The sequence below is a fragment of the Blastococcus sp. SYSU DS0533 genome (assembly GCF_054050775.1).
Genome location: NZ_JBJGZZ010000001.1, coordinates 391584 through 612111 on the forward strand (window position 1 = coordinate 391584; position 220528 = coordinate 612111).

Annotated in this window: 208 protein-coding genes and 3 tRNA genes (1 of these 211 running past the window's edge); 138 read left to right on the forward strand and 73 right to left on the reverse strand. The window is 74.6% G+C overall.

What is annotated here, in order from left to right:
• Positions 1 to 1045: the end of a DNA helicase PcrA gene (pcrA, locus tag ACI79W_RS02045; RefSeq protein WP_456560404.1), read on the forward strand. 1256 nt of this gene lie to the left of the window's left edge; only the last 1045 of its 2301 coding nucleotides appear in the window; its start codon lies beyond the left edge, outside the window; the stop codon is at positions 1043 to 1045.
• Positions 1046 to 1159: 114 nt separating this feature from the next.
• Here pcrA and ACI79W_RS02050 read toward each other — a convergent pair whose 3' ends face one another.
• A complete protein-coding gene (locus ACI79W_RS02050) occupies positions 1160 to 1978 on the reverse strand; it encodes a M23 family metallopeptidase (RefSeq protein ID WP_456560405.1) in 819 nt (272 codons plus the stop codon).
• Positions 1979 to 2200: 222 nt separating this feature from the next.
• Positions 2201 to 3094 carry an esterase/lipase family protein gene (locus tag ACI79W_RS02055; RefSeq protein ID WP_456560406.1) on the reverse strand — a complete coding sequence of 298 codons (894 nt, stop codon included), beginning with the start codon at positions 3092 to 3094 and terminating at the stop codon, positions 2201 to 2203.
• A gap of 177 nt (positions 3095 to 3271) precedes the next feature.
• On the opposite strand from ACI79W_RS02055, the gene ACI79W_RS02060 reads away from it, so the two are divergent.
• From ACI79W_RS02060 to ACI79W_RS02100, 9 genes are all read left to right on the forward strand, one after another.
• Entirely contained in the window at positions 3272 to 4306 is a 1035-nt protein-coding gene (locus ACI79W_RS02060; protein WP_456560407.1) for a hypothetical protein, read from the forward strand.
• Positions 4307 to 4348: 42 nt separating this feature from the next.
• On the forward strand, positions 4349 to 4759 hold the full coding sequence (locus ACI79W_RS02065; protein ID WP_456560408.1) for a cobalamin B12-binding domain-containing protein: 411 nt from the start codon (positions 4349 to 4351) through the stop codon (positions 4757 to 4759).
• Positions 4760 to 4900: 141 nt separating this feature from the next.
• The gene (gene sucC, locus ACI79W_RS02070; RefSeq protein ID WP_456560409.1) at positions 4901 to 6061 is read left to right on the forward strand and encodes an ADP-forming succinate--CoA ligase subunit beta; all 1161 of its coding nucleotides are present in this window, start codon (positions 4901 to 4903) and stop codon (positions 6059 to 6061) included.
• Between the two features lie 83 nt (positions 6062 to 6144).
• Positions 6145 to 7020: a succinate--CoA ligase subunit alpha gene (gene sucD / locus ACI79W_RS02075; RefSeq protein WP_456560410.1), complete on the forward strand. Its 876-nt coding sequence runs from the start codon at positions 6145 to 6147 to the stop codon at positions 7018 to 7020.
• A gap of 161 nt (positions 7021 to 7181) precedes the next feature.
• Positions 7182 to 8363: a hypothetical protein gene (locus tag ACI79W_RS02080; RefSeq protein ID WP_456560411.1), complete on the forward strand. Its 1182-nt coding sequence runs from the start codon at positions 7182 to 7184 to the stop codon at positions 8361 to 8363.
• An 86-nt stretch (positions 8364 to 8449) separates the two neighbouring features.
• Positions 8450 to 9643, forward strand: a complete 1194-nt coding sequence (locus tag ACI79W_RS02085; RefSeq protein WP_456560412.1) for a cell division protein PerM — start codon at positions 8450 to 8452, stop codon at positions 9641 to 9643.
• 27 nt (positions 9644 to 9670) lie between these two features.
• Positions 9671 to 10294, forward strand: coding sequence for a phosphoribosylglycinamide formyltransferase (gene purN / locus ACI79W_RS02090; protein ID WP_456560413.1), 624 nt, complete (start codon positions 9671 to 9673; stop codon positions 10292 to 10294).
• Complete coding sequence (purH, locus tag ACI79W_RS02095; protein WP_456560414.1) at positions 10294 to 11844, forward strand: bifunctional phosphoribosylaminoimidazolecarboxamide formyltransferase/IMP cyclohydrolase; 1551 nt, start codon at positions 10294 to 10296, stop codon at positions 11842 to 11844. Before purN ends, purH begins: the two co-directional genes overlap by 1 nt.
• 68 nt (positions 11845 to 11912) lie before the next feature.
• On the forward strand, positions 11913 to 12524 hold the full coding sequence (locus ACI79W_RS02100; protein ID WP_456560415.1) for a pentapeptide repeat-containing protein: 612 nt from the start codon (positions 11913 to 11915) through the stop codon (positions 12522 to 12524).
• A 3-nt stretch (positions 12525 to 12527) separates the two neighbouring features.
• Here the strand turns inward: ACI79W_RS02100 and ACI79W_RS02105 are convergent, their stop codons facing one another.
• Entirely contained in the window at positions 12528 to 13052 is a 525-nt protein-coding gene (locus tag ACI79W_RS02105; RefSeq protein ID WP_456560416.1) for a hypothetical protein, read from the reverse strand.
• 96 nt (positions 13053 to 13148) lie between these two features.
• Between ACI79W_RS02105 and ACI79W_RS02110 the strand changes: the two genes are divergently transcribed.
• From ACI79W_RS02110 to ACI79W_RS02125, 4 genes are all read left to right on the forward strand, one after another.
• The gene (locus tag ACI79W_RS02110; RefSeq protein WP_456560417.1) at positions 13149 to 14018 is read left to right on the forward strand and encodes a bifunctional methylenetetrahydrofolate dehydrogenase/methenyltetrahydrofolate cyclohydrolase; all 870 of its coding nucleotides are present in this window, start codon (positions 13149 to 13151) and stop codon (positions 14016 to 14018) included.
• Between the two features lie 2 nt (positions 14019 to 14020).
• Positions 14021 to 14320, forward strand: coding sequence for a DUF3017 domain-containing protein (locus tag ACI79W_RS02115; protein ID WP_456560418.1), 300 nt, complete (start codon positions 14021 to 14023; stop codon positions 14318 to 14320).
• Between the two features lie 48 nt (positions 14321 to 14368).
• Positions 14369 to 15322, forward strand: a complete 954-nt coding sequence (gene mdh, locus ACI79W_RS02120; RefSeq protein ID WP_456560419.1) for a malate dehydrogenase — start codon at positions 14369 to 14371, stop codon at positions 15320 to 15322.
• 85 nt (positions 15323 to 15407) lie between these two features.
• Complete coding sequence (locus ACI79W_RS02125) at positions 15408 to 16622, forward strand: NADP-dependent isocitrate dehydrogenase (RefSeq protein ID WP_456560420.1); 1215 nt, start codon at positions 15408 to 15410, stop codon at positions 16620 to 16622.
• A gap of 593 nt (positions 16623 to 17215) precedes the next feature.
• On the opposite strand, the gene ACI79W_RS02130 is transcribed toward ACI79W_RS02125, so the two are convergent.
• Entirely contained in the window at positions 17216 to 17554 is a 339-nt protein-coding gene (locus ACI79W_RS02130; RefSeq protein WP_456560421.1) for a CAP domain-containing protein, read from the reverse strand.
• Between the two features lie 759 nt (positions 17555 to 18313).
• Between ACI79W_RS02130 and ACI79W_RS02135 the strand changes: the two genes are divergently transcribed.
• Entirely contained in the window at positions 18314 to 19642 is a 1329-nt protein-coding gene (locus ACI79W_RS02135) for a hemolysin family protein (RefSeq protein WP_456560422.1), read from the forward strand.
• On the opposite strand, the gene galE is transcribed toward ACI79W_RS02135, so the two are convergent.
• A complete protein-coding gene (gene galE / locus ACI79W_RS02140) occupies positions 19639 to 20598 on the reverse strand; it encodes a UDP-glucose 4-epimerase GalE (RefSeq protein WP_456560423.1) in 960 nt (319 codons plus the stop codon). The genes ACI79W_RS02135 and galE overlap by 4 nt on opposite strands.
• Positions 20599 to 20643: 45 nt before the next feature.
• Between galE and hisC the strand changes: the two genes are divergently transcribed.
• From hisC to ACI79W_RS02215, 15 genes are all read left to right on the forward strand, one after another.
• Positions 20644 to 21753 (forward strand): histidinol-phosphate transaminase, encoded by a 1110-nt coding sequence (gene hisC / locus ACI79W_RS02145; protein ID WP_456560424.1) that lies wholly within the window; start codon positions 20644 to 20646, stop codon positions 21751 to 21753.
• An 83-nt stretch (positions 21754 to 21836) separates the two neighbouring features.
• The gene (trpS, locus tag ACI79W_RS02150) at positions 21837 to 22862 is read left to right on the forward strand and encodes a tryptophan--tRNA ligase (RefSeq protein ID WP_456560425.1); all 1026 of its coding nucleotides are present in this window, start codon (positions 21837 to 21839) and stop codon (positions 22860 to 22862) included.
• A complete protein-coding gene (locus ACI79W_RS02155) occupies positions 22859 to 23425 on the forward strand; it encodes a 2'-5' RNA ligase family protein (RefSeq protein WP_456560426.1) in 567 nt (188 codons plus the stop codon). The genes trpS and ACI79W_RS02155 overlap by 4 nt, the downstream gene beginning before the upstream one ends.
• Positions 23426 to 23477: 52 nt before the next feature.
• Entirely contained in the window at positions 23478 to 24476 is a 999-nt protein-coding gene (locus ACI79W_RS02160) for a YihY/virulence factor BrkB family protein (protein ID WP_456560427.1), read from the forward strand.
• Between the two features lie 235 nt (positions 24477 to 24711).
• On the forward strand, positions 24712 to 25770 hold the full coding sequence (locus ACI79W_RS02165; RefSeq protein WP_456560428.1) for a BMP family lipoprotein: 1059 nt from the start codon (positions 24712 to 24714) through the stop codon (positions 25768 to 25770).
• Positions 25771 to 26062: 292 nt separating this feature from the next.
• Positions 26063 to 27640 (forward strand): ABC transporter ATP-binding protein, encoded by a 1578-nt coding sequence (locus ACI79W_RS02170; RefSeq protein ID WP_456560429.1) that lies wholly within the window; start codon positions 26063 to 26065, stop codon positions 27638 to 27640.
• A complete protein-coding gene (locus tag ACI79W_RS02175; protein ID WP_456560430.1) occupies positions 27637 to 28857 on the forward strand; it encodes an ABC transporter permease in 1221 nt (406 codons plus the stop codon). Before ACI79W_RS02170 ends, ACI79W_RS02175 begins: the two co-directional genes overlap by 4 nt.
• Positions 28854 to 30140, forward strand: a complete 1287-nt coding sequence (locus ACI79W_RS02180; RefSeq protein ID WP_456560431.1) for an ABC transporter permease — start codon at positions 28854 to 28856, stop codon at positions 30138 to 30140. The genes ACI79W_RS02175 and ACI79W_RS02180 overlap by 4 nt, the downstream gene beginning before the upstream one ends.
• A complete protein-coding gene (locus ACI79W_RS02185; RefSeq protein WP_456560432.1) occupies positions 30140 to 30553 on the forward strand; it encodes a cytidine deaminase in 414 nt (137 codons plus the stop codon). Before ACI79W_RS02180 ends, ACI79W_RS02185 begins: the two co-directional genes overlap by 1 nt.
• On the forward strand, positions 30553 to 31833 hold the full coding sequence (locus ACI79W_RS02190) for a thymidine phosphorylase (RefSeq protein ID WP_456560433.1): 1281 nt from the start codon (positions 30553 to 30555) through the stop codon (positions 31831 to 31833). Before ACI79W_RS02185 ends, ACI79W_RS02190 begins: the two co-directional genes overlap by 1 nt.
• Positions 31834 to 32047: 214 nt before the next feature.
• Positions 32048 to 32908, forward strand: a complete 861-nt coding sequence (locus ACI79W_RS02195; protein ID WP_456560434.1) for an ABC transporter ATP-binding protein — start codon at positions 32048 to 32050, stop codon at positions 32906 to 32908.
• Positions 32905 to 33717 carry an ABC transporter permease gene (locus ACI79W_RS02200; RefSeq protein ID WP_456560435.1) on the forward strand — a complete coding sequence of 271 codons (813 nt, stop codon included), beginning with the start codon at positions 32905 to 32907 and terminating at the stop codon, positions 33715 to 33717. The genes ACI79W_RS02195 and ACI79W_RS02200 overlap by 4 nt, the downstream gene beginning before the upstream one ends.
• 195 nt (positions 33718 to 33912) lie before the next feature.
• Entirely contained in the window at positions 33913 to 34986 is a 1074-nt protein-coding gene (locus ACI79W_RS02205; protein WP_456560436.1) for an adenosine deaminase, read from the forward strand.
• Positions 34987 to 34989: 3 nt separating this feature from the next.
• Positions 34990 to 35682: an MgtC/SapB family protein gene (locus ACI79W_RS02210; protein WP_456560437.1), complete on the forward strand. Its 693-nt coding sequence runs from the start codon at positions 34990 to 34992 to the stop codon at positions 35680 to 35682.
• Between the two features lie 246 nt (positions 35683 to 35928).
• A complete protein-coding gene (locus tag ACI79W_RS02215) occupies positions 35929 to 37386 on the forward strand; it encodes a DEAD/DEAH box helicase (protein WP_456560438.1) in 1458 nt (485 codons plus the stop codon).
• A 115-nt stretch (positions 37387 to 37501) separates the two neighbouring features.
• On the opposite strand, the gene ACI79W_RS02220 is transcribed toward ACI79W_RS02215, so the two are convergent.
• The 7 genes from ACI79W_RS02220 to deoC all read right to left on the reverse strand — a co-directional run bounded on the left by ACI79W_RS02220 (position 37502) and on the right by deoC (position 45720).
• A complete protein-coding gene (locus ACI79W_RS02220; RefSeq protein WP_456560439.1) occupies positions 37502 to 38848 on the reverse strand; it encodes a hypothetical protein in 1347 nt (448 codons plus the stop codon).
• 55 nt (positions 38849 to 38903) lie between these two features.
• Positions 38904 to 40310: a dihydrolipoyl dehydrogenase gene (lpdA, locus tag ACI79W_RS02225; RefSeq protein WP_456560440.1), complete on the reverse strand. Its 1407-nt coding sequence runs from the start codon at positions 40308 to 40310 to the stop codon at positions 38904 to 38906.
• A gap of 66 nt (positions 40311 to 40376) precedes the next feature.
• Positions 40377 to 40853: a universal stress protein gene (locus ACI79W_RS02230; protein ID WP_456560441.1), complete on the reverse strand. Its 477-nt coding sequence runs from the start codon at positions 40851 to 40853 to the stop codon at positions 40377 to 40379.
• A gap of 1 nt (position 40854) precedes the next feature.
• Entirely contained in the window at positions 40855 to 42282 is a 1428-nt protein-coding gene (locus tag ACI79W_RS02235; RefSeq protein WP_456560442.1) for an APC family permease, read from the reverse strand.
• Between the two features lie 92 nt (positions 42283 to 42374).
• A complete protein-coding gene (locus ACI79W_RS02240) occupies positions 42375 to 43247 on the reverse strand; it encodes an aldehyde dehydrogenase family protein (RefSeq protein WP_456560443.1) in 873 nt (290 codons plus the stop codon).
• Positions 43244 to 44719: an aldehyde dehydrogenase family protein gene (locus tag ACI79W_RS02245; RefSeq protein ID WP_456560444.1), complete on the reverse strand. Its 1476-nt coding sequence runs from the start codon at positions 44717 to 44719 to the stop codon at positions 43244 to 43246. Before ACI79W_RS02245 ends, ACI79W_RS02240 begins: the two co-directional genes overlap by 4 nt.
• A gap of 5 nt (positions 44720 to 44724) precedes the next feature.
• On the reverse strand, positions 44725 to 45720 hold the full coding sequence (gene deoC / locus ACI79W_RS02250) for a deoxyribose-phosphate aldolase (RefSeq protein WP_456560445.1): 996 nt from the start codon (positions 45718 to 45720) through the stop codon (positions 44725 to 44727).
• 264 nt (positions 45721 to 45984) lie between these two features.
• Here deoC and ACI79W_RS02255 point away from each other — a divergent pair, with 264 nt between their 5' ends.
• The 5 genes from ACI79W_RS02255 (at position 45985) to ACI79W_RS02275 (ending at position 49588) form a co-directional block, all read left to right on the forward strand.
• The gene (locus tag ACI79W_RS02255) at positions 45985 to 46608 is read left to right on the forward strand and encodes a DUF222 domain-containing protein (RefSeq protein ID WP_456560446.1); all 624 of its coding nucleotides are present in this window, start codon (positions 45985 to 45987) and stop codon (positions 46606 to 46608) included.
• A gap of 82 nt (positions 46609 to 46690) precedes the next feature.
• Entirely contained in the window at positions 46691 to 47248 is a 558-nt protein-coding gene (locus tag ACI79W_RS02260) for a DUF222 domain-containing protein (RefSeq protein WP_456560605.1), read from the forward strand.
• 235 nt (positions 47249 to 47483) lie between these two features.
• A complete protein-coding gene (locus ACI79W_RS02265; RefSeq protein ID WP_456560447.1) occupies positions 47484 to 47903 on the forward strand; it encodes an acyltransferase in 420 nt (139 codons plus the stop codon).
• 168 nt (positions 47904 to 48071) lie between these two features.
• Entirely contained in the window at positions 48072 to 48695 is a 624-nt protein-coding gene (gene upp / locus ACI79W_RS02270) for a uracil phosphoribosyltransferase (RefSeq protein ID WP_091929166.1), read from the forward strand.
• Positions 48696 to 48697: 2 nt separating this feature from the next.
• Positions 48698 to 49588, forward strand: a complete 891-nt coding sequence (locus ACI79W_RS02275) for a Gfo/Idh/MocA family protein (protein ID WP_456560448.1) — start codon at positions 48698 to 48700, stop codon at positions 49586 to 49588.
• Between the two features lie 10 nt (positions 49589 to 49598).
• Here ACI79W_RS02275 and ACI79W_RS02280 read toward each other — a convergent pair whose 3' ends face one another.
• The 4 genes from ACI79W_RS02280 to ACI79W_RS02295 form a co-directional block, all read right to left on the reverse strand.
• A complete protein-coding gene (locus tag ACI79W_RS02280) occupies positions 49599 to 50165 on the reverse strand; it encodes a dihydrofolate reductase family protein (protein WP_456560449.1) in 567 nt (188 codons plus the stop codon).
• 66 nt (positions 50166 to 50231) lie between these two features.
• Positions 50232 to 51863: a phospho-sugar mutase gene (locus ACI79W_RS02285; RefSeq protein ID WP_456560450.1), complete on the reverse strand. Its 1632-nt coding sequence runs from the start codon at positions 51861 to 51863 to the stop codon at positions 50232 to 50234.
• Positions 51860 to 52678, reverse strand: a complete 819-nt coding sequence (locus tag ACI79W_RS02290; protein ID WP_456560451.1) for an NAD-dependent epimerase/dehydratase family protein — start codon at positions 52676 to 52678, stop codon at positions 51860 to 51862. The genes ACI79W_RS02285 and ACI79W_RS02290 overlap by 4 nt, the downstream gene beginning before the upstream one ends.
• Complete coding sequence (locus ACI79W_RS02295; RefSeq protein WP_456560452.1) at positions 52675 to 53484, reverse strand: purine-nucleoside phosphorylase; 810 nt, start codon at positions 53482 to 53484, stop codon at positions 52675 to 52677. The genes ACI79W_RS02290 and ACI79W_RS02295 overlap by 4 nt, the downstream gene beginning before the upstream one ends.
• A gap of 111 nt (positions 53485 to 53595) precedes the next feature.
• Here ACI79W_RS02295 and ACI79W_RS02300 point away from each other — a divergent pair, with 111 nt between their 5' ends.
• From ACI79W_RS02300 to ACI79W_RS02325, 6 genes are all read left to right on the forward strand, one after another.
• Positions 53596 to 54801, forward strand: a complete 1206-nt coding sequence (locus ACI79W_RS02300; RefSeq protein ID WP_456560453.1) for a glutamate--cysteine ligase — start codon at positions 53596 to 53598, stop codon at positions 54799 to 54801.
• Complete coding sequence (locus tag ACI79W_RS02305) at positions 54798 to 56135, forward strand: amidohydrolase (RefSeq protein ID WP_456560454.1); 1338 nt, start codon at positions 54798 to 54800, stop codon at positions 56133 to 56135. Before ACI79W_RS02300 ends, ACI79W_RS02305 begins: the two co-directional genes overlap by 4 nt.
• Positions 56089 to 58059, forward strand: coding sequence for a methylmalonyl-CoA mutase family protein (locus ACI79W_RS02310; RefSeq protein WP_456560455.1), 1971 nt, complete (start codon positions 56089 to 56091; stop codon positions 58057 to 58059). Before ACI79W_RS02305 ends, ACI79W_RS02310 begins: the two co-directional genes overlap by 47 nt.
• Positions 58056 to 60263: a methylmalonyl-CoA mutase gene (gene scpA, locus ACI79W_RS02315; RefSeq protein ID WP_456560456.1), complete on the forward strand. Its 2208-nt coding sequence runs from the start codon at positions 58056 to 58058 to the stop codon at positions 60261 to 60263. The genes ACI79W_RS02310 and scpA overlap by 4 nt, the downstream gene beginning before the upstream one ends.
• A complete protein-coding gene (gene meaB, locus ACI79W_RS02320; RefSeq protein ID WP_456560457.1) occupies positions 60263 to 61267 on the forward strand; it encodes a methylmalonyl Co-A mutase-associated GTPase MeaB in 1005 nt (334 codons plus the stop codon). Before scpA ends, meaB begins: the two co-directional genes overlap by 1 nt.
• A 124-nt stretch (positions 61268 to 61391) precedes the next feature.
• Positions 61392 to 62636 carry an acyltransferase family protein gene (locus ACI79W_RS02325; protein ID WP_456560458.1) on the forward strand — a complete coding sequence of 415 codons (1245 nt, stop codon included), beginning with the start codon at positions 61392 to 61394 and terminating at the stop codon, positions 62634 to 62636.
• A 28-nt stretch (positions 62637 to 62664) separates the two neighbouring features.
• Here the strand turns inward: ACI79W_RS02325 and ACI79W_RS02330 are convergent, their stop codons facing one another.
• The 3 genes from ACI79W_RS02330 to ACI79W_RS02340 all read right to left on the reverse strand — a co-directional run bounded on the left by ACI79W_RS02330 (position 62665) and on the right by ACI79W_RS02340 (position 64626).
• Positions 62665 to 63372: an SDR family NAD(P)-dependent oxidoreductase gene (locus ACI79W_RS02330; RefSeq protein ID WP_456560459.1), complete on the reverse strand. Its 708-nt coding sequence runs from the start codon at positions 63370 to 63372 to the stop codon at positions 62665 to 62667.
• Entirely contained in the window at positions 63365 to 64048 is a 684-nt protein-coding gene (locus ACI79W_RS02335) for an IspD/TarI family cytidylyltransferase (protein WP_456560460.1), read from the reverse strand. The genes ACI79W_RS02330 and ACI79W_RS02335 overlap by 8 nt, the downstream gene beginning before the upstream one ends.
• Before the next feature lie 122 nt (positions 64049 to 64170).
• Positions 64171 to 64626, reverse strand: a complete 456-nt coding sequence (locus ACI79W_RS02340; RefSeq protein ID WP_456560461.1) for a gamma-glutamylcyclotransferase — start codon at positions 64624 to 64626, stop codon at positions 64171 to 64173.
• A gap of 113 nt (positions 64627 to 64739) precedes the next feature.
• On the opposite strand from ACI79W_RS02340, the gene ACI79W_RS02345 reads away from it, so the two are divergent.
• From ACI79W_RS02345 to ACI79W_RS02355, 3 genes are all read left to right on the forward strand, one after another.
• Positions 64740 to 66143, forward strand: a complete 1404-nt coding sequence (locus ACI79W_RS02345) for an NAD(P)H-quinone dehydrogenase (protein WP_456560462.1) — start codon at positions 64740 to 64742, stop codon at positions 66141 to 66143.
• A 104-nt stretch (positions 66144 to 66247) separates the two neighbouring features.
• On the forward strand, positions 66248 to 67969 hold the full coding sequence (locus ACI79W_RS02350) for a reprolysin-like metallopeptidase (RefSeq protein WP_456560463.1): 1722 nt from the start codon (positions 66248 to 66250) through the stop codon (positions 67967 to 67969).
• A gap of 78 nt (positions 67970 to 68047) precedes the next feature.
• Positions 68048 to 70399 (forward strand): reprolysin-like metallopeptidase, encoded by a 2352-nt coding sequence (locus ACI79W_RS02355; RefSeq protein ID WP_456560464.1) that lies wholly within the window; start codon positions 68048 to 68050, stop codon positions 70397 to 70399.
• Positions 70400 to 70465: 66 nt separating this feature from the next.
• On the opposite strand, the gene ACI79W_RS02360 is transcribed toward ACI79W_RS02355, so the two are convergent.
• The 4 genes from ACI79W_RS02360 to ACI79W_RS02375 form a co-directional block, all read right to left on the reverse strand.
• The gene (locus tag ACI79W_RS02360) at positions 70466 to 72229 is read right to left on the reverse strand and encodes an acetyl/propionyl/methylcrotonyl-CoA carboxylase subunit alpha (protein ID WP_456560465.1); all 1764 of its coding nucleotides are present in this window, start codon (positions 72227 to 72229) and stop codon (positions 70466 to 70468) included.
• Between the two features lie 80 nt (positions 72230 to 72309).
• Entirely contained in the window at positions 72310 to 72918 is a 609-nt protein-coding gene (locus tag ACI79W_RS02365; RefSeq protein WP_456560466.1) for a Maf family protein, read from the reverse strand.
• Positions 72915 to 73130 carry an acyl-CoA carboxylase subunit epsilon gene (locus tag ACI79W_RS02370; protein WP_456560467.1) on the reverse strand — a complete coding sequence of 72 codons (216 nt, stop codon included), beginning with the start codon at positions 73128 to 73130 and terminating at the stop codon, positions 72915 to 72917. The genes ACI79W_RS02365 and ACI79W_RS02370 overlap by 4 nt, the downstream gene beginning before the upstream one ends.
• Entirely contained in the window at positions 73127 to 74755 is a 1629-nt protein-coding gene (locus ACI79W_RS02375) for an acyl-CoA carboxylase subunit beta (RefSeq protein ID WP_456560468.1), read from the reverse strand. Before ACI79W_RS02375 ends, ACI79W_RS02370 begins: the two co-directional genes overlap by 4 nt.
• A gap of 107 nt (positions 74756 to 74862) precedes the next feature.
• Here ACI79W_RS02375 and ACI79W_RS02380 point away from each other — a divergent pair, with 107 nt between their 5' ends.
• The 5 genes from ACI79W_RS02380 (at position 74863) to ACI79W_RS02400 (ending at position 81880) form a co-directional block, all read left to right on the forward strand.
• On the forward strand, positions 74863 to 75693 hold the full coding sequence (locus tag ACI79W_RS02380; RefSeq protein ID WP_456560469.1) for a biotin--[acetyl-CoA-carboxylase] ligase: 831 nt from the start codon (positions 74863 to 74865) through the stop codon (positions 75691 to 75693).
• 123 nt (positions 75694 to 75816) lie between these two features.
• The gene (locus ACI79W_RS02385; protein ID WP_456560470.1) at positions 75817 to 77064 is read left to right on the forward strand and encodes an acyltransferase family protein; all 1248 of its coding nucleotides are present in this window, start codon (positions 75817 to 75819) and stop codon (positions 77062 to 77064) included.
• A gap of 56 nt (positions 77065 to 77120) precedes the next feature.
• Positions 77121 to 77696 carry a PH domain-containing protein gene (locus ACI79W_RS02390; RefSeq protein ID WP_456560471.1) on the forward strand — a complete coding sequence of 192 codons (576 nt, stop codon included), beginning with the start codon at positions 77121 to 77123 and terminating at the stop codon, positions 77694 to 77696.
• A gap of 78 nt (positions 77697 to 77774) precedes the next feature.
• Positions 77775 to 78923 (forward strand): exonuclease SbcCD subunit D, encoded by a 1149-nt coding sequence (locus ACI79W_RS02395; protein ID WP_456560472.1) that lies wholly within the window; start codon positions 77775 to 77777, stop codon positions 78921 to 78923.
• Positions 78920 to 81880, forward strand: a complete 2961-nt coding sequence (locus ACI79W_RS02400; RefSeq protein WP_456560473.1) for an AAA family ATPase — start codon at positions 78920 to 78922, stop codon at positions 81878 to 81880. Before ACI79W_RS02395 ends, ACI79W_RS02400 begins: the two co-directional genes overlap by 4 nt.
• 39 nt (positions 81881 to 81919) lie before the next feature.
• Here ACI79W_RS02400 and ACI79W_RS02405 read toward each other — a convergent pair whose 3' ends face one another.
• A complete protein-coding gene (locus tag ACI79W_RS02405; protein WP_456560474.1) occupies positions 81920 to 82426 on the reverse strand; it encodes a GtrA family protein in 507 nt (168 codons plus the stop codon).
• Positions 82427 to 82501: 75 nt separating this feature from the next.
• Between ACI79W_RS02405 and ACI79W_RS02410 the strand changes: the two genes are divergently transcribed.
• From ACI79W_RS02410 to ACI79W_RS02430, 5 genes are read left to right on the forward strand one after another with little or no spacing between them, the layout of a single operon-like run.
• On the forward strand, positions 82502 to 83728 hold the full coding sequence (locus ACI79W_RS02410; RefSeq protein ID WP_456560475.1) for a 5-(carboxyamino)imidazole ribonucleotide synthase: 1227 nt from the start codon (positions 82502 to 82504) through the stop codon (positions 83726 to 83728).
• Entirely contained in the window at positions 83725 to 84231 is a 507-nt protein-coding gene (purE, locus tag ACI79W_RS02415) for a 5-(carboxyamino)imidazole ribonucleotide mutase (protein ID WP_456560476.1), read from the forward strand. Before ACI79W_RS02410 ends, purE begins: the two co-directional genes overlap by 4 nt.
• 23 nt (positions 84232 to 84254) lie before the next feature.
• Positions 84255 to 85409, forward strand: a complete 1155-nt coding sequence (locus ACI79W_RS02420) for an acyl-CoA dehydrogenase family protein (RefSeq protein WP_456560477.1) — start codon at positions 84255 to 84257, stop codon at positions 85407 to 85409.
• Positions 85410 to 85453: 44 nt separating this feature from the next.
• Complete coding sequence (locus ACI79W_RS02425; protein WP_456560478.1) at positions 85454 to 87046, forward strand: methyltransferase domain-containing protein; 1593 nt, start codon at positions 85454 to 85456, stop codon at positions 87044 to 87046.
• Positions 87043 to 87468, forward strand: a complete 426-nt coding sequence (locus ACI79W_RS02430) for a DUF6752 domain-containing protein (protein ID WP_456560479.1) — start codon at positions 87043 to 87045, stop codon at positions 87466 to 87468. Before ACI79W_RS02425 ends, ACI79W_RS02430 begins: the two co-directional genes overlap by 4 nt.
• Positions 87469 to 87496: 28 nt before the next feature.
• On the opposite strand, the gene ACI79W_RS02435 is transcribed toward ACI79W_RS02430, so the two are convergent.
• Both ACI79W_RS02435 and ACI79W_RS02440 read right to left on the reverse strand, forming a co-directional pair.
• Positions 87497 to 88294, reverse strand: a complete 798-nt coding sequence (locus ACI79W_RS02435; protein ID WP_456560480.1) for a TIGR03089 family protein — start codon at positions 88292 to 88294, stop codon at positions 87497 to 87499.
• Positions 88294 to 89832: an LCP family protein gene (locus tag ACI79W_RS02440; RefSeq protein ID WP_456560481.1), complete on the reverse strand. Its 1539-nt coding sequence runs from the start codon at positions 89830 to 89832 to the stop codon at positions 88294 to 88296. Before ACI79W_RS02440 ends, ACI79W_RS02435 begins: the two co-directional genes overlap by 1 nt.
• 341 nt (positions 89833 to 90173) lie before the next feature.
• Here ACI79W_RS02440 and ACI79W_RS02445 point away from each other — a divergent pair, with 341 nt between their 5' ends.
• From ACI79W_RS02445 to glfT1, 6 genes are all read left to right on the forward strand, one after another.
• Positions 90174 to 92801: an N-acetylmuramoyl-L-alanine amidase gene (locus ACI79W_RS02445; protein WP_456560482.1), complete on the forward strand. Its 2628-nt coding sequence runs from the start codon at positions 90174 to 90176 to the stop codon at positions 92799 to 92801.
• Positions 92802 to 92850: 49 nt separating this feature from the next.
• Complete coding sequence (locus ACI79W_RS02450) at positions 92851 to 93300, forward strand: hypothetical protein (RefSeq protein ID WP_456560483.1); 450 nt, start codon at positions 92851 to 92853, stop codon at positions 93298 to 93300.
• Positions 93297 to 95738, forward strand: coding sequence for a hypothetical protein (locus ACI79W_RS02455; protein ID WP_456560484.1), 2442 nt, complete (start codon positions 93297 to 93299; stop codon positions 95736 to 95738). Before ACI79W_RS02450 ends, ACI79W_RS02455 begins: the two co-directional genes overlap by 4 nt.
• Positions 95739 to 95809: 71 nt before the next feature.
• Positions 95810 to 96646, forward strand: coding sequence for a galactan export ABC transporter permease subunit Wzm/RfbD (wzm, locus tag ACI79W_RS02460; protein ID WP_456560485.1), 837 nt, complete (start codon positions 95810 to 95812; stop codon positions 96644 to 96646).
• 33 nt (positions 96647 to 96679) lie between these two features.
• Positions 96680 to 97450, forward strand: coding sequence for a galactan export ABC transporter ATP-binding subunit Wzt/RfbE (gene wzt, locus ACI79W_RS02465; RefSeq protein ID WP_456560486.1), 771 nt, complete (start codon positions 96680 to 96682; stop codon positions 97448 to 97450).
• On the forward strand, positions 97447 to 98364 hold the full coding sequence (glfT1, locus tag ACI79W_RS02470) for a galactofuranosyltransferase GlfT1 (protein WP_456560487.1): 918 nt from the start codon (positions 97447 to 97449) through the stop codon (positions 98362 to 98364). Before wzt ends, glfT1 begins: the two co-directional genes overlap by 4 nt.
• Positions 98365 to 98464: 100 nt before the next feature.
• On the opposite strand, the gene ACI79W_RS02475 is transcribed toward glfT1, so the two are convergent.
• From ACI79W_RS02475 to glf, 3 genes are read right to left on the reverse strand one after another with little or no spacing between them, the layout of a single operon-like run.
• The gene (locus tag ACI79W_RS02475) at positions 98465 to 99370 is read right to left on the reverse strand and encodes a glycosyltransferase family 2 protein (RefSeq protein WP_456560488.1); all 906 of its coding nucleotides are present in this window, start codon (positions 99368 to 99370) and stop codon (positions 98465 to 98467) included.
• Positions 99367 to 100992 carry a glycosyltransferase gene (locus ACI79W_RS02480; RefSeq protein WP_456560489.1) on the reverse strand — a complete coding sequence of 542 codons (1626 nt, stop codon included), beginning with the start codon at positions 100990 to 100992 and terminating at the stop codon, positions 99367 to 99369. The genes ACI79W_RS02475 and ACI79W_RS02480 overlap by 4 nt, the downstream gene beginning before the upstream one ends.
• Before the next feature lie 56 nt (positions 100993 to 101048).
• Positions 101049 to 102236 carry a UDP-galactopyranose mutase gene (glf, locus tag ACI79W_RS02485; protein WP_456560490.1) on the reverse strand — a complete coding sequence of 396 codons (1188 nt, stop codon included), beginning with the start codon at positions 102234 to 102236 and terminating at the stop codon, positions 101049 to 101051.
• A gap of 164 nt (positions 102237 to 102400) precedes the next feature.
• On the opposite strand from glf, the gene ACI79W_RS02490 reads away from it, so the two are divergent.
• From ACI79W_RS02490 to ACI79W_RS02505, 4 genes are all read left to right on the forward strand, one after another.
• Positions 102401 to 103345: a glycosyltransferase family 2 protein gene (locus tag ACI79W_RS02490; RefSeq protein WP_456560491.1), complete on the forward strand. Its 945-nt coding sequence runs from the start codon at positions 102401 to 102403 to the stop codon at positions 103343 to 103345.
• Between the two features lies 1 nt (position 103346).
• Positions 103347 to 104447 carry a mannose-1-phosphate guanylyltransferase gene (locus ACI79W_RS02495; RefSeq protein ID WP_456560492.1) on the forward strand — a complete coding sequence of 367 codons (1101 nt, stop codon included), beginning with the start codon at positions 103347 to 103349 and terminating at the stop codon, positions 104445 to 104447.
• Positions 104448 to 104468: 21 nt separating this feature from the next.
• Positions 104469 to 105239 carry an SDR family NAD(P)-dependent oxidoreductase gene (locus ACI79W_RS02500; protein WP_456560493.1) on the forward strand — a complete coding sequence of 257 codons (771 nt, stop codon included), beginning with the start codon at positions 104469 to 104471 and terminating at the stop codon, positions 105237 to 105239.
• A gap of 73 nt (positions 105240 to 105312) precedes the next feature.
• The gene (locus tag ACI79W_RS02505; protein ID WP_456560494.1) at positions 105313 to 106203 is read left to right on the forward strand and encodes a DNA-3-methyladenine glycosylase family protein; all 891 of its coding nucleotides are present in this window, start codon (positions 105313 to 105315) and stop codon (positions 106201 to 106203) included.
• Here the strand turns inward: ACI79W_RS02505 and rfbA are convergent.
• Genes rfbA through cofD form a run of 3 tightly spaced genes read right to left on the reverse strand, consistent with a single transcriptional unit; the run spans position 106188 to position 109163 of the window.
• On the reverse strand, positions 106188 to 107072 hold the full coding sequence (gene rfbA, locus ACI79W_RS02510; protein WP_456560495.1) for a glucose-1-phosphate thymidylyltransferase RfbA: 885 nt from the start codon (positions 107070 to 107072) through the stop codon (positions 106188 to 106190). The two genes, ACI79W_RS02505 and rfbA, sit on opposite strands and share 16 nt — an antisense overlap.
• Before the next feature lie 29 nt (positions 107073 to 107101).
• Entirely contained in the window at positions 107102 to 108166 is a 1065-nt protein-coding gene (locus ACI79W_RS02515) for a coenzyme F420-0:L-glutamate ligase (RefSeq protein WP_456560606.1), read from the reverse strand.
• Between the two features lie 46 nt (positions 108167 to 108212).
• Positions 108213 to 109163 (reverse strand): 2-phospho-L-lactate transferase, encoded by a 951-nt coding sequence (gene cofD, locus ACI79W_RS02520; protein ID WP_456560496.1) that lies wholly within the window; start codon positions 109161 to 109163, stop codon positions 108213 to 108215.
• Between the two features lie 381 nt (positions 109164 to 109544).
• On the opposite strand from cofD, the gene ACI79W_RS02525 reads away from it, so the two are divergent.
• Both ACI79W_RS02525 and ACI79W_RS02530 read left to right on the forward strand, forming a co-directional pair.
• Positions 109545 to 109775, forward strand: coding sequence for a WhiB family transcriptional regulator (locus tag ACI79W_RS02525; protein ID WP_170852167.1), 231 nt, complete (start codon positions 109545 to 109547; stop codon positions 109773 to 109775).
• A gap of 136 nt (positions 109776 to 109911) precedes the next feature.
• A complete protein-coding gene (locus tag ACI79W_RS02530; protein WP_456560497.1) occupies positions 109912 to 110724 on the forward strand; it encodes a hypothetical protein in 813 nt (270 codons plus the stop codon).
• Between the two features lie 3 nt (positions 110725 to 110727).
• On the opposite strand, the gene ACI79W_RS02535 is transcribed toward ACI79W_RS02530, so the two are convergent.
• Positions 110728 to 111597 carry a hypothetical protein gene (locus ACI79W_RS02535; RefSeq protein ID WP_456560498.1) on the reverse strand — a complete coding sequence of 290 codons (870 nt, stop codon included), beginning with the start codon at positions 111595 to 111597 and terminating at the stop codon, positions 110728 to 110730.
• Positions 111598 to 111639: 42 nt separating this feature from the next.
• A complete protein-coding gene (locus ACI79W_RS02540; protein ID WP_456560499.1) occupies positions 111640 to 112032 on the reverse strand; it encodes a metallopeptidase family protein in 393 nt (130 codons plus the stop codon).
• A gap of 292 nt (positions 112033 to 112324) precedes the next feature.
• Here ACI79W_RS02540 and ACI79W_RS02545 point away from each other — a divergent pair, with 292 nt between their 5' ends.
• From ACI79W_RS02545 to hpf, 18 genes are all read left to right on the forward strand, one after another.
• A complete protein-coding gene (locus tag ACI79W_RS02545; RefSeq protein ID WP_456560500.1) occupies positions 112325 to 112675 on the forward strand; it encodes a DUF3499 domain-containing protein in 351 nt (116 codons plus the stop codon).
• 97 nt (positions 112676 to 112772) lie between these two features.
• Complete coding sequence (locus ACI79W_RS02550; RefSeq protein WP_456560501.1) at positions 112773 to 114152, forward strand: phosphomannomutase/phosphoglucomutase; 1380 nt, start codon at positions 112773 to 112775, stop codon at positions 114150 to 114152.
• Positions 114149 to 114358: a Trm112 family protein gene (locus ACI79W_RS02555; protein ID WP_456560502.1), complete on the forward strand. Its 210-nt coding sequence runs from the start codon at positions 114149 to 114151 to the stop codon at positions 114356 to 114358. Before ACI79W_RS02550 ends, ACI79W_RS02555 begins: the two co-directional genes overlap by 4 nt.
• A 10-nt stretch (positions 114359 to 114368) precedes the next feature.
• Complete coding sequence (locus ACI79W_RS02560) at positions 114369 to 115514, forward strand: SIS domain-containing protein (protein WP_456560503.1); 1146 nt, start codon at positions 114369 to 114371, stop codon at positions 115512 to 115514.
• A gap of 76 nt (positions 115515 to 115590) precedes the next feature.
• A complete protein-coding gene (locus ACI79W_RS02565; RefSeq protein ID WP_456560504.1) occupies positions 115591 to 116535 on the forward strand; it encodes a DUF808 domain-containing protein in 945 nt (314 codons plus the stop codon).
• Between the two features lie 126 nt (positions 116536 to 116661).
• Positions 116662 to 117837: a mannose-6-phosphate isomerase, class I gene (gene manA, locus ACI79W_RS02570; protein WP_456560505.1), complete on the forward strand. Its 1176-nt coding sequence runs from the start codon at positions 116662 to 116664 to the stop codon at positions 117835 to 117837.
• Between the two features lie 144 nt (positions 117838 to 117981).
• Positions 117982 to 119049 (forward strand): glycosyltransferase family 2 protein, encoded by a 1068-nt coding sequence (locus ACI79W_RS02575; RefSeq protein WP_456560506.1) that lies wholly within the window; start codon positions 117982 to 117984, stop codon positions 119047 to 119049.
• Positions 119046 to 119495: a GtrA family protein gene (locus ACI79W_RS02580; RefSeq protein ID WP_456560507.1), complete on the forward strand. Its 450-nt coding sequence runs from the start codon at positions 119046 to 119048 to the stop codon at positions 119493 to 119495. Before ACI79W_RS02575 ends, ACI79W_RS02580 begins: the two co-directional genes overlap by 4 nt.
• Positions 119492 to 121783, forward strand: coding sequence for a hypothetical protein (locus ACI79W_RS02585; protein WP_456560508.1), 2292 nt, complete (start codon positions 119492 to 119494; stop codon positions 121781 to 121783). The genes ACI79W_RS02580 and ACI79W_RS02585 overlap by 4 nt, the downstream gene beginning before the upstream one ends.
• Positions 121784 to 121842: 59 nt before the next feature.
• A complete protein-coding gene (locus ACI79W_RS02590) occupies positions 121843 to 122637 on the forward strand; it encodes a class I SAM-dependent methyltransferase (RefSeq protein WP_456560509.1) in 795 nt (264 codons plus the stop codon).
• A gap of 201 nt (positions 122638 to 122838) precedes the next feature.
• Positions 122839 to 124719, forward strand: coding sequence for a glycosyltransferase (locus ACI79W_RS02595; protein ID WP_456560510.1), 1881 nt, complete (start codon positions 122839 to 122841; stop codon positions 124717 to 124719).
• Between the two features lie 107 nt (positions 124720 to 124826).
• Complete coding sequence (locus tag ACI79W_RS02600; protein WP_456560511.1) at positions 124827 to 125726, forward strand: GmrSD restriction endonuclease domain-containing protein; 900 nt, start codon at positions 124827 to 124829, stop codon at positions 125724 to 125726.
• 165 nt (positions 125727 to 125891) lie between these two features.
• On the forward strand, positions 125892 to 127376 hold the full coding sequence (gene ahcY / locus ACI79W_RS02605; RefSeq protein ID WP_456560512.1) for an adenosylhomocysteinase: 1485 nt from the start codon (positions 125892 to 125894) through the stop codon (positions 127374 to 127376).
• A gap of 227 nt (positions 127377 to 127603) precedes the next feature.
• The gene (mtrA, locus tag ACI79W_RS02610) at positions 127604 to 128320 is read left to right on the forward strand and encodes an MtrAB system response regulator MtrA (RefSeq protein WP_456560513.1); all 717 of its coding nucleotides are present in this window, start codon (positions 127604 to 127606) and stop codon (positions 128318 to 128320) included.
• 70 nt (positions 128321 to 128390) lie between these two features.
• Positions 128391 to 130118 carry an MtrAB system histidine kinase MtrB gene (gene mtrB, locus ACI79W_RS02615; protein WP_456560514.1) on the forward strand — a complete coding sequence of 576 codons (1728 nt, stop codon included), beginning with the start codon at positions 128391 to 128393 and terminating at the stop codon, positions 130116 to 130118.
• The gene (locus ACI79W_RS02620) at positions 130115 to 131842 is read left to right on the forward strand and encodes an LpqB family beta-propeller domain-containing protein (protein WP_456560515.1); all 1728 of its coding nucleotides are present in this window, start codon (positions 130115 to 130117) and stop codon (positions 131840 to 131842) included. Before mtrB ends, ACI79W_RS02620 begins: the two co-directional genes overlap by 4 nt.
• Before the next feature lie 89 nt (positions 131843 to 131931).
• On the forward strand, positions 131932 to 132726 hold the full coding sequence (locus ACI79W_RS02625) for a ComF family protein (protein ID WP_456560516.1): 795 nt from the start codon (positions 131932 to 131934) through the stop codon (positions 132724 to 132726).
• Between the two features lie 40 nt (positions 132727 to 132766).
• Positions 132767 to 133459, forward strand: coding sequence for a ribosome hibernation-promoting factor, HPF/YfiA family (hpf, locus tag ACI79W_RS02630; RefSeq protein WP_456560517.1), 693 nt, complete (start codon positions 132767 to 132769; stop codon positions 133457 to 133459).
• A gap of 80 nt (positions 133460 to 133539) precedes the next feature.
• Here hpf and ACI79W_RS02635 read toward each other — a convergent pair whose 3' ends face one another.
• Both ACI79W_RS02635 and ACI79W_RS02640 read right to left on the reverse strand, forming a co-directional pair.
• The gene (locus ACI79W_RS02635) at positions 133540 to 134091 is read right to left on the reverse strand and encodes a GNAT family N-acetyltransferase (RefSeq protein ID WP_456560518.1); all 552 of its coding nucleotides are present in this window, start codon (positions 134089 to 134091) and stop codon (positions 133540 to 133542) included.
• Positions 134092 to 134101: 10 nt separating this feature from the next.
• Positions 134102 to 134494, reverse strand: a complete 393-nt coding sequence (locus tag ACI79W_RS02640; RefSeq protein ID WP_456560519.1) for a pyridoxamine 5'-phosphate oxidase family protein — start codon at positions 134492 to 134494, stop codon at positions 134102 to 134104.
• A gap of 83 nt (positions 134495 to 134577) precedes the next feature.
• On the opposite strand from ACI79W_RS02640, the gene secA reads away from it, so the two are divergent.
• Entirely contained in the window at positions 134578 to 137571 is a 2994-nt protein-coding gene (gene secA, locus ACI79W_RS02645) for a preprotein translocase subunit SecA (RefSeq protein ID WP_456560520.1), read from the forward strand.
• A gap of 57 nt (positions 137572 to 137628) precedes the next feature.
• Here secA and ACI79W_RS02650 read toward each other — a convergent pair whose 3' ends face one another.
• Positions 137629 to 138168 (reverse strand): Rv3235 family protein, encoded by a 540-nt coding sequence (locus tag ACI79W_RS02650; protein ID WP_456560521.1) that lies wholly within the window; start codon positions 138166 to 138168, stop codon positions 137629 to 137631.
• Positions 138169 to 138206: 38 nt separating this feature from the next.
• A complete protein-coding gene (locus tag ACI79W_RS02655; protein ID WP_456560522.1) occupies positions 138207 to 138935 on the reverse strand; it encodes a hypothetical protein in 729 nt (242 codons plus the stop codon).
• An 87-nt stretch (positions 138936 to 139022) separates the two neighbouring features.
• On the opposite strand from ACI79W_RS02655, the gene ACI79W_RS02660 reads away from it, so the two are divergent.
• Positions 139023 to 139592, forward strand: a complete 570-nt coding sequence (locus tag ACI79W_RS02660; protein ID WP_456560523.1) for a hypothetical protein — start codon at positions 139023 to 139025, stop codon at positions 139590 to 139592.
• Positions 139593 to 139596: 4 nt separating this feature from the next.
• Here the strand turns inward: ACI79W_RS02660 and ACI79W_RS02665 are convergent, their stop codons facing one another.
• A complete protein-coding gene (locus ACI79W_RS02665) occupies positions 139597 to 139854 on the reverse strand; it encodes a helix-turn-helix domain-containing protein (protein ID WP_456560524.1) in 258 nt (85 codons plus the stop codon).
• Between the two features lie 198 nt (positions 139855 to 140052).
• Between ACI79W_RS02665 and ACI79W_RS02670 the strand changes: the two genes are divergently transcribed.
• The 5 genes from ACI79W_RS02670 (at position 140053) to ACI79W_RS02690 (ending at position 144773) form a co-directional block, all read left to right on the forward strand.
• Positions 140053 to 140883: a flagella basal body P-ring formation protein FlgA gene (locus ACI79W_RS02670; protein ID WP_456560525.1), complete on the forward strand. Its 831-nt coding sequence runs from the start codon at positions 140053 to 140055 to the stop codon at positions 140881 to 140883.
• Positions 140883 to 142208 carry an AAA family ATPase gene (locus ACI79W_RS02675; protein WP_456560526.1) on the forward strand — a complete coding sequence of 442 codons (1326 nt, stop codon included), beginning with the start codon at positions 140883 to 140885 and terminating at the stop codon, positions 142206 to 142208. The genes ACI79W_RS02670 and ACI79W_RS02675 overlap by 1 nt, the downstream gene beginning before the upstream one ends.
• A 28-nt stretch (positions 142209 to 142236) precedes the next feature.
• On the forward strand, positions 142237 to 143616 hold the full coding sequence (locus ACI79W_RS02680) for a WS/DGAT/MGAT family O-acyltransferase (RefSeq protein WP_456560527.1): 1380 nt from the start codon (positions 142237 to 142239) through the stop codon (positions 143614 to 143616).
• 56 nt (positions 143617 to 143672) lie between these two features.
• A complete protein-coding gene (locus ACI79W_RS02685) occupies positions 143673 to 144185 on the forward strand; it encodes a DUF6912 family protein (RefSeq protein ID WP_456560528.1) in 513 nt (170 codons plus the stop codon).
• A gap of 78 nt (positions 144186 to 144263) precedes the next feature.
• Positions 144264 to 144773 carry a MaoC family dehydratase gene (locus ACI79W_RS02690; RefSeq protein ID WP_456560529.1) on the forward strand — a complete coding sequence of 170 codons (510 nt, stop codon included), beginning with the start codon at positions 144264 to 144266 and terminating at the stop codon, positions 144771 to 144773.
• A 22-nt stretch (positions 144774 to 144795) separates the two neighbouring features.
• On the opposite strand, the gene ACI79W_RS02695 is transcribed toward ACI79W_RS02690, so the two are convergent.
• A complete protein-coding gene (locus ACI79W_RS02695; RefSeq protein WP_456560530.1) occupies positions 144796 to 145212 on the reverse strand; it encodes an NUDIX domain-containing protein in 417 nt (138 codons plus the stop codon).
• A 79-nt stretch (positions 145213 to 145291) separates the two neighbouring features.
• Here ACI79W_RS02695 and ACI79W_RS02700 point away from each other — a divergent pair, with 79 nt between their 5' ends.
• The 5 genes from ACI79W_RS02700 (at position 145292) to ACI79W_RS02720 (ending at position 148679) form a co-directional block, all read left to right on the forward strand.
• Positions 145292 to 145915 (forward strand): DUF6758 family protein, encoded by a 624-nt coding sequence (locus ACI79W_RS02700; RefSeq protein WP_456560531.1) that lies wholly within the window; start codon positions 145292 to 145294, stop codon positions 145913 to 145915.
• A gap of 163 nt (positions 145916 to 146078) precedes the next feature.
• On the forward strand, positions 146079 to 146237 hold the full coding sequence (locus tag ACI79W_RS02705; protein ID WP_236825822.1) for a hypothetical protein: 159 nt from the start codon (positions 146079 to 146081) through the stop codon (positions 146235 to 146237).
• A 4-nt stretch (positions 146238 to 146241) separates the two neighbouring features.
• Positions 146242 to 146871, forward strand: a complete 630-nt coding sequence (locus ACI79W_RS02710) for a PH domain-containing protein (protein ID WP_456560532.1) — start codon at positions 146242 to 146244, stop codon at positions 146869 to 146871.
• A gap of 50 nt (positions 146872 to 146921) precedes the next feature.
• The gene (locus tag ACI79W_RS02715) at positions 146922 to 147779 is read left to right on the forward strand and encodes a PHP domain-containing protein (RefSeq protein ID WP_456560533.1); all 858 of its coding nucleotides are present in this window, start codon (positions 146922 to 146924) and stop codon (positions 147777 to 147779) included.
• Between the two features lie 36 nt (positions 147780 to 147815).
• A complete protein-coding gene (locus ACI79W_RS02720; RefSeq protein ID WP_456560534.1) occupies positions 147816 to 148679 on the forward strand; it encodes a RecB family exonuclease in 864 nt (287 codons plus the stop codon).
• A gap of 105 nt (positions 148680 to 148784) precedes the next feature.
• Here ACI79W_RS02720 and ACI79W_RS02725 read toward each other — a convergent pair whose 3' ends face one another.
• Genes ACI79W_RS02725 through ACI79W_RS02740 form a run of 4 tightly spaced genes read right to left on the reverse strand, consistent with a single transcriptional unit; the run spans position 148785 to position 153326 of the window.
• Positions 148785 to 149648, reverse strand: coding sequence for an oxygenase MpaB family protein (locus ACI79W_RS02725; RefSeq protein WP_456560535.1), 864 nt, complete (start codon positions 149646 to 149648; stop codon positions 148785 to 148787).
• Positions 149645 to 150565 carry an alpha/beta fold hydrolase gene (locus ACI79W_RS02730; protein ID WP_456560536.1) on the reverse strand — a complete coding sequence of 307 codons (921 nt, stop codon included), beginning with the start codon at positions 150563 to 150565 and terminating at the stop codon, positions 149645 to 149647. The genes ACI79W_RS02725 and ACI79W_RS02730 overlap by 4 nt, the downstream gene beginning before the upstream one ends.
• A gap of 48 nt (positions 150566 to 150613) precedes the next feature.
• Positions 150614 to 151750, reverse strand: coding sequence for an outer membrane protein assembly factor BamB family protein (locus tag ACI79W_RS02735; protein WP_456560537.1), 1137 nt, complete (start codon positions 151748 to 151750; stop codon positions 150614 to 150616).
• 13 nt (positions 151751 to 151763) lie between these two features.
• Positions 151764 to 153326 (reverse strand): DEAD/DEAH box helicase, encoded by a 1563-nt coding sequence (locus ACI79W_RS02740; protein WP_456560538.1) that lies wholly within the window; start codon positions 153324 to 153326, stop codon positions 151764 to 151766.
• Between the two features lie 469 nt (positions 153327 to 153795).
• Here ACI79W_RS02740 and ACI79W_RS02745 point away from each other — a divergent pair, with 469 nt between their 5' ends.
• Complete coding sequence (locus tag ACI79W_RS02745; protein ID WP_456560539.1) at positions 153796 to 154446, forward strand: ferritin-like fold-containing protein; 651 nt, start codon at positions 153796 to 153798, stop codon at positions 154444 to 154446.
• Between the two features lie 194 nt (positions 154447 to 154640).
• Here the strand turns inward: ACI79W_RS02745 and ACI79W_RS02750 are convergent, their stop codons facing one another.
• Both ACI79W_RS02750 and ACI79W_RS02755 read right to left on the reverse strand, forming a co-directional pair.
• Positions 154641 to 154877 carry a DUF3107 domain-containing protein gene (locus tag ACI79W_RS02750; protein ID WP_456560540.1) on the reverse strand — a complete coding sequence of 79 codons (237 nt, stop codon included), beginning with the start codon at positions 154875 to 154877 and terminating at the stop codon, positions 154641 to 154643.
• A gap of 149 nt (positions 154878 to 155026) precedes the next feature.
• Positions 155027 to 155668 carry a TetR/AcrR family transcriptional regulator gene (locus ACI79W_RS02755; protein ID WP_456560541.1) on the reverse strand — a complete coding sequence of 214 codons (642 nt, stop codon included), beginning with the start codon at positions 155666 to 155668 and terminating at the stop codon, positions 155027 to 155029.
• A gap of 71 nt (positions 155669 to 155739) precedes the next feature.
• On the opposite strand from ACI79W_RS02755, the gene ACI79W_RS02760 reads away from it, so the two are divergent.
• The 10 genes from ACI79W_RS02760 (at position 155740) to ACI79W_RS02805 (ending at position 168251) form a co-directional block, all read left to right on the forward strand.
• The gene (locus tag ACI79W_RS02760) at positions 155740 to 156780 is read left to right on the forward strand and encodes an alpha/beta fold hydrolase (RefSeq protein ID WP_456560542.1); all 1041 of its coding nucleotides are present in this window, start codon (positions 155740 to 155742) and stop codon (positions 156778 to 156780) included.
• A gap of 39 nt (positions 156781 to 156819) precedes the next feature.
• Positions 156820 to 157707 carry a DUF3152 domain-containing protein gene (locus ACI79W_RS02765; protein WP_456560543.1) on the forward strand — a complete coding sequence of 296 codons (888 nt, stop codon included), beginning with the start codon at positions 156820 to 156822 and terminating at the stop codon, positions 157705 to 157707.
• Positions 157708 to 157836: 129 nt separating this feature from the next.
• A complete protein-coding gene (gene moeZ / locus ACI79W_RS02770) occupies positions 157837 to 158997 on the forward strand; it encodes an adenylyltransferase/sulfurtransferase MoeZ (protein ID WP_456560544.1) in 1161 nt (386 codons plus the stop codon).
• A gap of 179 nt (positions 158998 to 159176) precedes the next feature.
• Positions 159177 to 159761 carry a TIGR03086 family metal-binding protein gene (locus ACI79W_RS02775; protein WP_456560545.1) on the forward strand — a complete coding sequence of 195 codons (585 nt, stop codon included), beginning with the start codon at positions 159177 to 159179 and terminating at the stop codon, positions 159759 to 159761.
• Positions 159762 to 159845: 84 nt separating this feature from the next.
• Entirely contained in the window at positions 159846 to 160175 is a 330-nt protein-coding gene (locus ACI79W_RS02780) for an MGMT family protein (protein WP_456560546.1), read from the forward strand.
• Between the two features lie 69 nt (positions 160176 to 160244).
• The gene (locus ACI79W_RS02785) at positions 160245 to 161015 is read left to right on the forward strand and encodes a biosynthetic peptidoglycan transglycosylase (RefSeq protein WP_456560547.1); all 771 of its coding nucleotides are present in this window, start codon (positions 160245 to 160247) and stop codon (positions 161013 to 161015) included.
• A 36-nt stretch (positions 161016 to 161051) separates the two neighbouring features.
• On the forward strand, positions 161052 to 161213 hold the full coding sequence (locus ACI79W_RS02790; protein ID WP_456560548.1) for a hypothetical protein: 162 nt from the start codon (positions 161052 to 161054) through the stop codon (positions 161211 to 161213).
• A 63-nt stretch (positions 161214 to 161276) separates the two neighbouring features.
• Complete coding sequence (locus ACI79W_RS02795; protein WP_456560549.1) at positions 161277 to 164459, forward strand: ATP-dependent helicase; 3183 nt, start codon at positions 161277 to 161279, stop codon at positions 164457 to 164459.
• Positions 164456 to 167782, forward strand: coding sequence for an ATP-dependent helicase (locus ACI79W_RS02800; RefSeq protein WP_456560550.1), 3327 nt, complete (start codon positions 164456 to 164458; stop codon positions 167780 to 167782). The genes ACI79W_RS02795 and ACI79W_RS02800 overlap by 4 nt, the downstream gene beginning before the upstream one ends.
• A gap of 70 nt (positions 167783 to 167852) precedes the next feature.
• The gene (locus tag ACI79W_RS02805) at positions 167853 to 168251 is read left to right on the forward strand and encodes a VOC family protein (RefSeq protein ID WP_456560551.1); all 399 of its coding nucleotides are present in this window, start codon (positions 167853 to 167855) and stop codon (positions 168249 to 168251) included.
• A 15-nt stretch (positions 168252 to 168266) separates the two neighbouring features.
• Here ACI79W_RS02805 and ACI79W_RS02810 read toward each other — a convergent pair whose 3' ends face one another.
• The gene (locus ACI79W_RS02810; RefSeq protein WP_456560552.1) at positions 168267 to 169118 is read right to left on the reverse strand and encodes an alpha/beta fold hydrolase; all 852 of its coding nucleotides are present in this window, start codon (positions 169116 to 169118) and stop codon (positions 168267 to 168269) included.
• A gap of 94 nt (positions 169119 to 169212) precedes the next feature.
• Here ACI79W_RS02810 and ACI79W_RS02815 point away from each other — a divergent pair, with 94 nt between their 5' ends.
• Positions 169213 to 171057 (forward strand): M20/M25/M40 family metallo-hydrolase, encoded by a 1845-nt coding sequence (locus ACI79W_RS02815; protein WP_456560553.1) that lies wholly within the window; start codon positions 169213 to 169215, stop codon positions 171055 to 171057.
• Here ACI79W_RS02815 and ACI79W_RS02820 read toward each other — a convergent pair.
• The gene (locus ACI79W_RS02820) at positions 171054 to 171821 is read right to left on the reverse strand and encodes a putative protein N(5)-glutamine methyltransferase (protein WP_456560554.1); all 768 of its coding nucleotides are present in this window, start codon (positions 171819 to 171821) and stop codon (positions 171054 to 171056) included. The two genes, ACI79W_RS02815 and ACI79W_RS02820, sit on opposite strands and share 4 nt — an antisense overlap.
• A gap of 63 nt (positions 171822 to 171884) precedes the next feature.
• Between ACI79W_RS02820 and ACI79W_RS02825 the strand changes: the two genes are divergently transcribed.
• From ACI79W_RS02825 to nudC, 4 genes are all read left to right on the forward strand, one after another.
• A complete protein-coding gene (locus ACI79W_RS02825) occupies positions 171885 to 172769 on the forward strand; it encodes a DUF2510 domain-containing protein (protein ID WP_456560555.1) in 885 nt (294 codons plus the stop codon).
• A 183-nt stretch (positions 172770 to 172952) separates the two neighbouring features.
• On the forward strand, positions 172953 to 174263 hold the full coding sequence (locus tag ACI79W_RS02830; protein WP_456560556.1) for a M16 family metallopeptidase: 1311 nt from the start codon (positions 172953 to 172955) through the stop codon (positions 174261 to 174263).
• The gene (locus ACI79W_RS02835) at positions 174260 to 175612 is read left to right on the forward strand and encodes a M16 family metallopeptidase (RefSeq protein WP_456560557.1); all 1353 of its coding nucleotides are present in this window, start codon (positions 174260 to 174262) and stop codon (positions 175610 to 175612) included. The genes ACI79W_RS02830 and ACI79W_RS02835 overlap by 4 nt, the downstream gene beginning before the upstream one ends.
• A complete protein-coding gene (nudC, locus tag ACI79W_RS02840) occupies positions 175609 to 176520 on the forward strand; it encodes an NAD(+) diphosphatase (protein ID WP_456560558.1) in 912 nt (303 codons plus the stop codon). The genes ACI79W_RS02835 and nudC overlap by 4 nt, the downstream gene beginning before the upstream one ends.
• A 36-nt stretch (positions 176521 to 176556) precedes the next feature.
• On the opposite strand, the gene ACI79W_RS02845 is transcribed toward nudC, so the two are convergent.
• The 3 genes from ACI79W_RS02845 to ACI79W_RS02855 form a co-directional block, all read right to left on the reverse strand.
• Positions 176557 to 177108: a uridine kinase gene (locus tag ACI79W_RS02845; protein WP_456560559.1), complete on the reverse strand. Its 552-nt coding sequence runs from the start codon at positions 177106 to 177108 to the stop codon at positions 176557 to 176559.
• Positions 177109 to 177203: 95 nt separating this feature from the next.
• Positions 177204 to 177800 (reverse strand): ANTAR domain-containing protein, encoded by a 597-nt coding sequence (locus ACI79W_RS02850; RefSeq protein WP_456560560.1) that lies wholly within the window; start codon positions 177798 to 177800, stop codon positions 177204 to 177206.
• 39 nt (positions 177801 to 177839) lie between these two features.
• Positions 177840 to 178106, reverse strand: a complete 267-nt coding sequence (locus tag ACI79W_RS02855) for a mycoredoxin (RefSeq protein ID WP_456560561.1) — start codon at positions 178104 to 178106, stop codon at positions 177840 to 177842.
• Positions 178107 to 178292: 186 nt separating this feature from the next.
• Between ACI79W_RS02855 and ACI79W_RS02860 the strand changes: the two genes are divergently transcribed.
• The 4 genes from ACI79W_RS02860 (at position 178293) to ACI79W_RS02875 (ending at position 181524) form a co-directional block, all read left to right on the forward strand.
• Positions 178293 to 180287, forward strand: coding sequence for an ATP-dependent helicase (locus ACI79W_RS02860; RefSeq protein ID WP_456560562.1), 1995 nt, complete (start codon positions 178293 to 178295; stop codon positions 180285 to 180287).
• A gap of 194 nt (positions 180288 to 180481) precedes the next feature.
• Entirely contained in the window at positions 180482 to 180793 is a 312-nt protein-coding gene (locus ACI79W_RS02865; protein ID WP_456560563.1) for a hypothetical protein, read from the forward strand.
• A gap of 270 nt (positions 180794 to 181063) precedes the next feature.
• Positions 181064 to 181279 (forward strand): WhiB family transcriptional regulator, encoded by a 216-nt coding sequence (locus tag ACI79W_RS02870; protein WP_456560564.1) that lies wholly within the window; start codon positions 181064 to 181066, stop codon positions 181277 to 181279.
• Between the two features lie 80 nt (positions 181280 to 181359).
• On the forward strand, positions 181360 to 181524 hold the full coding sequence (locus tag ACI79W_RS02875; protein WP_236827848.1) for a hypothetical protein: 165 nt from the start codon (positions 181360 to 181362) through the stop codon (positions 181522 to 181524).
• A 168-nt stretch (positions 181525 to 181692) separates the two neighbouring features.
• On the opposite strand, the gene ACI79W_RS02880 is transcribed toward ACI79W_RS02875, so the two are convergent.
• The 3 genes from ACI79W_RS02880 to ACI79W_RS02890 all read right to left on the reverse strand — a co-directional run bounded on the left by ACI79W_RS02880 (position 181693) and on the right by ACI79W_RS02890 (position 184510).
• On the reverse strand, positions 181693 to 183015 hold the full coding sequence (locus ACI79W_RS02880) for an ABC1 kinase family protein (protein ID WP_456560565.1): 1323 nt from the start codon (positions 183013 to 183015) through the stop codon (positions 181693 to 181695).
• Positions 183012 to 184190, reverse strand: a complete 1179-nt coding sequence (locus tag ACI79W_RS02885) for a ThiF family adenylyltransferase (protein ID WP_456560566.1) — start codon at positions 184188 to 184190, stop codon at positions 183012 to 183014. The genes ACI79W_RS02880 and ACI79W_RS02885 overlap by 4 nt, the downstream gene beginning before the upstream one ends.
• Before the next feature lie 167 nt (positions 184191 to 184357).
• Positions 184358 to 184510: a DUF5679 domain-containing protein gene (locus ACI79W_RS02890; protein ID WP_012950213.1), complete on the reverse strand. Its 153-nt coding sequence runs from the start codon at positions 184508 to 184510 to the stop codon at positions 184358 to 184360.
• A gap of 407 nt (positions 184511 to 184917) precedes the next feature.
• Between ACI79W_RS02890 and ACI79W_RS02895 the strand changes: the two genes are divergently transcribed.
• A complete protein-coding gene (locus ACI79W_RS02895; RefSeq protein WP_456560567.1) occupies positions 184918 to 185508 on the forward strand; it encodes a M48 metallopeptidase family protein in 591 nt (196 codons plus the stop codon).
• Between the two features lie 4 nt (positions 185509 to 185512).
• Here ACI79W_RS02895 and ACI79W_RS02900 read toward each other — a convergent pair whose 3' ends face one another.
• Positions 185513 to 186916: a zinc-dependent metalloprotease gene (locus ACI79W_RS02900; protein WP_456560568.1), complete on the reverse strand. Its 1404-nt coding sequence runs from the start codon at positions 186914 to 186916 to the stop codon at positions 185513 to 185515.
• Between the two features lie 129 nt (positions 186917 to 187045).
• On the opposite strand from ACI79W_RS02900, the gene ACI79W_RS02905 reads away from it, so the two are divergent.
• From ACI79W_RS02905 to ACI79W_RS02915, 3 genes are all read left to right on the forward strand, one after another.
• Positions 187046 to 188068, forward strand: a complete 1023-nt coding sequence (locus tag ACI79W_RS02905) for a YlbL family protein (RefSeq protein WP_456560569.1) — start codon at positions 187046 to 187048, stop codon at positions 188066 to 188068.
• A 154-nt stretch (positions 188069 to 188222) separates the two neighbouring features.
• On the forward strand, positions 188223 to 191192 hold the full coding sequence (locus ACI79W_RS02910) for a UPF0182 family membrane protein (RefSeq protein ID WP_456560607.1): 2970 nt from the start codon (positions 188223 to 188225) through the stop codon (positions 191190 to 191192).
• Between the two features lie 73 nt (positions 191193 to 191265).
• Positions 191266 to 191342, forward strand: a tRNA-Met gene (locus tag ACI79W_RS02915).
• 69 nt (positions 191343 to 191411) lie between these two features.
• Here the strand turns inward: ACI79W_RS02915 and ACI79W_RS02920 are convergent.
• On the reverse strand, positions 191412 to 191912 hold the full coding sequence (locus tag ACI79W_RS02920) for a hypothetical protein (RefSeq protein ID WP_456560570.1): 501 nt from the start codon (positions 191910 to 191912) through the stop codon (positions 191412 to 191414).
• A 103-nt stretch (positions 191913 to 192015) separates the two neighbouring features.
• The gene (locus ACI79W_RS02925; RefSeq protein ID WP_456560571.1) at positions 192016 to 193362 is read right to left on the reverse strand and encodes a threonine/serine ThrE exporter family protein; all 1347 of its coding nucleotides are present in this window, start codon (positions 193360 to 193362) and stop codon (positions 192016 to 192018) included.
• A gap of 183 nt (positions 193363 to 193545) precedes the next feature.
• Between ACI79W_RS02925 and ACI79W_RS02930 the strand changes: the two genes are divergently transcribed.
• Positions 193546 to 195135: a BCCT family transporter gene (locus ACI79W_RS02930; RefSeq protein ID WP_456560572.1), complete on the forward strand. Its 1590-nt coding sequence runs from the start codon at positions 193546 to 193548 to the stop codon at positions 195133 to 195135.
• A 77-nt stretch (positions 195136 to 195212) separates the two neighbouring features.
• Positions 195213 to 195289, forward strand: a tRNA-Met gene (locus ACI79W_RS02935).
• Positions 195290 to 195343: 54 nt separating this feature from the next.
• Here ACI79W_RS02935 and ACI79W_RS02940 read toward each other — a convergent pair.
• Entirely contained in the window at positions 195344 to 195883 is a 540-nt protein-coding gene (locus tag ACI79W_RS02940) for a hypothetical protein (RefSeq protein WP_456560573.1), read from the reverse strand.
• Between the two features lie 121 nt (positions 195884 to 196004).
• Here ACI79W_RS02940 and ACI79W_RS02945 point away from each other — a divergent pair.
• From ACI79W_RS02945 to ACI79W_RS02960, 4 genes are all read left to right on the forward strand, one after another.
• Positions 196005 to 196081, forward strand: a tRNA-Met gene (locus ACI79W_RS02945).
• Positions 196082 to 196215: 134 nt separating this feature from the next.
• Positions 196216 to 197532 (forward strand): cytochrome P450, encoded by a 1317-nt coding sequence (locus ACI79W_RS02950; RefSeq protein WP_456560574.1) that lies wholly within the window; start codon positions 196216 to 196218, stop codon positions 197530 to 197532.
• Positions 197529 to 197747 (forward strand): ferredoxin, encoded by a 219-nt coding sequence (locus ACI79W_RS02955; RefSeq protein ID WP_456560575.1) that lies wholly within the window; start codon positions 197529 to 197531, stop codon positions 197745 to 197747. The genes ACI79W_RS02950 and ACI79W_RS02955 overlap by 4 nt, the downstream gene beginning before the upstream one ends.
• 7 nt (positions 197748 to 197754) lie before the next feature.
• Positions 197755 to 198045, forward strand: a complete 291-nt coding sequence (locus ACI79W_RS02960) for a GNAT family N-acetyltransferase (protein ID WP_456560576.1) — start codon at positions 197755 to 197757, stop codon at positions 198043 to 198045.
• 62 nt (positions 198046 to 198107) lie between these two features.
• Here the strand turns inward: ACI79W_RS02960 and ACI79W_RS02965 are convergent, their stop codons facing one another.
• Positions 198108 to 198617, reverse strand: coding sequence for a VOC family protein (locus ACI79W_RS02965; RefSeq protein ID WP_456560577.1), 510 nt, complete (start codon positions 198615 to 198617; stop codon positions 198108 to 198110).
• Positions 198618 to 198718: 101 nt separating this feature from the next.
• Between ACI79W_RS02965 and ACI79W_RS02970 the strand changes: the two genes are divergently transcribed.
• A complete protein-coding gene (locus ACI79W_RS02970) occupies positions 198719 to 199588 on the forward strand; it encodes a polysaccharide pyruvyl transferase family protein (protein ID WP_456560578.1) in 870 nt (289 codons plus the stop codon).
• Here the strand turns inward: ACI79W_RS02970 and ACI79W_RS02975 are convergent.
• Both ACI79W_RS02975 and ACI79W_RS02980 read right to left on the reverse strand, forming a co-directional pair.
• Complete coding sequence (locus tag ACI79W_RS02975) at positions 199566 to 200447, reverse strand: glycosyltransferase family 2 protein (RefSeq protein ID WP_456560579.1); 882 nt, start codon at positions 200445 to 200447, stop codon at positions 199566 to 199568. The genes ACI79W_RS02970 and ACI79W_RS02975 overlap by 23 nt on opposite strands.
• A gap of 154 nt (positions 200448 to 200601) precedes the next feature.
• Positions 200602 to 200865, reverse strand: a complete 264-nt coding sequence (locus ACI79W_RS02980) for a helix-turn-helix domain-containing protein (RefSeq protein ID WP_456560580.1) — start codon at positions 200863 to 200865, stop codon at positions 200602 to 200604.
• 41 nt (positions 200866 to 200906) lie between these two features.
• Between ACI79W_RS02980 and map the strand changes: the two genes are divergently transcribed.
• Together map and ACI79W_RS02990 are read left to right on the forward strand one after the other, a co-directional pair.
• Positions 200907 to 201677 (forward strand): type I methionyl aminopeptidase, encoded by a 771-nt coding sequence (gene map / locus ACI79W_RS02985; RefSeq protein WP_456560581.1) that lies wholly within the window; start codon positions 200907 to 200909, stop codon positions 201675 to 201677.
• A gap of 55 nt (positions 201678 to 201732) precedes the next feature.
• Positions 201733 to 202050, forward strand: coding sequence for an antibiotic biosynthesis monooxygenase family protein (locus ACI79W_RS02990; protein WP_456560582.1), 318 nt, complete (start codon positions 201733 to 201735; stop codon positions 202048 to 202050).
• Between the two features lie 3 nt (positions 202051 to 202053).
• Here the strand turns inward: ACI79W_RS02990 and ACI79W_RS02995 are convergent, their stop codons facing one another.
• From ACI79W_RS02995 to ACI79W_RS03010, 4 genes are all read right to left on the reverse strand, one after another.
• Positions 202054 to 203190 (reverse strand): cystathionine gamma-synthase, encoded by a 1137-nt coding sequence (locus tag ACI79W_RS02995; RefSeq protein ID WP_456560583.1) that lies wholly within the window; start codon positions 203188 to 203190, stop codon positions 202054 to 202056.
• On the reverse strand, positions 203187 to 204569 hold the full coding sequence (locus tag ACI79W_RS03000; protein ID WP_456560584.1) for a cystathionine beta-synthase: 1383 nt from the start codon (positions 204567 to 204569) through the stop codon (positions 203187 to 203189). The genes ACI79W_RS02995 and ACI79W_RS03000 overlap by 4 nt, the downstream gene beginning before the upstream one ends.
• Before the next feature lie 76 nt (positions 204570 to 204645).
• Positions 204646 to 205818 carry a zinc-dependent alcohol dehydrogenase gene (locus ACI79W_RS03005; protein WP_456560585.1) on the reverse strand — a complete coding sequence of 391 codons (1173 nt, stop codon included), beginning with the start codon at positions 205816 to 205818 and terminating at the stop codon, positions 204646 to 204648.
• 27 nt (positions 205819 to 205845) lie between these two features.
• Positions 205846 to 206793 carry an SRPBCC family protein gene (locus ACI79W_RS03010; protein WP_456560586.1) on the reverse strand — a complete coding sequence of 316 codons (948 nt, stop codon included), beginning with the start codon at positions 206791 to 206793 and terminating at the stop codon, positions 205846 to 205848.
• Positions 206794 to 206894: 101 nt separating this feature from the next.
• Here ACI79W_RS03010 and ACI79W_RS03015 point away from each other — a divergent pair, with 101 nt between their 5' ends.
• Positions 206895 to 207920 carry an aldo/keto reductase gene (locus ACI79W_RS03015; protein ID WP_456560587.1) on the forward strand — a complete coding sequence of 342 codons (1026 nt, stop codon included), beginning with the start codon at positions 206895 to 206897 and terminating at the stop codon, positions 207918 to 207920.
• 64 nt (positions 207921 to 207984) lie between these two features.
• On the opposite strand, the gene hisN is transcribed toward ACI79W_RS03015, so the two are convergent.
• Complete coding sequence (gene hisN / locus ACI79W_RS03020; RefSeq protein ID WP_456560588.1) at positions 207985 to 208794, reverse strand: histidinol-phosphatase; 810 nt, start codon at positions 208792 to 208794, stop codon at positions 207985 to 207987.
• Between the two features lie 52 nt (positions 208795 to 208846).
• On the reverse strand, positions 208847 to 209029 hold the full coding sequence (locus ACI79W_RS03025; RefSeq protein WP_456560589.1) for a DUF2795 domain-containing protein: 183 nt from the start codon (positions 209027 to 209029) through the stop codon (positions 208847 to 208849).
• A 53-nt stretch (positions 209030 to 209082) separates the two neighbouring features.
• Between ACI79W_RS03025 and ACI79W_RS03030 the strand changes: the two genes are divergently transcribed.
• Both ACI79W_RS03030 and ACI79W_RS03035 read left to right on the forward strand, forming a co-directional pair.
• Complete coding sequence (locus ACI79W_RS03030; RefSeq protein ID WP_456560590.1) at positions 209083 to 209619, forward strand: DUF2087 domain-containing protein; 537 nt, start codon at positions 209083 to 209085, stop codon at positions 209617 to 209619.
• A gap of 84 nt (positions 209620 to 209703) precedes the next feature.
• Positions 209704 to 209967, forward strand: coding sequence for a hypothetical protein (locus ACI79W_RS03035; RefSeq protein WP_456560591.1), 264 nt, complete (start codon positions 209704 to 209706; stop codon positions 209965 to 209967).
• Between the two features lie 135 nt (positions 209968 to 210102).
• Here the strand turns inward: ACI79W_RS03035 and rsgA are convergent, their stop codons facing one another.
• The 3 genes from rsgA to ACI79W_RS03050 all read right to left on the reverse strand — a co-directional run bounded on the left by rsgA (position 210103) and on the right by ACI79W_RS03050 (position 213959).
• Positions 210103 to 211095, reverse strand: a complete 993-nt coding sequence (gene rsgA, locus ACI79W_RS03040; protein WP_456560592.1) for a ribosome small subunit-dependent GTPase A — start codon at positions 211093 to 211095, stop codon at positions 210103 to 210105.
• A 23-nt stretch (positions 211096 to 211118) separates the two neighbouring features.
• Entirely contained in the window at positions 211119 to 212399 is a 1281-nt protein-coding gene (gene aroA / locus ACI79W_RS03045) for a 3-phosphoshikimate 1-carboxyvinyltransferase (protein WP_456560593.1), read from the reverse strand.
• A 96-nt stretch (positions 212400 to 212495) separates the two neighbouring features.
• Entirely contained in the window at positions 212496 to 213959 is a 1464-nt protein-coding gene (locus ACI79W_RS03050) for an NAD-dependent succinate-semialdehyde dehydrogenase (protein ID WP_456560594.1), read from the reverse strand.
• A gap of 137 nt (positions 213960 to 214096) precedes the next feature.
• On the opposite strand from ACI79W_RS03050, the gene ACI79W_RS03055 reads away from it, so the two are divergent.
• Together ACI79W_RS03055 and ACI79W_RS03060 are read left to right on the forward strand one after the other, a co-directional pair.
• Positions 214097 to 214843 (forward strand): SOS response-associated peptidase, encoded by a 747-nt coding sequence (locus ACI79W_RS03055; RefSeq protein ID WP_456560595.1) that lies wholly within the window; start codon positions 214097 to 214099, stop codon positions 214841 to 214843.
• A 1-nt stretch (position 214844) separates the two neighbouring features.
• Positions 214845 to 216392, forward strand: a complete 1548-nt coding sequence (locus tag ACI79W_RS03060; RefSeq protein WP_456560596.1) for a fused MFS/spermidine synthase — start codon at positions 214845 to 214847, stop codon at positions 216390 to 216392.
• A 1-nt stretch (position 216393) separates the two neighbouring features.
• Here ACI79W_RS03060 and ybaK read toward each other — a convergent pair whose 3' ends face one another.
• On the reverse strand, positions 216394 to 216867 hold the full coding sequence (gene ybaK / locus ACI79W_RS03065) for a Cys-tRNA(Pro) deacylase (protein ID WP_456560597.1): 474 nt from the start codon (positions 216865 to 216867) through the stop codon (positions 216394 to 216396).
• 196 nt (positions 216868 to 217063) lie between these two features.
• Between ybaK and ACI79W_RS03070 the strand changes: the two genes are divergently transcribed.
• On the forward strand, positions 217064 to 217759 hold the full coding sequence (locus ACI79W_RS03070; protein ID WP_456560598.1) for a sigma-70 family RNA polymerase sigma factor: 696 nt from the start codon (positions 217064 to 217066) through the stop codon (positions 217757 to 217759).
• The gene (rsrA, locus tag ACI79W_RS03075; RefSeq protein WP_456560599.1) at positions 217756 to 218094 is read left to right on the forward strand and encodes a mycothiol system anti-sigma-R factor; all 339 of its coding nucleotides are present in this window, start codon (positions 217756 to 217758) and stop codon (positions 218092 to 218094) included. Before ACI79W_RS03070 ends, rsrA begins: the two co-directional genes overlap by 4 nt.
• A gap of 110 nt (positions 218095 to 218204) precedes the next feature.
• Here rsrA and ACI79W_RS03080 read toward each other — a convergent pair whose 3' ends face one another.
• On the reverse strand, positions 218205 to 218279 hold the full coding sequence (locus ACI79W_RS03080) for a 50S ribosomal protein bL37 (protein ID WP_014377707.1): 75 nt from the start codon (positions 218277 to 218279) through the stop codon (positions 218205 to 218207).
• 173 nt (positions 218280 to 218452) lie between these two features.
• Here ACI79W_RS03080 and ACI79W_RS03085 point away from each other — a divergent pair, with 173 nt between their 5' ends.
• Both ACI79W_RS03085 and ACI79W_RS03090 read left to right on the forward strand, forming a co-directional pair.
• Entirely contained in the window at positions 218453 to 219502 is a 1050-nt protein-coding gene (locus tag ACI79W_RS03085; RefSeq protein ID WP_456560600.1) for a biotin carboxylase N-terminal domain-containing protein, read from the forward strand.
• Positions 219503 to 219522: 20 nt separating this feature from the next.
• Positions 219523 to 219783, forward strand: a complete 261-nt coding sequence (locus ACI79W_RS03090) for a biotin/lipoyl-binding carrier protein (protein ID WP_456560601.1) — start codon at positions 219523 to 219525, stop codon at positions 219781 to 219783.
• Positions 219784 to 219840: 57 nt separating this feature from the next.
• Here the strand turns inward: ACI79W_RS03090 and ACI79W_RS03095 are convergent, their stop codons facing one another.
• Positions 219841 to 220341, reverse strand: coding sequence for a GNAT family N-acetyltransferase (locus ACI79W_RS03095; protein WP_456560602.1), 501 nt, complete (start codon positions 220339 to 220341; stop codon positions 219841 to 219843).
• Positions 220342 to 220528 lie beyond the last annotated feature (187 nt).

The following is a 220528-nucleotide window of genomic DNA, read 5'->3' on the forward strand; positions in this document are numbered from 1 at the left end:
CGACGCGCTGGCCTACCTGAAGCTGGTCGCGAACCCGGCCGACGTCGTGAGCCTGCGCCGGATCATCAACGTGCCCAAGCGCGGGATCGGCGACAAGGCCGAGTCGTGCATCGAGTCCTTCGCCGACCGCGAGCGCATCGCGTTCGGCTCCGCGCTGCGGCGGTGCTCGGAGATCGGCGAGCTGGCGACCCGCTCGCTCAAGGCGGTGCAGGAGTTCGTCGCCCTGCTCGAGGAGTTCGAGCAACTGGTGGAGACCGGCTCCGGCCCGGCGGCGCTGCTGGAGAGCATCCTCGACCGCACCGGGTACCTGGCCGAGCTGCAGGCCAGCACCGACCCGCAGGACGAGGGCCGGGTCGACAACCTCAACGAGCTGATCTCGGTCGCCGCCGAGTTCGAGGCCGCCAACCCCGGCGGCTCGGTCACCGACTTCCTGGAGCAGGTCTCCCTGGTGGCCGACGCCGACCAGATCCCGGTCTCCGGGGACGACGCGGGCGTGGTCACGCTGATGACCCTGCACACGGCCAAGGGGCTGGAGTTCCCAGTCGTCTTCCTCACCGGCATGGAGGACGGCGTCTTCCCGCATCTGCGCGCGTTGGGTGACCCGCGCGAGCTGGAGGAGGAGCGCCGGCTGGCCTACGTGGGCATCACCCGGGCGCGCCAGCGGCTGTTCATCTCGCGGGCGACGGTGCGCACCAGCTGGGGTCAGCCCGCCTACAACCCCCCGTCGCGGTTCCTCGACGAGATCCCCGCGGAGACCATCCACTGGGCCCGCACCGACCCGGTCCCCGCGCCCTCGACCGGCTACCGGTCGGCGCAGACGCGGGTGGCGGCGACCGGGCTCTCCACCGGCGGCCTGCGCGGCGGTGCCGGCAACCGGCAGATCATCTCGGTGGAGGTCGGCGATCGCGTGAGCCACGATGCCTTCGGGCTCGGCACCGTCGTCGAGGTCACCGGTGTCGCCGACAAGGCGCAGGCCACCGTCGACTTCGGTTCCGGCGGCACCAAGCGCCTCGTCCTCCGCTACGCCCCCCTCGTGAAGCTGTAGAGGTCGGTCAGTCCCGAGGAGCGGGAACCGGAGGCCTCCGCGATCGAAGGACCAGGCGGCTCACCCGGACCGGGGAACGGCACGGGGCCGCGGTGTCGTCCGGAGGGCGACAGGTCAGACGCTCACCCCGCGCTCGGCCAGCCAGGCCCGCGGGTCGATCGGGCGGCCGTCCATGCCGCCGCGGTGGATCTCGTAGTGCAGGTGGGGGCCGGTGGACTGGCCCTCGTTGCCGATCTTGGCGATCTGGTCGCCGGCGGTCACGATGTCGCCGGCGGAGACGCTGTAGTAGCGCATGTGCCCGTAGATGTGCACGTTGCCGTCGGCGTCCTGGATGTAGACGGCGTTGCCGTAGCCCGAGGCGCGCCCGGCCCGGACGACCACGCCGTCGGTGGCCGCGAGGATGGGCGTGCCCAGCGGCCCGGCCAGGTCCAGGCCGTAGTGCATGGTGCCCCAGCGCCGGCAGAAGCAGGTGGTGAGCGTGCCCTGCGTCGGCGCGACGATCTTGGGCTGCCGGGCGGCGCGCGAGGCGGCGAGCTCGCTCAGCCGCGCCTGGGCCTCCGCCTCGGTGATGCCGCGGCGCGCGTCGGCGCCTTCCAGCCCCCCGGCGAAGCTGACCTCCGTGCTGACGCCCAGCCCGTAGTCGGACGCGGAGGCGGAGACGTCCGCGCCGTCACCGGTGACGGCCGTGCTGCCGGCGAGCACGGCCCCGGTGACGAGGGCGGCGAGCCAGAGGGGGACGCGGCGGACCGGCGGGTGCGGCAGCCGTCGCCTCGACCGGGGTTCGTCGGGGCTCGCGGACGCGACGGGGGGTGCGGCGACCTCCGGCAGCGGGAGCGGGGCGCGGACCGGGCCTTCCACGGCGGCGCGAGGCCGGGGCACCACGACGACGTCGGACGGCGGTCCCTCGAGCACCTGGGCGCTGCTGCGAGTCACGGTGGACCTTCCCGGACGACTGGCCGGCGAGCGCACGGGGGCGTCCGTCGGGGGGAGCGACGACGGCGAGGACACCGGGAGCGGTGTCCGCCGGTCGTCCCGGCGCCGTGATCGGACCGTAACGATCCGTCATGAGCGGACCAAGCACCCGACGCTGCGTGTCGCGACGTGTACCAGTCGTCACATCGACATGTCGACCCGCCGGGGCGGGCGCCGCCGCGATCAGGCGACGGCGGCGACCGGGGGACCCGCGGTGCGCGGCGCGCGGATGCCGGCGAGGGTGCTCGCCACCTCGTCCAGCACTCCGCGGTGCATGGGCAGCGACATGTGCCCGACCCCCCGGATCAGCACGTTGCGCGCACCGAGGTCGGGGTGGTCGCACCGGCCCGACCGCGTGGGGAGCACCACCTGGTCGAGGTCGCTGTACAGCGCGGTGACGCGCGTCCGGCAGCCCGGTGCCGGCTGCTCGAGCTCCTCCAGCACCGGGGACCCGGGGCGCAGCTGGCGGATGAGCGGCGTGGGCGCGAGGTGGGCCAGCACCGACCCTCGGTGGGGGGTGCCGAGGGTCACCAGGGTGTCGACCCGGCGGTCACCGCCCTGCCGCTGCACGTGGTAGCGCGCGATCAGCCCCCCGAGGCTGTGCCCGACGACGTGCACCCGGTCGTGGCCGGTCTGCTCGCAGATGCGCTCGATGTGCTCCCCCAGGTCCTCGGCGCCGCGTGCGACGTCGGTGAGCAGGGGGCTGTAGTTCCACGAGCAGACGGCGGCGAACCCGCGCCGCCGCAGGCTACGGCGCATGACCGCGAAGACCGAGCGGTTGTCGACGAGGCCGTGCACCAGCAGCACGGGTGTGCGCGCCGCGAGCGGGTCGACGGCGAACAGGGCCCGGGCCACCGGGGGTTGCTCGCCGGTGCGCGTGCTCGGGTCGGGGCGCAGCTGCTCCATGCGCGCACCCAGTGGGTACATGAGGACGTGCGCCCCGAGCCAGGCGAGCTCGGTCAGGCCACCGGTGAGCGTGGTCGGGGAGCAGAGTGCGCGGAGACCACGTGGCGCGGCCTCGCCGGCGTCACCGGTGTGCCACCCTGGACCGGAGCTCGGATCGCCCGATGGGCGCATGGCTGCCCTCCCCGTCGAGCTCCGGCGGAGCTCGGCTCGTGCCGTCCCGCCGGCGGCGGTGCCAGGTGTGTGCTCCGTTCACCGCACGGTAATGCGGGGATGTGGTGCTCGTCACACGAACGTCACGGTCGGGCCGGTGATCGAGTCCGGTTCGTGACATCCACCAAAGGGGGAGACGTGTCCACCCGCGACCACCGCGCACGGACCGACCGCACCGGCACCGGCAGGGCCACCAGCTCCGGCCGCAGCGACGCCGGCACCCCGCCGGCCGGTGCGTCGGCGGTGGGGGCGGGGGACCGGGTCGTCATCGGGACCGTGCCCCCCGCGGTGCGGCTCTGCGGTGCGCTGCTCGTGCTGGCCGGCGTGGCCGGCGTGCTCGCGGCGGTGCCCACCTACCTGGTGGTCGGCGGGGAGCAGCTGCGCCAGGTGCGCGGGGTCGGCGGCGCGCTCGCGACCCTGCTCGCGCCCGCCGTCCACCTGGCGGTGGGTGCGACGCTGCTCCGCCGGGCCGTGCCGAAGTTCGGCCTGGCGTACGCCGCCGTCGCCGGGGCGCTGGCCGTGGGGGAGCTGCTCATCGAGATCTACCGGGGCAGCAGCTCCACGGCACGGCCGGGGGTGGAGGTGCTCGCCGGCGAGCGGGTGCTCACCAGCAGCGTGCAGGTCGGTGCGGGCTGGGTGCTCGGGGTCGTCGCGCTGGTGCTGACCGTGCTGGCCGGCGCCGTCGGCGCGGCGGCGTGGGGGCGGACGGTGATGGAGGACCGCGGCCCCCTGGACCCGATCCGCTCGGTGCTCGCCGGCGCCGCGGTGCTGCTGGGGGTGGTCGCCGTCCTGTGCCTGTCGCTGCCGGCCGCCGACGTACCGGAGCAGCTGCGCATCGACCCGGCGACCGGCATGCGCGTGGTCGTGATGCAGGAGGGGCCGCAGGCCCTCCTGGAGCGGCCGGGGCTCGCTCTCCTCGGGGGGCTCCTGCTGGCCGGCACCCTGCTGCTGTGCGCGGTGGTCGCCCCGTCGCTGCGGCCGCGGCTGGCTGTGGTCGGGGGGCTGCTCGCCGTGGCCGTCACCGTCCTCCGGGCCGGGCTGGGCGGGCTGCGGGACGCCGCCTCGTCCGACGAGCTGGTCTGGACCGTCCCGGGGATCGGCCTGGTCCTCGCGGGCCTCGGGCTGCTGGCCCTGGCGGCCGTCGCCTGGCGGGCGCGCCGCATCCGGACGTGACGGGTGCCACTCCCGGCGGCCGTCGGCCCTAAGCTCCCCTCCGTGGTGGACGAACGCATCCGGGTGGTCATCGCCAAGCCGGGACTGGACGGGCACGACCGGGGCGCGAAGGTGGTCGCGCGTGCGCTGCGCGACGCCGGCATGGAGGTCGTCTACACCGGCCTCCACCAGACCCCGGAGCAGATCGTCGAGACGGTCGTGCAGGAGGACGCCGATGCCGTCGGGCTCTCGGTCCTCTCCGGCGCGCACATGACGCTCTTCGCCCGGCTGGTGGAGCTGCTGCGGGAGCGCGACGTCGACGACGTCGTGGTCTTCGGTGGCGGGATCATCCCGGAGGAGGACGTCCCCGAGCTCCGGCGCATCGGCGTCACGGGCATCTTCACGCCCGGCGCCACCACCGGCGAGATCGTCGAGTGGGTGCGCGAGCACGTGGGCGAGCCCGCCGACGCCTGAGCCCGCAGCCCCACCGCGGCCGTGAGCGGGGCGTTCCCTGCCGCGAACGGGTGAGGCGCCCTGTGACGCGGCCCACCCCGCGCCCCCGTCGGGAACGCCCGGGGCAGCGGTCCGGTCCCGGGCGGTCTACGGTGCCTGTTCGTGGATCTCTTCGAGTACCAGGCCCGTGACCTGTTGGCCTCGCACGGTGTCCCCGTGCTCCCCGGCGGTGTCGCCGAGACCCCCGAGCAGGCGGAGGCGATCGCCCGCGAGATCGGGCAGACCGTCGTCGTCAAGGCGCAGGTGAAGACCGGCGGCCGCGGCAAGGCCGGCGGCGTCAAGCTCGCCGACAACGCCGAGGACGCCAAGGCGCGCGCCCAGGACATCCTCGGGCTGGACATCAAGGGCCACATCACGCACCGCGTGATGGTCGCCCAGGCCAGCGACATCGCCGAGGAGTACTACTTCTCCTACCTGCTCGACCGGTCCAACCGCACCTTCCTGGCCATGGCCTCGAAGGAGGGCGGCATGGAGATCGAGCAGCTCGCCGTCGAGCGCCCCGAGGCCCTCGCCCGCATCCCGATCGACGCGACCGTCGGCGTCGACAGCCAGAAGGCCGCCGAGATCGTCGACGCCGCCGGCTTCCCCGCCGAGGTGCGGGACCAGGTCATCGCGATCGCCGTCCAGCTGTGGGACACCTTCGCCAAGGAGGACGCCACGCTGGTCGAGGTCAACCCCCTCGCGAAGGCGCCCGACGGCACGGTGCTCGCGCTGGACGCCAAGGTCACCCTCGACGAGAACGCCGGCTTCCGCCACGCCGAGCACGCCGCTCTCGAGGACGCCGCCTCCGCCGACCCGCTCGAGGCGCGGGCCAAGGAGAAGGACCTCAACTACGTCAAGCTCGACGGCGAGGTGGGGATCATCGGCAACGGTGCCGGCCTGGTCATGAGCACCCTCGACGTCGTCGCCTACGCCGGTGAGGAGTTCGGCGGCGTCAAGCCGGCCAACTTCCTCGACATCGGCGGAGGCGCCTCGGCCGAGGTCATGGCCAACGGCCTGGAGATCATCCTCTCCGACCCTGCCGTCAAGAGCGTGTTCGTCAACGTCTTCGGCGGCATCACCGCCTGCGACGCCGTCGCCAACGGCATCGTCTCCGCGCTGAGCATCCTCGGCGACGAGGCCACCAAGCCCCTGGTCGTCCGGCTCGACGGCAACAACGTCGAGGAGGGCCGGCGGATCCTCGCCGAGGCCAACCACCCGCTGGTCACCCTGGTCGACACGATGGACGGCGCCGCGCGCCGGGCCGCCGAGCTCGCCGCCTGAGGAAGGACCCCCTCCTCCCCACCACTCGCACGCTCGCGGCGGGCCCCTGGAGGGGGCCTCCACAACCTTTCGAAGGATCAGAGATGTCGATCTTCCTCAACGAGAACAGCAAGGTCATCGTCCAGGGCATGACCGGCTCCGAGGGCATGAAGCACACCCAGCGCATGCTCGCCTCGGGCACCGCGATCGTCGGTGGCGTCAACCCGCGCAAGGCCGGCCAGTCGGTGGACTTCGACGGCACCAGCGTGCCGGTGTTCGGCGGCGTCGCCGAGGCCATGAAGGAGACCGGCGCCGACGTCAGCGTCATCTTCGTGCCGCCGCCGTTCGCCAAGGCCGCCGTCATCGAGGCCGTGGACGCCCAGATCGGGCTCGCGGTGGTCATCACCGAGGGCATCCCGGTGCACGACTCGACCTACTTCTGGGCCCACGCCCAGGGTGGCTCGACCCGGATCATCGGCCCGAACTGCCCCGGCCTGATCAGCCCCGGGCGCAGCAACGCCGGCATCATCCCGGCCAACATCACCAAGCAGGGCAAGATCGGCCTGGTGTCGAAGTCCGGCACGCTGACCTACCAGATGATGTACGAGCTCCGGGACATCGGTTTCTCCACCGCGATCGGCATCGGTGGTGACCCGGTCATCGGCACCACGCACATCGACGCGCTCCAGGCGTTCCAGGACGACCCGGAGACCGAGGCCATCGTGATGATCGGCGAGATCGGTGGCGACGCCGAGGAGCGGGCCGCCGACTTCGTCAAGGCCAACGTCACCAAGCCGGTCGTCGGCTACGTCGCCGGGTTCACCGCGCCCGAGGGCAAGACGATGGGCCACGCCGGCGCCATCGTGTCCGGCTCGGCCGGTACCGCCCAGGCGAAGAAGGAGGCCCTCGAGGCCGCCGGTGTGCGCGTGGGCAAGACGCCGTCGGAGACGGCCCAGCTGATGCGCGAGATCGTCGGCTAGCGGCTCCCGCACCTCTGACCCACCCGCTGCCCGGTGACCGCCCTGGTCACCGGGCAGCGGTGCGTCCGGGGTGGGCGGTGCCGGCCCCGGCGCGCCGTTGCGCGCGCCTCGCCGCGACCGCCACGATCGATGCGCACCCGTTCCGTCCGGAGGAGATCACCGTGACCGCCAGCCAGCCCCCGCAGCCGCCCGAACGCGGCCGACCTCCCGCGGGTGCCCAGCCGCCCGAGGGGGAGGCGCACCAGGTCCCGCGGGCGGCTGCACCGGGGGAGCAGCAGGGCGGGTCCCCGCAGGAGCGGCCCGGGCCCGGCGGACACCAGCAGGGTGAGCCCCCGTACGGGTGGCCGGGGTACGGGCAGCAGCCCGGGTTCGGCCGGCCCCACCCCGGCCAGGCCCCGTACGGCCCGCCCGGGTACGGCCGGCCGCCGTACGGTCAGCCCCCGTACGGCCAGCCGGGCCACGGCGGCTACGGCGAGCAGCCGTACGGGCAGCCCGGCTACGCCCACCCCGGGTACGGGCAGCCGCAGTTCGGCCACCCGTACGGCCAGCCCTACGGCGGGTACGGGCCGTCCTCCCCGGCGCCCGGGCAGGGCTACGGCCAGCAGCCGTACGGGCAGCCGGCCCCCGTCCCGCCCGGCTACGGGTACGTGCCCGGGTACCCCGCCGGGCGGCGGCAGGCAGGCGCGGAGTTCTCGTTCGACCCCAAGCGGCTGACCTGGACCGACCTGGCCGTCGCGGGCGGCACCCTGCTGTTCCTGCTCGTCGGGTTCCTGCCCTGGTGGCGGTTCGGCGATGCGACGTTCGGCGTCACGTTCAGCGGCTTCGAGGACGGCATGGTCGTGACCGCCTTCGTGCTCTTCCTCCTGGCGACGGCGTGGGCGGTCCTCCCGGCGTTCGTCCGGACGGCGCTGACCTTCCCGCGCTCCGGGGTGACCGCGGGCTTGGCGGGCTTGGGGCTGGTGCTGACGCTGTTCTCCTGGTTGGACACGCTTCGGTACGCCTTCTCCTTCTGGGCGTTCCTGGGCTTCCTCACCGCCGTCGGCATCACCGTGCTCGCGGTGCTCGCCCTGCGCCGGGAGCTGCGCGAACGCCCCGCGCGACCGGCCGTCCCGCAGCACGGCGGTCCGTGGCCCGGCCAGCCGTACCCCTGGCCGCCCTCCGGTCAGCCCTGGGGGCCGGGGCAGCAGCCCTACCCGCAGCAGCAACCCCCCTGGCCGGCGCAGCCGGTGCGACCCGGGTCGGACCAGGGTCCAGGAGCGGGGGGTGGGGGTGCCGGCGGCGCCTCCGCGTCCGGCGAGGCGCCGGGCAGCACGGAGAGCGACCGTCCCGGCACGGAGACCTGACGGGCGTCCCGGCGCGGCCGCACGGGGACGGCCGGCTCCGGCGCGTGCGCCGCACATCGGCCGCGGTGGCTTGCGAGAGTGGGGAGGTGGTCCCGCTGCTCGCACGCCTGCCTTTCCGGCGGGACGACGGGTCGGCGGCCCGCCCCGCTCCGCCCGCCGTCCTCGCCGCCCTCGCCGCGACCGCTGTGACGGTGGTCGGGTTGGCCGGCCTGTGGCTCGCCCTGGTCGTCGTGCAGACGCTGGACCCGGGCGGCGGCATGCCGGCCGGGGGAGCCGCCGCCGTGGGCGCCCGGCTGTGGCTGCTCGCGCACGGGGCGGAGCTGCGCCCGGCCTCCGGCCCTCTGGCGCTGGCCCCCCTGCTGCTGACCCTGCTCGCCGCCCGCGGTCTGTCGTGGGCCGGGCGGGTCGCCGTCCGGGTCCTGGACGGCGGGGCGCAGGACCGGGTGGTGCGCGCGGGGATCACCGTCGTGCTCGTGCACCTGGCGCTCACCTGGCTGCTCGCCCTGCTGCTGGACGACCCGGCGGTGGCCGTCGGCTGGCCGCGCACGCTGCTGGCCCCGGCCGTGCTGGCGCTGCTCGCCGTCGGGTGGGGTGCCGGCCGGGAGTCAGGGGTGGCCGACGCCGCGCTGGACCGGCTGCCGGGGGGCGCCCGGCCCGTGCTCCGCGGGGTCCTCGCCGGGCTGCTGACCGCGCTGGCCCTCACCTTCGTCGTCGTCGCGGTGGCCCTGGCCAGCGACGCCTCGGGGTACGCGGCGATCTCGGGAGCCCTCGGTGGGGCGGGGGCCGGCGCGCTCGGGCTCCTCGGGCTGAGCGCGCTCTACCTGCCCAACGCTGCGGTGGCCGTCCTCGGGCTGGCCGCGGGCCCGGGGTTCTCCGTCGGCAGCGGCACGCTGGTGTCCGTGCACGGGGTCACGCTGGGCAGCGTGCCCGCCCTGCCGCTGCTCGCGGCGCTGCCCGACACGCAGGCGGTGCCGCTGGTCGCCTTCGTCTCGCAGGTCGTCCCGGCCGTGGCCGGGCTCGTCGCCGGCCGGACCCTGGGGCGGTGGTTCACCGACCGGGACGGCGGGTCGGTCGTCGCCGGGCTCGCCGGGTTGCTGGCCGGGTCGCTGCTGGGCCTGCTCGCCGGGTTGCTCGCCTGGGCCGCCGGCGGTTCCCTGGGCGACGGGGCGCTCGCCCAGGCCGGCGCCCCTCCCCTCGCCACCGGCATCGCGTTCGGGGCGCAGGCGGCGATCGCCGCGGCGCTCGCCGCCGCAGTCACCCGCTGGCGGGCGCTGGGCTGAGGTCGGGGTCCTTATAGGGTCGGGAGCGTGCCCGTCTCCGACCCCCCCGCCCGGGCGAGGGTCGTCGTCCTCATCTCGGGTACCGGCTCGCTCTGCGCGGCGCTCCTGGAGGCCACCGACGACCGCGGCTACCCGGCGGAGGTGGTCGCCGTCGGCGCCGACCGCGAGGCCCCGGGGCTCGAGCACGCCCGCCGGCGCGGGCTGCCCGTGTTCGTCTGCGCCCTCGGCGACCACCCCGACCGGCGGGCCTGGGACCGCGCGCTGGCCGAGCGGATCGCCGCCTTCACCCCCGACCTCGTCGTCTCGGCCGGCTTCATGAAGATCATGGGTCCCGCGGTGCTCGACGCGTTCGAGGGTCGGCTGCTCAACACCCACCCGGCGCTGCTGCCGGCCTTCCCCGGTGCGCACGCGGTCCGCGACGCGCTGGCGGCCGGGGCCACGGTGACCGGCTCGACCGTGCACCTGGTCGACGCCGGCGTGGACACCGGCCCGGTCCTCGCCCAGCGCGAGGTGCCCGTCCTCCCCGGGGACGACGAGGCCACGCTGCACGAACGGATCAAGGACGTGGAGCGCCAGCTCCTGGTGGAGACGGTGGCGGCCTTCGTCGCCGCGCCCCCGACCACCCCACACCGGACGAGGAAGAGCCCCTGATGAGCGACCGCACCCCGATCCGCCGCGCCCTGCTGGGCGTCTACGACAAGTCCGGTGTCGAGGAGCTGGCCCGCGGGCTGGCCGCCGCCGGGGTGGAGCTGGTCAGCACCGGGGCCACCGCGCGCCGGATCGCCGACGCCGGCATCCCGGTCACCCCCGTCGAGCAGGTCACCGGCTTCCCCGAGTGCCTGGACGGCCGGGTCAAGACGCTGCACCCGGCCGTGCACGCCGGCATCCTCGCCGACCGGCGCAAGGAGGAGCACGTCGCGCAGCTGGCGGAGCTCGGCATCGCCGCCTTCGACCTGGTGGTCGTCAACCTCTACCCCTTCACCGAGACCGTCGCCTCCGGCGCGGCTCCCGACGAGTGCGTGGAGCAGATCGACATCGGCGGCCCCGCGATGGTGCGCGCCGCTGCCAAGAACCACCCGTCGGTCGCCGTCGTCGTCGACCCCGCCCGGTACGACGACGTCCTCGCCGCGGTCTCCGCCGGCGGCTTCACGCTGGCCGAGCGGCAGCGGCTGGCCGCCGCCGCGTTCCGGCACACCGCCTCCTACGACGTCGCCGTCGCCTCCTGGATGGGCAACGTGCTGGCCCCCGACGACGACAGCGGCTTCCCCGCCTGGGTCGGGGGGAGCTGGGAGCGGGCCGACGTCCTGCGCTACGGGGAGAACCCGCACCAGGCCGCCGCGCTGTACCGCTCGGAGCGGCCGGGGCTCGCGCACGCCGAGCAGTTGCACGGCAAGCAGATGTCCTACAACAACTACGTCGACACCGACGCCGCCTGGCGGGCCGCGCACGACCACGACGAGCCGTGCGTGGCCATCATCAAGCACGCCAACCCCTGCGGCATCGCCGTCGGCGCGGACATCGCCGCGGCCCACCGCAAGGCGCACGCCTGCGACCCGGTGTCGGCCTTCGGTGGCGTCATCGCGGCCAACCGCGAGGTCGACCTCACCATGGCCGAGCAGGTGGCCGAGGTGTTCACCGAGGTCGTCGTGGCCCCCGGTTTCACCGACGACGCCGTCGCCGTGCTGACGGGCAAGAAGAACATCCGGCTGCTGCGGCTGCCGCACCTGCCGGAGACGGGCGTGGAGCAGCGGCCGATCAGCGGCGGGCTGCTCCTCCAGACGCGGGACCGCATCGACGCCACCGGCGACGACCCCACCACCTGGACCCTCGCCACCGGCGAGCCGCTCGATGCCGCGGGCCTCGACGACCTCGTCTTCGCCTGGCGGGCGGTGCGGGGGGTGAAGAGCAACGCCATCCTGCTCGCGCACGACCGGGCGACCGTCGGCGTCGGCATGGGGCAGGTCAACCGGGTCGACTCCGCCCGGCTCGCGGTCGCGCGGGCGGGGGAGCGGGCCGCCGGGGCGGTCGCCGCCTCGGACGCGTTCTTCCCCTTCGCCGACGGCCTCCAGGTGCTGCTCGACGCCGGTGTGCGCGCCGTCGTCCAGCCCGGCGGGTCGGTGCGCGACCAGGAGGTGGTGGCCGCGGCCGCCGCGGCCGGTGTGCCGCTCTACCTGACCGGCACCCGGCACTTCGCCCACTGATGGCTGACCCCCTCGCCCCTCGCCCCCCGCAGGCTCGGCGCCGGCCCCTGCGAGGGGGCCGGCCGCACGTGGGGCCACCCGAGGCGGGCGCGACCCTCGTGGGGGAGGACTTCGCGCGCGTGGACTGGTGGGGGGTGCGGCTCGACGGCATCACCTTCACCCGGTGCCGCTTCGACGACGCCGGCCTGGAAGAGCTGGTCACGCGCCGGTGCGTGTTCGACGAGTGCGTGCTCACCGGGGTGCGGTTGGGCGGTTCGCGGCACCTCGGGACGGCGTTCCTGTCCTGCCGCTTCGACCGGGCCCGCTTGTTCGACACCACCCTGGACGGCTGCAAGCTGACCGGTTCGCACTTCCTCGGTGCCCAGCTGCGGCCCCTGACGGCCGTCGACTGCGACTGGTCGTGGACGTCGCTGCGCGGGGTGGACCTGTCGGCGCTGGACCTGTCCGGGCAGCGGTTCCGCGAGGCCGACCTCACCGACGCCGACCTCCGCGGCACCGACCTCGGCTCGGCCGACCTGGACCGGGCGCGGCTGCAGAGCGCCAGGCTGCGCGGGGCCGACCTGCGCGGCGCCTCCACCGACGAGGTGGACTGGCGGTCCTTCGAGCTGACCGGCGTGCACCTCGACGCCGTGCAGGCGGTCCAGGTCGCCCGCGCCCACGGGGCCCGGGTCGACGGCTGATCGCTACCTCGTCGCGTAGCGGGGGCCGGTCAGGACGGCCTTGAGCGAGCCGAGCAGCCCGAGGACGGCGACGGCGATGCCGCACCAGAACCCGGGGCCGAAGAAGCCGAGGTCCCAGCCGGCGTCGACCAGCGGCACGAGCGCCGCCGCCGTCACGACGCCGCTGACCACCAGCGCCAGGAGCCCCACGAACCGGTGGCTGCGCGCGGGCAGCCAGAGCGCGATGCCCAGGAGCAGCAGCACCCCGCCACCCAGGACGATGGCCAGCGGCTGCCACCCGCCGTCGTCGAACACCTGGTCCAGGTCGGCGAACGCGTCGCGCACGAGCGCCCAGCCGCTGGCGTCGCGGTCGCGCAGCCAGTCCAGCGGCAGGCTGACGGCGGCGGCGATCCCCGCGAGGATGAGCAGCAGCCCGCCCAGGCTCTCGGGTCCGCGGAAGGCCACCGGCCGGTCGGAGTACGCCGGCCGGGTCGCCGCCGGGCCGGCGCCGGACGACGCGGACGCGCCGGTCGGGGTGTGGTCGCTCATCGCGCACCTCCGCGGGTCGGCGGGGCCGGGCGCCCCGCTGCACCGACCCTAGGACCGCGCCGCCCTCTCCGGGACCCGTTCCGGCAGACTGTCGGCGTGCCCGCGACGATCCTGGACGGCAAGGCCACCGCGGCGGCGATCCGCGCCGAGCTGACCGAGCGGGTGGCCGCTCTCACCGAGGCGGGTCACCGGCCCGGCCTCGGCACCCTGCTGGTGGGGGACGACCCCGGCAGCCGGTGGTACGTCAACGCCAAGCACTCGGACTGCGCCGAGGTGGGCATCGCGAGCATCCAGCGCGAGCTGCCGGCCACCGCCACCGAGGCCGACGTGCTGGCCGTCGTCGCCGAGCTCAACGCCGATCCCGGCTGCACCGGCTACATCGTGCAGCTGCCACTGCCTGCGGGCATCGAGGAGAGCCGGGTGCTGGAGGCCATGGACCCGGCCAAGGACGCCGACGGGCTGCACCCGGTCAACCTCGGCCGCCTGGTGCTCAACGTCCCCGGTCCGCTGCCCTGCACGCCGGTGGGCATCGTGGAGCTGCTGCGCCGCTACGGGGTACCGATCGCCGGCGCCGAGGTGGTCGTCATCGGTCGCGGCATCACGGTCGGCCGGCCGCTGGGCCTGCTGCTGACCCGGCGCACCGAGAACGCGACGGTGACGCTCTGCCACACCGGCACCCGCGACCTCGCGGCGCACGTGCGCTCCGCGGACGTCGTGGTCGCCGCGGCCGGGGTGCCCGGCCTGATCACCGCCGGCATGGTGAAGCCGGGCGCCGCCGTCCTCGACGTGGGCGTGAGCCGGATGGACGGGAAGATCGCCGGGGACGTCGCCAAGGACGTCGTCGAGGTCGCCGGCCACGTGGCCCCCAACCCGGGCGGGGTGGGGCCGATGACGCGGGCGATGCTGCTGCAGAACGTGGTGCTCGCGGCCGAGCGGGCCGCTGCCCTCGAGGCCCTCTCGGCCTGACCGTGGACCGCCCGCCGCTCTACGTCCGCCGGCCCTTCCTCGCCGGGCTCCTGCGGCAGCTCCCGCTGCTGGCGGTGCTGGTCGTGGTGGCGATCGGGCTGCTGCTGGTCACCTTCGAGCACTGGCGCTGGGGTCTGGTCGTGCTGGGCACGTCGCTGGTGGGGGCGGCGCTGCTGCGGCTGCTGCTGCCGGTGCGGCGGGTCGGCTTCCTCGCCGTGCGCAGCCGCGCGGTCGACGTCGTCCTGCTCGCCGGAGCCGGGGCCACCCTCGCGGTCGTCGCGCTGGCCATCCCGGCGACGTGAGCGCCCCCGGGGCGGCGCCGGCCGCCGGGCAGGGCTAGGTTGGCGACCATGGCGAAGCAGCCCAGGAACGGCAAGGTCACCGTGGTCGGTGCCGGTTTCTACGGCTCCACCACCGCACTCCGCCTGGCCGAGTACGACATCTTCGAGACCGTCGTCCTCACCGACATCGTGGAGGGCAAGCCCGAGGGGCTGGCGCTCGACATCAACCAGTCCCGGCCGATCGAGGGGTTCGAGACGGAGGTCGTCGGCATCGGCGGCGGCTCCTACGAGGGCACCGAGGGCTCGGACGTCGTCGTGATCACCGCCGGTCTGCCGCGCAAGCCCGGCATGAGCCGGATGGACCTGATCGAGACGAACGCGGGGATCGTCCGGCAGGTGGCGGAGAACATCGCGCGCACCTCGCCCGACGCCGTCCTCATCGTCGTCTCCAACCCGCTCGACGAGATGACCGCGCTCGCGCAGCTGGCCACCGGTTTCCCGAAGCACCGGGTCATGGGGCAGGCCGGGATGCTGGACACGGCGCGCTTCACCAACAACGTCGCCGAGGAGCTGGGCGTCCCCGTGTCCTCGGTGCGCACCCTGACGCTCGGCTCGCACGGCGACACCATGGTGCCGGTGCCGTCGCGGTGCACGGTCGACGGCAAGCCGCTGTCCGAGGTGATGGCGCCGGACCGCGTCGAGCACCTCGTCCAGCGGACCCGGAACGGTGGTGCGGAGGTGGTGGCCCTGCTCAAGACCGGGTCGGCCTACTACGCTCCCTCCGCCGCTGCCGCCCGCATGGCCCGCGCGGTCATGGAGGACGCAGGCAGGGTCATGCCCGTGTGCGCCTGGGTCGACGGCGAGTACGGCATCTCCGGGGTCTACCTCGGGGTGGAGGCCGAGATCGGCCGGGAAGGCGTCCGGCGGGTCGTCGAGAGCGACCTGGCGGAGAGCGAGGTGGCGGGCCTGCGCGAGGCCGCCGAGGCGGTGCGCGCGAAGCAGGCCGACGTGGCCGACCTCTGAGCAAGGACCCCGCTGCCCCCCACGGCTCGCACGCTCGCCGCGGGGCCCTGCAGCGGGGCCACAAGACGCACGTGGAGAGGGACACATGAGCAAGATCAAGGTCGAGGGCACCGTCGTCGAGCTCGACGGCGACGAGATGACCCGGATCATCTGGCAGTTCATCAAGGACCAGCTGATCCTCCCGTACCTCGACGTCAACCTGGAGTACTACGACCTGGGCATCGAGTCGCGCGACGCGACCGACGACCAGATCACCGTCGACTCCGCCAACGCCATCAAGAAGCACGGCGTCGGGGTCAAGTGCGCGACGATCACGCCCGACGAGGCGCGCGTCGAGGAGTTCGGCCTCAAGCGCATGTACCGCTCGCCCAACGGGACGATCCGCAACATCCTCGGCGGCGTCATCTTCCGCGAGCCGATCATCATGGAGAACGTGCCGCGGCTGGTGCCGGGCTGGACCAAGCCGATCGTCGTCGGCCGTCACGCCTTCGGTGACCAGTACCGCGCCACCGACTTCAAGTTCCCCGGCGAGGGCACGCTGACGATCAGCTTCCAGCCGGCCGACGGCTCCGCGCCGATCGAGCACGAGGTCTTCCAGTCGCCGGGTGGCGGCGTCGCGATGGCGATGTACAACCTCGACGACTCGATCCGCGACTTCGCCCGGGCCTCGATGAACTACGGCCTGCAGCGTGGCTACCCGGTCTACCTCTCGACCAAGAACACGATCCTCAAGGCCTACGACGGCCGCTTCAAGGACCTGTTCGCCGAGGTCTTCGAGGCCGAGTTCAAGGAAAAGTTCGACGCCGCCGGCATCACCTACGAGCACCGGCTGATCGACGACATGGTCGCGGCCTCGCTCAAGTGGGAGGGCGGCTACGTCTGGGCCTGCAAGAACTACGACGGTGACGTGCAGTCCGACACCGTGGCCCAGGGCTTCGGCTCGCTCGGCCTCATGACCTCGGTGCTCATGAGCCCCGACGGCCGCACCGTCGAGGCCGAGGCCGCCCACGGCACGGTGACCCGCCACTTCCGCCAGCACCAGCAGGGCAAGGAGACGTCGACCAACCCGATCGCGTCGATCTTCGCCTGGACCCGGGGCCTGGCACACCGCGGCAAGCTCGACGGCACCCCCGAGGTGACCCGCTTCGCCGAGACGCTGGAGAAGGTCTGCATCGACACCGTCGAGGGCGGTCAGATGACCAAGGACCTCGCGCTGCTGATCAGCAAGGACCAGCCGTGGCTGACCACCCAGGACTTCCTGGCGGCCATCGACGGCAACCTCAAGAAGGCCATGGCCTGAGCTGTCCCTGACGCGCAGCGGCCCCCGCACCCCCCTGGGTGCGGGGGTCGCTGCACATCCGGCTCGGCCCCGGGGCGCAACCTCCTCGACAGCGGCCTCCGACGGCCGGTCCAGCGCGCGAGTCCGCGGAAGTCGGGGCCTGTGGACGACGCCGGCGCGCCCGCGCGGTCCGTGGGCAGGCTCCTCGGGTACCCCTCCCCGTCGTCCCGACGCCCTCCGGGGCCGCGTCTGCCGCGAGCGTGATGCCGTGGCTGCGGGCCACCTGACCGACGACGCGGGGCTCCCCGACTCGCTCGACGTCCGCGTCGCCGGTGCGGCGGGGCTGCGGGTCCCGGGTGGCGGTCGAGTACGACGGCGCCTGGCACGCGGAGCCCGGCCAGTTCGCCGAGGGCCGGCGCAGGCTCAACCGGCTGACTGCGGCGGGGTGGACCGTCATCCACCTGACGGCGGCCGACCTGCACGACCCGAGGGTGTTCGTGGCTCGGGTTCGCGAGGCACTGGACCGTGCACCTACCCGGGAACAGGGGTCCGGCGAGGCGCTCGAAGCCCGACTCCCGTGAAGTCGCGCCCAGGACGGATGGCGGGGTGGCGGGTCAGCCGAAGAGCTGGGTCCACCAGGGGCCGCCGGAGCCGGTCGCCACCCCGACCCCGAGCCGGGTCAGCCCGCAGTTCAGGATGTTCGCCCGGTGCCCCGGGTTGCTCATCCACGAGGTCATGACGGCGACCGGGTCGGCCTGGCCGCGGGCGATGTTCTCCGCCCGGGCCGAGACGCCCGCCCGGTCGGCGCGGTCGAACGGGCCCAGCCCGTCGGGGTCCACGTGGTCGAAGAAGCCGCGGTCGCGCATGCCGGTGCTGTGCGCCCGGGCGACCGCGGCGAGCCCGCTGTCGGCCGCGACCGGGCCGCACCCCGCGCGGGCGCGCTCGGCGTTCACCAGCGCGAGGACCTCGCCCTCGACGCCCGGAGCCGCCGGAGCCGCTGGAGCCGATGCGGCCGGCGGGGGCGGCGCAGGCGCGGCGGCAGCCGGTGCGGCGCGGTCGGCGGGGGCGAGCGCGGTGGCGGCCGCGGAGGGCGGTGCCGGCTGCGGGGACGACGGGGCCGCGGCGGCTCCGGGGACGTCGGCAGGGCCGGTGACCGGTCCGGGCACGGCCACCGGCGGCTGAGCGGTTCCAGGGGCCGGCGCGGGCCGGCCGGCACCACCCTCCGGAGCGACCGGGACACCGCCCGCTGCCCCGGGCGCCGCGGGGGAGGCGCCGGGGAACACGGACGTGGAGGAACCGGGGGCCGATCCCGCGGAGGACGACGCATCGATCGCACCCGGATCGGCCGGCCCGGAGACGACCGGGGCGGTGAGGACCACCGCCGTGGTGGCGAACGTCAGCGCGACAGCCAGGCCCACCCTCGGGGACCGGCGGTGGGACCCACCGGACCGGTGGTCCGCGGCGGCGGCGGTGCGGCCGTGGTGAGCGGGGGCACCGGGTGGCCGGTGGCGCATGCGGGTCCTCGAGAGAGATCACGATCCGTTACCTGATGCAGACTAACGGTGGTCGCGTCGCCGGGGAAGGCCCACGGCGTGGGCACGGTCACCCCACCCGGCGGGGTCCCCGGGCGTGCGCCGGCCGCTGCGGGGCAGCATGGACCCGGCACCATGGAACGGTCCTCCCCACCCCGAACCCCGAGGAGCACGCCGCCGGTGAGCGACGTATGGCTCAACATCGTCATGGTCGTCGTCTTCGTGCTGATCGGCGGTGCCTTCGCCGGTGCCGAGATCGCACTGGTCTCGCTGCGCGAGGGCCAGGTGCGCGCCATGGCCGAGCAGGGGCGCCGCGGGCAGGCTGTGCAGAAGCTGCTCGAGGACCCCAACCAGTTCCTCGCCGCCGTCCAGGTCGGCGTCACCCTGGCCGGCTTCTTCTCCGCGGCCTTCGGCGCGAGCACGCTGTCGGCCCCGCTGGCCGACTGGTTGCAGACCCGCGGCGTCGGTGAGGGGCTCGCCGGCACGTTGGCGCTCGTCCTGGTGACCGTCGCGATCAGCTACGTGTCCCTCGTCGTCGGCGAGCTCACCCCCAAGCGGCTGGCGCTGCAGCGGGCCGAGGGCTTCGCGCTGATGGTAGCCGCCCCGCTCAACGCCATCGCGAAGCTCTCGCGGCCGATCATCTGGCTGCTGTCCAAGTCGACCAACGGTCTGGTCCGGCTCGTCGGAGGCGACCCGAAGGCCAGCGGTGAGTCGATCAGCCAGGAGGAGCTCCGCGATCTCGTGGCCGCGCACGAATCGCTGAGCAGCGATGAGCGCCGGCTCATCGACGAGGTCTTCCGCGCCGGCGAGCGCGAGGTGCGCGAGGTGATGACGCCGCGCACCGAGGTCCAGTTCCTCGAGGCCTCGATGACCGCGAGCCGCGCCGCCAAGCTGGTCGCGGAGTCGAACTGGTCGCGCTTCCCCGTGGTCGGCCGCGACCAGGACGACGTCGTCGGCTTCGTGCACGTGCGCGACCTGTTCCTGCCCACCCACCCTGCGGGGCGGGCGGCGACCGTGGGTGACCTGGCCCGCGAGGTCACCCGGCTGCCCGGCACCGCCGCGGTCCTGACGGTGCTCAGCGAGATGCGCCGGGACAACCAGCACCTCGCGATCGTCGTCGACGAGTACGGCGGCACCGACGGCATCGTCACCCTCGAGGACCTCATCGAGGAGGTCATCGGGGAGATCTACGACGAGTACGACGAGGAGGTCGCACCCGAGGACCGGCCGGCGCCCGACGCGCCGCGCGACGTCGACGGCCTGCTCAACCTCGACGACTTCGCCGACGCGACAGGCCTGCGGCTGCCGGAGGGGCCGTACGAGACGGCCGCCGGGTACGTCCTCGCCGAGCTCGGCCGGCTGCCCGAGGTCGGCGACGCCGTGGAGGTCGAGGGTCGCCGCATCGACGTGCTCGAGCTCGACGGCCGGCGGATCGCCCGCCTGCGCGTGGCCCCGCCGCCGGCGCCCGAGGAGTCGGAGGACGCCTCGGACGCGACCGCGACGGGCTAGCCCCGGCGGGCCTGGGCGACGTCCCAGGCGTCCCGCACGATGCCGACCAGGTCGGTGTGCTTCGGGGCCCAGCCCAGGTCGGCGCGGATCCGGTCGCTCGAGGCGACCAGCTGCGCCGGGTCCCCGGCCCGCCGCTCGCCGATCGTGACCGGGATCGGGTGGCCGGTCACCTCGCGGGCTGCCTCGACGACCTCCTGCACCGAGAACCCGGTGCCGTTGCCCAGGTTGTAGATCCGGTGCTCACCGGCCGTGGGGGCGGGCAGTGCGAGCAGGTGCGCGTCGGAGAGGTCCTCGACGTGCACGTAGTCGCGGATGCAGGTGCCGTCCGGCGTCGGGTAGTCCTGGCCGTAGACGGTGAGCGATTCCCGCTGCCCCGCCGCCACCTGCAGGGCGATCGGGATGAGGTGGGTCTCCGTGGCGTGCCGCTCGCCCAGCCCGTAGGCGGCGCCCGCGACGTTGAAGTACCGGAGGCTCACCGCGGCGAAGCCGTGCGCGACCGCGTAGGAGGTGAGCATGTGGTCGACGGCGAGCTTCGAGGCCCCGTAGGTGTTGGTCGGCCGGGTCGGCGCGTCCTCGCGGATCGGCACCTGGTCGGGCTCGCCGTAGGTGGCGGCGGTGGAGGAGAAGACGATCCGCCTGCAGTCGGCCGCCCGCATGGCCTCCAGCAGCGCGAACGAGCCGCCGACGTTGGTGTGCCAGTAGTCCTCGGGCTGCTGCTGCGAGACGCCGACCAGCGACTTGGCCGCGAAGTGCAGCACCGCCTCGGGGCGGACCTCGGCCAGCACCGGCGCCGAGTCGTGCAGCGACACCTCGGCCAGCGCCGCGCCCTCGGGGACGGCGTCCGCGTGCCCGGTGGAGAGGTCGTCGAGGACGGTCACCTCGTGCCCCCCGGCGAGCAGGGCCGCGGTCACTACGCTGCCGATGTAGCCGGCGCCGCCGGCGACGAGTACGCGCATGGGCACACCTTAGAAGGGTGGGCCCCGCGGGAGGTGGAGGATCTGGTGGTCAGTGCCCGACCGGCCGTGCAGTCGCTTCCCGCGTACCGGCCCGGCCGCAACCCCGCCGACCTCGCCCGCGAGATCGGCGTCGAGCGCGCGGTCAAGCTCGCCAGCAACGAGGTGGCCTTCCCGCCGCTGCCCGCCGTCGTCGAGGCGGTGACCGCCGCGGTCGCCGGTACCAACCGGTACCCCGACAACGGCGCCGTCGTCCTCACCGAGGCGCTGGCGCAGCGCTACGGCGTCGACCCGGCCCAGGTCGCCACCGGCTGCGGCGCGGTGGCCATCTGCCAGGAGCTCGCGCAGGCCTACAACGACCCCGGCACGAGCATCGCCTTCGCCTGGCGCTCCTTCGAGATGTACCCGCTGCTGGCCCGCATCGCCGCCGCGCGGGCGGTCCAGGTGCCGCTGGTCCCCGCCCGCCCCGGCGGATCCCCCGACACCCACGACCTGGCGGCGCTGGCCGCCGCGATCGACGACAGCACCCGCCTGGTGTTCGTCTGCAACCCGAACAACCCCACCGGCACGGCGGTGCACCGCGATGAGCTGGAGCGCTTCCTGGACGCGGTGCCGGCCGAGACGCTCGTCGTCCTCGACGAGGCCTACCGCGAGTTCGTCACCGACCCGCGGGTGCCCGACGGCGTCGAGCTGATGCGGGGCCGGCCCAACGTGGCGGTGCTGCGCACGTTCTCCAAGGCGTGGGGCCTGGCCGGGCTGCGCGTCGGCTACCTGCTGGCCGAGGACCCGGCGGTCACCGAAGCGGTACGCAAGACCCATCTGCCGTTCAGCGTCGGCATGGTCGCCCAGGCGGCGGCGGTCGCGGCGCTGGCCAGCGAGGACGAGGTGCGGGCCCGCTGCGCCGCCGTCGTCGCCGAGCGAGAGCGGCTGACCGCCGAGCTGCGGGATCGGGGCCTGGAGGTCGCGGACAGCCAGGCCAACTTCGTCTGGCTGCCGACGGGGGAGCGGACGGCGGAACTCGCGGCAGCCCTGGAGTCCCGCGCCGTGATCACCCGGCCCTTCGCCGGTGAGGGCATCCGCGTCACCGTGGGCACGCCCGAGGAGGACGACGTATTCCTGGCCGCGCTCGACGACGCGCTGGCCGCCGCGGTCCGCTGACCAGCCCCGACCGGGTGACCGCGTCGGCCGGGGCCGCCGCCGAACGGGGGAGCCGGGCACGCACGGCGCTCCCGGCTGGTTTGATGGCCGACGTGGCTTTTCCCCGAGTGCTGTCCGGCATCCAGCCGACGGCGGACTCCTTCCACCTGGGCAACTACGTCGGCGCCCTCCGGCAGTGGGTGAGCATGCAGGAGGACCACGACGCCTTCTACTGCGTCGTCGACCTCCACGCGATCACCCTGGAGCAGCCCGACCCGGCCGTGCTCCGGCAGCGGACCCTGGTGTCGGCGGCGCAGCTGATCGCCCTGGGCGTCGACCCCGACCGCAGCACCCTGTTCGTCCAGAGCCAGGTGCCCGAGCACGCCCAGCTGGCCTGGGTGCTCCAGTGCCTCACCGGCTTCGGGGAAGCCAGCCGGATGACGCAGTTCAAGGACAAGAGCACCCGTGAGGGGGCCGGCCCGACCTCCGTGGGGCTGTTCACCTACCCCGTGCTCCAGGCGGCGGACATCCTGCTGTACCAGGCGCAACGGGTGCCGGTCGGGGAGGACCAGCGGCAGCACCTGGAGCTCACCCGCGACCTGGCCGGGCGCTTCAACGGCCGCTACGGCGACACCTTCACCCTCCCCGAGGCCTACATCCCGGCCGGTGCGGCGAAGATCCTCGACCTGCAGTCCCCGGACAAGAAGATGAGCAAGAGCCTGCCGCCGGCGGGCTGCGTCAACCTCCTCGACGACCCGAAGGTGACCGCGAAGAAGATCCGCTCCGCGGTCACCGACACCGGGCGGGAGATCGTCGCGGACCCGGAGGGCAAGCCGGGGGTCACCAACCTGCTCACCATCCACTCCGCCTTCTCGGGGCGCAGCACCGCCGAGCTGGAGGAGCACTTCGCCGGCCGCGGCTACGGGGACCTCAAGAAGGAGCTCGCGGAGGTCGTCACGGAGGCCCTCGCCCCGGTGCAGCAGCGCACGGCCGAACTGCTGGCCGACCCCGCCGAGCTCGAGCGACTGCTCGCCGCGGGCGCGGCGCGGGCCCGGGCCGTGGCCGGGCGCACCCTGGCCGCCGTCTACGAGCGGGTCGGCTTCCTCCCACCAGCGGGGCCGGTGGCATGAACGACGACACCTTCGTCGGCCGGCTGGGGACGCCGCCGGAGACGGCGCTGCTCGGGGTCATCGTGCCGATCCCCGAGCCGTGGGCGGCCCTGCTCGTCGACTGGCGCTGCAAGGTCGGCGATCCCCAGGCGACGCTCGTGCCGCCGCACGTGACGCTGCTCCCGCCGACGGAGGTGCCCGTCGCCGACCGCGAGGCCGTCACCGAGCACCTGGCCCGGGTCGCCGCCGCGCACCCGCCGTTCGAGATGCACCTCGCCGGCACCGGCACCTTCACCCCGGTCTCCGACGTGGTCTTCGTGACCGTGGCCCGGGGGATCGGCAACTGCGAGCTGCTGGCCCACGACGTCCGCCAGGGCCCTCTCGACCGGGCGCTGTCCTTCCCGTACCACCCCCACGTGACCGTCGCGCACGACGTGCCGGGCGACATGCTCGACCTGGCCTACTGCGGGTTGCAGGACCTCTCCGCCGAGTTCCGCGTGGAGCACTTCACCGAGTTCGAGCAGACGGCGGCCGGGGTCTGGGAGATCGCCCGCGAGTACCCCCTGACCGGCCCGGAGCGCTGAGCGGCCTGCCCGGGACCCTGCACGCGGACCGGGCAGGCCCCAGACTCGGGCGGTGAGCTCCACCCCCACCCGCGAGGCGCCCGACGCGGAGGCACCCTCCACGAAGGGGTGGCCGGCACGCGCGTGGGACCGCGTCGAGGGCACGATCGGCACCGCCCGGCGGCGGTCCGCCTGGTTCGACCACCTGGCCCGGGCCGGCGGCCGGTACCAGCGGACCCAGGGCGACCTCATGGCCGCGGGGGTCACCTACTTCGCCTTCCTGGGGCTGTTCCCCGTCCTGCTCCTGGCGGCCTCGGTCATCGGGCTGGTGCTGTCCGGGGACGAACTGCTCCAGCGCGAGCTCTACGAGGCGATCCGGGCCGCCTTCCCGGGCAGCACCGGCGAGGACATCGTCGCCGACCTGCGCGGGGCGGTCGGCTCGGCGGAGGTGGTCGGCGCGATCGGGCTGATCGGTTTCGTCTACGCCGGCCTGCGCGCCATGGACAAGTTGCGCATCGGCATGGAGCGCACGTGGAAGGGCCACGCCGAGGAGCCCGAGTTCCTCCGCGACAACGTCCAGGACCTGCTGGCGCTGGTGCTGCTGGGGGCGGTCGGCCTGGCCAGCCTCGGGCTGACCGGCGTCGCCACGACGGCGACGTCGTGGGCGCTCGGCGTGCTCGGGCTCGAGGGCGTGGGCGGCCTCGCGGCGCTCACGGCCGTGCTGAGCCTGGCGCTGGCCTTCCTCGGCGACGTCGTCGTGTTCCTGTGGCTGCTCAAGGTGGTTCCCGCGACACCGCACCCGGTGCGCCGGCTGCTGCCGGGAGCCCTGTTCGGGGCGGTCGGGTTCGAGGTGATGAAGCTGATCGGGAACCTGTACCTGTCGCTGATCTCCGGCAGCGTGACCGCCTCGGCGTTCGGCGGTGCCGTCGGGATCCTGGTCTGGATCAACGTCGTCTTCCGGTTCGCCTTCTTCACCGCCGCCTGGACGGCCACCCTGCCGGCGGTCGAGGCCGCGGGCCGGTCGCCGGAGCGGCACCCCTCGTCCGGCGAGGCCGACGGCCGGGTGCGCTGACACCGGGGCGTGAGCTGCGACACGGCGCCCGGGGCGCCGCGGCCCCGATCTCACGAGGGTTCGCAACGATCGGGTCTCAGTCCGTCCGAGAGGTTGTAGGGGGCTCGGTCCGCGCGGTTAGCGTCCGGGGTCGTGCACCCTCGCGGGCCGCCCCGGGTGGTCCGGGTGCACGCGCACCCCACCACCGGGAGCCCCGCCACGAGACGGGGACCTCCCCCCAGCAAAGGAGATCGTCTTGCGCCGAGCGCGGATGACGAAGGCCGCGGCGCTGCTGCTGGCCGGCAGCCTGGCCCTGGCGGCCTGTGCCAGTGACGAGGAGCCCACGGCCGGCGGCGACAGCGGCGGCGGCAGCGGTTCTGGTGACCTCCAGGTCGGCCTTGCGTACGACACCGGCGGCCGCGGCGACCAGTCCTTCAACGACTCGGCCTACGCCGGTGTCGAGGCGGCCATCGGGGCGCTGGGCGGCGAGGTCCAGGAGTTCAGCCCGAACGACGACGGCTCCGACCGCGTCGAGGGTCTGGCCAACCTGGCGGAGGCCGGCTACGACCCCGTCATCGCCGTCGGGTTCGCCTACGGCGACACGATCGCCGAGGTGGCCGAGGACTTCCCCGACACCACCTTCGCGATCGTCGACTCCTCCGTCGCCGAGCTCGGCGTCGACAACGTCACCGGCCTCCTGTTCGCCGAGGAGCAGGGCTCGTTCCTGGCCGGCGTCGCGGCGGCGCTGAAGAGCGAGACCAACCACGTCGGCTTCGTCGGCGGTGTCGAGACCCCGCTGATCCAGAAGTTCGAGGCGGGCTTCACGGCCGGCGCAACGGCCGTCAAGCCGGACATCCAGGTCGATGTCGAGTACATCTCCCCGGCCGGCGACTTCTCCGGTTTCGGCGACCCGGCGCGTGGTCAGATCCTGGCCCGCAGCATGTACGACGCCGGCGCGGACATCGTGTTCCACGCCGCGGGCGGTTCGGGCACCGGCGTCTTCCAGGCGGCGGCCGAGACCGGCAACCGGGCGATCGGTGTCGACTCCGACCAGTACCAGACCGTCGACGACCCGGCGCTCCAGGCCGTGATCATGACCTCGATGCTCAAGAGGGTGGACAACGCGGTCGAGGCCTTCATCACCGACTACTCCGAGGGCAACGTCCAGGGGGGCGTCGACATCGTCAGCGACCTGGAGGGCGACGGCGTCGGCCTGGCCACCTCCGGTGGGCAGATCGACGACATCCAGGACCAGATCGAGGACTACCGCCAGCGGATCATCTCGGGCGAGATCACGGTTCCGACGACCCCGTGAGGCGTGGTGCGCCGGCCGGGACCCCCGGCCGGCGCACCGGAGCGACCCTCCGACGGCGGGTCCGGGCTGCTGCCCGGGCCCGCCGTCGTGGTGAGCGGGGCCCCACCCGGGGCGGGGGCGCGGTCCCGGTCGCGGCAGGGGTGCGACATCATGCCGAGGGCGGGTGGCCGCACCCGGCCGCCCCGCCCGACCACCGGCATCCCGGGGGCGACGACCGGACCGGCGTCGTCCCGGGTTCGCCGGACAGAGATCAGCGCCGCCGCGCGGCGCACCGTGAGAGAGAGGCCCACCCATGGCCCAGGCTCCAGCAGCCGGTGCCGAGCAGCCCGACGGCGGGGCGGCGCGGTCGCCGTACGCGGTCGAGCTGCACGGCATCACCAAGCGGTTCCCCGGCGTCGTCGCCAACAAGGACATCGAGCTGACGGTGCGGCGCGGCGAGGTGCACGCGATCGTCGGTGAGAACGGCGCGGGCAAGTCCACGCTGATGAAGACGCTGTACGGCGAGCACCGGCCGGACGAGGGCATGATCCTCGTCGACGGCCGCCCCGTGCAGTTCCGCAGCCCGGCCGACGCGATCGCGGCGGGGATCGGCATGGTGCACCAGCACTTCATGCTGGCCGACAACTTCACGGTGCTCGAGAACGTCGTGCTGGGCAGCGAGCCCAGGAAGGGCGGCCGGCTGGACCGCGACAGCGCCCGGCGCCGGATCGAGGAGATCTCCGAGCGGTACGGCCTCGGGCTGCGCCCCGACGACCTGGTCGAGGACCTCGGCGTCGGTGACCGGCAGCGGGTCGAGATCGCCAAGGTGCTGTACCGGAACGCCCGGACGCTGATCCTCGACGAGCCGACCGCTGTCCTGGTGCCCCAGGAGGTCGACGAGCTGTTCGGCAACCTCGCCGAGCTCAAGCGCGAGGGGCTCACCGTCATCTTCATCTCGCACAAGCTCGACGAGGTCCGGAAGGTCGCCGACGCGATCACCGTCATCCGCCGCGGCACCACCGTCGGCGACGCCGACCCCCGCACCACCACCGCCAAGCAGCTCGCCGAGATGATGGTCGGCGCGGAGCTGCCCACGCCGGAGCTGCGCAGCTCCACCGTGCGCGAGACCCCGGTGCTCCGCCTGCAGGCCGTCACCGTGGCCTCCGACGCCGGCCGGCCGCTCGTCGACGCCGTCGACCTCACCGTCCGCGAGGGCGAGGTGGTGGGCATCGCCGGCGTCGAGGGCAACGGCCAGGCCGAGCTCGTCGAGGCGGTCATGGGCCTGCGCTCGCTGGCCGGGGGCACGGTGCAGCTGGGCGACGAGGACATCAGCGGGTGGACCACCCGCGCCCGCCGCGAGGCCGGCATCGGCTTCATCCCCGAGGACCGCCACCGGCAGGGGATGCTGCTGGACGCCCCGCTCTGGGAGAACCGCATCCTGGGCCACCAGACCCGCCCGCCGGCCGCGCGCGGCCCCTTCATCGACCGCAAGGGCGCCCGCAGCGACACCGAGCGGATCATGCGCGAGTACGACGTGCGGGCCCCCGGCCCCGACACGCTGGCGGTGGCGCTCTCCGGCGGCAACCAGCAGAAGCTGATCGTCGGCCGCGAGATGAGCGCCACCCCCCGGCTGCTGATCGCCGCGCACCCCACCCGCGGGGTCGACGTCGGCGCGCAGTCGGTGATCTGGGAACTGCTCAAGGACGCCCGCGGCGAAGGGATGGGCATCGTGCTGGTGTCGGCCGACCTCGACGAGCTGATCGGTCTCTCCGACACGCTGCACGTCATGTTCCGCGGCCGCCTCGTGGCCACGGTCGACCCGCGCCAGGTCACCCCCGAGGAGCTCGGCGGCCACATGACCGGCGCCCGGACCGCGGCAGGTGCGGCGTGAACCGCGTGCGCAGCACCGGCCTGGCCCTGCTCGGCCCGGCGCTCGCCGTCCTGGTCGCGCTGGTCATCTCGGCCCTGGTCATCGCGCTCATCGGCGAGAACCCGCTGCGGGCGCTGCAGGTGATGACCGACCTGGGTGACGCGCCCTCCCAGCAGGTCCAGTCCCTCGTGGTGATCCTCAACCGCGCCGTCCCGCTCTTCCTGGCGGGGCTCGCGGTGTCGATCGCCTTCCGCATGGGGCTGTTCAACATCGGCGTGGAGGGCCAGTACCGGCTGGCCACCGTCGTGGCGGCCGCGGTCGGGGCAGCCGTGGCGCTTCCCGGCCCGCTGCACGTCCTGCTGGTCATCGTGGTGGCCATGGCGGTGGGCGCGCTGTGGGCCGGCATCGTGGGCGTGCTCAAGGTGACCCGCGGCGTCAGCGAGGTCATCAGCTCGATCATGCTGAACTTCATCGCGCTCGGGCTGGCGTCCTACCTGCTCACCGGCCCGTTCCGGGGCAGCCCGGAGGGTGCGTCGATCATCACCACCACGCCGCTGCCGGAGTCGGCCTGGTTCCCGGGGCTCAACGGCCTGCTGGGCGCCTTCGGGCTGGCCGAGCCGCGCACGGAGCTGTTCGGGTTCCTCGTCGTGGCGATCCTCGTCGGCATCGTGATCGCGGTGCTCATCCAGCGCACCCGCTTCGGCTTCGACCTGCGGGCCACCGGCATCTCGGCCTCGGCGGCCACCGCGAGCGGTGTCGACGCCCGCCGCATGGTGGTCACCACGATGCTGCTGTCCGGCGCCGTCGCCGGCCTGATCGGGCTGCCCGACCTGCTCGGAGACACCCGCTCGTTCGGCACCGAGTTCACCGCCGGGCTGGGCTTCCTGGGCATCGCCGTGGCGCTGCTCGGCCGGAACAACGTGCTGGGGATCGCGCTGGCCGCGCTCCTGTTCGCGTTCCTCGACCGGGCCGCCCTGCCGCTCCAGTTCGCCGACATCCCCGCGTCGGTGGTCACGATCATCCAAGGGACGATCGTGCTCGCCGTCGTCATCGCCAACGAGATCGCCCGCCGGCTGGCCCTGCGCTCGGCCGAGCGCGCCGGTGCGGAGGCGACCGGCGCGCCCCCGGACCCCGGCGGCAGCGCGGACCCGGGCGGCCCCGGCCCCGGCGCGGGGCCCGACGGCGGCCACCGCCTCCGCACCGGCGTTCCCGGCTCTTCCGAGGAGGCGCGAGCATGACCACCGCGACCCCGGCCGGTGGCAGCACCGCCACCCGGCCCAGCCGCGGCCCGCTCACCGACCGGCTCACCGGCGGGAGCCGGGGCAGCCGGATCCTCTGGCTGGTCGTCGGCCTGCTGCTCGTCTTCTCCGTCACCCGGGCGATCTCCGGCGAGGAGGCGCTGACCTCGTCGTCCACGATGCGGGCGGCGCTGCTGCTGGCGGTGCCGATCGGGCTCGCCGCGCTGGGCGGGCTCTACTCCGAGCGCGCCGGCGTGGTGAACATCGGCCTCGAGGGCATGCTCATCCTCGGCACATGGGGCGCCGGCTTCGCGGGCTGGCAGTGGGGCTGGGTCGGCGCGATCATCGGCGGCACGCTGTTCGGCGCCATCGGCGGGCTGCTGCACGCCATCGCCACGGTGACCTTCGGGGTCGACCACGTCATCTCCGGCGTCGCGATCAACATCCTCGCGGCCGGCGTCGTCCGCTTCCTCTCCGAGCTGGTGTACGTCGAGGGGACCGGCGGCGGTCCGACGCAGTCGCCGTCGGTGGGCGGCGACCCGCCCAGCTTCTCGATCCCGGTGCTCTCCTCGGGCCCCGACCTGCTCGGCGACCTGGAGAACACCGGCTGGTTCCTGCTGAGCGACCTCGCCGGCGTGCTCCGCGGGCTGACCAGCGGGCTCGGCGTGGTCACGCTGCTGGCGATCCTGCTGGTCCCGATCAGCTACCTCATCCTGTGGCGGACGGCCTTCGGGCTGCGGCTGCGCTCCTGCGGTGAGAACCCGGCGGCGGCCGACTCGCTGGGCGTGCCGGTGTACCGGATGAAGTACATCGCGGTGATCATCTCCGGTGCGCTGGCCGGCCTCGGCGGTGTCTTCCTCGTCTTCGTGGCGGGCATCTACCGCGAGGGGCAGACCGGTGGCCGCGGCTTCATCGGCCTCGCCGCGCTGATCTTCGGCAACTGGCGCCCGGGCGGGCTCGCTGCCGGTGCCGGCCTGTTCGGCTTCTCCGACGCCCTGCAGCTGCGCAGCCGGACGGCGGTGGTCGCGCTGCTGCTGCTGGTCGCGCTCCTGCTGGTCGGCGTCGCGGTCTACCAGGCCCTGCGGCGCCGCTGGGTCCCCGCGGTGCTGGCCGTCGTGGTGGCGGCGCTCGCGCTGGCCGCGTTCCTCAGCGTCGACGAGCTGCCCGACGGCATCGTCTTCTTCACCCCGCACCTCACCACCCTGCTGGTCCTCTCGCTGGCCTCCCAACGGCTGCGGATGCCCAAGGCCGACGGACTGGTCTACCGACGAGGGGAACACTGATGCAGCCCGACTGGGACGCCCTGCGCGCCGCGGCCCGAGAGGCCATGACCCATGCCTACGCGCCCTACTCGAGGTTCCCGGTCGGGGTCGCCGGGCTGGTGGACGACGGCCGCGTCGTGACCGGCTGCAACGTGGAGAACGCCTCGTACGGGCTGGGCCTGTGCGCCGAGTGCGGCATGGTCAGCGACCTCGCCCGCACCGGGGGCGGCCGGCTGGTCGCCGTCGCCTGCGTCGGCGGGGACGGGCAGCCTCTCATGCCCTGCGGCCGCTGCCGCCAGCTGCTGTGGGAGCACGGTGGGGCCGAGATGCTGATCGAGACCGTCTCGCTCGGGATCGTGCCGATGCGCGAGGTCCTGCCGGACGCCTTCGGCCCCGAGGACCTGGTCGCGGCCGCGGAGCGGGGGCAGGGCTGATGGCCGGCCACGACGCGATCGACGTCATCCGCGCCAAGCGGGACGGCGCCCCGCTCACCGCGGAGCAGATCCGCTGGGTGATCGGCGCCTACACCGCCGGCCAGGTCCCCGACGAGCAGATGAGCGCGCTGCTCATGGCGGTGTTCTTCCGCGGGATGACCGCCGACGAGCTCGCCGTCTGGACGCAGGCGATGATCGACTCGGGCGAGCGCAAGGACCTCTCGTCGCTGGGCCGCCCCACGGCGGACAAGCACTCCACGGGTGGGGTCGGGGACAAGATCACGCTGCCGCTGGCGCCGCTGGTCGCCGCCTGCGGGGTGGCGGTGCCGCAGCTCTCCGGCCGGGGGCTCGGCCACACCGGGGGCACGCTGGACAAGCTGGAGGCGATCCCCGGCTGGCGGGCCGACGTGCACGAGGAGGCCTACCTCGCCCAGCTCCGCGACGTCGGGGCGGTCATCTGCGCGGCCGGGCACGACCTGGCCCCGGCCGACAAGCTGCTGTATGCGCTCCGCGACGTCACCGGCACCGTCGAGTCGATCCCGCTCATCGCCAGCTCGATCATGAGCAAGAAGATCGCCGAGGGCGCGGACGCGCTGGTCCTGGACGTCAAGACCGGCTCGGGGGCCTTCATGAAGAACCCCGACGACGCCCGCACGCTGGCCCGCACCATGGTCGGGCTCGGGCAGGCCGCCGGGGTGCGCACGGTGGCGCTGGTGACCGCCATGGACCGGCCGCTGGGCCGCGCCGCGGGCAACGCGGTGGAGGTCGCGGAGTCGGTGGAGGTGCTCGCCGGCGGCGGGCCCGCCGACGTCGTCGAGCTGACCCTCGCCCTGGCCCGGGAGATGCTGGACGGTGCAGGTCGGGACGACGTCGACCCCGCCGACGCGCTCGCCGACGGGCGGGCGATGGACGTCTGGCGGCGGATGATCGCCGCGCAGGGCGGCGACCCCGACGCGCCGCTGCCGCAACCGGCCGAGCGGCACGTGGTGACCGCGCCGGCCGACGGCACGCTCACCCGCCTGGACGCCTACTCCCTGGGCGTCGCCGCCTGGCGCCTGGGCGCCGGCCGGGCGCGCAAGGAGGACCCCGTCTCGGCCGCCGCCGGCATCACCTGGACCGCCGGCGTGGGGGAGCGGGTGACCGCGGGCCAGCCGCTGCTGGAGCTGCAGACCGACGACGCCGACCGGATCCCGCGGGCGCTCGAGGCGCTCGAGGGCGCCATCGCCGTGGACTCGGGCGAGCAGCCGCTGCCGCTGGTGCTCGACCGCATCACCGCCTGAGCCCCCTCCGTGACCACGGCCTCGGGGCCGCGTCCGGGCCGGATCCCCGGTGTCGGCGCGTGATCGCGGGGGAGGGGCGCGGGTGGTCCGAGCCGAAGGGGGAGACTGTTCCCTCGTGCAGAAGGACTCCCTCCTACCCACCGAGGGAGGACCCCGTCCTCCCCACCCCCCGCAGGCTCGGGGTGGGACCCGGCACGAGGCCGCGGCGGGACCCGTGAGGGAGCCGCTCGACCCCGAGGCGGCCATCTCCATCCGGGGCCTGGTCAAGCGCTACGGCGACCGGGCGGCGGTGGACGGCCTGGACCTCGACATCCGCCGGGGGGAGATCTTCGCGCTGCTGGGACCCAACGGGGCCGGCAAGACGACGACGGTCGAGATCTGCGAGGGCTACCGCGACCGCGACGCCGGCGAGGTGCGCGTGCTCGGCGTCGACCCGGCGCGGGGCGGGCGCCGCTGGAAGTCGGAGCTCGGCATCGTGCTGCAGTCCGGCGCCGGTGACAGCCAGCTCTCGGTGCGCGAGCTGCTGTCCGCGCAGGCCTCCTACTACGCCGACCCGCGCGACCCCGACGAGGTGCTCGAGCTGGTCGGCCTCGCGGAGAAGGCCGGAGCCCGCGGTCGCACGCTGTCCGGCGGCCAGCGGCGCCGGCTGGACGTGGCGCTGGGCATCGTCGGGCGGCCCCGGCTGCTGTTCCTGGACGAGCCGACCACCGGCTTCGACCCGGAGGCGCGCCGCCAGTTCTGGTCGCTGATCCGCTCGCTGCGCGAGCTGGGCACCACCATGCTGCTCACCACCCACTACCTCGACGAGGCCGAGGAGCTCGCCGACCGCGTCGGCGTCCTCGCCCACGGCCAGCTCGCCGAGGTCGCCGTCCCCACCGCGCTCGGTGGTCGCGGCACCGCGCCCGCCGTCGTCAGCTGGACCGAGGACGGCGTCCGGCGCACCGCCGAGACCGCCACGCCCACCGCGTTCGTCGCCGAGCTGGCCGCCCGGTTCCCCGGCGAGGTCCCCGACCTCGCCGTCAGCCGGCCCACGCTCGAGGACGTCTACCTCAAGATGATCGGGGACCGCTCGTGAGCACCACCGCACCGGAGCGGCCCGCGCTGCCCTCGGTCGCCCGGGTCTCCCGCACCCGGGCCGGGGTGGAGCTCAAGGAGTTCTTCCGCCAGCGCGAGTCGGTCGTCTTCACGCTGGTGTTCCCGGTCATCCTCCTGCTCGGGCTGGGCGCGGTCCTGGACTACGACCTGGGCTCGGGCGTGGACTTCCCGCAGTACTTCATGGCGGGCGTCATCGCGGCCGGCATCGTCGGCGCGAGCCTGCAGAACATGGCCATCCACATCGCCGGCGAGCGCTCGGACGGCACGCTCAAGGCGCTCGCCGGCAGCCCGATGCCGAAGACCGCCTACTTCGTCGGCAAGGTGGCGCAGGTCGTCGCCGTGACGATCGCGACGATCGTCCTCCTGCTCGTGGTCGGCGTCCTCGTGTTCGGCATCGACCTGCCCGCCGGCGCCGACTGGCTGACCTTCGCCTGGGTCACCGTGCTGGGTGCGGCGGCCTGCACGCTGCTCGGCATCGCGGTCTCCTCGCTGGCCCGCAACTCCCGCTCGGCCTCGGCGACGGTCACGCCCATAGCGCTCGTGCTGGAGTTCATCTCCGGGGTCTTCATGCCCTTCGACCAGGTGCCCGGGTGGCTCCAGGACGTCGCCGCGATCTTCCCGGTGAAGTGGCTCGCGCAGGGCCTGCGTTCGGTCTTCCTCCCCGACTCGCTCGCCGCCCGCGAGCCGGCGGGCTCGTGGGAGCTGGGCACGGTGGCGGTCGTGCTGGCCGTCTGGTGCGTGCTGGGCCTCCTACTCTGCGTCCGCACCTTCCGCTGGCAGGACCGGTGACATCGTCGTCCTCCGGACGACACCGCGGCCAACGGCCGTCCCCCCGTTGAGCTGAGCCCTGCCGTCGTCCCTGCGCGGAGGCCTCCGGCCCCCACTCGGGACGACACCGCGGCCAACGGCCGTCCCCCCGTCGAACTGAGCGCTGCCTGCGCGGACCCCTCCAGGCCCAATCGGCGTGACAGGTAGCGTTCCTCCGTGTCTGCACCGTTGAACGCCGACGACGTCCGCCGCGTCCCGAAGGTCCTGCTCCACGACCACCTGGACGGCGGGTTGCGGCCGCAGACGGTGCTCGACCTGGCCGACGAGATCGGCTACCGCGAGCTCCCGGCGTCGGACGCGGCCTCGCTCGGGCGCTGGTTCCGCGAGGCGGCGGACTCGGGCTCCCTGGTGCGATACCTCGAGACGTTCGCGCACACCGTCGCCGTCATGCAGACACCCGACGCCGTGGCCCGGGTGGCCCGGGAGTGCGCGCTCGACCTCGCCGCCGACGGCGTCGTGTACGCCGAGGTGCGCATGGCCCCCGAGCTGCTCGCCGGCGGGATGCCGCTGGAGGCGGCGGTCGAGGCGATGCTCGACGGCTACGCCCGGGGCAGCCGGGACGCCGCCGCGGCCGGCACCCCGGTCCGCATCGGCACGCTGCTGTGCGCGATGCGGCAGGAGGACCGCTGGGAGGAGGTCGCCGGCCTGGTCGTCCGGTACCGCGACGCCGGCGTCGTCGGCTTCGACCTCGCCGGCCCCGAGGACGGCTTCCCGCCGGACCGCATCCCGGCCGCGCTGGCCCTGCTGGACTGCGCCGGGGCGCGCCGGACCGTGCACGCCGGGGAGGCCGCCGGCATCGCCAGCATCGTGGCCGCGCTCGACGGCGCCGGCGCCGAACGGCTCGGCCACGGCGTGCGGATCGCCGACGAGGTCGCCGCGGACGGCACCCTGGGCCCGGTCGCGCAGCGGGTCCGCGACGAGCAGGTCACCCTCGAGGTGGCGCCGTCGTCCAACGTCCAGACCGGCGCCTACCCCTCACTCGCCGAGCACCCGGTGGACCGCCTGCACCGGCTCGGCTTCGCCGTCACCCTGAACACCGACAACCGGCTGATGAGCGGGGTGTCGCTGACCAGCGAGATCACCGACGTCGCGACGACGTACGGCTGGACGTGGGACGACGTGCAGACGGTCACCGAGCGTGCGCTCGCCGGTGCGTTCCTGCCCGACGACGAGCGCCGGCGGCTGCTGGACGACGTCGTCCGCCCCGGGTACGTCGCGCTGCGGGGCTGACCCGTGGAGGTCCTGCTCGCCGAGGCGACCGGGCAGTCCTGGGGCCGGCTGGCCGATCTCGGGGTGGCCTTCGGGCTCTCCGCGCTGATCGGGTTCGAGCGCGAGCTGCGGCAGAAGGCGGCCGGTCTGCGGACGCTCACGATCGTCGGGTTCGCAGCGGCGCTGTTCATGGTCATCAGCCGGGCGGAGTTCGGCGATTCCCGCATCGCCGCCCAGGTGGTGTCCGGGCTGGGCTTCATCGGCGGCGGGCTGATCTTCGTGCGTCGCGACGCCGTGCGGGGGCTGACCACCGCGGCCGTCGTCTGGCTGACCGCGGCCGTCGGGATGGCGGCGGGGGCGGGGCTGTGGGCGTACGCCGCCGTCGCCACCGCTGGGCACCTGCTCATCGCCTACGCCTTCACCCCGCTGGCCCGCCGGCTCTCGGGTCGGGCGGCGCACGTCTACCCGCTCGTGCTCACCTACCGGGACGGGGAGGGCGTGCTGCGCCGGGCGCTGGCCGAGTGCACGCAGCAGGGCTTCACGGTGCGGGACCTGGCGACGTCGTCGGAGGCCGAGCAGCGCAGCAGCGTCCGCCAGGCCACCGTCCGGCTGACGCTGGAGGGTGCGGGACCGGTCACGGCGCTCGCCGCCCGGCTCGCCGACCTCGAGGGCGTGCTGGCGGTCTCGGCCGGGCACCAGGACGAGGAAGCCGACTGACGGCCGCCACGGGTGGGGGCCGTCACGCCCGTTCGCGGGAATGGTGTCGTGATCTCCGCTGCTACGGTAGAGGCACCGGCACAAGGCCGGTCATCCTCCCGGACGGTCGGTCCGGGAACGAGCGCATCCGTGCAGATCCCGCGTCCTCCCGGGCGCAGCTGATCGCCAAGTGAGGACACCGGCACTCGCCGGGGCTCCTCCTCTTCCACGGGACGCGCTCCGAGCAGTATCGGAGCCCCACCCCGCATGACGTTGATCCACCCTGCCCCGATCGAGTCGAACGAGGGCGACACCACCCCCGTGCAGGCGCCCGAGGCGCCGGCCGGCCCCACCTTCGGCCAGCTGGGTCTGCCCCAGCCGCTGGTGACCGCGCTCGAGCGGCGCGGCATCCGCCACCCCTTCGCCATCCAGACCTCGGCCCTGCCCGACGCGCTCGCCGGGCGCGACGTCCTCGGCAAGGCCGCCACCGGCTCGGGCAAGACGCTGGCCTTCGGCCTGCCGCTGCTGGCCCGCCTCGGCGCCGAGGTCAAGCACGGCCGCCGGGCCCCCCGCGGGCTGGTCCTCGTGCCGACCCGTGAGCTCGCCCAGCAGGTGCACGACAACCTGGCCCCCCTCGGTCAGGCCACCGGTGTCCAGCTCGCCACCGTCTACGGCGGCGCGCCCATGTACCGGCAGATCCAGCAGCTGCGCCGCGGCGTGGACGTCGTCATCGCCACCCCCGGCCGGCTGCAGGACCTGATCAGCCAGGGCGAGGCCACCCTCGCCGAGGTCGTCATCACGGTGCTCGACGAGGCCGACTTCATGGCCGACCTCGGCTTCCTGCCGGTCGTGAAGGAGCTGCTCGACCAGACCGCGGCCGACGCACAGCGCCTGCTGTTCTCGGCCACGCTGGACGGCGAGGTCGACGCCCTGGTGCGCCGCTACCTCAAGGACCCGGCCCGGCACGAGGTCAAGCGCCCCGGGGACGACGCCCCTCCGGCCGAGCACCGCGCGTACACGCTGGCCTTCCGCGACAAGGTCGCGCTGACCAAGGAGCTGGCTCGCCGGCCGGGCCGGACGATCATCTTCGTCCGTACCCAGCTGGGCGCCGACCGGCTCACCGAGCACCTGCTCGAGGCCGGGGTGCAGGCCGCGGCCATCCACGGTGGCCTGCCGCAGTCGGCCCGCAAGCGGGCGCTGGAGGCGTTCACCGACGCCCGCTCGCCCGTGCTGGTCGCGACCGACGTCGCCGCGCGCGGCATCCACGTCGACGACGTCTCGCTGGTCCTGCACTACGACCCGCCGGCGGACTCGAAGACCTACCTGCACCGGTCGGGCCGCACGGCCCGCGCGGGTGCCGCAGGCGTGGTCGTGTCGCTGCTGCTGCCCGACCAGGTCGGCCAGTCCAAGCGGCGCTTCCGCCAGGCCAAGGTCGACCCCGCGCTGCGCCGGGTCACCCCGGGTGACCAGGAGATCGCCGAGCTCGTCGCCAGCGGCGTGCACGTCCAGCCGGTCGAGCGACCGGTCCGCGACTCGCGTCGCGCCGGCGGCCCCGGCGGCCGTCCGCGCCGCGAGGGCGACCGGCCCGGTGGCGGCCACCGCGGTGGCCCGCGCCGCTCGTACGGCGACCGCAACCGCTCCGGCGGCGAGCGGTCCGGCCGGCCCGGCGGCGGCGACCGCCGGTTCGGCGGCGAGCGCTCGGGTCGCCCCCCGCGCCAGGGCTGAGGGGTCCCGCCCCTCACCACCCGCACTCTCGCGGTGAGCCCCTGGCGGGGCCGGGCGTGAGAGCGGACGAGGAAGGCCCGTCCCGGTTCTCCGGGGCGGGCCTTCGCCGTCCCTGCTAGTCGCGGTGGACCAGCGCCCCGCCGACCGCGGCCACCGCCTCGTCCCAGGCGGTGCGCAGCTCCGCGGCCTCGGCGGCGCCCAGCGGCTCCTCGGGCTGCCGCTCGGCACGGGCCAGCGCCCGGCCCAGCGGCGCCGAGGGGGCGAGCAGCTCGTCCACCCGAGCCAGGCCCGCGTACTCCGCGAGGTCGCGCACACCCTCGGCCGGCTGCACGAGGGCCCGGTGCGGCACCAGCCCGGCGGCGCCGTCGGCGACCTCGCCCAGCACCTCGGCGACCTCGGTGAGGTCGTAGCGGTCCTGCTCGGCCGGCAAGGGCAGCGTGTCGGTGTCGGCGACCTCGGGCCAGGAGGCGATCTCGACCAGGTCGTGCCGCTCGTTGCCCGCGCAGAAGCGCGCCAGGTCCGCAGGGGTGTCGAAGAGGAACACCTCCCCGTCGCGGCCGAGGAAGCGGGCGACGTCGTCGACGTAGCACCGGAGGGTCACCCCCGAGCCCTCGGGGACGACGATCTCCACCGGCAGGATGCCGACGGCCTCCCAGAACTCCGCGGCGGCCGCGACCGCGGCGGGGGATGCGGTCACCCGGCTGCCGCGTGCGATGGTGCTGACCCCCGCGCCGCCGGACACCGGTGCCGCGGTCGCGCCCGCGGGCCCGGCGTCGGCGATGTCCGCCTGCTCGGGGAGCTCATCCCCGGCCGGCTCGTCGTCGCCGTCCTCGGAGGCCGACGGGTACTCCTCGACCGTGGCGGTGCCGCCGCCGGTCCAGTCGAAGTGGTCGGAGAGCTCCTCGACGACGTCCTCCCACAGCTCGTCGAAGACGCTGCCGACGCCGATCCAGGCCTCCTCGCCGGAGCGCCCGGCGAAGGCCTCCACCCCGAGGCCCAGCGAGCCGATCTCGGGCTTGGCGGCGAACTCGGCGACGGCCTCGAACTGCTCCTCGTCGTCGTCCTCGTCGGTCGTGTCCAGGCACTCGGCCAGCCTGCTGACGATGTCGACGGTCGCGGCGAGCTCCTCCACCGCCCACCGGTCGGGGTTCTCGGCGGCGATGTCGTACACCCCGTCGAGGTCGTAGCGGTGGTCGTCGTCGGGGGTCAGGTCGGCCGCCCCGAGCCCTGCGACGACCGGCCACACCGGGTGGTCGGCGAGGTCGTGGTCGGTGCGCGTGCGGCAGAAGGCGGCGAGCTTCGCCGGGGTCGGGAAGAGGTGGACGGTTGCCGAGTCGTCCTCGGTCGTCCCGAGGAACGCCTGCCACTCCTCGCCGTCCTCCTCCCACGGCGGGGCCCACAGGGTGTACCCCGTGCGGTCGTCGAGGGTCAGTGCGATGGGGACGATGCTGGGCCTGGCCACCCGCCCATCCTGCCCTGTCGGCCCGGGGGCGCACCTCCGGGCCGTGCCGCCGTCCTCAGAGGTTGATCATGTGGCCGGCGAGGCCGTGGATCGCCTCCTGCAGCCCCTCGCTCAGCGTCGGGTGGGCGTGCACGTTGCGGGCGAGCTCGGTCGCGGTGAGGTCCCACTTCTGCGCGAGCGTCAGCTCGGGGAGGAGCTCGGTGACCTCGGGGCCGACCAGGTGGCCGCCGAGCAGCTCGCCGTACGTCTCGTCGGCGATCAGCTTGACGAAGCCGCCGGGCTCGGCGAGGCCCTGGGCCTTGCCGTTGGCGGTGAACGGGAACTGGGCGACCTTGACCTTCCAGCCGCGCTCGTCGGCCAGCTCGCGGGCCTGGGCCTCGGTGTAGCCGAAGCTGGCGACCTGCGGCGAGCAGAACGTGGCCCGCGGCATCATCACGTAGTCCAGCTCCATCGTCTCCGCGCCGGCGATGGTCTCGGCGGCGACGACGCCCTGGGCCTCGGCCACGTGGGCCAGCATGAGCTTGGCGGTGACGTCGCCGATGGCGTAGACGTGCGGCACGTTGGTGCGCATCCGGTCGTCGATGGCGATCGCGCGGACCCGGTCGGTCAGCTCCACACCCAGCTTCTCCAGGCCGTAGCCGTCGACCCGGGGCTGGAACCCGATCGCCTGCATGACCTTGTCCGCGTGCAGCTCGCGGCTGCCCTTGGGGTCGGAGACGGTGACCGTGACCTGGTCGCCCGTGTCGTCGATCCGCTCGACCTTGGTGGAGGTGAGCACCTCGACCCCGAGCTTGCGGTATGCCTTGGCCAGCTCCTTGGAGACCGCGGCGTCCTCGAGCGGCAGCACCCGGTCGGCGTACTCGACGACCGTGACCTCGACCCCGTAGTTGCGGAGCACGAAGGCGAACTCAACGCCGATCGCCCCGGCGCCGGCGATGACGATGCTCCGCGGCAGGTCCCGGCTGAGGATCTGCTCCTCGTAGGTGACGACGCGCTCGGAGAGCTCCGTGCCGGGCAGGAACCGGGTGTGAGCCCCGGTCGCGATGATCACGTCGTCGAAAGTGACTGTCTCCTCGCCACCGGCGTTGAGCGCGACCTGCAGGGTGTGGGGGTCGGTGAAGGAGCCCCAGCCGTCGAACTCGGTGATCCCGTTCTTCTTCATCAGGAAGTGCACGCCCTTGACCCGGCCCTCGGCGACCGTGCGGCTGCGGTCGAAGGCGGCGCCGTAGTCGAAGGAGACGTCACCGGAGATGCCGAAGGTCTTCGCGCCGTCGCGCACCAGGTGGGCGAGCTCGGCGTTGCGCAGCAGGGCCTTGGACGGGATGCAGCCCACGTTGAGGCAGACCCCGCCCCAGTACTGCGACTCCACCACCGCCACGCTCCTGCCGAGCTGGGCGGCGCGGATGGCGGCGACGTACCCACCGGGGCCGGCACCGAGGACGACGACGTCGAAATGAGGCACGGGGCGAGGGTAGTGCGCCGCGGGGACGGTCCGGGACCGACGGTCAGCAGCTCCGGGCGGGCGGGCTCAGGCCCTGCCCCGCTCGGTCCTCCTCGGCTCGCGCGCGGGGCGCACGACGAGGACCGGGCACGGCGCGTAGTGCTGGACCCGCTGGGCGGTGCTGCCGACGAGGATGACGTCGCTGAGCCCGCGCCCTCCGGCGGCCACCACGACCAGCCCGGCGGCGAGCTCCTCCGCCGCCTCGATGATCTCCGTGGCCGGGGAGCCGCTGCGGACCTGCCTGTGCACCTCGGGACCCCACCCGTCGAAGACGGCCGCGACCGCATCGACGGCCCGCTGGGCCGCCTCGCGGAAGCTGCCCGTCCACTCGCCGGCGCGGCCCGCCGGCTCCGAGATCTCGTCGGCGAACGCGACCGAGGCCAAGGGCCGGATCACCGCCACCACCGAGATGCCGGTGATCTTCCGCGGGTCCGCGAAGGACGTCAGGTGGTGCGCGGCGGCCAGCGACTGCGGCGACCCGTCGGTGGCGACGACGACGTGCATCTCAGGCCTCCGTCCGGGGGACGATCTCCGGGTCACCGCGCCTCGTGCCCGCAGGACGGTTCCTCGAGCCGAACGTGTACTCGACGAGGAAGAGCACCACGCCGATGGCGATCAGTCCTGCGCACCAGAGGAGCGACGACGGGTCGTCGTAGATCGAGAACCCCAGGATGGCCAGGTTGCCGACGAGCCCGAGGACGAGCAGCGGTGTGTTGGCGCGGTAGGTGCGCTCGTCCTCGTCCTGCCCGCGCAGCTTGAGGCAGGAGACGATCACCAGGGCGTAGATGGCGAGGAGCAGGACGACCGTCACCAGGGCGAGGGTGTTGACCAGGTCGATGCCGCCGGCACTGACCACGAGGCTGCCGGCGGTCAGCAGGGCCGCGACGACCACCGCGCTGAACAGCAGGCCCACCCAGGGGCTGCGGCGGGTGGCGTGGATCTTCGCGAAGACGCCCGGGACGACGTCCTCCTTGGCCATGCCGTAGAGGATCCGCGGCTGGGTGACGATCGTGACCAGCGTGGTGTTGGTGATCGCGATCAGCGCGATGATCGAGAACAGCGTGGTCATGAAGTCGGTCGAGAAGGGCAGGATGCCCTGCTCCACGACCTCGAGCAGGGCGGCGTCGGAGTTCGCCAGCTGGTCGGTGGGCACCGTGAGGGCGGCGGCCATGGAGACCAGGACGTAGACGATCCCCGCGACGACCATGCCGCCGACGAGTGAGCGCGGGAAGGAGCGGTGCGGCTCGATCGTCTCCTCCGCGACGTTGGCGGTGTTCTCGAAGCCCGTCATCGCGAAGAACGAGAAGGCGATGCCGGCGAGGACCGCGAGCGCCGGGTTGCCCGAGACGCTGATGTCCACGAGGACGCCGAAGTCCGCGTCCCCCTGCGCGATGAACCAGATGCCGATCACCATGATGATGAGCAGGCCGGCGACCTCCACGAAGGTCATCAGCATGTTCATCACCACCGACTCGGTGATGCCGATGAAGTTGACGACCACCAGGGCGAGCAGGAACACCAGCGACACCAGCAGCGCGGGCGGCCCCTCCCACAGCGTCGCGAAGTACGAGGCGAACCCGGTGGCCAGCGACCCCGTTGCCGCGAAGCTGGCCGACAGGAACGACACGGTGACCAGGAAGGTCAGCGCCGTGCTGCCGAAGGCCTTCTTGATGTAGAGAGCGGCACCGGCGGCCTGGGGGTACTTGGTGACGAGCTCGGCGTACGCCGCACCGGTGATGGCCGCGACGGTGACGCCCAGCGCGAAGGCCAGCCAGAAGGCACCGCCGACGGCGGCCGCGACCAGGCCGATGAGGACGTAGATCCCCGAGCCGAGGACGTCACCGAGCGTGTAGAAGAACAGCTGCTTCCCGGTGATGGACCGGCGGAGACCTGCGTCCTCCCGGTCGACCGTGGTGGGACGGGACGCGGCCACGGGGTCCTCGTTTCGGCGCCGGCGGGGGTAGCTGGGGATCGATCGTGACGCCTTCGACGAGTCGGCGCTCGGTGAACGCCGGGAGGGGTCGCTCAGGCCCCCATCGGGTGCCACACCGTCTTGGTCTCGAGGAAGGGCGTCATGCGGGACAGGCCGGGGTCGGCGGTCCAGTCCGGCTCGGTGACCGGCGGGCGGACGACGCGTTTGATCGTGCCGGCGGCCTCCCGCTCGAACTCCATCGCGCGGCCGGCCGGGGCGCCGGTGAGGTCGATGGCGTCCACGTCGGCGTGCTCGGCCAGCCAGGGGCCCAGCTCCTCGGCGTCGCCGGTGAGCAGGTTGACCACGCCACCGGGGACGTCGCTGGTCGCCAGCACCTCGCCGAGGGTGACGGCCGGGATCGGCCGCTCCTTCGAGGTGACGACGACGGCGGTGCAGCCCGTCGCGAGCACCGGTGCGAGCACGCTGACCAGCCCGAGCAGGCTGGACTGCTGCGGCGCGAGGACGGCGACGACGCCGGTGGGCTCGGGCAGGCTGAAGTCGAAGTAGGGGCCGGCGACGGGGTTGGCCCCGCCCAGGACGGCGGCCAGCTTGTCGGTCCACCCGGCGTACCAGACCCAGCGGTCGATCGCGGCGTCGACGGCGGCGCGGGCCCTGGACGACGACAGCCCCTCGGCGGCGGCGACCTCCTCGCAGAACTGGAGGTGCCGGCCCTCCATCACCTCGGCCACGCGGTAGAGCACCTGGCCGCGGTTGTAGGCGGTGGCGCCCGACCACTTCGGGAAGGCGCCGCGCGCGGCGACGACGGCGTCCCGGGCGTCCTTGCGGGAGGCCCGCGAGACGTTCGCCAGGAAGTGGCCCTTGGTGTCCCTGACCTCGTAGGTGCGACCGGACTCCGAGCGCGGGAACGCGCCGTTCACGTACAGCTTGTAGGTCTTCCGGACGGCGAGCCGGTCGTTCCCGATCACTGGTCTGCACCCTTCAGGTACGCGGCGAGCCCGTGCCGGCCGCCCTCGCGGCCGTAGCCGGACTGCTTGTAGCCACCGAACGGCGACGTCGGGTCGAACTTGTTGAAGGTGTTGGCCCAGACCACGCCGGCGCGCAACTGGTCGGCGATCTTGAGGATCCGCGAGCCCTTCTCGCTCCAGATGCCCGCCGACAGGCCGTAGGTGGAGTTGTTGGCCTTGGCGACCGCCTCGTCGGGGGTGCGGAAGGTGAGCACGCTGAGCACCGGCCCGAACACCTCGTCGCGGGCGATCCGGTGGGCGGGGGAGACGTCGGTGAAGACCGTCGGCGGGAACCAGTAGCCCTTGGCCGGCAGCTCGCAGGCCGGCTGCCAGCGCTGCGCGCCCTCGGCCTCGCCGATGTCTGAGAGCTCGCGGATGCGGGCGAGCTGCTCGGCCGAGTTGATCGCGCCGATGTCGGTGTTCTTGTCCAGCGGGTCGCCGACGCGGAGGGTGCCGATGCGGCGCTGGAGGGAGGCGATGACCTCGTCGTGGACCGACTCCTGCACCAGCAGGCGGGAGCCCGCGCAGCAGACGTGGCCCTGGTTGAAGAAGATGCCCTGGACGATGCCCTCGACGGCCTGGTCGATCGGGGCGTCGTCGAACACGATGTTCGCCGCCTTGCCGCCGAGCTCCAGCGTGAGCTTCTTCTGCGTGCCGGCCACGGCGCGGGCGATCGAGCGGCCCACCTCGGTGGAGCCGGTGAACGCCACCTTGTCGACGTCGTCGTGCTCGACGACCGCGCGGCCGGTGTCGCCGGCGCCGGTCACGATGTTGACCACCCCGGCCGGGAGGTCGGCCTGGCGGCAGATCTCGGCGAACAGCAGCGCCGTCAGCGGGGTGGTCTCCGCCGGCTTGAGGACGACGGTGTTGCCGGTCGCGAGCGCCGGGGCGACCTTCCACGCCAGCATGAGCAGCGGGAAGTTCCACGGGATCACCTGGCCGGCCACGCCCAGCGGCTTGGGCGCCGGCCCCAGGCCCGCGTGCTCGAGCTTGTCGGCCCAGCCCGCGTGGTAGAAGAAGTGCGCCGCCGCCAGCGGGACGTCGACGTCGCGGGACTCCCGGATCGGCTTGCCGTTGTCCAGCGACTCCAGGACGGCGAACTCCCGCGCCCGCTCCTGCAGCAGCCGGGCGATGCGGAACAGGTACTTGCCGCGGTCGGCGGGGCGCATCGGGCCCCAGGTCTTCTCGAACGCCCGGCGGGCGGCGCGGACCGCGCGGTCGACGTCGGCCTCGCTCGCGGCGGAGACCTCGGAGAGGACCTCCTCGGTGGCGGGGTTGACCGTCTTGAACGGCTCGCCGGTGCCGTCGACGAACTCGCCGTCGACGAACAGGCCGTAGGAGGGGGCGATGTGCACGATCGAGCGTGACTCGGGGGCAGGGGCGTACTCGAACACGGACGTGGGCCGGGCCGGGCTGGGCGGGGAAGGAGGCATTGCGGTCAGTCCACCGTGACGTAGTCGGGGCCGGAGTAGTGGCCGGTGCGCAGCTTCTGCCGCTGCAGGAGCAGGTCGTTGAGCAGGCTGGACGCGCCGAAGCGGAACCAGTCGGGGTCCAGCCAGTCCGGGCCGGCCGTCTCGTTGATCATCACGAGGTGCTTGACGGCGTCCTTGGTCGTCCGGATGCCGCCGGCGGGCTTGAAGCCGACCTGGCGGCCGGTGGCGATGCGGAAGTCGCGGACCGCTTCGAGCATCACCAGGCCCACCGGCAGCGTCGCCGCAGGGCTCACCTTGCCGGTGGAGGTCTTGACGAAGTCCCCGCCGGCGAGCATGGCGATCCAGCTGGCGCGGCGGACGTTGTCCAGCGTCTTGAGCTCGCCGGTCTCGAGGATGACCTTGAGGTGGGCGCTGCCGCACGCCTCCTTGACCGCGACGATCTCCTCGTAGACGTCGAGGTAGCGGCCGGCCAGGAAAGCGCCCCGGTCGATCACCATGTCGATCTCGTCCGCGCCGTTCCCCACGGCGTCCCGGACGTCGGCCAGCTTCACGGCGCGGCTGGCGCGCCCGCTGGGGAAGGCGGTGGCGACGGCGGCGACGTGGATGCCGGTGCCCTCCAGCGCCTCCTTCGCCACGCCGGCCAGGTCGCCGTAGACGCAGACCGCGGCCACCTTCGGGCAGCTCGGGTCCGACGGGTCGGGCTGCTTGGCCTTGGCGGCCAGGCTGCGCACCTTCCCCGGGGTGTCGGCGCCCTCCAGCGTGGTCAGGTCCACCATCGAGATGGCGGTGTCGATCGCCCACGCCTTCGAGGTCGTCTTGATCGACCGGGTCCCCAGCTGCGCGACGCGCGCCTCGGCACCCACCTGGTCGACGCCGGGCAGGCCGTGCAGGAAGACGCGGAACGCCGCGTCCGAGCGCGTCACGTCGTCGTACGGCGGCAACGGCGCGTGCACCGCGGGGGTCTCCCCGGGCAGCGCGTCGGGGTCGAGCACGTGGGTCATGCCGGCCATTCTCCACTGGCGGCGGTCCCTGCCCGCCCCCGCTCACCCGGCAGGAGCAGGTGGCAGGAGACCGTGGGTGGCCATCCACCCGCTGCGTTGCTCCCGGACCCGGGCAGTGCCGAGGGTTCCTGACGGCACCGGACCGCCGGCCACCGCCCCGGCGACGACCCGTCGTTGCCGTCAAGCTTCCCTGGAACCTGTGGACAGGCTTTTCACCTGCGTTTTCGTGTCGTAGTCGTCGGTGGCCGGCGGTAGCATTCGTACATGCGTTCGACAGGTGGAGCCGATGCGGTGGCCCGGCTGGCCGCGGCGCTGGACGACCTGGCCGGCGAACGGCTCGACGGCGCGTTCGGGCCGCAGCTGATCGAACGCCTGCGCCCGCTGCTCGTGGCCGGCAACCGGCTGGCCGCCGAGGTCGCCCGCACCATCCGCCAAGGCGAGCTCGCCGGGGCCGCCGAGCACGACGGGCACAAGACCATGGCCGCCTGGGTGCGCGGGCACGCCCGTTTCTCCCCGGCGGCCGCCTCCCGGCTGGTCGCCGCCGGGCGGGCCCTGGAGGCGCTGCCGGCGGTCGCCGCCGCGGCCGGCACCGGCGCGGTGGCGCTCGAGGCGCTCGCCGAGATGGCCCCGGCGGTCGCCCCGGCCAAGCTGGCCGCCGCCCACGCCCAGGGCGTGGACCTGGCCGGGGTGGACGAGGCGCTCGCGGAGGTGGCCGCGACCCGGCCGCACGCCGAGCTGCGGCAGGTCGTGGACCACTACCTGGCCCGGCTGGACCCCGACGGTGCCGAGCCCGACCCCACCGAGGGCCGGTCGCTGACCTTCACCAGGCACGCCGACGGCAGCGTGACCGGCCGGTTCGAGCTGGACGCCGTCGGCGGGGAGAAGTAGAAGGACCACCCCCTCCCCGCGACTCGCGAGCTCGCCGCGGGCCCCTGGGGATGGCCATCGCGCCCAGCGGCAGGCCGATGCCCTGGTCCAGCTCTGCGACAACGCCCTCGCCGCCGGCACCCTGCCGGTGCTGCGCACGCAGAAACCCCACGTGGTCGTCCGGGTGGACCTGGAGGACCTCGTCGACCCCACCACCGGGCCCGGGGCGGCGAAGCTCAGCTTCGGGGCGACCATCTCCGCCGCCCGCGCCCGCGCCAGCTGGCTGGCCTGCGACGGCGGCATCACCCGCATCGTGCTCGGCCCCGAGGGCCAGCCCCTGGATGTGGGCCCCATCCACCGCGTCGCCCCCCGCCACCTGCGCCGCGCGGTGGAGGCCCGCGACCGCGGCTGCGTCTTCACTGGCTGCCACGCCCCCACCCACTGGTGCGACGTCCACCACCTCATCCACTGGGCAGACGGCGGCCAGACCGACCTGCACAACTGCGCGCTGCTGTGCGAACGCCACCACACCAAGGTCCACCACGGGTTCCGCGTCGAACGCCAACCCGACGGCCGATGGCGCACCTGGCGGACCGACGGCACCGAGATCCTCGTCCTCCCCCGCACCACGACCGAACCCGCCCGGAGCCGGGCCGGCTGAGCGGTTGCGGCACCGCGGTCGTGCGTCCGACCACGCTGCAACGCCCCCTACCCGAGCGCGGGCAGGGGGCCAGCGCCGCGCCTGGGGTGCGACCGGTTCTGGCACGCTCGCCACCATGGTCGCGAGACTGCGTCACGCGGTGCGGATCGCTCTCTTCCGGCGATCCCACCCCCGCGTCCGGCTCGGTCCTGGTGTCACGATCGCCGGTCGGCTGACGGTCCAGGGTCCCGGGCGAGTGCTCATCGGAGAGGGCTGCCTCCTCGAGAGCAGGAGCGGGCAGCCCAACCGGCTGAACACCCTCGACCCCGACGCCGTCATCGAGATCGGCCCGCACTCCTACCTCAACGGCATCCGCATCGCGGCGCGGGAGTCCGTGGTCATCGGCGCCCGGGCCACGCTCGGCGCCGGGGCCATCTTCGACACCGACTTCCACGGCACCGCGCCCGACGAGCGGCACACCTCCTCACCGACCCGGCCGGTCCGCCTGGGGGACGACGTGTGGCTTGCTGAGCGGGCGGCGGTGCTCAAGGGCGTCACCGTGGGGGATGCGGCGGTCATCGGCTACGGCGCCGTGGTGGCGCAGGACGTGGCTGCCGGGGACATCGTCGCGCCAGCAGCTGTCCGGGTGGTGGGCAACACCGCGCGGGGCGAGTGATCGCCGCGTCGGGGTCGGCGCTCGGTGCGTCGACCCGAGCGGGATCCGGGCCGCGACCTCGCGGGCGGCACGCTGGCCGGTGGGCAGGTCACCCGCGGCCACCTGTGGCGCCTCGGTCGGCCCGGCGGTGATCTCCGGCCGCGTGTACCGACCGATACGGTGTCCGGCGTGCAGCTCACCGTCGTCGACCACCCGCTGGCCCGTGCCCGTCTGTCCCGGATGCGCGACGAGCGCACGGACAACGCCATGTTCCGCGCCGCGCTCCGCGAGCTGACTCAGATGCTGGTCTACGAGGCCACCCGCGATCTCGCCATCGCGGAGGAGCCGATCACGACCCCGGTCACCACCACCACGGGGTACCGGCTGGCCGCCCCGCCGCTGATCGTCCCGGTGCTGCGGGCCGGCCTGGGCATGGCCGACACCGCACACGGGATGCTGCCCGAGTCCCAGATGGGCTTCGTCGGGCTCGCCCGCAACGAGGAGACCTTCCAGCCCGAGGCGTACATGGCCTCGCTGCCCGAGACCCTGGTCGGCCGCGACGTCTTCGTCCTGGACCCGATGCTCGCCACCGGCGGCTCGCTGGTGCACTGCTGCGAGCTGCTCACCGCCCGCGGCACGACGTCGATCACCGTGCTCTGCGCCCTGGCGGCGCCTGACGGGCTGCGCCGTCTCGAGGAGAGCGGCCTGCCGCTGCGGGTGTTCACCGCCAGCGTCGACGAGGGGCTCAACGACAAGGCCTACATCGTCCCGGGCCTGGGCGACGCCGGCGACCGCCAGTTCGGCGCGGTCTGACCGTGCGCTTCGGGGTCCTCGGCACCGGCCACTGGGCGAAGGCGGTGCACGCCGCCGCGCTGGCCGCCCACCCGACGGCCGAGCTGGCCGGGGTGTGGGGCCGGGACCCGCAACGGGCGGAGGCGCTGGCGGCGGAGTTCGAGGTCCCCGGCTACAAGGACGTCGACGCGCTGCTGGCCGACGTCGACGCCGTCGCCATCGCCCTGCCGCCGCACGTGCAGGCGCCGCTCGCGGTGCGCGCGGCCGAGGCGGGCAGGCACCTGCTCCTGGAGAAGCCGATCGCGCTGGACGTGGCCGCGGCCGACCGGGTGGTCGACGCGGTGCGGGCGGCCGGTGTGGCCTCGGTCGTCTTCTTCACCTTCCGCTTCCAGACGGCGACCTCCACCTGGCTCACCCAGGCCGCGCGCACCCGCCTCGCCGGGGGCGCGGGCTCCTGGCTCTCCTCGCTCGCCGGCACCCCGTTCGCGGCCTCGCCCTGGCGCCAGGAGCACGGGGCGCTGTGGGACATCGGCCCGCACGCGCTGTCGGTTCTGGTGCCCGCGCTCGGGCCGGTCGTCGGCGTGCAGGCCGGGGCCGGGCTGCACGACACCGTCCACCTGGTCCTCACCCACGAGTCGGGGACGGCCTCGACGGTGACCTTGTCGCACACGGTGGCGCCGATGTCGTCCGGCATCGAGTTCTACGTGCACGGCGACGCCGGCCGGCTGGTCCTGCTGCCCGACGTCGAGGCTCCGGTGGAGGCGTTCACCGTCGCCGTCGACGAGCTGATCGCCGCCGCCGTCGCCGGGGGCACCCACCCGTGCGACGTCGGCTTCGGCCGCGACGTCGTCGCCGTCCTCGAGGCGGCCGGCCGCGCCCTGGGATCCGGCTGCCGGGAGCCCGTCGCGGCCTGACGGGTCCCCCTCAGTCGCGGATCACCCCGTGGCGGAGCATCACGGTCCCGTTGCCGAACCGCCGGGTCTCCAGCAGTTCCAGCCGGGTGAGGTCGTCCGCCTCCCCGAAGAGCCGCCGTCCGCGGCCGAGCAGGACGGGCGCCACGAAGAGCCGGTACTCGTCGACGAGGTCCAGCCGGCGGAAGGTCGCGGTGAGGTCCGGGCCGCCGAGCACCATGTCGCCGCCGGGCAGCTGCTGGAGCGTCCTGATCTCGTCCGGGTAGACCTCGTGCCGGACCTCGGTCGCCCACGGGACCTCGTCGCAGGTACGGGAGAACACGATCTTCGGCATGGCCCGCCAGATGCCGGCGAACTCCTTCTCCTCCGCCGAGGCGGCCGGGTCCTCGTCGGCCGTCGGCCAGTACGCCGCCATGAGCTCTTGGGTGACCCGGCCCTCCAGGAACGCGCTCGCCGTCGCCAGCTGGGCGTTCATGTGGCTGTGCAGCTCCTCGTCGACGAGGTGCCAGCTGATGTCGTGGTCGGGGCCCTCGAAGAACCCGTCCAGGGACACCGACAGGTGGACGACGATCTTCCGCATGCTTCCTCCGCTCGTGGCTGGACCTCTCGAGGAGGGGACCGCCCACGGGGGCGGAACTGATCGGTGTCAGAGCCCGAGCGCCGCCGACATCTCCGCGCGCAGCTGGTCCAGCTCGTCGGCGCCGCGACCCCGGGCGGCGATCAGCCCGGCGTCGTCGTGCACCGGGACGACCGTCTCCAGGTAGGCCTTGAGCTTCGGCTCGGTGCCGCTGGGCCGGACGATCACCCGCACGCCGTCGCCCAGCAGCCGCACGGCGTCGACCGGCGGTGTCCCGAGGGCGAGGTCGGCGAACTCCACCGGCCGGCCGAGAAGGGTGGCCGGCGGGGCCGAGCGCAGCCGGGCCATCGCCCCGGAGATGACCGAGAGGTCCTCCACCCGCACCGACAGCTGCCCGGTGGCGAAGAGCCCGTGCTCCCGGGCCAGCTCGTCGAGCCGGTCCAGCAGGGTGCGGCCGGCGGCCTTGAGCTCCGCGGCCAGCAGCGCGACGGCGGCTGCTGCGGAGATGCCGTCCTTGTCCCGCACCACCGACGGCGCCACCGAGTAGCCCAGCGCCTCCTCGTAGCCGTAGACCAGGGGCGCGGCGTCCGAGCCGGCCCGCATGATCCACTTGAAGCCGGTGGGCGTCTCCTCCGACGGCGCCCCGTGCGCCTCGGCGACGACGTGCATGAGCGATCCGCTGACCAGCGACGACGCGTACGTGCCGCGCACCCCGCGGCGCAGCAGCCAGTCGGCCAGCAGCGCGCCCACCTCGTCACCGGTGAGCTGCCGGCCACCGACCACCACCGAGCAGCGGTCGGCGTCCGGGTCCTGCGCGATCGCGACGTCGGCGCCCGAGCGCTCGGCCAGCGCGATGAGCAGGTCCACCGCCCCGGGCTCCTCCGGGTTCGGGAAGGCGACCGTCGGGAACGCCGGGTCGGGGCTGTCCTGCTCGGCCACGGCGGCCGGCTCCGCGAACCCCGCCGCGGCGAACACCAGCCGGGTGGTGGACGCGCCCACCCCGTGCATGGCGGTGTAGGCCACCCGCAACGCCGCCCGGTCGGCGGCCGGGACGCGTTCCGGGTCCAGGGCCCGCACGACCGCGGCCACGTACCCGGTCAGGACGTCGTCGCCCAGGATCCCGTGCCCGCCGCTCAGCGGGATCTCCCGCGCCGGGCCGACGGCGGCGATGGCGGCCTCGATCTCCCGGTCGGCCGGCGGCACCAATTGGGCGCCGCCCTCCAGGTAGAGCTTGTAGCCGTTGTCCTCGGGCGGGTTGTGGCTGGCGGTGACCATGACGCCGGCCACCGCGCCGAGGTGGCGGACGGCGAAGGCCAGGACCGGGGTGGGCAGCGGCCGCGGCATCAGCTGCACCTGGAAGCCCAGCCCCGAGAACACCCGGGCCGAGAGGAGGGCGAACTCGTCCGACCGCCGCCGGGCGTCGAAACCGATCACGACCGTGCCGCCGTCGTGCCCGGTCGCCAGCAGGTACCGGCCGACCCCGGCGGCGGCGCGCAGCACCACGGCGGCGTTCATCCCGGCCGGGCCCGCCCGCAGCGGGCCGCGCAGCCCCGCCGTCCCGAAGGTCAGCGGGCCGGCGAACCGGCGGGCGAGCTCGGCGGTGTCCCCGGCCTCGACCAGCGCCAGGATCTCGGCGCGGTCGCCCTCGTGCGGGTCCGCCGCGGCCCAGGCGCGGGCGGTGGCGAGCAGGTCCTGCGTCATGCCGTGAAGTTCTCCGCGTCGAAGTCGGCGGTCGTGTACTCGCCGCCGACCCGGCGGTGCACCGGGTCGGCGAGGTCGGGCTCGCCGTGGGCGGCGACCAGCGCGGCGGCGTGGCCCTCGGCGTCGTCGGTGGAGCGGTAGCCCAGCGCCTCGGCGGCGGAGAGGTCCCACCAGCGGCGGGTGTTGCGCGACACCCCCCAGACGACGCGGAAGCCGGGCGACGGCGCCCGCAGCGCGGCGTCGACCAGCGCGACCGTGTCGGCGGGGGAGAGCCACGTCGAGAGCTGGCGGGTGGTGGTCGGCTCGGCGAAGGCGCTGCCGATCCGCAGGCAGACGACGTCCAGGCCGTAGCGGTCGGCGTACAGCGAGCCCAGCGCCTCCATCGCGACCTTCGAGACCCCGTAGTAGGTGTCCGGGCGCGGCGGCGCGTCCTCCTCGCGGAGCAGACCGCCGGCCGGGCGCTCGGTGTAGCCCGACGCGTGGTTGCTGCTGGCCAGCACCACGCGCGGGACGCCGGCCCGCCGGGCGGCCTCCAGCGCGCAGTAGGTGCCCTCGATGTTGGCGTGCGAGATCGCCGCCCAGGTCGACTCCCCGGAGATGCCGGCGAGGTGGACGACGGCGGACGCGCCGCGGGCGGCGTCGGTCGTCGCGGCCAGGTCGGTGACGTCGGCGACGAGGTGCTCCTCGCCGGGCCGGGGTTCGGGAACCGCGACGACGTCGAGGCCGCGGACCGCCCAGCCGCGCTCCGGCAACCCGCCGCGCAGGACCGTGCCGATCCGTCCCGCCGCGCCGGTGACCAGGACGGGCCCGGTCACGGGAGCCGCTCGATCAGCTGGACGAGGAAGGCACCCAGCCGTCCGGCGGCCGCCTTGCCCGCCGCCAGCACCTCCTGGTGGTCCAGCGCCTCGCCGGTGATCCCGGCCGCGGCGTTGGTGACCATCGACAGCCCGAACACCTCCGCGCCCGCGGCCCGTGCGGCGATGGCCTCCAGCGCGGTGGACATGCCGACCAGGTCGGCACCGAGCGTCCGCAGCATGCGGATCTCCGCCGGCGTCTCGAAGTGCGGGCCCGGCAGCTGGGCGTAGACGCCCTCGACCAGCGACGGGTCCAGCTCCCTGGCGATCGCGCGCAGCCGGGAGGAGTAGAGGTCGGTGAGGTCGACGAAGTTCGCCCCCACGAGCGGCGAGCGCGCGGTCAGGTTCAGGTGGTCGGAGATCACCACGGCCTGGCCCACCCGGTGGTCGGGGGCCAGGCCGCCGGCGGCGTTGGTCAGGACGACGGTCCGCACACCCGCGGCGGCCGCCGTCCGGACGCCGTGGACGACCGGCTCGACGCCGCGGCCCTCGTAGTAGTGGGTGCGGCCGAGGAAGAGGAGCACCCCGCGCCCGCCCACCCGCACCGAACGGATCTCGCCGCCGTGCCCGACGACGGTCGGGGCGGCGAAGCCGGGCAGGTCGCCGATCGCCACCGACCCGCCGGCCTCGCCGAACGCGTCGGCCGCGGGGGCCCAGCCCGAGCCCATGACGACGGCGACGTCGTGCGGGCCGCCGAGCGCGGTGGTCAGGGCGTCCGCCGCCTGCGCGGCCAGGGCGGTGGGGTCGGTCCCGGGGAGCTCGCTCACGCAGGGACGCTAACGCAGCGGCACGGGCGACGTGGTGGAGCGGCCTGCCTGCAGGAACGGGGGAGGCACGCCGCCGGGTGGGGCAGCGTGATCGTCCCTAGACTCCGGGAGGTGGAGATCCCCTTCCGTAGCTCCGGTCGCGCCAGCCTCGGCGTGGAGTGGGAGCTGCAACTGGTCGACCGGGAGACCCGCGAGCTCGCCCCCGGCGCCGTCGAGATCCTCGAGGCGCTGCGCCCCGAGGGGGCCGACGAGCACCCGAAGGCCAAGCACGAGCTGCTGCAGTCGACGGTGGAGATCATCACCGGGGTCTGCACGACGGTGCGCGAGGCCAAGGCCGACCTGGCGGGCACCCTCGCCGAGGTCGTCGCCCAGGCCGACCGGCGGGGGCTCGGGCTGCTGTGCGCTGGCACCCACCCGTTCACCGACTGGCAGACGCAGGAGATCTCGCCCAAGGAGCGCTACCAGGAGCTGGTGGAGCGCATGCAGTGGCTGGCCCGCCGCCTGCAGATCTTCGGGGTGCACGTGCACGTGGGCGTCCGCGCGCCCGAGAAGGTCATCCCGATCGTCAACGCGCTGTGCCAGTACGTGCCCCACTTCCTCGCGCTCTCCTCGTCCTCGCCGTTCTGGGTGGGCTGCGACACCGGGCTGGCCTCCGCGCGCACCAAGATCTTCGAGGGGATGCCGACCGCGGGTCTGCCCTTCCAGCTCGACGACTGGAGCCAGTTCGAGGACTACATGGAGACGCTGATCTCCACCGGGAGCATCGAGAGCGTCCGCGAGGTCTGGTGGGACATCCGCCCGCACCCCGACTTCGGCACCGTCGAGCTGCGCATCTGCGACGGCCTGCCCACCCTCGACGAGGTCGGCGCCGTCGCCGCCCTGGCCCAGTGCCTGGTCGAGCAGTTCGACACGCAGATCGACCGCGGCTACACCCTGCCCCGCCCCGAGGAGTGGGTCGTGCGGGAGAACAAGTGGCGCGCGTCCCGCTACGGCCTGGACGCCGACATCATCGTCGACGAGCACTACGCCGTCCGGCCGGTGCGCGAGGCGATCACCGAGCTGGTGGCGGAGCTGATGCCCACGGCGAAGCGGCTGGACTGCGAGGCCGAGCTCGCCGACGTGCTGCGCGTCCTCGAGGTCGGCGCCTCCTACCAGCGGCAGCGGGCGGTGGCGCTGGCGCACGACGGCGGGCTGGCGCCGGTCGTGGACGGCCTGCTGGCCGAACTGCGGGACGGCCTGCCCTCCTCCGGCCCCGCGGGCCGGCCCGACGGCCCGGTGCCCGGCCCGGCCGAGTGCGCGGGCGGGCACGCCGCATGACCCCGGTCGTCGAGAAGCTCAGCGCGGCCGTCGACGAGTGGGTCAGCGCGAACCGGGCGGCCCTGTCGGCCACCCGGCGGCACCTGCACGCCCACCCCGAGCTCGGCTACGCCGAGTTCGAGACGACGTCGTTCCTCGAGGAGCGGTTGCGGCACCACGGGCTCACGCCGCGCCGGCTCCCCACCGGCACCGGGCTGAGCGTCGACGTCGGGACGGGCGGGGGGCCGGTCGTCGTCCTCAGGGCCGACATCGACGCGCTGCCGCTCAAGGACCTCAAGGACGTGCCGTACGCCTCCACCCGCGAGGGTCTGGCCCACGCCTGCGGTCACGACGTGCACACCACCGTGGTGCTCGGCGTGGCCGTCGCGCTCGCCGCGCTCGACGGGCTGCCGGGCACGGTCCGCTGCGTCTTCCAGCCCGCCGAGGAGACGGTGCCCGGGGGCGCCACCGAGGTGGTCGCCTCCGGCGTCCTGGACGGGGCCTCGCGCGCTTTCGCGCTGCACTGCGACCCGTCGATCCCGGCCGGGAAGATCGGGCTGCGCACCGGCGCGATCACCGCGGCCTGCGACCGGATGGACGTCACGCTCACCGGGCCGGGCGGGCACACCGCCCGGCCGCAGATGACGGTCGACCTCGTCGATGCGCTCGGCCGGATCATCACCGACGTGCCCGGGCTGCTCTCCCGCCAGGTCGACCCGAGGACGGGGATGTCGCTCGTCTGGGGCGCGGTCAACGCCGGCGTGGCGGCCAACGCCATCCCGCAGCGGGGGACGCTGCGGGGCACCGTCCGGGTGCTGGACCGGGAGGCGTGGAGGGACGCCGAGGAGCTGATGCGCTCGCTCGTGGGGCGGGTCGCCGCCACCACCGGCGCCGAGGTCGACGTCGACTACATCCGCGGGGTCCCGCCGGTGGTCAACGACCCGCGTGCCGTTGCCCTGCTGCGCACGGCCGCCCTGGGCACCGTGGGGGCGGACAACCTCGTCCTCTCCCCGCAGAGCATGGGCGGCGAGGACTTCGGCTGGTTCGCCGACGTCATGCCGATCGCGCTCGCCCGGCTGGGCACCCACGGCGGCGGCGCCCCCCTCGACCTGCACCGGGGCACCTTCGACGTCGACGAGCGCGCCATCGGCGTCGGGGTGCGGCTGCTCGCCCGCACCGCGCTGCTCGCGCTGGAGGCGGACGCCGAACCGTCCCCGGCCAGCTCAGGGGCACCCCCTCGCACGCGGAGACCGGCCCCCGGGGACACTTCTGCCCGACGAGCCGTCGACGAGAGGCGGGAATCCCAGGATGAGCACGACCGACGAGACGACCGGCCGGGGCCCGGCGGCGGCTGACGCCGACGTGCCCGCCGAGCACGCGGTGCCCGAGGACCTCGCGCTCGCGGGCGAGTTCGACGCGGTGAACCGCGACCAGTGGCGCGAGCTGGTCGCCGGCGTCCTGCGCAAGGCCGGGCGCGAGGCGCTCCCCGACCCGGTCGAGGACGCGCTGCGCCGGCCGGTCGCGCCCGGTGTGACGGTGGCCCCCCTCTACACCGCCGAGGACGCCGGTGACCTCCCCGCGGGCGTCGGCGTGCCCGGTCTCCCGCCGTTCGTGCGCGGTGCCCGCCCCGCCGGCGGGCCCGCCGGCTCGGCCGAGGTGACGGCGTCCGGGGGCGCCGAGGGCGGCGCGTCCGGCGGGTGGGACATCCGGCAGCGGCACGCCCACCCCGACGTCGCGGTGACGAAGGAGGCGATCGCCGCCGACCTGGAGAACGGCGTCACGTCGCTGTGGCTGGTCCTGGGCGAGGGGGCGGTCCCCGTCGAGGCGCTGGGTGAGGTCCTCGCCGACGTCTACCTGGACCTGGCGCCGGTGACCGTGCAGGGCGGGCTTGCGGCGGCCGAGGCGTTCCTCGCGCTCGTCGACGGCCGCACCGACGTCGCGTCCGGCGGCTGCCTCGGTCTCGACCCACTGAGCGTGGAGGCGGCCTCGGGGGAGCGGCAGGACCTCTCCGGCCTCGCCGACGTCGCCCGCCGCGCCGCGGCCCACCCGGGGCTGCGGACCGTCGTCGTCGACGGCACCGTCTTCCACGACGCCGGGGCGTCGGTGGTGGAGGAGCTGGGCTGCTCGCTGGCCGCGGGGGTCGCCTACCTGCGGGCGCTGACCGGCTCTGCGGACGGGCGGCAGGGCCTGGGCGTCGACGAGGCGTTCGGTCAGCTGGAGTTCCGCTACGCGGCCTCGGCCGACCAGTTCACGACCATCGCCGCGCTGCGCGCCGCCCGCCGGCTGTGGGACCGCGTCGGCGAGGTCAGCGGCGCCTCGCCCGAGGCCCGCGCCCAGCGGCAGCACGCCGTCACCTCGTCGGTGATGACGACGAAGCGGGACCCGTGGGTCAACATGCTGCGCACCACGGTGGCCTGCTTCGCCGCCGGCGTGGGCGGTGCGGACGCGGTGACCGTGCAACCCTTCGACGCCGCGCTGGGGCTTCCCGACCCGTTCTCCCGCCGCATCGCGCGCAACACCCAGAACCTCCTCGTCGAGGAGGGGCACCTGGGCCGCGTGCTCGACCCGGCCGGTGGCTCCTGGTACGTCGAGTCGCTGACCGACGAGCTCGCCCGCGCCGCGTGGGAGTGGTTCACCGAGATCGAGCGGGCCGGCGGGCTCTCCGCCGCGCTGGCCTCGGGGCTGGTCCGCGACCGGATCGCGCAGGCCTGGGACGCGCGGGCCGAGCGGTTGGCCACCCGTGCCGACGCGATCACCGGCGTCAGCGAGTTCCCCAACCTCACCGAGAAGCTGCCCGCCCGCCGGCCCGCTGCCGACGTGCTGCCGGGGACCGGCGGGCTTCCGCGGGTGCGCGCCGCGCAGGAGTTCGAGGCGCTGCGGGATGCCGCGGACGCCGCGGCGGGGGCGGAGGACGGGACCCGGCCGTCGGTGTACCTGGCCACGATGGGCCCGATCGCCCGGCACACCGCCCGGGCCACCTTCGCGGCCAACCTGTTCCAGGCCGGTGGCCTGGCCACCCCGGCCGGGGACGGCGCCGGCGGGCTGGCCGACGCGGGCACGACCGTGGCCTGCATCTGCGGCACCGACAAGGACTACGCCGAGCACGCCGCGGGGCTGGCGGCGGAGCTCAGGGCGGCCGGGGCGACCTCCGTCTGGCTGGCCGGCAAGCCAGACCTCGCCGTCGTCGGGGTCGACGGCTACGTCTTCGCCGGGTGCGACGCGCTGGCGGCGCTGCGCACGGTGCACTCCGAGCTGGGTCTGGAAGGAGAGCGGGCATGAGCGGCATCCCCGACTTCGGTTCCGTCGAGCTGAGCGCCCCATCCGCGGCTGCCTCGGCCGCCGACTGGGCCAAGGCGTTCGAGGAGGCGACCGGGCGCAGCGTCGAGGAGGCGGCCTGGGAGACGCCGGAGGGGATCTCCGTCCCGCCGCTGTACACCCCGGCCGACCTGCAGGGCCTCGACTTCCTCGAGACCCTGCCCGGGCTGCCGCCGTTCCTGCGCGGCCCCTACCCGACGATGTACACCACCCAGCCGTGGACGATCCGCCAGTACGCGGGCTTCTCCACCGCCGCCGAGTCCAACGCCTTCTACCGGCGCAACCTCGCCGCCGGGCAGAAGGGCCTGTCGATCGCCTTCGACCTGCCCACCCACCGCGGCTACGACTCCGACCACCCCCGCGTGCCCGGTGACGTGGGCATGGCGGGTGTCGCGATCGACTCGATCCTGGACATGCGCCAGCTGTTCGACGGCATCCCGCTGGACCGGATGTCGGTGTCGATGACGATGAACGGCGCCGTGCTGCCGGTGCTCGCGCTCTACATCGTGGCGGCCGAGGAGCAGGGGGTGGAGCCGGGGCAGCTGACCGGCACCATCCAGAACGACATCCTCAAAGAGTTCATGGTGCGCAACACCTACATCTACCCGCCCAAGCCCTCGATGCAGATCATCAGCGACATCTTCGCGTTCACCTCGCAGAAGATGCCGAAGTTCAACTCGATCTCGATCTCGGGCTACCACATCCAGGAGGCCGGGGCGACAGCCGACCTGGAGCTGGCCTACACGCTCGCCGACGGTGTGGAGTACCTGAAGGCGGGTCAGGCCGCGGGCATGGACGTCGACGCGTTCGCTCCGCGGCTCTCCTTCTTCTGGGCCATCGGCATGAACTTCTTCATGGAGGTCGCGAAGCTGCGGGCCGGGCGGCTGCTGTGGGCCAAGCTGGTGCGCGAGGCCGGGGCGCAGAACCCCAAGTCGCTGTCGCTGCGCACCCACTCCCAGACCTCGGGCTGGTCGCTCACCGCGCAGGACGTCTACAACAACGTCGTCCGCACCTGCCTGGAGGCGATGGCCGCCACCCAGGGGCACACCCAGTCGCTGCACACCAACGCCCTCGACGAGGCGCTGGCCCTGCCGACGGACTTCTCCGCCCGCATCGCCCGCAACACCCAGCTGCTGCTGCAGCAGGAGTCGGGCACCACCCGCGTCGTCGACCCGTGGGGCGGCTCGGCGTACGTCGAGAAGCTCACCTACGACCTGGCCCGCCGCGCCTGGGCGCACATCCAGGAGGTCGCCGAGCACGGCGGCATGGCGCAGGCCATCGACGACGGCATCCCCAAGCTGCGCATCGAGGAGGCCGCGGCCCGCACCCAGGCCCGGATCGACTCCGGCCGCCAGCCGGTCATCGGGGTGAACAAGTACCGGGTCGACGCCGACGAGGCGATCGAGGTGCTCAAGGTCGACAACGCCGACGTGCTGGCCCAGCAGAAGGCCAAGCTCGAGCAGCTGCGCGCCGACCGCGACGGCCGCGCGGTCACCGAAGCGCTCGGCCGGCTCACCGACGCCGCGCGCGCCGCAGCCGAGGGCCGCCGCGGCAACGACCTCGACGCCAACCTGCTGAAGCTCGCCGTCGACGCCGCGCGGGCCAAGGCCACCGTCGGGGAGATCTCCGACGCGCTGGAGGCCGTCTACGGCCGGCACGCCGGCCAGGTGCGCACCATCTCCGGCGTCTACCGCGACGAGGCAGGAGCATCCGGGCCGATGGAGGAGACCCGCCGGCTGGCCGAGGAGTTCGCCGAGGCCGAGGGCCGTCGGCCGCGCATCCTCGTGGCCAAGATGGGCCAGGACGGGCACGACCGCGGGCAGAAGGTCATCGCCACCGCGTTCGCCGACCTGGGCTTCGACGTCGACGTCGGCCCGCTGTTCCAGACCCCCGACGAGGTCGCCCGGCAGGCGGTCGAGGCCGACGTGCACGTCGTCGGGGTCTCCTCGCTCGCCGCCGGCCACCTCACGCTGGTGCCGGCGCTGCGCGACGCGCTGGCCGAGCTGGGTGCCGACGACGTGCTCATCGTCGTCGGCGGCGTCATCCCGCCCGACGACGTCCCCACGCTGAAGGAGATGGGCGCCGCCGCGGTCTTCCCGCCCGGCACCGTCATCGCCGAGGCAGCCCAGGAGCTCCTGCGGACGCTGTCGCAGCGCCTCGGCCACTGATGGCGAGGGAGGTCGACGTCCCGGCCCTCGTCGAGGGGGTGCTCGCCGGGGACCGCCGCGTGGTGGCGCGGGCCATCACGCTGGTGGAGTCCCGGCGGGCCGACCACCGGGAGAAGGCGCAGGAGCTGCTGGTCGAGCTGCTGCCGCACGCCGGGGGAGCGCGCCGCGTCGGGATCAGCGGCGTGCCCGGCGTGGGCAAGTCGACCTTCATCGACCAGCTGGGCGTGGACCTGACGGGAAAGGGCCACCGGGTCGCGGTGCTCGCCGTCGACCCCTCGTCGGCCCGCTCGGGCGGCTCGATCCTCGGGGACAAGACGCGGATGGCGCGGCTGGCGGTCGACCCGCAGGCGTTCATCCGGCCCTCGCCGACCTCGGGAACCCTCGGCGGGGTGGCGCAGGCCACGCGCGAGTCGATGGTCGTCGTCGAGGCGGCGGGCTACGACGTCGTGCTGGTGGAGACCGTCGGCGTCGGCCAGTCGGAGATCACCGTGGCGGAGATGGTCGACTCGTTCCTGTTCCTGACCATCGCGCGGACCGGTGACCAGCTGCAGGGCATCAAGCGCGGCATCCTCGAGATCGCCGACGTCATCGCCGTCAACAAGGCCGACGGGCCCGCGGCCGCCGACGCCCGCAAGGCGGCGAGGGAGCTCTCCCAGGCGATCCGGCTGCTGCGCGGGCGCGGCACCGGCTGGGACGTCCCGGTGCTCACCTGCGCCGGGCTCACCGGTGACGGGCTGGACGAGGTCTGGGCCAAGCTGGTCGAGCACCAGGAGCGGGCCAAGGTCTCGGGCGCGTTCGACGAGCGGCGGCGCACCCAGCAGGTGCGCTGGACCTGGCAGCTGGTGCGCGACGGGCTGGAGCACCAGCTCCGTGCGCACCCGGGCGTGCGGGCCGCGGTCCCTGACCTGGAGAAGGCGGTGCTGGCCGGTGAGCTCACCCCTGCCCTGGCCGCCCGGCAGGTCCTGGACCTTTTCACGGGCGGCAGCGGCGCCGGGCCGGCCTGACCCCACGCGCCCCACCGGTCCGTCCGCCCGCACCCTCCCCGGCCGTCTCGTGTCGGACGGCTCCGTCACCAGGAGCGAGTGGATGCGCCGTTAACGTCACCGCTCAACCGAACGAGGGGGAGGCGTGTCCGAACACCGCGAGCAGGGACCGACGACGGGCGAGCGCCTGCGGGTCGTCGACGCACTGCGCTTCATCGCCGCCCTCGCCGTCGTGATGTTCCACTTCACCGGCCGCGACAGCGTGGCGTGGGCCGAGAGCGTCCGTGACGTCTTCCCGTTCCTCAGCCGCTTCACCATCTACGGCGGTTTCGGGCCGTACCTGTTCTTCATGATCAGCGGCTTCGTGGTCCTGATGAGCACCTGGGACCGGCCGGTGCCCTCCTTCATCGGCTCCCGCGTGGGGCGGCTCTACCCCGCCTACTGGTTCGCCGTCGTGTTCACCGGCGTGGTGCTCGTGACCAACCGCTCGATCCTCCCCGACTGGGACGCCGTGAGCCTCCCGGGAGCAGCGCTGAACCTGACGATGTTCCAGTCGGCCCTCGGGGTCCCGAACCTCGACGGGGCCTACTGGACGCTGTGGGCGGAGATGAAGTTCTACCTCCTCCTGCTCGGCATGTCGCTCGTGGGCATCACCCGGGAGCGGATGCTGGCGCTGTGCCTCCTCTGGCCGGTGCTCGGCGCGCTGGCGGCGCGCACCGAGTCGGCGGTGCTCGCCGAGATCCTGATGCCGGACTACGCGCCGTTCTTCTGCATCGGCATCCTGGTCTACCTCGTTCACCGCGAGGGGTGGAGCGGCAGCCCGGGCCTGCTGCTCGGCCTGAACTACCTCTTCGCGCTGTGGGTCTGCGCGGTCTACTACATCCCGTGGTCGGCCCGGGTGGCCGGTGCGCCGGTGTCCTTCCGCGCGCTCGCCGTCCTGTTCACCTTGTGCGTCGTCGCTCTCGCCGTCGCGACCCTCACGGGGGTCAACCGGCTGGACTGGCGGTGGCTCACCTTCCTGGGCGCCCTCACGTACCCGCTCTACCTCATCCACCAGGTGGCCGGCTGGGTGCTGCTGCACCGGCTGGGCCCGGTCCTGCCGGCCTACGTCGCCCTCACCGTGGTGGTGGCGCTGATGCTCGTGCTCGCCTACCTGGTGCACCGGTACGTCGAGCGGCCCTTCGGCCCCCGGCTGCGGCGCGCGGTGGAGCGGGACCTGGACCGGACGCCGGCCCGGCGGGAGCCGGTCAGCGGTGGCCACGACGGCACGGTGCACCCCGCCGGTGCCGGCCGGTCGCGCCCCCTGCCCCCGCTGCCCTCCTCGCGGGTGCCGGCGGAGCGGTCCGGTGACCTGCTGGACGCCGTCCCCCCGGGTGCCGGGCGGCGCTGACCCTCGGCCGGACGGCCGGACGGCCGGGCTACTGGCGGACGACCAGGTTGGTGCTGTCGACGAACCGGCCGACGTCGGTGCTCAGCATCTCGATCACCTGGGCCACGTGCTCCGGCTGCATGATCGTCGACGGGTCCTCGTCGGGCGCCAGCGTTCGGCGCAGGTCCGTCGCGGTCCGGCCGGGGGAGATGCACACGACCCGGGTGCCGTAGATCGCCAGCTCCTCCCGCATGACCTCGCTCATGTTGATGACCGCGGCCTTCGACGCCGAGTAGGTCAACCACCCCGACCGGCCCTGGATGCCCGCGGTCGAGGCAACGTTCACGACCACCTCGAAGCGGTTCCCCAGGTGCAGCAGCTCCTGGACGATCGTGAACGGGGCGTACAGGTTGACCGCCATGGTCCGCTCGAACTCCTCGAAGCGGATCTGGTGGATCGGCTGGGGGTTGGTGTAGCCGGCGTTGTTGACCAGCACGTCGATGTTGCCGTGCGCCGAGTGCACGTCGCGCACGAGGCCGAGGATGCCGGGCCGGTCGGCGAGGTCGAAGGGGTGCGCCGAGACGGCGACGGCCGGGTTCAGCGCGGCGACCCGCGAGACGGCGTCCTCGAACGCCGGGGAGCTGCGGGCGACGAGCACGAGCCGGGCCACGTCGTCCCGGGCGGCGAAGCGCTCGGCGGTCCGGAGCCCGATCCCCTTCGACGCCCCGGTGACCAGGACGGTGCGGCCCTCACTCATCCTCGGTCTCCCCGTGCAGCAGGGACACCGCGAGGTGGATGTCGGTCGGCGTGGTCACCTTGATGTTGGTGTCCTGGCCGTCGATGTAGTGCACCGGGATGCCGGCGGCGGCGAGCATGGAGGCGTCCTCGGTGAAGCCGTGGCCCTGGGTCCTGGCGAACTCGTGCGCCGCGGCGAGGTCGGCGAGGGCGAACTTCTGCGGCAGCTGCACGTTGCGCAGCCGGGCGCGGTCCAGGTAGCCGGTGACCGCGCGCGTCTCCGGGTCGACCGGGGCCACGGTGAACGGGATCGGGATCATGTAGCTCACGTTGCGCTCGGGGGAGCGGATGAGCCGGCTGAAGTCGGCGGAGCGCACCAGCGGCCGGGCCGCCTCGTGCAGGACGACGTCGGCGTTCCGGCAGAGCCCCAGGGCGGCGGCCACCGACTGCTGCCGGGTGGCGCCGGCCGCGACGTAGTCCACGGGCGTCCGGATGGCGTAGTCGCGGACGATCCCCTCGACGTCCTCCCGCCAGCCCTCCGGGTAGTTGAGGACGATCTGGTCGATCTCGGGCACCGCGTCGGCGGCGACGAGCGAGTAGACGAGGATCGGGAGGCCGTTGACGGTCAGGAACTGCTTCGGGCGGTCGGCGCGCATCCGGGTGCCGCTGCCGCCGTTGAGCAGAACGAGTGAGTACACGTGCGATCCGTCCTCGTCCGGGTGGGCCGGGCAATCCGGGGACCACCCGAGTCGTCCGGCGGAGTCGGCCCATCCTCGCAGACCGGGTGGGCGGCTGGTCGCCGCCGCGGGTGCGGGGTGGGTCAGAACGCGCTGCGGCAATCCCGGGAGCGCAGCTCGCGCACGTAGTCGTCCGGGGCCCCGGCTGCCTCCGCGCCGTCGGCCACCGCGCCCAGGTGCCGGGCCGAGGGGAGGCCGCCCTCGAAGGCGTCCAGCACGTAGACGTAGGCGACGACGTCGCCGCCCAGGGTGTGCACCCGCAGGTGCACCCGGCGGTAGAGGTCGGAGTCGGCGCCCTCCCACGCGTCCAGGGCCCGCTCGTCGGCCTCGGTCAGGTCGTAGAGCGCGACGAACACGCCCACCCCGTCGTCCTCCGCCGGTACCAGCGTGGCGAGCGCGCCCTCCCAGCCGAGCTCCTCGCCGCCGAAGGTCAGGCGCCAGCCGCGGATCCATCCGGTGCCGGTGTGCGGGGACGACGGACACCGGCGCAGCATCTGAGCCGGGTCCATGTTGGAACCGTAGGCGGCGTAGAGGCCCATCGCGGCGAGCCTAACCAGGCGGCCCCGCCGGGCGGGAACGGGCGGTGGGGCCGATCCGGGCCGCGCCGGGGACAATGGCGTGGACGGACCGATCGGCAACGGAAGATGGAGCCATGACCCGCATCGTCATCATCGGTGGTGGCCCGGCCGGCTACGAGGCCGCGCTGGTCGCCGCGCAGCTCGGTGCGCAGGTCACCGTCATCGAGCGCGACGGCATCGGCGGCGCCAGCGTGCTCACCGACTGCGTCCCCTCGAAGGCCCTGATCGCGGCGGCCGGCGCGATGACGTCGGTGCGCGACTCCGCCGTCCTCGGCGTGCACGGCGCCGAGCTCGCGGCCGTGAGCCTCGACCTGCCCGCTGCCAACCAGCGGGTGAAGAACCTCTCGATGGCGCAGTCGGCCGACATCCACGCGCGCCTGGACGCCGAGGGGGTGCGGATCGTCGCCGGGCAGGGCCGGCTCGCCGACGACGAGCCGGGCCTGGCGGCGCACGCGGTGCAGGTCCTCGACGACGACGGCGCCGTCACGGAGGAGATCGAGGGCGACGTCGTCCTCATCGCCACCGGCGCCGACCCGCGCGTGCTGCCCGGGGCCGAGCCCGACGGCGAGCGGATCCTCGACTGGCGCGACGTCTACGACCTGCAGGAACCGCCGGAGCACCTGGTGGTCGTGGGCTCGGGGGTCACCGGCGCGGAGTTCGCCTCCGGCTACCTGGAGGCCGGGGTGCCGGTCACCCTGGTCTCCTCCCGTGACCGGGTCCTGCCGGGCGAGGACTCCGATGCCGCCGAGGTGCTCGAGCAGGTCTTCCAGTCCCGCGGCGGCCGGCTGGAGCGCGGCCGCGCCGCGGGGGTGACGCGCACGGAGAAGGGCGTCGCCGTCGAGCTCACCGACGGGCGCTCCGTCGAGGGTTCGCACGCCCTCATGACCGTCGGCACGGTGCCCAACACCGCCGGACTGGGCCTGGAGCGGGCCGGCGTGCAGGTGACCGAGTCCGGGCACGTCGTCGTCGACCGGGTGTCCCGGACCTCCGTGCCGGGCATCTACGCGGCCGGCGACGTCACCGGCGTCTTCCAGCTCGCGTCCGTGGCCGCCATGCAGGGCCGGATCGCCATGTGGCACGCCCTGGGCGAGGCGGTCGCGCCGATCAAGCTCAAGACGGTCGCGGCGAACGTGTTCACGCACCCCGAGATCGCGACCGTCGGCGTCCAGGAGAAGTCGCTCGCGGAGAACGCCGACGTCGAGGCTGTGCGGCTGCCGCTGGCGACCAACGCCCGCGCCAAGATGAGCGACCTGCACGACGGGTTCGTGAAGCTCTTCGCGCGGCGGTCGACCGGCGTCATCGTCGGCGGCGTCGTCGTCTCCCCGGGGGCCTCGGAGCTCGTGCTGCCGATCGCGCTCGCCGTCACCAAGGGGCTGACGGTCGACGACCTCGCGCAGACCTTCGCCATCTACCCGTCCCTGTCGGGGTCGATCACCGAGGCGGGGCGCCGCCTCATGGGGGCCGACGACCTGGCCTGACGGCAGCGGGGGTGCCGGGGCGCCTGCGGCGGGTGTGACGGGAGTTCGGCTCAACATCGCCGATCCGGTGCCGATGCGGCCCCGGCCCGCCGAGTCAGGAGTCGATGTCTCCTGACCACGACCTCCGTCGTCCCCGCGGCCGCCGTCGTCAAGCCCGCCCGCTCGGACTGGCCGGTGCCGTGCTCGCCGCCGCGCTCGGCGTGGTCGCGGTGCCCGCGGTGGCCGTCGCGGACAGTGGGGCCGCGGCCACGGTCCGCGGGGAGCTCGTGCACGTCTGGGCGGAGGGTGCCGAGGGGCACCACGCCGAGGGGGCCGACGACGCCACCCGGCTGAGCTGGGTCGCCACGGCCGAGGGAGCGGTGCGCGTCCCGGCCGAGCAGGTGGCCGACGTCCCGGCCGGTGCCACGGTCGAGCTGACCGTCGGCCGGGCCGTCGAGGACGAGGCGAGCGCCGACGGCCACGACCCGGCCCGCACGGTGCTGGAGAGCGACGTCCTCGCCCCGCCGCCGGCTCCCGCGCCGGAGCCGCAGCCCGCACCGCAGAGCGGCCTCACCAACGAGGTGACCGTCGTCATGGTGGCACCGGCAGGGACGAACCCGGACGGCACGCGGCTGCGCGACGTCGTCGCGACGGTCGACGGCCCGGTCGCCCGGTTCTGGTCGGAGCAGACGGGTGGAGCGGTCGCCCTCGGGGTCACGGCCCGGCACGACTGGCTGAGCACGACGGCCGGCTGCGCGGACCCCCAGGCGCTGTGGGACGAGGTCGCCGCGGCCGTCGGGTTCACCGCCGGCCCCGGCAGGCACCTGGTGCTCCGGCTGAGCGGCGAGGCCGCCGGACAGCCGGCCTGCTCGTACGCCCTGGCCCAGGTCGGCGCGTCGCCCGCGTCGGGTGGCCGCCTCTACGTCCGCGACGGCGGAGCCTCGGTGATCGCCCACGAGCTCGGGCACAACTTCGGTCTCGGCCACTCCTCGGGGGAGCAGTGCGACGGCGCGGTGGAGGGCGGCTCCTGCCGCACCGCCGGCTACCGCGACTACTACGACGTGATGGGCGCCTCCTGGGCCCAGCTCGGGTCGTTGAACGCCGTCCAGGCCGCCGCGCTCGGGGGGCTGCCCGGCGACGCCCAGCGCACCGTCTCGGTGGGGGAGGGCGCCACGAGCGTCACCCTGTCGCCGCTGGCCGGCGGCACCGGCCTGCGGGCGCTCCGGCTGGTGGACGCCGAGGGGGTCGCCTACTGGCTCGAGTACCGCGCCGCCACGGGGCGCGACGCCTGGCTCGGCACCCGCGACAACGTCTACCGCCTCGACGTGGGGGTGCTGCTGCGCCGGACGGGTCAGTTCCCCGACACCTCGCTGCTGCTGGACGGGACGCCCGGCCCGGCCGGCCGCTGGGAGGCCGACCTCCAGTTCGCGCTGCCTGCCGGCGTCGCGATCCCGCTGTCCGGGGGTGACTTCACGGTCACCGTGCGCAGCGTCGACGGCAGCGGGGCGGTGCTGGAGGTGGTCCCGGCGGCCCGGCTCGCGACGGCCGCCGCCGCGGTGGACCCCGGCTCCGGCGGCGGGAGCGCCCCCGGGCGCGGCGCGCCGGTCGCGCCGGGCGCGGACGCCCCCCAGGGGAACGGCGTGGCAGCGGAGGAGGCGGGCGAGCCGGCGCCGGCGCCGGCCCCGGTGGTCCACATCGCGGTGCCCCGGCCCACCCTGTCCCTGGAGCCGGCCGCCGACACCTCCAGCTCGGCCGGCGGCCTGCTGGTGCCGGTCGCCGGGACGGTGCTGGGCGGGTCGGCCCTGCTGCTCGTGCGGGTGCTGCGCCGGCACCGCCTCCGCGGGTGACGGGGTCGGCCGACGGGTTCAGTTCCGCCCGGCTCCGGCCGATGCACTGGGGGTAGTCCCCTCGGCCCAGGAGAGCACGTGCGCCTCACCCCCCGTTCCCGACCCCTGCGGGCGTCCGTCCTGGTCGCCGTGGGTGCGGTGGCCCTCACCGTGGCCGCGGCGCCGGCGACGCGGGCGCAGGACGACGCGGCGCCCGCCGGCGCGACCATCGTCGGCGAGCTGGTCCAGGCCTACACGGACCCCGGGCCGCACGACGCGCACGGGGACGGCGGGCAGGACGGCCACGCGGCCCAGGAGCCGGGGGTGCTGAGCTGGATCGACGTCGCCGACGGCGGGTCGGTCCGCGTCCCCACGGAGGACGTGGGAGACATCGAGGTCGGCGCGACCGTCGAGGTGACCGTCGGGGGCGAGGTCCGCGACGAGGCCACCGTGGAGCAGGGCCTCGAGCCGGCCCGCGAGGTGGTCACCGCCGAGGTCGTCGCCGCGGCGGAGCCGGCGGCGAGCACCGTGCCGCACACCAACGGCGTCACCGTGGTGATGGTGCAGCCCGGCGGTGCGCCGCGCGACGGCAGGCTGCTGTCCGACGTCATCGCCGCCGTCGACGGCCCGGTCCGGCAGTTCTGGCAGGAGCAGAGCGACGGCGCGGTCACCGTGGCGGTGACCGGCAGCCACGACTGGATCACCACGACGGCCGGCTGCGCCACCCCGCTCGAGCTGTGGCGGGAGGCGGGCGCCGCGGTCGGCTGGACGGCCGGGGCGGGCAGGCACCTGCTGCTCTACGTGCCCTCCGGTACTCCCGGCTGCGGCTACGGTCTGGGCACGATCGGCTCAGGCATCGGCAGCGGCGGCCGGGTGTACGCCCAGGCCATCACCACCTCGGTGCTCGCCCACGAGCTGGGGCACAACTTCGGTCTCGGGCACTCGTCGGCGGTCCAGTGCGACGGCACCCCGGAGGTCGCGCCGTGCCGGACCGTCGAGTACGACGACATGTACGACGTCATGGGCATCTCGTGGCACCTGGTCGGGACGCTGAACGCCCCGCACGCCGCCCGCCTGGGCCTGCTGCCGTCGGCGGCGCAGCGCTCGGTCTCCGCCACCGGCGCCGGCGGCACCTTCACGCTCGCCCCGATGGGCGGCCGCAGCGGGTTGCGCGTGCTCGTGCTGACCACGGGCACCACGCGCTACTGGGTCGAGTACCGCACCGCCACGGGCCGCGACACCTGGCTGTCCGACCCCGGCGCCAACTACGGCCTGCAGCCGGGGGTCCTCGTCCGCCGCGACGGCCCCGGGCCCACCAGCGATACCTCCCAGCTGCTGGATGGCACCCCGTCGGCGCAGGCGGGGTGGGACGCCGACCAGGGGACGGTCCTGCCGGTCGGGAACCGGATGCACCTCGGTGAGGGGCTCACCGTCGACGTCACCGGCGCCTCGTCGACGGGGGCGACCATCACCGTGCGCACGGCGGCGGACGGGCCGGTCGCTGACAGCCCGATCGCGGTGAGGTACGCGGCGCTGGGCGGGGAGAGCAGCCGGCTCGGGGCGGCCCTCTCCGAGGAGCGGTGCGGCCTGCGCGACGGCGGCTGCCTGCGCACCTACCAGGGCGGCTCGATCTACTGGTCGCCGGTCACCGGGGCCCGGATCGTGGAGGGCGACATCGGGGCGCGGTGGGGGTCGCTGGGTCACGAGGGCGGGTGGCTGCGCTACCCGGTCGGTGACGTCGCGTGCGGCCTCCGGAACGGCGGCTGCTACCAGGTGTTCCAGGGCGGCGCGCTGTACTGGTCGCCCGCGACCGGGGCGAAGGCGGTCAGCGGGTTCCTGTGGTCGCGGTGGGCGTCGCTGGGCTACGAGGGCGGCTGGCTGGGCTACCCGGCCAGTGACGTGCGCTGCGGGCTGCAGGACAGCGGGTGCTACCAGCTCTACCAGGGTGGGGCGCTCTACTGGTCGTCGGCCACGGGTGCCCGCGCGGTGAGCGGGTTCCTGTGGTCGCGGTGGGCGTCGCTGGGCTACGAGGGCGGCTGGCTGGGCTACCCGGCCAGTGACGTGCGCTGCGGGCTGCGGGACGGCGGGTGCTACCAGCTCTACCAGCGGGGTGCCCTGTACTGGTCGTCGGCCACGGGCGCCCGCGCGGTCAGCGGCTACCTGTGGGACCGCTGGGCGGCGACGGGCTACGAGAGCGGCCGGCTGGGATACCCGACGACCGACGTGACGTGCGGGCTGCGCGGTGGCGGCTGCTACCAGATCTACCAGGGCGGGGGCGTCTACTGGTCCGGCAGCAGCGGCGCCTGGATCGTCGAGGGCGCGTTGTGGGGGAGGTGGGCGGCCCTGGGGTACGAGGCGGGGCTGCTGGGTTACCCGGTCTCCGACGTCGTGTGCGTGCCGGACCGCCCCGGGTGCTACCAGCGGTTCCAGGGAGGGACGCTGCACACCTGATCCGGGACGTCGCGAGGGCCCCTCCCCGGGAGACCGGGGACGGGCCCTCGCGCCCTGCGGCTGCGGCTACTCCGCGGCGTCGGCGATGGTGCAGATGACGGCCCCGCTGGTGACCGAGGCGCCGACCTCGGCCGACAGCCCGGTGACCGTGCCGGCCTTGTGCGCGGTGATCGGCTGCTCCATCTTCATCGCCTCGAGCACGACGACCAGGTCACCGGCCTCGACGGTGGCGCCCTCCTCGACGGCGACCTTGACGATGGTCCCCTGCATCGGCGAGGTGAGGGAGTCGCCCGAGGCGGCCGAGCCACCGCCCCCGCCGCCCCGTTTGCGGGGCTTGGCGGCCGCAGCCGGGGCCAAGCCGCCACCGCCGGCGGCGAGCCCTGCGGGCAGCGACACCTCGAGCCGGCGGCCGCCGACCTCAACGACGACGGTCTGCCGCGGCGCGTCCTCGTCCTGACCGGCCGGGGCGGCTGCGTAGGGCGCGACCTGGTTGTCCCACTCGGTCTCGATCCAGCGGGTGTGCACGGTGAACGGCTCGCTGGTGAACGCCCCGTCGCGGACGACGGCGCGGTGGAAGGGGATGACCGTGGGCATGCCCTCGACGACGAGCTCGTCCAGCGCCCGGCGGGCGCGCTGCAGCGCCTCCTCGCGGGTGGCGCCGGTGACGATCAGCTTGGCGAGCATCGAGTCGAACGCCCCGGCGACCTCGCCACCGGTCTCGACGCCGGAGTCCCAGCGCACGCCCGGCCCCTGCGGGATCTCCAGGCGGTTCACCGGACCGGGCGCCGGCATGAAGTTGCGGCCGGCATCCTCGGCGTTGATGCGGAACTCGATGCTGTGGCCGCGGGGCTCCGGGTCCTCGGTGATCTCCAGCGGGAGGCCCTCGGCGATGCGGAACTGCTGGCGGACCAGGTCGATGCCGCTGGTCTCCTCCGACACCGGGTGCTCCACCTGGAGGCGGGTGTTGACCTCGAGGAAGGAGATCGAGCCGTCGGTGCCGACGAGGTACTCGACGGTGCCGGCGCCGTGGTACCCGGCCTCCTTGCAGATCGCCTTCGCCGACTCGTGGATGCGGGCCCGCTGCTCGTCGGTGAGGAAGGGCGCGGGAGCCTCCTCGACCAGCTTCTGGTTGCGCCGCTGGAGCGAGCAGTCGCGGGTGCCGACGACTATCACGTTGCCGTGGGTGTCGGCGAGCACCTGGGCCTCGACGTGCCGGGGCTTGTCCAGGAACCGCTCGACGAAGCACTCGCCGCGGCCGAAGGCGGCGACGGCCTCGCGGACCGCGGAGTCGAACAGCTCGGGGATCTCCTCGATGGTGCGGGCCACCTTGAGGCCGCGACCGCCTCCACCGAAGGCGGCCTTGATCGCCACCGGCAGCCCGTGCTCCTCGGCGAAGGCCACGACCTCGTCGGCGCCGCCGACCGGGTCCTTGGTGCCGGGGACCAGAGGTGCGCCGGCCTTGGTGGCGATGTGCCGCGCGGCGACCTTGTCGCCGAGGTCGATGATCGCCTGCGGGGAGGGGCCGATCCAGGTCAGGCCTGCGTCGAGGACCGCCTGGGCGAAGTCGGCGTTCTCCGAGAGGAAGCCGTAGCCGGGGTGGATGGCGTCCGCGCCGGACTGCTTCGCCGCGTCGAGGATCTTGTCGATCACCAGGTAGGAGTCACCGGGCGTCGTGCCGCCCAGGGCGAACGCCTCGTCGGCGACGCGCACGTGCAGCGCGTCCCGGTCGGGTTCGGCGTAGACCGCCACGCTGGTCAGACCCGCGTCCTTGCACGCGCGGGCCACGCGGACCGCGATCTCGCCGCGGTTGGCGATGAGGACCTTCTGCACCGGTGCTCTCCCTCTTCTGTGGGCCGGTCGAACTCTTGTCGGGTACCGCGCCGGGCGCGGTCGGTGGATCGGCGGGACGCTCAGCGGCGCCAGAGGTCGGTGATCGTCAGGCCGCGCTTGCCGAGCTGGGTGCGCAGGACCGTCAGCGACAGCCCCACCACGGCGGCCGGGTCGCCCTCGACCCGGCGCACGAAGGGAGCGCCGAGCCCGTCGAGGGTGAACGCGCCCGCCACCGCCAGCGGCTCCCCGGTCGCGAGGTACGCCTCGACCTCCGCCGGGGTCGGCTCCGCGAAGTAGACGACGGTGGACGCCACGGCGATGTCCCGGCTGACGACCGCGCCGTCCTGGACGTCGAACAGCGCCTGGCCGGTGTGCAGGATGCCCGAGCGCCCGGCCATCCGGCGCCAGCGGTCCCGGGCCTCTGCCGCGTCCGCGGGCTTGCCCTGCGGCTTGCCGCCGAACTCCAGCAGGGAGTCCGCGCCGATGACGAGCGCGTCCCTCTCGCGCCTGGCGACCGCCGCGGCCTTCGCGGCCGCCAGGACGGCGACCTGCTCGGCCACGCGCGGAGCCGTGTGCGCCGACTCGTCGACCTCGCTGACCACGACCTCGGGCGAGAGCCCGGCCTGCCGGAGCAGGGAGAGCCGGGCCGGCGACGCGGAGGCCAGCACCAGCCGGCGTCCGGCGGTCACGCGAACCTGCCCGCGGCACGCCAGCCACCAGGGCCGGGGCGGAGCCCGCCGCGGTGCGCGTCGCCGTACGACGCCCAGGCACCCACCGGGACGACCCGGCGGCGGGGCCGGCGCTGCGACAGGGCGGCGACGACGACGGTGAGCGCCGCCAGCTCCTCGGCGGAGGGCTCGCCCTTCACCACCCGCAGCAGGGGTGCGGTTGCCTCGGTCACAGCGGGATGTTCCCGTGCTTCTTGGGCGGCAGGGTCTGCCGCTTGTTGGCCAGCACCCGCAGCGCCTTGGTGACCTGGACGCGGGTGTGCGACGGCGGGATGACCGCGTCGACGTACCCGCGGTCCGCGGCGACGTAGGGGTTGGCGAGCGTGTCCTCGTACTCGGCGATCAGCTCCGCGCGCTTGGCGTCCGGGTCCTCGGCCGCGGCCAGCTCCTTGCGGTAGAGGATGCCGACCGCGCCCTGCGCGCCGACCACGGCGATCTGCGCGGTCGGCCAGGCGAGGTTGACGTCGGCGCCCAGGTGCTTGGAGCCCATGACGTCGTAAGCACCGCCGTAGGCCTTGCGGGTGATGACCGTGACCTTCGGGACGGTGGCCTCGGCGTAGGCGTAGATCAGCTTCGCCCCGCGCCGGATGATGCCCTCCCACTCCTGCGACGTCCCGGGCAGGAAGCCGGGCACGTCGACGAAGGTCAGCACCGGGATGTTGAAGGCGTCGCAGGTGCGCACAAAGCGGGCGGCCTTCTCGCTGGCGTCGATGTCCAGCGTGCCGGCGAACTGGGTGGGCTGGTTGGCCACGACGCCGACCGGGCGGCCCTCGACGCGGCCGAAGCCGATGAGGATGTTCGGCGCGAACAGCGGCTGCACCTCGAGGAACTCGCCGTCGTCGAGCACGTGCTCGATGACGGTGTGCATGTCGTAGGGCGTGTTCGCCGAGTCCGGGACGAACGTGTCGAGCTCGCGGTCCTCGTCGGTCAGCGCGTCCGGGAGGACGGTCTCGACGGGCGCCATCTCGACCACCGGCAGCGGGTCGAGGTTGTTGCTCGGCAGGTAGGAGAGCAGCGCCTTCACGTAGTCCAGGGCGTCGTTCTCGTCCTCGGCCAGGTAGTGGGCGACACCGGACCTGGTGTTGTGCGTCCGCGCGCCGCCGAGCTCCTCGAGGGTGACATCCTCGCCGGTCACCGTCTTCACGACGTCGGGACCGGTGATGAACATCTGGCTGGTCTTGTCGACCATCACGATGAAGTCGGTGAGAGCGGGGGAGTAGACGTGCCCGCCCGCAGCCGGGCCCATCACCAGCGAGATCTGCGGGATGACGCCGGAGGCGTGCACGTTCCGCTGGAAGATCTCGCCGTAGAGGCCGAGGGAGACCACGCCCTCCTGGATGCGCGCGCCGCCACCCTCGTTGATGCCGACGACCGGGCAGCCGTTCTTGATGGCGAAGTCCTGGACCTTGACGATCTTCTCGCCGTAGACCTCGCCGAGGCTGCCGCCGAAGACGGTGACGTCCTGGGAGAAGATCGCCACCGGCCGGCCGTCGACGGTGCCGTAGCCGGTGACGACGCCGTCACCGAACGGGCGCTTCTCCGCCATGCCGAAGTTGGTCGACCGGTGCCGGGCGAACTCGTCGAACTCGGTGAACGAGCCCGGGTCCAGCAGGGCCTCGATTCGTTCGCGGGCGGTCATCTTGCCCGCGGCGTGCTGCTTCTCCACCGCCCGCTCGGAGCCCGCGTGCACGGCCTCCTGCACCCGCCGCTCGAAGTCGGCGAGCTTCCCTGCGGTCGTGTGGATGTCGACGTCGTCGGGGACGTGCTCCCCGGCGCTCTCCAGTTCGGCGGCACTCACGCGGTCTCGGTCTCCTCGCTGGCGCTCGACGGCCGCCGTGGCGGCACGGTGCTCGGGCGTGATCTGGCGGTCCCGATCACGGGCCGTAGCGTAAGGGAGTGCCCGACATGCCTTCATCCCGATGGTCGGATCTCACACGCCCGGGACTGGACGCCGAGGCCCTGGGGTCGGCGCTGACGCGCGACAGCGCCCTGTGGCGGTCGCTCGAGGTGGTCGAGGAGATCGGCTCGACCAACGCCGCCCTGGCCGCTGCGGCGGCGGACGACGCCCCTGAGGGCACCGTCCTGGTCGCCGAGCACCAGGTCACCGGACGCGGTCGGCTGGACCGGTCGTGGACCTCCCCGCCGCGGGCCGGCCTGACGGTCTCCTTCCTGCTGCACCCCGACGTGCCGGCGGCGCGGCGCGGCTGGCTGCCGCTGCTGACGGGGGTGGCCCTCGCCGAGTCGGTGCGGGAGGTCGCCGGGGTGCTGGCCACCGTCAAGTGGCCGAACGACCTGCTCGCGCGCGACGGGCGGAAGCTCGCCGGGATCCTGGCCGAGGCGGTGACCCGGCCGGGCGGTCCGGCCGTCGTCGTCGGGGTCGGCCTGAACGTCTCGACGACCGCGGCAGAGCTCCCGGAGACCGGGACGTCCCTCTCGGTCGTCACCGGGGGGGCCGTCGACCGCGGCCCGGTGCTCCTGGCCTTCCTGCGCGCCTTCGAGCGGCGCTACCGCGGCTGGGTCGAGGCGCTGGGCGACCCGGTGGTATCCGGCCTGGCGCGCGACTACCTGGCGTGGTCCTCGACGGTGGGCAGCACCGTGGAGGTGACGATGCCCGACGGCTCCGCGCTCGTCGGGAGGGCGCGCGCGGTCGACTGGGACGGCCGGCTCGTCGTCGACTCGGTCGACGGCACGGTGGAGCTGGCGAGCGGGGACGTGCGACACGTGCGCATGCGCTGATCGTGCGCAAATCGTTACGGACAGGTACCTTCGTCCGGGTGTGAGTACTCCGGCTGCTTCCCAGCAGGCCGTGCGCGGCACGTCATGCACCACCTGACGCACCCACGAACGGACACCCATCCGATGCCCCGACTCGACATCCCCGACCTCGGTCGGGAGCCGACGTCACCGCTCAAGGGTGAGATCCGTGCCCTGACCGGGTTGCGCTTCGTCGCCTCGATCGTCGTCGTGGCGCTGCACCTGAGCTACGCCCCGGCACCGACCTTCACCGGGCTGCTGGCGCCGTTGGCCCCGCTCGTGCGGGCGGGGTGGCTCGGGGTCGACCTCTTCTTCGTGCTCAGCGGGTTCGTCATCGCGCTCAACTACACGGCGCACATGGGGCGGGGCTTCGGGGCGCGGAAGTCCTACGTCTTCCTCTGGGCCCGCATCACGCGGATCTGGCCGACCTTCGCCCTCGTGACCGTTCTCTTCGGTGCCTGGCTGTGGGTCCGCGCCTGGTTCGACGACAACCCCTCCTTCCAGTCGGTGCAGCCGCAGCTGTCCCTGCCGCACCTGGCCGAGCAGCTGCTCATGGTTCAGCAGTGGCACCGGCCGTACTTTCCCGGCGCCTCCTACGTGGGCCCGGGCTGGTCGGTCAGCGCCGAGTGGCTGGCCTACTGCGCCTTCCCGCTGCTCGCGCTGGTCCTGTGGCGCATGCGGCGGCTCCCGGCGATCGCCGCCGGCTCGCTGGCCCTGCTGTGCTTCGCGCCCTTCGTCGTGCACAACCTCGTGGCCGGCACCGCGGGCTTCCCCTACCAGTGGTTGGCGCGCATCGCGGCGGGGTTCCTCGCCGGCGCCCTCACCTGCCTGGCCGTCCAGCGGCTCGGCGTGAACCCGAGATCGGGTGCCGTGGCGGCCAGGGTGGCGGCAGTGACCGGCTTCCTGGTCGTGGTCGGCATCTACGCGACCGACCGCTGGGGAGTCGCCACCGGCGGGGACTACCAGGGGCTGGTCGTCGTCCTCTTCCCGCTGCTCGTGGGTTCCCTGGCCCTGGCCCGCGGGCGCACCAGCGAGGTGCTCGGCTCACGGCTCCTGGTGCACGGCGGCCGGATCTCCTACGCGCTCTACCTCGTGCACTACTGCGTCTTCGAGATCGTGTGGACCATCATGCTCTCCGTCCCCCTGCTCGGTCCCGGGCGGGCGGGAGGATCGCTCCTCGTCGTGCTCTCCGCACCGCTGGCGCTGGTGCTCGCGCACCTGCTCTACACCCGTGTCGAGGAGCCGGCTCGCCGGCGCATGCGGAAGTTCGGGCCGCGGACGGCCGAGGACGCGTCGACGGGGGCCCGCCGCCCGGTCGGTGACCGGGCACGGCCGGTGCACGCGACCGGCTGATCCCGAGGGCCGCGCCGCACCCCGGCAACCGTGCCGCGGTGCGTCATCCTGGTCCCGTGCCGTACCCGGACAAGCTGCTCGCCGATGACGAAGAGGTCGTCCGCCACCTGCACCCGCACTGGCTGACGGTCTTCTGGCCGGTCGTGTTCTTCCTGCTCGTCGTCGGCGGGGCGTCGTTCGGTGCCGCCCTGGTCCCCCCGGGACGGCAGCAGGGGATCTACCGGCTGGCGATCGTGTGCGTCGCCGTCGTGCTGCTGCTGTTCCTCGTCGTCGTCCCCCTGTTCCGCTGGCGGACGACGCACTACGTGGTGACGACGCACCGGCTGCTGTTCCGCGCGGGGATCCTGGCCCGCCGCGGGCGCGACCTGGGGCTGTCCCGCATCACCGACGTCTCCTACACCCAGTCGCTGTGGGAGCGGATCATCAACTCCGGCACGCTGACCATCGAGACCGCCGGCGACGGCGGCCCCACGGTGCTGCACCAGATCCCCGACAGCGACGGGGTGCAGCAGCTCCTCAACGTCATGGTCGAGGAGGACGCCGAACGACGGGCCCGGGAGAACGCCGGGTACATCCGCGGCGAGGACGGCTGGCCCCCGGAGGGCGGCTGGCGGTCCACCGAGGTGCTCTGACCGCGCGACCGCATGTGACGGGTCCGTCACGGCGCGCCTCGGCGGTTCTGTCGGACCCCCTCTCTACCTTCTGCGCCCATGCGGCTGCTGCACACCTCCGACTGGCACATCGGCCGCACCCTGCACGGCACCGACCTGCTCGCCGAGCAGGAGGAGGTGCTGGGCGGGCTGGCTGCCGTCGTCGCGAGCGAGCGGGTGGACGTCGTCGTCGTCGCCGGTGACGTCTACGACCGGGCCGTGCCCTCCGCCGACGCCACGGCGGTGCTGGACCGGGTCGTCGGCCGGCTGCTGGGCACCGGTGCGCAGGTCGTGCTCACCCCCGGCAACCACGACTCGGCGCGGCGGCTCGGCACGTTCTCGGGGCTGCTGAGCGCGGCCGGCCTGCACGTGCGCGCGGCGACGGCGCGGCTGGACGAGCCGGTCCTGCTGGCCGACGAGCACGGCGAGGTGGCCGTCTACGGCATCCCCTACCTGGAGCCCGAGGTGGCCCGGCACGAGCTCGGCACCCCCGGCGCCCGCGGGCACGAGGCGGTGCTGCGCGAGGCGATGGACCGGGTGCGCGCCGACCTCTTCCTCCGCCCCGGGGTGCGCTCGGTGGTGCTCGCCCACGCCTTCGTCGGGGGCGGGGTGGCCAGCGACAGCGAGCGGGACATCTGCGTCGGCGGCGTCGATCTGGTGCCGGGCACGGTCTTCGACGGCGTCGACTACGTGGCGCTCGGGCACCTGCACCGCCCGCAGACCCTCACCCCGCGGATGCGCTACAGCGGCTCACCGCTGGCCTACTCCTTCGGCGAGGCCGGGCAGCAGAAGCAGGCCTGGCTCGTCGAGCTCGACAGCGCCGGGGTCGCCGGTGTGCGCCCGGTCCCGCTGCCCACCCCGCGGCCGCTGAGCGTGCTCACCGGCACGCTGGAGAAGCTGCTCGCCGACCCGGTGCACGAGGCGGCTGAGCAGCACTTCGTCTCCGCCCGGCTCACCGACCCGGCGCGGCCGGCCGACCCCATGCGCCGGTTGCAGACCCGGTTCCCGCACTGCGTGCACCTGGACTGGACGGGGGCCGGGGCGTCGTCCGGGGGCGGCAGCTACCAGGAGCGGATGCGGGGCCGTAGCGCCCTGGAGGTCGCCGGCGAGTTCGTCAGCGCGGTCCGCGGCGTCCCGGCCACCGCGGCCGAGCGGGAGCTGCTGGCCCGGGCGCTCGGCGCCGCCGACCGCGAGGAGGCGGCCCGATGAGGCTGCACCGGCTGTCCCTGACGGCGTTCGGCCCCTTCGCGGGCACGGTCGAGGTCGACCTCGACGAGGTCGGCCGCGACGGGCTCTTCCTGCTGTGGGGGCCGACGGGCGCGGGCAAGACCACGCTGCTGGACGGGGTCGTGTTCGCCCTCTACGGGCGCGTCCCCGGTGCCCGAGGGGAGGAGAAGCGGCTGCGCAGCGACCACGCGGACGCCGCCACGCGCACCGAGGTCAGCTGCGAGCTCACCCTCGGGGAGGAACGGCTCCGCGTCGTGCGGCGGCCGGAGCAGCAGCGGCCGAAGAAGCGCGGGGAGGGCTGGGCGACCGAGCAGGCCAAGCTGGTGGTCTCCCGGCTCAGCGACGGCGGGTGGGAGCCGGTCAGCACGCGTATCGACGAGGGCTCCGAGCACCTGCGCACGCGGCTCGGGCTCGACGTGCACCAGTTCTGCCAGGTGGTGCTGCTGCCGCAGGGCGACTTCGCGCGGTTCCTGCGGGCCGAGCCTGAGCACCGCACCGAGCTGCTCCGCACGCTGTTCGACGTCGACCGGTACGCCCGCGCCGAGGAGTGGCTGGCCGACGAGCGCACGGCGCTCCGCGCCCGCACCGAGGACGCCCGCCACCAGCTGGGCACCCTCCTGGACCGCGTCGCCCAGGCCGCCGACGTCGAGGTCCCCGAGGAGCTGGCCCCCGAGCTGGTGGGCGCGGGCGCGGGGGGCGGCGTGCTCCGCTGGGTGGCGGAGGTGCGGGCCACCGCGCGGGTGCGGCTCGCGTCGGCGACCGATCGGGCCGACGCGGCTGCCGCGGAGGTGGCCACCGCGGACGCCGAGCTCGCAGAGGCCCGTGCGCTGGCCGCTCGGCACGCCCGACGGGACCAGGCGGTCGGTGAGCTCGCCGACCTCGAGCGGCGGGAGCGGGCGCTCGCACCCCTGCGGGCCGAGCGCGACGCCGGCCGCCGGGCCGAACCGCTGCGGGACGTGCTGGACGCCGCGCGCGCGGCCGGTCGTGCGGCCGAGCGCGCCGCCGCCGGTCTGGCGGACGCCGTCGCGGCGTGGCAGCCGGTCGCCGGGGGCCGCCCGGCCGACGGGGTGGCGGCGCGCGAGCTGCGGGACCGGGCCGCCGAGGCGCGGGCGCTGCTCCCCGAGGTCGACCGCGCCCGTGCCCTGGAGGCGTCCGTCACCGCGCTCGCCCGGCAGGTCAGCGAGCTGACCGACCGGTGCACGGCGGGGGAGCAGGACGTCGCCGACCTCCCGGAGCTGCTCGCCAGGCAGGAGCAGGAGGTCACCCGGGCACGAGCGGCCGCCGCGGAGCTGCCGGGTCTGCGTGCGTCGCTGGAGTCCGCGGAGGCGGCCCTGGTCGCCGGGCGCGCGGCGGTGGACCTGGACGGGACGCTCCAGGCGCTGCGCGAGGAGGCGGCCCGGGCGCGGGACGTCCGGGCCGACGCCCGGGAGCGGTGGCTGGACCTGCGTGCCCGCAGGCTGGACGGGATGGCGGCCGAGCTCGCGGCCGGGCTCACCGACGGTGCCGACTGCCCGGTGTGCGGCGCCGTCGAGCACCCGCGCCCGGCCGCACCGGGCGGCGAGCGCGTCACAGCCGCCGACGAGGACGCCGCCCGGGCGCTCGCCGACGAGGCGGAGGTGGAGCTCACCGCGGCGACCGGCCGGCTCGAGGCCGCGGAACGCGAGCTCGCCGGCCTGCGGGCGCGCGCCGGTGAGCTGCCGACGGAGGAGCAGGCGGCCCGGGTCACGGAGCTGACCGCGGCCGTGCGCACGGCGACCGGCCTGGCCGTGGGGCTCCCCCCGGCCGAGGCCCGCCTGCGGGAGCTGGTCGGCCGACGGGAGGAGGCGGCCGCCCGCCTCGGCGCGGACCGCGAGGAGCTGCGCGCCCGGACCGCCGAGCACGATGCCCTGGCCGCCGGCCTGGCGGAGCTGACGTCGCGGCTGACCGCCGCGCGGGGGGACGACCCCGGCCTGGCCGCCCGGGTCGCCCGGCTGTCGGTGGCCGCGGAGGCGTGCGAGGCGGTCCTAGCCGCGGAGGCGGAGGAGCTGCGCGCCCGCGCCGAGGCGGACGCAGCCCGCCGGGGCGCGGACGAGCGCGCCCGCGCCGCCGGGTTCGACGACGTCCCCGCCGCGGAGTCGGCGGTGGCCGGACCCGGTCGCCTGGCCGAGCTGGACCGGCGGCTCGACGGGCACGACCAGCGCGTGGCCGTCCTGCGGGCCCAGCTGGCCGAGCCGGAGCTCGCGGACCTCGCCGCCCGCCCCGACCTCGAGGCGCTCGAGAGCCGCTGCGCCGGCAGCTCCCGCCGGCGGGAGGAGGCGGTGTCCGACCTGGAGCAGGCGCGCCGCTGCACGGGCTCGCTGGAGGACCTGGTGGGGCGGGTGAGCGCGGCCGAGCTGACGCTGGCGGAGCTGCGCGCCTGGAGCGACCAGGTCACCGCGCTGGCCGACCTGGCCCACGGCCGGGGGGCGAACGCGCGCCGGATGCGGCTGCAGTCGTTCGTGCTGGCCGCACGCCTGGAGCAGGTCGCCGAGGTGGCCAGCCGGCGGCTGCTGGACATGTCGGGCGGCCGGTACGCCTTCCTGCACAGCGACGCGCAGGGCCGCCACGGTGCCCGCGGTGGCCTCGGGCTGGACGTGTTCGACGAGTACACCGGGGCGCGCCGGCCCACCAAGACCCTCTCGGGCGGGGAGAGCTTCATGGCCTCGCTCGCCCTCGCCCTGGGGCTCGCCGACGTGGTCACCGCCGAGACCGGCGGCGTCCGGATCGACACCCTTTTCGTGGACGAGGGCTTCGGCACCCTCGACGTGCAGGCGCTCGACGCGGTGATGACGGTGCTGGACGAGCTCCGCCGCGGCGGCCGCACGGTCGGCGTCATCAGCCACCTCGAGGAGCTGCGCACGCGCATCCCCACGCGGCTCGAGGTGGTCGCCGGGCGCAACGGGTCCCGGCTGGCCGGCTGAGCGGCAGCCGCATCCGTCGCGCCGGACCCGGCGAGGCAGCTAGGAGGCCTGCCCGGGCGCGGGCCCCCGTGCCGATGCCATCACCGGGGCGGTCGGCGAGGTCCGGGCCGCCGGGAAGACCCAGCGCCGGTAGACGAGCCAGCGGATCAGCGTCCCGGTCGCGATCGCCCCGACGTTCGCCAGCTGGAGCACCAGCGCCGAGTCCTGGCCCAGCGGGTACCGGACGATTCCCACGATCGCGAGGCTCAGCAGCAGGGTGCCCGCGTTGACCACGAGGAACCGCGCGTACTCGCGCCCCAGCCCCGTGCGCGCCCGCGCCGAGAAGGACCAGAACCGGTGGCCGAGGAAGGCCAGCGTCGTCGCGACCAGGCCGGCGATCAGCTTCGAGGTGACCGCCCCGAGACCGACGGCGGCGTACAGCAGCTGGAACAGACCGAGGTCGACGAGGAAGCAGGTCACGCCCACGACGCCGAACGCGCCGAGCTCGCGCGCCAGCAGGCGTCCACCGTCGCGCACGAACCGGCGCAACCGCTCGACGAGGCCCACCCCAGCACTGTACGAAGGCCCCGGTCCCGGTGCGCCCGACGCGCGCCCGGCGGCCGCCGCTAACCTGCGGGCATCATGCCTGCGCCCCTGCACCCGCACACCGGACTCCCCGTGGTCGCCATGGTCGGCGGCGGCCAGCTGGCCCGGATGACGCAGCAGGCCGCCATCGCGCTCGGGCAGTCGCTGCGGGTGCTGTCCGCCGGCCCGGAGGAGTCCGCGGCCCTCGTCAGCGCCGACGTGCGGATCGGCGACCACCGCGACCTGGCCGACCTGCGCGCGCTGGCCGACGGCGCCACGGTGGTCACCTTCGACCACGAGCACGTGCCCACCGAGCACCTGCGCGCGCTGGTCGAGGAGGGCACCCGCGTCGCCCCCGGCCCGGCGGCGCTGGTCCACGCCCAGGACAAGCTGGTGCTGCGGCGCGCGCTCGCGGAGGCGGGGGAACCGCAGCCGGCCTGGGCGGAGGTCCGCTCCGCCGCCGACGTCACCGCCTTCGCCGCGGCGCACGGCTGGCCGGTCGTGCTCAAGACCCCCCGCGGCGGGTACGACGGCAAGGGCGTGTTCGTCGTCGGGGACGCCGGGGTTGCCGCCGAGCTGCTGGAGCGGCACGGCACGCTGCTGGCCGAGCAGCGGGTGGCCATGGTCCGCGAGCTGTCGGCGCAGGTCGCGCGCTCGCCGTTCGGGCAGGTGGCGGTGTGGCCGGTCGTCGAGACGGTGCAGCGCGACGGCGTCTGCGCCGAGGTGTACGCACCCGCCCCCGGGCTCCCCGACGAGCTGGCCACCGCGGCGCAGGAGCTGGCCGTGCGCATCGCCGACCGGCTCGGCGTCGTCGGCATGCTCGCCGTGGAGCTGTTCCAGACCGTCGACGGCGTGCTGGTCAACGAGCTGGCGATGCGCCCGCACAACTCCGGTCACTGGAGCATCGAGGGCGCGCGCACCAGCCAGTTCGAGCAGCACCTGCGCGCCGTCCTCGACTACCCGCTGGGCTCCACGGAGATGGTCGCCCCGGTCGTGGTGATGGCCAACGTGCTGGGCGGTGCGGCTGCGCAGGCGGGCTGGTCCGGCCCGGCGCTCGACGAGCGGATCCACCACCTCATGGCGCACTGGCCCGACGTGAAGCTGCACTGGTACGGCAAGACCCAGCGCCCGGGCCGCAAGCTCGGCCACGTCACCGCCCTCGGCGCCGACCTCGCCGAGGTGCGGGCGCGGGCGGTCGCCGCCGCCCGCTACCTCGCCGACGGCGTCGTCGACCCGGCCTACGCCTTCGCGCACGACCCCGAGCACCGAGGAGCAGGGCAATGAGCCACCCGGTCGTCGGCATCGTCATGGGCAGCGACTCGGACTGGCCGGTGATGCAGCCGGCCGCCGAGGCGCTGGGGGAGTTCGGCATCGCCTGGGAGGCCCACGTGCTCTCGGCGCACCGCACCCCCCGTCGGATGCTCGACTACGCCGAGGCGGCCGCCGGTCGCGGGCTGCGGGTGATCGTCGCCGGTGCCGGCGGGGCCGCCCACCTGCCGGGCATGGTGGCCGCGGCCACGCCGCTGCCGGTGATCGGCGTGCCCCGCCCGCTCGACCGGCTCGACGGGCTGGACAGCCTGCTGTCGATCGTGCAGATGCCGGCCGGCGTACCCGTCGCGACGGTGGGCATCGGCGGTGGCCGGAACGCCGGGCTCCTCGCGGTGCGCATCCTCGCGGCCGGCGACGCGGAGCTGCGGGGCCGGGTCGAGCGGTTCCAGGCCGAGCTCGCCGAGAGCGTCGTCGCCCGGGACCTCACCCTCCAGGAGCGCCTCGCTACCCGCGGGTAGTCGGACGTCCTACGATCGGACGCGTGGGTACGAACAGCGAGCTGTACGCGTTGACCGAGGAGCACGAGGCCATCCGGGAGGCGGTGCGCGACATCGCCGAGCGGGAGATCGCCCCGCACGCGGCCGAGGTCGACGCCGAGTCGCGCTACCCGATCGAGGCGCAGAAGGCGCTCACCGCGGCGGGCTTCCACGCGACCCACATCCCCGAGGAGTACGGCGGCGAGGGCGCCGACGCGATCGCGACCTGCATCGTCATCGAGGAGGTCGCCCGGGTCGACGTCAGCGCCTCGCTGATCCCCGCGGTCAACAAGCTCGGCTCGATGCCGGTCATCCTCTCCGCCGACGAGGCCCTCAAGCAGCAGGTGCTGGCCCCCATCGCCGCCGGCGAGGCGATGATCAGCTACGGGCTCTCCGAGCGCGAGGCGGGCTCCGACGCCGCCGCCATGAAGACCCGCGCCCGGCTCGAGGGCGACAGCTGGGTGCTCAACGGCACCAAGGCCTGGATCACCAACTCCGGCGTCTCCGAGTGGTACACGGTCATGGCCGTCACCGACCCGGAGAAGGGGGCCAGCGGCATCTCCGCGTTCGCGGTGCACCGCGACGACCCGGGCTTCGCGGTCGGGCCCAAGGAGCGGAAGATGGGCATCAAGGGCTCGCCCACCTGCGAGCTCTACTTCACCGACTGCACCATCCCGGCCGACCGGATCATCGGCGCGCCGGGCACCGGCTTCAAGACCGCGCTCCGCACGCTGGACTTCACCCGGCCCACCATCGGCGCACAGGCGGTCGGGATCGCGCAGGGCGCGCTCGACGCCTCGGTCGCCTACGTCAAGGAGCGCAAGCAGTTCGGCAGGGCCGTCGGCGAGTTCCAGGGCGTGCAGTTCATGCTCGCCGACATGGAGATGAAGATCCAGGCGGCCCGCCACCTGGTCTACGTCGCCGCGGCCGCCGGCGAGCAGGGCCGGCCCGACGTCACCCGCGTCTCGGCCGCGGCCAAGGCGTTCGCCTCCGACACCGCGATGCAGGTGACCACCGACGCCGTCCAGCTGTTCGGCGGGGCCGGCTACACCCAGGACTTCCCGGTCGAGCGCATGATGCGCGATGCGAAGATCACCCAGATCTACGAGGGCACCAACCAGGTGCAGCGCATGGTGATCGCGCGCTCCCTGCTGCGCTGAGCACCGACCGAGCACCCGGAGCGCAGCTGTTAGCGTCTGATCGCATGTCCGCGATCAGTCGAGTCACCGCGTCGGAGCGGGGGCTGGTGTTCGCCGTGGACCGGCCGACCGGTCAGACCATCGACGTGCTGGTGGACGGTCGCCGGATCTGGTCCTTCCGCGAGCCGGCGGAGCCCGCCCCGGCCGACCTGGTCCCCGCGGGGGCCGACGCCGCGCTGCTCCGGTTCGAGCCGTGGCCGGGGGTGCTCCGGAACCGCCTGCGCGGCCGGTTCCACGTCGAGCTGCGCCCGGTGGGCGCCGAGTCGGGGAGCGGCACCACCGTCGCCCTCGGGGACTCCGGCGACGGGCCCGACCTGACCGACATCCACGGCCGGCCCCTGGTGGTCAACAAGTGGGGACGCCTCGGGCACACCCTCGCCGACGCGGAGCCCGGCATGGTCGAGCGGCTGCTGGACCACACGGACGAGATCCGCGACCTGCTGCGGGAGCGGCTCGGCCCGGTGGTCTTCGTGACCGGCGGGACGCTGCTCGGCCCGATCCGCAACGGTGGCCGGCTGATCCCCCACGACGACGACACCGACCTGGCCTACCTCAGCTCGCGGACGCACCCCGCCGACGTCGCCCTCGAGCACTTCGAGCTCGGCCGCCTGCTCCGGGAGCGGGGGTACGAGGCGATCCGCCTCTCCGCCGCGCACGTCCAGATGCACTTCTCGCACGAGGGCGTGCCGGACCACTACGTCGACGTCTTCGCCGGCTTCTACATCGGCGACTGGTGGCACCAGCACTTCGTGATCCGGGCGCAGGTCCCGCCGTCGGAGGTGGTGCCCCCGACGGAGATCATGGTGGCCGGCCGCCCCGAACCGTCCTCGCGCAACCCCGAGCTGCACCTCCGCGAGCTCTACGGCCCCGGCTGGCGGACCCCCGATCCCGCCTTCAGGTTCGAGCTGCCGGAGAGCACGTCGGCCCGCTTCGCGCACTGGTTCGGCGACTACCACGCCGAGCGGGAGACGTGGGAGGACGTCGTGCTGATGTCCACCGGCGCGCTCCTGCCCGCGGAGGACCGGCTCAGCGCCTTCGGTGCGGAGGTCGAGGCCGTCGCGCCCGCCGACCACGCGATCCTGGAGCTGGGCTGCGGTCTGGGTGTGGACGCCCGAGCATTCGCGGGCCGGGGGCGGCGGGTGCTCGCCGTCGACTTCTCGCGGGCGGCCCTGCAGGTGGCGGGGTCGCGGGAGCCGGGGCCGGGCGCCGACGTGGAGTTCTCGTCGGTCAACCTGCTCGACGTCCGGGCCGCCATCCGGCTGGGCGCCCGCTGCGCCGCCGAGGGAAGGCCGTGGACCGTCTACGGGCGGCGGCTGCTCAACGCGCTCGACCCGATCCCCAGGCAGAACCTCTTCCGGCTGTGCGACATGGTGCTCCGACGCGGCGGGACGGCGCACTTCGACCTGGCCGATGCCGGATACCCCGGGGTGCCCCCGCACCTGCGGCTGACGGTGGACCAGGTCGTCCGCGAGGCCGGCGACAGGGGGCTCGTCCTCGAGCAGGCCGCCCGCCGCACCGAGCCGCTGACCTGGCCCGGCGCCCCCGAGGAGCAGTTGGTGGAGATGACCCGCATGACGTTCAGACGGAGGGCGAGATGACCGATCAGGCCGGGACGACGTGGGACCGCGGACGTCGGGTGGTCGTGCAGAAGCTGGCCTACCCGCTCCGTCGCGCGCTCGCGCCCGCCGCCCTCGAGCTGCGGGGCGAGGTGGAGGCGCTGGCGGCGGAGAGCCAGGTCCAGCGGGACGGCGCCGCGGGGCTGCGCGAGGAGCTCCACCGGCAGCTCAGCGAGAGCAGGGCCGAGGTCGGCTCGCTGCGGGAACGCGTGGACGAGCTGCAGCGGCGCCTCGACGCAGCAGAGGCCTACAACGTCGTGCTGCGCGACGGTCTCGAGGAGTCGCGGCGGCTCAACCTCCGGGTGGCCGAGCTGGTGGACGTGGTGACCGAGCTCGTCATCCCGCTCCACGACCGGGAGATCGACCCCGCGGCCCTCGGGCGGCTGCGCCCCGACACCCTGTAACGCCCGGGCGCGGGGGCCAGTGGCCGGATCAGCCGGCGCGGCCCAGCTCGCGGACGCCCTCGACCCGGACACCCAGCGTGGCCGTCACGCGCTCCGCGGCCGCCCGGCGCGGCAGCGCCTGTGGGTCGGCGGAGCGGCACAGGACGATCGACGCCCCGGCGGCCAGCGGGGCGAGCAGCCACGCCGCCGGCCCGGCCTCGGCGGCGACGTCGGCATCGACGAGCAGCCGGTCGCCCGCGGTGATGCCGAGGCGGTCCGCGAGCCGGCCGGCGGTCGTCACGAGGTCGCCGAGCGAGAGCTCGAGGCCGCCGGTCACCAGGCCGGCGTCCGCGGACTGGGGCGGGGACCACGGTGCGAAGACGTCGCCGTGCACCCGCACCTCCAGCGCGAAGTCGCGGGCGGGGCCCGAGTAGCCGCTCATGCCCATTCCCAGCGGGTGCAGGGAGAGGCCCAGCAGCTCCTCGACCCCCTGCTCCTCCAGCGGGGCGAGGCGGTCCTGCGCGGCGAGCACGACGTCGGCCCCGTCCAGGGCGTGGTCGTCCTCCGCCGCGGTGTCCAGCACGGCCCCGCCGCAGCTCCACACCGCCAGCAGGACGGCCGCGGTCTGCCAGTGCACGGGCAGCGCCACCACGACCCTGCTCCCGGGCGCCACGTCGAACTCCTCCTGCAGGAGGTTCGCGGTCTTGGCGACCCAGTTCGCCAGGGTCGTGGCGGAGAGCTCCACCCGTTCCCCGGTGGCGTCGTCGTAGTAGGTCACCAGCGGGGTGGCGGGGGACCGGCGCAGCACCTGCGCGAGCAGGTCGGCCGGCGTGGCTGCGGTGTCCATCAGTTGATGCAGGTGGTGTCCGCGGCGGTGCGGGCGTCCTTGCCGGTGACCTCCTCGGCGGGAGGCTGCGGGGTCACCGCCTGACCGACCCCGTTGAAGTCGCTGCCCAGCACGAGCTGGACGGTACCGCTGACCGCGTCGGCGCTCTCGGCGGGGACCGCGCCGGGGATGGCCGCCGCGACGGTGGCGGCCAGGGGCTGGTCACCCGCGGCGTAGCGGATCTCGGTCTGCTCGTGGTCCATGGAGGAGGCGTTGCCGGTGCTGCCGACGGCGAAGCCGGCCTCGGTCAGCGCGGTCGCGGCCTTCGCGGCCAGGCCGGATGTCCCCGACCCGTTGTAGACCTCGACCGTCACCGTCGAGGGGTCCACGGTCTGCGGGGGCTCGGTCGTCGCGGGGGTCTCGGGCTCGGGCTCGGCGGACAGCTGGGCGAAGAAGTCGTGCAGCGTGTCCTCGTCCTCCAGCCGGATGATCGAGCGGTCCTGGGAGTCCCGGTCCGTCCCGATGTAGGGGATGGTCTGGAACTCGATGCTCCCGGCGGTGACCGACTGCATCTGCTCGGCCAGCTGGAGCAGGTCCAGGTCCTCGTCCACGGTGAGCGACTCGGCCGCGGCCTGGACGAGTTCCCGCTGCTTGCCGAGGTCCAGCAGCACCTCGTCGGAGAGCATCTTGCGCAGCACGCCGGCGATGAAGACCTGCTGGCGGATGATCCGGTCGAAGTCCCCGCGGAGCAGGCCGTGGCGCTGGCGGACGAACTTCAGGGCATCGGCACCGCTGATCGTCTGCGGGCCGGCGGGGAACACCGCGCCGGAGTAGTACGAGTCGTCGACGGCCTCGCAGAGGTTGACCTCCACGCCGCCCACGACGGAGCTGAGGTTGAAGAACCCGAGCAGGTCGACCTCGGCGTAGTGGTCGATCTGCAGGCCGGTGAGCCGGCTGATCGTCTGGACCAGCAGCTGCGCGCCGCCCGCCTGGCGCGCGGTCTCCCCGGCGCTCTCGTCGACCTCCTGGTAGCCGTAGGCGTAGGCGGCGTTCAGCTTGTCCTTGCCGTAGCCGGGGATCTGCACGTAGGAGTCACGGGGGAAGGAGACGAACGACGCCCGCGAACCGTCCGCCGGTACGTGCACCAGGATCATCGTGTCGGTGTTCACGCCTGAGTCGGTGCCGGCGTTGAGCTCGGCGAGCTGCTGGTCGGTGAGCGCGCTCCGGCTGTCGTTGCCGACCAGCAGCAGGTTCATCGCCTCGCCCGCCCGGCCCGAGCCCTCGTTGCCCTCGGTGGGGATGGCGTCGGTGCGGTTGACCGTGGCCGCGGCCACCTGGCCGAGGTACCAGCCCCACCCGGACCCGGTCAGCAGCACGACCGCCAGGAGCCCGGCGACCACGCGGGCGGCGACGGCGATGCCGCCGGTGCGCCGGCGGGGCGTCAGCTCCCTGCCGGTGGCGCCCGCCCGGGTGCGGGCGGGTCGACCCGCCCGGGGGTCGAGGCGCGGGGGGAGCGGTCGCCCGGCCGGGCGCTCCTGCTCGTGCCGGTCTCGGCTCACGTGGTCCTCACCTCGGGGCGTGGTCGACGTCCGCCTCGGGCCCGGATGACCGGCGGGCGGGTGTGACGATTTCTTGTGGACGCGGCAAAGATAGGCACGGCCAGGAGTCGGGCAGCTTCTCCGACACAGGGATGCCTCGTCCCCGGAGCCGCCTCCGCCCACCGCGCCCCGGGCGTGCGCAGGAGGCCCAGCAGTCACACGCCACCCCGGGGCGGGGGTGACCGCCACGGCCGGCGCCCGTGCGCGTGGCAACTTCTCCGATGGGCTCAAGTGCCGGCTGCTCCCGGACGAAGGAACAAGCAGACGTCCCGCTCCTCCCCCCACCGGAGGAGCTCCGCCCGTTGACCACGAGAGGGAACTGCTTCGTGCGCCGATTCACCACGGGCCTCATCGCCTTCACGGCCTTCACGGGGGTCGTCCTCGTCGGCCCCGTCTACGCGGAGGACGGGCCCGAGGCCGTGCCGGTCGCCAGCGCGACGGAAGAGGTGGCCCTGGGGTCGGTCGACGCTCCGGCGCCCGAGGCCGACGTGCAGACCGGGACGACCGAGCCGGTGGACGGCGTGCCGGAGACGGCGCCGGCCCTGACCGTGAGCCGCACCGGCGTCGCACCCTTCTCGCTCGTCGGCGTCACCTGGGCGTACGACCCCGCGGTGACCGATGTGCGCGTGCAGGTGCGGGTGCAGACCGCCGAGGGCGGGTGGGGCGAGTGGACCGAGGTCGGTACGGAGGACGCCGGGGCCGACGCCGGGCAGGAAGGCGGGTCCGTGGCGCGACGCGGGGGGACGTCGCCGTTGTGGACCGGTCCCAGCACCGGTGTCGAGGTGGAGCTGGTCACGCGGTCCGGCGCCGCGCCCGTCGACGTCCAGCTGGACCTCGTGGACCCCGGGGCGAGCGAGGCCGACACCTCCCTCACCGCCCCGGCGATCCAGGACACCGCGCACGCGGCGGCCGCCATGCCGCACGTCTACTCGCGTGCCCAGTGGGGCGCCGACGAGGGGATCCGCAGCTGGGACCCGGAGTACGCGCCCACCATCCAGGCGGCGACGCTGCACCACACCGCGGACACCAACAACTACACCGCCGACCAGGTGCCCGCGATGATGCGGTCGATCTACCGGTACCACTCGGTCAGCCTCGGGTGGGGCGACATCGGCTACAACGTCATCGTCGACAAATTCGGCCGGCTGTGGGAGGGCCGCGCGGGCGGCCTGTCCAGCACGGTTATCGGCGCCCACGCAGGCGGCTTCAACACCGGCACCTTCGGCGTCTCGATGCTGGGGAACTACGAGACGGCCCCGACGACGGCGGCGATGGTCGACGCGGTCGCCGCGATCGTGGCGTGGAAGTTCTCCCTCTACGGGATCGACCCCGCCGGCACCACGCGGTTGACGTCGCGGGGCGGTGGTACGGCCAAGTACAGCGCCGGGACGACGGTCACGCTGCCCACGCTCTTCGGGCACCGCGACGTCGGCAGCACAGCCTGCCCCGGCCGGTACGGCTACGCCGAGCTGCCCGGGATCCGGGCGCAGGTCGTGGACCGGATGCCGAACCAGGCCGACGACATGGCCGAGCGGTTCGCCGCGGCGGGAGGGACCTCGTCCCTGGGCTCGCCAGTAGGACCGCTGCAGTCCTCGGGTGACGTCTCCTGGCAGGAGTACGGGAAGGGCCGCATCTACTGGAGCCCGTCCACCGGTGCGACGGTCCTGCTGAACGGCCCGCTGCTGGACAAGTACCTGGCGTGGGGCGGTCCCGCGGCCGTCGGCGCGCCGACGAGCGACGAGCGGTCGACCTGGCGCAACCAGGGCAAATACGTGACCTTCAGCGGCGGCGGCATCTACTGGTCTCCGGCCACGGGAGCCCGCGTGGTGAAGGGCGCGATCTTCGACACCTGGGCCCGGAACGGCTGGGAGACGGGGCTGCTCGGCTACCCCACCACCGACGAGGTGCACGTCCCCGGTGGGGCGTACACCCTGTTCCAGGGCGGGGCGGTCTACTGGTCTCCGGCCACCGGCGCGCACTTCGTCAAGGGCGCGATCTATGACACCTGGGCGAGGTCGGGGTACGAGACGGGCGCGCTGGGTTTCCCGGTGCGCAACGAGACGAACGTGCGTGGCGGCAGCTACAGCTTGTTCACCGGCGGGGCGATCTACTGGTCTCCGGCCACCGGCGCGCACTTCGTGAAGGGCGCGATCTACGACACCTGGGCGAGGTCGGGGTACGAGACCGGCGCGCTGGGTTTCCCGGTGCGCGACGAGACGAACGTGCGTGGCGGCAGCTACAGCTTGTTCACCGGCGGGGCGATCTACTGGTCCCCGGCCACCGGCGCGCACTTCGTCAAGGGCGCGATCTACGACACCTGGGCGAGGTCGGGGTACGAGACCGGCGCGCTGGGTTTCCCGGTGCGCGACGAGACGAACGTGCGTGGCGGCAGCTACAGCTTGTTCACCGGCGGGGCGATCTACTGGTCCCCGGCCACCGGCGCGCACTTCGTCAAGGGCGCGATCTACGACACCTGGGCGAGGTCGGGGTACGAGACCGGCGCGCTGGGTTTCCCGGTGCGCAACGAGACCAACGTGCGTGGCGGCAGCTACAGCTTGTTCACCGGCGGGGCGATCTACTGGTCCCCGGCCACCGGCGCGCACTTCGTGAAGGGCGCGATCTACGAGCGGTGGGCGCGCAGCGGCTACGAGGGCGGTTTGCTGGGCTTCCCGACCCAGGACGAGATCAACACCACCGGCGGCACCGTCGGCCGCTTCACGGGTGGGGCGATCTACTGGTCGCCGTCCACCGGTGCCCGGGTGGTGGCCGGCGCGGTCTACGAGACCTACCTGCAGGTGGGAGCCGAGCGCGGGGCCCTGGGCTTCCCGACGGCCGAGGTGCAGGCCTACTCCGGTGGCACCCGGGTCGAGTTCCAGCGCGGCTCCATCACCGTCGACGTCCTGGGCAGGGCCACGGTCACCACGCACTGACGGACGCGGAAGCGCCCCGCAGCAGCACGACCACGAGGAGGGGAGATCCATGGGCAGCACCGCCAGGCACCGCACGCGTGCGCGCACGACCGTCCTCGTGCTGGCGTGCGCCGTCCTGCTCGTGGTCGCGGTGGCCGTGCTGGTCACCGCGGACCGGGGGGCGGAGACGCCGGTCGCCTTCGGGGACGCGCAGCCGCTCCCCGCGCGCGTCGAGGTCGTCGTCACCGCTGCCGAGTGGTCGCCGGGAGCCGGTGCGGAGGTCGCCGGCTACGTGAGCGGCATCGTGGAGGACGGCGGGGAGTGCACGCTGACCCTCGAGCGGGGGGACGTGCGCCTCGAGGCGTCCCGCGCCGCGACCGCCGACGCCACGACGACCGCCTGCGGTTGGCTACAGATCGACGATCCCCAGGTAACCTCCGGTACATGGGCAGCGACTCTCCGTTATCGCTCACCCACGACCGAGGTGACCTCGCCCGAGATCGCCCTGGACGTGCAGTGACGCGATCCGCCCTGGCCCCCCGCCTCGCCCCGCTCGTCGCGGCGCTGGTCGCCGCGCTCGTGGTGTGCCCGGTGCTGGTCGTAGCGGCGCCCGCGGCCTCGGCTGCCGACGCCCGGGCCTACCCGGCCGGCAACATCATCTCCGACGCGCTGTTCTTCGACGGCGGCAGCATGGACGTCGGGCAGGTGCAGACCTTCCTCGATCAGAGAGGCTCCGGCTGCACCCCGGCGCCGGACGGCACGCCGTGCCTGAAGGACTACCGCCAGGACACGGGCACGCGGGCGGCGGACGCCTACTGCGCCGCGTACCAGGGCGCCCCCGCGGAGACCGCGGCGCAGATCCTGGTGAAGGTCGGCCGGGCCTGCGGCATCAACCCGCGCGTGCTGCTGGTGATGCTGCAGAAGGAGCAGTCCCTGGTCACCATGCGGGGCGGCACGACGAAGCTGCCCGACGGCCGGTACAGCCTCAACCAGCAGCGGTACGAGGAGGCGCTGGGCTACGGCTGCCCGGACACCGCTCCGTGCGATCCCTCGTACAAGGGGCTCGCCCTCCAGGTCTACAGCGCCGCCAGGAAGTTCCGCGTCTACGCCGCCAACCCGAACAGCTACAACCACAAGGCCGGCCGCACCCAGGCCGTGCGCTACCACCCGAACACCGCCTGCGGGTCCGGGCAGGTCTACATCCAGAACGTCGCGACGGCCGGCCTCTACAACTACACGCCGTACCAGCCCAACGCTGCGGCTCTCGACGCCGGCTACCAGTCGGGCGACGGCTGCTCGGCGTACGGCAACCGCAACTTCTGGCTGTACTACACCGACTGGTTCGGGTCCACGCAGAGCCCGGGCGGCGCGGCGATCGCCGACAAGTGGGCCTCCCTGGGCGGGGCCACCGGCCTCCTCGGCGACGCGACCTCGACGGCGAACTGCACCCTGCCCCGCAACGGCTGCTACCAGCTCTTCAGCAACGGCGCGCTGTACTGGTCCCCGGGCACGGGCGCGCACTTCGTGAAGGGCGACATCTGGACCCAGTGGGCGCGGCTCGGGTACGAGGGCGGCTTCATGGGCTACCCGGTCCGCGACGAGACCAACGTGCCCGGCGGGACCTACAGCGTCTTCGAGGGCGGCGCGTTCTACTGGTCCCCGGCCACCGGCACCCACTACGTCAAGGGCGACATCTGGACGGCGTGGGGGCGGCAGGGGTACGAGTCGGGTCCGCTCGGCTTCCCGAAGACCGACGAGGTGCACGTCCCCGGTGGGGCGTACAGCGAGTTCACCGGGGGGCGCATCTACTGGTCCCCGGGCGGTGGTGCGCACGCCGTCACCGGCGCCTTCCACGAACGGTGGAGCCAGCTGGGCGGGCACGGCGGCTTCCTGGGCTTCCCGCACTCGGGTGAGCGCGCCACCGCCGACGGCAGCTACGTCGCGTTCGCCGGAGGGGCGCTCTACCGGTCCTCCAGGACGGGGATGCACTTCGTCAAGGGCGCCATCCAGGAGCGCTGGGCCCGGGCCGGGTACGAGGCCGGTGCGCTCGGGTACCCGGTGGCCGACGAGCAGTCCGTGCCCGGTGGCACCTTCAGCCTGTTCGAGCGGGGTGGGATCTACTGGTCGCCGGGTACCGGCGCGCGCGCCCTCACGGGGGAACTCGCCCGCGAGTACGCCGCACGGGGTGGCCCCACCGGGCCGCTCGGTTTCCCGGCCACCGACCAGGCGACGACGGCGACGCGGGGAGCCGTCGCCCACTTCCGGGGCGGGTCCCTGTACTGGTCGGCCGCGACCGGTGCGCACGCGGTGTCCGGGCCGACGTACGCCGCCTTCGCGGCGAGCGGCTGGGAGAACGGCCCGCTGGGTTACCCCACCGCCGACGCGACGCCGCTGCCCGGGGGGACGGGGACCGTCACCACCTTCGAGCACGGCGCCATCTACTGGTCCCGGGCCACCGGCGCGCACGCCGTGACGGGCGCGATCGAGTCGGCGTGGAACAGGTGGGGCGGGACGGAGGGCGAGCTCGGCCTCCCGGGTACCGACGTCCTGGCGCTGGCCCGCGGTACCGACGGCAGGGTCCAGCACTTCCAGGGCGGCTCGGTCTACTCGTCACGGGAGACCGGCACCCGCGTCGTCAAGGGCGCCGTCTACCGCGCGTGGGCCGCGACCGGCTGGGAGCAGGGCTTCCTCGGGTACCCCGTGTCGGACGAGACCCACGTCCCGGGCGGCGCCTACAACCTGTTCCAGGGCGGCGCGGTGTACTGGTCGCCGGCGACCGGTGCCCACGCGATCCGCGGGAAGTTCTACGACGCCTGGGCGCGGTCGGGGTACGAGGGGGGATCCCTGGGCTTCCCGGCCAGCGGCGAGTACGACACCCGCCGGGGCAGGCAGATGGACTTCCAGCACGGGACGGTGCTCGTGACGACGGCTGGGCAGGTTGAGGTCACCGTGCACTGAGTGGTGACGGGGGCCTCCGTCACAACCGAGCCTGCGGGCCTGGTGCGGTGGACGCAGGTAGCGTCGACGCCGTGACTGCAGCAAGCACCGTGCCCGACTCCGCCGGGCGCAAGACGCTGGCGGACCTGACGGGAGGCTGGCGGCAGCGCGAGCTCTGGGGACACCTGGGCTGGCAGGACATCCGGCAGCGGTACCGGCGTTCGGTGCTCGGGCCGGTCTGGATCACGATCAGCATGGCCGTCACCGCCGTGGCCCTCGGCATCCTCTACGCCGGGCTGTTCGGCGTCCCGCTGGAGACGCTGCTGCCGCACGTCCTCGTCGGCTTCATCGTCTGGGCCTTCATCAGCGGCTGCATCAACGAGGGTGCCGAGGTCTTCATCGCCAACGAAGGCCTGATCAAGCACCTGCCCGCACCGATCAGCGTGCACGTCTACCGGCTGGTCTGGCGGCAGGCGCTCTTCTTCGCGCACAACCTGATCGTCTACGCCGTCATGCTGTTCGTGTTCCCGCAGCCGCTGAAGTGGACGGCGCTGGCGGTGTTCCCCGCGATCCTGCTGCTGGTGGTGAACGGCGTCTGGGTCGCCCTGCTCTTCGGGATCGTCAGTACCCGCTTCCGCGACCTGACGCCCATCACCCAGAGCATCGTCCAGCTGATGTTCTTCCTGACCCCGATCGTCTGGATCTACGACGACCTGATCAACAGCCCCAACCCGTCGGTCGCGGAGCGGGCCCGGCTCGCCGAGTTCAACCCCTTCCTGCACTTCCTGGAGATCGTCCGTGCACCGATGCTCGGCCAGGACCAGCAGTTGCGGCACTGGATCGTGGTCCTCGCGATCACCGTCGTGGGCTGGGCCCTGACCCTGTTCGTGATGCGCCGGTACCGGGCGCGCGTCGCCTACTGGGTCTGACCGGGCCGGACGAGAGAGAGGCACACACCCCCCATGGTCAGCATCACCACGCGTGACGCGTCGGTCGACTTCCCCATCTTCGACGCGAAGAGCCGGTCGCTGAAGAAGACGGTGCTCGGCGTCGTCGGCGGCAACATCAGCAGCGAGACCAAGGTGCCCATCATCGAGGCGCTCAGCGACATCAACGTCGACCTCCAGCACGGCGCCCGCGTCGGTCTGGTGGGGCACAACGGTGCCGGCAAGTCCACCCTGCTGCGGCTGCTGGCCGGCATCTACGAGCCCACTCGCGGCACGGCCGTCGTGGAGGGGCGCGTCGCCCCGGTGTTCGACCTGGGCGTCGGGATGGACCCGGAGATCTCCGGCTACGAGAACATCATGATCCGCGGGCTCTTCCTGGGCATGACGCGGAAGCAGATGGAGAAGCGGGTCGACGACATCGCCGACTTCACCGAGCTCGGTGACTTCCTCTCCATGCCGCTGCGCACGTACTCGACGGGTATGCGCGTCCGGCTGGCCCTCGGTGTCGTGACCAGCATCGACCCGGAGATCCTCCTGCTCGACGAGGGGATCGGGGCCGTGGACGCCGCCTTCCTCGAGAAGGCGCGCGACCGCCTCAGCGACCTGGTCGACCGCGCCGGGCTCCTGGTGTTCGCTTCGCACTCCGACGAGTTCCTCAAGCGGCTGTGCACGAGCGCCATCTGGATGGAGCACGGCCGGATCAAGCAGCAGGGTCCCCTGAAGGACGTGCTGCGCGCCTACAAGGGGCCCGAGGCGTACCCCGACAAGGAGCACGGTGCCGCGTGAGCGCGGTGCCGCCGGCCGCTGACGAGCTCGTCGTCGCGGTCATCGTCACCCGGCAGCGCGCCGAGCTGCTCCGCCAGAGCCTTCAGGCCATCACGGCGCAGAGCCGGTCGGTCGGGGCCGTCGTCGTCGTGGACAACGGCGCCGACGCCGAGACGCAGGCGGTCGTGGAGGAGTGCGGTGCCCGCACCGTCTACCTGCCCTCCCGGACCAACCTGGGTGGTGCGGGCGGGTTCGCCCTCGGGCTGCTGACCGCCCTGTCCCTCGGCGCCGACTGGGTGTGGTGCGCCGACGACGACGGCCGCCCCGGCGGCGACGACGTGCTGGAGGTCCTCCTGGAGGAGGCGCGGGCGCGCGATCTCGCCGAGGTCTCACCCGCCGTGGTGGACGAGGCCGACCCCGGCCGGCTCGCCTTCCCGCTGCGCCGCGGCCTGCGCTGGTGGGGCACGCTGGACGCCTTCGCGCCGGGGGAGTTCCTGCCCTCGTACGCGTCCCTGTTCAACGGCGCCCTGTTCCGGGCCTCGGCGTTCCAGGCGGTCGGCGTGCCCGACCTGCGGCTGTTCCTGCGGGGCGACGAGACGGAGATCCACCGGCGCCTCCAGCGCTCCGGGCTCCGCTTCGGCACCACGTTGCGGGCCGCGTACCTGCACCCGCAGGGGGGCGACGAGTTCGTCCCGATCCTGGGCGGCCGGCTCTCCGCCCAGTACCCGGGCGACGAGGTCAAGCGCTACTTCACCTACCGCAACCGCGGCTACCTCATGGCCCAGCCCGGCATGCGCTGGCTGTTCCCGCTCGAGCTGGTCCGCTTCGGCTACTTCTTCCTGAGCCGGCGGGACCTCCGCGGCCTGCGTGACTGGCTGGCGCTCACGCGCGCCGGGCGTCGGGAGCGGTTCGCCATGCCCGGTGAGGGTCGCTGAAGGACCGCTGCCCGTCCCCGGGACGGACGCACCACGCCAACGGAGCCCCTCCCCGGCCGGGGAGGGGCTCCGTTCGCGTGGCCCGGTCGCGCGCTGCGGGTCAGAGCACCGTGCGCGGGAAGGCCGGCTTCGGGTCGAAGCGGATGCCCTCGAGGAACTTCTTCGCCAGCTGGCGACGCAGCCGCCACGGCACGTTGCCGCCCTTGAGTCCGGTGTAGAGCCGCTGCGCGAACCGCAGGGCGGCGAACGGATCCTCGTGGTGCCACCGGTAGGAGGCCTCGTTGCGGACGCCGTAGGTGAACTTCCACATGTTGGCGTCGTTCACGTCGCCGAAGTTCACGCCGCGGTTGACCGCCAGGTCGTGCGTCACCGTGCTGGTCAGCACCTGGACGCCGGGGCCCGCGGCGGTGATCCGCCGGGTGTACTCCTGGTCGTCGAACCAGATGAAGTACTCCGACAACGGCAGGCCGAACTGCGTCAGGACCCAGCGGGGGAACATCACGGAGACGAACGAGCAAGAGTTCACGAGGACGCTCTGCTCGCCACGGGCCAGCAGCTTGCCCCAGTCCCAGGTGGGCTCGGGGTTGTTCATCTCGCAGACGTCGCCGTTGGTCCACTTCACGACGGAGCAGGAGAACGGCAGCCGCATCCCCATGCTCGCCTCGGCCGCAGCCTGCCCGTCCAGCAGGTTCCGCAGGGCGTCGGTGTCGGCGTAGCAGTCGTCGTCCATGATCCAGATGTAGTCGGCGCCGCGCTCGTAGGCGACCGACATCCCGTGCGCGAACCCACCGGCACCGCCCGTGTTCTCGGTCAGGCGCTCGATGTGGACGGTGGGACGGTCCTGGTAGGCGTCGAGCACGGAGCCCGTGTCGTCGGTGGAGGCGTTGTCCACGACGATGATCTGGTCGGCCGGCCGGTCCTGGCCCAGGACCTGCTCGATCACCTTCCCGAGCTTGTCCGCCCGGTTGTAGGTGACGATCACGGCGGCCACGTTGGTCTGGGTCACGAAGCCCACCTTTCGTAGAGCTCCCGGGTCCAGTCCCGGGCGCGGGGGAGAGCGGCGAAGGCGGCGACCTGCTGGCGCTGCCGGGACAGCAGTGCGGCGGCCCGGTCCGGGTCCTCCAGCAAGCTGGTGATGGTCGCCTCGGCCTCCTTGAGGAAGGCCAGGGGCGCGCGGGGCAGCAGCAGCTCGGATGCCACGACGGAGGCCTGCGAGCCGACGTCGGCGCTGACCACGAGCGCACCGTGCGCATCGGCCTCGAAGGAGGTCAGCGTGACGCCCTCGTTGTCCGAGCTGATCACCAGGACGTCCGCCTCGTCCAGCGTCCGGGACACCGGGCGGTCGGCGCCGCGGAGCTCGACGACCCCGTTCAACCGCAGGCGGGAGAGGTCGGCGCGGACCTCGGCGGCGAGCTCGCCGTCGCCGTGCAGGACGAACCGGATGCGGTCGCCCAGGCTCTCGCGGAGCCGCGCGGCCAGCCGCAGGAACAGGTAGGGACGCTTCTGCTGGGTGAACCGGCCGACGAAGGCGACCGTGAGGGGGTCACCGGCCTTGCGGGTGGGGGTGGCGGCCGCCGCCTCGGCCGCCGACGGGTCGACGGTCAGGTCGGCCAGGGTGGCCAGCTGGACCTTCTCCCGCGGCAGCCCCTGGCGGTCGACCAGGTAGTCCCGGAGCTGCGGCGAGATCACGTGGTGGGCGTCCATGACGTTGGACAGCCGCAGGGCGATGTCGACGAAGCCACCGGTGCGCCACTCCAGCACGTGCAGGGAGTCGACGAGCTCGGTCCCGGGGTACTGCGCCTTGATCCAGGGGAGACGCTGGTAGAGCCAGCTGCAGTGGTGGATGTGCACGCCGCGGATGTCGAACCGCTCGAACAGCTGACTCAGGACGCGGGACTCCTGCGGCCCGCTCATGGGGTGGGTGAGCGGGATGACCAGGGCGTCGTCGAACGTGGGGCGCACGATGTCCGGGTGGCCCGAGGGCCGGTCGCTGAGGACGATCGGCAGCAGCCCGGCCTCGCGGGCCAGGCCGATCGTCTCGGCCGCCCACTTCTCGGCACCCCCGAGCTCCAGCCAGTGCAGTCCGAAGAGGACGGCCTTGGTGGACCCCCGCGAGGAGCCGACGTTCGTGTCGTGCAGCCGGCCCACCCGCGGGATCGGCTGGGACAGCCGGCGGTTCTCCAGGCGGTCGGTCCGGTGCTGCCGGAGGGCGTCGAACACGACCGGCGCACGTCGGCGCGCGGCGTTCCGCGCCGCGTGGACGCGACCGGGCGGCTGCTCGTTGCGCATCAGCGCCTGCGGGGACCCACCGAGGTCGAGCACCACGTCGACGACGCCCGTGGTCGACACCGGGTGACCGGTCGCCTGCGCCTCGATCGTCCCCACCACGGTGCGGTCGTCGGGCCACTCGATGGCGAAGGTCCGCTGGTCGGTCAGCGACGGGAAGTGCGGGCCCTCGGTGCGCAGGACGGTCGCGCGGATGCGCTCACCCGGACGCGCCAGGCAGTGGAAGGCCAGCGCTCCATCGAGCAGGCGCGCCTCGCGCTTGGAGAGACCCGAGAACCAGTCCGGTTCGTGGAGGATCTCGAAGACCCGGTGGGCCCCGGTCTGGTCGTGCGGGTCGGTCACCGGTCGAGCTCCCTGGCGAGTAGGCCGTCCGCGGCGTGGACGGTCGGGGTGGTCATTCAGTCGTCGAGGCGGCCGTCGAGCGAGCCGCCCTCGTCGAAGAAGGGGCGGATGCGGTTGTCGAACATGGTCAGCGCGGAGCCGATGGCCATGTGCATGTCGAGGTACTTGTAGGTCCCGAGCCGCCCACCGAAGAGCACGCGCTTCTCGGCGGCTTCCTTGGCCGCGAGCTCGCGGTACCGCTCCAGCTTGGCGCGGTCCTCCGGGGTGTTGATCGGGTAGTAGGGCTCGTCACCGGTCTCCGCGAAGCGGGAGAACTCCCGCACCACCACGGTCTTGTCCCGGGGGTAGTCCCGCTCCGGGTGGAAGTGGCGGAACTCGTGGATGCGCGTGAAGGGGACGTCCTCGTCCGCGTAGTTCATGACCGAGGTGCCCTGGAAGTCGCCGATCGGCAGGACCTCGGTCTCGAAGTCCAGCGTGCGCCAGCCGAGTTCTCCGGCCTCGTAGCCGAAGTACTTGTCGATCGGGCCGGTGAACACCGTCGGGACGTCGGCGGGCAGCTCGTCGCGGACGTCGAAGTAGTCGGTGTCCAACCGGACCTCGATGTTCGGGTGGTCGGCCATGCGCTGCAACCAGGCGGTGTAGCCGTCCTTCGGCAGACCCTCGTAGGTGTCGTTGAAGTACCGGTTGTCGAACGTGTAGCGCACCGGGAGGCGGGCGATGACGGCCGCGGGCAGCTCGGTCGGGTCGGTCTGCCACTGCTTCTTCGTGTAGCCGCGGATGAACGCCTCGTAGAGCGGCCGGCCGATCAGCGAGATGGCCTTCTCCTCGAGGTTCGCCGCCTCGGCCGTGTCGAACTCGCCGGCCTGCTCGGCGACGAGGGCGCGCGCCTCGTCAGGGGAGAAGCTCCTGCCGAAGTACTGGCAGATGGTCGCCAGGTTCATCGGCAGGGAGTAGGTCTGCCCCTGGTAGATCGAGTAGACCTTGTGCTGGTAGTTCGTGAACTCCGTGAACTGGTTGACGTACTGCCAGACCCGCTCGTTCGAGGTGTGGAACAGGTGTGCGCCGTAGACGTGCACCTCGATGCCGGTCTCGGGCTCCGGGGCGGAGTAGGCGTTTCCGCCGATGTGGTCGCGGCGGTCGATGACCAGCACCCGCTTGTCCAGCTGGCTGGCCACCCGCTCGGCGACGGTGAGCCCGAAGAATCCGGAGCCGACGACGACGAGGTCAGGTCCTGTGGTGGTCACGGGATTCGACGGTACCTGCCGGTCCGGGGCCGCACGACCACGGAGCGGCGGTGTCGGGGGGCGTGGCGACCCGTTCCGTCACACGGGCCTCATCCACCCCGCCCGACCGCCGTGCGGCCGTGGATCGGGCGGTCCCGAGGCGGGAGTGCCTAGGGTGGGCCCCCGTGTCATCTCCCTCCGGCCCGCCGGCCCTGCGCGTCGTCGCCGTCACCTACTCGCCGGGTGCGGCGCTCGAGCAGTTCATCGACTCGCTGGCCGGCGCCACCACCCGGCCGGTGGAGGTCGTCCTCGCTGACAACGGCTCGACCGACGGCGCGCCCGAGCGGGCCGCGGCCCGGCACCCGCACGTCCGGGTCCTGCGCACGGGCGGGAACATCGGGTACGGCGCGGCGGCGAACGCCGGGCTCGCCGACCTCCGCACGGGCCGCGCGCTGATCGCCAACCCCGACCTGCGCTTCTCGCCCGGGTCGGTCGACGAGCTCCTCGCCGCCGCCGACCGCTGGCCGAGGGCGGCCACGCTCGGCCCCGCGATCATGACGCCCGACGGCGAGCTCTACCCGTCGGCCCGGGACCTGCCGCGGCTGTCCACCGGCGCCGGGCACGCGCTGCTGGGCTGGGCCTGGCCCGGCAATCCCTGGACCGCCCGGTACCGGCGCGAGCGGGAGGCGCCCCGCGAACGCCCCGCGGGCTGGCTGAGCGGCTCCTGCCTGCTGGTGGACCTGGAGGCCTACTGGTCGGTCGGTGGCTTCGACCCGGGCTACTTCATGTACTTCGAGGACGTCGACCTCGCCGAACGGCTCTCCCGCGCGGGCTGGCTGCACGTCTACGTGCCCACCGCCGTCGTGGAGCACGAAGGCGGCCACGCCACCCGTCGGGAGCCGCACCGGATGCAGCGGGTGCACCACACCAGCGCGCTGCGGTACCTCTCCGCGCAGTACCCCCGCCGGCGGCACGCCCCGCTGCGCACCGCGTTCCGCGTGGGACTCGGCGGCCGGATGCTCGTCTCCTACGTCAGCGGCCGCGTCGCGGCCGGTGCCCCGTTCCAGCGCCGTGCCCGCGAGCTGGCGGCCGTGCCCGGCCCGCAGCGCCCCGGGACGGAGGAGAGCTGACGTGCGGCACGCGGTGATCATGGCGGGCGGCTCGGGCACGCGGCTGTGGCCGCTCTCGCGGGGCGACCGCCCCAAGCAGCTGCTCGACGTCGTCGCCGGCCTCGACGGCGCGCCCCGCAGCCTCCTGGCCGAGGCCTGGGAGCGGCTGCGGGCGGTGCTGCCCGCCGAGAACGTCTGGGTCTGCACGGCGGCCCGCTACGCCGACCAGGTGCGGGCGGCGCTGCCGGAGCTGCGCGCCGACCGGCTGGTGCTCGAGCCGGTCGCGCGCGACACCGCGAACGCCGTCGGGCTCACCGCGGCGCTGGTCGCCGACGTCGACCCCGACGCCGAGCTCGCCGTCGTCAGCGCCGACCACGTCATCCGGCCGGTGGAGCGGTTCGCCGACGCGCTGCGCACCGCCTTCGACGCGCTCGCCGACCGGCCCCGCTCGCTGGTCACGCTCGGCATCCGGCCGACCGCGCCCGCCACCGGCTTCGGCTACGTGCAGCGCGGCGCGCCCACCGGCCGGCCGGGCGTGGCCGAGGCGGCCTCCTTCCGCGAGAAGCCCGACCTCGCCACCGCCGAGCGGTACCTCGCGTCGGGCGGGTATCTGTGGAACTCCGGCATGTTCGTCTGGCGGGCCCGCACGGTGCTCGACGCGCTGGCCGAGCACCTCCCGGCGTCGGCCGAGGGACTGGCCCGCATCGTCGCGGCACCCGCCGGGCCGGCGCGCGACGCCGCCCTGGCCGAGGTGTTCCCGGGCCTGCCGAGGATCAGCGTCGACTACGCCGTCCTGGAGCCGGCGGCGACCGAGCCCGGCCGGGTGCTCGTCGTCGACCTCGACGTCGACTGGCTGGACGTCGGCTCCTGGCCCGCGCTGGCGCACACCCTCGACGACGACGGCGCGGGCAACGCCGTGCAGGGGCTCGCCGTGGTGCTCGACGGGGCCGGCAACATCGTCCTGAGCGACGACCCGGGGCACCTGGTCGCGCTGGTCGGCGTCCGCGACAGCGTCGTCGTGCACACCGCCGACGTCACCATGGTCTGCCCGGTCGCCGACGCCGAGCGGGTCAAGCAGTTGCTGGGCGCCGTGCAGGAGCGGTACGGCGACCGTTTCGCCTAGCCACGTGATTGGCTGCCGGGCATGAAGAACTTCGACGTCGCAGCCGTGGTCAGCGGGGGAGCCTCCGGCCTGGGGGAGGCCACCACCCGGGCGCTCGCCGCCCGCGGTGCCGCGGTCACGATCATGGACCTGAACGAGGAGCGCGGGCAGGCGCTCGCCGCCGAGCTGGGCGGGCACACCACCTTCGTCCGCACGGACGTCACGGACGAGGCGTCGGTGGAGGCCGCCGTCGCCGAGGCGACCGGCAAGGACCGGCCGCTGCGCATCGCCATCAGCTGCGCCGGCATCGGGCTGGCCCAGCGCACCGTCGGCCGCGACGGCACGCCGCACGAGCTCGGCGGCTTCACCCGCGTGCTGGGCGTCAACCTGGTCGGCACGTTCAACGTCCTGCGCCTGGCCGCCGCCGCGATGGCGCGGACCGAGCCGGGCGAGGAGGGCGAGCGCGGCGTCGTCGTCAACACCGCCTCCATCGCCGCGTTCGACGGCCAGATCGGGCAGCTGGCGTACTCCGCGTCCAAGGGCGGCGTCGTCGGCATGACGCTGCCCGCGGCCCGCGACCTCTCCAGCGTGGGCGTGCGCGTGTGCACCATCGCCCCCGGGCTGGTGGACACCCCGCTGCTGGGCTCGCTGCCGGAGGAGGCGCGGGCCGCCCTCTCGGCGGGCATACCCTTCCCCAAGCGGCTCGGCCGCCCGTCGGACTTCGCCGAGCTCGCGCTCGCCATCGTCGAGAACGGCTACCTCAACGGCGAGGTGGTCCGGATGGACGGCGCGCTGCGCATGGCCCCCCGCTGACCTCTTCCCGGAGCACCCGCTGAGCACGAGCACCACCACGGGCACCCAGGCCGCCGACTACTCCGCGGCCTGGGTGCCCGACTGGCCGCTGGACGTCCTCCGGACGCTGTCCCCGCACCGGCGCGGCGCGGCCGACCCGACGATGCAGGTCGCCGGGGGAGCCCTCTGGCGGACGACCAGCACCCCCGAGGGACCGGCGACGGTGCGCATCTCCCGCGTGACCGCGGAGGTGCGGATCGAGGCCTGGGGGCCGGGCGCCCGGCGGGCCGGCGCGGCGGTGCCCGGGTGGCTGGGGGCCGACGACCGGCCCGAGGAGTTCCGCCCGGGCGACGCCCACCCGCTCGTGACCGAGTTGCACCGCACGCACCCGCACCTGCGGCTGGGGCGCACCGGACGGACGTGGGACGCGCTGCTGCCCGCCGTCCTCGAGCAGAAGGTCACCACGGCGGAGGCCTACCGCGTCTTCCGCGAGCTCTGCCGGCTGGCCGGTGAGGCCGCGCCCGGACCCGCGCCCGAGGGCATGCGGGTCGTCCCGTCGGCCCGACGGCTGCTGGAGGTGACCGACTGGGAGTGGCACCACTGCGGCCTGGACGGTGCCCGCCGCCGCGCCCTCCGGGCCGTCGCCGGGGTCGCGCACCGGATGGAACCGGAGACCGGCTGCGACTCCGCCGAGCTGCAGCGCCGGCTGCGGACGGTGCCCGGCATCGGCGTCTGGACGGCGGCCGAGGTGGTGCAGCGCGCGCTCGGCTGCCCGGACACCGTCAGCACCGGCGACTACCACCTGAAGAACCAGGTGGGGTACGCGCTGACCGGGCGCCGCACCACCGATGACGAGGGCATGCTGGCACTCCTGGAGCCGTGGCGGGGGCACCGGCAGCGGGTGGTGCGGCTGCTGCTCGCCGGCGGTCCCCGGCGCCCGCGCCGCGGCCCCCGGTTCGCGCCCACGGACTACCGCCGGCGCTGAGGTCCCGCTTCGTCGAGCAGGCCGAGCAGGTAGGCGCCGTAACCGCTCCTGCCGAGCGGCTCGGCGATCGCGCGCAGGCCGTCGTCGTCCAGCCAGCCGTTGCGCCAGGCGACCTCCTCGATGCAGCCGATCTTCAGGCCCTGGCGCTCCTCGACCACGGAGACGAACTCGGTGGCCTGCCGCAGGGAGGCGAACGTGCCCGTGTCCAGCCAGGCGGTACCGCGGTCGAGCGCGGTCACGGTCAGCCGGCCCTCGCACAGGTAGTGCTCGTTGACGGCGGTGATCTCGAGCTCGCCGCGGGCGCTCGGCGTGATCCCGCGCGCGACGTCGACGACGTCGCCGGCGTAGAAGTACAGCCCCGGGACGGCGTAGGAGCTCTTGGGCCGGACCGGCTTCTCCTCGATCGACAGCACCCGTCCGTCGTCGTCGAACTCGACGACGCCGTAGTCCCGCGGGTTGGCCACGTGGTAGGCGAAGATGTGCCCGCCGGCCGGCTCGGGGAGGCGGGAGAGCGCCGTGCCCAGTCCCGCGCCGTAGAAGATGTTGTCCCCGAGCACCAGGGCCACGGAGTCCCCGTCGAGGAAGCCGGCGCCGATCAGGAACGCCTGGGCCAGCCCCTCCGGCCGGGGCTGGGCGGCGTACTCGATGCGCATGCCCAGCCGGGTGCCGTCGCCCAGCAGAGCGCGGAAGGCGGCCTGGTCCTCGGGGGTGGTGATGACCAGCACCTCGCGGATGCCGGCCATCATCAGCGTGGAGAGCGGGTAGTAGATCATCGGCTTGTCGTAGACCGGCATGAGCTGCTTGCTCACGGCCTGCGTGATGGGGAACAGACGGCTCCCCGTGCCACCGGCCAGGATGATCCCGCGCATGGGGAGGAACCGTACCCAGCCGGCGCGGTTCAGAGCGGCGGGCCGCCCAGCCACAGCCTCCCGACGAGCGAGGTGCCCCCGGCGCCGGGCGCGGGTTCCCAGCGGGTCGCCCAGCCCTCGGCGTGCAACTGCACGATGGCGGCGCCGACGACCGCCCCGGCGTTGAGGGCGCTCGTCGTCGTCACGGTGTCGGGCAGGTGGACGTCGACGGCGCCGTCGCCCTCGCCCCCGTGCCGGAGCACCACCGGGAACTCCGGCAGCGCGGCGCTGGCCACCCGGAAGGCCGCCGCGACCGCCTCCCGGTCACCGGGGCGGGGCACGAGCCCGGTCACGGGCGCCCGGGAGCCCACCAGGTCCCGCGTGCCGTAGGGGAACAGGTCGTCGGCCGGCAGGCGCACGAGCGGCCGCGTGCCCTCGTCGGCGTCCTCGGCGGGGGAGTCCAGGGGGAGCCCGCGCACCACCGCCACCGGGACCCCGGCCAGCTTGCCCTTCACCAGGTCCGCGGCCGAGGCGAGCTCGTCCACCAGCGCCACCCGGGTGGTCTCCAGCCGGTTGCCGTGGGCGTCGACGGCGCCGCGGTGGTCCTCCAGGGCGGTGATCCCCGCCGAGCCGACCGCGACGTCGGTCAGCCCCTCGCGCCAGGTGCGGCCGAAGGTGTCGCTCACGACGACGGCGACGTCGACCCCGGCGAGCTCGCGGAACCGGGCCCGCAGCCGGCGGGCGGAGGCGTCGGCGTCCTCCGGCAGCAGGACGAGGGTGTCCGAGGCGACGTTGGACGCGTCGATGCCGGCCGCGGCGACGACCCACCCCTGGCGCGTCTGGACGATCTTGAGCGGTCCGCGGCGGGCGAGCACCCGCACCGTCTCGGCGTCGATCGCCCGCTGCCGGGCGGCCTCCCGGTCGGCCCCGGGCTCGACCCGGACCAGCCGCCCCTCGACCTTGGAGACCACCTTCGAGGTGACGACGACGACGTCGCCGTCGGCCAGCCAGGGGGCGACGGCGGCCACCGCCGCGGCCAGGTCGTCCCCCGGGCCGAACTCGGGCAGCCCGGCGACGGGCAAGACCCTGACGCCGGCCGGTTCGGCCCCGTCCAGAGGCTCGCGGCGAGCGTGCGAGCCGTGAGGAGGACGGGGTCCTTCGTCAGCCACGGGCGGCGTCGAGCGCGGCCCGGGCCAGCGCCGTCGTCGCCTCGGGGGAGGACATGAGCAGCGGCACCCGCCGCACATCGACGCCCGGGACGTCCGCGGGATCGTCCTCGGCGACCAGCCAGGTGTCGAGCAGGCCGCCGTCCGCGCGGGCCCCGTAGTGCCGGCCGACGCCCTCGGCGCTCACCTCGATGCCCAGGGCCGGCAGGCAGCGGTCGGCCATGCCGCGGACGACGGCGCCGCCGACGATCGGGGAGACGCCCGCGATGCGCGCCGGCGAGGCCATCAGGGCGTCGCGCACCCCTGGGACGCCCAGGACGGTGCCGATCGACACGACCGGGTTCGACGGCGCGAGCAGGACGGCGTCGGCGGCGGCCAGCGCCTCGGCGACCCCCGGGGCGGGCCGCGCCGCCTCCACCCCGATCTGCACGAACGCGGCGGGGTCCAGCGCCGCACGGTGGCGCACCCACCACTCCTGGAAGTGGATCGCCCGCTGCCGTCCGTCCTCGGGATCGGTCACGACCACGTGGGTCTCGACCCGCTGGTCGCTCATGGGCAGCACCGTGACGCCGGGTTGCCAGCGGTCGGCCAGCGCCGCGGTCACCGCCGAGAGCGGGTAGCCGGCGTCGAGCATCCGGGTGCGGATCAGGTGCGTGGCCAGGTCGCGGTCGCCGAGGCCGAACCAGTCGGGGTCGGCGCCGTAGGCGGCCAGCTCCTCCTTGACCGTCCACGACTCGCCGGCCCGCCCCCAGCCGCGCTCCTCGTCGATGCCGCCGCCGAGGGTGTAGACGACGGTGTCCAGGTCCGGGCAGATCCGCAGGCCGTGCAGCGTCACGTCGTCCCCGGTGTTGACCACGGCCGTGATCTCCGCCCCGGGCGCCGCCGCGCGGACCCCTCGTAGGAAACGAGCCCCTCCGGTACCACCGGCCAGCACGACGATCTGCACGAAAACATCGTGCCCGATGAGCAGTTGTCGACTGTTCGCCGGGCGTGTCGGCGGGTGCCACGAGATGTGACGAACACCCTGGTGCGCGTGGGGCTGGTGTGGCGTGTCGCTTACACCGGGCGAAGTTGACGGCCGGGCAACGACACGCGTGTAATTCCGGCGGTGTCGACGAGTGCTGAACGGCCCGGGAACCGCCTGCCGGCCGCGCACCGTGACGAGAGCGAGAGGGGACGCACCGTCATGGCAGAGGTGTCGTGGTTGAGCGACTACGTGAACGGCGCGGAGCGGCCTGCCGACCGGCTGGCGGGGACCGCGCACGGCACGGGCCAGCTCCTGGGTCAGGGGACGGGGCAGCCGTTCGTCGGCTTCCTCGGGTTCGGCCTGGAGCCCGACACCCAGTCGTGGCAGGAGCGCGCGCTGTGCGCCGAGACCGACCCGGAGGCGTTCTTCCCGGAGAAGGGCGGCTCCACCCGCGAGGCGAAGAAGATCTGCACCGGCTGCGAGGTCAAGGCCGAGTGTTTGGAGTACGCCCTCGCCAACGACGAGCGGTTCGGCATCTGGGGTGGTCTCTCCGAGCGCGAGCGGCGCCGGCTGCGCCGCCGCGCCGTATAAGCAGAAGGACCCCTCGAAGGACCCCCCCTGCCCCCCACTGCTCGCAGGCTCGCAGCGGGCCCCTGCAGGGGAGCCGTTCCAGCACCTCACCCAGCCGCCGGCGCCCCTCGCCGGCGGCTGTGGTTCTGTTCGGGGCATGGTCGCCCGGGTCGCCGTCGGTCGGGCCCGGGCGGTGCGCGAGGTCCGGGCCGCCGAACCGCTCGCCGCGGCGCTGGCGGCGCCGCTGACGGCCCGCGCGCCGTGGCTGACCGCCGTGCTCGACGACGGCGCCACCCGCCGGTTCGCCGGCCGCCCGGCCGCCGTCGTCGTCGACGGGCCTGCCGGCGGCCCGCCGCGGGCCGCGGCGTTCCTCCACCTGCGGCGGCGGGGCCCCGTCACCGCGGTCACCCTGCTCGGGCAGGAGCGGTCGCCCCTGCCCGGTGGCCGCCCCACCGCCCGGCTGCTGGCACGGGACGCCGAGGCCGCGGGCCTGCTCGCCGACGGGGTGCTCTCCCTGCTCGGCTCCCTGCACGGCCCGTGGTCGCTGCGGTTCAGCGGGCTCCCGCTGGGCGATCCCACCGCCCGGGCGCTGGCGGCCCGCCTGCCCACCGCCGTCCTGGCCAACGAGCGCAGCACGCGCCTGGTCGACGCGCTCGAGCAGGTCGGGTCCGTCGAGCGGGGCCGGGAGGGGCAGCTCCTCGAGCGCTGGCTCCCCGCGCTCCTCGCCGCCGCGCCCGACCGCCGGGCGCGGGGTCTGCTGCGCACCGCGGCGCGGCTGCACGCGGCCACCGGCCACCTGGAGGTCGCCGTGGTCGCCGACGGGGACCGGCTGCGGGCCGGGCTGCTCACGCTCCTGGACGGCGGGGACCGCTGGCCGTGGTGGGGCGTCGCCGGGAACGGCGGTCTGGGCACCGAGATGGGTGCACCGGTGAGCACCTTCTCCGTGCCGCTGCGTCGCTGGCCGCGCTGAGCGTCAGCCCGCGGGGCGGACCCGGCTGCGCCCGGCCAGCACCGGGGCGCTCCCCGAGCCGAGCCTCAGCTCGCCGCCGGCGGCCCAGCTCCCGTCCGCGGCGGGCGTCCCCTCGGGCGCCACGGTCAGCTCCAGCGGGTACACCCGCCCGGTCGCCTCGGGAGCGGAGCCGCCCGGGCGCAGGACCGTCGCGGCCTCCCCGCGCACGACCCACCCCTCGCCGTCGCGGGTGACGCGCAGGTCGGCGGCCTCGACGACGGCGTGCTCGACCGGCGTGGCGGTGCACCCGGCGGCGACCGGGTCGGCGGGGGCCTCCGCGGCCAGGCAGTTGTAGGTGGGCAGCCGCAGCTCCAGCCGCGGCGCACCGGCGTCGGTGGTGAGCCGGACCTCGGGGTAGGTCGCGGTGACGCCCACCGCCCGCGGTTCCAGCACCAGCCCGCCCACCACGAGGTCGGCCACGGGGACGCCGGACGCGGCCGCCGCGGTGGCCGGAGCCGACGGCGTCCCGGGGGACGGTGCGGACGGCGCCGGGTCGGCCGTGGCGGCGGCGACGGCGGCGGCGGTGCCCACGAGCGCCAGGGCTGCGACGCAGAGCGTGGCGAGCAGCGGGCCGGGCCGTTCCCGCTCGCGGACCGGCGCGGAGGGCTCCGGCGGGGCGAGCGCGGCCCAGCCGGTGGCCCGCGGCCCCTGCGGCCGGGTGCCGGGCGGGTGCTCGAGGAACTCGGCCAGGTCGTCGACCGGGGCGGCTGACCGCTCGCGGGTCCGGCCGGTGGGGTGGCGGGAGAGGGTGAGCGCCGAGGCCAGCGCCGCCACCGCGAGCGACCCCAGGACGACGCCCACGACGAGCCAGGCGGTGGCGGCGGGGGCGTCCATCCTCTCCAGCATCCCAGCCGGCCGCCCGCGCGCGGGGGCGGCTCAGGTCGGGTCGATCTCCTCGGGGTCGCGGCCGAGCAGGGTGGCGACCTGGTCGACGACGACGTCGCGCACCAGGTCGGCGAGGTCCTCGCGGTCGTGCGCACGCAGCTCGAGGGGGCGCCGGTAGACCACGATCCGCGGCGGCACCTCCTCGCCCTGCTCCCGGCGGGCCGGGAGCAGGCGGGCCAGGGGGACCCCGGCGTCGTCGAGCACGTCGGAGTCCAGCAGTGCCTCGTCGGGATCGGTGTGCTCCACCCAGGGCACGTCCTCGACGGCGAACTCGACGCCCGCCAACTCGCGCTCCCAGCGGCGCTCGAGATCCTCGACCGCGTCCAGCACCAGGTCGTCGAACTGCTCGGCGCGGCTGCGCGACAGCGGCACCTGGGCGGGCACGAGGCGTCCCCGCAGGCCGCGACCGTGGCGGTCGCGGCGGGAGCGGTGAGGGCGGCGCGGGGGGTGGCTCATGACTGCACGCAGGGTACGGCGGGGCGCGACACGCCGTGGCCCGGCACGGTCCGCCGGGAGTTCCCCCACGTCCGGCCCCGGGCGGCCGCACCCCGCGTCCGACCGGTGCAGATACCCACGGGGTCATCGTGCAGGATGGTGCGCCGCAGCCGGTTTCCCGGTGCGCCTGCTGTCGCGCACCGCCGGGCGGGATTACTGTGCCTCGCGTGAGGAACCGGTGGTGAGGCAGTCACGGCGCTGCTCGCGCAGCGGCTGCGCGCAACCGGCAGCGGCGACCCTGACCTACGTCTACGCGGAGTCGACCGCTGTCGTGGGCCCCTTGGCGACGTACTCCGAGCCGCACAGCTACGACCTGTGCGAGTTCCACGCCGAGCGGCTGACCGTCCCGCGCGGCTGGGAGGTCGTCCGGCACGAGATCGACGTCGACGACGTCGGGCCGACCGGGGACGACCTGCTGGCCCTCGCCGACGCCGTCCGCGAGGCCGCCCGGCCCGAGCCCCCGCGCAACCCCGCCGACGACGGCAGCGGCATCCGCCGCGGCCACCTGCGGGTCCTGCCCGACCTCCCCTGAAAGGACCCCGCTGCCCCCCACCGCTCGCAGGCTCGCGGCGGGTCCCTGCAGCGGGGCCGTTCCAGCGCGTCACCAGGCCCGCCGATAGGGTCGCGGGGTGCGTGATCTCTCGGCCCTGATCAAGGCCTACGACGTCCGCGGGGTCGTCCCCGACCAGTGGGACGAGGACGTCGCCCGCGCGATCGGCTCGGCCTTCGCCGAGTTCGTGCACGCGGAGAGCGGGGCCACGGCCGTGGTCACCGCGCACGACATGCGCGAGTCCTCGGTCCCGCTGTCCCGCGCCTTCGCCGAGGGCGTCATCGCCCGCGGGGTCGACGTCGTCGAGGCGGGCCTCGGCTCCACCGACCTGCTGTACTTCGCCGCCGGCTCGCTCGGCCTGCCCGGGGCGATGTTCACCGCCAGCCACAACCCGGCGCAGTACAACGGCATCAAGCTGTGCCGCGCCGGTGCGGCACCGATCGGGCAGGACTCCGGGCTGGGCGCCATCCGCGAGCGGGCCGAGCGGGACACCTACGAGCGCACCCCCGAGCGGGTCGGCAGCGTCTCGGCGCGGGACGTCCTGCCCGAGTACGCCGCCCACCTGCGCTCGCTGGTCGACCTGTCCGCCATCCGGCCGCTGAAGGTCGTGGTCGATGCCGGCAACGGCATGGGCGGGCACACCGTCCCCGTGGTCCTCGCCGACCTCCCGCTGGAGGTCGTCGCGCTCTACTTCGAGCTGGACGGCTCGTTCCCCAACCACGAGGCCAACCCGCTGGACCCGGCGAACCTGGTCGACCTGCAGCGCGCCGTCGTCGAGCACGGCGCCGACATCGGCCTGGCCTTCGACGGCGACGCCGACCGGGTGTTCGTCGTGGACGAGCGCGGCGAGCCGGTGAGCCCCTCGGCGATCACCGCCCTGGTCGCGGTGCGGGAGCTCGCCAAGGGCCGGGGGACCACCATCATCCACAACCTGATCACCTCCCGGGCCGTGCCCGAGATCGTGCGCGAGCACGGCGGGCAGCCGGTGCGCACCCGGGTGGGGCACTCGTTCATCAAGGCCGAGATGGCCCGCACCGACGCCGTCTTCGGCGGCGAGCACTCCGCGCACTACTACTTCCGCGATTTCTGGCGGGCCGACACGGGCATGCTGGCCGCCATGCACGTCCTGGCGGCGCTCGGCGAGCAGGGCCGGCCGCTGTCCGGGCTGACCGCCGCCTACGCGCGCTACGCGGCCTCCGGCGAGATCAACTCGACGGTGGCCGACGCGGGGGAGCGGATGGCCGCGGTGCGCGCGCTCTACGAGGGGGAGGACGGCGTGGCGGTCGACGAGCTCGACGGCCTGACCGTCGAGCTCCCCGACGGCGCGTGGTTCAACCTGCGGGCCAGCAACACCGAGCCGCTGCTGCGGCTGAACGTCGAGGCGCCGGACGAGGCGCGGATGAGCGAGCTGCGCGACCGGGTGCTCGCCACCGTGCGCGCGGAGGAGGAGCAGAAGTGACCGGTACCCAGAGCAGCCCCGCAGCCGGCCCGCTGGGCCTGGACCCCGAGCTGCTGGCGATCCTCGCCTGCCCCGACACCCACCACACGCCGCTGACCGTCGACGAGGCGGCGGGTGAGCTGGTCTGCGGCACCTGCGACCGGGCCTTCCCCGTCCGCGACGGCATCCCGGTCCTGCTGCTCGACGAGGCGCGGCAGCGCGGGTGAGGGGCGCGCCGTGATCTCGCCGGAGCTGGCCGAGGAGGTTCTCGACGACCTCGAGCTGCTGCGGGCCCGCGATCCGCGCGGCCTGCTGCCCGCCGTCGCCGGCTCCGGGGCGCAGGTGCGCGAGACCACCCGGCTGACCGAGGAGGCCGGCCTCGACCGGGTCACCGGCGGCGGCCGGCCCCGGGGGCTGGTCGTCGTCGCCCGGCGGGAGGGGGCCGTCGCCGCCTCGGTCCTCCGGGCGCTGCTGGGGCCCACCAGCCCGGTCACCGTCGACGTGGTCCCCGGTCCCGCGCTGCCGGTGTGGACCGGCCCGAGCGACATCGCCGTCGTGGCGACCCGCACCGGGGCCGGCGCCTACGCGGTCGCGCCGGCCTACGAGGCCGCCCGCCGCGGGGTCTCCCTGGTCGGCATCGGCGGCGACGACGCACCGCTGCGCAGCGTGTGCGCCTCCGCGCGGGCGCCCTACGTGGCGCTGCCGCGCACCCGGGTCCGGCACGCCACCCTGTGGTCGCTGCTCACCCCGATGCTGCAGCTGGCCACCGACCTCGGGCTGCTGGCGCAGGGGGTGGCCGACCCGGAGGCGGTGGCGGCCGCGCTGGACCAGGTGGCGGCGGAGTGCGGCCCGGCGCGGGAGACGTTCGTCAACCCGGCCAAGAGCCTGGCCCTGGAGCTCCTGGACGCCCTCCCGGTGATCGCCTCCGAGGGGCCGCTGGCGGGCGCCGCGGCGACCCGCTTCGCCGACCAGCTCGCCACGCTCGCGGGGCTGCCCGCCACTGATTTCCGGCTGCCCGACCAGCGGGTGGCCGCCTGCGCCGTCCTCGGGGGCCCGCTGGCGTCGCAGGACGCCGCCGACGACTTCTTCCGGGACCGCGCCGACGACACCGGCCGGCGGCTGCGGCTGCTGACCGTCCGCGATCCCGAGGCCGGCGGGCACGACGGCGCGGGGGAGCGGGAACCGCGGTCGGCGGCGGAGGCCGTGCAGCAGGTGCTGGGCACCGCCGCCGCGCACAGCGTGCCGGTCAGCGGCCTGGCCGAGCACGGGGAGCCCGACCGGTTCGGCCGGCTGCCCCGCGTGGCCCGGCAGCTGGCGGTCGCCGACTTCAGCGCCGTCTACCTGGCGCTGGCGCTCGACCTGGAGCGGGCCCCGCGTCCCTGAGGGCGCGCGCGGACCGCGGACGGTCCACCATCATCTGCGACAGCACACCGGTGCTGACCGACCGGAAGGAACTCCCTTGGCAGGTGGACTCGTAGCCCTGCTCGACGACGTGGCCGTGCTGGCTCGCGCGGCCGCCGCCTCCATCGACGACATCGGAGCCGCAGCCGGACGGGCGAGCATCAAGGCCGCCGGCGTGGTCGTGGACGACACGGCGGTCACCCCGCAGTACGTGCACGGGCTGAACGCCGACCGCGAGCTGCCGATCATCCGGAAGATCGCCCTGGGCTCGCTCCGCAACAAGTTGCTGATCATCCTCCCGGCGATCCTGCTGCTCAGCCAGTTCCTGCCCTTCCTCCTCACCCCGATCCTGATGCTCGGCGGCGCCTACCTCTGCTACGAGGGCGCGGAGAAGATCTGGCACCGGGTCAGCGGCCACGCCGAGGCACACGCGTCGGTCGAGGACGCGCTGCCCGACGAGAAGACCATCGTCTCGGGCGCGGTGCGCACCGACTTCATCCTCTCGGCCGAGATCATGGTCATCAGCCTGAACGAGGTGGCCAGCGAGGGCTTCCTGTCCCGGGCGGCGATCCTGGCCGTCGTCGCCGTCGGCATCACCGTCCTCGTCTACGGCGTCGTCGGCGTCATCGTGAAGATGGACGACGTCGGGCTCAACCTCGCGCAGCGGACCGGGAAGCGGGTGGCGGCCTTGGGCCGCGGCCTGGTGAAGGGCATGCCGAAGCTGCTGTCCGCGCTCACCGTCGTCGGCACCGCCGCGATGCTCTGGGTCGGCGGTCACATCATCCTGGTGGGCACCGACGAGCTGGGCTGGCACGGTCTGTACGACGTGGTGCACCACCTGGAGGAGGCCGCGCACGACGCGACCGGCGCCCTCGGCGGGGTCGTGGGCTGGGTGGTCAACACGCTGGCCAGCGCGCTGCTCGGCCTGGTCGTCGGGGCGCTGGTCGTGCTGGTGATGAAGCTGACGGTGCACCGCGACAAGGCCGGTGCCGGCGCGCACTGAGGCAGGACGCGCACGCGGTCACCGTCGGGACCGCCCGGCGCGCGATGTGCGCGCGCCGTCCGAGGGCGGCCCCTTGGGGTGAGGCCTGTTCCGCGAGGCGGGGGCGGGCCGTAACGTTCGCAGGCGATGTGGCAGCTGAGCAACGGTGTCCGGTACTACCCCTGGGGCAGCCGCACCGTGATCCCCGAGCTCCTGGGTGAGCCCGTGCCCGCGGACCGCCCGCACGCGGAGCTGTGGGTGGGAGCGCACCCCGACGAGCCGAGCACCCTCTCCGACGGGCGCCCGCTCGACAAGGCGATCGCCGAGGACCCCGACCGCCTGCTCGGCCCTGCGGTGGTGGAGCGGTTCGGGCCGCGACTGCCGTTCCTGCTGAAGGTGCTGGCTGCCGAGACGCCGCTGTCGCTGCAGGCGCACCCGACGACGGCGCAGGCGGAGGCCGGCTACGCGGCCGAGGAGGCCGCCGGCATCCCACGCGACGAGCCGACCCGGACGTTCAAGGACCCCTTCCACAAGCCCGAGCTGCTGCTGGCGCTCACCACCTTCGAGGCGCTGTGCGGCTTCCGGCCGGTGGAGGAGTCGCTGCACTGCCTGGCCAAGCTGCAGGTGCCCGAGCTCAAGCCGACCATCGCCGCCCTGGCGCGCGGCGGCCTGCGGGCGGCGATCCCGCAGCTCCTCGCGCTGTCGGGCAGGCGGCGCACGCAGCTGGTCGAGGCGGTCGCGGTCAAGGCGGCCACCTTCGTCGCCGCGCACGACCCCGAGTTCATCAACACCTACCGCTGGGCGGCCACCCTCGCCGAGTCCTACCCCGGCGACCCGGGGGTGGTGATCTCGCTGATGTGCAACCACCTCAAGCTCGCGCCGGGCGAGGCGGTCTTCCTGCCCGCGGGCAACCTGCACGCCTACCTCTCCGGCGCCGGTGTCGAGGTGATGGCCAGCTCGGACAACGTGCTCCGCGGCGGGCTGACGGCCAAGCACGTCGACCTGGCCGCGCTGATCGAGGTCCTCGACTTCACCGACGGCAGGGTGCCGGTGATCCACCCGGTGCTCGGGCCCGGCGGGCTGCGCTACCCGGTGCCGGTGCAGGACTTCGACCTCACCCGCGTGCACCTCGACGAGCAGGCGGGCACGCTCACCACCCGCGGACCGCAGCTGCTGCTGTGCACGGAGGGCACCGCCGTGCTCGCCTCGGTCGACGGCGAGCTGACGCTGGAGAAGGGGCGTGCGGCGTTCCTCCCGGCCGGTGCGCCGGTCACCGCACGCGGCCCCGCCGTCCTCTACCGGGCGACGACTAACCTGGTCTGAAGCCCGCGCCCTCCCGGCGCCGGCCGGAGCGGGGGATGCTGCGGCCAGGCGAGTCGTCCGTCAGGATGGCGGGGCGTGCACGACGACGTGCCACCCCGTGTCGGACCGCCCGGGGCGGCGGACGGACCCGGAGGAGGCGCCTGCATGCTGTTGTCCGTGGTGGTCCCGTGCCACAACGAGGAGCGGGTCCTGCCCGAGCTCGTCGCCCAGGTCACGGCCGTGATGGAGGACGTCCCGGCCGATCTCGAGTTCGTCCTGGTCGACGACGGCAGCCGCGATCGGACGACCGAGGTGATGCAGGAACTGCACGCGCGCGATGCCCGCGTCCGGTACGTCTCGCTCAGCCGCAACTTCGGCAAGGAGTCAGCGATGCTGGCCGGCCTGGCCTACGCGCGCGGGGACGCCGTCGTGATCATGGACGCCGACCTCCAGCACCCGCCACGGCTGATCCGGCGGATGCTCGAGCTGCTCGAGCAGGGGAACGACCAGGTGGTCGCCCGGCGCACCCGGGACGGCGACGCGTTCGGCCGCAGCATGCTCGCCCGGCTGTACTACCGGCTGGTCAACTCGCTCGTCGAGGTCCGCATCGAGGACGGGGTGGGTGACTTCCGCCTGCTGAGCCGGCGTGCGGTCGACGCGCTGCTGCAGCTCGGGGAGTACAACCGCTTCTCCAAGGGGCTGTTCGCCTGGATCGGTTTCCCCACCGCCACCATCGACTACCGCAACGAGGCCCGCTTCGGCGGGGACGCCAGCCGCTGGACGCTGCGCCGGCTGCTCAACTACGGCATCGACGGCGTCATGTCGTTCAACAACGCACCGCTCCGGCTGGCCATCTACGTGGGGCTGGTGGTCACCACGCTGGCCTTCGGCTATGCCGCCTACCTGGTGGTCGCGGCGGTCGTGGGAGGCATCGTGGTGCCCGGCTACGTGACCCTCGTGGCGGCGGTGATCGGCCTCGGTGGCCTCCAGCTGCTGTTCCTCGGTGTCATCGGCGAGTACGTCGGCCGGATCTACTACGAGGCCAAGCACCGGCCGCACTTCCTGGTGGCCGCGGCCAGCGACGAGCTGCCGGCGGCGCGGCGGGAACCGGCCCGGCGGAACACCGTGCTGGTCGGCAACTGGGTCGCGCCCGACGTCCCGGCCGACGCGGACCGGCGGTACGTCCGACCCCCGGTCCCTGCGGACGCCGCGGACCGCCGGCCCTCCAGGTGAGGGTCGACCGGACGACGCTGCGCCACGCCCTGCGCTTCTTCGTGGTCGGTGTCGTGAACACCGGGGTCTACTACGGCACGTACCTGCTGCTGGGCCTGGTGGCGCACTACCTGGTGGCGCACCTCGGCGCGATCCTCGTCGCGATGCTGGGCTCGTTCCTGCTCAACTGCTACTGGACGTTCCGCACCCGCCTGACCTGGCGGAAGCTGGCGCTGTTCCCGCTGACGAACGCGACCAACTACGTGATGACCACGGCCGGCGTCGTCCTCCTCGTGGAGTGGCTCGGCGTGGACGAGCGCCTGGCACCCCTGGTCGCCGCGGTGGCGGCGATCCCGGTGACCTTCCTGCTCTCCCGCAGGTTGCTCATCGGGCGCCCGGCCGCGCCCGCGGACCCGTCGGCCGGACCGGGCGCGGAGCTGCCCGCCCGGCGGGGTGCGCCGCGGTGAGGCGGCCGGTCCCCGCCGGCGCGGTCCACCGCACCGCCACCTCGCCGCCGACGGCTCCGGCGGGCCGGCCCGCGGTCGCCCCCGCGGCGGTCGCGGAGGGGACGTCGGCGGCGCGGCCGGGACGGCGGCTGCCCGAGTGGGTGGTGACCCTGGGCGTCGGCGTGGCCGCCTGGGTGATCGGCGCCATCCCCTTCTGGCGGGAGCGGTTGTTCTACTACGTCGGCGACCAGTACGAGCAGTTCGCCCCGTTGTGGCACGTCTTCGGCCAGCGCCTGCGGGCCGGCGACTGGGTCACCATGGACCCGGCGAGCTGGATGGGCGGGAACTACGCCGCCGAGGGCCTGAACGGCATCTGGAACCCGGTGAGCCTGGCCAACTTCGTGCTGGTCTCGTACTTCGACGACCTCGCGCTGGCCGCGGCCGTCGTCATGGTGGAGTTCCTGGGGCTGCTGGCGATGGGCACCTTCCTGCTGGCCCGCGAGCACGGCGCCCGCCGCTGGCCTGCCGCGGTCGTCGCCCTCGCCGTCCCGTTCTCCGGCTTCACCCTCTGGTACGAGGCCGCGGGCTGGCCCGCCGGCCTGATGGCGTTCACCTGGGTGACCTGGTTCTGGTGGGCGGCCCGCCGGCACGCCCGTGGCCGCCTCAACCCGGTCGTCCCCTTCCTCGCCGGCGCCTTGGTCATGACGACCGGCAACCCCTACGGCGCGCTCGGCATGGTCGTCGTCCTGGTCGCTCTCGGTGCCGAGCTGCTCGCGCGGCGCCGGTTCACCCGGCTGCTGCACCTGGTGGTGATGGGAGCCAGCGCCGGTCTGGTGGCCCTGCCGGTCTACCTGCCGCTGCTCGGCGCCGGGGACGTCTCGCTGCGCCAGGACCTCGCCGTGCTGGCCAACGACACCTTCCTGGTGCCGGACCTGGGCGACCTCGCGGCGGCCAGCTCGCCGACCTACCTGCCCTCGATCACCAACTGGGGCGGCGCGCTGCTGGAGACGCAGCCGTCGACCTACCTCGCCTGGTTCGTGCTCCCGCTGCTGCCCTGGCTGCGCTGGTCGAGGCTGCGGCGGCGGGCGCGGTCGCTGGCCGGGCTCCTGGGCATCGCCGGCTTCTACCTGCTCGCCACGCTGGCGCCCTCGAACCTGTGGCTGTTCCGGTGGCCCGTCCGGCTGGTGGAGTACCTGTACCTGGCGGTGGCCGTCCTGTTCGCCGTCGTCCTCTCCGCCGGGCTGGCGACCGACGCACCCCGCCGGCGGGCCCTGGTCAGCGGTGCGATCGTGCTCAGCGGTACCTACCTGGCGTGGGCGGTCCGCCCGTCAGGTCTCCTCCAGGAGCACGGTGTCGCGCTGCTGCTCGTCGGCGCCGGCACCGCGCTCGCCGTGCTGGCGCACCGACGGTGGGGGTTGCGGGGCCTCGGCGCCGTCCTCGTCGCCGGCACCGTCGCCGTCGTGGCCTTCCAGGCCACGGTCCTGCCGTTCCGGCCGGGCGGGTTCGGCCTGCGGCCGGCCTCGGACCTCGCCGCGCTGGCGGAGGGCACCACCCCCTACAAGGGCACCGTCCTGCAGCTGGCCAGGCACGACACGATCACGACGGAGCAGATGCGCGACGGCGAGGTCACCTTCGGCAACCTGCTGCGGCCGACCGGCACCTCGACGGTGGCCAGCTACAGCGGGATCGGGTTCCAGGAGTTCGCCGAGGAGCTGTGCCTCGACTACCGCGGGGCCACCTGCCCGGAGGCGTTCCAGCGGCTGTGGCGGCCCGCCGGGCCGGGGTACCCGGTGCCGCTCGTCGACGCCCTCCGCGTGTCGACGCTGGTCCTGCAGCGGGACCTGCTCGGCGATGCCGTGGTCGACGACCAGGCACCGCCGCCCGGCTGGCAGGTGGCCGAGCGGACCCCGGTGCGGGCCGTGTGGGTCCGCGAGCAGCCGTACGAAGACGGGTCCCGGGTGTCCTGGACCTCGCCCGGCGTCGAGGTCGTGGGCGGCTCCGCCGAGGAGGAGCGGGAGGTCGTCCGGTACCGCGCCGACGAGTCCGGCCGGGTGCTCTTCGCCCGGCTGGCGTGGCCCGGTTACTCCGCCACCGTCGACGGCGACGAGGTGCCCGTGATGGGCGGCCCGGCCGGTCTGCTCGCGGTGCGCCTCCCGGCGGGCGAGCACACCCTGGTGCTCGAGTACGCCCCGCCCGGTCTGCGGGCGGGTGCGCTGGCCGCCGGCGGCGCGGCGCTGGTGGTGCTCGCGCAGGCCGGGCTGTGGTGGTGGCAGCGGCGCCGTGCTCGGGGGCGACTGCGGGCCCGGTAGCCGCTACGGTCGCCCCCTGCCCGGCATCCTCCTCGGTGCCGGCGAGAGGGAGTGGGCGCATGGCGCAGGAGGAGCGGGGCGGGGCGGCTCGGGACCGGGTGGTGCGCGCGCTGGCCGGGCCGCTCCGGCGCCTGCTGGCGCCGCTGGTCAGGGACGCCGTCGCCGCCGAGGCGGACCGGGTCATCCGCGCCGTGCACGAGGTGGAGTTCCGCCAGCGCCGGGACCTGCTCGCCGCCGGTGAGCGGGACGCCGCGGTCAGGTCCGCGCGCTTCGCCGCGCGGGAGATGCCGACGGCCCGCGCCTTCCACGACCGGACGAGCACACTCGAGCACGGGCTGGAGATCGCCCCGCGCGGCGGGATGGCCCTGGAGTTCGGCGTGTTCGAGGGTCGTTCGCTGGAGATCGTCGCGGCCCGGCGGGGCCGGTGCGAGGTGTACGGCTTCGACTCGTTCGAGGGGCTGCCGGAGGACTACCGGCCGCACGTCCGCGCGGGTGCCTTCGCGGTGGGCTCGCTGCCCGACGTGGAAGGCGCGGAACTGGTCGTCGGTTGGTTCGAGGAGACCCTGCCGCAATTCCTGGCCTCCCACCCCGGGCCGGTGGACTTCGTGCACGTCGACGGCGACCTGTACTCCTCGGCGGTGACCGTCCTGGAGCTGGTCGGCCCGCGGCTGGCTGCCGGCTCGGTGCTGGTGTTCGACGAGTTCTTCAACTTCCCGGGCTGGGAGGCGCACGAGTTCCGGGCCTGGCAGGAGTGGCTGACCCGTACCGGCGCGCGCGCCGAGTACATGGCCTACACGTCCAACGACGAGCAGGTGGTCGTGCGCCTCACCGAGCCGGGGCGGCCGGCTGGGTGAGCACGGCACGTCTACGGCGATGACGTCCCTGCCGTTGACGGGCAGCCGGTCGTCGGAGCAGTGCGCACCGGGCCGTTCACGCAGCGTCGCGACTGCAGCAGGGTGGTGGCACGGACGGGTACGTCGGCGAGCTGTCGTCCAGGAAGGCCGGTTACGTTCCACTCCATGCGCCGGCGTCCGAACGGAGAAGACACCTTGGTCATGGCTGTCCAGCCCCAGCGGACCCAGGCTCCGGCCGCCACGGCGGAACAGGCTCCTCGCCACGGCCGTCTGCTCGCGCAGCGCACGCTGTTCGCGGGGCCCAACCCGGACGTCCCGGCCGACCTGTACTGCACGACGGTGACCGGGGTCGCGGTGCGCGACCGCACACGGCTCACCCTCGGCGGTCACGCAGCGGTCTCCACGAACGCCTACTTCGGGAGGTTCCCCGCGTCGTACTGGCAGCGGTGGACGTCCGCGCGCTCGGTCGACCTGCACGCGACCACCAGCGGAGCCGGGCTCGTCCGGGTCATGGCGTCCGACAGCGAGGGCAACCCCCGGACGGTGGCCACCGAGCAGGTCCGGGACGCCCGCGAGCAACCGCTGACGTTCACGCTGGCCCTCGACCGGTTCGTCGACGGCGGCGCGTTCTGGCTGGAGCTGGAGGCCGGCGCCGACGGGCTCGTCGTCGACGACGTGCAGTGGTCGGTCGCCCCCATCCGGCCCCGGCGGGCGACCGCGGTGGTCATCTGCACGTACAACCGGGCCGACGACTGCCTGGCCACGCTCCGCACCCTGGCGGCCGACCGCGACGTCGCCGGCGAGCTCGCGGCGGTCTACGTCGTCGACCAGGGCACGGACACCGTGGAGAGCCGCCCGGGGTTCGCCGACGTCCGCGAGGCGCTCGGACCGGCCCTGCGCTACGTGCGGCAGCCCAACCTCGGCGGGGCCGGCGGGTTCACCCGCGGCATCTACGAGGCGGTGCGGAACGAGACCGTCGAGCGGGTCAACCTGCTGCTGATGGACGACGACATCCGGCTCGAGCCCGACACCGTCGTGCGGCTCCGGGCCCTGGCCGACCGGGCGGACGAGCCGGTGCTCGTGGGCGGTCAGATGCTCAACCTGCTGCACCCCGACCGGCTGCACGTGGGGGCCGAGTCGGCGGACCTGTCCATCCTGCGGGCGGGCCAGCCGGTACCCGATGCGCTCACCAACGCCGACCTCACCGAGCGGCAGCAGGACCTGCGGATCGACGGTGACTACAACGCCTGGTGGACGTGCCTGATCCCGTCGGAGGTCGTGTCGGCGGTCGGTTACCCCCTGCCCGTCTTCTTCCAGTGGGACGACATCGAGTTCGGGCTGCGGGCGCGGGCCGCCGGCTTCCCGACGGTCACCCTGCCCGGTGCCGGCGTCTGGCACGCCGACTTCTCCTGGAAAAACTGGGACGACTGGTCGCGCTACTTCAGCTACCGCAACAGCCTGGTCACCAGCGCCCTGCACAGCGACTTCGACCGGCGCAGCATCGCCGAGCACCTCGCCAAGCAGCTCGTGGACGCCCTGGTCTCCATGCGGTACGGCCTGGCGGCGCTGCTGATCCGCGCGGTGGAGGACTTCCTCCGGGGGCCGGAGGTGCTGGCCGACGGCGGGGCGGAGACGGCGGCGCAGATCCGCAAGCTCTGGGCGGAGCACCCCGAGACGAAGAACCACCCGGTCTCGTCGGTGCCCGGTGTCGCCGCGGTCGACATGCGGCGCACCGCGCCGGCCGGTGCTCCGTCGATGCTCGGCCTGGTCCTGGTGAAGCGGATCCTCTGGCAGCTGCGCGGGCGCAACCACGGCACGGCGGCGATCACCGCTGCCGACGCCCACTGGTGGCACGTGTCCCTCTTCGACACCGCGGTGGTGACCGACCCGTCCCAGGAGGGGGTGCGGCTGCGGCGGTTCGACCGCGAGCTGATGCTGCGGTTGGCGCGGCAGGGCGCGTCGGTGCTGGTGCGTCTCGTGCGGGAGGGCAGCGGTGCCCGGGACCGCTGGCGCGCCGCGCTGCCCGAGCTCTCCGACCGGCAGACCTGGGCCCGGCTGTTCGAGCAGGGGACCGACCGCTGACCTCCGCCGGCACGCCTTGACGCCGGTCCCCTCGGCGTTGCGCCGCCGGGCCCGCGTCGGACCGGCCTAGCCTCGGACCGTCCGACGTCCGGCCGGTGGGGAGCTGCGTGCACGACCGACCCGGGTCCCGGCCGCGCCGGCTCGCCGGCACGCTCGTGGGCCTGGGGCTGCTCGCGGCGCTGACGGCCTGCGAGGTGGTCGACGCGCCCGGGAGCGGCGCCGGCACCGGAGCGGCAGCAGAGACGCCCGCACCGGTCGCGGGCTCCGCCCTGGCGGCGCTCGACGGGCTCGAGGTGAAGGGCCGGGCGCCGAAGACCGGCTACGACCGCGACCGGTTCGGCGACGGTTGGGTCGACACCGACCGCAACGGCTGCGACACGCGCAACGACGTCCTGGCCCGCGACCTGACCGGGGTGGCGTTCGAGCCGGGCACGCGCGACTGCGTCGTCCGCACCGGCGCCCTGGCCGACCCCTACTCGGGGAGCACGATCGCCTTCCGGCGTGGCCAGGACACCAGCGACGACGTGCAGGTGGACCACGTGGTCGCGCTGTCGGACGCCTGGCAGAAGGGGGCGCAGGGCTGGGACGAGGAGCGCCGGGTCCGGTTCGCCAACGACCCGCTCAACCTGCTCGCCGTCGACGGGCCGCTCAACATGCAGAAGGGCGACGGCGATGCCGCCACGTGGCTGCCGCCGGCGAGCGGCTACCGGTGCGCCTACGTGGCGCGGCAGGTCGCGGTCAAGGCCGGCTACGGGCTCTGGGTCACGCAGGCCGAGCGGGACGCCATGGCCGGCGTGCTCGCGCGGTGCCCCGAGGAGCCGCTGCCGGCCGGTGCCGCGCCGCCCGCCACCGACGGGCCCGCGCCGGACGCGGCCGCCGCGCCGATGCCGGGCTACACGGACTGCGCCGCGGTCCGCGCGGCGGGGGCGGCACCGATCCACCGGGGAGAGCCGGGCTTCTCGGAGCGGTTCGACGGCGACGGCGACGGCGTCGGCTGCGAGTCCTGACCCGGCGCCCGGCCGCCCGGGGCAGGTCTGTCCGGAGGCGGAGAGGACGGGTTCCTTCACCTATCCTGGACGGCGGTACGAGCCCCGCCGAAGCCTCGGCATGCTCGCTCAGCCTGAGACCACGAGCGCCCGCCCCACCGCGGCGGGCGCGGATTCCGGAGCGACATGACCGCCAGCACTGGCACCCGCACCCTGACCGATGGCGACTTCAAGGTCGCCGACCTCTCCCTGCACGGCTTCGGCCGCAAGGAGATCCAGCTCGCCGAGCACGAGATGCCCGGCCTCATGGCCCTGCGCGCCGAGTACGGCGACCAGCAGCCCCTCGCCGGCGCCCGCATCGCCGGCTCCCTGCACATGACGGTGCAGACCGCCGTCCTCATCGAGACCCTGGTGGCGCTCGGCGCCGACGTGCGCTGGGTCAGCTGCAACATCTTCTCCACCCAGGACCACGCCGCCGCGGCGATCGTCGTCGGCGACGGCACCCCCGAGCAGCCGGCCGGCGTCCCCGTGTTCGCCTGGAAGGGCGAGACGCTCGAGGAGTACTGGTGGTGCACCCAGCGCCTGTTCGAGTTCCGCGACGAGAGCGGCGAGGTCGTCGGCCCGAACATGCTCCTGGACGACGGCGGTGACGCCACCCTGCTGGTGCACCTGGGCACGCGCTTCGAGGCCGACGGCGCCGTCCCCGACACCACCGACGCCGACTCCGAGGAGTACGGCGTCATCCTCGACGTCCTCCGCGGCAGCCTCGCTTCCGACGCCGGGTACTGGACCCGCATCGGCCAGGGGATCACGGGCGTCACCGAGGAGACGACCACCGGTGTCATGCGCCTGTACGAGCTCGCCCGCGACGGCCGGCTGCTCTTCCCGGCGATCAACGTCAACGACTCGGTCACCAAGAGCAAGTTCGACAACCTCTACGGCTGCCGGCACTCGCTGATCGACGGCATCAACCGCGCCACCGACGTGATGATCGGTGGGAAGGTCGCCGTCGTCTGCGGCTACGGCGACGTCGGCAAGGGGTGCGCGGAATCCCTGCGCGGCCAGGGCGCCCGGGTCATCGTCACCGAGATCGACCCGATCAACGCCCTGCAGGCGGCGATGCACGGCTACGAGGTGACCACGCTCGACGAGGTCATCGGCAAGGCCGACATCATCATCACCGCGACCGGCAACAAGGACATCATCTCGGCCGAGCAGCTCGGCCGGACCAAGCACCAGGCGATCATCGGCAACATCGGGCACTTCGACAACGAGATCGACGTGGCCGGCCTGGCCCGCACCCCCGGCGTCGAGCGGACGACGATCAAGCCGCAGGTCGACGAGTGGCGGTTCGCCGACGGCCACACGATCATCCTGCTGTCGGAGGGGCGGCTGCTGAACCTCGGCAACGCCACCGGGCACCCCAGCTTCGTCATGAGCGCCTCGTTCTCCAACCAGGTGCTCGCCCAGATCGAGCTGTGGAACAACCGCGCCGCCTACGAGGGGCAGACCCCCGGCGTCACCGTGCTGCCGAAGAAGCTGGACGAGCACGTGGCGCGGCTGCACCTCGACGCGCTCGGCGTGAAGCTCACCGAGCTGACGAAGGTGCAGGCCGACTACATCGGCGTGCCGGTCGAGGGTCCTTACAAGAGCGACCACTACCGCTACTGAAAGGACCCGGCTGCTCCCCGCCACCCGCTTCGCGCGCCGCGGGTCCCTGCAGCCGGGCCGTTCCAGGACCGTCACCTAGGGGGCATAGGAGGCTCTCCCTGCGTCTCGGGGCTCCGATGCGCAGGTAGAGCTTCCTATGCCTCGTGGTCGTCAGGGCCGTCCCAGGCGTCCCGGCAGCCACCCGCGCGGGTGGGGTGCGACCCCCTCGACGCCCTGAACAGCGCAGAATGGGCGTCGTGCCACCCACCGCTCCCCAGAACGGGCCCAGCCGCGGCCGTGTCCTCGTCGTCGACGACGACGCCGCCCTCGCCGAGATGCTCGGCATCGTGCTGCGCCGGGAGGGGTACGAGCCCGCCTTCGTCTCCGACGGCAACCGCGCGGTCGGCGTCTTCCAGCAGACCCGGCCGGACCTGGTGCTGCTCGACCTGATGCTGCCCGGGCGCAACGGGCTGCAGATCTGCCAGGACATCCGCACCCAGTCCACGGTGCCCATCGTCATGCTCACCGCGAAGGGCGACACGATCGACGTCGTCCAGGGGCTCGAGGCCGGCGCCGACGACTACGTCACCAAGCCCTTCAAGCCGGTCGAGCTCGTCGCCCGCGTCCGGGCGCAGCTCCGGCGGGGGGAGACCGGGCAGGCGGAGAACCTCAGCATCGGTGACGTGCAGATCGACGTCCCGGCGCACCAGGTCAGCCGGGACGGGGTCCCGATCGCGCTGACGCCCCTGGAGTTCGACCTGCTGGTGGCGCTCGCCCGCAAGCCCCGCCAGGTGTTCACCCGGGAGCTGCTGCTGGAGCAGGTGTGGGGCTACCGGCACGCCGCCGACACCCGCCTGGTCAACGTGCACGTGCAGCGGCTGCGGGCCAAGGTCGAGAAGGACCCCGAGAAGCCCGAGGTGGTGCTCACCGTGCGCGGCGTGGGCTACAAGGCCGGCCCGCCGTGACCGGGGGAGACCCGGGTGTCCCCGTGCGCGGGCTCCCCGCTGCCGGCGCCGGCCGGGTGACACTGGAGCGGTGACCGCCACCCGGACCCCCGAGTCGGGCACGGGTGCGGACCGGCCCCCGCAGCGGGGGGGCACCCGGCCGGGCAGCCGCGAGGAGCTGGTCCGGCTGGGGCGCGGGCTGCGCCGCCGGGCCGGGCGGGCGCGCCGCCGCGCGAGACGGACCCTGGGCGAGCTCGGCGCCCGCGCTGCGCAGACCTGGCGCTCCTCGCTGCAGGTGCGGATCGGCGCCATCACGATGCTGCTCGCCGGCACCGTGGTCGTGATCGTGAGCCTCGTGCTGTTCAGCCAGATCAAGGACCAGCTGCTCGACGTGAAGCGGCAGGCCGCGATCGACCAGGTGCAGGCCGGCGTCGTCTACGCCCAGAGCGAGGTCGCCGGCATCGCGACCGGTGACGCCGCCAGCGTCCGGGCCACCCTCGCCCGCACCGTGAACCAGCTGCTGGACCGCGGCGGCGCGGCCGGCGACTTCGACGTCGTCATGGTCTACCGCCCCTCCGGCGGCACCGAGATCCCCGCCACCAACCAGCGGCCGCTCACCGCCGCGCTGCCCCAGGAGCTCCGGGCCGCCGTGGATGCCGGAAACCAGGCGTCGAAGTACGACATGGTCCCCGGCGACGCGGGTGACCCCCGGCCCAGCCTGGTGGTCGGCGCGCCGGTGACCGGGGACGCGCAGGGGCCCGACCGGATCGAGCTCTACTACGTCTTCCCGCTCCAGCAGGAGCAGGAGAGCCTCGGCCTGATCCGCACCACCGTGCTCATCAGCGGTGTCGCGCTCACCCTGCTGGTGGTCGGCATCGGCGTCCTGGTCACCCGGCTGGTCGTCGACCCCGTGCGGCAGGCGGCCGGTACCGCGCAGCGGCTCGCCGAGGGGCAGCTCGAGGAGCGCATGGCGGTCCGCGGGGAGGACGACCTGGCGCGGCTGGCGACCAGCTTCAACGCGATGGCCGACAGCCTCCAGCGGCAGATCACCCAGCTCGAGGGCCTCTCCCAGCTCCAGCAGCGGTTCACCTCCGACGTGTCCCACGAGCTGCGCACCCCGCTGACCACCGTGCAGATGGCCGCCGAGGTCCTGCACGAGGCCCGGGGCGACTTCCCGGCGCACGTGGCCCGCTCCGCCGAGCTGCTGCGCGCCGAGCTCGACCGGTTCGAGGCGCTGCTCACCGACCTGCTGGAGATCAGCCGGTACGACGCCGGCGCCGCCGTGCTCGACTCGGCCCCGGCCGAGATGGGGGCGCTGGTCGGCCGGGTCGTCGACGGGATGAGCGCGCTCGCCGAGCGGCACGCCTGCGAGCTGGTGGTCGCCCGGCCGGACGAGGGCGTCCTCGCCGAGGTCGACGTCCGCCGGGTCGAGCGGATCCTGCGCAACCTGGTCGGCAACGCGATCGAGCACGGGGCCGGGCGGCCGGTCGAGATCACGCTCGCCGCCAACCGCTCGGCGGCGGCGGTCACCGTCCGCGACCACGGCGTGGGCCTGAGCGCCGGTGAGGCCCAGCACGTGTTCGACCGGTTCTGGCGGGCGGACCCCTCGCGGGTGCGCACCGTCGGCGGCAGCGGGCTCGGTCTGTCGATCAGCCTCGAGGATGCCCGCCTGCACGGTGGCTGGCTGCAGGTGTGGGGCCAGCCCGGCGCGGGTGCCCAGTTCCGGCTCACCCTTCCGCTGGTCGCCGGCACCGACCTGACCAGCTCCCCGCTGCCCCTGCGACCGGTGAAGCTGCGCCGCCCGGAGGCGCTGCGGTGACCCGGCGCGCACCGGTCGTCCTGGCGCTGCTCACGGCCGTGCTGACGCTGGTCTCGTGCTCCACCGTGCCGACCGACTCCGCGACGGTGCTGATCACCCAGGCGCCGGCCGGCGTCCCCGAGGCCGTCGGCATCGAACCGGTCGCCCCGGCGCCCGGCGCCAGCGCCGAGGAGATCGTCCGCCAGTTCGTCGACGCGGCGGCCAGCACCGTCCGGCGGCACCCGGTGGCCCGGCAGTACCTCGCGCCGGGCCCGGCCGAGACGTGGGCGGACGACAGCGGGATCAGCGTCATCGGCAGCGACTACGCCGTGGTGACGACGGACGAAGGCGCGGTGACCGTGACCGCCAACCTGATCGGGACCGTCGACCCCCGCGGGGTGTTCACCGTGGCCGAGCGTGGCGTCTTCACCCGCGACTTCACCCTGGAGCAGGTCGACGGCGAGTGGCGGATCACCAACCCGCCCGACGGGCTGATCATGCTCGAACCCGACTTCCGGCGGCTCTACGACCCGGTGGACGCCTACTTCCTCGACCCGACCGCGTCGCGCGTGGTGCCCGATACCCGCTACCTCATCCGCGGTGAGTCCCAGCCCACCGCGGTGGTGGAGCGGCTGATCACCGGTCCCTCGGCAGCGCTGGCCGCCGGCGTGCTCAACCCGCTGAGCGGCGTGGAGCTGACCTCCACCGTCACCGTGGAGGGGCAGACCGCCACCGTGGAGCTCAGCGGCCTGCCGGCGGAGCCCGGCCCGCTGCTGGCCGAGGTCTGCGCGCAGCTGGTGTGGAGCCTGCAGCAGCTGGTCCGGCCGCGGATCGTCAACGTCGTCGTCCTGCTGGACGGGGAGCCGATCACCCCCGACGGGGTGCCGCGGCAGCAGACGATCGAGGACTGGGCCTCGTTCGACCCGGACGCGGTGCCGGTCGACGGGGTCGGCCACTACGTCGACGCCGGGGCCGTGGAGACGGTCCCGCGGGGCGACCCGGTGCCCGGCCCGGCGGGGGAGGGGCGCTACGGGCTGGACAGCGCCGCCGTCGCGGCGGCCGGTGGCCAGCTGTCCTTCCTCACCGGCGTCCGCACCGACGAGGCCGGTGCGACGCTGCTCGCCGGTCCCTACGGCGGCGAGCTGGCCCCCGTGCTCAGCGGGTCCTCGATCAGCGCGCCCACCGTGGCCGCCACCCGCACCGAGGCGTGGGTCGTGCGGGACGGCGCCGAGCTCGTCCGGGTGCCCGCCGGGGGCCCGCCGCAGCCGGTCGCCGCCCCCACCCTCCCGGGCCTCGGGCGCACCGACGTGCTGCAGCTCTCGCCCGACGGGGTGCGCGCCGCCGTCGTGGTCGAGGGCGCCCAGGGACGACGGGTGCACGTCGGCACCGTGGTCCGGTCCGCGGACGACGGCGCGGTGGTGCTGCGCGACCTGCGCGACGTGGCGCCCACCCTGACCGGCGTCATCGACGTCGGGTGGCGCGACAGCGGCAGCCTCATGGTGCTCGCGGGCGATGCGGGGGAGGACCGCATCGTGCCGTACACGGTGGGCGTCGACGGCTGGGGGCTGGCGCCGGTGTCGACCTCCGGGCTGCCCAGCCAGCCGACCGCGCTCGCGGTCGCCCCGTCGCGCCAGGCGCTGGTGAGCGCCGGCGCCACGATCTGGCAGCTCTCCGGCGGCCGGTGGGTGACCCTCGTCCGCGGCGCCGAACCGCTGCCCGGGACGGCGCCGTTCTACCCGTCGTGAGGCGGGCGTCGTCCACAGGGGCAGGACCCCGTCCTCCTCAGGCCTCGCACGCTGGCCCGAGCCCCTGGACGGGGCCATAAGCTGCCGTGATGCTCAGCGCGATCGGCGGGGTGCTGTCGGCGCTGTCCGACCTGGTGCTGCCCCGCGCCTGCGCCGGCTGCGGGGTGCCGGGCGCGGTGCTGTGCGCCCGTTGCGCCCGGCTGCTGGCGGCGCCGCACCTGGCCTCGCCCCGGCGCTTCCCGCCGGGCTTCCCCCCGACGGTCGCCGCCGCTGCCTACGCCGGCCCGGTGCGCCCGGTCGTCAACGCCTTCAAGGAGCAGGGCCGGGCGGAGCTCGCCGCACCGCTGGGCACCGCGCTGGCGCTCGCCGTCGCCGCCGTCCGGCTGGGTGTCGAGGGCGAGCCCCCGCTGCTGCTCGTGCCGGTCCCCGCGTCCCGCGCCGCACTCCGGTCCCGGGGCCGGGACCACGTGCGCGAGCTGACCCGTCGCGCCGTGGTGGAGCTGCGGGCGGCCGGGGTCGTGGCGGACGAGGGCCGGGTGCTGCGCAGGCGCGGCCGTGTCCGGGACTCGTCGGGGCTGTCCGCGGCCGAGCGGCGGGCCAATCTGACCGGCACCTTCGAGGTCACCGGCCCGGGGGCGCCCGCCGGTGCCCTGGTCGTGCTGGTCGACGACGTGGTCACCACGGGGGCGACGCTGACCGAGGCGGCGCGGGCGCTGGCGGCTCTCCCGAGCGCGGCCGGCGGTGTGGTCGCAGCGGTCGTCGCGGCCACCCCGCGGGCGCCGGCCGGCCCGCCGCGGGGCACCACCGGGAGCGCCGCGTACCGGTCCGGGACCGTCCTCCACCACGACCTCGATCGACTGTCGCGGTCCCGGGGTAGGGACTAGCGTCGAAGCGACCGAAGCCCGTCCCCAACCGGGAGGTCTCATGGAGATCGTGGTCCGTGGTCGCAACGTCGAAGTCCCCGAGCACTACCGCCAACACGTCGAGGACAAGGTCGGGCAGCTGGAGCGGTTCGACGCCAAGCTGTCTCGCATCGACGTCGAGCTCTTCCACGAGAAGAACCCCCGCCAGTCGGCCAGCTGCCAGCGCGTGGAGATCACGCTGCGCGGCAAGGGTCCCGTGGTCCGCGCCGAGGCGGCGGGCCCGGACTTCTACGCGGCGCTGGACCTGGCCTGCGGGAAGCTGGACAACCGGCTGCGCCGGGCGGCCGACCGCCGCCGGGTGCACCACGGCCGGCGGACCCCGGACAGCGTGCGCCTCACCGGCGCCGCGCCGGACACCGGTCACCCCGAGCTGACTATCCAGCAGCAGCTCGAGCTGGACCGCGAACTCGCCTCGGGGCCGCACGTCACCGACCTCGACGAGCACCTGCCCGGGCAGATCGTCCGGGAGAAGCACCACCCGGCGACGCCGATGACCGTCGACCAGGCGCTCCACGAGATGGAGCTGGTCGGCCACGACTTCTTCCTCTTCCAGTGCGCCGACACCGGCCAGCCGACGGTCGTCTACCGCCGGCACGCCTACGACTACGGGCTCATCCGCCTCGCGCCCGTGTCGCAGGACGGCGGTGCCCCGGTGTCCGCGCCGGCCACGGTGCCGCAACCGGCGAACGCCTGACCGGTGCGGGGCACGGCCGCCGGCCGTGCCCCGCACCGTTGCCGGCCGCACCCCGCCCCGGCGTCCGGCCCGTGCCCTGCTCAGTCGCCGGCGAGCCGGCCGAACAGCACCGCGTCGGTCCGGCTGCCGTCGCGCTGGTCCAGGCAGCCGCGCACCACGCCCTCCTCGCGGAAGCCCGCGCGCCGCGCCACGGCCTGCGAGACGGTGTTCGCCACGTCGACGAACAGGTGCACCCGGGGGGCGCCGAGCCCGATCGCCCATCCGGCGAGCGCGTGCGCGGTCTCCGCGGCGTAGCCGTTGCCGCGCGCCCAGGGCGCGACCGTGTAGCCGATCTCCGGGCCGAGCCGTCCGGGGCGGAGGTACAGGCCCGCCGTGCCGGCCAGCTCACCGCCGGCCTCGATGACGACGGACAGCCCCGTTCCGTCGACCCGCTCCCGCATGGCCATGTCCTCGACGAACCGGCGGGCGTCCTCGCGCGTGTAGGGCACCGGGATCGTCGAGATCCAGCGCTGGGTCTCCGGGTCCTGCGAGGCGCGGTGCACCGCCTCGACATCGGCCGGGCGGAAGGGGCGCAGCACCAGCCGCTCGGTCCGCACCGTCTCGGTGGTCATGTCGACGGCGGAGAGGTCCACCGCGCCATCCTCAGGCGTTGCCGAGGATGCGGTCCACCGAGATCTCGATGACCACCCGGGCCGGGTTCTCCCGGGGCTGGCGGTACCGCCGCGCGTACCGCGCCACGGCGTCGGTCACCGACGCGGCGTCGTCGCGCACCACCGCCGTCCCCTCCAGGGTCGTCCAGCGCCGCCCGTCGACCTGGCAGACGGCGACCCGCGCCTGTCCCGCCCGGACGTGCCGGGCCTTGGCGGAGGTGCCGGAGGTGATCACCCGGGCGGTCCGCGTCGCCGCGTCGTAGGTGACGCCGACCGGGACGACGTGCGGCGTGCCGTCGGGGCGCAGCGTGGTCAGCGTCGCGAGGTGCCGCTCGGTCAGGAACTCCAGCAGTCCGGCGCCCGGGTCGGACGGATCGCGAGCCATCGCTGCAGCGTACGGATGGGACGCGTGGTGCCCCGGGCGGTCACCACGTCCGCAGCCGCGGCCGCGCCGCCTACGCTGGGGTCGTGCTGTTCTCGAAGATCCTCCGTGCCGGTGAGGGCAAGCTCGTCCGACGCCTCGGCAGAATCGCCGACGCGGTGGAGTCGCTCGCCGACGACTACACCGACCTCTCCGACGCGGAGCTCCGGGCGAAGACCGACGAGTTCAAGGAGCGCCACGCCGACGGGGAGTCCCTCGACGCGCTGCTGCCCGAGGCGTTCGCCGTCGTCCGCGAGGCGGCCACCCGCACCCTGGGGCAGCGGCACTTCCGCGTGCAGCTCATGGGCGGCGCGGCGCTGCACCTGGGCAACATCGCCGAGATGCGCACCGGTGAGGGCAAGACGCTCACCGGCGTCCTGCCCGCCTACCTCAACGCGCTGTCCGGCAAGGGCGTCCACGTCGTCACGGTCAACGACTACCTGGCCAAGCGCGACGCCGAGTGGATGGGCCGGGTGCACCGCTTCCTGGGGCTGTCGGTCGGCAGCATCCTGTCGGGCCAGACGCCCGCGCAGCGGCGCGAGCTGTACGCCTGCGACATCACCTACGGCACCAACAACGAGTTCGGCTTCGACTACCTGCGCGACAACATGGCCTGGAGCAAGGCTGACCTGGTGCAGCGCGGGCACCACTTCGCGATCGTCGACGAGGTCGACTCCATCCTCATCGACGAGGCACGCACCCCGCTGATCATCAGCGGCCCCGCGGAGACCAGCGCCAAGTGGTACGGCGAGTTCGCCCGCCTGGTCCCGATGATGAAGCGTGACGTCCACTACGAGGTGGAGGAGGACAAGCGCACCGTCGCCGTCACCGAGGAGGGCGTCGAGTTCGTCGAGGACCAGCTCGGCATCGACAACCTGTACGAGGCGGCGAACACCCCGCTGATCAGCTACCTGAACAACGCCCTCAAGGCCAAGGAGCTGTTCAAGAAGGACCAGCAGTACATCGTCAGCAACGGCGAGGTGCTCATCGTCGACGAGTTCACCGGGCGCGTGCTGGCCGGGCGCCGCTACAACGAGGGCATGCACCAGGCCATCGAGGCCAAGGAGAAGGTGAAGATCAAGGACGAGAACCAGACGCTCGCCACGATCACCCTCCAGAACTACTTCCGGCTCTACGAGAAGCTGTCCGGGATGACCGGCACGGCCCAGACCGAGGCCGCCGAGCTGCACCAGACCTACAAGCTGGGCGTCGTCCCGATCCCCACGAACCGGCCGATGGTCCGGCAGGACCGCTCCGACGTCATCTACAAGACGGAGAAGGCCAAGTTCGAGGCCGTCGTCGACGACATCGCCGAGCGGCACGAGGCCGGGCAGCCGGTGCTGGTCGGCACCGCGAGCGTCGAGAAGTCCGAGGTGCTCTCGAAGTTCCTGCTCCGGCGGGGCATCCCGCACGAGGTGCTGAACGCCAAGAACCACGCGCGCGAGGCGGCGATCGTCGCCCAGGCCGGCCGCCCCGGGGCGGTCACCGTGGCCACCAACATGGCCGGCCGCGGCACCGACATCCAGCTCGGCGGCAACGCCGAGTTCATCGCCGACGAGGCGCTGCGCGCCCGCGGGCTCTCCCCGGCGGAGACCCCCGAGGAGTACGAGGCGGCCTGGGACGAGGCGCTCGAGGCCGCCAAGGCGCAGGTCAAGGCCGAGCACGAGGAGGTCACCGAGGCCGGGGGACTGTACGTCCTCGGCACCGAGCGGCACGAGAGCCGGCGCATCGACAACCAGCTGCGCGGGCGGTCGGGCCGGCAGGGCGATCCGGGGGAGTCGCGGTTCTACCTCTCCCTGGGCGACGACCTCATGCGCCGGTTCAACGGCCCGATGCTCGAGTCGATGATGAACACCCTGCGGGTGCCCGACGACCAGCCCATCGAGTCGAAGATGGTCAGCCGGGCGATCCTCTCGGCGCAGACGCAGGTGGAGCAGCAGAACTTCGAGGTCCGCAAGAACGTCCTCAAGTACGACGAGGTGCTCAACCGCCAGCGCACGGTCATCTACGACGAGCGGCGGAAGGTGCTCGAGGGCGCCGACCTGCACGAGCAGGTGCGGTCGATGGTCGACGACGTGGTCTCCGCCTACGTGGACGGCGCCACCGAGACCGGGTACGCGGAGGACTGGGACCTCGACCAGCTGTGGACCGGGCTCAAGGCGCTCTACCCGGTGGGGATCACCGCCGAGGAGCTCGTCGGGCAGAAGGCCGGCGGCGAGCAGTCCGACCTCTCCGCCGAGGACCTGAAGACGACCCTGCTCGACGACGTCCACCGTGCCTACGAGGAGCGCGAGGCGGCGCTCGGTGCCGAGGTCATGCGCGAGCTGGAGCGGCGGGTGCTGCTCAGCGTGCTGGACCGCAAGTGGCGCGAGCACCTCTACGAGATGGACTACCTGCGGGCCGGCATCCACCTGCGCGCGATGGCGAACCGCGATCCCGTCGTGGAGTACCAGCGCGAGGGCTACGACATGTTCGTGGCGATGCTCGACGGCATCAAGGAGGAGTCCGTCGGCTTCCTCTTCAACCTCGAGGTGAAGACCAAGGAGCAGCAGGAGTCCGAGGCGAAGGCCAAGCAGGCCGAGGCCGAGGCGAAGGCGCTCGCCGCTGCCCAGGAGGGGACGGCCAAGGTGCTCGCCCGCCAGGCCGCCGCGGCTCGCGCGGCGGCCGGGACGGCGGCGGCCGCCACGGCCCGCCGGTCCGCTCCGGTTCCCGAGGCGCCGGCGGCGCCCGTGACCGAGGCGGCGCCCGCGGCGTCGGCGGCTCCCGAGGTGCCCGCTCCCGAGGCGCCCGCGGCCGCGGAGCCGGTGGTGGAGAAGGCGGCTCCGGAGCTGACGGTGAAGGGGCTCGACGAGCCGCGCCGCGCGCCGGAGAACCTCACCTACTCCGCGCCCAGCCTGGACGCCTCCCCGGCCGAGAGCGGTCGCGCCAAGGCGGCGAAGACGGCCACGGTCACCGGAACCAAGGAGACCCCGCGGAACGCACCCTGCCCGTGCGGCTCGGGCCGCAAGTACAAGCAGTGCCACGGAGCGGCAGGCAGCTGAGGGAGGACCCCGTCCCGCTCACCCCTCGCACGCTCGGGGCGCGCCTCCGGACGGGGCCTAACCGATCTGCAGGGCCGTGCAGCGCCACCGGCCGTCCATGCCCTCCAGCCGCGCCGCCACGGCGTGCGCGCGCCCGCCGCGGTGGGCGACGGCGCTGATCTCCGCAACGCCGTCCACGGGCTCGCAGACGCGCACCGGGCCGATCACCACCGGCCCGGTGCCCTCGGCGCACCACCGCGGCCGGCGTCCGGCGGCCAGCGCGGCGTAGACGCCCGTCGAGGTCAGCGGCTGCAGCTGGGCAAGCGGGCGGCGGCCGGTGAACGCCTCGAGCGCGGTGGTCACCAACCGCCGGGCCGCCGCGCCCGCGGGTGGGAGCTCGGCCCGGCCGGTCGGCACCGGCCCGAACTGGTCGTGGGCGGGAGCGGGCGAGGCGGCGACCGGCCGTGGTCCCGGGGGCAGGACCGGCCGGGGGAGCGCCCGGCCCGGCCGGAGCAGGCGCAACGCCGGCCGCGGGTCACCCGGGGGCTGCGGGGTGGGGACGACGGTCAGCTGCAGGGCCGGCGGGGGGGCCGGGACGGTGCGGGACGGTGCGGTCATCGGGGACTCCCGGGTTCGGCGGTGGTGGACGGGCGGGGTCAGGGCAGGGCCGGCGGCCGGAGCACCTGCCCCGGCAGCAGCAGGTCGGGGTCGGGGCCGATCACCTCGGCGTTGGCCTGCCACCAGGCCGTGACGGCGGTGGCCACCTCCGCGTCGGACGGTGCGCGTCCGCGGGTGCGCGCCAGGTGGTCCTCGGCGATGCGCCAGAGGCACTCGCCGCGCAGGACGACGTGCTCGCCGTCCGCCGGCGCCGGTGGCCAGTCGGGCACGGCGACGGGGTCCGCGGCGCCGTCCCGGGCGGGCGCGGCGGCCGCCGCAGGCCAGTCGGGGACGGCCGGCGGCACCGGCGTGGGCGGCGCAGCGCGCGCCTCGTCCGCCGCGGCGGCCGTCGCGGCCGGGAGCCCTGCCACCACCGCCCCCGCCAGCGGGGGTGCGATGCCCAGGCCCAGGCCCAGGAGCAGGGCGGCGGCCCGCCGGGCGCCGGAGGGGAGCACGCCGCGGAGCGCGCCCGTGGCGAGCGCGCCGACGGCCCCGGGCAGCGCCGAGCACGCGGTGAGCGCGAGCCCGAGGGCACCCCAGCCCCACACCGTCCACGCGAGCAGCCCCACGAGGTGCACGACCACGACGTCGGGTCCCGCGGCGTCGGCCGTGCGCTGGGCGACGGCGAGGGCGGCCAGCGAGGCGGCCGGCGTCGGGGTGAGCTGCACCAGGACGGCGGCGACGCCGGCCATCCCGAGGCTCGTCGCGAGCAGTCGTCGCACCGACACCGGCTCCTCCTCCGCGTTGACGTCGCGTGACTAAAGCAACCAAACACAGGCAAATGCAAACCGTTGCACTGATTTAGGCTGAGTGGCGTGCGGTGGCAGCAGCTGTTCGCGGACCTGCAGACGCAGTTCGAGGCCGCGGAGGACGAGCAGGACCGGGCGGAGTGGGCCTCGCGCGCCCGGGCGGAGATCGGTGCCGTACGGCTGGCCGAGCGGATCGCGGGATCCCTCGGCGCGGAGCTCGTGGTGACGTGCCGGGGAGCGGGCCGGGTCCGCGGCGTGCTCGTCGCGCAGGGGAGCGACTGGTTGCTGCTCGCCGACGACCGGGGGCGGGACCAGCTGGTGGCGGTGCCGGCGGTCCGCGCCGTCGACGGGCTGGGGCGCTGGACGGCGACGGCCGACGGGTCTGGGTCGGTGCGCGCCCGGCTGGACCTGCGTCGCGCGCTGCGCGGCCTGGCCCGCGATCGCAGCGCCGTCCAGCTCGTGCTGGACGACGGCACGCAGCTGACCGGGACGATCGACCGGGTGGGGGCCGACTACGTGGAGCTGGCCGAGCACGCGGCGGACCAGCCACGTCGCGCCGGGGCGGTGCGCCGGGTCTCGGCGGTGGTGGTCGACGCGGTGGCCGTGGTGCGCACCCTGGCGCCCGGCTGGGACTGAGCGGTCAGCCGCGCTGCTCGGCGGCGTCGGCCGCGGCGGTGGACCCGGCGGCCGGCTCCGGCGGCACGGTGCCGGCGCGGGCCTCGGCGTACTTCTGCTGGATGAAGCGCTCCAGCTCGTCGACCTCGACGCGCCACTGGCCGCGCCCGCCGATCTGGATGGCGATCAGCTCCTTGCGGCGCACCAGCGCATAGGCCTGCGACCACGAGACGTTGAGGATCTCCGCGACGTCGTCGAGGGTCAGGAAGCGTGGTGTGGGCATCGGCGTCTCCATCCGTTCGCGACCCAGTCTGTCAGCCGTGCCGGTGGTCCGTGGCGACGGTCCACACCCGAACGTGTGGACGGCGGATGCACGAACTCGCACGCGTACCGCATCATCGGCGTCCCAACGCCGTCAACGGCCCGTTCCCGCGGCCGGCGCCCGACCGGGCCGGCGGCGTGCCGGCAGAGAAGAGGTCGCGTGACCGCCGTGCGGACCCCGGGCGCCGTCCCCGGCACCAGCGAGCTGCCGGCCGGGCCCTCCCCGCGACGGGTCCGGACGCCGGGCTGGCTGGACCTCCGCCTCGTCCTGGGCGTGCTGCTCGTCCTCGCCTCGGTGCTCCTCGGGGCGCGGGTGGTCGGCGCCGCGGACGCCACCGTGCCGGTCTGGAGCGCGGCCGGGGACCTCGCGGCCGGGACGGTGCTGACCGCCGAGGACCTGGTGGTGGTCGACGTCCGGCTCGACGACGCCGCGGAGAAGTACCTCTCGGGCAGCACCCGCCCCGAAGGCAGCGCGCTCTCCCGTGGCGTGCGGGCGGGCGAGCTGCTGCCCCGCTCGGCTCTCGAGGAACCGTCGGAGCTGGTCCAGCTCGCCCTGCCGGTCCAGGCCGGCTACGTGCCGCCGGGCTTGCGTCGCGGGCAGTTGGTCGACGTGTACGCCGTCGCCGATCCCGCCGTCGGCGCCACCGGCGCGGAGCTGGGCAGCGTCGCACTCGTCGTCGGCGCCGCGCCGCTGCAGGCGGTGTCGGGCGGCACCGACGGTGTCCTGTCGACCCCGACCACCACGGTGCAGGTCGTGGTCGGCGTGGTGGCCGGCGACGCCGCCGACGTCCTGGCGTCCATCGCCGGCCGGCCCCTCGTGGTGGTCGCCCACCCCGCCGGGGCGACGGCGGAGGGGAGCCCGGTGGCCGCGGCGCGCACCGGCCGGGCACTCCCGGCACCGACGTCCTCGCCGGCGTCGTCGTCCCCGGCGCCGGGCGCGCCGGCCGTGGCGACCGAGGGTGCGGCCGCGCCGGCGGGACCGGCCGGCTGATGGGGATCCAGGTCTTCACCGCCGTCACCGGCGCCGGCTGGGAGTCCGCGCTGGTCGGTGCGCTCGACCGCGACGACCACGGGGTCACCGTCGTCCGGCGCTGCGTCGACGTCTCCGACCTGCTCGCGGCCGCGGCCACCGGCACCGGCCAGGCGGCACTGCTGTCGGCGGAGCTGCGCCGGCTCGACGGCGACGCGGTCGCCCGGCTGCGCGCGGCGGGCGTCGCGGTGGTCGGGCTGGTCGAGCCCGGCGACGAGGTCGCGGCGCAGCGGCTGCGCCGGCTCGGGGTCGCCGAGGTGCTGCCGGCCGACGCCGCCCCGGAGTCGATCGCCGAGGCGCTGCGGGCCGCGGTCGCCGGTGCCCCGGCGCCCGGGCACGACGTCGCCGACCTCCGCGCGGCGCTCCCGATCCCCGTCGCGCCCGTGGAGCCGGAGCGGCCGCGGGGCGACCGGGGCCGCGTGGTGGCGGTGTGGGGTGCGACCGGGGCCCCGGGCCGGACGACGGTCGCGGTGGGACTGGCCGACGAGGCCGCCCGGCTGGGCGTGCCCACCCTGCTGGTCGACGCGGACGTCCACGGCGGCGTGGTCGCCCAGGTGCTCGGGCTGCTCGACGAGTCACCCGGGCTCGCCGGCGCGGCCCGGCAGGCGGGCCTCGGGACCCTGGACGCGGCCGCGCTCGCGTCGCTGGCGTGGCAGGTCCGGCCGGACCTGCGGGTGCTGACCGGCCTCGCCCGCGCCGACCGGTGGCCCGAGCTGCGCCCGACCGGGGTGGCGGCGGTGCTCGACACGGCCCGCCACCTCGCGCAGCTCACCGTCGTCGACTGCGCGTTCGGCGTGGAGGACGACGAGGAGCTCTCCTACGACACCGCGGCTCCGCGCCGCAACGGCGCCACCCTGGCCGTCCTGGAGCACGCCGACACGGTGCTGTGCGTCTCCGGGGCGGACCCGGTCGCCCTCCAGCGGTGCGTGCGGGCGCTCGACCAGCTGCACGACGTCCTGCCCAGCGTCGAGCCGGTGCTCGTGGTGAACCAGCTTCGCCGCGGGCCGGTGCCCGGCGACCCGCGCCAGGAGATCGGTGACGCGCTGGAGCGGTTCACCGGCCAGCGCCCCCGCTCCTTCCTCCCGGCCGATCGCCGGGCGACCGACGCCGCCCTCGCGGTCGGCCGCACCCTGGCCGAGGCGGCGGCCGGCTCGGCCCTGCGGGCGGAGCTGCGGGCGCTCGCCGCCCGGTTGGCCGGTGTGCCCGCGCCCCCGGCGGGCCGGAGGGGCGGGCTGCGCGCCCGGCGGGCTGAGCGGGGGCTGTCCGGATCGCAGCCCGCGTCGTAGCGTGGGGGATCACGCGGGGAGGGGAACGATGGTCGAGCGGCTGGGCACCCTGGAAGCCTCCTTCCTCTACCTGGAGGAGCCCGGCACCCCCATGCACGTCGGCGGGGTGATCGTCCTCGAGACGCCCCCGGGCGGCCTGGACGCCCTGGCGGCGCTGGTCGAGGCGCGGCTACCCCTGGTGCCCCGGTACCGGCAGCGGGTGGCGGAGGTGCCCGGTCACCTCGCCAACCCCGTGTGGGTGGACGACCCCGAGTTCGACATCACCTACCACCTGCGCCGGTCGGGGCTCCCGCGGCCGGGCACCGAGCAGCAGCTGCTCGACCTGGTCTCCCGGCTGATGTCGCGGCCCCTGGATCGCCGGCGCCCCCTGTGGGAGGCCTACCTCGTCGAGGGGCTCGAGGGGGAGAAGGTCGCGGTGGTGACCAAGACCCATCCCGCGCTGGTGGACGGGCTCAGCGCCGTCGACATCGGCCAGGTGCTGCTCGACGCCTCCCCGGACGCGCCGGTCCCCGAGCCGGTGGAGTGGCGGCCCCGGCGCCCGCCCTCCGGTGCGGAGCTGGTGTGGGCGGCCTTCGAGGACTACCGCCGCCACCCGTCCTCCCTGGTGGAGCTCGCCCGCTCCGCGGTCACGGATGCGCGGGCCACCGCCGTGCGGATCGGTGGGGTGGCCGGCGGGCTGGCGCGCACGGCGCGGTCGGCGATCCTCCCGGCGCCGCACAGCCCGCTGAACGCGCCCATCGGGCGCCAGCGTCGGGTCGCGGTGGCGCGCGCCGACCTCGACGACCTCAAGCGCGTACGCAAGGCTCACGGCGGGACGGTCAACGACGTGCTGCTGACCGTCGTCGCGGGGGCCCTGCGGGAGTGGCTGCTCTCGCGTGGCGAACCGCTGGTCGGCGGCACGTCGGTGCGCGCCCTGGTGCCGGTGTCGGTCCAGGACGAGGACGGCGCCGGCGTCAACCAGGTCACCTCGCACCTGGTCGACCTGCCGGTGGGCGAGCCCAACCCCCGCGTCCGCCTGGCCCGGCTCACCTACGCCATGCGCGGGCTGACCCAGCACGGGCGGTCGGTGGGCGCGGACAGCCTCATCGCACTGACCGGCTTCGCCCCCTCCACGCTGCACGCGCTCGGTGCCCGCGCGGCGCGCGGGCTCTCCCGGCGGCTGTTCAACCTGGTCGTCACGAACGTGCCCGGCCCGCAGCTGCCCCTGTACGCCGCCGGCGGCCGGGTGCTCGACGTCTTCCCCGTCGTGCCGCTGGCGCGGGGGCAGGGGCTCTCGATCGGCATGACCTCCTACGACGGCACGGTGTTCTTCGGCCTGAACGCCGACCGCGACAGCGTCAGCGACGTCGAGGTGCTCGCCGACCTCATCGAGCAGGAGGTCGCGGGGCTGGTCGAGACCTCGACCTGAGCCGCCGTCCGGCGGCGGCTACGGTCGTCCTTCCACCGACGAAGGGGGTCGACCGGGTGCGCGTGTACCTGCCGGCGACGACGAACGTGCTCCGCACCCTGGTCGACGAGGGGCGCCTGCCCGCTCCGCAGACCGTCTTCGCGATCACCCCCGAGCTGCGCCGCTTCTACGCGGTGAGCGACGCAGAGGCCGACACCGAGGAGCTGGAGTACGCCGCCCTCCTGGCCGCGGCGCGCGCCAGCCTGCGGCTGCTCGACCTCGACCCGCTGGCGGTCCGCCGCCGCGCGGTGCTCGCCGCCGACGTGCCCGACGCCGCGGTGACCCCGATGGACGACCCGCACGTCGACCCGGGCGCGGCCCGCCTCGAGCACGAGATCCGGATCGAGGACGTGGCCAGCGCGCACCTGGACGACGCCGAGGCCGAGGAGGACGTCCGCGCCGCGGTCGCCGTCGTCCTGGAGGCCGACCTCGGCAGCGAGGACGCCCAGTTCGTCGTCGACCAGGCCGAGGGCCACGAGCTCGGCTGGTACGCCACGCAGGAGATCGGCCCGCTCCTCGAGCTGCTCTGACCGGGCGCCCGCCGGGGTGGGCGGCAGCCCGTCCGTAGGATCACGCCGTCCTAGAGCGTCGACGTCGGGAGCGAGCACATGCAGTTCGGTCGGTACTACGAGGAGTTCGAGGTCGGGGCCGTCTACAAGCACTGGCCCGGGAAGACCGTCACCGAGTACGACGACCACCTGTTCTGCCTGCTGACGATGAACCACCACCCGCTGCACATGGACGTCAACTACGCGGAGAAGACGACCGACTTCGGCAAGAACGTCGTCGTCGGCAACTACATCTACTCGCTGCTGCTGGGCATGAGCGTCCCCGACGTCTCGGGCAAGGCGATCGCCAACCTGGAGATCGAGTCGCTGCGGCACGTCGCCCCGACCTTCCACGGCGACACCATCTACGGCGAGACGACGGTGCTGGACAAGACGCCGTCGAGGTCCAAGGACGACCGCGGCGTCGTGCACGTCGAGACGATCGGCTACAAGCAGGACGGCACCGTCGTCTGCATCTTCCGCCGCAAGGTCATGGTGCCCAAGCGCTCCTACGGCGAGGCCCGCGGCGGCGAGCAGCCCGGCCGCCCGGAGCCCACGCCGCGCGGCTGAGACGTGCTGCCGGGCTGACCGGTCAGCCCGGCAGCACGCCCCAGCCGCGCAGGGTCTCCACGAGCCGGGGTGTGCACGGCAGGCCGGTGAGGGTGTCGGCGTCGGCGAACACGGCGTCGACCGCGTCGTCCCCGGCGACCGGCAGCGCGCCTGGGTCCAGGAGGGTGCAGGCGAGGTCGACGACGTCGAAGACGACCGCGCCGCCGTCGATGCGGATGCGGCCCACCTCCGCGCCGGCCCGCACGCGCAGCCCGGTCTCCTCGCGGACCTCCCGCTCGACGGCGCAGGCGGCGGTCTCGCCCGGCTCGACCCGGCCCCCGGGCAGCGACCACAGGCCGCGCCCGGGGTCGTTGCGCCGGCGGACCAGCAGCAGGCGGCGGTCGCGGTCGTGCACGACGGCGCCGACGCACGGCACCACCGGCGGGTCGACGGCTGTCACGCCCGCAGGCTACGCAGGCCGCCGGCCCGCCGGGCCGCTGCGCTTGACGATCGGCGCCGCTCCCGCGACCGTGTCCCCGATGAGTGCGTCGCCGGTCTGCCCCCGCTGCGGTGAGCCACTGGTCGTCCGCCACGGGTCCGAGGCGCACGCCTGGTGCCACGTGCACGGCGCGGTCACCCCGCTGCACCACACCGCGCTCGTCGCCCACGACGCGATCGCCGCCGTCACCGCCGACGCCCGCGTGCCGGCCTGGGTGCCCGATCCCATGCCGCCGGGCTGGGCGGTCACCGGCCTGGCGTGGGGTGGTGAACCGGGCGCGCGGGCGATCGTCGTCGACTGCGCCGGTCCCGCCCCCCTCGGCGGCGCCGCCGAACTGGTGCTGGTCGCCGAGGAACCCGGCACCGGCGTGGGGTGCGGCTACGCCGGGCTCCCGGGGCTGGACCCCGGCGACGTGATCTCCGGGCCGAGCTCGGTCGGGGTCGAGGCCGCGGGCCAGCACGCCCCCCTGTGGGCGGTGCCGACCCGCGAGGACCGGGCGGCTTTCGTGGGGGAGGCCTACGGGGTCTGGCTGTGGCTCGTGATCTGGCCGATGAACGCCGCCTGGCTGCTGGTCGAGCCGCTGCGGCTGCTCGACCTGCGCGAACGCATCTACCCCGACCTGCCGCTGGGGCCGGTGGGGGAGCACCTGCTGCCCGGTCGCTGACCCCGCCGTGCCGGAACCGGAGCGGCCGCCGGCGTCCGGCGCGTCGGGTGGGTCCGCCGTGGGGCCTGTGTTACTCATGGGACGAACGCGTCCGCCGCACCCGGCGGGCCCTCCTGCCGGCCCGGGCGCCCGGGCCGCCTTTCCCCTCACCACGGAGGTGGCGGTGAACCTGAAGAAGGTCCTCACCTGGCTGGTCGTCGCCTTCGTCCTCTTCTACGTCATCCAGGCGCCGGAGTCCTCCGCGCAACTGGTCCGCAACGCCGGTGAGGCGCTCGGCGACGCCGCCTCGTCCCTCGCGCAGTTCGTCGGCTCCCTCGTCTGACCCGGTGAGCGCCCCCGCCGGGCTGCCGACCCGGGCCGCCAAGGACGTCCGCAAGTACCTGCTGGACGACGAGGACGCGGTCGTGGTCACGCGCCGGCACTGGGCGGTGCTCATCGTGCCGACCCTGAAGTTCCTGCCGGTGCTGCTGATCGGTGGGTGGCTGCTCGTGCTCGACCCGGAGAACCGGGTGACCAGCACGGTCGGGATGCTCGTCGTCCTGGCGGCGGTGCTCACCTACGCCCTGCGCGTCGGCGAGTGGTGGATGCGGCACTTCATCGTCAGCCGGCGGCGGGTGCTGCTCACCTCGGGGGTGATCGTCCGCACCGTCACCCTGCTGCCGCTCCGCCGGATCACCGACCTGACGTGGAAGGAGACCTTCTTCGGCCAGATCCTGGGCTACGGGACCTTCCGCTTCGAGTCCGCCGGGCAGCAGCAGGGGCTGTCGGAGATCACCTTCCTGCCGCGTGCCGGCGATCTCTACCGCGAGGTCAGCGGCCTGCTCTTCGGCAGCGACTGGGGCAGCGCGTCCGGTGGGGACGACGAGGGCAACCCGGAGCCGCCGGCCGGGCCGGTCGCGACCGGTGGCCGGCGGGACACCGAGCCCATCCCGCCGCTCCCGCCGCGCGAGCCGTGAGCGGCTCGCCACCGGGTGGCGCCCGCCGACGTGGGGCAGGCTGAGCCGTGATGCGGATCGACCTGCACACGCACTCGTCGGTGTCCGACGGCACCGACGACCCCGCCGCGCTGCTGGCCGCCGCGCGGGCCGCGGGGCTCGACGTCCTCGCGCTCACCGACCACGACACGACCGCGGGCTGGGCGGCGGCGCAGGAGCACCGTCCCGCCGGGCTCACCGTCGTCCCGGGCATGGAGCTGTCCTGCCGCTGGTTCCCCGCGGACCAGCCCCCGGTCAGCGTGCACCTGCTCGGCTACCTCTTCGACCCGCTGCACCCGGCGTTCGCCGCCGAGCGGGCCCGGCTGCGGGACGAGCGCCTGGGCCGCGCCGAGCGGATCGTCGCGGCGCTCGCCGCCGACGGCTACCCGGTCTCGTGGGCGGAGCTGGTCGAACAGGCCGCCGGCGGGGTCGTCGGCCGGCCGCACGTCGCGGGGGCGCTGGTCCGGGCGGGTGTGGTGGGCAGCGTCGTGGAGGCGTTCGCCGGGCTGCTGCACCACCGCAGCCCGTACTACGTGAGCAAGGCCGACACCGACGTCCGGGAGGGGATCGCCCTGGTGCGGGCGGCAGGCGGGGTGCCGGTGTTCGCGCACGGGCTGGCGACCAAGCGCGGCCGGGTCGTCGACGACGAGGCGATCGCGGCGATGGCCGCGGCCGGGCTGCTGGGCCTGGAGGTGGACCACCCGGACCACACCGCGGAGCAGCGCGCCCACCTGCGCGGGCTGGCGACCGACCTGGGCCTGCTGGTCACCGGCTCCAGCGACCACCACGGCACCAACAAGCAGACGCCGCTGGGCGCGTGCACCACCGACCCCGAGCAGTACGAGCGCCTGGTGGCGGCCGGGACCGGCGCCACGCCCTGGCGCGACTGAGGAGGGACGTCGCCCCCCGCGGCTACCGTGACCGGCATGCGCAACCCCACCGACGGCGGGCAGGCGGTGCTGCCCGGCATGCCGCGCCGGCTGCTGCGCGCCTCGCCGAAGTCGCTGGCCGACTTCTCCGACTGCCCCCGGCGCTACCGGTTCGCCAACGTCGACCGGCCCAGCCCTCCCCGCGGGCCGCGCTTCGCCCACCACACGGTGGGGACGGCGCTGCACCAGGTGCTCTCCTCGTGGTGGGACCTGCCTGTGGAGCGCCGCACCCCCGGCGCCGCCCGGCAGCTGCTGATCGGCGCGTGGAGCCCGGCCGGCTTCCGCGACGACGAGCAGTCCGACCGCTGGCGGGCGCGGGCGGCCGGCTGGCTCACCGGCTACCTGGCGGACGTCGACCCCACCGAGGAGCCCCGCGCGCGGGAGCGCACGGTCAGCACGATGACCGAGCGCATGACGCTCTCGGGGCGGGTGGACCGCATCGACGAGCGCGGCGACGAGCTGGTGGTCGTCGACTACAAGACCGGCCGCTCGCCGAGCACTGACGACGAGGCGCGCGGCTCGCAGGCGCTGGCGCTCTACGTCCTCGCCGTCCGCCGCACGCTGCGCCGGCCCTGCACCCGGGTGGAGCTGCACCACGTGCCCACGGGGACGGTCGCCGCCTTCGAGCACACCGAGCGGTCGCTGGCCAACCACGTGCGGCGGGCCGAGGACGTCGCCCTCGACATCCAGGCGGCGAGCGAGGCGGTGGCCACGGGCGAGGACCCCGACGTCGCCTTCCCTGCCGTGCCGGGGCGGCAGTGCGGGTGGTGCGACTTCCGGTCCAGCTGCCCGCCCGGTCAGGCCGCGGGTCCCGCCCGCGAGCCGTGGAGCTTCCTCCCCGAGGACGACGAGGGGACGTGAGGGGGCGGGCCCGCTGCTCGCGGCCCACCGCCGGGACCCGGCGCGAGCTCGCGAGCGGCGGGGCAGGGGAGTCCTGCTACGAGCTCCGGGGGTGGACGGGTCCGCTCACCCGGCGACCCGGGCGTACCCCGCCCGCACGATCGGCGACCGGTACGCCCGCTCGGGCAGCGCGAGGAAGGCGGTCCGGAACGCCTTGACGCCAGCGGTCGCCGCGGCGTCGGTGAGCGCGAGCCCCGGCAGCGAGTACATCTGCCGGGCCCAGGCGGGCAGCAGCGCGAAGCAGAGCCCGGCCAGGCCGCCCCACACCGGACGGGCCGGTGTGAGGACCTGCAGCCACCCCGGCATCGGCGGCAGGAACAGGTCGCGGACACCCTTCACGGCGGCCGGGGTCGCGGTCAGCGCGGGGCGGATGCCCTCGAAGTACGCGTCGAGCTCGGCGACCGACCGGGGAACCGTCTCCAGCGGCACCCCCACCAGGTGCGCGAAGGCGACCTGCTCGGCCACGTAGCGGTCCGCGTCGGCGTCCGACAGCGCCACCCCCGCCCGGCGCGCCGTCGTCAGGATCGACCGGACGGCGCAGGCGTGCACCCACAGCAGCAGGTCGGGGTCGTCGACCCGGTAGGCCCGGCCGGTCGTCTCCTCGACGCCCGACAGCTTCCGGTGGTAGCCGCGCACGCGGGCGGCCATCCGGCGGGCGTCGGTCCGCCGCCCGAAGACCACCGTCTCCATGTACTGGCCGGTGCGGGTCACGCGCATCCACCAGTCGTCCTTGAAGCCGGTGGAGTTGCGGGCCACGCCGTCCATGGCCACCGGGTGGAGGGCCTGGAGCATCAGCGATCCCATCGCGCCGACGTGGTACGCCGGGTCGCCGTGGATCCGCCAGGTCACGCTGCCCGGGCCGAAGAAGCCGAGCCGGTCCTCCTCCTCGGTCCAGTCGGCGGGCGAGGGCAGCGGCGCCAGCCGGCTCACGACCGCTCCCCGGCGTCCGACCAGAAGTCGCAGAGCACCTCGAGGGTGCGCGGGGGGTTCTCGACGGCGGGGGAGTGGATGGCGAAGTCGATGACCTCGTGCCGGGCGCCCAGCCGCTGCGCCATGTCGGCCTGCACGTGCGGCAGCCAGGCGTCGTCGGCCTCGCCGTGCGCGACCAGGACCGGCACCCCCGTGGCCTTCAGCTCGGCCACCCGGTCCGGTTCGGCCAGCATCGCGTCGGCCATGCCGCGGAGCCCGGCGGCGGAGTTGCGCAGGAACCGCCGGGTGTAGAAGGCCCGGGTCGGCGCGGGCACGGCCTGCGCCTTGGGGTCGGTCATCGCCACCTGCTCGAGGGTCTCGTGCACCAGCGGCACCCCGCCGGCGTCCAGCAGCGGGCCGAGGTGGTCGAGCAGCTCGGCGCGGCGGCCGGTGAGCCGGGAGGGACCGGAGCCCAGCAGCGTGAAGGTGGTGAACAGCGCCGGCTCGGCGAGGACGGCCGCCCGGGTCACCAACCCGCCGAAGCTGTGCCCGACCAGGTGCAGCGGCCCGGAGTTCTCCTCGCGCAGGACCCGCGCCACCGCGCGCACGTCGTCGCCCAGGATCTCCACCGAGTACTGCGCCGGGTCGTCGGGGCCGGGGGATTCGTACTGCCCGCGCTGGTCCAGCGCCACGACCCGGTAGCCGGCGGCGGCCAGCGGGCGCAGCAGCGGGGCGAAGTCCTCCTTGCTGCCGGTGTACCCGGCCACCATCAGCACCGTGCCGCGGGCCGCGGTGCCGCCGGTGTCGAGGGCGGCGAGCGGTCCGGCGCCGCCCTCGAAGGTCCGCGGGACGGCGTCGTGCTGCGCGAGCTGGCGGAGGTCGTCGGGCGCGATGGCGATGGACAGGGCGTGGGCATCGGGGCCGCCGGGCAGGACCATGCACCCAGTGAACTACCACGCCGGCGGACGTGCCCCACCGGTGGTGCCTCAGCGGTAGGCGTGGACCTCGCCGGCCGGCGCGAGCAGCACGGCGGGGCCGACGACCGTGGCCACCGCGCCCTCGGGCAGCGCGGGCGTCGCCGTCCTGCCCAGCTCGGTGCCGGTCGCGGGATCGAGGTGGGCGATCCCGTCGGAGGTGGGGACGGGGAGGGCCGGGACGCCGTCCGCGGTCGTGGCCGCCTCCGCGGGCACGCCGGTGGCCGGGAACGACCAGAGGGGGCGGGCGGACCCCCGTTCCAGCGCGGTGAGCGTGCCCGCGCTGAGGACCAGCAGGGCCGCGTCGGTGGCCACCTGCCGCACCGCTGCCCCCGGACCGGCGGGCAGGGTGGTGAGCAGCGTGCCGTCGGCGGAGGACAGCAGGTGCACCTCGTCGCCCACCCGCACGGCGACCGGCTCGTCCGCTCCCACGAGCTCGGTCGCGCTTGCGGATGCCGGGAGGTCGCGGGTCCAGTGCAGGTCGCCGTCGAAGCCGTCCACCAGCCGCAGCTGGACGCCGGGGGAGCCGGCGCACCGCTGCAGCACCGCCACCCCCGCATCGCCGGCGGCGGACTGCAGCAGCTCGCAGCCCTCGGGCGGCACGTAGCGCCAGCGGGTGCCGCTGCCGATGGGGTCGAGCGTGACGATCCCGGTCGGCGTCGCGGCCAGCACGATCCGGTCGGTGGACGTGAGGGTCACCTCCGGCCGGAAGTCCACGTTGCGGGTCCACGCGCGCACCCCGGTCCCGGCGTCCAGGGCTACCGCCTCGTCGCAGCGGTCCTCGGTGCGGAAGACCGCGACCGCGACCCCGTCGGTCACGGTGAGCCCGCACAGCACCGCGTTGGCCCGCGTGTAGTGCCAGGCCTCCTCGCCGCTCAGCGGGTCCAGCGCCCGCACGCCGTGCGGCGAGCCGACGAGCACCCGGCCCCCGGCGACGAGATCCCCGGGCAGCGGGTCGGCCGCGGTGGACCACGCCTCGGAGACGGCGCCGGCCAGCGCCCCCGCGGGGACGTCGGCCGGTGCCGCGGTGGTGCTGGAGGTGGCGGCGGCGTCGGACCCGCGCCACAGCACGGTGGCGAGGACGGTCAGCGCCAGCGTGACCGCGGTCCAGATCCACACCCGCAGGGGCGGGCGCGTCAGGCGTGGCATCCGGAGGAGCGGTTCAGGAGGGGTCGGCGCCCGTGCTCGCGCCGTCCGGGCTGCCCGTGCTCTCGGCGCCCGCCGCGCCCCGGCCGGAGCCGCCACGACGGCGGCGACGGCGCCGCGGCTTGGCGCTCCCGCCCTCGGCGGAGGCGTCGGTCGCGGCGGCGGTCGGGGCAGCGCCCTCGGCCGCGTCCCCGGCGGTGTCGGTGCCCCCGCTGCGACGGGTGCGGCGCCGCGGCCGGCTCTTGCCGCCGCCCGAGGGCTCCTCGTCGGCGGTGCCCCGACCCTCCGCCGGGCCGCGCGAGTCGGCACGCCCACCCGAGTCGCCGCGACCGGCCGGGCGGTTGCGCTTGCCCGTCTCACCGAGGTCCTCGAGCGTCTCGGCCTCCAGCCCTTCACGGGTGCGCTGGGATCGCGGCAGCCGGCCCTTGGCGCCCTCGGGGACGTCCAGGTCGGTGTAGACCCACGGTGAGGTGGAGTAGGTCTCCGGCGGGTCGTCGAAGCCCAGGCCGAGCGCCTTGTTGATCAGCTGCCAGCGGGGGATGTCGTCCCAGTCGACCAGGGTGACCGCGACGCCGGTGCTGCCGGCGCGGCCGGTGCGGCCGATGCGGTGCACGTAGGTCTTCTCGTCCTCGGGGCACTGGTAGTTCACGACGTGGCTGACGCCGGTGACGTCGATACCGCGGGCGGCGACGTCGGTGGCGACGAGGACGTCGACCTTCCCGCTGCGGAACGCCCGGAGCGCCTGCTCGCGGGCGCCCTGGCCGAGGTCACCGTGCACGGCGGCGGCGGCGAACCCGCGGTCGACGAGCTCGTCGGCGACCTTCTGCGCGGTGCGCTTGGTGCGGCAGAACACCATGACCAGGCCGCGGTCGCGGGCCTGCAGCACGCGGGAGAGCAGCTCGGGCTTGTCCAGGTTGTGCGCCCGGTAGATGAACTGGGTGGTCTGCGGGACCGTCGAGCCCTCGTCGTTGCCGTGCGCCCGGATGTGCGTCGGCTGGGTCATGAACGAGCGGGAGAGGGTCACGATCGGGCCCGGCATCGTCGCCGAGAAGAGCATCGTCTGGCGCTTCTCGGGCACCATCGTGAGGATCCGCTCGATGTCGGGCAGGAAGCCCAGGTCGAGCATCTCGTCGGCCTCGTCGAGGACGAGGACCCGGACCTTGCCCAGGATCAGGTCCCCGCGCTGGGCGAGGTCGAGCAACCGCCCCGGCGTGCCGACGACGACCTCGACGCCGTTGTGCAGCGACTCGACCTGCGGCTCGAAGGCGCGGCCGCCGTAGATCGCCTGCACGCGGATGCCGCGCGTGCTGCCGGCGGTCCCGAGGTCGCGGGCGACCTGGACGCAGAGCTCGCGGGTGGGGACGACGACGAGCGCCTGGGGGACGCCGTCCGCGCCCTCGCCGGGCGGGGTCACACGGGTCAGCAGCGGGACGCCGAAGCCGAGGGTCTTGCCGGTACCCGTGCGGGCCTGGCCGATGAGGTCGTTGCCGGCCAGGGCGAGGGGCAGCGTGAGCTCCTGGATGGCGAAGGTTCGGGTGATCCCGGCGTCGGCCAGCGCGGCCACGATGTCGGGGTGCACGTCGAAGTCGCTGAACAGCGGGCTGTCGGCGGCGACGGGGGCGCCGCCGAGCTCCTCGACGGCCTGCTCGAGCTCCTCGGGGGCGGGCGCGCCGGTCTCGGCGTGCTCCAGCTCGGGTGCGGTGGTGGGGGTCTGCTCGGTGGAGGTCAGTGGTCTCGCCTCTGGTGTGCTGGGGGACCGGCTGCGGCAGCGGTGTCGCCGCCTCGCGCCCGTCCCGGGCCTGGTGTCGCGGGATCGGTTCCAGCGCCGACGCGGCCAGCAGAACCGGACCTCGCCACGGCCCGGGAGACAGCCCAGGGGGCGTCGTCCAGCGGTCGTCAGCGCGCAGATGTACGAGCGTGCCCGGAGGCTCGCCGGTTCCCATGCTAGCGCGGGCACCGGATAGCCTCTCGGCGCCGCGCTCCCCGCTGTCGGGTGCATCACCCCTCCGGGGCAGGCGGCACCCTCGTCGCCGAGCCCAGGAGATGCCGTGCCACCGGTCGAGAACACGGCGGTCGCCGACCTGCTCGGGGTGCTCGCCTACGCCGAGCTGACCGCTTTCGACCGGCTGGCCGAGGACGCCCGGATGGCCCCGTCGCTGGGCGGCCGCGCCGCACTCGCCCGGATGGCCGCGGCGGAGATCGGGCACCACTTCCGGCTCACCGCCCGGCTGGAGGAGCTGGGGGTGGACCCGTCGGCGGCGATGGCGCCGTTCGTCTCGGCGCTGGACACCTTCCACGAGAGCACCCGCCCCAGCACCTGGCTGGAGGGGCTGGTGAAGGCCTACGTCGGTGACGGGTTGGCCGCCGACTTCTACCGCGAGATCGCCGGCTTCCTGCCCGAACCCGACCGCGGCCTGGTGCTCGACGTCCTCGCCGACACGGGGTACGCGGACTTCGCCGTCCGCGAGGTGCGCGCCGCGATCGCCGCCGACCGGTCGGTCGCCGGCCGGCTGGCGCTGTGGGGGCGGCGTCTGGTGGGAGAGGCCATGACGCGGTCGCAGGCGGTGATCGCCGAGCACGACCCGCTCGCCGAGCTCATCATCTCCGGCACCGGCGACCTCTCCGGGGTCGGCCGGCTCATCGAGCGCATCACCCAGGCGCACACGGTGCGGATGAAGGCGCTCGGCCTCAACCCCTGACACCGAGGCGGTTTCGCCGGGTCGCCCGACGGGTGGATCACCCCGGGCATAGGAGGCTTTGCCTGCGTTCCGGGGCCCGGAGCCGCAGGTGGAGCTTCCTATGCCCAGGCCCCGTGGGGTCGCCGGTCGCGACCCGGAGCGCGACGACGGGGCGCCACCGCGATGCGGTGACGCCCCATCCGGGCGGCCTGGGGTCAGGCGCCGGCGATGAAGCCGACGCGGCGCTGGTCGGCCTGCGCGATCTCCACGTAGGCGATGCGGTCGACGGGGACGAGGACCTGACGGCCCCGCTCGTCGACCAGGGTGAGCAGGCCGTCCTTGGTCGAGCCCGACATGGCCTTGGCCACGTCGGCCGCGATCTCGTCGGGGGTCTTGGGGCTGTCGATGACCAGCTCCTTGGGCGAGTGCTGGACGCCGATCTTGACTTCCACGTGGGCGATGCCTCCTCGTTGCGCGACTGACCCCAACGCTAGTGCAGAGCGCGGCGCCGGGACCGGCCGAGCAGGTGCGCCGTCAGCGAAATGGAGAACCCCTGCCCCTCCACCCGCGGGCTCGCCGGTGGGAGCCTGCCGGGGGCAGCTCAGGAACTGGTGTCGCCGTCGACCCGCGGGAAGCCGGAGATGCCGCGCCAGGCCAGCGCGGACATGAGCGAGACCGCCTCGTCCCGGGACACCGTCCCCTTGCGGGGGAGCCACCAGCGGGCGCTGCTCTCGGCCAGCCCCGACAGGCCGGAGGCCAGCAGGAGGGCGCGCTCCGGGTCGGCCCCGGTGTCGGCGGCGATGACGCCGGCGATCGCCTCGACGCACACCGCCGTCCCCCGGTCGACGACGGCGCGCACGTCGTCGTCGTTGCGCAGGTCGGATTCGAAGACCAGCCGGAAGGCCTCGCCGTCGGCATCGATGAAGTCGAAGTAGGCGCCGACGGCGGCGTCGACGCGGGCCCGGTTGTCGGCGGTGCGGCCCATGGCCTCGCCCACCCGGTGGGCCAGCTCGGAGACGTGCTCCTCCAGCAGCGCCAGGTAGAGCTCGCGCTTGCCGGGGAAGTGCTGGTACAGGACCGGCTTGCTGACCCCGGCCCGGACGGCGATGTCGTCCATGGCCGCGGCGTGGAATCCGTGGGCGACGAACACGTCCTGCGCCGCGCGCAGCAGCTGCGCCCGGCGCGCACCGCGCGGCAGTCGGGAGGTGCGCCGGTTGACCGCGGCGGGCTGTGTGGGCTGCATGGCAGGGGGATGCTACCGACGAGTTGCCGGTCGGCTCGACCGCTGGGTACGCAGCGTTACCGTCGGGGTTGATGTCCGAGGCCGAGCTCTCCCCGACCCCTCTGCCTGCCCTGGGTCCCGTCGTGCCGCCGTGGCCCGGGTCGGAGGTGCCCGTCCGCGGCGGAGCGGTGTTCGTGCGCCGCACACCGTGGACCGGACCGGTCGGGGAGGCGCCGCGGACGGGTGCGCCGCGGGAACGGGCGCTCTACGTGCACGGCCTCGGTGGCGCCTCCACCAACTGGACCGACCTCGCGGCCCTGCTCGCGGTGCGCTTCGACGGCTGGGCGGTCGACCTGCCCGGGTTCGGCCGGTCACGCCCCCCGGCGCGCGGCCGCTACTCCATCCGCAGCCACGTCCGGGCCGTCGTCGGCGTCCTCGAGCAGGTCGTCGCCGAGCCCGGCGCCGGCCAGGGCGGCCCGGTGCACCTGGTGGGGAACTCCCTCGGCGGCCTGGTGAGCCTGCTCGTCGCCGCCCTCCGCCCGGACCTCGTGGCCACGCTGACGCTGGTGTCCCCGGCCATGCCCGTGTACCGGGTGCCCCCGGCGTTCAGCCGGGCGCTGCTGCTCCTGCTGGTCCCCGGCGTCCCGACCCTGGCCGAGCGCCGGTTGGCCGCCGTCACGCCCGACGAGAGCGTCCGGTCGATGGTGCGCATGTGCTTCGGCGACCCGGGCGCCGTGCCCCGGGAGCGGCTGGAGCAGGCGGTCCAGGAGATGCACGAGCGCGCCGAGCAGCCCTGGGCGGACCGGGCGCTGGCCCGCAGCATGCGCGGCCTGATCACCTCCTACCTCCGGCTCGGCCCGGCCAACGCCTGGCGGGCGGCCCGGGGGCTGCGGATGCCGGTGCTGGTGGTCTGGGGTGGGCGGGACCGGCTCGTCGACCCCGCGCTCGCGCCGCGCCTGGCCGCGACCGTGCCCGACGGCCGGCTCCTGCTGCTCGACGGCGTCGGCCACGTGGCGATGCTCGAGGCCGCGGAGCCCACGGCGCGGGCGGTCCTCGGCATGGTCGAGGGCGCCGGGCCGGGCGTGGCGGATCCCTCGGCTGTCGTCGAGGGCGCACGCAGCGTGAGACCCTGAGCGCACGGGGGACGGAGCGAGCGAGCGGGGAGGCGACCGGTGGGAGGACGTCTGACCGACGGCCGTCCCGTGGCCCGTTCCGGCCCGCCGTCGCCGCGGCGCCCGGTGGGTCCCCGGCGGATCGACCGGAGCCCACGCGGGCGGCTGCGCCGGTTCGTGCGGCGCCACGGGTGGCGCGCCTACGCGATCCCGGTGCTGGCCGCGGCCACCGTCGCCGTCCTCGTCGACCTCGTGCTCCACCCCTCGGGCACGACGCCCACCACCGCCGCCGCGGACCCCACCTCCGCACCCGTGACCACCACCGCCGTCGCGCCTCCGCCGGTGGCCGGGCCGACGGCCCCGGCCGAGGGGGATGCCGGGCCGTCGGAGACCGCCCCGCCGGAGGCGGTCGCGGAGGAGTACGTGCAGCAGGGCGCGGGGAGCCTCTCGCTGGTCGACGGCGGCTCCGAGGTGTACGGCGCCGGCCCGCTGCAGCGGTTCATCGTCGAGATCGAGGACGGCATCGGCGTGGACGGCGCCGCGTTCGCCGACGCGGTGACGGCGACGCTCGGCGACCCCCGGTCCTGGAGCAACGGCGGGCGGCTGTCCTTCCAGCGCGTGGGCGCCGGTGCGGCGTTCGACTTCCGCGTGAGCCTCGTCAGCCCCGGCAGCATGGAGATCTACTGCCCCGGGGTGGGCACCGGCGGGTACACCTCCTGCCGCTACGGGGACCGGGCGGTCATCAACCTGGCCCGGTGGGCGACCGCCGTCCCGCACTACGAGGGCGACATCGCCACCTACCGGCGCTACGTGGTCAACCACGAGGTCGGCCACGTGCTCGGCAACGGCCACGTGCGGTGCCCCGGGCCGGGCCAGCCCGCCCCGGTGATGCAGCAGCAGACCCTGGACCTGCAGGGCTGCGTGCGGAACGCCTGGCCCTTCCCCTGACCGCCGCGGCGCCGTGCCCGTCGCCGGTTGCGGGACCTGCGCGGCCGAGGGATTACCGGCGCATGCCACGCTGTTGCAGCCAACGATCGCCGGCCCGCGGGGCCGTGTCCGCGACGTGAAGGAGCAAGCGTGTCCCTGCCACCGCTGGTGGAGCCGGCTGCCGACCTGTCGATCGACGAGGTCCGCCGCTACAGCCGCCACCTGATCATCCCCGACGTCGGCATGGACGGTCAGAAGCGCCTGAAGAACGCCAAGGTGCTGGCCGTCGGCGCCGGTGGCCTCGGTTCCCCGGTGCTCATGTACCTGGCCGCGGCCGGTGTCGGCACGCTCGGCATCGTCGAGTTCGACACCGTCGACGAGTCCAACCTGCAGCGCCAGATCATCCACGGGCAGTCCGACGTCGGCCGGTCGAAGGCCGAGAGCGCGCGGGACTCCATCAAGGAGATCAACCCGCTGATCGACGTCCGCCTGCACGAGACGCGGCTGGACAGCGACAACGTGCTCGACATCTTCCGCGAATACGACCTGATCGTCGACGGCACCGACAACTTCGCCACGCGGTACCTGGTGAACGACGCCTGCGTCCTGCTGGACAAGCCCTACGTCTGGGGGTCGATCTACCGCTTCGACGGCCAGGTGTCGGTCTTCTGGAACGAGCACGGCCCCAACTACCGCGACCTCTACCCGGTGCCGCCGCCGCCCGGCATGGTCCCGAGCTGCGCCGAGGGCGGCGTGCTCGGCGTGCTGTGCGCGACCGTCGGGGCCATCCAGGCGACCGAGGCGGTCAAGCTCATCACCGGCATCGGCGAGACGCTGCTGGGGCGGCTCATGGTCTACGACGCCCTGGAGATGACCTTCCGCACGATCAAGGTGCGCAAGGACCCCGAGGGCGAGCCGATCACCGGCCTCATCGACTACGAGGCGTTCTGCGGCGTCGTGTCCGAGGAGGCCCAGCTGGCGGCTGCGGGCTCGACGATCACCGTCGACGAGCTCAAGGACATGATGGACGCCGGCAAGGAGTTCGAGCTGATCGACGTCCGGGAGCCCAACGAGTACGAGATCGTGTCGATCCCGGGCGCGAAGCTGATCCCGAAGGACGAGATCCTCTCCGGCCGGGCGTTGTCCTCGCTGCCGCAGGACAAGCCGATCGTGCTGCACTGCAAGACCGGTGTCCGGTCCGCCGAGGCGCTCGCCGCGATCAAGAACGCGGGCTTCAAGGACGCCGTGCACGTCCAGGGCGGCGTGACGGCGTGGGCCACGCGCATCGACAAGGCGCTGCCGACGTACTAGAAGGACCTCGTCCCTCCCCGCGACACGCTCCGCGCGCCGCGGGGCCCTGGGACGAGGCCGGGACCCTGCGAGGGGGCCGTTCCAGGCCCTCACCACGAGGCCGTTCCAGCACGTCACCTGGGCCCGGTCCGCTTCCCCACGGGGAGGCGGGCCGGGCCTTCGGCATGTGTACTGGCGGCATGGCCGCCTTCTCGCCCGTCGAGCTGCTGGAGCTCTTCCAGCGCGCCCAGAACCAGTTCACCGACCGGGTCGACGCCGTGGCCCCGGACCAGTGGGAGGACGAGTCGCTCCCCGGGTGGACCGTGGGCGACCTGGTCGCGCACCTGGTGAACGAGGCGCTGTGGGTGCCGCCGCTGCTGGCCGGCGAGCCGGTGGACATGATCGAAGGACGCTTCCCCGACGGCACCGACGACCTGCTGGGGGACGACCCGCTCCTCGGCTGGGAGTCCGCCGCGGACGCCGCCCTGGCCGCTTTCGCCGCGGACGACGCCCTGCGGCACACCGTCCACCTCTCGCGCGGGCCGACGCCGGCCGCCGAGTACATCTTCGAGATGTCCACCGACCTCACCGTGCACGCCTGGGACCTCGCCCGGGCCACCGGCGGGGACACCGAGCTGGACGGCGAGCTCGTGACCGCCGCGCTCGTCTACGCCGAGCGGCTGCCCGAGGGCGGGGTGCCCGGGCTGTTCGACCCACCGCTGGACGTGCCACCGTCGGCCGACCCGCAGACGCGGCTGCTGGCCCGGTTCGGCCGCCGGGGGTGAGCCGGTCGGGGGCCGCCGCCCCTGGGCGGACGTCCCGCGGCCGCGGACCCTGGCGAGGGGGCGTCGCTTGCCATGATCGGGGGCGTGACCCCGGACCCGAGGGACGTCGACGAAGCGGTCTTCGACGTCGTCGAGCAGATCCCGCCCGGCCGGGTCAGCAGCTACGGCGCGATCGGTGAGCTGGTGGGCGTCGGGCCCCGCCGGGTGGCCCGGGCACTGGCGCAGGGCGGCGCGGCGGTGCCCTGGCACCGGGTCGTCCGCGCCGACGGCTCGGCCGCCGAGCCCGTGCGCGCCCGCCAGCTGGAGCTGCTGGCCGCCGAGGGGGTGCCGGCGCGGAACGGGAAGGTGGATCTCGCGGCCGTCGGCTGGCCCGACCGCTCGGCACCCGCCCGGCGCCGTCCACCCGCGGGATGACCAGGGCGGCGACGGGGTTCGCCCCGCGGGGCGATGTCCGCGGACGGCGCCGCGCGGTGAGCTGACCCGGTGACCCCACACCCCCGGCAGCGGCCCCCGATCTCCGCCCCGGTCGCGTCGCGGCCCCACCGGTCCCGCGGTGCCCGCATCCGGCGGACCGCCCTCCGGCTGCTGGCCGGCCTGCTCGTCCTGCTGCCCGGCGCCTTCGCCGTCGGCTGGGCGGTGACCCCCGGGGTGGCCGACGCGGAGCAGCGGGTGGCGGCCCGGCTGGAGGCGTTCGGCGGGACGCCGTCGACCGGAGAGCCGCCCGCACGGATCGCCGCCGCACTGCTGGCGGCCGAGGACAGCCGGTTCGGCTCCCACCCGGGCATCGACTGGCGCGGCGCGCTCCGGGCGCCGCTCGGCGTGGTCGTGGGCCGCGACCTCGGCGGCTCGACGATCCAGCACCAGCTGGCCCGGGTCCTCTACGAGGACGGCGCCACCGACGCCGGCGCCCGGGTCCGCTCGGTGGTCCTGGCGGTCGAGCTCGACCGGGCGTGGAGCGACGAGCAGCTCCTGCGCATGAACCTCGACTCGGTGTACTTCGGCCACGGCTTCTACGGGGTGCGAGCGGCGGCCGAGGGCTACTTCGGGCTGGCCCCCGACGAGCTGGACCGGGCGCAGGCGACCGTGCTCGCCGGGCTCGTGCAGGCACCCAGCGCCTACGACCCGCTGGTGCACCCCGAGCGCGCGGCAGCCCCGCCGGCGCACGTGCTGGACCGGCTCGTCGCGGTGGGGACCCTCTCCCGGGCGCAGGCCGACGGGATCGGCGCAGAACCGGGGCATCTCACAGGCCGATGACTCCAGTTCCGCCCCGCGGCTGCCGAGCACTAGGGCATGAACACCATGGCGTGCCGGGCAGTGGCCCAGGCCGGGCTGGCCGCAGGGACCGCGTCGCTGGACGAGGAGCGGGCGTGGCCGCTGCTGCTGGTGGCCGGCTGGCTGACCACCGCGGCGGACCTGATGCTCGAGCAGTCCCTGCGGGACTCGCTGTCCTGACCCGCCCGTTCCACCGGCCCCGCCCGCCGCGGGATCGTCGTACCCCCGTGCTTCCATCGAGGGGTGGCCCAACGCGGGGGTGAGGGCGGTCCGGTCTACCGGCTGCTGCCGGGGGATCCGCCGCGCAGCGGCGCGCCGGTGCTCGACCCCACGCAGCAGGCCGTCGTCGACCACCCCGGCGGGCCGCTGCTCGTGCTCGCCGGTCCCGGCACGGGCAAGACCACCACGATCGTGGAGGCCGTCGCCACGCGCATCGACGCCGGCGTCGACCCCGAGCAGATCCTGGTCCTGACCTTCAGCCGCAAGGCCGCCGCCGAGCTGCGCACCCGCATCACCTCCCGGGTGGCCCGCACCATCCGGGAGCCGCTGGCGCGCACCTTCCACTCCTACGCCTACGGCGTGCTCCGCCGGGCCGCCGTGCTCCGCGGCGACCCGCCGCCCCGGCTGCTCACCTCTGCAGAGCAGGACGCCGTCGTCGCCGAGCTGCTGCGGGGCGATGCCGAGGGGGTGGGCACGGTCCGCTGGCCCGCCGACCTCGCCCCGGCCCTGGGCACGGAGGGCTTCCGGGCGGAGCTGCGCGAGCTGCTGCTGCGGGCGACCGAGCGGGGCGTCGACGCCGAGCGGCTGGCCGCCTGGGGCCGGGAGACCGGCAACGAGCACTGGGTGCACGCCGCAGCGTTCCAGCAGCAGTACGAGAACGTCAGCGACTTCTGGGTCGCCTCCCGCGGCGATGCCTCCGGCTACGACCCCGCGGAGCTGGTGCGCCAGGCGATCCTCGAGCTGACCGGCGACGCGGAGCTCCTGCGCCAGGAGCACGAGCGCGCCCGCTGGCTCTTCGTCGACGAGTACCAGGACACCGACCCCGCGCAGGTGGAGCTGCTGGAGCTGCTGGCCGGGGGTGGGGGGAACCTGGTCGCCGTCGGCGACCCCGACCAGTCCATCTACGCGTTCCGCGGCGCCGAGCCCCGGGGCATCGTCGAGTTCCCCGAGCGCTTCCGGCACACCGGCGGGCGGGTCGCGGGGCGGGTGTCGCTCGGCGTCTGCCGCCGCTCGGGCGCCGAGCTGCTGAGGATCAGCCGGCAGGTCGCCGAGGGCCTGCCCGGCCCGTGGGAGCACCGCCGCCTGGTCGCGGGGGAGAGCACACCGCCGGGCGAGGCGGAGGCGCACGTCTTCGCCTCGGCCGCGGTCGAGGCCGCCTACGTCGCCGACCTGCTGCGCCGGGCCCACCTGCTCGACGGGGTGCCGTGGTCCGGGATGGCCGTGGTGGTGCGCACCGCCGCGGTGCTCGGCCCGTTCCGGCGGGCCCTGGCCTCGGCGGGGGTTCCGGTCGCCGTCTCCGCCGACGAGCTGCCGCTGGCCGCCCAGCCCGCGGTCGCCCCGTTCCTGCGGGCGCTGTCCGCGCTGCTGCCGGGCCCGGGCGGGGAGCCCGCCGGCCTGGACGAGCCGGGCGCCGAGGCGCTGCTCTCCTCGGCCCTGGGCGGGGCCACCGTGCTCGACCTGCGCCGGCTCCGCCGCGCCGTCCGCATCGCGCTCGCCAAGCAGGGGGTCGACGCCGCCGAGCGCGGCGCACCGCTGGCCGCCGCCCTCGCCGACCCGGCCCTGCTGGAGGCGCTGCCCGAGCACGTCGCCCGCCCGGCGGCCCGGGTCTCCGGGGTGCTGGACGCCGGCCGGTTCGCGCTCGCCGACGACGGCACGGCCGAGGACGTGCTCTGGGCGATGTGGCAGCGCAGCGGCCTCGCCACGCGGTGGACCCGGGCCAGCGCCGCCGGCGGCCCCTCCGGCGCGGTCGCCGACCGGGACCTCGACGCGGTCGTCGCCCTGTTCGACGCCGCCGCCGGCTTCGTCGACCGCCTCCCGTCGGCCGATGTGCGGGCCTTCGTCGAGCACCTCTCCGCCCAGGAGCTGCCCGGTGACACCGGCGCGGCCCGGGCGGTCGCCGGCGAGACGGTCCGGCTCCTCACCGCGCACGCCGCCAAGGGGCTGGAGTGGGACCTGGTCTGCGTGTCCGGTGTGCAGGAGGGGCTGTGGCCGGACCTGCGTGAGCGGGCCTCGCTGCTCGGCGCGGAGGTGCTCGTCGAGAAGGCGGCCGGCATCGACGGGGCCCGGACCGACCGCCGCACCCTGGCGCTGGCCGAGGAGCGACGGCTGTTCTACGTGGCCTGCACCCGGGCCCGGCGGCGCCTGGTGGTCACCGCCGTGGAGGGCGCCCTGGACGGCGCCGACGCCGGCGCGACCGCGTCCCGCTTCCTCGACCTCGTGTCGCCGCCACCGCCCGACGGCCGGCCGCTCACCGAGCTGCCCCGTGCGCTCACCCTGCCCGCCCTCGTCGCCGAGCTGCGCCGGGCCGTCACCGACCCGCACACCCCGCCCGCCCGGCGCTCGGCCGCCGCCGCCGTGCTGCGCCGGCTGGCCGACGAGAGCGTGCCGGGTGCGTCGCCGGCGCGCTGGTGGGGGCTGGCGCCGCTGTCGGACGACGCCCCCCTGGTCGACGAGGAGCTGCCGGTGCGGGTGCGCCCGTCGGCCATCGAGACCTTCCAGCGCTGCCCGTTGCGGTGGGTGCTCGGCGCGGTCGGCGCCGAGGCCTCGCCCGACGCGACGCGCACCGTGGGGTCGGCGGTCCACGCTGTCGCCCAGCAGGTGGCCGAGGGGCTGCCCGCGACCGACGCCCGGCCCGTGCTCGACGCCGAGCTCGACCAGCTCGACCTCGGCCCCGGCTGGGCCGACCAGAGGCAGCGGGTGCACGCCCACGACATGCTCGACCGCTTCCTGCGCTGGCATGCCGCCAACCCGCGGGAGCTGGTCGGCGCGGAGGTCGACTTCGACGTGGTCGTGGGGCGGGCCCGGATCCGGGGCCAGGTCGACCGGCTCGAGCGCGACGCGGAGGGGCGGCTCGTCGTCGTCGACCTCAAGACCGGGAAGACCGCGGCGAGGAACACCGAGGAGCACGGGCAGCTCGCGGCCTACCAGGTGGCGGTCGCGGCCGGCGCGTTCGAGCAGCACGGCACCACCCCCGGTGGTGCGGCGCTGCTGCAGGTCGGCACCGGCAGCAAGGCCAAGGAGCAGCACCAGGAGCCGCTGCCCGCCGACGTGCCGCTGGAGAGCACGTGGGCCGGGGAGCTCGTCGCGGAGGTGGGCGCCGGCATGGGCGCGGGGACGTTCGAGGTGCGCACCGGGACGCACTGCGCCCGCTGCCCGGCGCGGCGCAGCTGCCCGCTGCAGGAACCGGGCCGGCAGGTGACCGGGTGACGCCGCGCGACGACGCGCAGCTCTCGTTCGACGACCTGCCGGCCGGCGACGCCGAGCCGGCGGCCACCCCGCGGCGGCTGCTCACGCCCGCCGAGGTGGCGGAGCGCTGCGGCCTCTCCTACGCACCCTCCGACGAGCAGGCCGGCGTCGTCTCCGCGCCGGCGGACCGGCCACTGGTCGTCGTCGCCGGGGCCGGCTCGGGCAAGACCGAGACGATGGCCGCCCGGGTCTCCTACCTGGTGGCCAACCGGATCGTCGAACCCGAGGCCATCCTCGGCCTGACCTTCACCCGCAAGGCCGCCAGCGAGCTGAACGAGCGCGTCCGGCTGCGGCTGGGCGCGCTGGCCCGCCACCCGGAGACCGAGGAGGACCTCCGCGAGCGGCTCGCGATCGCCCAGCCCACCGTCTCGACCTACCACGGCTACGCCGCCGCGCTGGTCGCCGAGCACGGGCTGCGCATCGGCGTGGAACCGGGCGCCGGTGTCCTCGGACCCGCCATGTGCTGGGGGCAGGCGGCGACGGTGGTCGCCGCCTGGACCGGCGACATGGCCGACGTGCCGCTCACCCTGCTGACCACCGTCGAGGACGTGCTGGCGCTCGCGGCCGAGATGGGGGAGCACGACGTCAGCGCCGCGGCCCTGCGCACCTGGACGGCGCGGCTGGAGGCGCAGATCGCCGGCTACGCGGACGCGCCGAAGAAGAAGGGCACCTACGCCGCCGTCACCGAGATGCTCGCCCGGCAGAAGGCCCGCGTGGCGCTGCTGCCGCTGGTCGAGGCGTTCGAGGCCCGCAAGCGGGCGCTGGGCTCGATCGACTACGCCGACCAGGTCGCGCACGCCGCGCGCATCGCCGTCGCCGCCCCCGAGGTCGGCCGCCGCGAGCGGGCGCGCTGGAAGGTGGTGCTGCTCGACGAGTACCAGGACACCAGCGTCGGGCAGCTCCGCATGCTGGAGGCCCTCTTCGGCGGGGCGAGCGGCCACCCGGTGCTCGCCGTCGGCGACCCCCGCCAGTCGATCTACGGGTGGCGCGGGGCCTCGGCGGGCACGATCGAGCGCTTCGACCGCACCTTCCCCGGGCGCCCGGGGCGCACGGCGCAGCGGCTGACGCTGGCCACCAGCTGGCGCAACGACGAGGCGGTGCTGGCGGTCGCCAACGCCGTCTCGGCGATGCTGCCCGCGCCCGCCCAGCCGCTGCCCGACCTCGCCCCGGCGCCCACCGCCGGCCGCGGCTCGGTCACCGTCGGGCTGTACGAGACCGTCGCGGAGGAGACCGCCGCCCTGGCCGACCGGCTGGCGGCCTGCTGGCAGGGCGGGGACGCCGCCGTCCAGCCGCAGCCCGACGGCCGGCCGCCGTCGATGGCCGTGCTGGTGCGCACCCGCAAGCAGCTGCCCGGCATCGCCGCGGCTCTGCGCGAGCGCGGGCTGCCGGTGGAGGTCGTGGGGCTGGGCGGCCTGCTGGAGGTGCCGGAGGTCTCCGACGTGGTCGCCACCCTCACCGTGCTCGTCGACCCGACCGCCGGTGACGCGATGGGCCGGCTGCTCACCGGCGCCCGCTGGCGGATCGGCCCCCGCGACCTCGCCGCGCTCGAGGCCCGCGCCCGTGCCCTCGTGCACGCCCGCCGGCCGGTCCGCCCGGCCGACGGCGAGGAGGGCGGCGCGGTGGAGGCGCCGCAGGAGCGCGGCAGCACCGTGGAGGCGCTGGACGACCTCGGCGACGCGCAGCAGTACTCGCCCGCGGGCTACCGGCGGCTGCGCCGGCTCGGGGCCGAGCTCGCGCACCTGCGCGGCCGGATCGGGGAGTCGCTGCCCGACCTGGTCGACGAGGTGGCCCGCACGCTGGGGCTGGAGACCGAGCTGGCCAGCGCGCCGGGGGTCAGCCCGGCCGGCGCACGCGCCCACCTCGACGCGCTGCACGGCGTCGCGGCCGAGTTCACCGAGCTCGCCGAGCTGCCGTCGCTGCCGGCGTTCCTCGGCTACCTGCGCGACGCCGAGGAGCGGGAGCGCGGCCTGGAGCCCGGCGAGGTGGCGGTGAACCCGGAGGCGGTGCAGCTGCTCACCGGGCACTCGGCCAAGGGGCTGGAGTGGGACGTCGTCGCGGTGCCCGGGATGACCGCCGACCAGTTCCCGGCCCGCACCAACGCCAGCGACTCCTGGATCAAGGACCCGGGCGCGGTCCCGGTCGACCTGCGGCTCACCGACCGGGAGGAGCTGCCCCGGCTGCGGCTGCCGGTGCCCGGCTCCGGCGACCAGGCGGCGGTGCGCGACGCGCTGGAGGACTACGTCCAGGACTGGAAGGACTTCGGCCGGGACGAGGAGATCCGGCTGGGCTACGTCGCCGTCACCCGCGCCAAGCGGCTGCTGCTGTGCTCCGGCAGCTGGTGGCGCGACGGAGTGAAGCCGTGCGGACCCTCCTCGCTGCTGACCACCGCGAAGGAGGCGTGCGAGGCCGGGGCCGGTGCCGTCGTGCACTGGGCACCCGCGCCCGAGGACGGCGCGACCAACCCCGCGCTCGAGGAGTGGCCGGTCGGCGTGTGGCCGGCCGATCCGCTGTCGGAGCCGCGCCGGCGGGCCCTCACCGCCGCCGCGCAGCTGGTGGAGGGGGCCGCGCCGCACCCGCTGGACCCCGAGCGTGCCCTCGGCGGGGAGGACGAGCTGGTGGAGCAGTGGGTGCGCGACGCCGACCTGCTGCTGCGCGAGCGGGCGCGCCAGCAGAGCCCGACCGTCGACGTCCCGCTTCCCTCGCACCTGTCGGTCTCTGCGCTGGTCACCCTCCGCCGCGACCCGGCCGAGCTCGCCCGGCGGCTCCGCCGGCCGATGCCCGCGGCACCCGCACCGCAGGCCCGGCGCGGGACGGCGTTCCACGCCTGGCTCGAGGAGCGGTTCGGTGCCGCGCGGCTGGTGGACCTCGACGAGCTGCCGGGCTCCGGCGACGAGCTGGCCGCCCCCGACGACACGCTGGAGGAGCTGCGCGCGGCGTTCCTGGCCAGCGAGTGGGCCGACCGCCAGCCGGTCGAGGTCGAGGTGCCGTTCGAGACGCCGCTGGGGCCGATCACGCTGCGCGGCCGGATCGACGCGGTCTTCCAGCGCGAGGACGGCGGTTACGAGGTCATCGACTGGAAGACCGGCCCGCCGCCGACCGGGGCGGAGCTCGCCGCCGTGGGGGTGCAGCTGGCCGCCTACCGGCTGGGCTGGTCGCGGCTGACCGGGGTTCCGGTCGAGCGGGTCAGCGCCGGGTTCCACCACGTCGCCGCCAAGGAGACGCTGCGCCCGGTCGACCTGCTCGACGAGGCCGGCCTGCTCGCTCTGGTCACCGGGACGGGCTGACGGCGGTCACCCTTCGTGCCGCGGAGGGACGTCCCCAGCAGATCCCGCGCGATCGCGGGAGGATGAGGCCGTGGACGTCCTGAGCAGCCGCATCCTGCTCCGACCCGCGGACGCCCGGCGGTCGCAGTCGTTCTACCGGGACGTCCTCGGGCTGGCGGTGCACCGCGAGTTCGGCCCGGCGGACCACCCGGGCGTGGTGTTCTTCCTGGGCAACGGGTTGTTGGAAGTCTCCGGCCGGTCGGAGGAACGCCCGGCGGCCCTGGCCCTGTGGCTGCAGGTCCGCGACGTCGACGCCGAGCACCGCCGCCTGGCGGCGGCGGGCGTGACGGTCACCCGGCCCCCACGCCGGGAGCCGTGGGGGCTGGTCGAGATGTGGATCGAGGACCCCGACGGCGTGCGGATCGCCCTGGTGGAGGTCCCCGACGAGCACCCCCTGCGCCGCGACCAGCGCCCGGTGGAGCAGCCCTGAGGCGCGGGCAGGCAGTCAGCTGCCGGCGACGCGGTCCAGGATCGCGCGGGCCAGCTCCTCCGGTGCCTGCTCGGGGATCCAGTGCGTCACGCCGGGCAGCTCCACGAATCGGTAGTCGCCGGTCACGAACTCCGCGCACGCCTCGGCCGCCGTCCGGCCGATCGCGACGTCCGCGTCGCTCCACACGTAGGTCGTCGGCACCTCGACCTTGTCGACGCGGATGTCGGAGCTCATGGCCCGGTACCAGTTCAGCGCCGCGGTGAGCGCACCCGGCGCAGAGAGCACGGCCACGTACTCGTCGGCCGCCTCGGGGGAGACGCCGGTGTCGCCGTCGGCCCCGAGCAGCATCCGGCGCAGCCGCCGCGCGTCGTCGGCGAGCAGCACCTCCTCGGCCTTGCCGGGCTGCCAGAACAGCCGGATGTACGCCGAGCGCTCCTTCTGCTCCGGGTCGATCCGGAAGGCGGCGGTGTAGGCGGCCGGGTGCGGTACCGAGACCGCGGTGAGCGAGCGGACCCGGTCGGGGTGCCACGCGCCGAGGGTCCAGGCGACGTTGGCGCCCCAGTCGTGCCCCACGACGTCGGCGACCGGGATCTCCAGGGCAGTCATGAGGTCCGCGGTGACCTGGGCGAGGTTCTGCATCGCGTACGCCCCGACCTCGGAGGGGCGCGCGCCGGGGGAGTAACCGAGCTGGTCAGGTGCGTAGGTGCGCAGCCCGGCCTGGGTGAGCAGCGGGGTCACCGCCGCCCAGGACGCCGAGGTCTCCGGGAACCCGTGCAGCAGCAACACGGGCCGCCCGTCCTCGGGTCCGTCGACGCGCACGTCGAAGGTCAGGTCGCCGACATCGGTCCGCAGCAGCTCTCCGGGCATGCCCGGACGCTAACGGTCCGGGCCGGGTGTCGCGCCCGCTCAGGCCGTCCGGGAGAGCACCGCGGCGCTCTACGGGCTGGCCGCCCTCGCCGTCGTGGTGGCGCCTGCGCTCGTCATCGACTCCACCGCGACCGGCGGCGGCGTCGCCCCGACGTGGCAGGCCCTGGACCTGCTCGTGGTCAGCGCGGTGCTGGGCCTCGGGTATAGCGTCGTCTGCTTCCGGCGGCTGCGCCGGCAGTCGACCGGGACCAGGTCGCGGGCGAACGCCTGGATCGCCGCCCTGCACGCGCTGGTGGCGCTGGCGCTGCTCTCCTCGCTGCTGCTCGCCGTCGTCCTGCACGAGCTCGGTTCGCTGCAGAGCCCGCTGGCCGGCAGGAGTGGACCGTGCTGGCCCTCTGGGGCGGGGTGCAGCTGGTCGCGATCACCGCCGCGGAGGCCGTCGAACGGGCGGTGTTCCCCTGGCTGGTGCGCCCCGTCCGGCGGGCGCGGGCCGGTCCGCCGGACGGCGCGGCTACCGTCGGGAACCGTGACCAGCGCCGAACGTGACTTCGTCCTCGACCACCTCGACGACCTGCACGCCGACCTCGACGCCTGGCTGCGCATCCCGTCGATCTCGGCCGACCCCGCCTACGCCCGCGACGTCGCGGCCAGCGCCACCTGGCTGGCCGACGCGCTGCGCCGGGTCGGGTTCCCGACCGTGGAGATCTGGCAGACCCCCGGTGCCCCCGCCGTTTTCGCGGAGTGGCCCAGCGCCGACCCCGGGGCCCCGGTCGCCCTCGTCTACGGCCACCACGACGTCCAGCCGGTGGACCCGCTGGAGCTGTGGGTCCACCCGCCGTTCGAGCCCACCCGGGTCGAGGGCCCCGACGGCCCCGAGCTGCACGCCCGCGGCGCCATCGACGACAAGGGCAACGTCGCCTTCCACCTGCTCGGCATCCGGGCGCACCTGGCCGCGACCGGCCGCGACACCCCGGCGGTCACGGTCAAGCTGCTCATCGAGGGCGAGGAGGAGTCCGGCTCGCCGCACTTCGAGGCGCTGCTGCGCGAGCGGCGGGACCGGCTCGACTGCGACGTCGTGGTGGTCAGCGACACGGGCATGGCCGCGCCCGACGTGCCCAGCGCGGTGACGGCGATGCGCGGTCTGGCCGACGCCGAGATCACGCTGCGCGGCCCCGCCGTCGACCTGCACTCCGGCTCCTTCGGCGGCGCCGTCCCCAACCCGCTGCACGCCCTGGCCGAGCTGATCGCGAAGCTGCACGACGACCAGGGCCGGGTGGCGATCCCCGGGTTCTACGACCGGGTGCTCCCGCTGTCGGACCGCGAGCGCGAGCTGATGGGGCGGGTGCCCTTCGACGAGCAGGCCTGGCTCGCCGGCCCGGCGGCGTCCCGCGCCACCTACGGGGAGGCCGGCTTCAGCACGCTCGAGCGCACCGGCGCTCGGCCGACGGCCGAGGTGAACGGCATGTGGGGCGGCTACACCGGCCCCGGCCACAAGACGATCGTCCCGGCCGAGGCGCACGCCAAGGTGACCTTCCGGCTGGTGTCCGACCAGCGGCCGCAGGACATCGGGCCGATGGTCCGCGCCTGGGTCGAGGCGAACCTGCCCGACGGGATCGAGGCCGAGGTGCACACGCCGCCCGGCGGGGTGGCGCCGTGCGCCAGCGACCTGGACTCCCCGCACATGGACGCGCTGCTCGCCGCCATCGGCCAGGCGTTCGACACCGACCCCGGCGACGTGCTGTTCACCCGCGAGGGCGGCAGCGGCCCCGAGGCGGCGATCGTCGAGGCGCTCGGCGCCCCGCTGCTGTTCCTGGGCGCCGGGCTGCCGACCGACCGGATCCACTCGCCGAACGAGCGGGTGCTGCTGCCGATGCTCCACCGCGGGGCCGAGGCCGCCGCCCACCTCTGGCGGGAGCTGGCCGCCCGCCGCACAGGCTAGGGACGCGTACCGACGACGACCGTGGCACCGCGGTCCTGGTCGGTGACCAGCCGCGCCGCCAACCCGGCGGCGGTGACCAGGGCGAGCGCCGCGGGGACCTGCCCCTCGCCGCACTCGAACAGCAGCGCGCCCCCCGGCGCCAGCCACACCGGCGCCCCCGAGACGACCCGCCGGGCCGGCATCAGCCCGTCCTCGCCGCCGTCCAGCGCCCTCCGCGGCTCGTGCCGGCGCGCCTCCGGGGGCAGCAGGGCGATCGCCGCCGTCGGCACGTAGGGCACGTTGGCGGTGAGGACGTCGACACGTCCACGCAGGTCCGGCGGGAGGGCGGCGAACAGGTCGCCCTCGTGCACGGGCGTGCCGGGGAGGTTGAGCCGGGCGCAGGCCACGGCCGCGGGGTCGACGTCGGCGGCGTGCAGGTCGAGGCCCTGCACGGCGGTGGCCAGCGCCGCGGCGACCGCGCCGGTGCCGCAGCACAGGTCGACCACGACGGCGCCCGGGCGGGCGAGCGACCGGGCCTCTACCACCAGCAGCTCGGTGCGGCGGCGGGGCACGAAGACGCCGGGCGCGACGGTGACACGCAGACCAGCGAACTCGACCCAGCCCAGCACCTGCTCCAGCGGCGCGCCGGCCACCCGCCGCGCGACCAGCCGGGCCAGGTCGCCGGCGTCGCGGGCCTCCGCCGTCAGCAGGGCCGCCTCGTCCTCGGCGAAGACGCAGCCGGCGGCACGCAGCCGGCGCACGAGGTCGCCGTCGGGGGAGTGCACGTCGGCCTCCTTCGACGGGCGCGGGTCACGGGGGCGCCGGGGGGCACGCCCTAGGCTGAGGCCGTGACCGGAGTGGGCCAGGACGCGGCGCCGGGCTGGTACCCCGACCCGGCCGGCACCCCCGGCATGGTGCGCTGGTGGAACGGCGTCGCCTGGTCCGACGTCATGATGCCCGCGGGGCCGGGCGTCCAGGTCCACCGGGTGGCCGCCGCCACCGCCGTGCAGGAGCCGATCGCACCGGTGGTCCGGCCGGCTCCGGCGGGCCGCCGCCCGCGCCCCCGGCTGTGGGTGGCCGCGGGCGCGGTGCTGGTCCTCCTCGTCGCCGCGGTCATCGCCGTGCTGGGCAGGGACCCGGGTGGGGACGGGGCGGGCACCACCGCCCAGGAGCCGGTCGTCGCCCCGCCCCCGGCTCCCGGTGCGCCCTTCCCGCCGGGCACGGTCCGGATCATCGACGAGGTCGCCGGCATCTCCTACCCGTACCTGGGGGAGGGGTGGTCGGAGTTCGACCTGGGCCGGCAGCTGGAGACCACCGCGACGGCGGGCCAGTACTTCACCACCCAGGAGGCCACCCCCGACGGCGGCATCTTCATCTCCCAGTGCACCTCCGGCCCGGTGGCCGAGGGGTACGGGTGGTCGGGGACGTCGACGCTGCAGAGCACGGTGACGACGCTGGCCGCCAGCGTCCGCGCGAACTACTACCCGGGGCCGAACACGGTCGAGATCCGCCGGGACGAGGCCCGGACCGTCGACGGGCGCCCGGCCCACCTGCTGGAGCTCCAGCTGTCGTGGGACGTCGAGGGCTACGACGCCTCGGGGGAGCGGGCGGCGCTCCTGCTGATCGACGTCGGCCGGCCGGCGCCGGCGCTGCTCTACGTCTCGATCCCCAACACCCACGCCGAGCTCTACGGCGTCATCGACCGGGTCATCGACGACGTCGACGTGCTCTGACACTGTCGACCTCCGGCCGATGACCGCGGCCAGGTGCCGTCCCCCGAGCGCGGAGCGAGTCCGCTTCCCTCCTCGGAGGACCCTCCGGGCCCCGCTCGTCGGTCGCCACCGTGGCCAGGTGTCGGTGCTCCCGACGGGTGAGCGCGCGGCGAGCCATCGGCGTCCGCGGCTACTGTCGGGCGCGTGACTGCAGCTGGTACCGACCTGACCCTGCGGCACCCGATCGAACGGTTCACGCTGGACAACGGACTGCGGGTGGTCCTCGCCCCCGACCGCAGCGTGCCGGTGGTGGCGGTGAGCGTCTACTACGACGTCGGGATGCGCAACGAACCCGAGGGGCGCACCGGCTTCGCGCACCTCTTCGAGCACATGATGTTCCAGGGGTCGGCGAACGTCGCGAAGATGGAGCACGCCCGTCTCGTGCAGGCCGCGGGCGGCACCTTCAACGGCTCGACGCACCAGGACTACACGAACTACTTCCAGGCGTTGCCCGCCGAGGCGCTGGAGCGCGCGCTCTTCCTCGAGGCCGACCGCATGGCCGCGCCGGCGATCACCGAGGAGAACCTCCGCAACCAGATCGACGTGGTGAAGGAGGAGATCCGGGTCAACGTGCTCAACCGCCCCTACGGCGCCTTCCCCTGGCTGCAGCTGCCGCAGGTCGCCTTCGACAGCTTCGCCAACACCCACGACGGCTACGGGTCCTTCGTCGACCTGGAGTCCTCGACCGTCGCCGACGCGACCGACTTCTTCGACAAGTACTACGCCCCGGGCAACGCCGTGCTGTGCATCGGCGGCGACCTCGACGTCGGCGCGACCGAGGAGCTGGTCCGCCGGTGGTTCGGCCCGATCCCCGGCCGGCACGTCCCGCCGCTGCCCTACACGGGCGAGCCCTCGCCGACCACCGTCCGCTCCGCCGTCGTCGAGGACCCGCTGGCGCCCGCGCCGGCGCTCGCCCTCGGCTGGCGCGTGCCCGACCCGGTCGGTGACTTCGACACCTACCTGGGGAGCGTCCTGCTGGCCGAGCTGCTCAGCGAGGGCGACGCGTCCCGCCTGGAGAGCCGGCTGGTGCACGGCGACCGGATCGCCATCGCCCAGAGCAGCTACGTCGGCCTGTTCGGGGACCCCTTCGACGTCCGCGACGCCACCTTGCTCACCACCCAGGTGCACCACCCGGCAGCGGTCCCGGCCGAGCGCGTCATGACCGCCGTGCACGAGGAGGTGGCCCGGATCGCCACCGACGGCGTCGGCGCCGACGAACTGCGCCGCGTCCAGGCGCGCATCGAGGCGCAGCTGCTGCAGCAGGCCGACTCGGTGCTCGGCCGCACCCTGGCCTTCGCCGCCGCCGAGCTGGTCCACGGGCGTGCGGAACTGGCCGGTGAGCTCGCAGCCCGGCTGGCCGCGGTCTCCCCGGAGGCGGTGCAGGCCGCCGCCCGGGGGCTGGATCCGGGCACCGCCGCCGTGCTGGAGCTGCGACCGGCAGGAGATGCCCGATGACCGCCGCCCTGATCCCCCCGCTGGGCGAGCCGCGACCGCAGCCGGCGCCGGAAACCGTGGAGACCACGCTGCCCAACGGCCTCCGCGTCGTCGTGGTGCCCCGGCCCGGGGTCCCCCTGGTCGAGCTGCGCCTGCGTGTGCCGTTCGCGGCGGCGAGCGCCCGCAACGCCGGCGTGCACGCCGCGCGCGGCGCCGTCCTCTCGGGTGCCGTGCTGCTGGGCACGCAGCGGCACGACCAGGCCCAGGTCGCCCAGCTGCTGCAGAGCCACGGGGCCGAGCTGTCGGTGAGCACCGACGCCGATCGGCTGGTCTTCGGTACCACGCTGCTCCCCGGCGGGCTCGCCCCGGTGCTGGAGCTCCTCGCCGAGCTGCTGACCAGCGCCAGCTACCCGGCCGGTCGCGTCGACGGCGAGCGCGACCGGCTGGCCGAGCGGATCGCGATCGCCCGCACGCAGCCGGGCACGATCGCCCGCTCGGCGCTGGCCGCCCGCCGGTACGGCGCCCACCCGTACGCGATCCAGCTCCCCGACGCCGAGCTCGTGGCCGCCGTGCGCGCGCCGGCGCTGCGCCGGCTGCACCGGGAGCGGGTGCTGCCGGCCGGGAGCATCCTCGTGCTCGTCGGCGACCTCGACCCGGCGGCCGCCACCGGAGCGGCAGCCACCGCGCTGGAGGCATGGGCCGGCAGCGGTACGGCGGTGCAGGCGCCACCTGTCACGGAGCAGCCGACGGAGGGCATCGAGCTGGTGCACCGGCCCGGTGCGGTGCAGTCGAACCTGCGACTGGGTGGCCCGGCGCCGAGCCGGACCGATCCCGACCTGCCGGCGACGCGCCTCGCGGCCATGGTCTACGGCGGGTACTTCTCCTCCCGGCTGGTGGAGAACATCCGCGAGCGCCGGGGCTACAGCTACAGCCCGCGCAGCACCATCGACCACCAGCGCGCGGCATCGTCCTTCCTGGTGGAGGCCGACGTCGCCACCGAGGTCACCGGTCCTGCGCTGCTGGAGACGCTCTACGAGCTGGGCCGCATGGCGCTGACCCCGGTCACCGAGGCGGAGCTGGACGCGGCCCGCCGGTACATCCTCGGCAGCATGGCCCTGAGCACCTCCACCCACGCCGGACTGGCCAGCACCCTCTCGGCACTTCTCGGGGTGGGCCTGCCGGCCGACTGGCTGAGCAGCCACCAGCGCGACCTCACCGCGGTCACCGTGGAGCAGGTGCAGGCCGCGGCCGCCCGCTACCTGGCGCCCGAGGCGCTCACCGCCGTCGTCGTGGGCGACGCCGACCGGGTGGCCGCGGACCTCGGCACCCTGGCGCCGGTCACCGTCACCGGGGGCGGCGGGCAGGCGTGACCACCGGCCGAGCACCCGGTGACGGCGGTCCGCTGCTGTCGCGGTCCGGGCACGACCGGGCCCACCTCGCCCGGACGCTGACCGACCCCACCGGGGGGCGCCCGGTGCGGGTGCTCACCCTCGACACCGCCCGCGCCGTGCCGGTGGAGGAGGGGCCGTCGGGTCCCCGCCTGGTGTGGGACGAGCGGCCGGCCCTGCCCCCGGGTGCGGTGTTCCTCGGCGAGTCCGACGGGGTGCCGTACGCGGCGGTGCGCGGGGAGCGGTCGCTCACCGTCAACGGCCGCCCGGTCGACCGCTGGGCCGGTCTGCGGGAGGTCGGCGCGGAGCTGGGCGACCTGGACGCCGGTCTGCTGGCGCAAGCCGTCGGCATCCTGGAGTGGCACGAGCGCAACCGGTTCAGCCCTCTCACCGGGGTGGCGACGACGGTCGAGCGGGCCGGCTGGTCGCAGCGCGACCCCACCACCGGCACCGAGTTCTTCCCGCGCGTCGACCCGGCGGTGATCATGCTCGTCCACGACGGCGGCGACCGCGTGGTGCTGGGCCGGCAGGCGGCGTGGCCCCCCGGGCGGTTCTCCATCCTGGCCGGGTTCGTCGAGCCGGGGGAGTCCGCCGAGGCGGCCGTGGCCCGGGAGGTCGAGGAGGAGGTCGGGCTGCGCGTCTCCGACATCCGCTACGTCGCCAGCCAGCCCTGGCCGTTCCCGCAGTCGCTGATGCTCGGGTTCATCGCCCGGGCCGACGGCGACCAGCCCCTGCGCCTGGACCCGCACGAGATCGAGGAGGCGCGCTGGTTCACCCGTGACGAGCTGCGCAGCCCCGACGGGCAGCTGGTGGTGCCGCCGTCGATCTCGATCGCCCGGCACATCCTCGACCGCTGGCTGAAGGACGGGCTTCCCGCCACGCCTCGCTAGCTCGGCGCGGGCCCTGGAGCCCGCCGTTCGAGCACGTCACCGGAAGCGGCCCTGGAGCACCAGCGCGGGGCGGTCGGGGTGGTCGGCCAGGACGACGGCGTCGGCGAGCGCCACCGGGTCCACCTCGTCGTCGTAGCGGTCGAACGCCGGCAGCTCCCACGCCTGCTCCGGCGGCGTGCGGCGTCCCCGCGCGGCCGGGGCCATCCGCAGGTGCACGACGACGTCGAAGGCCAGCCCGACCCCCTGGAGCAGCGAGCCGGGCACGAGGACCACGCCACCGGCCGGCGCCGGCCGCCGGGGCAGCCGGGCCGACCTGTCCCGCGCCACGTCCCACAGCGCCGGGAGGTACTCCCCGGAGCCACCCGGCCCGACCGGCCCCAGGACCTCGCGGCCCAGCGCGCCGGCGTCGAGCCAGTCGGTGTAGCGGGCGTCGGGATCGGTGCGGCCGTGCTCCAGCCGCAGCGACGCCGGCCGGTAGAACCCCACGGCGGGGACGACCACGGCGGGCCGGCCGAGCATCGGCAGCCGGTCGGCGACCGAGCTCGCGAGCGCCCCGGGAGCCGCCGCGTCCGGTCCGTCGACCGCCACCCGCAGGCTGGTGGCGCCGGGCTCCGGCGGGAGGTCCGCCAGCAGCCCGGCCAGACGGTCGGCGAGCGCGCCGGGGGACAGCGGCTCCGGTCGGGTCAGGAGCGGCCACCGTCCGCGGTCGCGACGGCGCCGCTCGTCACCGGCTCGGGCCGCGGCGCGGGCGGGGTCGCTGCGGGGGCGGGGCCGGGCGCAGCGGTGGGCACGACCGCATCGGACGCCAGGCTCTCGAGCACCTCGCGGGCCAGCTCCGCCACCGGCCGGCCCTGCGTCCGCGCCTCGCGCCTCAGGCCCTCGAACGCCGTCCGCGGGCTCGTGCCCTGCCGCTCGGCGAGCACCCCGATCGCCCGCTCGGTGGACACCCGGGCGGCGAGGGCGTGCTCGAGCTGCGCCACGGTCCGCTCGAGCGCGGCGATGCGCGCGCCCACCGGGTCGGTGCCGCCGGTCTCGGCTCCCGGGCCGCGGGCGGAACGGCGCGCGGACCGGTCCGGCTCCGGCAGGCCGCCCAGCTCGTCGGCCACGAGGTCGGCCAGGGTCATCCCCTCGACGACGTCCTCGACGGCGTCCCCGCCGGCCGGGCTCCCGGTCAGGGGGACGACCACCCAGCCGCGCGCCGCCCGGGTCAGCGCGACCCGCGGCCGCTCACCGGTCCCCGGGCAGGGGACCTCGGACCGGGACGACGCATCGAGGGACACGCGCCCGTCGGAGGGCCTGGGACCGGGGACCACGGGTGCTCACACCTCCGGGATGTGGGCCAGCTGGGCCTTCACCGCGTCGATGCTGGGGTTGGTCAGCGCGGTGCCGTCGGGGAAGACCAGCGTGGGGACCGTGCGGTTGCCGCCGTTGGCCTGCATGACCAGGTCCGCCGCCTGCGCGTCGGTCTCGATGTCGACCTCCGCGAACGCGATGCCCTCGCGCTGCATCAGCTTCTTGAGCCGCACGCAGTACCCGCACCACGTGGTGGTGTACATGGTGACGGCGGCGCCGGGGGTCGTGGTCATCGCGGGGAGTCTCCCTGTTCGTGCCTGGTCGGTCCAGCCCCGGGACGGGGTGGCGTGCTGCGTGCATGCCAACGTGGTGCTCCTGGGGAAGCTTCCCGCCGTGCGTCGGTGCCGGCTGGGAGGATCGTCCCGGGAGCCGACGGCTCCCGGGACGTGCGGGACGAGGAACGGGGAGGGACGCCGGCGATGGCGCACGCGGACGCGGAGGCCGTGCTCGACGGCCTCGACGACGAGCAGCGCGCGGCGGCCCAGGCGGTGCAGGGGCCGGTCTGCATCCTGGCCGGGGCCGGCACCGGCAAGACCCGGACGATCACCCACCGGATCGCCTACGGGGTGCACACCGGGACCTACGTCCCCGAGCAGGTGCTGGCGGTCACGTTCACCGCGCGGGCGGCCGGCGAGCTGCGCGCCCGCCTGGCCGCCCTCGACGTCGGCGGGGTGCAGGCGCGCACCTTCCACGCCGCCGCGATGCGCCAGCTGCGCTACTTCGCCCCCCGGGTGCTCGGGGGCCCGATGCCGGGTCTGATCGAGAACAAGCTGCGGGTGGTCGCCTCCGCCGCGACGCGCAACCGGCTGACCACCGACCGGACCAGCCTGCGCGACCTCGCCAGCGAGATCGAGTGGGCCAAGACCACCCTCGCCACGCCCGAGGACTACCCGGCCCGCGCGAAGGCGGCCGGCCGGGAGGCCCCGTTCGAGCCGGCCGCCGTCGCCGCCGTCTACGCCAGCTACGAGCAGGCCAAGCAGCGCGACGGCGCGCTCGACTTCGAGGACCTGCTGCTCGTCACCGCCTACGCGCTCGAGGAGCACCCGGACGTCGCCCGTCAGGTGCGCGCCCAGTACCGGCACTTCGTCGTCGACGAGTACCAGGACGTCAACCCGCTGCAGCAGCGGCTGCTCGACGCCTGGCTCGGCGGGCGGGCGGAGGTCTGCGTCGTGGGTGACCCCAACCAGACCATCTACTCCTTCACCGGCGCCGACCCCGACTACCTGCTCGGGTTCGCCGACCGTTACGCCGACGCGGCCGTGGTGAAGCTCGAGCGCGACTACCGCTCCACGCCCCAGGTCGTCGGCCTGGCCAACCGGCTCATCGGCCAGGCGCCGCCGCGCAAGGGCCTGCCGGGGCTCCGCCTGCTCGGCCAGCGGCCCCAGGGTCCCGAGCCGCGTTTCGTGGAGCACCCCGACGAGCCGGCGGAGGCTGCGGCGGTCGCGGCCCGCTGCAAGGCCCTGATCGACGAGGGGACGCCCGCCGCCGAGATCGCCGTCCTGTTCCGCATCAACGCGCAGTCGCAGGTGTACGAGTCCGCGCTCGCCGACGCCGGGGTGCCCTACGTGCTCAAGGGCGGCGAGCGCTTCTTCGAGCGGCCCGAGGTGCGCGAGGCGGTCCTGCTGCTCCGCGGGGCGGCCGCCGGGGGCAACGACCCGGGCATGCTCGTGCCCGCCGTCCGCGACGTCCTCGCGTCGACCGGCTGGGTGGAGCACCGCCCGCCGGCCGGGGGGGCGGCGCGGGACCGCTGGCAGTCCCTCGCGGCGCTGGTCGACCTCGCCGTCGACCTCGTGGCCGAGAACCCCTCCCTGGACCTCGCCGGCTTCGTCACCCACCTCGCCGAGCGGGCCGACGCGCAGCACGCGCCGACCGTCCAGGGGGTCACCCTGGCGTCGATGCACGCGGCCAAGGGTCTGGAGTGGGACGTCGTGTTCGTGGTCGGGCTGGTCGACGGCGTGCTGCCGATCGCGCAGTCGCTGAGCCGCCCGGAGGCGGTCGAGGAGGAGCGCCGGCTGCTGTACGTGGCGGTCACCCGGGCCCGTGAGCAGCTCACCCTGTCGTGGTCGCTGGCGCGCAACCCGGGTGGCCGGCGTGCCCGCCCCCGCAGCCGCTTCCTCGACGGGCTCGCACCGGGTTCCGGGCCGACGGCGCCCCCGCCCCGCCGCCCGGCCAAGCGCGCCAAGGTGGTCCTCGAGGGCGAGGCCGGCGAGCTGTTCGAGCGGCTCCGCGCGTGGCGCAGCCAGGCCGCGCAGGACGCGTCCGTGCCCGCCTACGTCGTCTTCTCCGACGCCACGCTGCAGGCCATCGCGGAGAGCCGGCCGGCCAGCCTCCGCGAGCTGTCGGGGCTGCCCGGCATCGGGGCCCGCAAGCTGGAGCTCTACGGCGCCGACGTGCTGGCCACCGTCAGCGGCTGAACGGTGAGGAGGCCGTCGCCGACGGCGACGGCAGGCGGTTCCGAGACCCAGCGGGGCCCTCCGCGGAGGAACCGCGGTTAATTGGATTGACCCGGTGTCCGGGGCGCCCCTAGTGTCCCGTTCCACACGCGCTGCACCCCCGTGGCGAGCCCGGCCGACCGGCCGGACCGCGAGAGAGGAAGGAGGGGTACCCGATGACGATCACCACCACGATCACCGCTGCCTCCGTCGACCTCCTCGGCCTGGGCGGCGTGGACGCGCGCACGGGTGGCTTGATCATGACCGGTCCCGCCGCCCAGCACGAGGGCACCGGTCTGTCCTCCGCCGCCTGCCGCGGTGAGTGGACCGCCGTCCTCGGCGGGGTCGCCGGCACCGCCGGCGTCGCCACCTCCGACCGGCGCCCGAAGTCGCTCCGCACCGTCGAGCGCCCCTTCGCCCCCACCTACCTGCCCCAGAACGACGGCACCACCCTCGGGATCCGATCCCCCGGGAGACCGCTGAGCTAGCCGCTCGCCGGTCCTCCTCGAGGCCGCGGAACCCGAACCCGGGATCCGCGGCCTTTGTGCTTCCCCCTCCGCGGCACCCGGCCCCGACTTCGGTCGGCGGGCCACCGCCGGCCGTACACACGAGTACGAGGAGGAGCGGCAGTGCAGCAGACGATCGACCGCCCGACGTCCCACCGCCGGCCCGGGCTCCCGCGGACCGGCGGCCCCACCACGCGGCGACCGCGTCCGACGCCGCCACCCGGACCGGTCCGGCGTCCCCTGCCGTGCCGGGTGGAGGACCCCGAGCTGTGGTTCGCCGAGAGCCCGTCGCAGCTGGAGCTCGCCAAGAGCTTCTGCGGCGACTGCCCGGTGCGGGAGTCGTGCCTGGCGGGCGCGCTCTCCCGCGCCGAGCCGTGGGGCGTCTGGGGCGGCGAGATCTTCGACCGGGGTGTCGTGATCGCCCGCAAGCGGCCACGTGGCCGTCCCCGGAAGGTCGTCGCGGCGTGAGCCGGCGGCCATCCCCAGCCCGTAAGCACATGACCAGCAGTCCCGAGCTCCCGACCGGGAGCCGACCGAAGGAATCAGCGATGTACATGTTCGAGCCCGACATGGCCCGCAGCCGCATGAGCGAACTGCAGGCCGAGGCGATGGCCGCGTCCCGCGCCCGTCGTCTGTACCTGGCGCGGCGTGCCTCCCGGCGCGCCGAGCGCGCGGTCCGCCGGGCCGCACGCGCCAGCGCCGCCGTCTACTAGAGGGTCGCCGTCCTCCTCACCCCTCGCACGCTCGGGGCGAGCCTCGGGACGGGGCCGCCGGTCCTCCGGGCCCCGCTCGGCGCGACCGCACCGCCGCCACGTGCCGTCCCCCGGCGGCGTGGAGCCGTCGAGTGACACCGAGCGGGGCCCTCCGGGCCCCGCTCGGTGCTACTTCTTGAAGCCGGGGAGCCACTCCTCGAGCACCGCGCGCCAGTCGGCCGCGGCGTCGAGCTGGCACAGCACCCCGATCGACCCGATCGAGACCCGGTGGATGAGCAGGTACGCCGGCGGCAGGTTCAGCTGCCGGCCCAGCCGGTTGGCCTCGGTCCGGGGGTCGGCGATCCGCATCGCCTGCTCCTGCATCCAGGCGCGGGTGAAGTGGAAGCGGTCGGTCGCGATCGGCTCGAGCAGGGGGAGCAGGTAGTCCAGGACCGCCTCCGGGTCGACCTGCACCCCGGGTCGCACGAAGCCCTCCACCCGCAGGTCGGCCAGCACCTCCGCCGCGCGGCCTTCCAGGGCCCAGCGCAGCAGCCTGCCGATCGGTTCCGGGTGGCCGTCGGGAAGCCGGGCGATCGCGCCGAAGTCGATCACACCGAGGCGCCCGTCCGGCAGCAGCCGGAAGTTGCCCGGGTGCGGATCGGCGTGCAGCAGCCCGGCGCGCTGGGGCGCCGAGAAGTGCAGCGTGGCCAGCAGCCGGCCGGCGCGGTCGCGCTGCTCCCGGCTCCCCGTGGTGATGATCCGGGACAGCGGCGTCCCCTCGATCCACTCGGAGACGACCACCTTGGGTGCGCTGGCCACGATCCGGGGGACGGCGATCTCCGGATCGCCGGCGTAGGCGGCGGCGAACGCCCGCTGGGCATCGGCCTCCAGGCCGTAGTCGAGCTCTTCGACCACCCGTGCCTTGAGCTCGGCGATCAGCGGCTTCACGTCCAGACCGGGGAAGACGGAGGCGAACAACCGGGCGAAGCGGGCCAGCTGGTTGAGGTCGCTCATCAGCGCCGTCCCCGCGCCGGGGTACTGGATCTTCACCGCGACGTCGCGGCCGTCCCGCCAGGTGGCGCGGTGCACCTGGCCGATGCTGGCCGCCGCGGCCGGGGCGTCGTCGAACTCGGCGAAGCGCTGGCGCCACGTGCCACCCAGCTGCTGGGCGAGAACCGCGTGCACGGTCCGCACCGGCATCGGGGGCGCCTCCTCCTGCAGCTTGGTGAGCGCCTCCCGGTACGGAGCCGCCAGCTCCTCGGGGACGGCCGCCTCGAACACCGACAGCGTCTGGCCGAGCTTCATGGCGCCGCCCTTGAGCTGGCCCAGCACGGCGAACAGCTGCTCGGCGGTGCGCTGCTGCAGCTCCGCGTTCACCGCCTCGGCGGGGCGGCCGGACAACCGCTTGCCGATCCCGAGGGTGGCGCGGCCCGCCGCACCCAGGGGCAGGGAGGCGAGCCGCGCGGTCCGCGCGACCGACCCCCGTGGCATCGCCGGTCGCTCGTCGCTCACACGTCCTCCTCGCCGGCGGCCGGGCGGAGCGGCGCCGTGTCGTGTCCGGTGAGCCCGAGAGCTCGGTCGGCAGCCATTGTCGCCCGAGCGGCCGCAGTCGCGCCGGGAGGGCATGCCCTGCCCTCCTCGGACGGGGCGCCCCCGGTGTCCGCCGCACCGCAGCCGCAGGACGGGTGCGGGGGCCATCGCCGCAGGTGGGGCAGGAGGTCCGGTGGCCGCAGCTCCACGGTGGCGTCGAGCGTGACCGGCGCGCCACGCCCGTCGATGCAGGCGAGCACCTGGCCGGCCGCGAGCACCGCGGTGAGCAGGCAGGTGAGGGTGGCGCCGCTGGGGGGCGGCTCGGACGCGGTCAGCTGGGCCGCGAGCCGGGGCCAGCGCGGATCGGCGTCCCGGCGGTGCAGGTCGCCGCAGCGCAGGCAGCTGCTGGCACCGGGCACGACCAGGGGCCCCACGACCCCCGTCTCGCCGCGGACCGTTGCCACCAGGTGCGGGCCGGGCACCGCGGGCTCCACCGGGTCCGAGGCGGCCCAGGGACGGGTGAGGACGACGAGGTCGGGACGCAGACCGGCGGGTAGCGGCCCCAGGTCGGTCAGCGGGCTGGCCCGGCGGACGGCGTCGGCCGCGGCCACGGCCCGGGGGCGGCCCTCGTCCGCGGCGGTCAGGCCGCCCACGACGGCGTCGGCGGCGGTGACGACACCGGCGTCCCGCACCACGACACGGCCCACGCCGCTCGCGGCCAGGACGGCCGCCAGCGGCGTGCCCACGCGCGTCGCCCCTTCGACCACCACGGTCGCCCGCTGCCGGGCCCGCCAGCCCCCAGCGCCGGGGGAGGAGCCGGCCGCGGGCAGTTCCACGGCCGCGCGGGCGATCGCTCCCGGGCCGGGGCCGATCGCGAGCAGGTCGGCCGGGTCCAGCTCGTGCACCAGGCCGGCCGCGCGGAGGGCGTCCACGACGGCGTCCACCACCCCCGGCGGCACGCCCTCCCCGGCGGCGTCGGCCCGGACGGAGCGCCGGGGCCGCCGGCCGTCGAGGGCCCGGAGCAGGGGCGCCAGACCCGCGGCGGGCGCCAGGAGCAGCCCGTCGGTGGAGTCGACGCCGCCGACCTGGACGCTGCCGGCGTCTCCGGCGAGCAGCGGGGTCGCCGCGGGGAGGAGGGGATGGGCGTTGTCGCTCACCCCGGCAGGGTGGCAGCCGGACGTGGGACCCGGGCCCGTCGTCCACAGGCCCCACGACGACGGCGGCGCCCCCGCAGGGGACGCCGCCGTGGTGACGTGCTGGATCGGTCCTCCTGCAGGGGCCCGCCGCGAGCCTGCGAGTGGCGGGGGGCAGGAGGGTCCTTCTCCTACGCCTTGCCGAGGATCCGGTTCATCTTGGTGCCGCAGACCGGGCAGGTGCCCTGCGCCATGCGGCGGCCGGACTCGCTCACCTTGACCTCGCCGTCGAAGTCGCGCTTCTCCTTGCACTTCACGCAGTAGCCGTTGTAGCTCTCCGCCACGGGATCTCCTCGTCTCCGGGGCGCCCCGGCTCGCACGCCGGGCGCCGTTCGCGAGAACGCTACCCGCGGTCCCCGCTGGCGATGCCCCCGCGGGCACCCGGCCGTGGCGTTCCGGGGCCCCGGGCGGAGCGCTTTCCCCACAGCTGTGGACGGAGCTGTGGACGCCATGTTGACGGCGTGGCGTGTCGCTGTGCGGAACCGGGGGACGGGCCGGGGACGGGTCACCCGCCGTGACCGGCCACGGCGCGCCGACCTGCGCCGACGTCCTCGAGTGGGTGTGGAACCCCGCGCGCAGGCACCCTCGTCACCGGGTGGAGCGGCGGCGGTGTCCACCGTCCGTGCGACCTGCACCCGAGCGGGTGTCCCTGCGCGGGCGCCACGCCCGGACGGTGCCCTACGGTCTCCTCGTGCCCGGAACGACTCCTCCTGCGAGCGCCCTGCCTGAGCCGGCGGACGGCGACGTCGTGGAGGTCCGGCGCAGCAGCCGCCGGCGGCGCACCGTGACCGCCTACCGGGAGCTGGGCCGCACCGTGGTGCTCATCCCGGCCGCGTTCAGCCCGGCGGAAGAGCAACGCTGGGTCGAGCAGATGGTCGCCAAGCTGCGCACCCGCGAGGAGCGCCGCAAGCGCTCGCTGGGGGGCGACGCCGAGCTCCTGGCACGGGCCAGGGCGCTGTCGGCCGCCCACCTCGACGGCCTCGCCGAACCGGCGAGCGTGCGCTGGGTGGACAACCAGCACCGTCGCTGGGGCTCCTGCACCCCGGCGGACCGGACGATCCGCCTCTCCAGCCGGTTGCGCTCGATGCCCGAGTACGTCGTCGACTACGTGCTGGTCCACGAACTGGTGCACCTGCTCGAGCCCGGGCACGACGAGCGCTTCTGGGCCCTCGTGGCGCAGTACCCCCGTGCCGAGCGGGCGCGCGGCTTCCTGGAGGGCGTCGAGCTGGCGTCCACCGCGGGGGCGGCGGGCGCCGAGCCCCTTCCCGACGTCGACGGGTGAGCGGCTAGCCCTCGCCGCCCAGCTCGCGCCGGTCCTCGTCGTCGGCCGGGTCCCCGCCGTCGGAGGTCCGGTCCGGCGCCCGCTCGGCGTCGTCGGCGGTCAGCGCGGCGAGCTCGTCGTCGAGGCCCTGACGGGCGACGAAGTCCAGCGGCTCGTCCAGGTCGTCCGAGGTCGGCAGCAGGTCGGGGTGGGACCACAACCGGTCCCGCTCCGCGCTGCCGTGCTGCTGGCCCATCGCACCCCACACCGTCGCCGCGTCGCGGAGCCGGCGCGGCCGCAGCTGGAGCCCCACCAGCGTGGCGAAGGTCTGCTCGGCGGGGCCGCCGGAGGCCCGCCGGCGGCGCATCGTCTCGGCGAGGGCGGCGTGCCCGGGCAACCGGTCGGCCGCCGCGGCGGCGACCACGGCGTCGACCCAGCCCTCGACGAGGGCGAGCAGCGTCTCGAGCCGGCGCAGCGCCATCTGCTGCTCGGGGGTCTCCTCGGGCTCCAGCACGCCGCTGCCCAGCAGCCGCTGGATGCTCTCCGGGTCGCTGGGGTCCAGCCCACCGCCCATGCCGCCGGCCATCGCCTCGTTGATGCCGCGCTCGATCGCCTCGCGGTCGATGGTGATGCCGCGCGCGTAGGCGTGCACGGCGTCCTGGAGTTGCTGGCGCAGCCAGGGCACGTGGGCGAACAGCCGCTGGGACGCCGCCTCCCGCAGGGCCACGAACAGCCGGACCTCGTCGGCCGGGCGGTCGAGGCCCTCGGCGAAGGAGGCCAGGTTCTGCGGGACCAGCACACCGGTGCCGGCGGGCGCCAGTGGGAGGCCGACGTCGGTGCTGGTGAGCACCTCCCCGGCCAGCGAGCCGAGCGCCTGGCCGACCTGGGCGCCGAACATCATGCCGCCCATGCGGCCCATGATCCCGGCGATCGGGCCGAAGGACATCGCCGCTTCCTCGGGCAGCGCGCTGGTCATCGCCGCCACCACGCGCTCCGCCAGCGGGTCGATGAGCGACGCCCACGCGGCCTGCGTCTGCTCCACCCACTCCACACGGGACCACGCGGCGGTGCGCTCGATCCCCGAGGGCAGCTCGGTGACCTGGTCCAGCCACAGGTCGGCCAGCCGCAGGGATTCGGCGGTGGCGGCGCGCTCCTGCTCCGACGAGGGCTGGTGCCCGGCCGCGAGCTGGCTGATCGCGCCCTGCCGGGCGAGATCCCAGTTGACGGGGCCGCCCGACCAGTTCATGAGCTTCTGGAGCTCGGCGAAGAGCGGCATCTTGCCGAGCACGTCCTCGGGCGACCCGCCACCGGCCATGCCGCCGAAGAGGGCGCCGAGGCCGAACGGGTCACCGCCCTGGTCGCCGCGGCCGGGCTCGCGGCGCTCGGGGTCGCGGTCGGGAGGGCCGAAGCCGAACGGGACGTCGCTCATGCGTCCACGGTAGACGTGCGATCTTCAGCCGGCGAAGGCGTTCGCCGGGAGAGGATGGCTGCCTGCAGGGGCCCGCCGCGAGCCTGCGAGCGGTGGGGGCAGGGGGTCCTTCACCTAGGCTCGCGCCTCGTGACCCGCCGCAACGCCGTTCTCAGCGTGGGCGCCGTGCTCCTGCTGCTGTTCGGCGTGCTCGGCACCACCGTGCCCGTGCCCTACGTCGCGCAGGTGCCCGGCCCCACGTTCGACACGCTCGGGGAGGTCGACGGCGAGCCGATCATCGCGGTGCAGGGCCGGGAGCGCAACGACGTGGAGGGCGACCTCAACCTGACCACCGTCGGCGTCAGCCGCGGCGGGCTCAGTCTCGTGCAGGCGGTCCGCGGCTGGTTCGACGACGAGGTCAGCGTGGTCCCCGAGGAGACGGTCTACCCTCCCGACCGCAGCGAGGAGGAGACCCGGCAGGTGAACCGCCAGGCCTTCGTCACCTCGGAGCAGGCGGCGGAGAGCGTCGCCCTCGGCGAGCTCGGCTACCCGGAGAAGGTGGTCGTACGGGAGGTGCCCGAGGGCTCGCCGTCGGCGGGGCGGCTGGAGGAGGGCGACGCGCTGGAGACGGTCGACGGCCGCCCGGTCCCCGACGCCGAGGTGCTGGCCGACGTCCTGGCCGGCATCCCGCCCGGCACGCCCGTCACCGTCGGCTACACGCGGCTGGGGGAGCCGGGCACCGCGACGGTCACCACTCAGGAAGCCGAGGAGCGGGCCGGGTCCCTGCTGGGCGTGAGCGTCCTGGACCAGCCCTCGGCGCCCTTCGACGTCGACATCCAGGTGGCCGACGTGGGCGGCCCATCGGCCGGGCTCATGCTGACCCTCGGCATCCTCGACCTGGTGGGCGAGGAGGACCTGACCGGCGGTGCGGCGATCGCCGGTACCGGCACCATCGACCTCGCCGGCAACGTCGGCCCGATCGGCGGCATCGCGCTGAAGATGGTGGCGGCCCGCGACATCGGCGCGGACCTCTTCCTCGTCCCGGCCGCGAACTGCGCCGAGGCGCTGGCCGCCCCTGACACCGGAGTGCCGATGGCTCGGGTCGCCACGCTGGACGACGCGCTGGCCGCCCTCGCCGACCTGCGCGCCGACCGGGCACCGGAGGGGTGCTGACGCCGGACGCGCCGACATCCCTGGGAACCCCGCGCCGTCCGGTGCGTTGTCCATGAGGCCGGGCGCGCCCGGCGCCGCACCACCCGACCCCCTGCGGTCGATCGTCGCGTGGCCGAGAGGCCGCGCCTGCAACTGAAGGAGACCGCTCGTGGCCATGCGGCCCCCCGTGCCGGTACCGACGCTGTCGCGGCGCGCGAAGCTGGTCATCGGCGCCATCGCCGTGCTGCTGGTGCTGTTCACCGCCGTCGGCACCCTGACCAACGTCTACGTCGACTACCTGTGGTTCGACGAGACCGGCTACACCGAGGTGTTCTGGACCGAGCTCCAGTCCCGCGCCCTGCTCTTCGCCGTGGCGGGGGTGGCGACCGGTGGGTTCACCGCGCTGGCCATGTACCTGGCCTACCGCTTTCGCCCGACGTTCCGCCCCATGTCGCTCGAGCAGCAGAACCTCGAGCGCTACCGCCAGTCCCTCGAGCCGCGGCGTGGCCTGGTGCTCACCGGCATCGCCGTGGTCCTCGGGCTGTTCGCCGGGTTCACCGCGCAGAGCAGCTGGGAGACCTGGCTGTCGTTCCGCAACAGCACCGACTTCGGCCGCACCGACCCCCAGTTCGGCATCGACCTGTCGTTCTTCGTCTTCGACTACCCCTTCTACCGGCTGCTGCTGGGGTTCGGGTTCGCAGTCGTCATCCTCGCGCTCATCGGCTCGCTGCTGACCCACTACGTCTTCGGCGGGCTGCGCCTGCAGACCCCGGGTCAGAAGCTGACCAGCGCCGCACGGGTGCAGCTCTCGGTGCTGCTGGGCGTCTTCCTCGCCCTCAAGGCCGTCGCCTACTGGCTGGACCGGTACGGGCTGGTCTACTCCAACCGCGGTGACGTCTTCACCGGTGCCAGCTACACCGACGTCAACGCGCTGCTGACGCCGAAGACGATCCTGGTCTTCGTGGCGGCCGTGTGCGCCCTGGCGTTCTTCGCCAACATCGTCGTCCGCAACTTCCTGCTGCCGGCCGCGGCCCTGGTGCTGCTGCTGGTCTCCAGCCTGGCGATCGGCGTGGCGTACCCGGCGGTCGTCCAGCAGTTCGTCGTCGGCCCCAGCGCCAACGAGAAGGAGGCGCCCTACATCGATCGGGCGATCGAGGCGACGCGGGACGCCTACGACCTGACCGAGATCGACTACGTGAACTACGCGCAGGACGCCACGGGCGACGAGGTCGACCCCGAGGCCGCCCTGGCCGACCTGCGCGCGGACTCCGAGACGATCCCGAACGCCCGGCTGCTGGACCCGAACGTCCTCTCCGACACGTTCACCGCACGCCAGCAGATCCGCAACGTGTACGGCTTCCCGGAGAAGCTGGACATCGACCGCTACACCATCGACGGCGAGACCCGTGACTACGTGGTGGCGGTGCGCGAGCTCAACAGCTCGGGGCTGTCGGAGAACCAGGACACCTGGATCAACCGGCACACCGTCTACACGCACGGCAACGGGTTCGTGGCCGCGCCGGCCAACGAGGTCGTCGCCGGGCAGGAGGGTGGCGAGCCGCGGTTCACCACCCGCGACCTGCCCACCCGCGGCAACATCGACGTCGACGAGCCGCGCATCTACTACGGCGAGCTGATCCAGGTGAACGGCCAGGACGTGTACTCCGTGGTCGGGGCCCCGGAGGGCGCGGAGCCGCGCGAGTTCGACCAGCCCGAGGGCGGCTCGGACGAGCGCCAGATCAACAACACCTACGAGGGCGAGGGTGGCGTCGAGATCGGCAGCTTCTTCCGGCAGCTGACCTTCGCGATCCACTACCGCGAGCGCAACTTCCTGCTCTCCAGCGCGGTCAACGAGGAGTCCAAGGTCCTCTACGTCCGGGACCCGCGGGAGCGGGTGCAGAAGGCCGCGCCGTTCCTCGAGATCGACGGCGACCCGTACCCGGCGGTCATCGACGGCGAGATCCAGTGGATCCTCGACGGCTACACGACGTCGGACTCCTACCCCTACGCCGAGCAGATGCAGCTGGGCGAGGCCGCGGCCGACGCCCTCACCGGCACCGGCACGACGGCGCTGCCGAACGAGACCTTCAACTACATCCGCAACTCGGTGAAGGCGACGGTCGACGCCTACGACGGCACGGTGCGGCTCTACGAGTGGGACACCGAGGACCCTGTCCTCAAGACCTTCATAAAGGCCTTCCCCGGCGTCGTGGAGCCCCGGGACGCGATGCCGGAGGGGCTGGTGGACCACGTCCGCTACCCGGAGGACCTGTTCAAGGTGCAGCGGGACATCCTGACCCGCTACCACGTCGACGACCCGCAGAACTTCTACAGCGGCAACGACCGCTGGCAGATCCCGGACGACCCGACGCAGAACACCGACCAGGCCCAGCCGCCGTACTACATCCTGGCGGAGCGGCCCGGCGAGGACGGTGCGTCGTTCCAGCTGACCAGCGCGCTCAACGCCTTCAACCGGCAGAACCTCTCGGCGTTCGTCTCGGCGTCCAGCGATGCGGAGACCTACGGGCAGCTCCAGGTGCTGCGGCTGCCGGGGAACACCCCGTTCCGCGGGCCCCAGCAGGTGCAGCAGTCGTTCAACACCAACGACGAGGTCGCCCGTGACCTGAACCTGTTCCGCAGCGCGGACTCCACACCGGTGTTCGGCAACCTCCTCACCCTGCCGATCGGCGACGGCGGGCTGCTCTACGTCGAGCCCCTCTACGTCGAGGGCACGGGGGAGAACTCCTTCCCGCTGCTGCGCAAGGTGCTGGTGAACTACGGCGATCGGGTCGGCTACGCCGACACGCTGGCCGAGGCGCTGGACCAGGTCTTCGGGCCGGGGGCCGGGGAGTCGGCCACCGACAACGACGACACCGGTGCCGACGGCGACACGTCCGCGGACCTGCCGGAGACGGCCGATCCCGAGACCCCGGCGCCGACCGAGCCGCCGGCCGACGGCGGCGCGGAGACCCCGTCCGCCACGGTGCTGGCGGATGCGGTGGCCGACATGAACGCCGCGCTCGAGGCGCTGGCCACCGCTCAGCGCGAGGGCGACTTCGCCGGTCAGGGGCAGGCGCTCGAGGACCTGCAGGCGGCCGTGACCGCCTACCAGGAGGCGCAGCGGGCAGCCGAAGGGGCCGACTGACGGTCCCCTCCCGGGTGGGGTGGGCGCCCCCGGCGCCGACCCCACCCGGGAGCTGGTAGGCTGATCTCACCGACGCGGGGTGGAGCAGCTCGGTAGCTCGCTGGGCTCATAACCCAGAGGTCGCAGGTTCGAATCCTGTCCCCGCTACCACCACGAAGGCCCGGCCCCTCAGGGGCCGGGCCTTCGTCGTCCGCGGGGCACGGTCCCGGGCGGGTGCGGTCAGCGCGCGCCGGCGTCGATGCGCTCGCGCGACCGGTGGTCCTCCTGCCGCGACGCGCGGCGGTACGGCGTGGGCCGCGGTCGCACGGGCGCCCCGGGGGAGCGCCCGTGACCCGTCGCGGGGACGCCCTGGTCCGTGGGCGGCGGGGTGACCGCGTGCTCGGGCGGGCGCGGCCGGCTGGTCAGCGTAGCCAGGAGGCTGTGCGGCCGGGTGCGGTCCTGCTCCGGCACCGGGGTGCCCGTGGGCAGCGGGCGGGCCGGCGACGCCGGGAACGGCTCGCGCCGGGGCGGGTGCGCCGGGTCGGGCAGCCGCAGCTCGGCGAGGTCCTTCCACGTCGAGTGCCGCAGCCCGTCGACGGTGCACCGCACCCGGGCGGAGACCCGGCCGTCGCGGGTGTGCCGCCAGCCCAGCAGCTCACCGGAGTACCAGATGCCCAGGTGGTGGATCTCCACCGGCTGCGGGTCCCCGACGAACCTGCTCGTCGTCCCGTCGCCCACCACGAGGCGGACTGTAGGCGTGGCGTGAGCGGGGGAGCCGGAGGCGCGCACGGCCCCCCGCCGTGGCTGCGGCGGCCCGTCCCACCGTTCACACGGGTCCGTTCAGTCAGGCGCGCGAGGGCTGCGTCCGGTGGTCCGACCGGCTCCTGGGGCGCATGCCGCGAGCCTGGACCAGGCCGGTCAGCCGGCGTTCGCCCGGCAGGCGGGTCCGCCGCAGGGCCTGCGCCACGTACTCGCCGAGGAGCGCCCCCGCGGCCAGGGCCAGGCCGACGGTGATCGCCGTGCCGAGCAGCGTGATCCCGCCCAGCGTGTCGTCCTCGGTCAGCCTCCGCAGACCGCGGTAGATCGTGAGCCCCGGGAGGAGGGGGATGATGCCGGCGGCGACGTAGACCAGCGCGGGGACCCGCTGGCGGGCGGCCAGGGCGAAGCTGCCCAGGCCGATGACGACGGCGGCTGCCGCCGTGGCCAGGGTGACCGTGAGCCGCAGTTGGTCCAGCCCGGCGAAGACGGCCCAGCCGATCGCGCCGGCGGCGGCCGCGGGCGCCAGGGTGCGCCGGGGGGCGTGGTTGGCGACGGCGAAGGAACCCGAGATGGCGGCCGCCGCCACGAGCTGCAGCGGCACGTCCGCCAGGCCGCTGGAGGGCGGATCCCACATCGCGACCGGGACGCCGAGCCGCACGCCGATCGACAACCCGACCGCGACCCCGCTGATGATCCCGGCCGTGAGCAGGAAGGTCTCGAAGGCCCGCGCGCTCGCGGTCACGTAGAAGCCGGTGATGGCGTCGTGCACCGCGCCGACGAGCGTGACACCGGGCAGCAGCAGGACGATCCCGCCGGCCACGACCAGTGAGGGCCGGACGCCGATGTCCGCGGCGACCAGCACCAGTGCGACCGCCGTGGCGATCAGGCCACCGACGGCGTTGAGGAAGAAGGTGGGCAGCCCCCGCCGCCCGAGCCGGTCGATGGCGAGGTCGACGAGCACGGTGGCCCCGAACGCGGCCGCCGTCACCGCGGCACCGGCGCCGAGGAGCACGGCGACCGCCGCGGCGAGCAGCGCCCGCGCCCCCGTCACGACCCACCGCCGGTAGGGCTGCCGACCGGCGGCGACCGACTCGAGCCGCCGGTCGGCCTCCGCCGGGGTGACCCGCCCCGCGGCCAGGTCGCCGACGACGTTGTGGACGGCGGTGGCGCGGGAGTAGTCGAGCTCCCGCTGCTGGACCAGGCGCAACCCGCTGACGGGCCCGGCGTCCTGCGCGGCGTGGCCGGAGACGGTGATCGAGGTGAAGGTGATGTCGCACTCCACCCGCCGGAGGCCGCAGGACCGCGCCACGACCGTGCAGGTGGCGGTCACCTCGGCGGCGCTGGCCCCCGCGGACAGGAGCAGCTCGCCCGCCCGGAGTGCCAGGTCGACGGCGTGGTGGGCATCCTGCACTGCGAGGGGCTCGGGCGGCACCCGTCCACGATCCCCGACGTTGCCGGTGCTGCGGGGGTGGGACTCGTCACCCGCGGAAAGATGCGTTTTCCGGTGCTTGCTGCAACTCTGGATGATCGTGCCGCCCGACGGGTACTGCCCCCCGGGCGGCCTCCGCCGGTCGTCGGCCGGCAGTCGCGTCCCCAACCGAAGGAACCGCCCCTCGTGCGAAGAACATCCGCCGTATTCTGGGCCTCGCTGGCCATCGTGCTCCCGTTCGTCCTCTGGGGAGCGGTGTCACCTACCTCCCTCGACTCCGCCGCCACATCCGCGCGGACCTTCGTCGTCGACCGGTTCGGCTGGTTCTACCTGCTCACCGCGACGATCGTGCTGGTCGCCGTGATCGCGGTGGCGGCCTCGCGGTGGGGCCGGGTGCGGCTGGGCAAGGACGACGACCGGCCGGAGTACAGCACCCGGGCCTGGTTCGCGATGCTGTTCAGCGCGGGGATGGGCATCGGGCTGGTGTTCTGGGGAGTGGCCGAGCCGGTGTCGCACTTCCTCACCCCGCCGACGGCCACCCCGGAGAGCACGGAGGCCGCCCGGGACGCGCTCCGGTACTCCTTCTTCCACTGGGGCCTGCACCCGTGGGGCATCTACGCCGTCCTGGCGCTGGCCCTGGCCTACGCCCGCTTCCGCCGCGGCTGGAAGGCCACCATCAGCGGGGCCCTGCGGCCGATCCTCGGGGACCGCGTCGACGGCCCGCTGGGTGCCGCGGTCGACACCATCGCGGTGGTGGCGACCGTGTTCGGCGTCGCGACGTCGCTCGGCCTCGGGGCCGCCCAGATCAACGGTGGTCTCAACTCCCTCGACGACGGCATCGCGATCGGATCGGGCGTGCAGCTGGCGATCATCGCGGTGGTCACCGTCCTGTTCCTGATCTCCGCGCTGTCGGGCATCAACCGCGGGATCAAGTGGCTGTCGACCGCCAACGTCGTGCTCGCCATCGCGCTCTTCGCCTTCGTGCTGTTCACCGCCTCGTCCGGCCGGCTCGTGGGCGCGTTCACCACGACCCTCGGCAGCTACTTCGCCGAGCTGCCCACGATGAGCCTGCAGACCGGCCCCTTCGACGCCCAGCGCTCGGAGTGGATCAACGGCTGGACGATCTTCTACTGGGCGTGGTGGATCTCCTGGTCGCCGTTCGTGGCGACGTTCATCGCGCGCATCTCGCGTGGCCGCACCATCCGCGAGTTCGTCATCGGCGTGCTCGCGGTGCCCACCCTGGTCAGCGGGCTGTGGTTCTCGGTGTTCGGCGGCGCGGGCATCCTCGCCGAGCAGGAGGGCGCCGGGCTCGCGGGCCAGGCGACCGAGCAGCAGCTGTTCGCGCTGCTGGACACGCTGCCCGGCGGTGTGATCGCCGGGATCGGGGCGATGATCCTCATCGTCACCTTCTTCGTCACCAGCGCCGACTCGGCCACGTTCGTCCTCGGCTCGCTGAGCAGCCGTGGCGGGCAGGACCCGGCGCGCGTCGTCAGCGTGGTCTGGGGCCTGGTCATCTCCGCCTCCGCCGCCGTTCTCCTGGTCAGCGGGGGGCTGGGCGGGGTGCAGACCGCGTCGATCGTGGCCGCGTTCCCCTTCGCGGTCGTGCTGCTCCTGGTCCTCGTGTCGCTGGCGAAGGGGCTCGGGCAGGAACCGCGGATGCCACGCCGCGCCCCGGAGGGCCCGCCCGCTCAGCACGCGGTGCCCTCGAGGGAGAACGGGGCCGCCGCCGGCGCGACGGCAGCACCGGCGACGGCGGGTACGCCCGGCACCTCCTGAGGTCAGGCCGGTCCCGCGGTCGAGCTCCGACCGCGGGACCCGCCACCGGAGCCGGTGGGGTACCGTGGTGCCCGCAGCGCGGGGTGGAGCAGCTCGGTAGCTCGCTGGGCTCATAACCCAGAGGTCGCAGGTTCGAATCCTGTCCCCGCTACCACCACGGAGGCCCGGCCCCTCAGGGGCCGGGCCTCCGTCGTCCGTCAGGGGCGGATCAGTCGTCGGCGGCCTCCTCGGGCGCCTCGTCGTTGCCGCCGAACACCTGTGCGGCCACCTCGCGCCGGGTCGTGGTGAGCCAGCCGTGCTGCCGGTCAGCCTGCTCGATGAGCTCGTCGAGCCGGTCGGCGTCCAGGCGGTGGTCGATGTCGGCGATCTCCCGGAGGCTCTCGAAGCCGCTGCGCTTGGCCCGGACGGCGGAGGCGAGGAACTCGAACTCCACGAGGTCGCTCAACGGCGAGCGGGTGGCGAGCCGGCCGTTGAGCTTCAGCCGCGAGACCTTCTCGCCGACCCAGAGGGCGGCCTGCTTGTACCGCTGCTCGCGGAGCTCCAGGTCCCGCATGATGGTGCGGAGCGCGGCGTTCTCCTCGTGCAGCTCGGTCAGCAGCTGCTGGAGAGGCGGCTCGTACCGCGTTCCCCGGTGCACCCCGATCATCCGCCGCACCAGCTCGATGCCCCCGATCGAGGCGGCCAGGTGGTCGTTGACGTAGACGGCCAGCAGGTCGACGTTGCGCAGACCGGCGGGGGGACGGGACACGGGACCTCCTGGGAGAGCGGTTGGGAACAGTGTCGCGGTCGTCGGGGCGCGGCGCGCGAGGTCCACGCGGACGGGTGCCCCCGGCGGCCCGGCGGACGGGCGTGTACCGTGGTGCCCGCAGCGCGGGGTGGAGCAGCTCGGTAGCTCGCTGGGCTCATAACCCAGAGGTCGCAGGTTCGAATCCTGTCCCCGCTACCACGACGAAGGCCCGGTCACCTGCAGGTGGCCGGGCCTTCGTGCACCTGCGGACCGGCGCTTCGCAGGGTGTGTTGTGTGTCACCCCGATCCTCTCTAGCGTGCGGAGCACGACCGCCGACCAGGGAGGGCCTCTCGTGTCCGTCGACGCCGCACCAGGACCGGGAACCGTTCCGCGCCCCCGCAGGGCGGGCGCGGCCGACCTCGGCATCGACCTGTCCGACCGCGACTTCTGGCTGCGCCCGCCGGCCGAGCGGCACGCCGCCTTCGACCGGCTCCGCGCCGAGCGGCCGTTCGCCTTCTTCGCCGAGCCCGAGATCCCCAACCTGCCGAGCGGGCCCGGCTACCACGCCGTCACCCGCTACGCCGACCTGGAGGCGATCAGCTCGCAGCCCGCCGTCTTCTGCTCGGGCGGAGGGGCCGTCTCCATCCAGGACGTCCCCGCCGACCTGAACGAGTTCTACGGCTCGCTGATCAGCATGGACGACCCGCGGCACGCCAAGATCCGCCGCATCGTCGCCAAGACGTTCACGCCGCGGATGCTGGAGCGGGTGGTCGACTCGGTGACCGGCATCGTCGACGACGTCCTGGCCGGGGTGCGCCGGAAGGCGGCCGAGGGGGACGGCGCCTTCGACGTGGTCGCCGACCTGGCCGCGCCCATCCCGCTGCGGGTCATCTGCGACATGATGGGCGTCCCTGAGCAGGACCGGGCGATGGTGCTGGCGAAGTCGAACGTCATCCTCTCCGGCGGCGACCCGGAGCTCGTCGAGGACGAGGAGGACCCGCTCACCGGGGTGCTCATGGCGGGCATCGAGCTGGCCGCGCTGATGGAGCGGCTGGCCGCCGAGCGGCTGGAGCGCCCGACGGAGGACCTGACGACGGCGCTGGTGACCACCGAGGTCGAGGGGGAGCAGCTCACCCACCAGGAGATCGCCTCCTTCTTCATCCTGCTGCTCGTGGCGGGGAACGAGACGACCCGCAACGCGATCTCCCAGGGGCTGCTGGCGCTGCAGGAGCACCCCGACCAGCGGGCCCGCTGGGTCGCCGACCCGGGACTCACCCGCACCGCCGTCGAGGAGATCGTGCGGTGGACCAGCCCGATCACCTGGATGCGCCGCACCGCGACCCGCGACGGTGAGCTCGACGGCTACCCGTTCGCCGCGGGCGACAAGTTCCTCCTCTTCTACGCCGCCGCCAACCGCGACCCCGCGGTGTTCCCCGACCCGCACCGCTTCGACCTCGGCCGCGACCCGAACCCGCACGTCGGCTTCGGGTCGAAGGGGCCGCACTTCTGCCTGGGCGCGCACCTGGCCCGGCGCGAGCTGGCGGTCACCTTCGCCCGGGTGCTCGATCAGCTGCCCGATCTGGAGATCACGGGCCCGCCCGACCGGCTGCGGTCGTCCTTCGTCAACGGGCTCAAGCGGCTCCCTGCCCGGCTCGCGGGGAGCCGGTGAGCCGCCTGGAGGCCGACCTCGAGAGGTGCGTGGGGGCCGGCGCCTGCGAGGCCCTGGCGCCGGACCTGTTCGAGGTGGGCGACCAGGGGACGGTGACGGTGCTGCGCCCGCACCCGGAGGGCGGTGACCTGCGCGACGCCGAGGAGGCCGTCCGGCAGTGCCCGACCCGCGCGCTCCAGCTGGTGGCGGAACAGCCGGCCCCCGCGGCGGGTTGACGCGGGCATGGAGACCACCGTCACCGACGTCCCCGAGGCCGACCGGTTCGAGATCCGCGACGGCGACCGCGTGCTGGGGCTGGCCGCCTACGAACGCCGCGGCGACACCCTGGTGTTCACCCACACCGAGATCGACCCCGATGCCGGGCAGTCCGGCCTGGGCAGCACCCTGGTGCGCGCCGCCCTCGACGAGGTCCGGTCGCGCGGCGGCTCCGTGGTGCCGCGCTGCTCCTTCGTGGCGGGCTGGATCGAGCGGCACCCCGACTACGCCGACCTCGTCGCCGACCGGGACCGCTGAGGAAGGGTCCCGCCCCTACCGCTCGCCGCGAGCCTGCGAGCGGTGGGACGGCGAATCCTCCGTCAGAGCACCTTGGTGCCGTACATCTCCCCGAGCGGGTCGGCGATGAGCTCGATGCGGGCGCCGTCGGGGTCGCGGAAGTAGACCGAGACCCCGCTGTGCACCTCGTGCGCGATCCCGGCCTCGGTCAGCCGCCCCACGAGTTCCTGCCAGCGGTCCGGGTCGACGCTGATCGCCATGTGGTGCAGCCCGCCGAGCACCTCGGCGTACGGGCCCACGTCCAGGCCGGGGAAGTCGAAGAACGCCAGCAGGTTGCCGTTCCCGATGTCGAAGAAGAAGTGCGAGGAGCCGGGGTAGTCGCGGTTCTCGATCAGCTCGGTCAACGGGAAGCCCAGGACGTCCTGGTAGAAGCGCACCGTCCGCTCGACGTCGCTGCTGATGAGCGCGGTGTGGTGCAGCCCGCGGGCGGTCGAGGGCGGCCGGGTGCCGGCCGGGCGCAGGTGCGCTTCCCGGATCCGGTCGCGTTCGGCCTCGAGGGCCGGCAGGTCGCGGTCGTGGTCGGTGGTGCTCACGGCGTCTCCTCGTCGGTCGGCGGTGACCGGCACAACCCGTGGGACGGGGATCTCGTTCCCTGCGGATGCCCGCGCCCCATCCTGCTGCCAGGGTGGACGCCGTGCGTGTTCTCGTGGCCGGGTGGTTCAGTTTCGACGAGGTGATCGCCACCGTCGGTGACGAGCTGGGGGCCGAGGCCGTCACCGGCTGGCTGACCGGGCTCGGCGTCGACCACGACGTCGCCTGGGCGCCGTACCTGGGGCGCGGCGTGCACTGGCGCGACGTCGACCCGGCCGACTACACCCACCTGGTGTTCACCACCGGTCCGGTGGGTGACCTGCCGGGCCTGCGCGACCTGACGGCCGCGTTCGCCGGGGCGCGGCGGTGGGCGGTCAACGTCTCCGTCGTCGACGAGGCCGCCCGCACGATGTTCGACGCCGTGTGGGAGCGGGACGGCCCGGGAGTGACCCGGCCGGACCTGGCGATCGACGGACCCGCGGCCGACGCCCCGGTCCTCGCCGTCGCGTTCGCCCCGCTCCAGGGCGAGTACGGCGACCGCAGCCGGGCCGACCGCGTTCGCGGCGTCATCGAGGAGTGGCTGGCCTCCCGTGCCCTGCCGTGGTTCCCGATCGAGACCGACCTGTACGACAAGCCGCACCCCCGCCGCCCGGCGCAGGTGGAGGCCCTGCTCCGGCGGTGCGACGCCGTGGTGAGCATGCGGCTGCACGGCCTGGTCCTCGGGCTCAAGAACGATCGGCCGGTCATCGCCTGCGACCCGATCGCCGGCGGGGCCAAGGTGACCGGCCAGGCGCGCGCGCTGGACTGGCCGCTGCTGCTCGACGCCGATGAGGTCACCCCCGAGGCCCTCGACGCGGCGCTCTCCCGCTGCCTGTCCGGTGAGCTCGCGGGGGCGGTGACCCGCTCGCGGGGCCGGGGGGTGGCCGGGACCGAGGACGCGCGGCGGTGGCTCACCGCGCAGCTGGGGCACTGAGCGGCCGCTGCGCCAGGGCGAAGCGCCGTTCCACCTCCGCCGGGACGGGGCGGCGCTGCCGGAGCGCAGCGGGCAGCCGGCGCACCCAGCCGCGCAGCGCCGCCCGGGCGGCCGGGTCCGACGGTGCCCGCCGGGCGAGCCGTGCGGTGGCCGCCACCGCCACCGGGAGCGGCCGGCGCAGCCAGTCGACGAGCAGGTCGTTGCGCGTCTGCAGCGCCCAGCGCTGCGGTGGGACGGTCGGTGGACCTGCCGGGTCGTGCCAGGCGACGACGTCGTCGGCGAAGCTCTGCTGCCAGCCCGCCGCCGCGAGGTCGAGCGCGAGCAGGTGCTCCTCACCGCCGAAGAACAGCAGCGGGGAGAAGCCGCCGACGGACAGGTAGGCCTCGCGGCGGACCACCGTCGCGAACGCGGGGTAGCTCAGCACGTCCGGTCCCGGCGTGCCCGGCGTCGTCCCCAGGACGGCGGCCCGGTGCTTGCGGGTGACCGCGTCGACGGACCCGTCGGCGGCCATCCGCACCCGCCCGGCGAGGAGAGCGACCCCGGGGTGGTCGTCGAGCAGGTCGGCGGCCCGGTGCAGGGCGCCGTCCTCCCACCACGAGTCGTCGTCCGCGAAGGCGATGTACCGGGTAGCCGCCCCCACGACACCCGCCGTGCGCGCCACCGCCCCGCGGTTGGTCGGCAGTTCCACCACGGCCACGGCCGGGTGCCGGGCGCGGACGGCGGCCGCGGTGCCGTCCGAGGAGCCGTTGTCGACCACGACCACCGGGTGGACGCCGTCGTCGAGGTGGGCCAGCGACCGCAGCAGGGACGCCCGCCGGTTCCGGGTGGCGACGACGACGGTCACGCGAGGACTGGTCACCTGGTCGTGCGTACCGCGACGGCCTGCTCCCCGAACACACCGGTGGCCGTTCGATCCGTCCAGGGGCTCAGCACCGGGTGCTCCCGTCGGAGTCGGCCTCTGCCCAGCCGCCGTGGGCAGAGGCCGACTGCCCCGGGTCGGTGCCGCGGACCGCTCAGGCGGAGAGGGCGGTGCCTCCGTCGTCCAGGGCGCCGGCCAGGTCGTCCAGGGGCAGGTCCAGGGCGCGGGCGAGTGCGGCGACCGTGAAGAACGTCGGCGTCGGCACCCGCCCGGACTCGATCTTGCGCAGCACCTCGAGGCTCACCCCGGAGGCCGCCGAGACCTCCGCCGGGCTCCGGTCGCCGCGGGCGGAGCGGAGCAGCGCACCCAGCCGGCGGCCGCGCTCGCGCTCTTCGGGGCTCAGCGGCGGTCGCACCATGGACGTGATAGTAATACCGGTAGCGACCGAGGAGGACCACCGTGATCGAACTCCGCACCCCCGGCGAGCTGGACGCGATGCGTGCCGCCGGCGCGGTCGTCGCCGACATGCACGCCGCGGTCCGCGCGCTGGCGGCGCCGGGTGTGCGCCTGACCCAGCTGGACGCCGTGGCCCGCGACGTCCTGTCCGACGCCGGCGCCACCTCACCGTTCCTCGGCTACGCGCCGCTGCCCACGACCCCGCCCTTCCCCGGCGTCCTCTGCCTGTCCGTGAACGACGTCGCCCTGCACGGCATCCCGACGCCCGAGGTGCTCGAGGACGGTGACCTGCTCAGCGTGGACGCCGGTGCCGTGCTCGACGGCTGGGTCGGGGACGCCGCGATGACCTACCCGGTGGGCACGCCGCGGCCCGAGGACCTCGCGCTGGTCGAGACCACCGAGCGGGCGCTGGCGGCCGGCATCGCGGCGGCCGTCGTCGGCAACCGGATCGGCGACATCTCCGCTGCGATCGGTGCGGTCGGCCGGGCCGGTGGGTGCGGCATCAACACCGACCAGGGCGGGCACGGGGTGGGGCGGAGCATGCACGAGGCGCCATCGGTGCCCAACGAGGGACGCGCCGGCCGCGGGGTGCCGCTGCGCCCGGGCCTGGTCATCGCCATCGAGCCGTGGTTCCTCGCCGGTGGCAGCGACGACTACACGGTCGACGCCGACGGCTGGACGCTGCGCAGCGCCGACGGCAGCCGTGCCGCGCACGTCGAGCACACCGTCGCGGTCACCGAGGACGGCCCCAGGATCCTCACCGCCCCGCGCTGAGAGCCGCCACGGCAGCTCCGGGTGCCGCGCCCGGCGGACCCGTACGGTGCAGGCCGTGATCCTCGAGCACGCAGAGCTGTCCGTGACACCCGGCCGCGAGGCCGAGTTCGAGGCGGCGTTCCGGTCCGCGGCCCCGATCATCTCGGCGTCGCCGGGCTTCCGGCGGCTGATGCTGTCCCGGTGCGTGGAGCGGGGAAACGTCTTCCTGCTGCTCGTCGAGTGGAACAGCGTCGAGGACCACACCGAGGGCTTCCGCGGGTCGCCGGGGTACCAGGAGTGGCGGCGCCTGCTGCACTCCTTCTACGACCCGTCCCCCGTGGTCGAGCACTTCCGCCCGCTGTTCATCGTGGGGCCGACCCCGGCGGGGGCCTGACGCTCAGCCCAGCGCCTGTTCGAGGTCGGCCAGCAGGTCCTCGACGTCCTCGATGCCGACCGAGAGGCGGACCAGGTCGGCCGGCACCTCGAGCGGTGACCCTGCCGCGCTGGCGTGGGTCATGCGGCCCGGGTGCTCGACGAGCGATTCCACACCACCCAGCGATTCGGCCAGCGTGAACAGCTGCGTCCGCTCGCAGACCCGCAGGGCCGCCGCCTCACCGTCCCGGAGCCGGAACGAGACCATGCCGCCGAAGCCGGACATCTGCTTGGCCGCCACCTCGTGGCCGGGGTGGTCGGGGAGCCCTGGGTAGAGGACGGTCGCGACCTCGGGCCGGCCGACCAGGAACTCCGCGATCCGGGCGGCGTTGGCGCAGTGCCGGTCGACCCGGACGCCGAGCGTCTTGAGGCTGCGCAGGACCAGCCACGAGTCGAACGGGCCGGCGACCGCGCCCATGGCGTTGTGGTTGTAGGCCAGCTTCTCGCCGAGCTCCGCGTCCCGGGTGACGAGCGCGCCGCCGACGACGTCGGAGTGGCCGCCCAGGTACTTCGTCGTCGAGTGCACGACGACGTCGGCGCCCAACGTCAGCGGCCGCTGCAGGTACGGCGAGGCGAACGTGTTGTCGACGACGAGCAGCGCGCCGGCCTCGTGGGCGATGGCCGCCGTCGCCTCGATGTCGGTGATGTTCAGCAGCGGGTTGCTGGGGGTCTCGCACCACACGACCCGCGTGGTGGGCCGGATCGCCGCGCGCAACGCGTCGGGGTCGTCGAGGGTGACCGGCGTGTGCTCCAGGCCCCACTCGGACAGCACGCGGGAGATCAGCCGGAACGTACCGCCGTACGCGTCACCGCCCAGGACGACGTGGTCGCCGGCCCGGCACGCCGTGCGCAGCAGGGTGTCCTCGGCGGCGAGGCCCGACGCGAACGCCAGCGCGGTCGTGCCCTCCTCGAGGGCGGCCAGCGCGGCGTGCAGGGTGTCGCGGGTCGGGTTGCCGCTACGGCTGTACTCGTAGCCGCCGCGCAGCCCGCCGACGCCGTCCTGCTTGTAGGTGGTGGTCAGGTGCAGCGGCGGGATGACCGCACCGGTGGCCGGGTCGGGCTCCTGACCGGCGTGGATGGCGCGGGTGTTGAAGCCGGTCACCGGGTCACCCCCGCGAGGTGGCCGAGCACGTCCTGCCGGGTGACCACGCCGGCGGGCTTGCCGTCGACGTGCACCAGCAGCGCGTCCGCGGAGCCCAGCTGGGCGACCGCGGCGCTGACCGCCTCACCCGAGCCGACGATCGGCAGCGGTGGGCTCATGTGCCTCTCCACCCGGTCGGCGAGCGAGGCCCGGCCGGCGAACAGCGCGTCGAGCAGCGTCTTCTCGTCGATCGACCCGACCACCTCGCCGGCGGTGACCGGCGGCTCCGCCCGCACGACGGGCAGCTGGCTGACCCCGTACTCGCGGAGGATGTCGATGGCGTCGCGGACGGTCTCGTTCGGGTGGGTGTGCACCAGCGTCGGTGTCTCGCCGGACTTGGTGTGCAGCAGTTCGCCGACGGTCTCCCCGCCGGTGGCCTCCACGAAGCCGTAGTCGGCCATCCACGCGTCGTTGAAGATCTTGCCCAGGTAGCCCCGGCCGCCGTCGGGCAGCAGCACGACGAGGACGTCGTCCTTGGTCAGCCGCTCGGCGACCCGCAGCGCGGCCACCACCGCCATGCCGCAGGAGCCGCCGACCAGCAGGCCCTCCTCGCGGGCGAGCCGTCGGGTCATGGCGAACGAGTCGCCGTCGGAGACCGCGACGATCTCGTCGGCGACCTCCTTGTCGTAGGTGCTCGGCCAGAAGTCCTCGCCCACGCCCTCGACCAGGTACGGGCGGCCGGTGCCCCCGGAGTAGACCGAGCCCTCGGGGTCGGCGCCGATGACCTGGACCCGGCCGCCGGACTGCTCCTTGAGGTAGCGGCCGACGCCGCTGATCGTGCCGCCGGTACCGGCGCCGGTGACGAAGTGGGTGATCCGGCCGTCGGTCTGCGCCCAGATCTCCGGCCCGGTCGTCTCGTAGTGCGAGCGCGGGTTGTTCGGGTTGGAGTACTGGTCGGGCTTCCAGGCGCCGGGGGTCTCGCGGGCAAGCCGGTCGGAGACCGAGTAGTACGACCTCGGGTCGGCCGGGTCGACGGCGGTGGGGCAGACGACGACCTCGGCGCCGTAGGCCTTGAGCACGTTGATCTTCTCCTGCCCGACCTTGTCGGGGCAGACGAAGATGCAGCGGTAGCCGCGCTGCTGGGCGACCAGCGCCAGGCCGATGCCGGTGTTGCCGCTGGTCGGCTCCACGATCGTGCCCCCGGGCTGCAACTCACCGCTCGCCTCGGCGGCGTCGACCATCCGCACGGCGATCCGGTCCTTCACCGAGCCCCCGGGGTTGAGGTACTCCACCTTGGCCAGCACCAGCGGCGCGTCGGGGCCCAGGTCGCGGGTCACCGACGACAGCTTGACCAGCGGGGTGTTGCCGACCAGGTCGACGACGGACTCGGCGTACTGCACGGTGGCGCCTCCTCGGGCCGGGCCGGGCCGGCCGCGTCGCCGGCCCGGTCGTGGTCATCCCACCAGACGGGTCGGGTCAGGGCTTGAGGACCACCTTCGTGCAGTTGTCCTCCTTGTCCCGGAACATCCGGTAGCCCTCCGGCGCCCGGTCCAGCGGCAGGGTGTGCGAGATCAGGAACGTCGGGTCGATCTCGCCGTCGCGGATCTTCTCGTAGAGCGGCTTCAGGTAGCGCTGCACGTGCGCCTGCCCGGTGCGCACGGTCAGCGACCGGTTCATCAGCGAACCGACCGGGAACTTGTCCATGAGCCCGCCGTAGACGCCGATGATCGAGACCGTGCCGCCGTTGCGGCAGGCCATGATCGCCTCGCGCAGGGCGTGCGGCCGCTCGGTCTCGGCCATGACGGCGGTCTTGGCCCGGTCGTAGGCGTCGACCACGGTGGTGGGGTGAGTGGCCTCGAGCCCGGCGGCGTCGATGCAGCCGTCGGGGCCGCGGCCGGCCGTGAGCTCGTTGAGCGCGTCGAGGACGTCGACCTCCTCGTAGTTCAGGACGTCGGTGGCGCCGGCCTCGCGAGCCTTGTCCAGCCGGTAGCCGAACCGGTCGATGGCGACGATCCGCTCCGCGCCCAGCATCCTGGCGCTCGCCACGGCGAACAGGCCGACCGGCCCGGCGCCCCAGACGGCGACGACATCGCCGGGGGAGATGTCGCACATCTCCGCGCCCATGTAGCCGGTGGGGAAGATGTCGGTGAGGAACAGCACCTGCTCGTCGGTCAGGTCGTCCTCGACCTTCAGCGGGCCGACGTCGGCGAACGGCACCCGGGCGTACTCGGCCTGACCGCCGGGGTAACCGCCGACCAGGTGCGAGTAGCCGTAGATGCCGCAGGGCGAGTGGCCCCACAGCTTCTCGGCCATGCCGGCGTTCGGGTTGGAGTTCTCGCAGACGGAGAACAGGCCGCGCTCGCAGGCGTTGCACCCGCCGCAGGCGATGGGGAACGGCACGACGACGCGGTCGCCGACGCGCAGGTTCGAGACCCCCTTGCCGACCTCGACCACCTCGCCCATGAACTCGTGGCCGAGGATGTCCCCCCTCTTCGTCGTGGGGATGAACCCGTCGTACAGGTGCAGGTCCGAGCCGCAGATGGCGGTGGAGGTGATCTTCACGATCGCGTCGCGGTCGTTGAGCAGCCGCGGGTCGGGGACCTCGTTGACCTCGACGTGGTTCTTGCCCATCCACTGGGTGGCGCGCACGGTGTGTCCTTCCGGAATTCGGCAGGGTCAGGAACGGGGCGCCGCGGGCTGCTGCTTCGCCAGCCGGCGGGCCAGCGGGCCCTCGGGCGTGCCCTCGGAGCGGACCACCTGCCCGGTCTCGAGGATCTGCTTGAAGCGCGCGAGGTCGTCGCGGACCTGCTGGTCGGGGGCCTCGCCGAACAGCTTCGCGACCGCCTTGCCGGCCTTGCCGCCCGGCTGCGCGTAGGCCAGCCGCACCCGAACCTCGGTGCCCTGGTCGCCGGGGGCCGGGCGGAACTCGACCACCCCGGCGTTCTCGACGTCCGCGCCGGGCAGCGACCGCCAGCGGATCCGCTCGCCGGGGGACTCCTCGACCACCTCGGCGTCCCACTCCACCGTGCGCCGGCCCGGCGCCTCGGCGACCCAGTGCCAGCGCCCGATGCCGGCGCTGCGGACCTCCCGCACGTGCGCCATGAACTCCGGCAGCCGGGAGAAGTCGTGCCAGCGGGCGTAGACCTCCTGCGGCGGCTTGTTCACGGTGGTGGCCGCGGAGACGTCGATCGCGCTCTTCCACGGAGCCGAGGAGGGCAGCAGCTCGCGGGCGGCGCTGCGGCTGCCGGCCCGGCGGGACCGCGCGGCGGTGAGCAGGTCCAGCGCGGCCAGGCCGGCGACGGCGGCCGTGGCGGTGCGGAGCCGGCGGCCGCGCTCGCCGCCGCGGTTCGACAGGGCCATCCCCATGGCGGTCAGGTCGACCGCGTCACCGGCCACCCGGGTCCAGGCCCATCCCGGCCGGCCGGCGAGCAGCGGCACGGCGTGCAGCAGCTCGCGGGCGCCGACGAGGGGGATCACCGAGAGCGCGGTCGCCGAGTCGTCGACCCCGGAGAACCGCGCGACGCCCTTCGGGTCGCGCAGCATCGCGACCCCGAGGCCGGTGCTGACGAGACCCAGGACGCGGGCGGTGCGGCGCATTCCAGGGCGGGTGCGGCTGGAGCTCATCGGGTCCTCCGGTCGGTGGGTGCCCGGAGCGGCTACCCGGCGGCCGGGCGGGGAAACGGCAGCGGTGGCGGACGCCTCGACGCGCGGACGAGGATGCGGGCATGCCAGCCGCCACGCCTCCCGTCGGTACCCGCACGCTCGGCCGCGACGGCCTGACCGTCTCCGCCCAGGGCCTGGGCTGCATGGGGATGAGCCAGATGTACGGCGCCGCCGACCGCACGGAGTCGATCGCGACCGTGCACCGCGCGCTGGACCTGGGTGTGACCTTCCTCGACACCTCGGACGTCTACGGCAGCGGCCACAACGAGGAGCTGGTGGGCGAGGCGATCGCCGGGCGGCGCGACGAGGTGCAGCTGGCGACCAAGTTCTCGCTCTCCCGGACCCCGGACGGCGGGGTGCGGATCGACGGCCGCCCCGAGAACGTGCGGGCCTGCGCCGAGGCCAGCCTGCGCCGGCTGGGGGTCGAGGTGATCGACCTCTACTGCCAGCACCGGGTCGACCCGCGGGTACCGATCGAGGACACCGTCGGGGCGATGGCCGAGCTGGTGACAGAGGGCAAGGTGCGCCACCTCGGGTTGTCGGAGGCCAGCGCCGCCTCGATCCGCCGCGCGGTCGCCGTGCACCCGATCGCGGCGCTGCAGAGCGAGTGGTCGCTGTGGACCCGCGACCTGGAGGAGGAGGTGCTGGGCGTCGCCCGCGAGCACGGCATCGGCATCGTGCCCTTCAGCCCGCTCGGCCGCGGCTTCCTCACCGGGGCGATCCGCAGCCCCGAGGACTTCGGCGACGACGACTGGCGGCGCGGCCACCCGCGGTTCACCGGCGAGGCGTTCACGGCCAACCTGCGGCTGGTGGACGCCGTCCGGGCGCTCGCGGCGGAGAAGGGCGTGACCGCGGGGCAGCTGGCGCTGGCGTGGGTGCTGGCGCAGGGGGACGACGTCGTGCCGATCCCCGGCACCAAGCGCCGCGCCTACCTCGAGGAGAACGTCGCCGCGACGGCCGTCGAGCTCTCCGCCGACGACCTGGCCCGGCTCGACTCGATCGCGCCCCCCGGTGCGGCGGCCGGCGGGCGGTACGTGGACAGCAGCTATGCCTACGGCGACAGCCCGGAGCGCCGGACCGCGCCGTGACCGGGGTGGACCTCAGGGCCGACCCCGCACCAGCGGGCCGGTGGTGGAGCCGCCCCGGGCCTGGTCAGGACGGCGGGACCGGCGGGGCTGAGGTCAGCTGGTGGACCGTCTCGGCCTGTCCCAGCCTCTCCAGCGCGGCATCGTGCAGCCGGCCGTTCGTGGCCAGGGCGCTGCCGCCGGCGGGCCCGGGAGCGCCGGTGACGTCGGTGAACCGGCCCCCGGCCTCCCGGACGATCACGTCCAGCGCCGCGAGGTCCCACAGGGACACCTCGGGCTCGCAGGCGATGTCGACGGCGCCCTCGGCCAGCAGCACGTAGCTCCAGAAGTCGCCGTAGGCGCGGGTGCGCCACACCGAGCGGGTGAGGTCGAGGAAGCCTTCGAGCGCGCCCCGCTCCTCCCACCCCGAGAGGCTGGAGTAGCTCAGGCTGGCGTCACCGAGCTGCGACACCTCCGACACGCGGCACCGGGTGGCCGACTCCAGCCGGCGCCCGGTCCAGGCACCGACGTCCCTGGCCGCCCACCAGCGCTTGTTCAGCGCCGGCGCCGACACCAGGCCCACCACCGGCTCGTCGCCGTCGAACAGTGCGATCAGAGTGGCCCAGACCGGCACGCCGCGGACGAAGTTCTTGGTCCCGTCGATCGGGTCGAGCACCCACCGGCGCGACCCGTGACCGGTCGTGCCGAACTCCTCGCCCAGGACCGCGTCGCGTGTGCGGGCACGCCCGAGCGTGATCCGCAGCTGCTCCTCGACGGCCCGGTCGGCGTCGGTCACCGGCGTGAGGTCCGGCTTGGTGTCGACCGTCAGGTCCTGGGCCTTGAAGCGGTCCATGCTGATCGAGTCGGCCTGGTCGGCCAGCACGTGTGCCAGCCGCATGTCCTCTGAGTAGCCCCGACCCGACGTCATGGGCACCCAACCTAGCGGGGAGTCAGTCGAAGACGGCGGAACTGACCCCGCTGGGCCCTTCGTACTCCCGGTCCTCGATCTTCTTCAGGGCCTCCAGGACCTCGTCGTCGCCCCCGTGCTGCTCGGCGTGCTTGACGATGTCGTCCTTGCCGGCGGGGTAGTCCATGCCGGACAGGGCCTTCTGGATGTCGATCGGGCTCACCATGCGCGACTCCCTACCCGGGCAGCGACGGCCGATGCACCGATTACCGTCGGGGTGTGGACGCGGCGACGATCGCGGGGCTCCTCGCGGACCCGGTGCGGCTCAAGGTGGTCGCGGCGCTGGCGCTCGGCGCCGAGACGATCGAGGAGGTCGCCGACGCGGCCGGGCTGGGGCTCAAGGAGGTCGCCCTCGCGGCCCGCCGGCTCGCGCGCGCCGGGCTGGTGCGCCGGGACGGCCACGACCTGGTGCTGCACGCCGAGCGGTTCGGGGCGGCCGCGCGGGCGGCGGCGGAGGCGGCGCCCCCGCCCGAGCCACTGTCGGACGACCCCGCCGCCGACGCGGTGCTCTCGGCGTTCGTCCGCGACGGGCGGCTGGTGTCGGTTCCCTCCCACCGCAGCAAGCGGCTGGTGGTCCTCGACCACCTGGTGCGCGTCTTCGAGCCCGGCGTCCGCTACCCGGAGCGCGAGGTGAACGCGCTGCTCGCCGTGTGGCACCCCGACGTGGCGGCGCTGCGCCGGTACCTGGTGGACGAGGGGTTCCTCACCCGCGAGGCGGGCGTCTACTGGCGCAGCGGCGGCTACGTCGAGGTGTGAGGTCGCGCGGCGGGCGACGGGTCGACAGGTGGGGACGTCGACACATCGTTCGCCCGGCCCCGCGGTCCAGGGGAGGCTCCGCGGGTGCCCGTCCCGTCGCCCGATGCCTTCGCCGCGCTGGCGCGCTCCTCGCCGTGGCCCTGGTCGACGACCGGGGCGTCGCGGTCCCCGACGCCGGAGTTGCGGCCGGACGGCCTGATCGCGGCGCGGCCGGAGGACCCGCTGCTGGGCTACGACGACCCGATGCACGAGGACTACCACTGGGTGGCGATGCTCGATCCGGCGGAGCTCCCGACCCGGGCCCGGGGGCTGCCCCCGGCGACGCGCCGCTGCTGCTGGACGCGGTGACCGAGGGGGCGATGGGGGGAGAGATCGCGGGGTGAGGGCACGACCTCCGCATCGAGGCGGTCGACGAGCCGATGGCCGACGACCGCTTCCCCGAGCCACGCCGGCGCCGGTGACGTGCTGGAACGGCCGGTCCGCTCAGTAGCCCGGGCCGACCTGGCCGACGGCGGCGAGCAGCACCCGGACCGCGTCGAGCTGCTCCCGGCGCACCGGGGGCCCCTCCTCGGCCCACGCGTCCAGCGCGCAGTCGGGGTCCTCCGCGGTGTGCCCGCAGCCGGGCGGGCACTCGGTCGCGGCCTCGGCGATGTCCTCGAACGCGACCAGGACGTCGTCGGCGGTGACGTGGGCGAGGCCGAACGACCGGATGCCCGGGGTGTCGATGACCGTGCCGCCACCGGGCAGGTCGAACAGCACCGCCGACGACGAGGTGTGCCGGCCCTTGCCGATCTTGCTGACGTCGCCGGTGGCGCGCAGGGCATCCGGCACGAGCCGGTTCACCAGGGTCGACTTGCCGACACCTGACTGCCCGACGAACACGCTCATCCGGTCGCGCACCCGGTCGAGGAGTGCGGCCAGCGGCAGCTCCCGCGACATCGGCACGGCCTCCAGCCCCAGCCCGGCGTAGCGGTCGAGCAGCGGCCGCGGGGAGGCGAGATCGGTCTTGGTGAGGCAGAGCAGGGGCTCGAGCCCCCCGGCGTAGGCGGCGACCAGGCACCGGTCGAGAAAGCCCAGGGCGGGCTCGGGGTCGGTGACCGAGGTGACGATGACCAGCACGTCGGCGTTCGCCACGACGACCCGCTCGGTGGGGTCGGTGTCGTCGGCGGTCCGGCGCAGGGACGTCGTCCGCTCCTCGATGACGACGATGCGGGCCAGCGTGTCCGGGCGTCCGCTGGTGTCGCCGACCAGGCGCACCCGGTCGCCGACGACCACGCCGTGCCGACCCAGTTCCCGGGCCCGCATGGCGGTGACGTCGACCGGCGCGCCGTCGGGCCCCTCGACCCGGACCGTCATCCGCCCGCGGTCGACCGCGACGACCAGGCCGGGGACGGCGTCGGCGTGCGTGGGCCGGGTGCGCGTGCGGGGACGGGAGCCGCGCCGGTTGGGCCGCACCCGGACGTCGTCCTCGTCCATGCGCCGGGCGCCCCGCTGGGCGCTCAGGGGACGGCCCCGATCGGCTCGCCCAGCAGCCCGGCCCAGCGCTCCCGGAAGTCGGGGAGGGTCTTGGTGACCGCGCCGGCGCCGGTGACCGTGACGCCCCCGACCGCCAGGCCGAGGACGGCGGCGGCCATGACCATGCGGTGGTCGGCGTAGGAGTCGAGGACCGCGCCGCGCCGGGGACCGGGTTCGATCTCCAGCCCGTCGGGCAGCTGCCGCACCCGTGCGCCCACGGCCGTCAGCACCTCGTCCAGCGCCTGCAGCCGGTCGGTCTCGTGCCCGCGCAGGTGGGCGATCCCGGTCAGTCGGGACGGGCCGTCGGCCAGCGCGCACAGAGCGGCCAGCACCGGCGTCAGCTCGCCGACCTCGCCGAGGTCGGCGACCAGCGGCCGGACGGTGCCGGTGCCGGTGACCTGCAGCCCCTCGGCGGTGCGGGTGACCTCGGCGCCCATGGCCGGCAGCAACCGGTCCAGGTGCGCGCCCGGCTGCGTGGTGACGTCGGGCCAGTCGCGCACCGTCACCCGGCCACCGGTGACCAGCGCGGCGGCGAGGAACGGCGCGGCGTTGGAGAGGTCGGGCTCCACCACCCGGTCGAGCGCCCCGATCGCCCCGGGGGCGACCCGCCAGCCGCGGTCGGTGGCGGCGACGTCGACGCCGTGCTCCCGCAGGGTGGTCACCGTCATCTCGACGTGCGGCATGGAGGGCACCCCACCGGCCAGCGCGAGGTCCAGGCCCTCGTCGAAGCGTGCGGCGGCCAGCAGCAGCCCCGAGACGATCTGGGAGGACTCCCCGGCGTCGACCTCGACGGGGCCACCGCGAACCCGGCCGGTGCCGTGCACGGTGAACGGCGCCCGGCCGCGACCGTCGTCGTCGACCCGCACCCCCAGAGCGCGCAGCGCGGTGATCAGCCCGCCGTTGGGGCGCTCGTGCAGCCGGGGGTCGCCGTCCACGCGCACCGCACCGTCGGCCAGGGCGGCCACCGGCGGCAGGAAGCGCAGGATCGTGCCGGCCAGCCCGGCGTCGACGGTGGCGGGGCCGCGCAGCGGACCCGGGGTGACCAGCACGTCGTCGCCGTCGTCCACCACCTGCGTCCCGAGGGCCCGCAGCGCCGCGGCCATGAGGTCGGTGTCGCGCGCCCGCAGCGGCCGCACCAGCCGGCTCGGACCGTCCGCGAGCGCCGCCAGCACCAGGGCCCGGGCGGTGAGGGACTTGGAACCGGGCAGGGTGACGACGGCGTCGATGGCGGACGGGTGGTGCGGTGCGGACCAGGCGTCGCTCACGCGATCAGTCTGCCCGGTCGCCCGCACCGCACCACCCGGCCCCGTCCCGAGACTCGGGCCGAGCCTGCGAGGCGTGAGGGGGACGGGGTCCTCCTGTCAGCCGGCCTGCGGCTTGTCGGCCTTCTTGACCGGCACGATGCGCAGCAGCCGCCGGTTGGCGAACTCGAACATCGCCAGCTCGGAGAGCTCGCGGCCGTAGCCGGACCGCTTGATCCCGCCGAAGGGCAGCTCGGGGGAGGAGGCGGTGGGCTGGTTGATCCACACCATGCCGGCCTCGAGCCGCTCGGCGACCGCGCGGGCGCGGTCGACGTCGCTGCTCATCACCGTGGCGCCGAGGCCGAACGCGCTGTTGTTCGCCAGCTCCACGGCCTCGTCGGCGTCCTTCACCTTGTAGACGACGGCCGCCGGACCGAACAGCTCCTCGCTGTAGGCCCGCATCTCCGGGGTGACGTCGGTGAGGATCGTGGCCTCGACGAAGGCGCCCGGGCGGTCGGGGCGCGCGCCGCCGGCCACCACGGTCGCGCCCTTGTCGATCGCGTCCTGGATCTGCGCGTGCAGGTCCTGCGCGGCGCGCTCGCTGGACAGCGGCGCCAGCGACGTCGACGGGTCGGCCGGGTCGCCGGGGGAGAAGGTGGAGAACGCCTGCTTGAGGCCCTCGACGAAGGGCTCGTAGAGCTCCTCGGTGACGATCAGGCGCTTGGACGCGGTGCACGCCTGGCCGGTGTTCTGCATCCGGCCGGCGGTCGCTGCCTTGACGGTGGCGGCCATGTCCTCGGCGTCCAGCACGATGAACGGGTCGCTGCCGCCGAGCTCGAGCACCGACTTCTTCAGGTGCTTGCCCGCCAGCGCCCCGACCGCGCTGCCGGCCCGCTCGCTGCCGGTGAGGGTGACGCCCTGGATGCGGGGGTCGGCGATGACCTGCTCGACGTCGGAGATGCGCAGGAACGTGTTGGTGAAGACGCCCTCGGGCGCGCCGGCGTCGGCGAACAGCTGCTCGATCGCCACCGCGCACTGCGGGGTGATCTCGGCGTGCTTGAGGATGACGGTGTTGCCGAGCACCAGGTTCGGGCCCGCCACGCGGACCACCTGGTAGAAGGGGTAGTTCCACGGCTCGATGGCCAGCAGGACGCCGATCGGCCGGGTCTCGATGACGGCCTCGCCCTTGCCCATCAGCGGCTGGATCGGCGTCGGCTCGAGGAAGCCCGGGCCGTTGTCGGCGTAGTACTTCAGGATCATCGAGCAGAGCTTGAGCTCGCCGACGGCCTCGTCGCGGCGCTTGCCCATCTCCGTGGTGATGAGGGCGGCGAGCGCGTCGCGCCGCTCGTCCATCAGCTCGGCGGCCCGCCGGACGACGCCGGCGCGCTCCTCGACCGGCCGTTCCCGCCACTCCTGGTACGCGGCGTGGGCCCGCTCGACGATCCCGTCGATGGCCTCGGTCGGGGTGAAGTCGAACTCCTTCTCCGTCTCGCCGGTGAAGGGGTTGACCGTGGCGTAGCGCCGGTCGGCGCTGTCGCTGGCGGTCTTCGGGTGGTCGGTCGGTGGGTTCTGCGTCGCGGTCACGCGGTGATCCTCGCCTCTCGTCGAGCGTTGCGACAGTGGGCCCTACCCGGTGATCGCGAACGCACGCGCGGACGCCGCCGGTGTCGGTGGGCGCACCTAGAGTCGGGGGAACAGCCCCGTGCCCGCGAGGAGGCGCCATGTGCGGTCGCTATGCGGCCAGCCGCAAGCCCGAGGACCTCGTCCTCGAGTTCGAGGCGGTCCCCGCCCCGGGGCAGCCGCCGCTGGCTGCCGACTACAACGTGGCGCCGACCAAGGACGTCTACGTGGTCCGGCACGCCCGGGAGCGCGACGCCGAGGGCGTGCCCACCGGCGAGGGCCACCGCGAACTGCGGGCGGTGCGCTGGGGGCTGGTGCCCTCGTGGGCCAAGGACGCGTCCGTCGGCAACCGGATGCTCAACGCCCGCGTGGAGTCGCTCACCGAGAAGCCCGCCTTCCGCAGCGCGGCGCGCTCCCGGCGGTGCCTGGTCCCGGCCGACGGCTGGTACGAGTGGGCCAAGCGCCTGGACTCCCCGGCCAAGCAGCCGTACTTCATCACCCCGCAGGACGGCTCGGTGCTCGCCATGGCCGGGCTCTGGGAGGTCTGGGGAAGGGGCGAGGACCGGCTCTACACCTGCACCGTGGTCACCGCCCCGGCGACGGGCGCCCTCACCGAGATCCACGACCGCATGCCGCTGGTGCTGCCCGAGGAGCGCTGGGCGGAGTGGCTGGACCCGGCTCGCGAGGACGTCGCTGAGCTCGCGCGGCCCACGCCGCCGGAGTTCGTCGCGGGGCTGGAGCTGCGGCCGGTGAGCCCGGCGGTGAACAGCGTGCGCAACAACGGCCCCCAGCTGCTGGCCCGCGCGGACGGAGCGGACGCGCCCGCCGACCAGCCGGCGCTCTTCTGACGTGGCAGCGGACGAGGCCCCCGCGCCGGTCGACTCGCCACCGCAGGCCCCGCCGCCCGGCGGTGCGCTGCCGGCATGGGTCGCGGCGGGGCTGACCTTCCTCAGCTCGGGCGCCGTCCTGGTGCTGGAGATCGTCGGCCTGCGGCTCATCGCGCCCTACGTCGGCGTCACGGTCCAGACGAGCACCGCCGTGATCGGTTTCGCGCTCGCGGCGATCGCCGCCGGCGCCTGGCTGGGCGGGGCGACCGCCGACCGCACCGACCCGCGCCGGCTGCTCGCGCCGCTGCTGGTCGCCGGCGGTGCGCTGGTCGTGGCCGTGCTGCCGCTGGTCCGGTTCACCGGCTCGCTGCTCAGCGGCGCCGACGCCGGCGGGGTGCTGCTCCTGGCCGCCGTCGCCGTCGTCGTGCCCGCGGCGCTGCTCTCGGCCGTGCCGCCGATGGTGGTGAAGCTCCAGCTGGCCAGCCTCGACGAGACCGGCGCCGTCGTCGGGCGGCTCTCGGGCATCGGCACGCTCGGGGGCATCGCCGCGACGTTCGCCACCGGCTTCGTGCTCGTGGCGATCCTGCCGAGCAGCGTCATCCTGGTCGCCACCGGCGCGGTCACCGTCCTCACCGGGTTGCTGGTGGCCTTCGTCCTGCGGCGCGGAGGTGGCCCCCGGACCGTCCCCGCCGGGCTGCTCGCGCTGGTCGTGGTGGGCGGGGGCCTGGCAGCGGTCGCCCCGACCCCGTGCGAGGAGGAGACGGCCTACCACTGCGCGCGGGTGGTAGCCGATCCGGAGCGGCCGTCGGGTCGGGTGCTGCTGCTGGACACCCTGCGGCACTCCTACGTCGACCTGGTCGACCCGACCCACCTGGAGTTCTCCTACGTGCGCGCGATCGCGGCGGTCACCGACGCCGCCTTCCCGGCGGGGGAGCCGGTGTCGGCGCTGCACGTCGGCGGCGGCGGGCTCACGCTGCCGCGGTACCTGGCGGAGGTGCGCCCCGGGACGGAGAGCCTCGTGGTGGAGGTCGACCCGGAGGTCGTCGCGATGGACCGCGAGCAGCTCGGGCTGCAGACGTCGCCGGACCTGCGGGTGCGGGTGGCCGACGGCCGGGTGGGGCTGGCCGACGAGCCGGTGGGGGAGCGCGACCTCGTGGTCGGCGACGCCTTCGGCGGGCTCTCGGTGCCCTGGCAGCTCACCACGCGCGAGGCGCTCGCGCTGGTCGACCGGGCGCTGGCCGAGGACGGCGTCTACGCGGTCAACCTGATCGACCACCCGCCGCTGTCGTTCGTGCGCGCGGAGCTGGCGACGATGCGCGCGGTGTTCGCCCACGTACTCCTGCTCGCCCGCGCGCCGGTGCTCGCCGGGGAGGACGGCGGCAACGTGATCGCGGTGGCGTCGCAGCAGCCGCTGCCGGTGGAGGAGATCGCCGCGGAACTGACCGAGCGCGACCTGGTGTGGCAGGTCGCGCAAGGCGAGGAGCTCACCCGGTTCATCGGCGACGCCCGCGTGCTGACCGACGACTTCGCCCCCGTCGACCAGCTCCTGAACCCCTACGCCGCTCCCTGAGTCAGCGGCCGATCGGCGCGGTGCGGGCCCGGGTCAGCCGCACCAGCTCGGCCGGCGGGAGCTCCAGCTGGAGCCCCCGCTTCCCGGCGCTGACCAGGACGGTGGGGAAGTCCATCGCCGTGGAGTCCACCACGGTGGGCAGCAGCTTGCGCTGGCCCAGGGGGCTGATGCCGCCGAGCACGTAACCGGTGGCGCGCTCCGCGTCGGCCGGCTCGGCCATCGCCGCCTTGCGCCCGCCGGCAGCGGCCGCCAACGCCTTGAGGTCCAGCGTGCCGCTCACCGGGACGACCGCGACGGTGAGCGCGCCGTCGACACGGGTGACCAGCGTCTTGAACACCTGGCGGGGGTCGGCCCCCAACGCGGCCACCGCCGCCTCGCCGTGCCCCTGGTCGGCCGGGTGCTCGGGGTCGTAGGGGTGCAGCGCGTGCGCCACCTTCGCCTGCTCCAGGACCCGCACCGCCGGGGTTGCCGCCACGGCGCGGGAGCCTAGCGAGCTGCGGCGCACGGGAATGCCACCGCCCGGTGGTGCCGTTGGACCGGCCGTGAGCAGCACCCTCTCGACCCCCCGCGCCCGGGCCGCGCGCCGACGTCCCCCGGGCCGTCCGGACGCCGCGCGGCTAGGATCGACCGATGTGGCGCCCCGCGTCCGGGGGCCCCAGAGAGGACGGTCGGTGCCTGAGGAGTCCGCGGTCGACAACACCGGTCAGCTGCCCGAGGCGACCCCGGCGGAGGTGCCGGAGGCGCGCGAGGGTGGCAGCCGCACCGAGCTCGCCGAGACCCGCGCCGAGCGGGATGCACGGTTCGAGCGGGACGCGCTGCCCTTCCTGGACCAGCTCTACCCGGCGGCGCTGCGCATGACCCGCAACCCCGCCGACGCCGAGGACCTGGTGCAGGAGACCTTCGTCAAGGCCTACTCCGCCTTCCACCAGTTCGCCGAGGGCACGAACCTCAAGGCGTGGCTGTACCGGATCCTGACGAACACCTACATCAACAGCTACCGGAAGAAGCAGCGGCAGCCCCAGCAGTACCCCACCGACCAGGTGCAGGACTGGCAGCTGTACGCCGCCGAGGAGCACACCTCCTCGGGTCTCCGGTCGGCCGAGATCGAGGCGCTGGACCACCTGCCGGACTCCGACATCAAGGAAGCCTTGCAGCAGCTGCCCGAGGACTTCCGGCTGGCGGTCTACCTGGCCGACGTCGAGGGCTTCGCCTACAAGGAGATCGCCGAGATCATGGGCACGCCCATCGGCACGGTGATGTCCCGGCTGCACCGCGGTCGACGCGGGCTGCAGAAGTTGCTGGCCGACTACGCCCGGGAGCGTGGATTCGTCCGCGCCGGGGCCGGTGAGGAGGCGACCCGCCCGTGAGCGACGAGCTGGGGGCCGGCGAGGCCCTCGACATCAATTCCTGCGACGACGTCCTCACCCACGTCTTCGAGTTCCTCGACCACCAGACGTCCGACGAGCGCCGCACGGTGATCGCCGAGCACCTCGACGAGTGCTCGTCCTGCCTGCGCCAGTTCGGCATCGAGGCGGAGTTCAAGGCGCTGGTGCGCCGGCGATGCGGCGGCGACAAGCCGCCGACGGGCCTGCGTGAGCGCATCAAGATGCAGCTGACGACCGTCTCCTTCGAGGAGGACGGCACGCAGGTCAGCATCGAGCGGCTGTCCGTCGAGCACTCCGAGGAGCGCCCGAGCGCCTAGCACTGCGGACGGCAGAGGCCCAGAACCCGACGGGTTCTGGGCCTCTGCCGTGCACGGCCCCCTGCAGGGTCCCGGCGCGAGCGTGCGAGCGACGGGGGCAGGGGGTCCTTTCAGGCGTTGGGGCGCTTGCCGTGGTTGGCCTTGTTCCCCTTGCGGGAGCGACGCTTGCGTCCGCGCTTGGACATCGCTGCCCTCCTCTCTCATGCTGCTGGCGGGCCGGGTGGCCCAGGACCGGTGCGGGGCCTGACCGGCGCACGCGGCGTGCGCGGCGCCGGAGGACCCGCCAAGCTGACCCGACAAGCCTCTCACGGGGTGTCCCGGCCGTGCGCCGGGCCGGGCGAGTTCAGGAGGAGCAGGAGTGCCGCAGCTGGGGATCGAGACCGTCCTCGTCGCCGGGCGGGGGCCGGCGGGGTGCGCGGCGATCCGCGCGTGCCAGCGGCTCGGTCTCAAGGCCGTCGCGGTGCACAGCGAGACGGAGCGCTCCGCCCGCCACGTCCGCCTCGCCGACGACGCCGTGCTGCTGGGGCCCGCGCCGGCTGCCGAGTCCTACCTGGCCGTCGACCGCATCGTCGAGGCGGCCCGGCGCAGCGGCGCGGACACGGTGCTCCCCGTCCCGCCGGCTCTGGCCGGCAACGCCCGGCTGGCCGCCGGCGTCATGGGGGCGGGGCTGCGGTGGGGCGGCCCCGACCCGGAGGTGCTCGAGCGGCTCGGCGGGGACGGGGTGGAGCCGGCCAGCGAGCGGGGCTTCCTGGCCTGGGTGACCGCCGAGGGGCTGCGGTTCACCACCCCGGTGGCCCGCGACCGCGCCGCCGGTATCGCGCGGGTGTCCTGGACCCCCGGCGAGCCCGGCCGGCTGCCGGCCGCGGCGCACCGACTCGGCGAGGTGGGCTGGCGCGGGCTGGTCACCGTGGGGATAGCGCCCGACGGCGCGCTCGCCGAGGTCGCCGCCGGTTTCTCGCTGGACATGGCGGTGCTCGAGCGGTCGCACGGCGTGGACGCAGTCGAGCTGGCGCTGCGCAGCGCGGCCGGGCCCCGGGAGGCCGACCCGGCTCCCGAGGGCCGTCCCGCCCCGCGGGCGGCGGTCGTGGCCCAGCTCCGCGCCACGCTCCCCCCGGGGACCGCCGGGCGGATCAGCGGCCGCCTCCCGGGCACCGGTCGCCCGCCCGCGGCCGGCAGCGGCGTCGACCTGGTGGCGGTGACCGGCTACGAGCCCGGTGACCGCCTGGACGGTTGGTACGACGCCCTGCTGGCCACCGTCAGCGGCGGCGCGGACGGCGTGCCGGCGGCGGCCCGGGCCGTGAGCCGGGCGTTGTCCGGGTTGCCCGAGACCGGTGTCCCGCACGACGGGCCGGAGGTCTGCGCGGTGCTCGGGCGGCTCGCCGAGGGGCGGAGCTCGCCGGCGACCTGATGCCTGCCGATCATGCTTGGATGGGGACTCACGATCGGCGGGCGCGGGAGGTACCGGTGGCGGTGGAGGAGATCCACGCGGAGATGGTCTCCAGTGTCTGGAAGGTCCTGGTGCAGCCGGGGGCACAGGTGGCCGCGGGTGACACGCTGGTGATCCTGGAGTCGATGAAGATGGAGATCCCCGTGCTCACGGAGAACGCGGGCACCGTGCAGGAGCTGCACGTGGTGGAGGGCGAGGTGCTCCAGGAGGGCGACCTCATCGCGGTCGTCGCGGACTCCTGACGACCCCGCCCGGAGGCTCGCCCCGAGCGTGCGAGGGGTGAGGAGGGACGGGGTCCTTCAGCAGACGTCGCGGGCGTAGACCAGCAGGTCGACGCCGGGGACCGGCGTCCAGTCGCGCTCCGGCAACCGGGTGAAGCCCAGCCGGGCGTACAGGCGGTGCGCCGCGGTCATGCGCGTGCCGGTGGAGATGACGACCCGTCGCCGTCCCGCTGCCCGGGCGCGGGCCAGGCACGCGCGCACCAGCGCCGCACCCACGCCGCGGCCCTGCGCGCGCGGGTCCACCACGAGCATGCGGAAGCCGGCTTCGTCGGGGCACTCCAGAACCTCGCCGACATCGCCCCCCGGGACGAAGGCCACGCTCCCGACCAGCTCGCCGGACCCGTCCCTGGCGACGAGCAGCTCGGCCACCCGTGCACGGCCGGCCACGTCGGCCAGCTCGGCCGCGTAGCCCGCCGAGGCCAGCCCGCCGTCCACGTAGACCTGCACGGTGAGGGCGGCGATGCGGTCGTGGTCGGCGGGGACGGCCGGCTCGATGCTCACGGCGGGGAGCGGCTGCACGGCTCCCAGGCCAGGAGGCGCGCCGTCCTCGCCCGCCCGGCATGGACCCGCGGACGGCGTCCTAGGTGTACCCGGCCAGGACGTTGGTGACGGCGGCCGGACTTGAACGCAGGAGAACCTCCGAGTGGGGTGTGGCTTGTCTAAGGCCCACATCCGCCCGGAGGTTCTCGTGTCCCACGGTAATGCC

Coding starts and splice junctions, on each gene's coding strand:
- ACI79W_RS02055 (WP_456560406.1), bottom strand. CDS start 3,094: ATGCGCCCATCGGGCGATCCGAGCTCCGGTCCAGGGTGGCACACCGGT.
- sucD (WP_456560410.1), top strand. CDS start 6,145: ATGTCGATCTTCCTCAACGAGAACAGCAAGGTCATCGTCCAGGGCATG.
- purH (WP_456560414.1), top strand. CDS start 10,294: ATGAGCGACCGCACCCCGATCCGCCGCGCCCTGCTGGGCGTCTACGAC.
- ACI79W_RS02105 (WP_456560416.1), bottom strand. CDS start 13,052: ATGAGCGACCACACCCCGACCGGCGCGTCCGCGTCGTCCGGCGCCGGC.
- mdh (WP_456560419.1), top strand. CDS start 14,369: ATGGCGAAGCAGCCCAGGAACGGCAAGGTCACCGTGGTCGGTGCCGGT.
- ACI79W_RS02125 (WP_456560420.1), top strand. CDS start 15,408: ATGAGCAAGATCAAGGTCGAGGGCACCGTCGTCGAGCTCGACGGCGAC.
- galE (WP_456560423.1), bottom strand. CDS start 20,598: ATGCGCGTACTCGTCGCCGGCGGCGCCGGCTACATCGGCAGCGTAGTG.
- trpS (WP_456560425.1), top strand. CDS start 21,837: ATGGCCGACGTGGCTTTTCCCCGAGTGCTGTCCGGCATCCAGCCGACG.
- ACI79W_RS02155 (WP_456560426.1), top strand. CDS start 22,859: ATGAACGACGACACCTTCGTCGGCCGGCTGGGGACGCCGCCGGAGACG.
- ACI79W_RS02170 (WP_456560429.1), top strand. CDS start 26,063: ATGGCCCAGGCTCCAGCAGCCGGTGCCGAGCAGCCCGACGGCGGGGCG.
- ACI79W_RS02180 (WP_456560431.1), top strand. CDS start 28,854: ATGACCACCGCGACCCCGGCCGGTGGCAGCACCGCCACCCGGCCCAGC.
- ACI79W_RS02185 (WP_456560432.1), top strand. CDS start 30,140: ATGCAGCCCGACTGGGACGCCCTGCGCGCCGCGGCCCGAGAGGCCATG.
- ACI79W_RS02190 (WP_456560433.1), top strand. CDS start 30,553: ATGGCCGGCCACGACGCGATCGACGTCATCCGCGCCAAGCGGGACGGC.
- ACI79W_RS02215 (WP_456560438.1), top strand. CDS start 35,929: ATGACGTTGATCCACCCTGCCCCGATCGAGTCGAACGAGGGCGACACC.
- ACI79W_RS02230 (WP_456560441.1), bottom strand. CDS start 40,853: ATGCACGTCGTCGTCGCCACCGACGGGTCGCCGCAGTCGCTGGCCGCC.
- ACI79W_RS02245 (WP_456560444.1), bottom strand. CDS start 44,719: ATGCCTCCTTCCCCGCCCAGCCCGGCCCGGCCCACGTCCGTGTTCGAG.
- deoC (WP_456560445.1), bottom strand. CDS start 45,720: ATGACCCACGTGCTCGACCCCGACGCGCTGCCCGGGGAGACCCCCGCG.
- ACI79W_RS02255 (WP_456560446.1), top strand. CDS start 45,985: ATGCGTTCGACAGGTGGAGCCGATGCGGTGGCCCGGCTGGCCGCGGCG.
- ACI79W_RS02280 (WP_456560449.1), bottom strand. CDS start 50,165: ATGCGGAAGATCGTCGTCCACCTGTCGGTGTCCCTGGACGGGTTCTTC.
- ACI79W_RS02285 (WP_456560450.1), bottom strand. CDS start 51,863: ATGACGCAGGACCTGCTCGCCACCGCCCGCGCCTGGGCCGCGGCGGAC.
- ACI79W_RS02305 (WP_456560454.1), top strand. CDS start 54,798: ATGACCCCGGTCGTCGAGAAGCTCAGCGCGGCCGTCGACGAGTGGGTC.
- ACI79W_RS02310 (WP_456560455.1), top strand. CDS start 56,089: ATGAGCACGACCGACGAGACGACCGGCCGGGGCCCGGCGGCGGCTGAC.
- scpA (WP_456560456.1), top strand. CDS start 58,056: ATGAGCGGCATCCCCGACTTCGGTTCCGTCGAGCTGAGCGCCCCATCC.
- meaB (WP_456560457.1), top strand. CDS start 60,263: ATGGCGAGGGAGGTCGACGTCCCGGCCCTCGTCGAGGGGGTGCTCGCC.
- ACI79W_RS02330 (WP_456560459.1), bottom strand. CDS start 63,372: ATGAGTGAGGGCCGCACCGTCCTGGTCACCGGGGCGTCGAAGGGGATC.
- ACI79W_RS02340 (WP_456560461.1), bottom strand. CDS start 64,626: ATGGGCCTCTACGCCGCCTACGGTTCCAACATGGACCCGGCTCAGATG.
- ACI79W_RS02345 (WP_456560462.1), top strand. CDS start 64,740: ATGACCCGCATCGTCATCATCGGTGGTGGCCCGGCCGGCTACGAGGCC.
- ACI79W_RS02350 (WP_456560463.1), top strand. CDS start 66,248: ATGTCTCCTGACCACGACCTCCGTCGTCCCCGCGGCCGCCGTCGTCAA.
- ACI79W_RS02380 (WP_456560469.1), top strand. CDS start 74,863: ATGCCTTCATCCCGATGGTCGGATCTCACACGCCCGGGACTGGACGCC.
- ACI79W_RS02385 (WP_456560470.1), top strand. CDS start 75,817: ATGCCCCGACTCGACATCCCCGACCTCGGTCGGGAGCCGACGTCACCG.
- ACI79W_RS02395 (WP_456560472.1), top strand. CDS start 77,775: ATGCGGCTGCTGCACACCTCCGACTGGCACATCGGCCGCACCCTGCAC.
- ACI79W_RS02400 (WP_456560473.1), top strand. CDS start 78,920: ATGAGGCTGCACCGGCTGTCCCTGACGGCGTTCGGCCCCTTCGCGGGC.
- ACI79W_RS02410 (WP_456560475.1), top strand. CDS start 82,502: ATGCCTGCGCCCCTGCACCCGCACACCGGACTCCCCGTGGTCGCCATG.
- purE (WP_456560476.1), top strand. CDS start 83,725: ATGAGCCACCCGGTCGTCGGCATCGTCATGGGCAGCGACTCGGACTGG.
- ACI79W_RS02425 (WP_456560478.1), top strand. CDS start 85,454: ATGTCCGCGATCAGTCGAGTCACCGCGTCGGAGCGGGGGCTGGTGTTC.
- ACI79W_RS02430 (WP_456560479.1), top strand. CDS start 87,043: ATGACCGATCAGGCCGGGACGACGTGGGACCGCGGACGTCGGGTGGTC.
- ACI79W_RS02435 (WP_456560480.1), bottom strand. CDS start 88,294: ATGGACACCGCAGCCACGCCGGCCGACCTGCTCGCGCAGGTGCTGCGC.
- ACI79W_RS02450 (WP_456560483.1), top strand. CDS start 92,851: ATGGGCAGCACCGCCAGGCACCGCACGCGTGCGCGCACGACCGTCCTC.
- wzt (WP_456560486.1), top strand. CDS start 96,680: ATGGTCAGCATCACCACGCGTGACGCGTCGGTCGACTTCCCCATCTTC.
- ACI79W_RS02500 (WP_456560493.1), top strand. CDS start 104,469: ATGAAGAACTTCGACGTCGCAGCCGTGGTCAGCGGGGGAGCCTCCGGC.
- rfbA (WP_456560495.1), bottom strand. CDS start 107,072: ATGCGCGGGATCATCCTGGCCGGTGGCACGGGGAGCCGTCTGTTCCCC.
- ACI79W_RS02530 (WP_456560497.1), top strand. CDS start 109,912: ATGGTCGCCCGGGTCGCCGTCGGTCGGGCCCGGGCGGTGCGCGAGGTC.
- ACI79W_RS02535 (WP_456560498.1), bottom strand. CDS start 111,597: ATGGACGCCCCCGCCGCCACCGCCTGGCTCGTCGTGGGCGTCGTCCTG.
- manA (WP_456560505.1), top strand. CDS start 116,662: ATGTGGCAGCTGAGCAACGGTGTCCGGTACTACCCCTGGGGCAGCCGC.
- ACI79W_RS02575 (WP_456560506.1), top strand. CDS start 117,982: ATGCTGTTGTCCGTGGTGGTCCCGTGCCACAACGAGGAGCGGGTCCTG.
- ACI79W_RS02590 (WP_456560509.1), top strand. CDS start 121,843: ATGGCGCAGGAGGAGCGGGGCGGGGCGGCTCGGGACCGGGTGGTGCGC.
- ACI79W_RS02595 (WP_456560510.1), top strand. CDS start 122,839: ATGGCTGTCCAGCCCCAGCGGACCCAGGCTCCGGCCGCCACGGCGGAA.
- ahcY (WP_456560512.1), top strand. CDS start 125,892: ATGACCGCCAGCACTGGCACCCGCACCCTGACCGATGGCGACTTCAAG.
- mtrA (WP_456560513.1), top strand. CDS start 127,604: ATGGGCGTCGTGCCACCCACCGCTCCCCAGAACGGGCCCAGCCGCGGC.
- ACI79W_RS02625 (WP_456560516.1), top strand. CDS start 131,932: ATGCTCAGCGCGATCGGCGGGGTGCTGTCGGCGCTGTCCGACCTGGTG.
- hpf (WP_456560517.1), top strand. CDS start 132,767: ATGGAGATCGTGGTCCGTGGTCGCAACGTCGAAGTCCCCGAGCACTAC.
- ACI79W_RS02640 (WP_456560519.1), bottom strand. CDS start 134,494: ATGGCTCGCGATCCGTCCGACCCGGGCGCCGGACTGCTGGAGTTCCTG.
- ACI79W_RS02650 (WP_456560521.1), bottom strand. CDS start 138,168: ATGACCGCACCGTCCCGCACCGTCCCGGCCCCCCCGCCGGCCCTGCAG.
- ACI79W_RS02665 (WP_456560524.1), bottom strand. CDS start 139,854: ATGCCCACACCACGCTTCCTGACCCTCGACGACGTCGCGGAGATCCTC.
- ACI79W_RS02675 (WP_456560526.1), top strand. CDS start 140,883: ATGGGGATCCAGGTCTTCACCGCCGTCACCGGCGCCGGCTGGGAGTCC.
- ACI79W_RS02680 (WP_456560527.1), top strand. CDS start 142,237: ATGGTCGAGCGGCTGGGCACCCTGGAAGCCTCCTTCCTCTACCTGGAG.
- ACI79W_RS02690 (WP_456560529.1), top strand. CDS start 144,264: ATGCAGTTCGGTCGGTACTACGAGGAGTTCGAGGTCGGGGCCGTCTAC.
- ACI79W_RS02700 (WP_456560531.1), top strand. CDS start 145,292: ATGAGTGCGTCGCCGGTCTGCCCCCGCTGCGGTGAGCCACTGGTCGTC.
- ACI79W_RS02715 (WP_456560533.1), top strand. CDS start 146,922: ATGCGGATCGACCTGCACACGCACTCGTCGGTGTCCGACGGCACCGAC.
- ACI79W_RS02720 (WP_456560534.1), top strand. CDS start 147,816: ATGCGCAACCCCACCGACGGCGGGCAGGCGGTGCTGCCCGGCATGCCG.
- ACI79W_RS02730 (WP_456560536.1), bottom strand. CDS start 150,565: ATGGTCCTGCCCGGCGGCCCCGATGCCCACGCCCTGTCCATCGCCATC.
- ACI79W_RS02735 (WP_456560537.1), bottom strand. CDS start 151,750: ATGCCACGCCTGACGCGCCCGCCCCTGCGGGTGTGGATCTGGACCGCG.
- ACI79W_RS02755 (WP_456560541.1), bottom strand. CDS start 155,668: ATGCAGCCCACACAGCCCGCCGCGGTCAACCGGCGCACCTCCCGACTG.
- ACI79W_RS02760 (WP_456560542.1), top strand. CDS start 155,740: ATGTCCGAGGCCGAGCTCTCCCCGACCCCTCTGCCTGCCCTGGGTCCC.
- ACI79W_RS02775 (WP_456560545.1), top strand. CDS start 159,177: ATGGCCGCCTTCTCGCCCGTCGAGCTGCTGGAGCTCTTCCAGCGCGCC.
- ACI79W_RS02790 (WP_456560548.1), top strand. CDS start 161,052: ATGAACACCATGGCGTGCCGGGCAGTGGCCCAGGCCGGGCTGGCCGCA.
- ACI79W_RS02810 (WP_456560552.1), bottom strand. CDS start 169,118: ATGCCCGGAGAGCTGCTGCGGACCGATGTCGGCGACCTGACCTTCGAC.
- ACI79W_RS02835 (WP_456560557.1), top strand. CDS start 174,260: ATGACCGCCGCCCTGATCCCCCCGCTGGGCGAGCCGCGACCGCAGCCG.
- ACI79W_RS02855 (WP_456560561.1), bottom strand. CDS start 178,106: ATGACCACGACCCCCGGCGCCGCCGTCACCATGTACACCACCACGTGG.
- ACI79W_RS02860 (WP_456560562.1), top strand. CDS start 178,293: ATGGCGCACGCGGACGCGGAGGCCGTGCTCGACGGCCTCGACGACGAG.
- ACI79W_RS02865 (WP_456560563.1), top strand. CDS start 180,482: ATGACGATCACCACCACGATCACCGCTGCCTCCGTCGACCTCCTCGGC.
- ACI79W_RS02875 (WP_236827848.1), top strand. CDS start 181,360: ATGTACATGTTCGAGCCCGACATGGCCCGCAGCCGCATGAGCGAACTG.
- ACI79W_RS02900 (WP_456560568.1), bottom strand. CDS start 186,916: ATGAGCGACGTCCCGTTCGGCTTCGGCCCTCCCGACCGCGACCCCGAG.
- ACI79W_RS02910 (WP_456560607.1), top strand. CDS start 188,223: ATGCGGCCCCCCGTGCCGGTACCGACGCTGTCGCGGCGCGCGAAGCTG.
- ACI79W_RS02960 (WP_456560576.1), top strand. CDS start 197,755: ATGGAGACCACCGTCACCGACGTCCCCGAGGCCGACCGGTTCGAGATC.
- ACI79W_RS02980 (WP_456560580.1), bottom strand. CDS start 200,865: ATGGTGCGACCGCCGCTGAGCCCCGAAGAGCGCGAGCGCGGCCGCCGG.
- ACI79W_RS03010 (WP_456560586.1), bottom strand. CDS start 206,793: ATGAGCTCCAGCCGCACCCGCCCTGGAATGCGCCGCACCGCCCGCGTC.
- ACI79W_RS03015 (WP_456560587.1), top strand. CDS start 206,895: ATGCCAGCCGCCACGCCTCCCGTCGGTACCCGCACGCTCGGCCGCGAC.
- hisN (WP_456560588.1), bottom strand. CDS start 208,794: ATGCGGCTGGCACACGTGCTGGCCGACCAGGCCGACTCGATCAGCATG.
- ACI79W_RS03025 (WP_456560589.1), bottom strand. CDS start 209,029: ATGGTGAGCCCGATCGACATCCAGAAGGCCCTGTCCGGCATGGACTAC.
- rsgA (WP_456560592.1), bottom strand. CDS start 211,095: ATGGACGAGGACGACGTCCGGGTGCGGCCCAACCGGCGCGGCTCCCGT.
- ACI79W_RS03055 (WP_456560595.1), top strand. CDS start 214,097: ATGTGCGGTCGCTATGCGGCCAGCCGCAAGCCCGAGGACCTCGTCCTC.
- ACI79W_RS03090 (WP_456560601.1), top strand. CDS start 219,523: ATGGGGACTCACGATCGGCGGGCGCGGGAGGTACCGGTGGCGGTGGAG.